Annotated in this window: 233 protein-coding genes, 1 pseudogene and 1 riboswitch (2 of these 235 cut by a window edge); of the genes and pseudogenes, 98 read left to right on the forward strand and 136 right to left on the reverse strand. The window is 59.4% G+C overall.

The window, feature by feature from the left end; genetic code table 11:
* Positions 1–650 carry the final stretch of a class II fumarate hydratase gene (gene fumC, locus NE851_RS22450; protein ID WP_254957846.1) on the forward strand. Its footprint begins 742 nt before the window's first position, so the window shows 650 of its 1,392 coding nt (coding positions 743–1,392); the start codon falls outside the window, past its left edge; its stop codon occupies positions 648–650.
* Between the two features lie 186 nt (positions 651–836).
* Here fumC and NE851_RS22455 read toward each other — a convergent pair whose 3' ends face one another.
* Positions 837–1,664: an Ig-like domain-containing protein gene (locus tag NE851_RS22455; protein WP_028758852.1), complete on the reverse strand. Its 828-nt coding sequence runs from the start codon at positions 1,662–1,664 to the stop codon at positions 837–839.
* Positions 1,665–1,910: 246 nt separating this feature from the next.
* Between NE851_RS22455 and NE851_RS22460 the strand changes: the two genes are divergently transcribed.
* A complete protein-coding gene (locus NE851_RS22460) occupies positions 1,911–3,518 on the forward strand; it encodes a fumarate hydratase (protein ID WP_097622377.1) in 1,608 nt (535 codons plus the stop codon).
* 26 nt (positions 3,519–3,544) lie between these two features.
* Here the strand turns inward: NE851_RS22460 and NE851_RS22465 are convergent, their stop codons facing one another.
* A complete protein-coding gene (locus NE851_RS22465; protein ID WP_254962442.1) occupies positions 3,545–3,751 on the reverse strand; it encodes a hypothetical protein in 207 nt (68 codons plus the stop codon).
* A 347-nt stretch (positions 3,752–4,098) separates the two neighbouring features.
* On the opposite strand from NE851_RS22465, the gene NE851_RS22470 reads away from it, so the two are divergent.
* Positions 4,099–5,166: a GGDEF domain-containing protein gene (locus NE851_RS22470; RefSeq protein ID WP_063475007.1), complete on the forward strand. Its 1,068-nt coding sequence runs from the start codon at positions 4,099–4,101 to the stop codon at positions 5,164–5,166.
* Between the two features lie 49 nt (positions 5,167–5,215).
* Here the strand turns inward: NE851_RS22470 and NE851_RS22475 are convergent, their stop codons facing one another.
* Both NE851_RS22475 and NE851_RS22480 read right to left on the reverse strand, forming a co-directional pair.
* Positions 5,216–5,827, reverse strand: a complete 612-nt coding sequence (locus NE851_RS22475) for a pyridoxamine 5'-phosphate oxidase family protein (RefSeq protein ID WP_097594337.1) — start codon at positions 5,825–5,827, stop codon at positions 5,216–5,218.
* Between the two features lie 36 nt (positions 5,828–5,863).
* A complete protein-coding gene (locus NE851_RS22480; RefSeq protein WP_254957857.1) occupies positions 5,864–6,844 on the reverse strand; it encodes an alpha/beta hydrolase in 981 nt (326 codons plus the stop codon).
* Between the two features lie 47 nt (positions 6,845–6,891).
* On the opposite strand from NE851_RS22480, the gene NE851_RS22485 reads away from it, so the two are divergent.
* Positions 6,892–7,359, forward strand: coding sequence for a MarR family winged helix-turn-helix transcriptional regulator (locus tag NE851_RS22485; protein WP_028759204.1), 468 nt, complete (start codon positions 6,892–6,894; stop codon positions 7,357–7,359).
* A gap of 109 nt (positions 7,360–7,468) precedes the next feature.
* Here NE851_RS22485 and NE851_RS22490 read toward each other — a convergent pair whose 3' ends face one another.
* Both NE851_RS22490 and NE851_RS22495 read right to left on the reverse strand, forming a co-directional pair.
* On the reverse strand, positions 7,469–8,659 hold the full coding sequence (locus tag NE851_RS22490) for a low temperature requirement protein A (RefSeq protein WP_254957860.1): 1,191 nt from the start codon (positions 8,657–8,659) through the stop codon (positions 7,469–7,471).
* Positions 8,660–8,713: 54 nt separating this feature from the next.
* Positions 8,714–9,088, reverse strand: coding sequence for a gamma-butyrobetaine hydroxylase family protein (locus NE851_RS22495; RefSeq protein ID WP_047611612.1), 375 nt, complete (start codon positions 9,086–9,088; stop codon positions 8,714–8,716).
* 136 nt (positions 9,089–9,224) lie between these two features.
* Here NE851_RS22495 and moaA point away from each other — a divergent pair, with 136 nt between their 5' ends.
* Positions 9,225–10,271 (forward strand): GTP 3',8-cyclase MoaA, encoded by a 1,047-nt coding sequence (gene moaA / locus NE851_RS22500; RefSeq protein WP_183845006.1) that lies wholly within the window; start codon positions 9,225–9,227, stop codon positions 10,269–10,271.
* Positions 10,272–10,537: 266 nt separating this feature from the next.
* Here the strand turns inward: moaA and NE851_RS22505 are convergent, their stop codons facing one another.
* The 4 genes from NE851_RS22505 to NE851_RS22520 all read right to left on the reverse strand — a co-directional run bounded on the left by NE851_RS22505 (position 10,538) and on the right by NE851_RS22520 (position 14,811).
* A complete protein-coding gene (locus NE851_RS22505; protein WP_047610113.1) occupies positions 10,538–11,488 on the reverse strand; it encodes a sugar-binding transcriptional regulator in 951 nt (316 codons plus the stop codon).
* Positions 11,489–11,509: 21 nt separating this feature from the next.
* A complete protein-coding gene (locus NE851_RS22510; RefSeq protein ID WP_254957865.1) occupies positions 11,510–12,976 on the reverse strand; it encodes an FGGY family carbohydrate kinase in 1,467 nt (488 codons plus the stop codon).
* A gap of 69 nt (positions 12,977–13,045) precedes the next feature.
* A complete protein-coding gene (locus NE851_RS22515; RefSeq protein ID WP_047610117.1) occupies positions 13,046–14,002 on the reverse strand; it encodes a transketolase family protein in 957 nt (318 codons plus the stop codon).
* On the reverse strand, positions 14,002–14,811 hold the full coding sequence (locus NE851_RS22520; protein ID WP_047611614.1) for a transketolase: 810 nt from the start codon (positions 14,809–14,811) through the stop codon (positions 14,002–14,004). Before NE851_RS22520 ends, NE851_RS22515 begins: the two co-directional genes overlap by 1 nt.
* Positions 14,812–15,016: 205 nt before the next feature.
* Here NE851_RS22520 and NE851_RS22525 point away from each other — a divergent pair, with 205 nt between their 5' ends.
* The 6 genes from NE851_RS22525 to NE851_RS22550 all read left to right on the forward strand — a co-directional run bounded on the left by NE851_RS22525 (position 15,017) and on the right by NE851_RS22550 (position 20,488).
* Positions 15,017–15,997 (forward strand): ABC transporter permease, encoded by a 981-nt coding sequence (locus tag NE851_RS22525; protein ID WP_063475013.1) that lies wholly within the window; start codon positions 15,017–15,019, stop codon positions 15,995–15,997.
* A gap of 116 nt (positions 15,998–16,113) precedes the next feature.
* On the forward strand, positions 16,114–17,043 hold the full coding sequence (locus tag NE851_RS22530; RefSeq protein ID WP_003579719.1) for a sugar ABC transporter substrate-binding protein: 930 nt from the start codon (positions 16,114–16,116) through the stop codon (positions 17,041–17,043).
* A gap of 28 nt (positions 17,044–17,071) precedes the next feature.
* Complete coding sequence (locus NE851_RS22535) at positions 17,072–18,550, forward strand: sugar ABC transporter ATP-binding protein (RefSeq protein ID WP_047610121.1); 1,479 nt, start codon at positions 17,072–17,074, stop codon at positions 18,548–18,550.
* A gap of 78 nt (positions 18,551–18,628) precedes the next feature.
* Entirely contained in the window at positions 18,629–19,417 is a 789-nt protein-coding gene (locus NE851_RS22540; RefSeq protein WP_047610123.1) for an SDR family oxidoreductase, read from the forward strand.
* A gap of 32 nt (positions 19,418–19,449) precedes the next feature.
* On the forward strand, positions 19,450–19,632 hold the full coding sequence (locus NE851_RS22545) for a hypothetical protein (RefSeq protein WP_047610125.1): 183 nt from the start codon (positions 19,450–19,452) through the stop codon (positions 19,630–19,632).
* A gap of 73 nt (positions 19,633–19,705) precedes the next feature.
* Positions 19,706–20,488 carry an SDR family NAD(P)-dependent oxidoreductase gene (locus NE851_RS22550; protein ID WP_097543670.1) on the forward strand — a complete coding sequence of 261 codons (783 nt, stop codon included), beginning with the start codon at positions 19,706–19,708 and terminating at the stop codon, positions 20,486–20,488.
* Between the two features lie 97 nt (positions 20,489–20,585).
* Here NE851_RS22550 and NE851_RS22555 read toward each other — a convergent pair whose 3' ends face one another.
* Positions 20,586–21,353, reverse strand: coding sequence for an SDR family oxidoreductase (locus tag NE851_RS22555; protein WP_097543709.1), 768 nt, complete (start codon positions 21,351–21,353; stop codon positions 20,586–20,588).
* A 329-nt stretch (positions 21,354–21,682) separates the two neighbouring features.
* Between NE851_RS22555 and NE851_RS22560 the strand changes: the two genes are divergently transcribed.
* From NE851_RS22560 to mobB, 3 genes are read left to right on the forward strand one after another with little or no spacing between them, the layout of a single operon-like run.
* Positions 21,683–22,591 carry a DMT family transporter gene (locus tag NE851_RS22560; RefSeq protein WP_063475016.1) on the forward strand — a complete coding sequence of 303 codons (909 nt, stop codon included), beginning with the start codon at positions 21,683–21,685 and terminating at the stop codon, positions 22,589–22,591.
* Between the two features lie 41 nt (positions 22,592–22,632).
* Positions 22,633–23,262, forward strand: a complete 630-nt coding sequence (gene mobA, locus NE851_RS22565; protein WP_063475017.1) for a molybdenum cofactor guanylyltransferase MobA — start codon at positions 22,633–22,635, stop codon at positions 23,260–23,262.
* Entirely contained in the window at positions 23,259–23,780 is a 522-nt protein-coding gene (gene mobB, locus NE851_RS22570) for a molybdopterin-guanine dinucleotide biosynthesis protein B (RefSeq protein ID WP_063475018.1), read from the forward strand. Before mobA ends, mobB begins: the two co-directional genes overlap by 4 nt.
* Here the strand turns inward: mobB and NE851_RS22575 are convergent.
* The 3 genes from NE851_RS22575 to NE851_RS22585 all read right to left on the reverse strand — a co-directional run bounded on the left by NE851_RS22575 (position 23,712) and on the right by NE851_RS22585 (position 28,410).
* Positions 23,712–25,877: a hybrid sensor histidine kinase/response regulator gene (locus tag NE851_RS22575; RefSeq protein WP_082849716.1), complete on the reverse strand. Its 2,166-nt coding sequence runs from the start codon at positions 25,875–25,877 to the stop codon at positions 23,712–23,714. The genes mobB and NE851_RS22575 overlap by 69 nt on opposite strands.
* On the reverse strand, positions 25,852–27,363 hold the full coding sequence (locus NE851_RS22580; RefSeq protein WP_047610133.1) for an ATPase domain-containing protein: 1,512 nt from the start codon (positions 27,361–27,363) through the stop codon (positions 25,852–25,854). The genes NE851_RS22575 and NE851_RS22580 overlap by 26 nt, the downstream gene beginning before the upstream one ends.
* A 153-nt stretch (positions 27,364–27,516) precedes the next feature.
* Positions 27,517–28,410 carry a LysR family transcriptional regulator gene (locus NE851_RS22585; RefSeq protein WP_097543673.1) on the reverse strand — a complete coding sequence of 298 codons (894 nt, stop codon included), beginning with the start codon at positions 28,408–28,410 and terminating at the stop codon, positions 27,517–27,519.
* A 133-nt stretch (positions 28,411–28,543) separates the two neighbouring features.
* Between NE851_RS22585 and NE851_RS22590 the strand changes: the two genes are divergently transcribed.
* A complete protein-coding gene (locus NE851_RS22590) occupies positions 28,544–28,939 on the forward strand; it encodes a (R)-mandelonitrile lyase (protein ID WP_028758692.1) in 396 nt (131 codons plus the stop codon).
* Positions 28,940–28,953: 14 nt separating this feature from the next.
* Entirely contained in the window at positions 28,954–29,943 is a 990-nt protein-coding gene (locus NE851_RS22595) for an aldo/keto reductase (RefSeq protein ID WP_097543674.1), read from the forward strand.
* Between the two features lie 63 nt (positions 29,944–30,006).
* On the opposite strand, the gene maiA is transcribed toward NE851_RS22595, so the two are convergent.
* The 6 genes from maiA to NE851_RS22625 all read right to left on the reverse strand — a co-directional run bounded on the left by maiA (position 30,007) and on the right by NE851_RS22625 (position 34,763).
* Positions 30,007–30,642, reverse strand: a complete 636-nt coding sequence (maiA, locus tag NE851_RS22600; protein WP_097543675.1) for a maleylacetoacetate isomerase — start codon at positions 30,640–30,642, stop codon at positions 30,007–30,009.
* 19 nt (positions 30,643–30,661) lie between these two features.
* Positions 30,662–30,823 carry a hypothetical protein gene (locus NE851_RS22605; protein WP_164735947.1) on the reverse strand — a complete coding sequence of 54 codons (162 nt, stop codon included), beginning with the start codon at positions 30,821–30,823 and terminating at the stop codon, positions 30,662–30,664.
* 102 nt (positions 30,824–30,925) lie between these two features.
* On the reverse strand, positions 30,926–31,342 hold the full coding sequence (locus NE851_RS22610) for an organic hydroperoxide resistance protein (protein ID WP_028758695.1): 417 nt from the start codon (positions 31,340–31,342) through the stop codon (positions 30,926–30,928).
* 191 nt (positions 31,343–31,533) lie between these two features.
* On the reverse strand, positions 31,534–32,856 hold the full coding sequence (locus NE851_RS22615) for an ATP-binding protein (protein ID WP_097543676.1): 1,323 nt from the start codon (positions 32,854–32,856) through the stop codon (positions 31,534–31,536).
* Positions 32,853–33,593, reverse strand: coding sequence for a response regulator (locus NE851_RS22620; RefSeq protein WP_028758697.1), 741 nt, complete (start codon positions 33,591–33,593; stop codon positions 32,853–32,855). Before NE851_RS22620 ends, NE851_RS22615 begins: the two co-directional genes overlap by 4 nt.
* A 123-nt stretch (positions 33,594–33,716) precedes the next feature.
* Positions 33,717–34,763, reverse strand: coding sequence for an alpha/beta fold hydrolase (locus tag NE851_RS22625; protein WP_254957881.1), 1,047 nt, complete (start codon positions 34,761–34,763; stop codon positions 33,717–33,719).
* A 357-nt stretch (positions 34,764–35,120) separates the two neighbouring features.
* Between NE851_RS22625 and NE851_RS22630 the strand changes: the two genes are divergently transcribed.
* From NE851_RS22630 to NE851_RS22680, 11 genes are all read left to right on the forward strand, one after another.
* Positions 35,121–36,896: a cytochrome c biogenesis protein DipZ gene (locus tag NE851_RS22630; protein WP_254957882.1), complete on the forward strand. Its 1,776-nt coding sequence runs from the start codon at positions 35,121–35,123 to the stop codon at positions 36,894–36,896.
* A 55-nt stretch (positions 36,897–36,951) separates the two neighbouring features.
* Positions 36,952–37,710, forward strand: coding sequence for an alpha/beta fold hydrolase (locus tag NE851_RS22635; RefSeq protein ID WP_254957883.1), 759 nt, complete (start codon positions 36,952–36,954; stop codon positions 37,708–37,710).
* Positions 37,711–38,079: 369 nt separating this feature from the next.
* Positions 38,080–38,802 carry a DeoR family transcriptional regulator gene (locus NE851_RS22640; protein ID WP_254957884.1) on the forward strand — a complete coding sequence of 241 codons (723 nt, stop codon included), beginning with the start codon at positions 38,080–38,082 and terminating at the stop codon, positions 38,800–38,802.
* Between the two features lie 179 nt (positions 38,803–38,981).
* Positions 38,982–39,995 carry a deoxyribose-phosphate aldolase gene (gene deoC, locus NE851_RS22645; RefSeq protein WP_254957885.1) on the forward strand — a complete coding sequence of 338 codons (1,014 nt, stop codon included), beginning with the start codon at positions 38,982–38,984 and terminating at the stop codon, positions 39,993–39,995.
* 5 nt (positions 39,996–40,000) lie between these two features.
* Positions 40,001–42,388 (forward strand): aldehyde dehydrogenase family protein, encoded by a 2,388-nt coding sequence (locus NE851_RS22650; RefSeq protein WP_254957887.1) that lies wholly within the window; start codon positions 40,001–40,003, stop codon positions 42,386–42,388.
* Positions 42,389–42,546: 158 nt separating this feature from the next.
* Positions 42,547–43,002 (forward strand): RbsD/FucU family protein, encoded by a 456-nt coding sequence (locus tag NE851_RS22655; RefSeq protein WP_254957889.1) that lies wholly within the window; start codon positions 42,547–42,549, stop codon positions 43,000–43,002.
* Between the two features lie 12 nt (positions 43,003–43,014).
* On the forward strand, positions 43,015–43,947 hold the full coding sequence (gene rbsK, locus NE851_RS22660) for a ribokinase (RefSeq protein WP_063475029.1): 933 nt from the start codon (positions 43,015–43,017) through the stop codon (positions 43,945–43,947).
* Complete coding sequence (locus tag NE851_RS22665; protein ID WP_028758823.1) at positions 43,944–44,819, forward strand: carbohydrate ABC transporter permease; 876 nt, start codon at positions 43,944–43,946, stop codon at positions 44,817–44,819. The genes rbsK and NE851_RS22665 overlap by 4 nt, the downstream gene beginning before the upstream one ends.
* Positions 44,816–45,844, forward strand: coding sequence for a carbohydrate ABC transporter permease (locus NE851_RS22670; RefSeq protein WP_018480741.1), 1,029 nt, complete (start codon positions 44,816–44,818; stop codon positions 45,842–45,844). Before NE851_RS22665 ends, NE851_RS22670 begins: the two co-directional genes overlap by 4 nt.
* A gap of 44 nt (positions 45,845–45,888) precedes the next feature.
* A complete protein-coding gene (locus NE851_RS22675; RefSeq protein WP_063475030.1) occupies positions 45,889–47,343 on the forward strand; it encodes an ABC transporter substrate-binding protein in 1,455 nt (484 codons plus the stop codon).
* Positions 47,344–47,460: 117 nt separating this feature from the next.
* The gene (locus tag NE851_RS22680) at positions 47,461–48,549 is read left to right on the forward strand and encodes an ABC transporter ATP-binding protein (RefSeq protein WP_063475031.1); all 1,089 of its coding nucleotides are present in this window, start codon (positions 47,461–47,463) and stop codon (positions 48,547–48,549) included.
* A 166-nt stretch (positions 48,550–48,715) separates the two neighbouring features.
* Here the strand turns inward: NE851_RS22680 and NE851_RS22685 are convergent, their stop codons facing one another.
* Entirely contained in the window at positions 48,716–50,908 is a 2,193-nt protein-coding gene (locus tag NE851_RS22685; protein ID WP_063475032.1) for an OmpA family protein, read from the reverse strand.
* Between the two features lie 330 nt (positions 50,909–51,238).
* On the opposite strand from NE851_RS22685, the gene NE851_RS22690 reads away from it, so the two are divergent.
* The 4 genes from NE851_RS22690 to NE851_RS22705 all read left to right on the forward strand — a co-directional run bounded on the left by NE851_RS22690 (position 51,239) and on the right by NE851_RS22705 (position 54,246).
* The gene (locus NE851_RS22690; protein WP_047610166.1) at positions 51,239–52,012 is read left to right on the forward strand and encodes a transporter substrate-binding domain-containing protein; all 774 of its coding nucleotides are present in this window, start codon (positions 51,239–51,241) and stop codon (positions 52,010–52,012) included.
* Positions 52,013–52,125: 113 nt separating this feature from the next.
* A complete protein-coding gene (locus NE851_RS22695; protein WP_254957898.1) occupies positions 52,126–52,932 on the forward strand; it encodes an ABC transporter permease in 807 nt (268 codons plus the stop codon).
* Positions 52,929–53,759 (forward strand): ABC transporter permease, encoded by an 831-nt coding sequence (locus NE851_RS22700; protein WP_063475034.1) that lies wholly within the window; start codon positions 52,929–52,931, stop codon positions 53,757–53,759. The genes NE851_RS22695 and NE851_RS22700 overlap by 4 nt, the downstream gene beginning before the upstream one ends.
* A 220-nt stretch (positions 53,760–53,979) precedes the next feature.
* On the forward strand, positions 53,980–54,246 hold the full coding sequence (locus NE851_RS22705; RefSeq protein ID WP_063475035.1) for an usg protein: 267 nt from the start codon (positions 53,980–53,982) through the stop codon (positions 54,244–54,246).
* 60 nt (positions 54,247–54,306) lie between these two features.
* Here NE851_RS22705 and NE851_RS22710 read toward each other — a convergent pair whose 3' ends face one another.
* The gene (locus NE851_RS22710) at positions 54,307–55,029 is read right to left on the reverse strand and encodes a DUF2270 domain-containing protein (protein WP_063475036.1); all 723 of its coding nucleotides are present in this window, start codon (positions 55,027–55,029) and stop codon (positions 54,307–54,309) included.
* Between the two features lie 115 nt (positions 55,030–55,144).
* Between NE851_RS22710 and NE851_RS22715 the strand changes: the two genes are divergently transcribed.
* The 4 genes from NE851_RS22715 (at position 55,145) to NE851_RS22730 (ending at position 57,563) form a co-directional block, all read left to right on the forward strand.
* Positions 55,145–55,963 (forward strand): class I SAM-dependent DNA methyltransferase, encoded by an 819-nt coding sequence (locus NE851_RS22715; protein ID WP_047610172.1) that lies wholly within the window; start codon positions 55,145–55,147, stop codon positions 55,961–55,963.
* A 102-nt stretch (positions 55,964–56,065) separates the two neighbouring features.
* Positions 56,066–56,752: a glutathione S-transferase family protein gene (locus tag NE851_RS22720; protein WP_254957903.1), complete on the forward strand. Its 687-nt coding sequence runs from the start codon at positions 56,066–56,068 to the stop codon at positions 56,750–56,752.
* A complete protein-coding gene (locus NE851_RS22725) occupies positions 56,749–57,090 on the forward strand; it encodes an ArsR/SmtB family transcription factor (RefSeq protein ID WP_047610177.1) in 342 nt (113 codons plus the stop codon). The genes NE851_RS22720 and NE851_RS22725 overlap by 4 nt, the downstream gene beginning before the upstream one ends.
* The gene (locus tag NE851_RS22730) at positions 57,087–57,563 is read left to right on the forward strand and encodes an SRPBCC family protein (RefSeq protein ID WP_097630994.1); all 477 of its coding nucleotides are present in this window, start codon (positions 57,087–57,089) and stop codon (positions 57,561–57,563) included. The genes NE851_RS22725 and NE851_RS22730 overlap by 4 nt, the downstream gene beginning before the upstream one ends.
* A gap of 28 nt (positions 57,564–57,591) precedes the next feature.
* Here NE851_RS22730 and NE851_RS22735 read toward each other — a convergent pair whose 3' ends face one another.
* The 10 genes and pseudogenes from NE851_RS22735 to NE851_RS22780 form a co-directional block, all read right to left on the reverse strand.
* A complete protein-coding gene (locus tag NE851_RS22735; protein ID WP_254957907.1) occupies positions 57,592–58,047 on the reverse strand; it encodes a DUF1801 domain-containing protein in 456 nt (151 codons plus the stop codon).
* Positions 58,048–58,081: 34 nt separating this feature from the next.
* Complete coding sequence (locus tag NE851_RS22740) at positions 58,082–58,552, reverse strand: DUF1801 domain-containing protein (RefSeq protein WP_047611631.1); 471 nt, start codon at positions 58,550–58,552, stop codon at positions 58,082–58,084.
* 11 nt (positions 58,553–58,563) lie between these two features.
* Positions 58,564–58,785, reverse strand: coding sequence for a hypothetical protein (locus NE851_RS22745; protein ID WP_047610181.1), 222 nt, complete (start codon positions 58,783–58,785; stop codon positions 58,564–58,566).
* Between the two features lie 59 nt (positions 58,786–58,844).
* Complete coding sequence (locus NE851_RS22750; RefSeq protein ID WP_047610183.1) at positions 58,845–59,255, reverse strand: SRPBCC family protein; 411 nt, start codon at positions 59,253–59,255, stop codon at positions 58,845–58,847.
* On the reverse strand, positions 59,252–59,575 hold the full coding sequence (locus NE851_RS22755) for an ArsR/SmtB family transcription factor (protein WP_047610184.1): 324 nt from the start codon (positions 59,573–59,575) through the stop codon (positions 59,252–59,254). The genes NE851_RS22750 and NE851_RS22755 overlap by 4 nt, the downstream gene beginning before the upstream one ends.
* Positions 59,576–59,822: 247 nt before the next feature.
* Complete coding sequence (locus NE851_RS22760) at positions 59,823–60,647, reverse strand: ATP-binding cassette domain-containing protein (RefSeq protein WP_063475038.1); 825 nt, start codon at positions 60,645–60,647, stop codon at positions 59,823–59,825.
* A gap of 10 nt (positions 60,648–60,657) precedes the next feature.
* Positions 60,658–61,494 carry an ABC transporter permease subunit gene (locus tag NE851_RS22765; protein WP_047610188.1) on the reverse strand — a complete coding sequence of 279 codons (837 nt, stop codon included), beginning with the start codon at positions 61,492–61,494 and terminating at the stop codon, positions 60,658–60,660.
* A gap of 85 nt (positions 61,495–61,579) precedes the next feature.
* Positions 61,580–62,755 carry an FMNH2-dependent alkanesulfonate monooxygenase gene (ssuD, locus tag NE851_RS22770; RefSeq protein WP_047610189.1) on the reverse strand — a complete coding sequence of 392 codons (1,176 nt, stop codon included), beginning with the start codon at positions 62,753–62,755 and terminating at the stop codon, positions 61,580–61,582.
* A 362-nt stretch (positions 62,756–63,117) separates the two neighbouring features.
* Positions 63,118–64,083 (reverse strand): aliphatic sulfonate ABC transporter substrate-binding protein, encoded by a 966-nt coding sequence (locus NE851_RS22775; protein ID WP_063475039.1) that lies wholly within the window; start codon positions 64,081–64,083, stop codon positions 63,118–63,120.
* Between the two features lie 150 nt (positions 64,084–64,233).
* Positions 64,234–64,648: pseudogene (locus NE851_RS22780) on the reverse strand (hypothetical protein).
* A 162-nt stretch (positions 64,649–64,810) separates the two neighbouring features.
* On the opposite strand from NE851_RS22780, the gene NE851_RS22785 reads away from it, so the two are divergent.
* Positions 64,811–65,680 carry an NAD(P)-dependent oxidoreductase gene (locus NE851_RS22785; RefSeq protein ID WP_047610195.1) on the forward strand — a complete coding sequence of 290 codons (870 nt, stop codon included), beginning with the start codon at positions 64,811–64,813 and terminating at the stop codon, positions 65,678–65,680.
* The gene (locus NE851_RS22790) at positions 65,677–66,360 is read left to right on the forward strand and encodes a DNA alkylation repair protein (protein ID WP_047610196.1); all 684 of its coding nucleotides are present in this window, start codon (positions 65,677–65,679) and stop codon (positions 66,358–66,360) included. The genes NE851_RS22785 and NE851_RS22790 overlap by 4 nt, the downstream gene beginning before the upstream one ends.
* Positions 66,361–66,395: 35 nt before the next feature.
* Here NE851_RS22790 and NE851_RS22795 read toward each other — a convergent pair whose 3' ends face one another.
* The 5 genes from NE851_RS22795 to NE851_RS22815 form a co-directional block, all read right to left on the reverse strand.
* Positions 66,396–67,292: a LysR substrate-binding domain-containing protein gene (locus tag NE851_RS22795; protein WP_047610198.1), complete on the reverse strand. Its 897-nt coding sequence runs from the start codon at positions 67,290–67,292 to the stop codon at positions 66,396–66,398.
* A gap of 449 nt (positions 67,293–67,741) precedes the next feature.
* Positions 67,742–68,764, reverse strand: coding sequence for a porin (locus NE851_RS22800; RefSeq protein ID WP_047610200.1), 1,023 nt, complete (start codon positions 68,762–68,764; stop codon positions 67,742–67,744).
* Between the two features lie 731 nt (positions 68,765–69,495).
* Positions 69,496–69,984: an Lrp/AsnC family transcriptional regulator gene (locus NE851_RS22805; protein WP_004678404.1), complete on the reverse strand. Its 489-nt coding sequence runs from the start codon at positions 69,982–69,984 to the stop codon at positions 69,496–69,498.
* Positions 69,985–70,053: 69 nt separating this feature from the next.
* Complete coding sequence (locus NE851_RS22810) at positions 70,054–70,686, reverse strand: uracil-DNA glycosylase family protein (protein WP_047610204.1); 633 nt, start codon at positions 70,684–70,686, stop codon at positions 70,054–70,056.
* Between the two features lie 4 nt (positions 70,687–70,690).
* Complete coding sequence (locus tag NE851_RS22815) at positions 70,691–71,248, reverse strand: thermonuclease family protein (RefSeq protein ID WP_097543688.1); 558 nt, start codon at positions 71,246–71,248, stop codon at positions 70,691–70,693.
* Between the two features lie 106 nt (positions 71,249–71,354).
* On the opposite strand from NE851_RS22815, the gene NE851_RS22820 reads away from it, so the two are divergent.
* A complete protein-coding gene (locus NE851_RS22820) occupies positions 71,355–72,890 on the forward strand; it encodes a sensor histidine kinase (RefSeq protein WP_063475041.1) in 1,536 nt (511 codons plus the stop codon).
* A gap of 1 nt (position 72,891) precedes the next feature.
* On the opposite strand, the gene NE851_RS22825 is transcribed toward NE851_RS22820, so the two are convergent.
* A complete protein-coding gene (locus tag NE851_RS22825; RefSeq protein WP_254957935.1) occupies positions 72,892–73,275 on the reverse strand; it encodes a diacylglycerol kinase in 384 nt (127 codons plus the stop codon).
* Between the two features lie 159 nt (positions 73,276–73,434).
* The gene (cobT, locus tag NE851_RS22830; protein ID WP_047610212.1) at positions 73,435–74,451 is read right to left on the reverse strand and encodes a nicotinate-nucleotide--dimethylbenzimidazole phosphoribosyltransferase; all 1,017 of its coding nucleotides are present in this window, start codon (positions 74,449–74,451) and stop codon (positions 73,435–73,437) included.
* 155 nt (positions 74,452–74,606) lie between these two features.
* Between cobT and NE851_RS22835 the strand changes: the two genes are divergently transcribed.
* Genes NE851_RS22835 through NE851_RS22845 form a run of 3 tightly spaced genes read left to right on the forward strand, consistent with a single transcriptional unit; the run spans position 74,607 to position 76,324 of the window.
* Positions 74,607–75,389, forward strand: a complete 783-nt coding sequence (locus NE851_RS22835) for an adenosylcobinamide-GDP ribazoletransferase (protein ID WP_097543690.1) — start codon at positions 74,607–74,609, stop codon at positions 75,387–75,389.
* Between the two features lie 18 nt (positions 75,390–75,407).
* Positions 75,408–75,626, forward strand: a complete 219-nt coding sequence (locus NE851_RS22840; RefSeq protein ID WP_097543691.1) for a DUF1289 domain-containing protein — start codon at positions 75,408–75,410, stop codon at positions 75,624–75,626.
* Positions 75,623–76,324 carry a TIGR02281 family clan AA aspartic protease gene (locus NE851_RS22845; protein ID WP_047610219.1) on the forward strand — a complete coding sequence of 234 codons (702 nt, stop codon included), beginning with the start codon at positions 75,623–75,625 and terminating at the stop codon, positions 76,322–76,324. Before NE851_RS22840 ends, NE851_RS22845 begins: the two co-directional genes overlap by 4 nt.
* A gap of 17 nt (positions 76,325–76,341) precedes the next feature.
* Here NE851_RS22845 and NE851_RS22850 read toward each other — a convergent pair whose 3' ends face one another.
* Positions 76,342–77,595 carry an MFS transporter gene (locus NE851_RS22850; protein ID WP_132572004.1) on the reverse strand — a complete coding sequence of 418 codons (1,254 nt, stop codon included), beginning with the start codon at positions 77,593–77,595 and terminating at the stop codon, positions 76,342–76,344.
* Positions 77,596–78,087: 492 nt separating this feature from the next.
* On the opposite strand from NE851_RS22850, the gene NE851_RS22855 reads away from it, so the two are divergent.
* Positions 78,088–78,525, forward strand: a complete 438-nt coding sequence (locus tag NE851_RS22855; protein ID WP_047610224.1) for an EamA family transporter — start codon at positions 78,088–78,090, stop codon at positions 78,523–78,525.
* 126 nt (positions 78,526–78,651) lie between these two features.
* Positions 78,652–79,575: a LysR family transcriptional regulator gene (locus NE851_RS22860; protein WP_132572010.1), complete on the forward strand. Its 924-nt coding sequence runs from the start codon at positions 78,652–78,654 to the stop codon at positions 79,573–79,575.
* Here the strand turns inward: NE851_RS22860 and NE851_RS22865 are convergent.
* The 12 genes from NE851_RS22865 to NE851_RS22920 form a co-directional block, all read right to left on the reverse strand.
* Positions 79,538–80,275 (reverse strand): SDR family oxidoreductase, encoded by a 738-nt coding sequence (locus tag NE851_RS22865; protein ID WP_047610228.1) that lies wholly within the window; start codon positions 80,273–80,275, stop codon positions 79,538–79,540. The two genes, NE851_RS22860 and NE851_RS22865, sit on opposite strands and share 38 nt — an antisense overlap.
* Before the next feature lie 111 nt (positions 80,276–80,386).
* Complete coding sequence (locus NE851_RS22870; RefSeq protein WP_047610230.1) at positions 80,387–81,148, reverse strand: ABC transporter permease; 762 nt, start codon at positions 81,146–81,148, stop codon at positions 80,387–80,389.
* Positions 81,145–82,071 carry an ABC transporter ATP-binding protein gene (locus tag NE851_RS22875; protein ID WP_047610232.1) on the reverse strand — a complete coding sequence of 309 codons (927 nt, stop codon included), beginning with the start codon at positions 82,069–82,071 and terminating at the stop codon, positions 81,145–81,147. Before NE851_RS22875 ends, NE851_RS22870 begins: the two co-directional genes overlap by 4 nt.
* A 559-nt stretch (positions 82,072–82,630) precedes the next feature.
* The gene (locus tag NE851_RS22880) at positions 82,631–84,244 is read right to left on the reverse strand and encodes a glycoside hydrolase family 43 protein (RefSeq protein ID WP_132572013.1); all 1,614 of its coding nucleotides are present in this window, start codon (positions 84,242–84,244) and stop codon (positions 82,631–82,633) included.
* Between the two features lie 98 nt (positions 84,245–84,342).
* Positions 84,343–85,374 (reverse strand): L-glyceraldehyde 3-phosphate reductase, encoded by a 1,032-nt coding sequence (gene mgrA, locus NE851_RS22885; protein ID WP_063475049.1) that lies wholly within the window; start codon positions 85,372–85,374, stop codon positions 84,343–84,345.
* 128 nt (positions 85,375–85,502) lie between these two features.
* A complete protein-coding gene (locus NE851_RS22890) occupies positions 85,503–86,636 on the reverse strand; it encodes a Gfo/Idh/MocA family protein (RefSeq protein ID WP_063475050.1) in 1,134 nt (377 codons plus the stop codon).
* An 8-nt stretch (positions 86,637–86,644) separates the two neighbouring features.
* Positions 86,645–87,406 carry a sugar phosphate isomerase/epimerase family protein gene (locus NE851_RS22895; protein WP_063475051.1) on the reverse strand — a complete coding sequence of 254 codons (762 nt, stop codon included), beginning with the start codon at positions 87,404–87,406 and terminating at the stop codon, positions 86,645–86,647.
* A 37-nt stretch (positions 87,407–87,443) separates the two neighbouring features.
* Positions 87,444–89,906, reverse strand: a complete 2,463-nt coding sequence (locus NE851_RS22900) for a beta-mannosidase (protein ID WP_063475052.1) — start codon at positions 89,904–89,906, stop codon at positions 87,444–87,446.
* A gap of 125 nt (positions 89,907–90,031) precedes the next feature.
* The gene (locus NE851_RS22905) at positions 90,032–91,123 is read right to left on the reverse strand and encodes an ABC transporter ATP-binding protein (RefSeq protein WP_174824474.1); all 1,092 of its coding nucleotides are present in this window, start codon (positions 91,121–91,123) and stop codon (positions 90,032–90,034) included.
* Positions 91,124–91,127: 4 nt separating this feature from the next.
* Entirely contained in the window at positions 91,128–92,072 is a 945-nt protein-coding gene (locus NE851_RS22910; protein ID WP_047611637.1) for a carbohydrate ABC transporter permease, read from the reverse strand.
* Complete coding sequence (locus NE851_RS22915) at positions 92,065–92,970, reverse strand: carbohydrate ABC transporter permease (RefSeq protein WP_097543698.1); 906 nt, start codon at positions 92,968–92,970, stop codon at positions 92,065–92,067. Before NE851_RS22915 ends, NE851_RS22910 begins: the two co-directional genes overlap by 8 nt.
* A 182-nt stretch (positions 92,971–93,152) precedes the next feature.
* The gene (locus tag NE851_RS22920) at positions 93,153–94,388 is read right to left on the reverse strand and encodes an ABC transporter substrate-binding protein (RefSeq protein ID WP_063475053.1); all 1,236 of its coding nucleotides are present in this window, start codon (positions 94,386–94,388) and stop codon (positions 93,153–93,155) included.
* A 453-nt stretch (positions 94,389–94,841) separates the two neighbouring features.
* Here NE851_RS22920 and NE851_RS22925 point away from each other — a divergent pair, with 453 nt between their 5' ends.
* Positions 94,842–95,885: a LacI family transcriptional regulator gene (locus tag NE851_RS22925; protein WP_127430945.1), complete on the forward strand. Its 1,044-nt coding sequence runs from the start codon at positions 94,842–94,844 to the stop codon at positions 95,883–95,885.
* A 96-nt stretch (positions 95,886–95,981) separates the two neighbouring features.
* Here the strand turns inward: NE851_RS22925 and NE851_RS22930 are convergent, their stop codons facing one another.
* Positions 95,982–96,872, reverse strand: coding sequence for a LysR family transcriptional regulator (locus NE851_RS22930; RefSeq protein WP_254957952.1), 891 nt, complete (start codon positions 96,870–96,872; stop codon positions 95,982–95,984).
* Between the two features lie 175 nt (positions 96,873–97,047).
* On the opposite strand from NE851_RS22930, the gene NE851_RS22935 reads away from it, so the two are divergent.
* Genes NE851_RS22935 through NE851_RS22945 form a run of 3 tightly spaced genes read left to right on the forward strand, consistent with a single transcriptional unit; the run spans position 97,048 to position 99,320 of the window.
* Positions 97,048–97,662, forward strand: coding sequence for a cysteine peptidase family C39 domain-containing protein (locus tag NE851_RS22935; RefSeq protein WP_063475056.1), 615 nt, complete (start codon positions 97,048–97,050; stop codon positions 97,660–97,662).
* A gap of 33 nt (positions 97,663–97,695) precedes the next feature.
* Entirely contained in the window at positions 97,696–98,784 is a 1,089-nt protein-coding gene (locus NE851_RS22940; RefSeq protein ID WP_063475057.1) for a D-alanine--D-alanine ligase family protein, read from the forward strand.
* Positions 98,781–99,320, forward strand: a complete 540-nt coding sequence (locus NE851_RS22945) for an AAA family ATPase (RefSeq protein ID WP_063475058.1) — start codon at positions 98,781–98,783, stop codon at positions 99,318–99,320. Before NE851_RS22940 ends, NE851_RS22945 begins: the two co-directional genes overlap by 4 nt.
* A gap of 18 nt (positions 99,321–99,338) precedes the next feature.
* Here NE851_RS22945 and NE851_RS22950 read toward each other — a convergent pair whose 3' ends face one another.
* The 6 genes from NE851_RS22950 to NE851_RS22975 all read right to left on the reverse strand — a co-directional run bounded on the left by NE851_RS22950 (position 99,339) and on the right by NE851_RS22975 (position 104,926).
* The gene (locus tag NE851_RS22950; protein WP_132572025.1) at positions 99,339–99,956 is read right to left on the reverse strand and encodes a class I SAM-dependent methyltransferase; all 618 of its coding nucleotides are present in this window, start codon (positions 99,954–99,956) and stop codon (positions 99,339–99,341) included.
* 100 nt (positions 99,957–100,056) lie between these two features.
* On the reverse strand, positions 100,057–100,566 hold the full coding sequence (locus NE851_RS22955; RefSeq protein ID WP_047610252.1) for a GNAT family N-acetyltransferase: 510 nt from the start codon (positions 100,564–100,566) through the stop codon (positions 100,057–100,059).
* Positions 100,567–100,622: 56 nt separating this feature from the next.
* A complete protein-coding gene (locus tag NE851_RS22960) occupies positions 100,623–101,117 on the reverse strand; it encodes a GNAT family N-acetyltransferase (protein ID WP_063475060.1) in 495 nt (164 codons plus the stop codon).
* A 689-nt stretch (positions 101,118–101,806) separates the two neighbouring features.
* On the reverse strand, positions 101,807–103,126 hold the full coding sequence (gene dctA, locus NE851_RS22965; protein WP_063475206.1) for a C4-dicarboxylate transporter DctA: 1,320 nt from the start codon (positions 103,124–103,126) through the stop codon (positions 101,807–101,809).
* An 80-nt stretch (positions 103,127–103,206) separates the two neighbouring features.
* Positions 103,207–104,262 (reverse strand): 4-oxalomesaconate tautomerase, encoded by a 1,056-nt coding sequence (locus tag NE851_RS22970; protein WP_063475061.1) that lies wholly within the window; start codon positions 104,260–104,262, stop codon positions 103,207–103,209.
* The gene (locus NE851_RS22975) at positions 104,255–104,926 is read right to left on the reverse strand and encodes a 4-carboxy-4-hydroxy-2-oxoadipate aldolase/oxaloacetate decarboxylase (RefSeq protein WP_183907888.1); all 672 of its coding nucleotides are present in this window, start codon (positions 104,924–104,926) and stop codon (positions 104,255–104,257) included. The genes NE851_RS22970 and NE851_RS22975 overlap by 8 nt, the downstream gene beginning before the upstream one ends.
* Positions 104,927–105,037: 111 nt before the next feature.
* Here NE851_RS22975 and NE851_RS22980 point away from each other — a divergent pair, with 111 nt between their 5' ends.
* The 7 genes from NE851_RS22980 to NE851_RS23010 all read left to right on the forward strand — a co-directional run bounded on the left by NE851_RS22980 (position 105,038) and on the right by NE851_RS23010 (position 112,533).
* Positions 105,038–106,282: a LysR family transcriptional regulator gene (locus tag NE851_RS22980; RefSeq protein ID WP_244604826.1), complete on the forward strand. Its 1,245-nt coding sequence runs from the start codon at positions 105,038–105,040 to the stop codon at positions 106,280–106,282.
* 28 nt (positions 106,283–106,310) lie between these two features.
* Positions 106,311–107,201: an NAD(P)-dependent oxidoreductase gene (locus NE851_RS22985; RefSeq protein ID WP_183907886.1), complete on the forward strand. Its 891-nt coding sequence runs from the start codon at positions 106,311–106,313 to the stop codon at positions 107,199–107,201.
* Positions 107,198–108,220 carry an amidohydrolase family protein gene (locus NE851_RS22990; RefSeq protein WP_183907884.1) on the forward strand — a complete coding sequence of 341 codons (1,023 nt, stop codon included), beginning with the start codon at positions 107,198–107,200 and terminating at the stop codon, positions 108,218–108,220. The genes NE851_RS22985 and NE851_RS22990 overlap by 4 nt, the downstream gene beginning before the upstream one ends.
* Positions 108,220–109,107 carry an amidohydrolase family protein gene (locus NE851_RS22995; protein ID WP_063475066.1) on the forward strand — a complete coding sequence of 296 codons (888 nt, stop codon included), beginning with the start codon at positions 108,220–108,222 and terminating at the stop codon, positions 109,105–109,107. The genes NE851_RS22990 and NE851_RS22995 overlap by 1 nt, the downstream gene beginning before the upstream one ends.
* Before the next feature lie 155 nt (positions 109,108–109,262).
* Positions 109,263–110,255, forward strand: a complete 993-nt coding sequence (locus NE851_RS23000; protein WP_373289111.1) for a Bug family tripartite tricarboxylate transporter substrate binding protein — start codon at positions 109,263–109,265, stop codon at positions 110,253–110,255.
* 301 nt (positions 110,256–110,556) lie between these two features.
* Complete coding sequence (locus tag NE851_RS23005) at positions 110,557–111,018, forward strand: tripartite tricarboxylate transporter TctB family protein (RefSeq protein ID WP_097543714.1); 462 nt, start codon at positions 110,557–110,559, stop codon at positions 111,016–111,018.
* Positions 111,019–111,027: 9 nt separating this feature from the next.
* Positions 111,028–112,533: a tripartite tricarboxylate transporter permease gene (locus NE851_RS23010; protein ID WP_254957964.1), complete on the forward strand. Its 1,506-nt coding sequence runs from the start codon at positions 111,028–111,030 to the stop codon at positions 112,531–112,533.
* 384 nt (positions 112,534–112,917) lie between these two features.
* Here the strand turns inward: NE851_RS23010 and gnd are convergent, their stop codons facing one another.
* Positions 112,918–114,369, reverse strand: coding sequence for an NADP-dependent phosphogluconate dehydrogenase (gene gnd, locus NE851_RS23020; RefSeq protein ID WP_174824475.1), 1,452 nt, complete (start codon positions 114,367–114,369; stop codon positions 112,918–112,920).
* 210 nt (positions 114,370–114,579) lie between these two features.
* Between gnd and NE851_RS23025 the strand changes: the two genes are divergently transcribed.
* The 3 genes from NE851_RS23025 (at position 114,580) to NE851_RS23035 (ending at position 116,200) form a co-directional block, all read left to right on the forward strand.
* Complete coding sequence (locus NE851_RS23025) at positions 114,580–115,371, forward strand: helix-turn-helix domain-containing protein (protein ID WP_254957967.1); 792 nt, start codon at positions 114,580–114,582, stop codon at positions 115,369–115,371.
* 70 nt (positions 115,372–115,441) lie between these two features.
* A complete protein-coding gene (locus NE851_RS23030; protein ID WP_097542363.1) occupies positions 115,442–115,840 on the forward strand; it encodes a polyketide cyclase in 399 nt (132 codons plus the stop codon).
* A complete protein-coding gene (locus tag NE851_RS23035) occupies positions 115,841–116,200 on the forward strand; it encodes a VOC family protein (protein WP_097542362.1) in 360 nt (119 codons plus the stop codon).
* 45 nt (positions 116,201–116,245) lie between these two features.
* Here the strand turns inward: NE851_RS23035 and NE851_RS23040 are convergent, their stop codons facing one another.
* The 7 genes from NE851_RS23040 to NE851_RS23070 form a co-directional block, all read right to left on the reverse strand.
* Positions 116,246–116,962, reverse strand: coding sequence for a PAS domain-containing protein (locus tag NE851_RS23040; protein ID WP_183905042.1), 717 nt, complete (start codon positions 116,960–116,962; stop codon positions 116,246–116,248).
* Positions 116,963–117,207: 245 nt separating this feature from the next.
* Positions 117,208–118,143 carry a lipid A biosynthesis lauroyl acyltransferase gene (locus tag NE851_RS23045; RefSeq protein ID WP_047610269.1) on the reverse strand — a complete coding sequence of 312 codons (936 nt, stop codon included), beginning with the start codon at positions 118,141–118,143 and terminating at the stop codon, positions 117,208–117,210.
* Between the two features lie 4 nt (positions 118,144–118,147).
* The gene (locus NE851_RS23050; protein WP_018480789.1) at positions 118,148–119,176 is read right to left on the reverse strand and encodes a zinc-binding dehydrogenase; all 1,029 of its coding nucleotides are present in this window, start codon (positions 119,174–119,176) and stop codon (positions 118,148–118,150) included.
* A 55-nt stretch (positions 119,177–119,231) separates the two neighbouring features.
* Positions 119,232–120,518: a beta-ketoacyl-ACP synthase gene (locus NE851_RS23055; protein ID WP_028756572.1), complete on the reverse strand. Its 1,287-nt coding sequence runs from the start codon at positions 120,516–120,518 to the stop codon at positions 119,232–119,234.
* Between the two features lie 11 nt (positions 120,519–120,529).
* Positions 120,530–121,735, reverse strand: coding sequence for a beta-ketoacyl-ACP synthase (locus NE851_RS23060; RefSeq protein ID WP_028756573.1), 1,206 nt, complete (start codon positions 121,733–121,735; stop codon positions 120,530–120,532).
* Positions 121,732–122,214 carry a 3-hydroxyacyl-ACP dehydratase FabZ family protein gene (locus NE851_RS23065; protein ID WP_003564235.1) on the reverse strand — a complete coding sequence of 161 codons (483 nt, stop codon included), beginning with the start codon at positions 122,212–122,214 and terminating at the stop codon, positions 121,732–121,734. The genes NE851_RS23060 and NE851_RS23065 overlap by 4 nt, the downstream gene beginning before the upstream one ends.
* A gap of 212 nt (positions 122,215–122,426) precedes the next feature.
* Positions 122,427–122,705 carry an acyl carrier protein gene (locus NE851_RS23070; protein ID WP_003540486.1) on the reverse strand — a complete coding sequence of 93 codons (279 nt, stop codon included), beginning with the start codon at positions 122,703–122,705 and terminating at the stop codon, positions 122,427–122,429.
* Positions 122,706–123,124: 419 nt separating this feature from the next.
* On the opposite strand from NE851_RS23070, the gene NE851_RS23075 reads away from it, so the two are divergent.
* Positions 123,125–123,847: a Crp/Fnr family transcriptional regulator gene (locus tag NE851_RS23075; RefSeq protein WP_028756574.1), complete on the forward strand. Its 723-nt coding sequence runs from the start codon at positions 123,125–123,127 to the stop codon at positions 123,845–123,847.
* Positions 123,848–123,887: 40 nt separating this feature from the next.
* Here the strand turns inward: NE851_RS23075 and NE851_RS23080 are convergent, their stop codons facing one another.
* From NE851_RS23080 to NE851_RS23115, 8 genes are all read right to left on the reverse strand, one after another.
* The gene (locus NE851_RS23080) at positions 123,888–124,316 is read right to left on the reverse strand and encodes a L,D-transpeptidase (RefSeq protein ID WP_028756575.1); all 429 of its coding nucleotides are present in this window, start codon (positions 124,314–124,316) and stop codon (positions 123,888–123,890) included.
* 149 nt (positions 124,317–124,465) lie between these two features.
* Positions 124,466–124,666 (reverse strand): ECs_2282 family putative zinc-binding protein, encoded by a 201-nt coding sequence (locus NE851_RS23085; RefSeq protein ID WP_028756576.1) that lies wholly within the window; start codon positions 124,664–124,666, stop codon positions 124,466–124,468.
* Positions 124,667–124,747: 81 nt separating this feature from the next.
* Positions 124,748–125,728: an adenosylcobinamide-phosphate synthase CbiB gene (gene cbiB / locus NE851_RS23090; protein ID WP_028756577.1), complete on the reverse strand. Its 981-nt coding sequence runs from the start codon at positions 125,726–125,728 to the stop codon at positions 124,748–124,750.
* Positions 125,725–126,747, reverse strand: coding sequence for a threonine-phosphate decarboxylase CobD (cobD, locus tag NE851_RS23095; protein WP_028756569.1), 1,023 nt, complete (start codon positions 126,745–126,747; stop codon positions 125,725–125,727). The genes cbiB and cobD overlap by 4 nt, the downstream gene beginning before the upstream one ends.
* Positions 126,744–128,051: a cobyrinic acid a,c-diamide synthase CobB gene (locus NE851_RS23100; protein ID WP_028756568.1), complete on the reverse strand. Its 1,308-nt coding sequence runs from the start codon at positions 128,049–128,051 to the stop codon at positions 126,744–126,746. Before NE851_RS23100 ends, cobD begins: the two co-directional genes overlap by 4 nt.
* Complete coding sequence (gene cobA, locus NE851_RS23105; protein WP_028756567.1) at positions 128,048–128,887, reverse strand: uroporphyrinogen-III C-methyltransferase; 840 nt, start codon at positions 128,885–128,887, stop codon at positions 128,048–128,050. Before cobA ends, NE851_RS23100 begins: the two co-directional genes overlap by 4 nt.
* A gap of 190 nt (positions 128,888–129,077) precedes the next feature.
* A complete protein-coding gene (locus NE851_RS23110) occupies positions 129,078–130,031 on the reverse strand; it encodes a nucleoside hydrolase (RefSeq protein WP_028756566.1) in 954 nt (317 codons plus the stop codon).
* 71 nt (positions 130,032–130,102) lie between these two features.
* Positions 130,103–130,522 carry a cobalamin biosynthesis protein gene (locus NE851_RS23115; RefSeq protein ID WP_028756565.1) on the reverse strand — a complete coding sequence of 140 codons (420 nt, stop codon included), beginning with the start codon at positions 130,520–130,522 and terminating at the stop codon, positions 130,103–130,105.
* 101 nt (positions 130,523–130,623) lie between these two features.
* Here NE851_RS23115 and NE851_RS23120 point away from each other — a divergent pair, with 101 nt between their 5' ends.
* The 3 genes from NE851_RS23120 to NE851_RS23130 all read left to right on the forward strand — a co-directional run bounded on the left by NE851_RS23120 (position 130,624) and on the right by NE851_RS23130 (position 132,677).
* Positions 130,624–131,409: a TSUP family transporter gene (locus NE851_RS23120; protein ID WP_028756564.1), complete on the forward strand. Its 786-nt coding sequence runs from the start codon at positions 130,624–130,626 to the stop codon at positions 131,407–131,409.
* A gap of 108 nt (positions 131,410–131,517) precedes the next feature.
* The gene (locus NE851_RS23125) at positions 131,518–131,883 is read left to right on the forward strand and encodes a nuclear transport factor 2 family protein (RefSeq protein ID WP_028756563.1); all 366 of its coding nucleotides are present in this window, start codon (positions 131,518–131,520) and stop codon (positions 131,881–131,883) included.
* Positions 131,883–132,677 (forward strand): helix-turn-helix domain-containing protein, encoded by a 795-nt coding sequence (locus NE851_RS23130; protein WP_028756562.1) that lies wholly within the window; start codon positions 131,883–131,885, stop codon positions 132,675–132,677. Before NE851_RS23125 ends, NE851_RS23130 begins: the two co-directional genes overlap by 1 nt.
* A gap of 5 nt (positions 132,678–132,682) precedes the next feature.
* Here the strand turns inward: NE851_RS23130 and cobO are convergent, their stop codons facing one another.
* The 4 genes from cobO to cobU are packed head-to-tail and all read right to left on the reverse strand — an operon-like array spanning position 132,683 to position 138,746.
* Positions 132,683–133,333: a cob(I)yrinic acid a,c-diamide adenosyltransferase gene (cobO, locus tag NE851_RS23135; protein WP_028756561.1), complete on the reverse strand. Its 651-nt coding sequence runs from the start codon at positions 133,331–133,333 to the stop codon at positions 132,683–132,685.
* On the reverse strand, positions 133,330–137,178 hold the full coding sequence (gene cobN / locus NE851_RS23140; protein ID WP_097630995.1) for a cobaltochelatase subunit CobN: 3,849 nt from the start codon (positions 137,176–137,178) through the stop codon (positions 133,330–133,332). Before cobN ends, cobO begins: the two co-directional genes overlap by 4 nt.
* Before the next feature lie 4 nt (positions 137,179–137,182).
* Positions 137,183–138,232, reverse strand: coding sequence for a cobalamin biosynthesis protein CobW (gene cobW / locus NE851_RS23145; RefSeq protein WP_028756559.1), 1,050 nt, complete (start codon positions 138,230–138,232; stop codon positions 137,183–137,185).
* Positions 138,233–138,236: 4 nt separating this feature from the next.
* Complete coding sequence (gene cobU / locus NE851_RS23150; protein WP_028756558.1) at positions 138,237–138,746, reverse strand: bifunctional adenosylcobinamide kinase/adenosylcobinamide-phosphate guanylyltransferase; 510 nt, start codon at positions 138,744–138,746, stop codon at positions 138,237–138,239.
* A 222-nt stretch (positions 138,747–138,968) separates the two neighbouring features.
* Positions 138,969–139,364, reverse strand: a riboswitch (cobalamin riboswitch).
* 258 nt (positions 139,365–139,622) lie between these two features.
* On the opposite strand from cobU, the gene NE851_RS23155 reads away from it, so the two are divergent.
* Positions 139,623–141,413: a chloride channel protein gene (locus tag NE851_RS23155; protein ID WP_028756557.1), complete on the forward strand. Its 1,791-nt coding sequence runs from the start codon at positions 139,623–139,625 to the stop codon at positions 141,411–141,413.
* A 28-nt stretch (positions 141,414–141,441) separates the two neighbouring features.
* Here NE851_RS23155 and NE851_RS23160 read toward each other — a convergent pair whose 3' ends face one another.
* The 3 genes from NE851_RS23160 to NE851_RS23170 all read right to left on the reverse strand — a co-directional run bounded on the left by NE851_RS23160 (position 141,442) and on the right by NE851_RS23170 (position 145,179).
* Entirely contained in the window at positions 141,442–142,698 is a 1,257-nt protein-coding gene (locus tag NE851_RS23160; protein WP_049813410.1) for an adenylate/guanylate cyclase domain-containing protein, read from the reverse strand.
* Between the two features lie 133 nt (positions 142,699–142,831).
* Positions 142,832–143,602, reverse strand: a complete 771-nt coding sequence (locus NE851_RS23165) for an SDR family oxidoreductase (protein ID WP_028756555.1) — start codon at positions 143,600–143,602, stop codon at positions 142,832–142,834.
* A 122-nt stretch (positions 143,603–143,724) separates the two neighbouring features.
* Entirely contained in the window at positions 143,725–145,179 is a 1,455-nt protein-coding gene (locus NE851_RS23170; RefSeq protein WP_028756554.1) for a cobyric acid synthase, read from the reverse strand.
* A 655-nt stretch (positions 145,180–145,834) separates the two neighbouring features.
* Here NE851_RS23170 and NE851_RS23175 point away from each other — a divergent pair.
* Together NE851_RS23175 and NE851_RS23180 are read left to right on the forward strand one after the other, a co-directional pair.
* Positions 145,835–146,836, forward strand: coding sequence for a glycine betaine ABC transporter substrate-binding protein (locus tag NE851_RS23175; protein WP_028756553.1), 1,002 nt, complete (start codon positions 145,835–145,837; stop codon positions 146,834–146,836).
* A gap of 31 nt (positions 146,837–146,867) precedes the next feature.
* Positions 146,868–147,209, forward strand: coding sequence for a hypothetical protein (locus NE851_RS23180; RefSeq protein ID WP_049813409.1), 342 nt, complete (start codon positions 146,868–146,870; stop codon positions 147,207–147,209).
* A 51-nt stretch (positions 147,210–147,260) separates the two neighbouring features.
* Here the strand turns inward: NE851_RS23180 and NE851_RS23185 are convergent, their stop codons facing one another.
* The 3 genes from NE851_RS23185 to NE851_RS23195 form a co-directional block, all read right to left on the reverse strand.
* Positions 147,261–147,416: an entericidin domain-containing protein gene (locus NE851_RS23185; RefSeq protein ID WP_003560194.1), complete on the reverse strand. Its 156-nt coding sequence runs from the start codon at positions 147,414–147,416 to the stop codon at positions 147,261–147,263.
* A 100-nt stretch (positions 147,417–147,516) separates the two neighbouring features.
* Positions 147,517–148,458, reverse strand: a complete 942-nt coding sequence (locus NE851_RS23190; RefSeq protein WP_028756551.1) for a LysR family transcriptional regulator — start codon at positions 148,456–148,458, stop codon at positions 147,517–147,519.
* Between the two features lie 273 nt (positions 148,459–148,731).
* Positions 148,732–149,340: a LysE/ArgO family amino acid transporter gene (locus NE851_RS23195; RefSeq protein ID WP_028756550.1), complete on the reverse strand. Its 609-nt coding sequence runs from the start codon at positions 149,338–149,340 to the stop codon at positions 148,732–148,734.
* A 100-nt stretch (positions 149,341–149,440) separates the two neighbouring features.
* Between NE851_RS23195 and NE851_RS23200 the strand changes: the two genes are divergently transcribed.
* Positions 149,441–150,334, forward strand: coding sequence for a LysR family transcriptional regulator ArgP (locus tag NE851_RS23200; protein ID WP_028756549.1), 894 nt, complete (start codon positions 149,441–149,443; stop codon positions 150,332–150,334).
* Between the two features lie 39 nt (positions 150,335–150,373).
* Here the strand turns inward: NE851_RS23200 and NE851_RS23205 are convergent, their stop codons facing one another.
* Positions 150,374–150,733, reverse strand: coding sequence for a hypothetical protein (locus NE851_RS23205; protein WP_368411036.1), 360 nt, complete (start codon positions 150,731–150,733; stop codon positions 150,374–150,376).
* A 93-nt stretch (positions 150,734–150,826) separates the two neighbouring features.
* A complete protein-coding gene (gene greA, locus NE851_RS23210; RefSeq protein WP_028756547.1) occupies positions 150,827–151,309 on the reverse strand; it encodes a transcription elongation factor GreA in 483 nt (160 codons plus the stop codon).
* Between the two features lie 245 nt (positions 151,310–151,554).
* Here greA and NE851_RS23215 point away from each other — a divergent pair, with 245 nt between their 5' ends.
* Positions 151,555–152,274, forward strand: a complete 720-nt coding sequence (locus NE851_RS23215; protein WP_028756546.1) for an MgtC/SapB family protein — start codon at positions 151,555–151,557, stop codon at positions 152,272–152,274.
* A 13-nt stretch (positions 152,275–152,287) separates the two neighbouring features.
* Here the strand turns inward: NE851_RS23215 and NE851_RS23220 are convergent, their stop codons facing one another.
* From NE851_RS23220 to NE851_RS23240, 5 genes are all read right to left on the reverse strand, one after another.
* A complete protein-coding gene (locus NE851_RS23220; protein WP_028756545.1) occupies positions 152,288–152,473 on the reverse strand; it encodes a DUF3008 family protein in 186 nt (61 codons plus the stop codon).
* Between the two features lie 36 nt (positions 152,474–152,509).
* Complete coding sequence (locus NE851_RS23225) at positions 152,510–152,719, reverse strand: hypervirulence associated TUDOR domain-containing protein (RefSeq protein ID WP_028756544.1); 210 nt, start codon at positions 152,717–152,719, stop codon at positions 152,510–152,512.
* A gap of 53 nt (positions 152,720–152,772) precedes the next feature.
* Positions 152,773–153,006, reverse strand: a complete 234-nt coding sequence (locus tag NE851_RS23230) for a DUF2171 domain-containing protein (RefSeq protein WP_028756543.1) — start codon at positions 153,004–153,006, stop codon at positions 152,773–152,775.
* Positions 153,007–153,230: 224 nt separating this feature from the next.
* Positions 153,231–155,090, reverse strand: coding sequence for a hypothetical protein (locus tag NE851_RS23235; protein WP_183844992.1), 1,860 nt, complete (start codon positions 155,088–155,090; stop codon positions 153,231–153,233).
* 505 nt (positions 155,091–155,595) lie between these two features.
* A complete protein-coding gene (locus NE851_RS23240) occupies positions 155,596–156,114 on the reverse strand; it encodes a helix-turn-helix transcriptional regulator (protein ID WP_183844991.1) in 519 nt (172 codons plus the stop codon).
* Positions 156,115–156,269: 155 nt separating this feature from the next.
* Between NE851_RS23240 and NE851_RS23245 the strand changes: the two genes are divergently transcribed.
* The 5 genes from NE851_RS23245 (at position 156,270) to NE851_RS23265 (ending at position 161,463) form a co-directional block, all read left to right on the forward strand.
* A complete protein-coding gene (locus NE851_RS23245) occupies positions 156,270–156,569 on the forward strand; it encodes a hypothetical protein (protein WP_183844990.1) in 300 nt (99 codons plus the stop codon).
* An 18-nt stretch (positions 156,570–156,587) separates the two neighbouring features.
* A complete protein-coding gene (locus NE851_RS23250; protein ID WP_183907873.1) occupies positions 156,588–158,576 on the forward strand; it encodes an AAA family ATPase in 1,989 nt (662 codons plus the stop codon).
* 251 nt (positions 158,577–158,827) lie between these two features.
* On the forward strand, positions 158,828–159,601 hold the full coding sequence (locus NE851_RS23255; RefSeq protein WP_210299113.1) for a metallophosphoesterase: 774 nt from the start codon (positions 158,828–158,830) through the stop codon (positions 159,599–159,601).
* A 424-nt stretch (positions 159,602–160,025) separates the two neighbouring features.
* On the forward strand, positions 160,026–160,826 hold the full coding sequence (locus tag NE851_RS23260; RefSeq protein ID WP_254958065.1) for an RNA-dependent RNA polymerase family protein: 801 nt from the start codon (positions 160,026–160,028) through the stop codon (positions 160,824–160,826).
* Positions 160,762–161,463 carry a reverse transcriptase domain-containing protein gene (locus tag NE851_RS23265; RefSeq protein ID WP_246712929.1) on the forward strand — a complete coding sequence of 234 codons (702 nt, stop codon included), beginning with the start codon at positions 160,762–160,764 and terminating at the stop codon, positions 161,461–161,463. The genes NE851_RS23260 and NE851_RS23265 overlap by 65 nt, the downstream gene beginning before the upstream one ends.
* Before the next feature lie 367 nt (positions 161,464–161,830).
* Here NE851_RS23265 and NE851_RS23270 read toward each other — a convergent pair whose 3' ends face one another.
* The 9 genes from NE851_RS23270 to NE851_RS23310 all read right to left on the reverse strand — a co-directional run bounded on the left by NE851_RS23270 (position 161,831) and on the right by NE851_RS23310 (position 169,266).
* Entirely contained in the window at positions 161,831–162,037 is a 207-nt protein-coding gene (locus NE851_RS23270) for a hypothetical protein (protein WP_183844986.1), read from the reverse strand.
* Entirely contained in the window at positions 162,037–162,996 is a 960-nt protein-coding gene (locus NE851_RS23275; RefSeq protein WP_183844985.1) for a hypothetical protein, read from the reverse strand. Before NE851_RS23275 ends, NE851_RS23270 begins: the two co-directional genes overlap by 1 nt.
* Positions 162,997–163,081: 85 nt before the next feature.
* Positions 163,082–163,867, reverse strand: a complete 786-nt coding sequence (locus NE851_RS23280; protein ID WP_183844984.1) for an aminoglycoside phosphotransferase family protein — start codon at positions 163,865–163,867, stop codon at positions 163,082–163,084.
* A gap of 251 nt (positions 163,868–164,118) precedes the next feature.
* Positions 164,119–164,895 (reverse strand): nitroreductase family protein, encoded by a 777-nt coding sequence (locus NE851_RS23285; protein WP_183844983.1) that lies wholly within the window; start codon positions 164,893–164,895, stop codon positions 164,119–164,121.
* Positions 164,892–165,650: a YcaO-like family protein gene (locus tag NE851_RS23290; RefSeq protein ID WP_183844982.1), complete on the reverse strand. Its 759-nt coding sequence runs from the start codon at positions 165,648–165,650 to the stop codon at positions 164,892–164,894. The genes NE851_RS23285 and NE851_RS23290 overlap by 4 nt, the downstream gene beginning before the upstream one ends.
* On the reverse strand, positions 165,631–166,881 hold the full coding sequence (locus tag NE851_RS23295; RefSeq protein ID WP_183844981.1) for a hypothetical protein: 1,251 nt from the start codon (positions 166,879–166,881) through the stop codon (positions 165,631–165,633). Before NE851_RS23295 ends, NE851_RS23290 begins: the two co-directional genes overlap by 20 nt.
* Positions 166,882–166,884: 3 nt before the next feature.
* On the reverse strand, positions 166,885–167,955 hold the full coding sequence (locus NE851_RS23300; protein ID WP_183844980.1) for a SagB/ThcOx family dehydrogenase: 1,071 nt from the start codon (positions 167,953–167,955) through the stop codon (positions 166,885–166,887).
* The gene (locus NE851_RS23305) at positions 167,948–169,069 is read right to left on the reverse strand and encodes a SagB/ThcOx family dehydrogenase (RefSeq protein ID WP_183844979.1); all 1,122 of its coding nucleotides are present in this window, start codon (positions 169,067–169,069) and stop codon (positions 167,948–167,950) included. The genes NE851_RS23300 and NE851_RS23305 overlap by 8 nt, the downstream gene beginning before the upstream one ends.
* Positions 169,070–169,137: 68 nt before the next feature.
* The gene (locus NE851_RS23310) at positions 169,138–169,266 is read right to left on the reverse strand and encodes a trifolitoxin family RiPP peptide (RefSeq protein ID WP_179869564.1); all 129 of its coding nucleotides are present in this window, start codon (positions 169,264–169,266) and stop codon (positions 169,138–169,140) included.
* 164 nt (positions 169,267–169,430) lie between these two features.
* On the opposite strand from NE851_RS23310, the gene NE851_RS23315 reads away from it, so the two are divergent.
* Positions 169,431–169,928, forward strand: coding sequence for a GNAT family N-acetyltransferase (locus NE851_RS23315; RefSeq protein ID WP_183844978.1), 498 nt, complete (start codon positions 169,431–169,433; stop codon positions 169,926–169,928).
* 149 nt (positions 169,929–170,077) lie between these two features.
* Here NE851_RS23315 and NE851_RS23320 read toward each other — a convergent pair whose 3' ends face one another.
* On the reverse strand, positions 170,078–170,803 hold the full coding sequence (locus NE851_RS23320; protein WP_183844977.1) for a helix-turn-helix transcriptional regulator: 726 nt from the start codon (positions 170,801–170,803) through the stop codon (positions 170,078–170,080).
* A gap of 78 nt (positions 170,804–170,881) precedes the next feature.
* Here NE851_RS23320 and NE851_RS23325 point away from each other — a divergent pair, with 78 nt between their 5' ends.
* Positions 170,882–171,445, forward strand: coding sequence for a recombinase family protein (locus NE851_RS23325; protein ID WP_097631546.1), 564 nt, complete (start codon positions 170,882–170,884; stop codon positions 171,443–171,445).
* On the opposite strand, the gene NE851_RS23330 is transcribed toward NE851_RS23325, so the two are convergent.
* A complete protein-coding gene (locus NE851_RS23330; protein WP_183844976.1) occupies positions 171,446–172,507 on the reverse strand; it encodes a flagellin N-terminal helical domain-containing protein in 1,062 nt (353 codons plus the stop codon). It abuts the gene before it with no gap.
* A gap of 1,428 nt (positions 172,508–173,935) precedes the next feature.
* Between NE851_RS23330 and NE851_RS23335 the strand changes: the two genes are divergently transcribed.
* Positions 173,936–174,808, forward strand: coding sequence for a Rossmann-fold NAD(P)-binding domain-containing protein (locus tag NE851_RS23335; protein WP_183844975.1), 873 nt, complete (start codon positions 173,936–173,938; stop codon positions 174,806–174,808).
* A gap of 741 nt (positions 174,809–175,549) precedes the next feature.
* Complete coding sequence (gene aspS, locus NE851_RS23340; RefSeq protein WP_097631587.1) at positions 175,550–176,866, forward strand: aspartate--tRNA(Asn) ligase; 1,317 nt, start codon at positions 175,550–175,552, stop codon at positions 176,864–176,866.
* A gap of 258 nt (positions 176,867–177,124) precedes the next feature.
* Here aspS and NE851_RS23345 read toward each other — a convergent pair whose 3' ends face one another.
* Positions 177,125–178,504 carry a transposase gene (locus NE851_RS23345; RefSeq protein ID WP_254955500.1) on the reverse strand — a complete coding sequence of 460 codons (1,380 nt, stop codon included), beginning with the start codon at positions 178,502–178,504 and terminating at the stop codon, positions 177,125–177,127.
* A gap of 223 nt (positions 178,505–178,727) precedes the next feature.
* On the opposite strand from NE851_RS23345, the gene NE851_RS23350 reads away from it, so the two are divergent.
* A complete protein-coding gene (locus tag NE851_RS23350; protein WP_254958099.1) occupies positions 178,728–179,108 on the forward strand; it encodes a GNAT family N-acetyltransferase in 381 nt (126 codons plus the stop codon).
* A gap of 37 nt (positions 179,109–179,145) precedes the next feature.
* Positions 179,146–179,523, forward strand: coding sequence for a VOC family protein (locus NE851_RS23355; protein WP_097631552.1), 378 nt, complete (start codon positions 179,146–179,148; stop codon positions 179,521–179,523).
* 111 nt (positions 179,524–179,634) lie between these two features.
* Here the strand turns inward: NE851_RS23355 and NE851_RS23360 are convergent, their stop codons facing one another.
* The 6 genes from NE851_RS23360 to NE851_RS23380 form a co-directional block, all read right to left on the reverse strand.
* A complete protein-coding gene (locus tag NE851_RS23360) occupies positions 179,635–180,129 on the reverse strand; it encodes a hypothetical protein (protein WP_246712925.1) in 495 nt (164 codons plus the stop codon).
* 102 nt (positions 180,130–180,231) lie between these two features.
* Positions 180,232–180,723: a DUF4304 domain-containing protein gene (locus tag NE851_RS35380; protein ID WP_183844972.1), complete on the reverse strand. Its 492-nt coding sequence runs from the start codon at positions 180,721–180,723 to the stop codon at positions 180,232–180,234.
* Positions 180,724–181,079: 356 nt separating this feature from the next.
* The gene (locus NE851_RS23365) at positions 181,080–181,541 is read right to left on the reverse strand and encodes a GNAT family N-acetyltransferase (RefSeq protein WP_183844971.1); all 462 of its coding nucleotides are present in this window, start codon (positions 181,539–181,541) and stop codon (positions 181,080–181,082) included.
* A gap of 39 nt (positions 181,542–181,580) precedes the next feature.
* Positions 181,581–182,288, reverse strand: a complete 708-nt coding sequence (locus NE851_RS23370; protein ID WP_183844970.1) for an alpha/beta fold hydrolase — start codon at positions 182,286–182,288, stop codon at positions 181,581–181,583.
* Positions 182,289–182,361: 73 nt separating this feature from the next.
* The gene (locus NE851_RS23375; RefSeq protein ID WP_183844969.1) at positions 182,362–182,550 is read right to left on the reverse strand and encodes a hypothetical protein; all 189 of its coding nucleotides are present in this window, start codon (positions 182,548–182,550) and stop codon (positions 182,362–182,364) included.
* A gap of 143 nt (positions 182,551–182,693) precedes the next feature.
* Positions 182,694–183,824, reverse strand: coding sequence for an RNA ligase (locus tag NE851_RS23380; RefSeq protein ID WP_183844968.1), 1,131 nt, complete (start codon positions 183,822–183,824; stop codon positions 182,694–182,696).
* 286 nt (positions 183,825–184,110) lie between these two features.
* Between NE851_RS23380 and NE851_RS23385 the strand changes: the two genes are divergently transcribed.
* Together NE851_RS23385 and NE851_RS23390 are read left to right on the forward strand one after the other, a co-directional pair.
* Positions 184,111–184,551 carry a hypothetical protein gene (locus NE851_RS23385; protein WP_183844967.1) on the forward strand — a complete coding sequence of 147 codons (441 nt, stop codon included), beginning with the start codon at positions 184,111–184,113 and terminating at the stop codon, positions 184,549–184,551.
* Between the two features lie 58 nt (positions 184,552–184,609).
* Positions 184,610–184,903: a hypothetical protein gene (locus tag NE851_RS23390; RefSeq protein ID WP_183844966.1), complete on the forward strand. Its 294-nt coding sequence runs from the start codon at positions 184,610–184,612 to the stop codon at positions 184,901–184,903.
* 111 nt (positions 184,904–185,014) lie between these two features.
* Here NE851_RS23390 and NE851_RS23395 read toward each other — a convergent pair whose 3' ends face one another.
* Positions 185,015–185,359, reverse strand: a complete 345-nt coding sequence (locus NE851_RS23395) for an antibiotic biosynthesis monooxygenase family protein (RefSeq protein WP_254958100.1) — start codon at positions 185,357–185,359, stop codon at positions 185,015–185,017.
* 170 nt (positions 185,360–185,529) lie between these two features.
* Positions 185,530–186,543, reverse strand: a complete 1,014-nt coding sequence (locus NE851_RS23400; RefSeq protein ID WP_183844964.1) for a serine hydrolase domain-containing protein — start codon at positions 186,541–186,543, stop codon at positions 185,530–185,532.
* A gap of 581 nt (positions 186,544–187,124) precedes the next feature.
* Between NE851_RS23400 and NE851_RS23405 the strand changes: the two genes are divergently transcribed.
* The 3 genes from NE851_RS23405 to NE851_RS23415 all read left to right on the forward strand — a co-directional run bounded on the left by NE851_RS23405 (position 187,125) and on the right by NE851_RS23415 (position 190,297).
* The gene (locus tag NE851_RS23405) at positions 187,125–187,847 is read left to right on the forward strand and encodes a phosphotransferase (protein WP_183844963.1); all 723 of its coding nucleotides are present in this window, start codon (positions 187,125–187,127) and stop codon (positions 187,845–187,847) included.
* Positions 187,848–188,025: 178 nt separating this feature from the next.
* A complete protein-coding gene (locus tag NE851_RS23410) occupies positions 188,026–188,622 on the forward strand; it encodes a hypothetical protein (RefSeq protein ID WP_183844962.1) in 597 nt (198 codons plus the stop codon).
* 295 nt (positions 188,623–188,917) lie between these two features.
* Positions 188,918–190,297, forward strand: a complete 1,380-nt coding sequence (locus tag NE851_RS23415) for a transposase (protein ID WP_254955500.1) — start codon at positions 188,918–188,920, stop codon at positions 190,295–190,297.
* 130 nt (positions 190,298–190,427) lie between these two features.
* Here the strand turns inward: NE851_RS23415 and NE851_RS23420 are convergent, their stop codons facing one another.
* From NE851_RS23420 to NE851_RS23435, 4 genes are all read right to left on the reverse strand, one after another.
* Entirely contained in the window at positions 190,428–190,958 is a 531-nt protein-coding gene (locus NE851_RS23420) for a hypothetical protein (RefSeq protein WP_183844961.1), read from the reverse strand.
* A 202-nt stretch (positions 190,959–191,160) separates the two neighbouring features.
* The gene (locus tag NE851_RS23425; RefSeq protein WP_312866632.1) at positions 191,161–191,712 is read right to left on the reverse strand and encodes a GNAT family N-acetyltransferase; all 552 of its coding nucleotides are present in this window, start codon (positions 191,710–191,712) and stop codon (positions 191,161–191,163) included.
* A complete protein-coding gene (locus NE851_RS23430; protein WP_183844960.1) occupies positions 191,639–192,652 on the reverse strand; it encodes a serine hydrolase domain-containing protein in 1,014 nt (337 codons plus the stop codon). The genes NE851_RS23425 and NE851_RS23430 overlap by 74 nt, the downstream gene beginning before the upstream one ends.
* A 663-nt stretch (positions 192,653–193,315) precedes the next feature.
* Positions 193,316–193,504 (reverse strand): hypothetical protein, encoded by a 189-nt coding sequence (locus NE851_RS23435; protein WP_183844959.1) that lies wholly within the window; start codon positions 193,502–193,504, stop codon positions 193,316–193,318.
* Positions 193,505–193,649: 145 nt separating this feature from the next.
* Here NE851_RS23435 and NE851_RS23440 point away from each other — a divergent pair, with 145 nt between their 5' ends.
* From NE851_RS23440 to NE851_RS23465, 6 genes are all read left to right on the forward strand, one after another.
* Positions 193,650–194,588, forward strand: coding sequence for a phosphotransferase family protein (locus NE851_RS23440; RefSeq protein WP_254958105.1), 939 nt, complete (start codon positions 193,650–193,652; stop codon positions 194,586–194,588).
* Positions 194,589–194,638: 50 nt separating this feature from the next.
* On the forward strand, positions 194,639–195,466 hold the full coding sequence (locus NE851_RS23445; RefSeq protein WP_183844957.1) for a nucleotidyltransferase domain-containing protein: 828 nt from the start codon (positions 194,639–194,641) through the stop codon (positions 195,464–195,466).
* Positions 195,467–195,700: 234 nt separating this feature from the next.
* A complete protein-coding gene (locus tag NE851_RS23450) occupies positions 195,701–196,804 on the forward strand; it encodes a hypothetical protein (protein WP_183844956.1) in 1,104 nt (367 codons plus the stop codon).
* A gap of 27 nt (positions 196,805–196,831) precedes the next feature.
* Positions 196,832–198,466 carry a right-handed parallel beta-helix repeat-containing protein gene (locus tag NE851_RS23455; protein ID WP_183844955.1) on the forward strand — a complete coding sequence of 545 codons (1,635 nt, stop codon included), beginning with the start codon at positions 196,832–196,834 and terminating at the stop codon, positions 198,464–198,466.
* A complete protein-coding gene (locus NE851_RS23460; RefSeq protein ID WP_183844954.1) occupies positions 198,463–199,668 on the forward strand; it encodes a serine hydrolase domain-containing protein in 1,206 nt (401 codons plus the stop codon). The genes NE851_RS23455 and NE851_RS23460 overlap by 4 nt, the downstream gene beginning before the upstream one ends.
* A gap of 593 nt (positions 199,669–200,261) precedes the next feature.
* On the forward strand, positions 200,262–200,612 hold the full coding sequence (locus tag NE851_RS23465) for a hypothetical protein (protein WP_183844953.1): 351 nt from the start codon (positions 200,262–200,264) through the stop codon (positions 200,610–200,612).
* 290 nt (positions 200,613–200,902) lie between these two features.
* Here the strand turns inward: NE851_RS23465 and NE851_RS23470 are convergent, their stop codons facing one another.
* The 3 genes from NE851_RS23470 to NE851_RS23480 form a co-directional block, all read right to left on the reverse strand.
* Complete coding sequence (locus NE851_RS23470; RefSeq protein ID WP_246712924.1) at positions 200,903–201,169, reverse strand: hypothetical protein; 267 nt, start codon at positions 201,167–201,169, stop codon at positions 200,903–200,905.
* 220 nt (positions 201,170–201,389) lie between these two features.
* Positions 201,390–202,010 carry a hypothetical protein gene (locus tag NE851_RS23475; protein WP_183844951.1) on the reverse strand — a complete coding sequence of 207 codons (621 nt, stop codon included), beginning with the start codon at positions 202,008–202,010 and terminating at the stop codon, positions 201,390–201,392.
* A 225-nt stretch (positions 202,011–202,235) separates the two neighbouring features.
* Positions 202,236–202,832, reverse strand: coding sequence for an NADPH-dependent FMN reductase (locus NE851_RS23480; RefSeq protein ID WP_183844950.1), 597 nt, complete (start codon positions 202,830–202,832; stop codon positions 202,236–202,238).
* 292 nt (positions 202,833–203,124) lie between these two features.
* On the opposite strand from NE851_RS23480, the gene NE851_RS23485 reads away from it, so the two are divergent.
* Positions 203,125–203,571: a hypothetical protein gene (locus tag NE851_RS23485; RefSeq protein WP_130828233.1), complete on the forward strand. Its 447-nt coding sequence runs from the start codon at positions 203,125–203,127 to the stop codon at positions 203,569–203,571.
* An 80-nt stretch (positions 203,572–203,651) separates the two neighbouring features.
* On the opposite strand, the gene NE851_RS23490 is transcribed toward NE851_RS23485, so the two are convergent.
* The 4 genes from NE851_RS23490 to NE851_RS23505 all read right to left on the reverse strand — a co-directional run bounded on the left by NE851_RS23490 (position 203,652) and on the right by NE851_RS23505 (position 206,078).
* Positions 203,652–204,104, reverse strand: coding sequence for a hypothetical protein (locus NE851_RS23490; RefSeq protein WP_183844949.1), 453 nt, complete (start codon positions 204,102–204,104; stop codon positions 203,652–203,654).
* A 92-nt stretch (positions 204,105–204,196) separates the two neighbouring features.
* Positions 204,197–204,541, reverse strand: a complete 345-nt coding sequence (locus tag NE851_RS23495) for a hypothetical protein (protein WP_183844948.1) — start codon at positions 204,539–204,541, stop codon at positions 204,197–204,199.
* 138 nt (positions 204,542–204,679) lie between these two features.
* Entirely contained in the window at positions 204,680–205,219 is a 540-nt protein-coding gene (locus NE851_RS23500; protein ID WP_183844947.1) for a hypothetical protein, read from the reverse strand.
* 61 nt (positions 205,220–205,280) lie between these two features.
* Positions 205,281–206,078: a hypothetical protein gene (locus tag NE851_RS23505; protein ID WP_183844946.1), complete on the reverse strand. Its 798-nt coding sequence runs from the start codon at positions 206,076–206,078 to the stop codon at positions 205,281–205,283.
* 664 nt (positions 206,079–206,742) lie between these two features.
* Here NE851_RS23505 and NE851_RS23510 point away from each other — a divergent pair.
* Both NE851_RS23510 and NE851_RS35385 read left to right on the forward strand, forming a co-directional pair.
* Positions 206,743–207,009 carry a DUF982 domain-containing protein gene (locus NE851_RS23510; protein WP_183844945.1) on the forward strand — a complete coding sequence of 89 codons (267 nt, stop codon included), beginning with the start codon at positions 206,743–206,745 and terminating at the stop codon, positions 207,007–207,009.
* Positions 207,010–207,382: 373 nt separating this feature from the next.
* On the forward strand, positions 207,383–207,673 hold the full coding sequence (locus NE851_RS35385) for an HNH endonuclease (RefSeq protein ID WP_368411039.1): 291 nt from the start codon (positions 207,383–207,385) through the stop codon (positions 207,671–207,673).
* A 19-nt stretch (positions 207,674–207,692) separates the two neighbouring features.
* Here NE851_RS35385 and NE851_RS23515 read toward each other — a convergent pair whose 3' ends face one another.
* Genes NE851_RS23515 through NE851_RS23525 form a run of 3 tightly spaced genes read right to left on the reverse strand, consistent with a single transcriptional unit; the run spans position 207,693 to position 209,320 of the window.
* Positions 207,693–207,929 carry a hypothetical protein gene (locus tag NE851_RS23515; RefSeq protein WP_254958116.1) on the reverse strand — a complete coding sequence of 79 codons (237 nt, stop codon included), beginning with the start codon at positions 207,927–207,929 and terminating at the stop codon, positions 207,693–207,695.
* On the reverse strand, positions 207,917–208,726 hold the full coding sequence (locus NE851_RS23520; protein WP_254958118.1) for a competence protein CoiA: 810 nt from the start codon (positions 208,724–208,726) through the stop codon (positions 207,917–207,919). The genes NE851_RS23515 and NE851_RS23520 overlap by 13 nt, the downstream gene beginning before the upstream one ends.
* A gap of 51 nt (positions 208,727–208,777) precedes the next feature.
* Positions 208,778–209,320, reverse strand: coding sequence for a hypothetical protein (locus tag NE851_RS23525; protein WP_183844942.1), 543 nt, complete (start codon positions 209,318–209,320; stop codon positions 208,778–208,780).
* A 388-nt stretch (positions 209,321–209,708) separates the two neighbouring features.
* On the opposite strand from NE851_RS23525, the gene NE851_RS23530 reads away from it, so the two are divergent.
* Complete coding sequence (locus NE851_RS23530; protein ID WP_183844941.1) at positions 209,709–210,449, forward strand: hypothetical protein; 741 nt, start codon at positions 209,709–209,711, stop codon at positions 210,447–210,449.
* 103 nt (positions 210,450–210,552) lie between these two features.
* Entirely contained in the window at positions 210,553–210,927 is a 375-nt protein-coding gene (locus tag NE851_RS23535) for a hypothetical protein (RefSeq protein WP_183844940.1), read from the forward strand.
* A gap of 96 nt (positions 210,928–211,023) precedes the next feature.
* Here NE851_RS23535 and NE851_RS23540 read toward each other — a convergent pair whose 3' ends face one another.
* The gene (locus NE851_RS23540; RefSeq protein ID WP_183844939.1) at positions 211,024–211,341 is read right to left on the reverse strand and encodes a hypothetical protein; all 318 of its coding nucleotides are present in this window, start codon (positions 211,339–211,341) and stop codon (positions 211,024–211,026) included.
* A gap of 135 nt (positions 211,342–211,476) precedes the next feature.
* Between NE851_RS23540 and NE851_RS23545 the strand changes: the two genes are divergently transcribed.
* On the forward strand, positions 211,477–212,256 hold the full coding sequence (locus tag NE851_RS23545) for a class I SAM-dependent methyltransferase (protein ID WP_183844938.1): 780 nt from the start codon (positions 211,477–211,479) through the stop codon (positions 212,254–212,256).
* Between the two features lie 167 nt (positions 212,257–212,423).
* Here the strand turns inward: NE851_RS23545 and NE851_RS23550 are convergent, their stop codons facing one another.
* The 4 genes from NE851_RS23550 to NE851_RS23565 all read right to left on the reverse strand — a co-directional run bounded on the left by NE851_RS23550 (position 212,424) and on the right by NE851_RS23565 (position 215,293).
* Positions 212,424–212,675 carry a hypothetical protein gene (locus NE851_RS23550; RefSeq protein WP_246712923.1) on the reverse strand — a complete coding sequence of 84 codons (252 nt, stop codon included), beginning with the start codon at positions 212,673–212,675 and terminating at the stop codon, positions 212,424–212,426.
* Positions 212,676–212,833: 158 nt separating this feature from the next.
* On the reverse strand, positions 212,834–213,607 hold the full coding sequence (locus NE851_RS23555; RefSeq protein ID WP_183844937.1) for an SOS response-associated peptidase family protein: 774 nt from the start codon (positions 213,605–213,607) through the stop codon (positions 212,834–212,836).
* 57 nt (positions 213,608–213,664) lie between these two features.
* Entirely contained in the window at positions 213,665–214,132 is a 468-nt protein-coding gene (locus NE851_RS23560) for a hypothetical protein (RefSeq protein ID WP_183844936.1), read from the reverse strand.
* A 378-nt stretch (positions 214,133–214,510) separates the two neighbouring features.
* Positions 214,511–215,293 carry a thermonuclease family protein gene (locus NE851_RS23565; RefSeq protein WP_183844935.1) on the reverse strand — a complete coding sequence of 261 codons (783 nt, stop codon included), beginning with the start codon at positions 215,291–215,293 and terminating at the stop codon, positions 214,511–214,513.
* A 261-nt stretch (positions 215,294–215,554) separates the two neighbouring features.
* Between NE851_RS23565 and NE851_RS23570 the strand changes: the two genes are divergently transcribed.
* Together NE851_RS23570 and NE851_RS23575 are read left to right on the forward strand one after the other, a co-directional pair.
* Positions 215,555–216,046 (forward strand): hypothetical protein, encoded by a 492-nt coding sequence (locus tag NE851_RS23570; RefSeq protein WP_183844934.1) that lies wholly within the window; start codon positions 215,555–215,557, stop codon positions 216,044–216,046.
* Positions 215,997–216,893 carry a TIR domain-containing protein gene (locus NE851_RS23575; RefSeq protein WP_183907311.1) on the forward strand — a complete coding sequence of 299 codons (897 nt, stop codon included), beginning with the start codon at positions 215,997–215,999 and terminating at the stop codon, positions 216,891–216,893. The genes NE851_RS23570 and NE851_RS23575 overlap by 50 nt, the downstream gene beginning before the upstream one ends.
* Before the next feature lie 14 nt (positions 216,894–216,907).
* Here the strand turns inward: NE851_RS23575 and NE851_RS23580 are convergent, their stop codons facing one another.
* The 4 genes from NE851_RS23580 to NE851_RS23595 form a co-directional block, all read right to left on the reverse strand.
* Entirely contained in the window at positions 216,908–217,078 is a 171-nt protein-coding gene (locus tag NE851_RS23580; RefSeq protein WP_183907313.1) for a hypothetical protein, read from the reverse strand.
* Positions 217,079–217,317: 239 nt separating this feature from the next.
* On the reverse strand, positions 217,318–220,581 hold the full coding sequence (locus NE851_RS23585; RefSeq protein WP_254958127.1) for an error-prone DNA polymerase: 3,264 nt from the start codon (positions 220,579–220,581) through the stop codon (positions 217,318–217,320).
* A complete protein-coding gene (locus NE851_RS23590) occupies positions 220,581–222,095 on the reverse strand; it encodes a Y-family DNA polymerase (RefSeq protein ID WP_183907315.1) in 1,515 nt (504 codons plus the stop codon). The genes NE851_RS23585 and NE851_RS23590 overlap by 1 nt, the downstream gene beginning before the upstream one ends.
* The gene (locus NE851_RS23595) at positions 222,016–222,771 is read right to left on the reverse strand and encodes an ImuA family protein (RefSeq protein WP_254958130.1); all 756 of its coding nucleotides are present in this window, start codon (positions 222,769–222,771) and stop codon (positions 222,016–222,018) included. Before NE851_RS23595 ends, NE851_RS23590 begins: the two co-directional genes overlap by 80 nt.
* 304 nt (positions 222,772–223,075) lie before the next feature.
* On the opposite strand from NE851_RS23595, the gene NE851_RS23600 reads away from it, so the two are divergent.
* Together NE851_RS23600 and NE851_RS23605 are read left to right on the forward strand one after the other, a co-directional pair.
* A complete protein-coding gene (locus tag NE851_RS23600) occupies positions 223,076–223,414 on the forward strand; it encodes a hypothetical protein (RefSeq protein WP_183907319.1) in 339 nt (112 codons plus the stop codon).
* Between the two features lie 166 nt (positions 223,415–223,580).
* Positions 223,581–224,240 (forward strand): thermonuclease family protein, encoded by a 660-nt coding sequence (locus NE851_RS23605; RefSeq protein ID WP_455431327.1) that lies wholly within the window; start codon positions 223,581–223,583, stop codon positions 224,238–224,240.
* On the opposite strand, the gene NE851_RS23610 is transcribed toward NE851_RS23605, so the two are convergent.
* Positions 224,241–224,263, reverse strand: the 3' portion of a protein-coding gene (locus NE851_RS23610; RefSeq protein WP_130785845.1) for an OmpA family protein. Its footprint extends 1,003 nt past the window's final position; 23 of the gene's 1,026 nt are visible here — the last part of the coding sequence; its start codon lies off the right edge, out of view — the gene reads right to left on this strand; it ends in the stop codon at positions 224,241–224,243.

The raw sequence follows: 224,263 nt of genomic DNA on the forward strand, positions 1-224,263 counted from the left end.
AAGAGATCGCCGCCATCACAGGCATGCCCTTCGTCACCGCGCCGAACAAATTCGAGGCGCTCGCCTCGCATGACAGCATGGTCTTTTCCCATGGCGCCATCAATGCGGCGGCTGCCGCTCTCTTCAAGATCGCCAACGACATCCGCCTGCTCGGTTCCGGCCCGCGCGCCGGCCTTGGCGAGCTGGCACTGCCGGAAAACGAGCCCGGTTCCTCGATCATGCCCGGCAAGGTCAATCCGACCCAGTGCGAGGCGCTGACCCAGGTCTGCATTCATATCTTCGGCAACAACGCGGCGCTGACCTTCGCCGACAGCCAGGGCCATTTCGAGCTCAACGTCTACAATCCGATGATGGCCTATAATTTCCTGCAGTCGGTGCAATTGCTCGCCGACGCCGCCGTCTCCTTCACCGACAATTGTGTCGTCGGCATCGAGGCGCGCGAGGACAATATCAAGGCCGGCCTCGAACGCTCGCTGATGCTGGTGACCGCACTCGCCCCGAAGATTGGCTACGACGCGGCGGCCAAGATCGCCAAGACCGCGCACAAGAACGGCACGACGCTGAAGGAAGAGGCACTTGCGAGCGGCTTGGTGACATCGGAGGAGTATGACGCGATCGTGCGGCCGGAAACGATGATTGGGCCGAAGTAGGACGGTTGAGTAGGCCTGTCCGCTCCCCTCACTCATTCCCTTCCTCGGGCTTTGCCCGAGCGATGTCACAAGAATGAGTGAGGATGCGTGGAGCGCCGTCCGAAAATCTCCTGCCAACGCGGACAAATCCCCGCATTCGCATGCCTGCCCTGCCGGGGGAGCAACTCACGGCAAACCTGGGAAACGTCAAACCAACAGCGAAAAATTGTCCATCACGACAGAATTGCCCATGAAGTCGAAACGGATTTCTTCGATGTCTTCGAGATTGACCTCGAGATTGGGGCCGGTGACCTCAAGCTCTTGCTGATAGACGATCAAGCCGTCGTTCAGCGCGGTGAGCGTCAGGTGAAAGGGCGATGCCGACAATTCGGCGATGGAAACGCTCTGAAAGGTGAACTCGCCGCCATCGAGCATTTTCAAGACGACGGGCGCCGAACCCGGGGCTAGAACGGTGTCGCTGAAACCATCCTCGGTGATGGCGTCGACGCCCGGGATGGTATCATAGACATAACCGTTCAGAAGCGTCAGTTCATGACTGCCGTTCACAGAGAGCGCAAAGCCCCGATAGTCAGGGAGGAAGAAATTATCTGCCCTTGATGTGACGCCCATATCGTCGAAATCCAGGACTTCGTGATATTTGTCCTCTTCATTGACGCCGTCTATCGCGAGCGTCAGAACCCCGACATCCGTGCCGCCTGCGCCATCGGAGATCTTGTAGCGGATTTCTTCGATCAGTTGTTCGTGCGCCCGCAGGTTCTTCACCACGTCGAGCGTAAAATCCAGCTCGTACTCGAAGTGGCCGTCCGGCCGCACGGTGAAGGTTCCATAGTCCCCTCTTATGATCGTTTCCTGGGCGAGCCCATGTTTCGCGTCGACGCGCACACCGTCGAAAAAGCGAAGATAAAGCGTCGATCCCTCGGGATCGCTGTCATTGGGGAGCAAGTCACCTCGGATCCAGTCGTGCTCGAAGAAAATGCGGAGGTCGTCGTTAGCAGTTGGCTTTGCATTCGTCATCGGAAGCTCCAGCAAGTTAACGCGGCCGGGAATATGGACTGGCTGCGAACCGAAGGCAACTTTGAGTCGTCTCTAACGGAAGCTCGTGCCTTTCTCGCTATTTCACCTCGTTACGCGCCGGCAGTGAAAACATATGCGACCATGGCCTCGACCGGCGGGGCTGCGACCGTATCCCGATTGCATTTGCCCTGCAGCGGATTTAGACCGGTTCCAATTTAGCGACGCCCTACCAGAAAGGTCACTTCGATGGCTGACGATCTCTTCCCGCTCGGCAAGGATGCCACCCCCTACCGCAAGATCAGCGGCGACCATGTCTCGGTCGATACGTTCAAGGGCCAGGAGATTCTGACCGTCGAGCCGGAAGGCATCCGCCTGCTGGCCGAAACCGCCTTTGCAGATATCAACCACCTGCTGCGCCCCGGCCACCTGAAGCAGCTCGCCGCGATTCTCGATGACCCGGAAGCGACGGACAATGATCGTTTTGTCGCCTACGATCTGCTGAAGAATGCCAATATCGCCGCCGGCGGCGTGCTGCCTATGTGCCAGGATACCGGCACGGCGATCATTATGGGCAAGAAGGGCCGCAGGGTCTGGACCGAGGGCGAGGATAGTGCAGCGTTGGCCCGCGGTGTCATGGATGCCTACGAGAAGAAGAACCTGCGATATTCGCAGCTCGCGCCCATCAAGATGTTCGAGGAGAAGAATACCAGGAATAACCTCCCGGCCCAGATCGACATTTATGAGGAAGGCACCGACGCCTATGAATTCCTCTTTGTCGCCAAGGGCGGCGGCTCGGCCAACAAGACCTTTCTCTACCAGGGCACGCCCTCGCTGCTGACGCATGACCGGATGATCGACTTCCTTAAGGAGAAGATCCTGACGTTAGGGACGGCAGCCTGTCCCCCCTACCATCTGGCGATCGTCATCGGCGGCACCTCGGCCGAGATGAACCTGAAAACCGTCAAGCTCGCCTCCACCCGCTATCTCGACGCGCTGCCGACCGAAGGTTCCGAGAGCGGCCATGCCTTCCGCGACATCGAGATGGAGAAGGAAATCCATAAGCTGACGCAGCAGATGGGCGTCGGCGCCCAGTTCGGCGGCAAGTATTTCTGTCACGACGTGCGTGTCATCCGCCTGCCCCGCCACGGCGCGTCGCTGCCGATCGGGCTCGGTGTCTCCTGTTCCGCCGACCGCCAGGCCAAGGGTCGCATCACCCGCGACGGCATCTTCATCGAGCAGTTGGAAAGCGATCCGTCGAAATACATGCCCGAGATCGACGAGGCGAAACTGTCGGAATCGACGGTGCGTATCGATCTCAACCGGCCGATGGCCGAGGTGCTTGCCGAACTCTCCCGGCATCCCGTCAAGACGCGCCTGTCCTTGACCGGCACCATCATCGTTGCCCGCGATCTTGCCCATGCCAAGATCCGCGAACGGCTGGAAAAGGGCGAAGGCATGCCCGATTACCTGAAGAACCACCCCGTCTATTATGCCGGCCCGGCCAAGACGCCTGCCGGCTACGCCTCCGGCTCCTTCGGCCCGACGACGGCCGGCCGGATGGATAGTTACGTCGACCAGTTCCAGTCCTTCGGCGGCTCGATGGTGATGCTCGCCAAGGGCAACCGGTCGCGCGCCGTGCGCGAGGCCTGCAAGAAACACGGCGGATTCTACCTGGGCTCGATCGGCGGCCCCGCCGCCCGTCTTGCCCAGGACTGTATCCGCAAGGTCGAAGTCTTCGAATATCCCGAACTCGGCATGGAAGCGGTCTGGAAGATTGAAGTCGAAGACTTCCCCGCCTTCATCGTCATCGACGACAAGGGCAACGACTTTTTCCAGGAACTCAATTTGGGGTGACCGGGCGGGCTGCGTTGCAGCCTGCTTTATCGTGCCGACGCCTTATTCGATGCCCTGATGTTCGGCGCCGTCACCGCCTCGCTGATACTGACCACATCCCCGGCATCGACCCTTGCCAGTATTTCCCTGCGGAAAGCACCGTCGAAGAAGCCGGTGTGCTCCAGCAGCAGGGCGCCAGCCGCGACGGCGGTGAAGGTCAGAATTGCGAAAGAAACATGAGGGCGCGATTCCATGATCTCACGTCCCGGTCTGCGCGTTGCAATCGCGTCCACTGCCAGAAAATGTCGCCCCGAAATGCCGGGACCAAAATACGAAACGGCCAAAACCAACTGTCGACAAGATGAATACGATTCCACGCAAAGAAGAACTGTAAGTTTTTTAGACACCGCTCCCGCAAAGCGGGTATGCATTGTCCCGCCGAAGATACGTTTTTCCGTGGAGAATCATAGGCCTGATCGAAGTATTGACCCATCGGGCATTTGTCGTATGTAATCTTTGGTATATATCGCTTTAATCTTTTCCCAAGAAATTTAAGCTAACAAACAGAATATTGCCTTTGAATATATGAGGAGTTCGCCGGATGAATACGGCTGTCGCGCCCAAGGTGCCGGTTCCCGATGTTGCGGGTCAAATCACCTATGCCATGCGCTCCATGGGCGTTGCGCCGATACCGCGCAATTACGAACTCTTCTATGAGGCCTATATCGGGTCCAACCCGGCGCTCACCCGCGAACTTGCTGCGCTCGGCAGCCAGGTGACCCAGGCCGAACTCGATGCGCTCGGCGCGCAGCATTTCACCCACAGTCCCGCCCGCATCTTCGACGACGCTCATACGCGTCTTGCTGGCGAACTCGACGGGCTGTTGCGCATCCTCAGGCAGGAGCAGAACTCGCTCGAAAGCTATACCAGGCTGCTCGGCGAGACCCACAAGCGCATCACGTCCAAGAGCAATGCCAGCGTCGAACTGATCGAAAACGCCATCGATCTCCTCAGCCAGGCGACCGGCGACACCATGGCGCATGGCGAACGCACCGTTGAGGATGTCGTCCAGCGCTCGCAGGAAATGGACCAGGTCCGCAAGGAACTCGACGAATACAAGCGCATCGCCAACACCGACTCGTTGACGCGCCTTTCCAACCGCCGCGCCTTCGACGACCGCCTCGCCGCCGTCTTCGACAATCCGGGCATGCGGCCGGTGACGGCGCTGTTGCTCTGCGACATCGACAATTTCAAGAAGATCAACGACACCTACGGCCATCCGGTCGGTGACAAGGTGCTCGCCACCGTCGCCTCCGTCATCCGCAGTAATGTCCGCCGCGACATCTTCGTCGCCCGCACCGGCGGCGAGGAATTCGCCCTCATCATCGACGGCAACACGCCCGAGGAAGTCATCGCAATCGCCGAGCGCATTCGCCGCACCCTGGAGACGACGCCCTTCAAGAATTCCCGCACGCGGGTGAATTACGGTCCGGTCACCGTCTCGATCGGCATCTGCATGGCCTCAAGCGCCGACGATGCCGGCGAACTCTACAGCAAGACCGACATCGCGCTTTACGGCGCCAAGAATGCCGGCCGCAACTGCACCATCCTCTATCAGGACGGCATGCAGAAGGATTTCACCAAGAGCTGGCTGATCTACAAGACCTGACGGGAATTCCGCACCGTGTGCACGCTGTCACCATAAGGTGAGGGCGGCTTTACCACATCGTCTTCGCCGCCCGCCCCGGCCATTCCCGGTCGTAGGTTTCCTGATCGAAATCGCCGACCGCCGCCTTCAGCATCTGCCCGGGCGTCGGCAGCTTCGCCGGATCGGCGAAGTGCTCTCCATTCCAGAGCTCGGCCCGCATCACGGCGCGCGCGCATTGGAAATAGACCTCGTCGATCGAAATCACCACGACGGTGCGCGGGTGTTTGCCGTCCATTTCGAAGCTCGAAAGCAGCGTCCCATCGTCGGAGACGACACCGCGGCCGTTGATGCGCATCGTCGTATTGGAGCCGGGAATCAGGAACATCAACGCCAGACGTGGATCGCGCACGATGTTGGAAAGTGAATCGACGCGGTTGTTGCCGCGCCAGTCCGGCAAATGCAGCGTCTCGTCGTCGACGACGCGCACGACGCCACCGAGATCGCCGCGCGGCGAACAGTCGAGACCCTCGGGGCCGACTGTCGCAAGCGCCGCGAAAGGTGAGATCTCGATCATCTCCCGATAAAGCGGGGTCAATTGCTTCGTCACCTTGCTGACCGAGGCCGGCGAAAGCCCGGCGCCATAGATCGTGTTGAGCTCTTCGATGCTGCTGATGATTTTCATGAGGCGTCCCGCCGCGGCTTGATATCAGGACGGACGCTACAATGCCGCGCGCCTTGCCGGAAGCTCAAAAAACGGAATGATCTCTGCATCTTTTTTGATGCTTTCGTCCGCCGCATCACCCACGTCCCGATCGCCATCGAGAAACGCCGCGATCGCCGCAAGAACCGGCGCGGCGCCGATGATGCGCCGGTGACCGAAGCCGTTCGCCCAGTAAAGCCGGACGCTCTTTCCGGCCGCGCCATAGCGCCTGGCATGGATCGACGACACCTCCTTGTCATCCTCGGCATGGATGACGAGCACCGGCCGGCCGATCGCGCCGGCCGCCTCCCCGGCGTCGAAATCCTCCAGTCTCCGTCCGGTGACACGGTAAACCTCATTCCCCAGCGCCGCCTGCGCTGCCGGGCGAAGGCCGATCATCCCGCCGAAATCGGTAAACAACCAGCCCATTTCGCTGGGCGCGCCGATCAGCGCCAGGCGCTCGCCGGCTAGAGGCGCCACGCCAGGCAGCAAGCCTGCCGCCGACACCATCAGCGCCGCACCGCCGAAGGAATGACCGATTGCCGCATCGAAGGCGCCGAAACGCGCCTCCGCCGCCGCGATCGTCTCGACCGCCAGCCCCATATGCAGGAACCGTCCGCCCGAACGGCCATGGCCGGGAAAATCGAGCGCCACGACCTCGGCGCCTGATGCCGCAAGCATCGAGACGAGCTCTGCCATATAGGCGGCGCTCGATCCCCAGCCATGCGTCACCAGATAGCGTTTGCGCTTGCCCCTCGCCCCGCCGTTCAGCCGATAGGCATGCGCCCCTCGCCCGCCTGCAAGCTTGAGGGTGAAGTGTTCGGCGCCGGCAAGCCGGGCCGCTCCCGCTGCATGCGCCATCTTCGCCTTGGCTCCCTTCGGGATTGGCGATGGCGTCCGGCAGAACAGCTGGAATGCCGCTCTGCCTGCCAGGTCAGCCGAAACTGCCTGAAGGGCCGAAAACGCGAGGCGGGTGACGTCAAGCGCAAAGTTTGCCATAGTGAGATTCCAAAAGACTGTTCAACACTGAACAATAAAGTACAACGATGAACAAAAATCAATCCCTTCCCTGGGATCATCCGCGTTTTCGCAGCTGGATCGCGGTGGCGCGTGCCTGTCAGCTGATGCAGCAAACGCTGTCCCGCTCGCTTGCCGATCTCGACATCAAGCCGCCGCACCTCGATATCCTGGTCAACATCTATCGTTTCGAAGGAATCTCGCAGCAGGAGCTGGCGCGCAAGCTGCTGGTCGGCCGCTCGAACATGAGCATGCTGCTGCCGCAGATGGAACACCGCCGGCTGATCGAACGACGCGGCGACGAGCGCGACAAGCGCGTGCTGCGCCTTCATTTGACGCCGGAGGGCCGGAAGCTGACTGAGGCAGCGATGGCGATCCAGACCGATCTCATCGAGCGCACGCTCTCGGAAGAGCCGATCGAGCAATGCATGGCGACCGCCACCTCGATGGAGCGTATCATCGCCATGCTGCTCAAGGAGTTGCGCGACGACGATTAGACGAATGCATGTCGCCCAAAAGTGTGCAGCGGTTTTGTGAAGACGACATGCATAAAACCAAGACCTAAAGCGCCTCGCATGAACCAAGTTCGATGCGAGCGCTTGATGATCAATGCAGCGTCGGTGCTGCCGTCGTGCCGGCCAGCGAGCGGTACTCCCAGGCAGCAACGATGATCAGCACCAGCGTCGCCAGAATGCCCAGCAAATAGACCTCGATGAAGGGGGCTGCGAAGGCAAGCAGGATCACAAGCACCAGCCCGGCCAGATGCGACAGCGGCAACTGCCCGCTGGTCGCGCCCTTGAACCAGAGATTGCCGATCAGGAACAGGCCGGAGCCGCCGAGCACCGCCGCGGCGATGCCGAGATCGCCGGTTTCATGCGGATGCGAGAACATGAACTCGACGGCCACCGCATGGACGATGATGCCGGCAAGGATCGGAATATGCCCATAGGTGAAGGCCTGCCGCGCCAAGCTGCCCGGCGTCTCTTCATGTTCGATGCGGTGGGCGGCGCGGCCGTGGCCGAAGCGGAAATACAGCCACCACATGGCGACCGTGCCGATGAAGGCGGTGACGAAGACAATCCTGGTCAGCCCCGAAAACGGCAGCTCCGAAAAGGTGCGTCCGGAAACGAGGATCGCTTCGCCGAGGCAGATGATGACGAAGAGCGCGCAGCGCTCGGCCATATGCGCACCGGAAACGTCCCAATCCCGCGCCGTTGAGCGGCCGAGCCCCGGCACGGCAAAGCCCGCGGCCGGTCCGATATATTCGATCGTAAGCGCGATCACCCAGGCGATCAGCCGGGCCTCGTGCTCAAGCAGCCCGCCGGCGATCCAGAAGACCCCGGCAACCACCAGCCAGGTGGTGATGCGGACGAAATTCAATGTGTTGGCGCGATCGACGCGCGTCATCGCATAGGTCGTGAACAGCGAGCGCCCGACCTGCATGGTCACATAGGCGCCGGCAAACAACAGCCCCTTGTCGCCGAAGGCCTCGGGAATCGAGGCAGACAGCAGCAGACCGAGCATCATCAGCGCCACCAGCATGCCGCGCACCGGCATCTTGTCCGGATCGAGCCAGTTCGTCACCCAGGCGGTGAAGATCCACACCCACCAGACGGCGAAGGTCATCAGCGCTGCCTCGGCGGCGCCGAGCGGCGTGTAGTGGGCGGCGAGCGCATGCGAAAGCTGCGAGATCGAAAAGACGAAGACCAGGTCGAAGAACAGTTCGAGGAAGGTCACCTTGCTGCCGGCAGCACTCCCTTTGGCGCGCAGCCAGTTCTTTCCGTTCGTCTTCGCCATATGGCCCCCCGATGGCTGGAATTATGCGTGGATTGAGAGTGATAACGGCGCCCGTCAGCGCGGCTTTTCGGCCGTGTCGCGGTTCATGCCCTTTTCCTTCAGCTCGTCCTCGTAGGCCGAAAACAGCTCAGCGCCCCGTTCGCCGAGTTCGCGCAGATAGGTCCAGGTGTAGATGCCGGTATCGTGCATGTCGTCGAAGCCGATGCGGACTGCGTAATTGCCGGTCGGCATCATCGAGATGATCGCGACATTGCGTTTGCCTGATACCGTCACCTTCTGCCCCGGCCCGTGGCCCTGAACCTCGGCCGAGGGCGACAGCACGCGCAGGAGCTCTGCCGACAGGTCGAAACTCTGACCGTCGTTGAAGGTCACCACCAGCCGCTGCCGGTCTTTCGAGACGCGGAGTTCCGTTGGCCAGATATCGCTCATCATTTTGTCCTCTTCTCATGCGAGGAGTAGGCGCTGATCTTTTTCAGCGCAAGCTGAAATTGGCATGCGCACGCGACCTGTTTCCCTTGACGCGACAATAGCATATGCCCACATTGACTGGAGTACGGAGATACAGGTGAACACTAGAGTTGGAACGATAGGCAATGCATCGCCGCTGGTGGCAGGTGCGCACCCTATGATCGACCCCTTCGGGCGGGCGGTCACCTATCTCCGCGTCTCCGTCACCGACCGCTGCGATTTCCGCTGCACCTATTGCATGGCTGAGAATATGACCTTCCTGCCGAAGAAGGATCTCCTGACGCTGGAAGAGCTCGACCGGCTCTGTTCCGCCTTCATCGCCAAGGGTGTCAGCAAGATCAGGCTGACCGGCGGCGAGCCCCTGGTGCGCAAGAACATCATGTATCTGGTGCGCCAGCTCGGCCAGAAGATCGGCTCCGGCCTCGACGAGTTGACGCTGACGACCAACGGCTCGCAGCTTTCCCGCCACGCCGAGGAGCTTTATGATTGCGGCGTGCGCCGCATCAACGTCTCGCTCGATACGCTCGATCCCGACAAGTTCCGCAAGATCACCCGCTGGGGCGATTTCGCCAAAGTCATGGAAGGCATCGACGCAGCTCAAAAGGCAGGGCTGAAGATCAAACTCAACGCCGTGGCGCTGAAGGATTTCAACGATGCCGAGATGCCGGAGCTTCTGCGCTTCGCCCACGGCCGCGGCATGGATTTGACCGTCATCGAAACCATGCCGATGGGCGAGATCGAAGAAGACCGCACCGACCAGTACCTGCCGCTCTCGAAACTGCGCGCCGATCTCGAGGAGCAGTTCACCCTTGCCGACATCGACTACCAGACCGGCGGCCCGGCGCGTTATGTCCGGGTCGAAGAAACCGGCGGCCGCCTCGGCTTCATCACGCCGATGACCCATAATTTCTGCGAGAGCTGCAACCGTGTGCGCCTCACCTGCACCGGTACGCTCTATATGTGCCTCGGCCAGAACGACGCCGCCGATCTGCGCGCAGCCCTGCGCGCCACCGAAGACGACGCCCTCCTCCACGCCGCCATCGACGAGGCCATCACCCGCAAACCCAAAGGCCACGACTTCATCATCGACCGCACGCATAACCGCCCGGCCGTGGCCCGGCATATGAGTGTCACCGGTGGGTGAAAAATAGGGGTAGTACGCACCCCACCCGCCCGCATTCCTGTGCTCGTCACAGGAATCCAGTACGCCCAAGTCCCTGGGCGCGGAAAACGCACTTGCTGTAGGGAGTCATTCACGGCGCCGACGCGCTGTGGCTGGATTCCTGTGACGAGCACAGGAATGAGGGAGGAAGGGTTGATATCCGGGCACCGTCTGGCCCGCACCAAAGGTATGATCATGCTGGTCGCCATCCACGACCTCGACTAGGCGCTGCGCTTCTCTCCGCCCTGTCAGTCGATCAATCGCTGCGCGGTAAACTTGTCCGTAACAAGCATGTCGATGACGCCCACGCGGAGCGCACCGGCGATAGCGTCCGTCTTTTTGGTCCCGCCGGCAAGTGCAATGACCCGGTCCACCCGTTCGAGATCCTCAAGTGGAAGCCCTATGACCCGATCATCAAGGGGTGTCTTGACCGGCTTGCCGTTTCTATCGAAGAAGCGAAGCGAGATGTCGCCGACGGCTCCCGCTTCCGCGAGATCGGACAGTTCGCGAGACGAAAAGATGTTGCCGGACCGTGCGAGAAGTTCGGAAGGTTCGACTGCCCCGATTCCGACGATCGCAAGCGTTATGCTGCCGAACAGATCCATCGTCTCGCGGACGAACGGGTCGGCCTGCATAAGAAGCTTTGCCTCTCTGGACGTCGTAACGCCCTGCACAGGGAGCAGTTTCGGTTCGGCGCCAGTCAGCCGCGCAAGCCGCGTGGTAAGCTGCGTCGCATGCGTCTGCACTGAAGGATCGCCCATGCCTCCAAGGGTCTGGACGACGTACTTCGCCTGAGCGCTCTTCAGGGGATGAATGTTCTCGACCATCTTGGAGATGGTCTGGCTCCAACTCGAAACGCCGATGATCTCCCCTGGCGCAAGCGTCACCTCCAGGAGATGAGCCGCTGCCTCTCCGATACGGGCCATGATGGCTCCGTCCCGATCTTCCGTGCACTCGACGACGATCGCCTCCGGCAAATCATATTTCTCGCGAAGAGCGCCCTCGAGCTCACTGTAAGTGCCAGCGGGGGGCGTCACGCTGGTTCGCACAATATCTTCAGCCTCGGCGCGCTTGAGCATGCGCGACACCGTCGCCTGCGACAGGCGAAGGTGCTGTGCGATCTCCGCCTGTCGCCGTCCCTCCAAGTGGTACATCTGGGCGACCCTTGAGATGAGGCGGAGTTCATTGAGGCGAGTCATCGCTAATCCTGGAGTGAATTTTTATTCATCATTAGCCGTTGTAATGCGTGACGTCGAGCGGGCAAGTGCATCATTCCAGCTATCCAGAAGCACCGCTCGATCCAAGGGTTCCGGGTCAATGATCTGTGAGCTGCGGGGCAGCTCTGCGATAACTGGGAGATCGCTCCACAAGCCAAGTGAGAGACCCGCGAGATATGCAGCTCCCAAAGCCGACGCCTCGGGTGCTTCGCATTGGATCAAGGGATGTTCGATGAGGTTCGAGACACACTGCATCAGGAAGCGGTTCTGGCTCGGTCCGCCATCGACATAGAGGGCCCCGAGCTCGCCGCCACTTTGCGCTCGCATGGCTGCGATGACGTCGTGCACCTGGAAGGCGATCGAATCGGTTACCGACCGCGCCATTTGCGCACGTGTCGTATTGAAATTGATCTGGGAGAACAGGGCACGGGCGTCGGAGTTCCAATAGGGCGCGCCCAATCCCACGAATGCTGGCACGAAACCCGGTCCGCCCGGTTCGGCGCTTGCCGCAAGTTCGACAAGGGCCGCCACGTCCGAAAGGCCGAGAATGCCTGCCATCCAGGGGAGACTGGCAGCGCAAACGAGAATATTGCCTTCGAAAGCGAACGTCGGCTTTCCCTTGATACGCCATGCCACGGTCGTTGTGACGCCGTTGCGTGGGGGAATAAATCGCGCAAGCGTCGTCATCACCGAAGAGCCGGTTCCAAAGGTTACCTTGCCATCACCCGGCTTGAATGCGCCATGACCGAACAGCGCAGCATGGCTGTCTCCGATCGCGGCCATTATGGGCGTTCCATCCGGCACGCCTGGCAATCCTTGCGTCCTGCCGAATTCGGCGGAGCTGTCGAGCACCTCGGGGAGGAGTGCGATATCGACGCCGAAAATCTCGCCCAGTTCCTCGCTCCATCTCTGCTCCTGGAGATCGAACAACTGGCTCCTGGCGGCATTGGAAGCATCGCAGACATGCCGGCGACCACCCGTCAGGCAGTGGACGAGCCAACTGTCGATCGTTCCCAGCCGCACCGATCGCCCGGCCGGCATACGGTCGAGCAGCCATCGGAATTTCGAACCCGGGAACATCGGATCCAGTGGCAGGCCTGTGAGCGCCTGCACGCAATCAAGGTGGCCTTCGGCAATGAGACGTTCGCAATCCTGTACCGTTCGACGGCACTGCCAGCTCACCACCGGTCCAAGTGGTTCTCCCGTTTCGGCGTCCCAGGCCGTGACCGACTCGCGCTGATTGGAAATCGCCACGGCCTCGATAACCACGTCGGGAGCGGCCTTCAGGCAGGCGTCGATCGCCTCGCAGACGGATGCGTAGAGCCGGCGTGGGTCTTGTTCGACCCAGCCCGGCTTCGGATAGGCGATGCCGACTGGAGCCGAACCTCTGCCGACAATTTCTCCCTTTTCGGAAACGACAACTGCCTTCGAATTGGTGGTGCCCTGGTCGATTGCCAGAATTGCCCGCATTCTATCCTCCTCGGATCGGACGGCAGCCGGGACGACAAATAAGCGTCCCGGCCGATCACGTGATCCCAGTTACTTGCGCCTGATCAGCGACTGCGCGGCGTCGGCGATCGCGGACGGCGCCATCCCGAATTCGTCGAGCAGAAACTCCGCCGAACCGGTTGGAGCGTAGACGCCGGGAACGCCGAGACGTTTCATCGGAACCGGAGCATTGTCGACCACCACTTCTGCTACCGCGGACCCGAGACCGCCAAAAATCGAATGCTCTTCGGCTGTGACGATCGCTCCGGTTTCCTTCGCCGCAGCGATGATGGCGTCCTCGTCGATCGGACGAACCGTTGCAAGGTTGAGCACCCTGGCGTTGATTCCGCGTTCTGCGAGGATTTCGGCAGCCTTCAGAATTCGATGGGTCAAAGTACCGTTTGCGATAAGGGTGACGTCGGAACCCTGGCGAAGGAGGTTTGCCTTGCCAAGTTCGAACTTGTGACCCTCCGGGAGCAGATCCGGCACACCGACGCGAGACAGGCGCAGGAAACAGGGGCCGTTATAGGCCGCGGCCCACTCCACCGCAGCAGCTGTTTCGATGCGGTCACAAGGCGCAATGACCGGAAGATTAGGCAGAACCCGCGTCCAGGCGAAGTCTTCGATCGAGTGATGGGTCGGGCCGAGTTCGCCATACGCCATCCCGGAAGAAATGCCGACCAGTTTGACGTTGGCGTTCGAATACGAAATATCGGCCTTGATTTGCTCCAGCGACCGTCCCGTTAGAAACGGAGCGGCGGCGCAGACGAACGGAAGGCGTCCGCCGTTGGCGAGGCCTGCTCCAACTCCGACCATGTTCTGCTCGGCGATACCGACATTGACGAGGCGCTCCCCAAACTTCGCCTTGAAGCCGCCGAGCTTGGAGGAACCGACGGAGTCGTTGCAGACGGCGACGATCGTTTCGTTTTCGGCTGCCAGCCGCTCAAGCGTAGAGGCGAATGCGTCGCGGCAATCGTAGAGCTTGGGTGCGTGTATTGGCGCGTTCATTACAATGCCTCCGACAATTCTGCCAATGCGATTTCGTATTGTTCCTTGTTTGGCACCTTGTGGTGCCAGTCGACCCGGTCCTGCATGAACGAGATTCCATGCCCCTTGTTGGTATGGGCCACGATGCAATGCGGTCTCGATCCCCGGTGTTCGAGGGCCGAAACGACTTCGCTCATATTGTTGCCGTCGATCTCGGTGACTTCCCAATCGAAAGCTTCAAGCTTCGGTCGAAGCGGCGCGAGATCATTGGTTTCCGCCAGTGCGGCGCCCTGCTGGAACCTGTTGTGGTCGATGACCAGCGTCAAGTTATCGAGCTTGAACTGCGCGGCCGCCATGATCGCCTCCCAGTTGGAGCCCTCCTGCATCTCACCATCGCCGGTGACGACGTAGGTGTGATATTTCGCGCCCGAGAGCTTGGCGGCTTTCGCCATTCCTATTGCGACAGGAAGACCGTGGCCGAGCGGCCCGGTATTCGTTTCGACGCCAGGAACCTTGTTGCAATTTGGATGTCCGTTCAGCCTCGAATGCGGCTGCAGAAAGGTGGATATCTCGTCCTCCGGAATGAAGCCGCGTTTTGCGAGCGTCACATACAGAGCGCATGCAGTATGCCCCTTCGAAAGAACGAACCTGTCGCGGTCGGGGTGCTTCGGCTGATCGGGCCAAACATTCAGCACACGAAAATAGAGGGCTGTCAAAATGTCGATGACCGACATTTCCCCGCCAATATGGCCGGCGCCCGCTTCAAAGACCGCCTGGAGATCGCGCAATCGAATCTCGCGAGCGACCCGCTCGAGTTCTATCGTATTCATGGATTCCTCATGTGCATAAATATTCATTTATCAATATTCTTGCACAAGAAGCCGATTAGTCAAGCCCTTTAAGCGGCACACCGGCCGCCCGAAGTCCATAAACCCTGTTGACAGCAGGAAAGCAACTTGTTAATGAATTTTCCAGCATGAGTGAATATTTATTCTTAGAATGAACTAGCTGGTAGCCTAGGCATAGGGAGGAACAATGGTGGCGCTCGATATCAATGAAAACGGGCTTTCGTCCGGCGCCTGGTTGAGCAAGCTCAAGGGAGCCACCGGGCCGCTCGTGGGGCTGCTGGCGCTTTGCGTCTTTCTGAGCTTCAGCACCGACACGTTTCTTTCGGTTCGGAATGGCCTCAACATCCTCGATCAGATCACTGTTCTCGGCATCATGGCCGTCGGAATGACATTCGTCATTCTGATCGGCGGCATCGACCTCTCCGTCGGCTCGGCACTCGCTCTGGCGATGATGGTCATGGGCTGGACCGCGAATGTCGCCGGCCTGCCGCTGCCGGTCGGGATCGTTTTTGCTCTGATCGCCTCGGGGATTTCGGGGCTGATCGTCGGACTTCTGGTGACGCAGTTCAGGGTTCCGGCGTTTATTGCCACTCTTGCGATGATGTCGGCGGCTCGCGGCGTCGCAAATATGATCACGGACGGCCAGCAGATCGTGGGCTTCCCCGACTGGTTCATGATGCTGGCGATAGATCGCCATTTCGGCGTGTTGACAGCCACCGTGTTTCTCATGCTTGCGGTTGTTCTTGCGGCCTGGCTTTTCCTGCACTTCCGGTCCGAAGGCCGCATGCTCTACGCGGTGGGCGGAAATCCGGAAGTCGCTCGGCTGGCGGGCATCAACGTCCCGCTCGTGACGATTGGCGTCTACATCGTAAGTTCAGTCCTTGCGGGGCTCGCAGGCATCGTACTTGCGGCCAGGCTGGATTCCGTCCAGCCGTCCAGCGGTCTGGGCTATGAGTTGGACACCATCGCCGCGGTCGTCATCGGCGGGACCTCGCTCTCGGGCGGCGCAGGCGGTATCGGGGGAACGCTTATCGGTGTTCTTATCATCGGCGTCCTTCGCAACGGGCTCAATCTTCTCAACGTTTCGCCGTTCCTGCAGCAGGTGATCATCGGCATCGTCATCGTGCTCGCGGTCGGCGCGGAGACCATTCGTCGGCGTCGCGCCTGACGAACGGGGTCCGCCGCGTCGGCGGCCCGGAATTCCGTTCCAAGAGTTTGGGGCGGATCAATACCCCGAGGGGGAGGACATACCCGAGGGTTCCATCAAACAACGGAGGAAATACAATGAAAATTGCGCGCACCATGCTCGCGTCTGCTGCACTGCTCGGCCTCACGCTCGGCCCCGTACACGCGGCGGAACTGAAGAAGCTCGGCCTGGCCGTTGCCAACCTTCAGGCAAACTTCTTCAACCAGATCAAGCAATCGGTCGAAGCCGAAGCCAAGAAGCGCGGCATCGAAGTCATCACCGTCGACGCAAAGGGCGACGGGCCGACGCAGGTCAATCAGATCCAGGATCTCCTGACCCAGAAAATCGACGCACTGATCTACATTCCGGCAGGTGCGGCCGCTGCGACCGTTCCGGTCAAACTCGCGAAAAGCGCTGGCATTCCGGTCGTGAACGTTGACCGCAACGCCGAGGGAGCACCCGGCGACACCTTCCTTGCAACGGATTCCGTCGCGTCTGCCAAGGCGGTGTGCGACTACATCCTGAAGGAAGCCGGCGGCAAGGGCAAGATGGTCATCATCCATGGCCAGAAGGGCACGACGCCGGAAGTCGATCGCTCGAAGGGCTGCGCTGAATCTCTCAAGGCATATCCTGATGTCAAGGTTGTCGCCGAGCAGTTCTCGAACATCTGGAGCCAGGACGAAGGCTTCCAGATCATGCAGAACATGCTGCAGGCAAATCCGGACGTTTCGATCGTGTTCGCCCAGGCCGACGGCCTCGCCCTTGGCGCCGCGCAGGCGATCAAGGTCGCCAATCCGTCCCAGAAGATCGTGGTTGGCGGCTTCGATGGCGACACCGCAGCTCTCGAAGCTCTCAGCAAGGGCGTCTTCAACGTCACTGCGACCCAGCAGACGCAGAAGATGGGCCGCGATGCGGTTGAAAACGCCGCCAAGCTTGTCGCCGGAGAGAAGGTGCCGCCGGTCCAGCTCCTGGATGCCACGCTGACGACCAAGGAAAACGTCGCCGGCTTCATTGCCAACCATCCGTAATGAAGTCGAGGTCTTGAGGAGGTGTGCCATGACTGATCCAGTTCTTTCCCTGAGGGGCATATCCAAGTGGTATGGGCCGCTGCAGGTTCTGAAGAATGTCAGCTTGGACGTCTATCCCGGTGAAGTGGTTGCACTTCTCGGTGAAAACGGAGCGGGCAAGTCGACACTATCCGGCATCATCGCCGGGTCCCGCACACCGTCCGAAGGATCAATGACATGGCTGGGGCAGCCTTATGCCCCAGCCTCCCCGAGGGAAGCGATCGACAAGGGCGTTGTCCTGATCCATCAGGAGCTGCAGCTGCTGCCGCAGCTGTCGATCGCGGAAAACGTTTTCATCGGACGCTGGCCGATGAAGAACGGCGTCGTCGACCGCGGCCAAATGGTTCGCCGCGCCCAGGAGCAGCTCGCTCGCCTGAACCTTCACATACCCGCAACGCGGAAGGTCGCCGGCCTTTCCACTGCAAATCAACAACTCATCGAAATCGCCAAGGCCTTGGCTCTCAATGCAAAGCTCCTGATCCTGGACGAACCGACCGCGGCCCTTGGTGGCGCAGAGACGGAGGCTCTCTTCGAACAGGTTAGAAAGCTTCGGTCAGAGGGCGTCGGCATTGTCTACATTTCCCACCGCATGGAAGAGATCAAAAAAATAACCGACCGGATCGTCGTCCTTCGCGATGGCGAGCGCGTGCAGGAATTCTCCGATAGCGCGACCCCGGTGCGAACGATTGTCGAGAGCATGGTCGGACGCCCGCTTGACCGCTTGTTCCCTACCCTGCCGGTTCCGACAGACCGTCCGGTACTCCAGGTGTCCGGGCTGAGCTCGCCTGATAATTCGTTCCGTGACGTTACCTTCGAAGTGCGGGCCGGGGAAATTCTCGGGATCGCCGGATTGGTCGGCGCCGGCCGCACGGAACTTGTCCGCGCCATTTCGGGCGCGGACCCAATCAGTGCGGGTTCGATCAAGCTGGAAGGCGAAGAACTCAGGCTGCGCGATCCGGCGGACGCGATCGCCAAGGGCATCGTGATGGTCCCGGAAGACCGCAAGGAGCAAGGTCTCGTTGTAGGGCACCGGATCAGCGAGAACATTATCTACGCCAATCTCGACAAGCTGGGCGGGCGTTGGATTACGCCGCACGTCAAGCGCTCGTTTGCGGAGAAGGCAGTCACCAAGTTCGGCGTAAAAGGCCGTGCTGAGCAATATGCCTCGGACCTGTCCGGCGGCAACCAGCAGAAGGTCGTCATCGCGAAATGGCTGATGCGCGATCCGAAGGTCGTCGTACTCGACGAACCGACGAGAGGCATCGACGTCGGCGCCCGAGCGGGCATCTACGACATCATCGTCAATCTTGCCAAACGGGGCGTGGCGGTCATCGTCGTAAGCTCGGACCTCGAGGAGGTTCTCGGAGTGTCCAATCGCATTCTCGTGCTTGCCCAAGGCAAACAGGCAGGCATTCTCAATCGTGACGAGGCGAATGACGTTTCGGTCATGGAGCTAGCCACCATCTAAAGCAATTCCAGCAAAAGTGTGCAGCGGTTTTGCGTCAGGAATTGCGTGAAAACAAAACAGACAGAGAAAGGAAGAGCGGTGTCCGACATCACTCTGAACGCCCCGAAGCTTTTCGATCTCAGCGGCCAGGTTGCCATCGTTACCGGAGCCGGGAGCGGCATTGGGCAGCGCATTGCCATCGGCCTTGCGCAATGCGGCGCCGACGTGGCGCTGCTCGATCGTCGAACCGACGATGGACTGGCCAGGACGGCCGAATATATTCGCGCCGCCGGCCGCCGTTCGATCCAGATCGCAGCTGACGTCACGAGCAAATCGTCCCTTGGAGAGGCAGTCGCACATACCGAAGCAGATCTCGGCGCATTGACGCTTGCAGTCAACGCTGCGGGCATTGCTAACGCCAACGCGGCGGAAGAGATGGAGGAGGACCAGTATCAGACGTTGATGGATATCAACCTGAAAGGCGTATTCCTTTCCTGCCAGGCGGAGGCCCGCGCCATGCTGAAGAATGGACGCGGCTCCATCGTCAACATCGCTTCCATGTCCGGTGTGATCGTAAACCGGGGGCTGAGCCAAGCGCATTATAACGCCTCCAAGGCGGGCGTGATCCATATGTCGAAGTCTATGGCGATGGAATGGGTCGACCGCGGCATCCGCGTCAACACCATCTCCCCCGGATACACGGCAACGCCCATGAATACCCGTCCCGAGATGGTTCATCAGACCAAGCTCTTTGAAGAGCAGACGCCGATGCAGCGTATGGCCACGGTCGACGAGATGGTGGGTCCGGCGGTGTTCCTGCTGTCGAATGCAGCCAGCTACGTGACCGGCGTCGATCTTCTCGTCGACGGCGGTTTCTGCTGCTGGTGATGCGATGAGAAGCGCAATGCCGCCGCTGAAAAATGAACGGTCTCGCTCCCTCCCTGGCTGAGATCGAGGCGCTGAAGGGACCAACGGGCATGACGGCGTGCAATATCGTCGTCTGCCCGCCCTTCACGCCGATTGCACGGGCGGAGGGCTTGGGCGTCGCTATCGCCGCTCAAGACCACCTGAATTCGCCGAAATTCTCTCGGGCGGCCGCTTGAGTTTCAATAATGATCGCAGGGTAGAACGCGCCCAGATTTGCTGTTTATGTCAGGATACCGGGAAGGAAAGAGCATGAAACGCTTTGAGCAAAAGACTGTCGTCATTACCGGGGGTAGCCGCGGCATCGGAGCGGCGATCGCCAGGCGGTTTGCGAAAGAAGGCGCCAACCTCGTCATCTCCGCAAACGAAGATTCGGTGCATGGGGTCGCCGAGCAGATCAGAGCCGAAGGCGGCAAGGCGATCTCTTTCGTGGGCGATGTCACGGACAAGGCGAGCGTGAAGGCTCTCTATGACGCTGCCGAACACGCCTTCGATACGGTCGACATTGCAATTCAAAATGCCGGCGTCATCACCATTGCCCGCGTCGAGGATCTGACCGAAAACGAGTGGGACAAGGTGATGGCGGTCAACACCAAGGGCGTCTTCCTCTGCGCCCAGGAGGCGATATCAAGAATGCGCAAGCACAAGCGCGGCGGCCGCATCATCAACACCGCCTCCGGCCAGGCCCGCGACGGCTTCATCTATACCCCGCATTATGCAGCCTCGAAAATGGGCGTCGTCGGCATCACCCAGAGCCTGGCCAAGGAAGTCGCGACCGAGAAGATCACCGTCAACGCCTTCTGCCCCGGCATCATCGAAACCGATATGTGGGCCTATAACGACCAGGCCTGGGGTAAGCTGCTCGGCAACTACGCCCCCGGCGAGCTGATGAAGGAATGGGTCGAGGGCATCCCGATGAAGCGGGCCGGCTCCGGAGAAGACGTCGCCGGCCTGGTCACCTTCCTCGCCAGCGACGACGCCGCCTACATCACCGGCCAGACGATCAATGTCGACGGTGGTTTGATCATGTCCTGAGCCCTCTCGGAGGCGACGGTGCCATGGCGGCCAGCCCCGTCCTTCGAGGGCGGGTGGCTCGACCTCATACACTGCCGATCCCCGCCCCTCGCCCCACCTATGTCCGGCTGATCGACACCCCGCCATCCGCTAGCATCGCCGTGCCGGTCACGAAGCTCGACATGTCGGAGGCGAGGAACAGCGCGGCTTTGGCGATCTCTTCGGGCTGCGCCATGCGTTTCAGCGCATGCAGCCCCTCCACGAAGGCGAGCACCTCGGGTGTCGCGTCCGGTGCGTTGGTGATGCTGGCGGGTGTGTCGGTGCCGCCGGGCAGCAGGGCGTTGACGCGGATCTTCTGCCCGCCGAGTTCGGCGGCGAGCACCTGCACGAAGCCGATCAGTCCCGCCTTGCTCGCCGCATAAGCGGCCATGCCGGGCATGCCGACGGTGTGGCCGACGAAAGTCGAGGTGAAGATCAGCGATCCGCCGCTTTTTCCCATCGCCGCCGACTGGTGCTTGGCGCCGAGGAAGGCTGCCGTCAGATTGGTCTCGATCGTCTCGCGCCAGCCCTCCAGCGATAGCCCGGCGACCGGTCCCATCTCGCCGAGGATGCCGGCATTGTTGAAGGCGATGTCGAGCCGGCCGAAACGCGAGACTGCCGTCTCGACGAGCCGTGCCTGCAACGCCTCGTCCCTGACATCGCCCGATATGGCGACCGCCTGTCCGCCCTTCGCCTCGATTTCGGTGATGACGGCATCAAGCGCGTCCTGTCGCCGGCCGGTGACCACGAGCTTGGCGCCTTCCCGCGCAAAGAGTTTCGCCGCCGCGCGGCCGATGCCGGAGCTTGCGCCGGTGATGATGGCGATCTTGTCGTTGAGAAGTGTCATATCGGTTTCTCCTGGATTGTTGCGATAACCGAGATGCTCAGACATCAGGCGATACAGCCACCCGTTTCCCGCGCAGGAAGAGAAAAACGCCGATGAGGCGAACCGGCAGGCGCGATGGCATTCCCCATCGACGCCTTGATTGCGGCGTCGGAAATATCGGAATTCAACTTAAAAAACGCGGATTTGCCGGGACTTCCGCCCACACGCCTGCGTTGACGTCAGCGCCATTGTGCACCGCATCATCGATTTATGCCTGGTGTGACATTCATCCGATTCCCTTGATGCATCTTCGCGACTAAAAGGGGCGCACAGGTAACGGGAATCTCTTCATGCCGCGGTCACGCAATACTGAGGGCGCCATCTATATGACCATGGCGATGGCCGGCTTTTCTGCAAGCGACGCTCTGTCCAAATCGGTGATCGCCTATATGAACGCCGGCGAGATCATGTTTCTGCGCGGCCTCTTCACCAGCCTGCTCGTCTATCTGATTGCCTGGAAAATGGGCGCGCTGCGCTCCTGGCGCATCATGCTGCAGCCGATGATCATCTTCAGGATCATCTGCGAGACGCTCTCCGCCGTGACCTATATCACCGCGCTCGGCATGATGCCGATCGCCAATGCCTCGGCGATCCTGCAGTCGCTGCCTTTGGTCGTCACCTTCGGTGCGGCGCTCTTCTTCGGCGAGCCGGTCGGCTGGCGGCGCTGGTCGGCGATCCTCGTCGGCCTCATTGGCGTGATGATCATCATCCGTCCCGGCCCCGATGGATTCACCCCCGCCGCCGTCCTCTGCGTCGCTGCGGTGCTGACGACGGCCGGCCGCGATCTCGCCACCCGGAGCATCAGCCCGGAAATTCCCTCGCTGATGATAACCGTCATCACCGCCATGTCTGCCTCCTTCTTCGGCGCGTTGCTGATCCCGGTGCTCGGCGGCTGGCAACCGGTCAGCGCCACCGCGCTCGGGCATCTGGCGCTCGCCTCGGTGCTGGTGCTCGTCGGCTACCAGTCGGTCATCCTTGCCATGCGCACCGGCGAAATCTCCTTCGTGGCGCCGTTCCGCTATACCAGCCTGATCTTCTCCTCCCTGCTCGGCATCTTCTTCTTCGCCGAAGTGCCTGATAGCTGGACGCTTATCGGCGCTGCGATCGTCATCGCCTCCGGCCTCTATACGTTCTATCGTGAGGCCAAGCGCCGCGTATCGCCGATCGCGCAGGAATCCGCCCCGCGCGCGCCAGTCTGAGACAAATGATGGCTGAGACAAATGATGGCTGAGGAAGGATGATGGCTGAATTCTCGCTGGACAGATCCGACATAGCAGGCGTCGTGCTGGCCGGCGGCCGCTCGCAGCGCATGGGCCGCGACAAGGCGGGCGTGATGCTCGGGACCGAGAGCCTGCTCCGCCATGCGCTGACCCGCCTCTCGCAACAGACCTTGCTCGTTGCCGTCAACTCCGATGCCGCCGCCGAGGATGTGCCTGTCGTTTCCGACCGTTTTCCCGGCAAGGCCGGGCCGATGGCCGGCATCCATGCGGCCATGGTCTATGCCGCCGGCCTTCCCTCGATCAGCCATGTCGTCACCGTCTCGGTAGATTGCCCGTTCTTCCCGGCCGATCTCGTCGCCCGGCTGGCCGCAGCGATCGAACGCCCGTCGCAGATCGCCATTGCCGCCTCCGAGGGCCGCAGCCATCCCGTCTTCGGCCTCTGGCCGGTGACGCTGGCCGCTGATCTCGAAGCCTGGATCGCCACCGACGAGAAGCGCCGCGTGCGCGACTTCCTGTTGCGGCATGACGTTACGGAAGTGGCGTTCCCGCTGCATCCGACCCGCGCCAGCCTGCTCGATCCCTTCTTCAACATCAATACGCCTGACGATCTCGTGGAGGCGGAACGCTGGCTGGAGGCCCTTCACGCATGACCGCACCGAAAATCTTCGGCATCGCCGGCTGGAAGAATTCAGGCAAGACGGGGCTCGCGGTCCGGCTGGTGATGGAGTTCACCCGCCGCGGCTACAGGATCTCGACGATCAAGCACGCCCATCACGATTTCGACATCGACAAGGTCGGAGCCGACAGTTATCGCCATCGCCAGGCCGGCGCCCATGAAGTCACCATCGTCTCCGGCACCCGCTACGCCATCATGCACGAGCTGCGCGGCGCCCCCGAACCCGAGTTCGAGGAAATCCTCGCCCGCCTCGCACCCTGCGATCTGGTGCTGATCGAAGGCTACAAGCGCGAGCCGATCCCGAAGATCGAGGCCCGCCGCCTGGAGGCCGCCAATCGTGAACCGCTGGCGCCGAGCGATCCCCATATCTGCGCCATCGCCGCCGATCACGCCGTCACGGATGCGAACCTGCCGGTCTTCGATCTAGACGACACAGGCGCCATCGCCGATTTCATCGCTGACATCGTCGGCCTTGGACAGGCGAGGCTCTAAGACAGCTGCGTCACTGCCGGATCTGAGCGTCGCAGCCGTTTCGCCTGCCATCGCCTTGGCGATTTCCTTGGCAAGTTGAGCCTGATTGTAGGGCTTTCCCAATCTCGGAAGATCGATATCGGTGCCGGCGGGAAGATCGGCGTAACCTGTCGCCAGGACGATCGGCACCGCCGGATGAATGTCCCGCGCGGCCTGAGCGAGCTGTGCGCCGGTCATACCAGGCATCGAATAGTCGGTGATGATCAAGTCGAAATGCTGACCGCTCCTGATCAACTCCAGCGCCTGCAAGCCTGAATTTGCTTCGATGACCTCATGGCCGAGATCTTCAAGCATGTCGACCGAACTCATCGCAATCAAGGCATCGTCATCGACCAGAAGGATCTTCAGTCTGGATGCGGCTTGCGCGACGGGCAGCTCCGCCTCGGCCGGCCGCTCTGGGCGTCGTTCGGTGGCCGGGAGCCACAATTCGGCTGTTGTCCCCACCCCAAGCTCGCTTGTCAGAAGAAGTGCGCCGTTGAGTTGGACCGCAAGCCCGTGGATCATCGACAAGCCGAGACCCGTGCCCTTTCCGATCTCCTTGGTCGAGAAAAACGGATCGACCGCCTTCTTCAGCGTCTCCGCGTCCATGCCGGTGCCGCTGTCGGCCACCGCCAACACCAGATAGGTCCCCTCGCCGAGATCGCCGTTATTGCCGCCAACCTGTTCCTGGCGCAGCGAAATAGACAGCGTCCCCCCATCCGGCATCGCATCACGGGCGTTGACCGCAAGGTTGAGCAGCGCCAATTCGAGCTGGTTCGCATCGACCAGCGCCGGCGGCAGGGTCGTCGGCAGCATGGTTTCGATGCTGATCGAGGATCCGACCGAGCGCCGCAACAGGTCGTTCATGCCGGAGACCAGCTCGGCCAGATCGACGGGCTTGACCTGCAGATCCTGCTGCCTGGCAAAAGCCAGCAGCCGCTGCGTCAGCGCCGCCCCGCGCCGCGCCCCCTGAAGCGCCCCGTCGATCAGACGCGTTGCTTTGGCATCTCCGGCCACGTGCTTGCCGAGCAGCTCCAGATTTCCGAGAACGACCATCAGCAGGTTGTTGAAGTCGTGGGCGACGCCGCCGGTCAGCTGACCGATCGCTTCCATCTTCTGCGATTGGCGAAGCTGCTCCTCGGCTCTTTCACGCTGGGCGACTTCCTCGAGCAGGGTCTGGTGGGCGGCGTTGACCTCCCTGGTCCGTTCCCTCACGCGCTCCTCGAGGTTTTCATTGAGCCGTCGCAGATTTTCCTCGATGGTCTTGCGGGCGGTGGTATCGGAGCAGACCCCGACGAGCTTTCTGGCGGAACCATATCTGTCGGTGTAGAGCTGCGCATGGACCTCGGTCCAATGCAGTGATCCATCCGGCCAGATCGTTCTGTGCTCGATCGAATAGTCGAGCCCGGTATCGATCGTCCGGCGCAGGCGTGCCAGCACAATGTCCCGGTCGTCGGGGTGGATGCTCGCAATCAGATCGTCACGCGTAACCTCATCATCCGGCGCTCGACCGAAGACCGCTTTGCAGGTCGCCGAGGCGAACAAGGCCATCGAGGACAGCTCCAGCTCCCAGGCCCCGAGACGACCGGCGGCGAGCGCCGTCTGCAACCGTCGTTCTCCTTCGCTGAGAGCCTCGAGCCGGGCGCGCGCTTCATATTGGCGCAGGCGCCCCTTCAACGCGGTCCGGGCAACGCTGATGAAGGAGGTCGCATGGAACGGCCTTTCCAGGAAGGTGACATTGCCCAGAACCTCGGAAAGCCTGGCAGCGGCCGGATTTCGTTCAGGCCCGCCGCCACGTATGGTGAGTACGATGAACGGCAGGTCTGACCAGCTCGGCTGGGCCGAGACCCAGGCGGCGATCGGCTTGAGATCGCTCGAGCGAACGGCCTCTTCCGTCAGCACACCAAGCGCGATGTCATCGCTGAGCGATGACGCGAACATAGACAGGTCGGCGGCGGCAATCGATGTCAATCCGGCCTCATCGACCAGCGATCTCGCCACCCAGGCATCGCGACCGGCGGGGGCGTAGATCAATGCTTTCGGTTTGCTGGAATTAGGAATTGCCGCTATCCCCGCCATTGGTCGACAGGAGCGGCGCCAAGGGCGCGATAAATTCGGGAACGCCGCGAAGCACGCCCTGGAATCCGATGAGAGGATCGCCGAATCTCAAGCCGGAAGCGTCGATGCGGTACTCGCGGATGGTATCCTCGTGAAAGCCGGTCCTCTTCTTGATCACGGAGACTGCCCGACGCACCTTACCCGCAGCCTCGAAATAGCGCAGCAGAATGACGGTATCGGCGAGATAGGTGACGTCGACGGGAGCCTTCATGTCGCCAACCAGCCCGTGCTGCGCAACGGTCAGGAAGGTATTGGCGCCTTGCCTGTTCAGATATTGCAGCAGCTCATGCATATGAAGGATCAGCGAATTCTCATCCGGCATCGAAGCCTGATAACCGTTGATACTGTCGATGATGACGGTTTTCGCATCCGACTTGTCGACGCACTTGCGCACGCGATCAGCAAATTCGCCCGGCGACAGTTCGGCGGCATCGAGCTGTTCGATGTGGATAAGACCCGCATCCCTCATGGCTTCGAGATCCATTCCGAGCGCTTTCAGCCGCGTGAAGAGCAGGCCTAGCTCTTCGTCGAAAATGAAGGCCGCCACTTTCTCGCCGCGCGCCACCGCCGCCATCAGGAATTGAAACGAGAAGGTGCTCTTGCCTGTGCCGGCAGGACCGAGGATCAGGGTACTGGAACCCCGCTCGAGGCCGCCGCCGAGAAGAAGATCCAGCTCCGCAATATCACAGGAAATCTGATCGCGGACATAGCTCGACCTGTGTTCGGCAGCGACGAGACGCGGGAACACGATCACGCCACCGGTCTGGATGATGAAATCATGATAGCCGCCGCGGAAGGCCTGCCCGCGGTATTTCATGACCCTCAGACGTCGGCGTTCGGAGCCGTAGTTCGGCGCCAGTTCCTCAAGATGGATGACACCGTGCACGACGCTGTGCACCGTCTTGTCGAGCACGTCGGACGTCAGATCGTCGAGCAGAAGGACTGTCGCCCCCTGTCGGGCAAAATAGTGTTTGAGCGCGAGGATCTGCCGGCGGTAGCGCAGCGAGCTTTGCGCGAGCAGCCTTATCTCCGACAGGCTGTCGAGAACCACGCGACGTGGCTTGATCCTCTCGAAAGCGGCAAAGATTTCCTTTGTCGTCTCTCCAAGTTCTAGGTCCGATGAATAAAGCAGGCTCTGCTGCTGGTCAGCATCCAACAGGCTTTCCGGAGGAACGACCTCGAAGACCTCGATATTGCCGTCGATCACCATGCCATGCGATGCGGCGCCGGCCCGGAGTTCGCTCTCGGTTTCTGAAAGGGTGATGTAGAGCCCCTGCTCGCCGAGCCGCGCACCTTCGATCAGAAACTGCAGCGCGATGGTCGTTTTGCCCGCTCCTGGATTTCCCTCCAGGAGAAACACGTGGCCCGTGGAAAGGCCTCCCGCCAGAACTGTGTCCAAACCGGACACACCGGTCCGGGCTTTCGTGGCAGGTGCCGCAGTATTCATTCACTGTTTCCTTCGATATCAAGTGTGAATTAGTGGCGAGTGATGGAATGTCAAATCGCTGCAGGCATGACTTCGCTTCCGGCAAGAGCCGATCGATTGAACGTCTCCATGGCTCGGATATCTGCCGGTTCGCGCAGCTCGAATGATGGGCCTCTATCCTCGATAACGAAGCGCATCGACGACGAGGGCGAATGCCGGTGACGTGTGCCGACGGCTTGGGTAGTAGAGATGGTAGCCGGAAAACGGCAGGCACCAGTCCTCGAGGACCCGCACCAGCCGTCCATCGGCAAGATGCCCCTCGACCAGGTTCTCCGGCATGTAGGCCAGCCCGAGACCGGCCAGCACGGCGCTCAGCCGCAGGGCTATATTGTTGAAAACCAGCTGGCCCTCGACGCGAACCCTGAGCTCGCGCCCGTCCTTCTCGAACTCCCATGCATAGACGCCGCCATAGGTCGGCAGACGCAGATTGATGCAATTGTGATCCGTAAGATCCTGCGGCGTCAGCGGCTTCGGCCTGGTGGTGAAATAAGCGGGAGTGCCGACCACGGCCATGCGCATGTCGGGGCCGATGCGCACCGCGATCATGTCCTTCGCCACCTGCTCTCCGAGCCGCACCCCGGCATCGTAACGCCCCGCGACGATGTCGGTGAGGCCGTAGTCGACGATGATTTCCACATTGATATCGGGATAATCGGGCAGCAGCTTTTCCAGGGCGGGCCAAAGGACGGCATCGGCCGCGTGTTCTCCGGCATTGATGCGGATGGTGCCCGCCGGCTTCTCCCGGAACGCGCTCAAAGCAGCCAGTTCGCTCTCGATCTCATCGAGCCGCGGTCCGATGGAGACGAGCAGCCGTTCACCCGCCTCCGTCGGTGAGACGCTGCGGGTCGTGCGTGTCAGCAATCGCAATCCAAGCCGCTCCTCGAGCCCGCGAATGGTGTGGCTGAGCGCCGACTGCGACACACCCAGCTTGCCCGCCGCCTTGGTGAAGCTCTGTGCACGCGCAACGGCGAGGAAAGCGATGAGATCGTTGACGGCAGGGCGTGACATTTATGAAAAATCCTCATGGGTTCTTGCCGTTTATACCATCTAATCGCAACCAGGCGCACGCCCTAAATACCTTGTTACGCGAGTGGACACGTCCATTCGACATCGAAAGCCCGACATCGAAAGGAAGACGAGGATGGATATAAAGCGAAGCGGTTCGCAGCCTTCGGCCAAGGGACCGGCCGACTGGTTCACCGGCAATGTGCGTGTCGACCCGCTGTTTGCCGTGACCAGCCCCGCTCGCGCGGCTGGCGCCAGCGTCACCTTCGAGCCCGGCGCCCGCACCGCTTGGCACACCCATCCGCTCGGCCAGACGCTGATCGTCACATCGGGCTGCGGTCGTGTGCAGCGCGAAGGTGGCCCCATCGAGGAGATCCGCGCCGGCGACGTCGTCAGCTTCGCCCCGGGTGAACGTCATTGGCACGGCGCATCGCCGACCACGGCGATGACCCATATCGCCATCCAGGAACAGCTCGACGGCAAGGTTGTCGACTGGATGGAGCATGTCACCGACACGCAGTACCAGGGTTAGAAAAGGAAACGGCAATGCAGAAACGTGAACTCGGAAAGAGCGGGCTTCAAGTCTCGGCCATCGGTCTCGGCTGCATGGGGCTGAGTTATGGTTATGGCCCGGCGACAGCAATTCCGGAGGCGATCGCGCTGGTCCGCCGCGCGTTCGAACGCGGCGTGACCTTCTTCGACACGGCCGAGGCCTATGGCCCCTATCAGAACGAAGCGCTTCTGGGAGAGGCCCTGGCGCCTTTCCGCAGCAAGGTGGTGATCGCCACGAAATTCGGTTTCAACTTCGATGCCAATGGCGGCCAGAGCGGCATGAACAGCCGGCCGGAACAGATCCGCGCGGTTGCTGACCAGGCGCTGAAGCGTTTGAAGACCGATGTCATCGACCTCTTCTATCAGCATCGTGTCGACCCCGATGTCCCGATCGAAGATGTGGCCGGCACGGTCAAGGCGCTGATCGCCGAGGGCAAGGTCAGGCATTTCGGCCTCTCGGAAGCAGGCGCCCAGACGATCCGTCGCGCCCATGCGATCCAGCCGGTGGCGGCACTGCAGAGTGAATATTCGCTGTGGTGGCGCGAACCCGAGCAGGAAATCCTGCCGGTGCTCGAAGAGCTCGGCATCGGTTTCGTGCCCTTCAGCCCGCTCGGCAAGGGCTTCCTCACCGGCGCGATCAGCGAAACGACGACCTTCGACAGCAAGGACTTCCGCAACATCGTGCCGCGCTTTTCCCAGGAAGCGCGCAAGGCCAACCAGGCACTCGTCGATCTGCTCGCGGACATCGCCGCCCACAAGAAGGCAACCGCCGCCCAGGTCGCCCTGGCATGGTTGCTGGCACAAAAACCCTGGATCGTGCCGATCCCCGGCACCACCAAGCTGCATCGCCTCGAGGAGAACATTCAGGCCGCCGAGATCGAACTGACAGCCGAGGATCTTGGCAGCATCGAAAACGCGCTCGCCACCATCAAGGTGGAAGGCGATCGTTATCCCGCGCATCTGCAGGCAAGGGTCAATCGCTGAGGGCCGCCAACAATGGAAAAGGAGCGCCCGCAGTCATTTGCGGCCGCTTCTTCGTCGATCGCATCATCGTCTCGGTGCCGGCGCGTTCTCCTGGAAGGCCGGTATCGCTTCCAGCCGAGCGACAATCTCCGCGATATTTGGCCATTGGGCGAGATCGAAGCCCATACGCCGGGCGCTGATCGCCTGAGGAAAAAGGAAGATATCGGCAACACACGGCTGATCCCCAACGGCGAAAGCCCCCTGCCTGCGGCCGGCGATCATCGTCTCGATCGCGGCCATTCCCTCGCCGACCCAATGACGATTCCAGGCGGCAACGGCATCGGCATCCGCCTGGAAGGTCTTGCCGAGATGCAGGCCGATCCGCGGCGGCAGCAGCGCATGGATCTCGGCGGCGATCGCAAGCGCGATCGACCGCGCCAGCGCCCTGTCCTCCGCCGTTCCAGGCAGCAGCGCCGGTTCGGGCTGAATCTCGTCGAGATATTCGACGATCGCCAGCGACTGGGTGATGAGGACGCCGCCATCCGTCAGCAAGGCCGGGACCAGCCCTTGCGGATTGACGCTGCGATATCCGGCCTGCCGGCTCTCGGCATTTTCGCCGAGGATGGTCACCGGCAGTGTTTCCGCCGTCAATCCCTTGAGGGCGAGCGCGATACGGACTCTCGACGTCGCCGAGGAAATTTCATTCTGATAGAGCTTCACGGGTCTTCTCCCTGGTGACCTAAAAGAGGGGTTGGAACGGCCGCGGCGCCCCGGAAGACGACGCTGCGGATGCTGCCGTCACGAGGCCCGCAAGCGGCGAAGGCTCCTGCGAGCTTACGTCGTAGATGCAGGGCGCGGCGAAGACCGCCGCTCCCAGAATGCAGATGATCATCAATCTCATCAGATCCTCCAACGACGAGGCCCGGTCGGCCTCGTCCTGTTAGCTTTCGGCTGCTGTCCTTTGCCCGCCGCGGCCAATGGCCTTCGGCGGGCAATGCATTCGTCAGGCAACGCTCAATTCGACATGGATATTGCCGCGCGTGGCCTTCGAGTAAGGGCAGGTCTGGTGCGCCTCTTCAATGAGCGCTCTTGCCACATCCGCTTCGATCCCCGGCAGGCTGACCTTGAGACGGGCCTGCAGGAAATAGCCGCCATCGGCCGTTCCCAAATCGACCTCGGTGTCGACGGCGAGATCGGCGGGGAGCCTGACCTTTTGATTGGCCGCGGCAAAGCCGATCGCGCCGATGAAGCAGGCAGACCAGCCGGCGGCGAAAAGCTGTTCGGGATTGGTGCCGGCCCGGTTGCTGCCCGGAGGCGAAAGCTTGATATCCAGCTGGCCGTCGTCGCTGTGCGAAGCGCCGTCGCGCCCGCCCGTCGTATGGGTCTTGCCGGTATAGAGAACCTTGTCGATCTTTGTCATGGAACACTCCTTGTGTTGCGTCGCTTCGGGCGACTGGCCGCGCTGCGCGGCCGGGTTGACGGAGTGTGTTTTGACCGACGGATATATCCGCCATGTTTCCGAAATCGCCCGAAATGTCACAAAACGTAGCATCCGATATCGAGGACATCTTTACATACAAACATCGCGAAATTTTGGGGCGGCTGCCGATGTCAATGGATGGTGACTTCCGCCGCCAGTCCGCCGTCGGCGCGATTGTAGAGCCGGAGCGACCCGCCGATCTTGGCCGTCAGCTGCTGGGCGATCGCAAGACCGAGACCGGTGCCGCCGGTTTCCCGGTTGCGGGATTGTTCCAACCGGAAGAAAGGCTGCATGGCGGCTTCCAGCAGATCGTCCGGAATTCCCGGCCCGCGATCCATGACTGTGATGACGATATCGTTCTCGGCGCTGCGCTCGACGCTGATCTCGGCAGCGCCGGCGAACTTCAGCGCATTGTCGATGAAGTTCGACAGGATTCGGCGAAGCGCATGCGGCTTGGTGAAGGCGGCGCCGTGAACCAGCCCGACGACGGTGACGGCCTTTCCGGTATCCTGATAGTCATAGGCTATGCTGTCGATGAACGAGGCGAGATCGATGCGGGCGTTCTTCTCGCCGTCGCCATGCGCGCTGCGCGCATAGGCAATCCCGTCCTGGACGAGACGCTGGATCTCGCCGAGATCATGCACCAGCTTGTCTTTCTCCGGCGAATCCTCCGCCATGTCGGCGCGCAGCCGCATGCGGGTGATCGGCGTCTGCAGGTCATGCGAGATTGCCGCCAGGATCTGGACGCGCTCTTCGAGGTAATGGGCAATCCTCTCCCGCATCGCGTTGAACGCCCTTGCCGCATGCGCGACCTCGCTCGGCCCCGCCTCGCTCAAGGCCGGACCATCCTTGTTCGGGTCGAGGGCATCGGCGGCGGCGGCAAGCGCGCCGAGCGGCCGGATCGCCTGACGAACCGCAAACCAGGTACAAAGAATGAGCAGCGCCATCTGGATGACGAAGACATAGGGCAGCCACGCGGCGATCGGCATGACCCCCTTCGGCGTGACGTCGATCGTCAACGGGCTTCCGTCGCTGAGCGTCAGATGCGCCTGCAACCGGTTCACATCGCCAGGAATCCGTTCGATACGGATCGGAAAGCGGTGCCCGATCGCCTCCTCGATCTTGCCTGATATCTCGGCGCCCTTGCTTGACGTGTCAGGCACGCCGGCAAGGCCGGGTCCGAGCACGAAACGGTAGTTGCCGCGGCTCAGCCGGTCCAGCAGATCGCCACGTTCGCCTGGCGGAAGTCGGTCGAGAACGGCAATCGACGTTGCAACGTCGTTTTCCAGCGTGCCGAGCATCACCGCCTTGGCCGACATATAGCGCTCCATATAGAGAACGCTGAAGGACAGCCCGTAGGCCACAGCCAAGCCAATCAGCAGGATCAGAAATATCCGCGAGCGCAACGTGCTCGGCCAAGCCAAACCCGAGCGCAAAGGGACCACCGACTTCATTGGCGCAGCTCCGAGATTTCGACCGGAACTGAAAACACATAACCTTCGCTGCGCACCGTCTTGATGTAGGTCGGCTCGCGTGCGTCGTCGCCCAGCCGCTGACGCAGCCGGCTGACCAGGAGATCGATCGAGCGATCGAAGAGATCGGCGTCGCGGCCCTGTGTCAGACTCAGAAGCTGGTCGCGATTGAGCACCCGCTGCGGATGGTCGATGAAGACGCGAAGCAGACGGTATTCGGCGCCGCTAAGCGCAATCGCGGTCCCCTCCTTGTCGAGAAGATGCCGGGCGACCGTATCGAGCCGCCAGTCGCCGAAGGTCAGCAACTGTCCGGCCTCGCTGATCTGCAGATTGGGCGGCAGCATGCGCGTCCGCCGCAGCACCGCCTTGATGCGGGCGAGCAGCTCGCGCGCTGCAAACGGTTTGGCAAGATAGTCGTCGGCGCCCATCTCCAGGCCGAGGATCCGGTCCATCTCGTCGGTGCGGGCCGTCAGCATCAGGATCGGGATCGCCTTGTGCCGGCCGGCACGCAGTTCGCGGCACAGCACCAGCCCATCGTCGCCCGGCATCATAACATCGAGCACGATCAGGTCGACGGCATTGGCCTCGATAAAACTGCGCATCTGGCGCCCGTCGGCGGCAACGCTCGTCCTGAGACCGTTCTTCTGCAGATAGCCCGAGACCAGCTCGCGGATTTCGCGATCGTCATCGACAATCAGGATGTGATCGACATGATCCATATTTCCCGGTTCCTCACCCGTAAAGGCGGCCGCGCCCGCCGCCTCGATATCGAAGCGGTTGACGCGACCTACGCATATTCCGCCGGCCGGAGCAACGAGGCCCTGCGGCACGATACCGTCGGCTTAGAAGCGATCGACGTCTATGACCGCCTGCGCGAAGGCCTGCGGCGCCTCCTGAGGCAGGTTATGGCCGATGCCGCCGCCGATCGTGCGATGCTCGTATCTGCCGGAGAACTTTCCGGCATAGGCGGAAGGCTCCGGATGCGGTGCACCGTTTGCATCGCCCTCCATGGTGATCGTCGGTACGGAAATGACAGGCGCTCCCGCAAGCGTCTGTTCATAGGCATCGTACTTGGCCTCGCCTTCGACAAGCCCCAGGCGCCAGCGATAATTGTGAATGACGATGGCGACGTGGTCGGGGTTGTCGAAGGCGGCGGCCGATCTGCCGAATGTCGCATCGTCGAAGTTCCACTTCGGCGAAGCCGTCTGCCAGATAAGCTTTGCGAAATCATGGGTGTTGCTCTCGTAACCCAGACGGCCGCGTTCGGTGGCGAAATAGAACTGATACCACCAGGCAAGTTCGGCCTTCGGCGGCAGCGGCTTCTTGTTGGCCTCCTGGCTGCCGATCAGGTAGCCGCTCACCGAGACCATCGCCTTGCAACGCTCCGGCCAGAGCGCCGCCATGATGTTGGCGGTCCGCCCGCCCCAGTCATAGCCGGCAATGACCGCCTTCTCGATATCGAGCGCATCGAGCAGCGCGATCATATCGGCGGCGAGTGCTGACGGCTGGCCGTTGCGCGGCGTCTGGTCGTCCAGGAAGCGGGTCGTGCCGTAACCGCGCAGATAGGGCACGATCACCCTGTAGCCTGCCGAGGCAAGCAGCGGTGCGACATCGACGAAACTATAGATGTCATAGGGCCAGCCATGCAGCAGCAGCACGACAGGACCGTCCGCCTTCCCCGCCTCGGCATAACCGATATCGAGCACGCCGGCTTTCACCTGCTTCAGCGCTTCGAAGGACGTGTGGGTTCCCACCTTGACGTTAGGCACGGATGCGGCGGGCGCTGATTGAGCGGCGGCCTTGCCGGCCACGCCGAACTCGACCGCCGCAAGGGCGACGGCCGTCATGCCGAAGAAGCGGCGGCGGTGATGATTGATTTGCTCTGACATCGGTCTCTCCTGTCGAATGGATCACGGTGCTGAAATGAGGTTGCGCTTGTATCCCTCATATGTCGCAAGCCGTCGGTTTTGCATGCGGATGTAGCTTTCGGCCGCCGGGATACATTCTGATACAATCGCGCCGACCGAGCAAAGCCTCGCGCCGGCCCCGGCGCTTTCGTCACAGCCCACCGCTGGGCGGCAGTTTGTATCGCTTTGTATCGCCCGCCGCGACTGCAATAGTTCGGTACATTTCCCCGCGAAACCGGACACATCGAGGATACGTCCGCCCGGCCATATCCCCGCCGTTGCTGGTTCGGGCCCCATCGCCGTCCAGAGCCCGATCAATCGGTTTCAAAGGAAACGATGATGACACTTCTGATCATAGCCTATCTCGGAGGCGCGCTGACGATCCTCAGCCCCTGCATCCTCCCCATCCTCCCCTTCGTCTTTGCCCGTGCCGGACAGCCCTTCGTCAGGAGCACGCTGCCCATGTTGGCGGGCATGGCCGCCACATTCGCGCTGGTTGCCACGCTTGCCGCAGTCGGCGGCAGCTGGGCCATTCGCGCCAATGAATATGGCCGCCTTGCCGCCATCGTCCTGCTTGGGCTCTTTGGCCTGAGCCTGCTTTCACCACGCTTCGCAAGCACGCTTGCCCGGCCGGTCGTCGACCTTGGAAACAACCTGCTAAATGCCAGCGGCGGCGGACGCGCCGCCCCGACGGCAAAGAGCGCGCTCATTCTCGGCATCGCCACCGGTCTGCTCTGGGCCCCCTGCGCCGGACCGATCCTCGGCCTCGTTCTGACGGGGGCGGCCTTGCAGGGCGCCAATCTGCAGACGACCTTCCTGCTGATCGCCTATGCCGCCGGTGCTGCAACGTCCCTTGCAGCCGCCTTGCTGGTCGGCGGCAGGATATTCACCGCCATGAAGCGCTCTCTCGGCCTCGGCGACCGGATTCGTCAAGGGCTCGGCGCTGCCGTGCTGGCGGGTGTCGCCGTCATCGCGCTCGGCCTCGATACCAGCCTGCTCGCCCGGCTCTCCTACGCCAGCACCGCATCGCTGGAACAGGCCGTGCTCAACAGGTTGCATGCAAGGTCGCTGAGTGGCGCATCCTCCGAGCTGGCGAGCAAAGACATGGTGATCGCCGCCGCCGATACGAAGAAGCCCTTCCGCAGCGATCTGCCCGTCGAAGGTGACGCGCCTTCGCTCGACGGCGCGGTCGAATGGCTGAACTCGAAGCCGCTGACATCAGAGCAGTTGCGGGGCAAAGTGGTTCTCGTCGACTTCTGGACCTATTCCTGCATCAACTGCATTCGCACCATCCCCTATGTCAGGGCCTGGGCGGAAAAATATGCCAACCAGGGCCTCGTGGTGATCGGCGTCCACGCCCCGGAATTTGCCTTCGAGAAGAAGATCGACAACGTCAAAAGCGCAATCGACGATTTCAAGATCGGCTATCCCGTTGCGATCGACAATGATTACAAAATCTGGCGCGCCTTCCAGAACAGCTACTGGCCTGCCGCCTATCTGATCGATGCCAAGGGCCAGATTCGTTACCACCATTTCGGCGAAGGCAATTACGACAGGACCGAAAAGGCCATTCAGGACCTGTTGCGTGAGGCCGGCAGCCAGACGACGGCAAGCGCGCCGGTCACGCCGGATGCCAAGGGCGTGGAAGCCGGCCCTGATCTCCGCAACATCCGCTCCGGCGAGACCTATCTCGGCTACGAACAGGCGGCGAACTTCGCCTCTGCGGAAGGGCTGCAGGCCGACGTGGCGCAAAATTATACGATCGGCGAACCGGGCCTCAACGAATGGGGCCTCTCCGGAGCCTGGATCGTCGGCCCGGATCAGGCGACCCTTGATCAGCCGGGCGGCGGCATCACTTATCGCTTCAGCGCCCGCGATCTGCATCTCGTTCTCGGGCCTGGCGCCGACGGCAAGCCGATCCGCTTCCAGGTGAAGATCGACGGCAAGGCGCCGGGGCCTGACCACGGCGCAGACATCGATGCCGACGGCAACGGCACGGTGACCGCGACCAGGCTTTACCAGCTTGTCCGCCAGTCCGGCCCGGTCGTCGCCCGCAATTTCGAAATCAGCTTCCTCGATCCCGGGGTGCAAGCCTACGCCTTCACATTCGGCTGAACCCGGGACGCATCAATATCCCGACCCTTAACATTGACCCACAGGAGTAATAGTCATGAATAGACGTCTTATGTTCACCGCAGCGCTTGCATTTGCCACCACCGTCATCGCATTCGCGGCAGAGGCTGCCGAGGTGAAAAACATCGTGATCGTCCACGGCGCGCTGGCCGACGGCTCGGGATGGCGTAGGGCGACCGACATTCTCGAAAAACGCGGCTTCAACGTCACCATCGTCCAGCAGCCCATCACCTCGCTCGAGGACGATGTGGCGGCGACCAAACGTGTTCTCGAGCTGCAACAAGGACCGATCCTGCTCGTCGGCCACAGCTATGGCGGCATGGTTATCACCGAAGCGGGCAATGATCCCAATGTCGCCGGGCTCGTCTATGTCGCCGCCTTCCAGCCCGACAAGGGCGAAAGCCTGCTCAGCCTCGCCAGCTCGAAGCCCGCCGGCAGCATGGATATCAAGGAAACGAAGGACGGCAAATATCTCTATCTCGATCCCGGCGCCTTCGCTGCGGCTTTCGCAGCAGACCTTCCGCAAGCCGAAGCCGATTTCATGGCAAGGTCGCAGGTCTTCGCCTCGAAGCAGGCTTTCTCGGCCAAGATCACCCAGCCGGCATGGCGAACAAAAAAAAGCTGGTCGATCGTCGCCACCGAGGATCGCTCCATCAACCCCGATCTGGAGCGTGACATGGCAAAACGCGCCGGCAGCGAAGTGACCGAAATCAAGGCCAGCCACGCCGTCTTCGCCTCCCAGGCGGAAAAGGTCGCCGATGCGATCGAAAAGGCGGCAAGACAAGCCGGCGAGTAGCGCGCAGCCAGGAAATGTTCCTAAGCAGTCGCGAGGATGATGCCTCCGGTCGGACGTCCGCCCGACCGGAGGCGCGCCCTGCCGGCCGGGACCCGCTCCCGCGGCCCAGTCGGCGCCATTTATACAGTTTTGTGACTATTCCATCAAAAAATGGAAGATCAATCACAAATTCTCATTTCAAATTGAGGAGGTTCCCTATAAAATTGAAGCGATATGCCATGTCGGGCGCAACCGGCTGGTGCAGAAACTGTGTCTCGGCGCAAATGCCGAATCGCAGATCCACGGCCGAACGAGACTCGGGAATGGCAGTCCTTGTTAAATTTTCGTCAGAACACTATTCCAGTGTGAACGATAAGGGAGACACGCGATATGGATAGTCGCAGGGGCCGGCGCATCGCAGTCTTATCCGAGGCCCTTTCACAACATCGCATTCTGCACATCAAGAACGCTGCCGAGATCCTGGGCGTATCGGAGATGACGGTTCGGCGTGATGTCAGCGCCAATGCAGGCCAGTTCGCATTCCTGGGCGGCCATATCGTTCCGGCCGTCGAAGCGGAAAACGATGCCTATGAAATTTCCAGGGCAGCCGACAGCCATGCCGCCGCAAAACGGCAGATTTGCACACAAGCCATTGATTATATTCATTATGATGATACGGTTTTTTTCGACTGCGGCACTACTTTGCCCTATCTAGTCGATCTTCTCCCAGACCAGATTCACATAACGGCGATCTGTTACGCGCTGAATGTCGCCGATCGCCTGACGCGAAAACCCAACGTTCGCCTTGTTATGCTCGGAGGCCTCTATCACCCCGCATCGGCGAGCTTTTCCGGGGCCTCGGGGCTGGAAATGCTCGATTCGCTGGTGATCAACGTGGCATTCCTTTCTGCAGCCGGTATCGATGCCCGGCGCGGCGCCACATGCGCACATTTCCACGAAGCGGAGATCAAGAAAAAGGCGATGTCCCGCGCACGGAAGAATATTCTTCTCGCCGACAGCAGCAAGATCGGCAAGCTGAAGCCAGCCTTTTTCAGCGACATGAAGGCGTTCGATGCGGTCATTACCGAAAACGGCATGAGCGATTTCGACTGACAAATCCGCATTTTTTCTGCACCTGTCGAAATCTAACTTGACGCGACAGCCAGGTGATGCAACTCTCACAAACAATGAAAAAAAACTAACATTTTCGTTGATTGTGAAGACCGTCTTCCGCTGCGTGCATCTGCACAGACAGCAACAGGATCTTCACACTCTGCCCGGGAGGATTCTGTTTGGAAACCGTTGCTGTTCACAATGCGGCAAACGCCCCCTCGCAATCGCCGGAGCGCACCCATAACCGGCCGCGCAATGCCGGCATGGAACTCGATCTCTCTTGGGTTCTCGATGCTAGGGTCAACCTGTCTGCCACCGAGCGCCGCATAGCCTCGCTTCCCGGACGCCGGACCGTCAAAAAAGACGCACAGGCGGCTTGGCTCCTGAAAGCGGTTACCTGCATCGATCTGACGACGTTGAACGGCGACGATACCCCCGAGCGCGTCAAGCGGTTGTGCGCGAAGGCGATGAATCCGGTGCGCGCCGACCTTCTCGATTCGCTTGGCATGAGCGGCCGTTCGATCACGACCGGCGCCATCTGCGTCTACCATCGTTTTGTTGCAACAGCCGTCGAGGCGCTCGGCGATTCCGGCATTCCGGTCGCAGCGGTTTCGACCGGTTTCCCCGCCGGCCTCAGCCCGCACCACCTCAAGGTCAAGGAAATCGAGGCATCGGTTGCCGATGGCGCCAAGGAAATCGACATCGTCATCACCCGCGAGCATGTGCTGACCGGCAATTGGGCGGCACTCTACGACGAAATGAAAGAATATCGCGCCGCCTGCGGTGATGCGCATGTCAAGGCCATTCTGGCGACCGGCGACCTGAAGACGCTGCGCAATGTCGCCAGGGCCTCGCTGGTCTGCATGATGGCGGGCGCCGATTTCATCAAGACCTCGACCGGCAAGGAAGGCGTCAATGCGACGCTGGCCGTGACATTGACCATGCTGCGGGCGATCCGCGCCTATTACGAGCGCACCGGCATCAGGATCGGCTACAAGCCGGCCGGTGGCATTTCCGCGGCGAAGGACGTGTTAAACTACCAGTTCCTGATGAAGGACGAACTGGGGCGAGAATGGCTGGAGCCCGATCTCTTCCGCATCGGCGCATCGAGCTTGCTTGCTGATATCGAACGGCAGCTGGAGCATCATGTCACCGGTGCCTATTCGGCCCTCAACAGACACCCGATTGGATGATCCAGATGACTGTTGCCAAGTATTTCGACGAAATGTCCTACGGCCCTGCCCCTGAATCCGATATCGAAGCGCGCGACTGGCTGGCGCGCCACGCTTCCGGTTTCGGTCACTTCATCAATGGCGCGTTCGTGCCCTCGGTATCGGGCAAGAGTTTCGACACGTTCGAGCCAGCCACCGGCAAGGTCCTGGCGAAGCTCGCCAACGGCGGTGCGGCGGATGTGGACAACGCGGTTGCTGCGGCCCGCAAGGCGCAGGCGTCATGGGCGCGATTGCCGGGCCACGCGCGGGCGCGCCATCTCTATGCACTTGCCCGGATGATCCAGCGCCATGCACGTCTGATTGCTGTGGTCGAGGCCATCGACAACGGCAAGCCGATCCGCGAAACCCGCGATCTCGACGTGCCGCTGGCAGCCCGTCATTTCTATCATCACGCCGGATGGGCGCAAATCCAGGACACGGAATTCGCCGACCATGTGCCGGTGGGCGTCGTCGGCCAGATCATCCCATGGAATTTCCCCTTCCTTATGCTGGCCTGGAAAGTGGCGCCGGCTTTGGCGCTCGGCAATACCGTTATCCTGAAACCTGCCGAATTCACGTCGCTGACGGCGCTTCTCTTTGCCGAACTGGCATCTGCGGCGGGCCTTCCGCCGGGCGTGCTCAATATCGTGACGGGAGAAGGCGAAACCGGCGCGCTGCTCGTCGGGCATGAGGATATCGACAAAATTGCCTTTACCGGATCGACCGAAGTCGGGCGCGTTATTCGCGAGCGTACCGCAGGCAGCGGCAAATCATTGACGCTGGAACTCGGCGGCAAGTCACCTTTCGTCGTTTTTGACGACGCCGATATCGACGGCGCCGTGGAAGGCGTGGTCGACGCGATCTGGTTCAACCAGGGGCAGGTCTGCTGCGCGGGTTCGCGGCTTCTGGTCCAGGAAGGCATTGCCGATCTTTTCCATGAGCGGCTGAAGCGCCGCATGCAGACATTGCGGGTCGGTCAGCCTTTGGACAAGTGCATCGATATGGGTGCGATCATCGCACCCGTGCAATTGACGCGTATCGAAACCCTGGTGAAAAAGGGAGTTTCAGAAGGCGCGACGCTGCATCAGGCGAAGATCGACCTGCCGAAAGGCGGCAGCTTCTACCCGCCGACGCTTCTCAGCGGCGTGCAGCCGACATCGATCGTCGCGACCGAGGAAATCTTCGGGCCGGTTGCGGTCTCCATGACTTTCCGCACACCGGAAGAAGCCGTCCAGCTTGCCAATCATACCCGCTACGGCCTCGCCGCCAGTGTCTGGAGCGAGACGATCGGCTTGGCGCTGAACGTTGCGGCAAAGCTCGCAGCCGGCGTGGTCTGGGTGAATGCCACCAATCTTTTTGACGCCGCCGTCGGTTTTGGTGGCAAGCGCGAGTCCGGGTTCGGCCGTGAAGGCGGACGGGAAGGTTGCTACGAATATCTGAAGCCGAAGGCTTGGGTCGGTCGCAAGGCGCGCGCAGCAATGCCCGCACTTTCGCAAGTGAAGCCGGTTGCCGGCGATTTTGCCCTGCCAACCATCGACCGGACGGCAAAGCTCTTCATCGGCGGCAAGCAGGCGCGCCCGGACGGCAATTATTCCCGTGTCATCGCCTCCCCCAAAGGCAAGGCGGTCGGAGAGGTCGGCGAGGGCAACCGCAAGGACATCCGCAATGCCGTGGTTGCCGCACAGGCCGCCTCCGCCTGGTCGAATGCCACCACGCATAACCGCGCTCAGATCCTCTATTACATCGCCGAAAACCTCAATGGTCGCGCCGATGAGTTCGCCTCGCGGATAACAGCGATGACCGGAGCGTCCGCAGCCAATGCAAATGCCGAGGTCGACGCCGCGATTTCGCGCCTCTTCACCTACGCAGCCTGGGCGGACAAATATGAAGGCGGCATTCACCAGCCGCCGCTTCGCGGCGTTGCCCTGGCCATGCCGGAAGCCATCGGCGTCGTAGGCGTCATTTGCCCGCCGGAAGCGCCGCTGCTCGGCTTTATCAGTCTGGTTGCGCCGTTGATTGCCACCGGCAATCGTGTCGTCGCGGTGCCGAGCGAGCCCTTCCCGCTTTCGGCGACGGATTTCTATTCCGTTCTGGAAACATCGGATGTGCCTGCCGGTGTCGTCAACATCGTCACCGGGTCGGCGATGGAGCTGGCAAAGACCCTTGCCGCGCACAATGACGTTGATGCGTTGTGGGCCTTCGGCTCCGCGGAATTGTCGACGACGGTGGAGAAGCTGTCTTCGGGCAATCTCAAGCGGACCTTCGTGGACAATGGCAAGGCGACGGACTGGATGGACAGAGCCGCTGCCGAGGGCGCGCTATACCTTCGCCGCGCTGTGGATGTGAAGAATATCTGGATCCCCTACGGAGAATAAGGGCTCCAGCTCTGGTCATCCGGGCGGGAGGAGAACCGCACCGGCAGGCGAGAACAACGGAATTTGAGGGAATCGCAGAGCTGTAACGGTGCTGCGATTGTGGGGTCTGTTTCGCGGCACGACGTGCCGCGAAATAGTGCAATTAAGGGAGGACTTCCATGCTGAAGAATATCGATCCGGCTCTGAACGCGGATGTGCTGCACGCGCTCCGGTCCATGGGGCATGGCGACACGGTCGTTGTTTCCGACACCAATTTTCCTTCGGATTCGATTGCCCGGCAAACGGTGGTCGGCAAGCTGTTGCGGATAGACAATGTGTCCGCTGCCCGCGCCATCAAGGCTATTCTTTCGGTGATGCCGCTGGATACGCCGCTGCAGCCGTCTGCCGGGCGAATGGAAATCATGGGCGCGCCGGACGAGATCCCTCCAGTGCAGCAGGAAGTCCAGGCCGTCATCGACAGCGCCGAGGGCAAGCCGGCGCCGATGTATGGCATCGAGCGTTTCGCCTTCTATGAGGAATCCAAAAAGGCTTATTGCGTCATCACCACGGGCGAAAACCGCTTCTACGGCTGCTTCCTGTTCACCAAAGGCGTGATTCCGCCGGAAGCCGTTTGAAGGGAAACGATAATGAAGGTGGGTGTTTCGATCCTCGGGATTTTCGTCGCCGATACGGCCTATCTGGCCAAGCGCATGCCAAACATTGGCGAGACCATCACCGGGACCGGTTTTGCAGTGGGCCCGGGCGGCAAGGGATCCAACCAGGCTGTCGCCGCAGCCCGCGCCGGGGGAACAGTCTCCTTCATCTCGAAGATCGGCCGCGACACGTTCGGCGATATGGCGCTGAAGACCTATGCGGAAGCGGGCGTGACGCCGAAGCTTGTCCAGATGGACGATATGCCGACCGGCGCTGCCTTCATCTACGTCAATGACGGTAACGGCGACAATGCGATTATCGTCTATCCAGGTGCCGCGGGCACCATCGGCGTTGGTGATGTCGAGGCGGCACGCGAAACCATCGAGCAATCGGCGGTTTTCGTCACCCAGCTCGAACAACCGGCCGAAGCGGCGCAGCGCGCCCTCGAAATCGCCCATGCGGCCGGCGTGACCACAGTTTTCAATCCAGCGCCGGCCGAGCCGTTTCCGGACACGATCTATCCGCTCTGCGACTATATCGTGCCAAACGAAACCGAGGCAGCCGCTATCGTCGGCTTTCCGCTCGACACGCTCGACGAGGCCAGACGGGCTGGCGACGCCTTTCTTGCCAAGGGCGTGAAAGCCGCGCTGATCACGCTGGGTGGTCGCGGCGTGTTGTACCATACGGCGGGGCAATCGGTTCATGTTCCGGCCGTCTCGTCGGGAGCAGTCATTGATACCACAGGCGCCGGCGACGCATTTGTCGGTGGCTTCTCGGCGGCACTCTCGCGGGGCGCTACTCCGGTCGAGGCCGTGCGTTTCGGCTGCGCGACCGCCGGTATCGCGGTGACGCGGCGGGGTACCGCGCCTGCAATGCCGAAGATCGAGGAAATCGAGGCGCTTCTCCGGCAAGGAGGCGCGGCATGACCCGCAACGATCCGATCAAGCACGTCTTCATCTGGCCGGCACTGCTGATCGTGCTGGTGATCTCGATCTTTCCGCTGATCTATTCGCTGACCACCAGCTTCATGAGCCTGCGGCTCGTGCCGCCGATCCCCGCGCATTTCGTCGGCTTCGGCAACTATATGGAACTGCTTCAGAATCCGCGCTTCTGGAATGTCGCCTGGACGACGACGATCATCGCTTTTGTCGCGGTGACGCTGCAATATGTCATCGGATTTTCCGTGGCGCTGGCGCTCAACCGCCGGGTGCCTGGCGAAGGTTTGTTCCGGGTGAGCTTCCTGGTGCCGATGCTGGTGGCGCCCGTTGCCGTTGCACTCATCGCCCGCCAGATCCTCAATCCCACGATGGGCCCGCTCAATGAGTTGATGACCGCCTTCGGCTTTCCCAATCTGCCGTTTCTGACGCAGACCAGATGGGCTATCGGCGCCATCATTTCCGTCGAAGTGTGGCAGTGGACACCCTTCGTCATCCTGATGCTGCTTGCCGGGCTGCAAACCCTGCCGGAGGACGTCTACGAGGCTGCCGCGCTTGAAAATGCCAGCCCCTGGCAGCAGTTCTGGGGGATCACCTTCCCGATGATGCTGCCGATTTCGGTGGCTGTGGTCTTCATCCGCCTCATCGAAAGCTACAAGATCATCGATACGGTGTTCGTCATGACAGGCGGAGGGCCTGGCATTTCCACGGAAACGCTCACCTTGTTCGCGTATCAGGAGGGCTTCAAGAAGTTCAACCTCGGCTACACTTCCGCCCTGTCCTTCCTGTTCCTGATCGTCATCACCGTGATCGGGCTGGTCTATCTCGCCATCCTGAAGCCCTATCTGGAGAAGCACAAATGAGCGTGCGTGACCTCAAGGGATCCGGCCGCTGGTGGGCGCTTGCAGGCTGCCTGCTCTGGCTGGCCTTCACCTTCTTTCCGCTTTACTGGGTCGCGATCACCTCGTTCAAGTCGCCGCTCGGCGTCGTCGGCGGGCCGACCTATATTCCCTTTGTCGACTTCGACCCGACGCTGACAGCCTGGAGCGAGCTTCTGTCGGGCGCACGCGGCCAGTTCTACAACACCTTCATCGCCTCGACGATCGTCGGGCTGTCCGCATCGGTGCTGGCCACCTTCATCGGATCGATGGCCGCCTATGCGCTGGTGCGCTTCACCTTCGAGGTCAAGCTGCTGTCCGGCGTGATTTTCGTCGTCGTTGCCTTCGGCGGATATCTGCTCGGCCGCCATGTGCTGGGCTACGGGCAGGCTATATCGCTGATCTTTGCTTTTGTTGCAGCGCTTGCGCTCGCCATCGGCTCCAGCCGTATCAAGCTTCCGGGGCCACTCCTCGGCAATGATGATATCGTCTTCTGGTTTGTGAGCCAGCGCATGTTTCCGCCGATCGTCGCCGCCTTTGCCTTGTTCCTGATGTATACGGAAATGGGCAAGTTGGGGTTCAAGCTGGTCGACACCTATACAGGCCTCACCTTCGCCTATGTCGCCTTCTCACTGCCGATCGTGATCTGGCTGATGCGCGATTTCTTTGCGGCACTGCCGGTTGAAGTCGAAGAGGCGGCGATGGTCGACAATGTGCCGTCGTGGAGAATTTTCTTCGGTATCGTCCTGCCCATGTCCAAGCCGGGCCTGATCGCGACATTCATGATCACCCTCGCCTTCGTCTGGAACGAGTTCCTGTTCGCGCTCTTCCTGACCAGTTCCAAATGGCAGACCCTTCCCATTCTCGTCGCAGGGCAAAACAGCCAGCGCGGCGACGAGTGGTGGTCGATATCGGCAGCCGCCCTGGTCGCGATCATACCCATGGTCGTCATGGCGGGCATTTTGAGCAGGCTGATGCGGTCCGGCCTGCTTTTGGGAGCAATAAAGTGACCGTCCGACAACCCTAGTCATTGTTTAATTCCGGGGAGGAAAACATGAGAAGATTACTACTGAGTTCAACGGCAGCGGTACTGCTTGCTGGAACGGGCACGACATCCGCGCTCGCATGCGAACCGGACTACACCGGTGTCACGCTGACTGCCACGACGCAGACGGGACCTTATATCGCCTCTGCGCTGCAACTCGCGGCCAAGGGCTGGGAGGAAAAGACCTGCGGCAAGGTTAATGTGGTGGAATTTCCGTGGTCGGAACTCTATCCCAAGATCGTCACCTCGCTGACCTCGGGCGAAGACACGTTCGACGTGGTCGCCTTCGCGCCAGCCTGGGCGCCAGACTTCACCGATTTTCTCTCGGAAATGCCCAAGGCGATGCAATCGGGTGCCGATTGGGACGACATCGCTCCGGTTTACCGCGAGCAACTGATGGTCTGGAACGGCAAAGTGCTGTCACAGACCATGGATGGTGACGCGCATACCTATACCTACCGCATCGACCTTTTCGAGAACGCCGACAACCAGAAGGCCTTCAAGGCAAAGTATGGTCATGATCTCGCGCCGCCGAAAACCTGGAAGGAATATCTCGACATCGCCGAGTTCTTCCAGCAGCCGGACAAGGGCCTCTGGGGCACCGCGGAAGCCTTTCGCCGTGGTGGCCAGCAATTCTGGTTCCTGTTCAGTCACGTCGCCGGATACACCAGCCATCCCGACAATCCCGGCGGCATGTTCTTCGATCCCGACACGATGGATGCGCAGGTCAACAATCCGGGCTGGGTGCGCGGTCTGGAGGAATATATTCGCGCGTCGAAACTGGCCCCGCCAAATGCGCTGAACTTCTCGTTCGGCGAAGTGAACGCGGCCTTTGCCGGAGGCCAGGTCGCCGAGTCGATCGGCTGGGGCGATACCGGCGTCATTGCCGCCGATCCGAAGCAGTCGAAGGTTGCCGGTAGCGTCGGCTCGGCATCACTGCCGGGATCGGACGAAATCTGGAACTACAAGACCAAGAAGTGGGATAAGTTCGACCACGTCGTCCAGACCTCTTTCATGGCCTTCGGCGGTTGGCAGGCAGCCGTACCGTCGTCTTCCAAGAACCAGGAGGCGGCTTGGAACTATATCCAGTTCCTGACGAGCCCGGCAGTTTCCGGTCAGGCGGCGATCACCGGCGGCACAGGCGTCAATCCTTATCGTCTATCGCACACGACAAATACGGCGTTGTGGTCGAAGATATTCACCGAGCGTGAGGCAAAGGAATATCTTGGAAGCCAGAAGGACGCGGTAACCGCCAAGAACACCGCGCTCGACATGCGCCTGCCGGGCTATTTCTCCTATACGGAAATTCTTGAGATCGAGCTTTCCAAGGCATTGGCAGGAGAAGTGACGCCGCAGCAGGCGCTGGATACCGTGGCTGCCGGATGGAACAAGCTGACGGACGAGTTTGGCCGCGACAAGCAACTGGCAGCCTATCGTTCGTCGATGGGCCTGCCTGCAAAATAAACCCATCCGCAACATCCCATCCCGGCAGTGCCGGGATGGGATCAGGCATCGTTGAAAGAAGACGGAGACGATCGCCGCTTAGAACTGGCGATGGAATTCTCGTGAAAAGGTTACAGCATGTCCCAGGTGCGTTTGGATCAGGTCACCAAATCCTTTGGCAGCGTTGAGGTCATCCCTCCGCTCGATCTGGCAATTGCCGACAAGGAATTCGTGGTTCTCGTGGGGCCGTCCGGCTGCGGGAAGACAACCACCCTGCGGATGATCGCGGGGCTGGAACAGACGACATCAGGGGAAATCCGGATCGGCGAGCGCGACGTTACGGCGCTGCGCCCGGGTCTGCGCAATTGCTCGATGGTGTTTCAGAATTATGCGCTCTATCCGCATATGACAGTCGCCGAAAACATCGGCTACGGCATGAAGGTGCGCGGAACGCCGAAGCAGGACATCGATGCCGCCGTTGCAAATGCGGCGCGCATTCTCAATCTCGGTGCCTATTTGAAACGCAAGCCGAACGCGCTTTCGGGTGGTCAACGCCAACGTGTGGCGATTGGCCGGGCGATTGTCCGCCAGCCGGATGTGTTCCTGTTCGACGAACCATTGTCCAACCTCGACGCTAAATTGCGCATTGAAATGCGAACAGAAATCAAGCTCTTACACCGCCGACTTAAAACCACGATCGTCTACGTTACGCACGATCAGGTAGAGGCGATGACGATGGCAGATCGGGTCGTGGTTATGAATCAAGGGCGGATCGAGCAGGCCGCTGATCCGATCACCCTATATGAATCCCCGAAGAACCTCTTTGTCGCTGCCTTCATCGGCTCGCCCAGCATGAATTTCATCGAGGGCCGACTTGTGCAAACCTCCGGTGGAATTGCCTTCCAAGCCGAGGGTGACGTCGACATTGCGATTCCTGCGCAAAGAGCCGAGCGCCTTTCGGCGGCAGTGGGACAGTCCGTGGTTCTCGGAATCCGACCGGAACATACGATGGTCAGGGATCCAAACGCTTCGACTGTGAGCCTCCATGTCGCCGATATCGAGCCCCTCGGTCCATACACACTGGCGATCGGCAAGGTCGGGTCAGCAGCCTTTACTGCCCAAATCGACGCATCCTCGCGCGTTGGCCCGGATGACAGGATCAGCGTTCCAATTGATCCCCCAAAAATGCACTTCTTCCTTAAAAGTACCGGAGACACGGTCGGCTAAGAACCACCGCGACCCTATGCAGCGATCCATCAAAGGACATGCGGAGATCGCGATCTGCTCGGTATGAATTCAAAGATGCGTGGCATTGGCAGCGCTGCATAAGCGCGAAAGCGCGTCGCACAAAAGGAAGAATGCCCCTCTCCGAGACTGGAGAGGGGCGACATCATTACCTGTTGGCCGCGACTGGGCGGACCAGCGGGGTGACGCGGCGGATGGTGACGCGGCGGTTTTCCTGCTCGGGGCCCGACGTGTTGACCTTCAGATACTGCTCACCATAACCCTGCGTCGCGAGGTTCTCCGGCGCGATGCCGTAGACGTCGGTGAGCACGTTGGCGACCGATTCCGCCCGCTGGTCGGACAGGAGGAGGTTGCTCTGGTCTGAGCCAACAGCATCGGTATGCCCCTCGATCAGGAAGGTCTCGCTCGGATCCTTCTGGAGCACCTGGCTGATCGCGTCGGCGACCTTGCGCAACGTGCGCGCCTGGGTCATCGGAATCTCGGCGCTACCGGTCGCGAAGGTGATCGTGTCGAGGTCGATGCGGCGCACCTTGTCGCGGATACGGGCCGAATACTTCACCTCATCAAGCGAGTAGACGCGTTCCACAGGCTCGACTGGCGGCTCGCTCAGGAACTCGTAATAGTCCCGGTTCGGGTCGCTGCGCGTGTCGATGATGTAGTCGCTGAGCGGTACGCGCAGCCGCATCGGCGGCAGGTCGGCGCCCGGATCCTCGAAATAGTCGCGGTCCGGATCGTCATAGAGGTCCTGCGAATAATAGAGCACGTCCTCGCGCCCACGGGCGTCGACGCGCGACCGCTGGATGATGTCGCCGTAGCGGTTGCGGATCGTCACGATGCGGTAGCCTTCCGGCCGCGTGATCGTCTCACGGTAGCGGTCACCTGAAAGCTCCTCGTAGCTCGGCCGCTCGCCGTCGCGCAGGAAGCGCCGGTCGTCGTCGCCGCGCACGATCGTCCTGTTGTCGTACTGGATGATCACCCGGCTGTCGCCGTCGCCGCGGTCGTCGAAGCGCGCGCCGTCGGGACGGACGAATTGCGGCCGCTCATCGAGCTTCCTGCCCTTCTCGCGGGTCACCGCCTCGAGCTTGACCGGCGCCGTCGCCTGGCCGCCGGTGGCAGCCTGCGCATCGGCATCCGAGGTCGGCACCTTCACTTCCTGGCTGTCGGCGCGCTGCCGGTCGCGGTCGCGGCGGCCTTCGCGGCCCTTGCTGCGGTCGGCATCCTTGTCGCTGTCGAGCACGGCTGCGCCGTTCTCGACCGGCAGAACGACGGTCTCATTGCTCTTGGCCGGATCTGCAGCGATCTTCTTGCGGCGCTCCAGTTCCTCGGGCGAAACCTTTTCCGGTGCCGGAATAGCCTGCTCCACCTGCTGGCCACCGCTGGCGTCCGGCTGCGGCTGGGCAGTGTCAGTCGCGGGCGCGGTCGGCGGGGCGCCGGCGGGCTGTTCACCGGTGGGCTTTGCCGCCGTGCCGTCCTTCGGCTTCTCGGCGGGCGCGGCTTCCGGTGCTGCCGCCTTGTCTTCGGTCGTCTTAGCCGCAGGGGCATTTTCTGCAGGTGTTGCAGTCTCGCCCTTTGTCGGCTTCTGCTTGGCAGGCGCCTCGGCTGCGGGTTTCATCTCTGGCTTCGCTTCGGGCTTGGCCTGTTCTTCGGTCGGTGTCACCGCCTCGGGAGCGGCAGTCTCAGCCTTGCCCTTGCCTTTATCTTTGCCCTGGGCCTTATCCTGCCCCTTCTCCCGCTTGCCGCCTTCCGGCTTGGCTTCAGGTTGTGCCTGTTCCGTTTCCGGCTGAGCTTCCTTTGCTGCCGGCTGCTGTTCGGGCTGAGGCTGAGCCTCCGGCTCGGCCTGCTGCGTCTCCTGCTTCTTCGGCTTCTTCGGCTTTTCCTGCGTTACCGGCTGCTCTTCCTGCTGCGGCGCGGCCTCCGGCTTTGCCTCGGGCTGGGCCTGCTGTTTGGCTTTCCGCTCGGGCTTGCTTTCAGGCTGCTCCGCGGGTGCCTCCTTCGGTGCCTCCGCCTTCGGCGCTTCCGGCTCTGCCTTGGGTTCAGGTGCTTCCTTCCGCTCGGCCTTCGGCTTTTCGGCGGGCGCTTCCGGCTGCGCCGGCTTCTCGGCGGCCGGCGCCTGTTCGGCCGGGGCTTCCCCCTGTTCCTTGTGCTTTTTCTTCTTCAGCAACTCCTCCTCGGACGGCGCATCCTGCGCCACCTCGAAGCTACCCGGCTCGACCTGCCGCACGGCCGCGGCCTGCGTCGCAACGTCGCGTACGGCCGCCATCGCCGATGCCGGCTGCAGCGCCAGCGAAAGAGAAAGCAGCGGAAAAGCCGCGCTCGCGAACAATCTTGATTTCATGCCCATCGGGTTTCCTCGATCCTGTTTGAGCTTCTTGAAGGCCGCAAGGCCCTGGTTCCGCCCTAGCTTCGCATTGAGGCGAAACGGCGGAATGGCAATCGCCCAGCCGCCGATTTGTTCCGGTTCTAGGGAGGTCGGGATTAACCTCGCGTGAATGTTGCAGTCTGCCGACGTTCATCTCGCCCGCTATTTGCACCGCCCAATTGCGGTGGGATTTGTGTTGCAATTCCATGAAAAAAAGTCTGATTATCGCCGCAAGGCGGTCTCAGCACCGTTGAACTGCGGCCGTCAGCCCAAGAGAAAAAGGAGCGACGGCTACCAACAGAGAGGATCCTCATGCATATCTCCACCCGTATTTTCGCGGCAGCCTCGATCGCGGCGATGTCCCTTTTTGCCGGCTCGGCCATGGCCGATGGCGAGAAGTATGTGATCGGCACCGATTCGACCTATCCGCCCTTCGAATTCGTCGATGCCAGCGGCACGATCCAGGGTTTTGACATCGACATTGCCAAGGCGCTCTGCGCCGAGATGAAGGCGGAATGTACCTTCGTCAGCACCGACTGGGATGGCATCATCCCGGCGCTCAACGCCAAGAAGTTCGACATGATCGTTTCCTCCATGTCGATCACACCGGAGCGTCTGAAGCTCGTCGACTTCTCCAACAAGTACTACAACACCCCGCCGGCAATCGCCGTGCCGAAGGATTCGACGATAGCGGATGTCGCCGGCCTGAAGGGCAAGGTGATCGGCGCGCAGACCTCGACGACTCACGCCAACTATGCCGAGAAGCATCTCGCCGACACCGAGCTGAAGCTCTACCCGACGGCTGATGAATACAAGCTGGACGTTGCGAGCGGCCGTGTCGATGCCGTCATCGACGACGTCGTCGTTCTCTCCGAATGGGTCAAGTCCGACGCCGGCGCCTGCTGCAAGATCCTGACGACCCTGCCGGTCGACAAGGAAATCAACGGCAACGGCGCAGGCATCGCCATCCGTCAGGGCGATCCGCTCAAGGAAAAGCTGAACACGGCGATCGCCGCGATCCGCGCCAGCGGTGAATACAAGAAGATCCAGGACAAGTACTTCGACTTCGACGTTTACGGCGAATAAGAAATTCGGTATCTGGCCGAGGAAGGTAATGGCGGAAGGCTTGCTCTTCCGCCATTTTTGTTTGACAAAGATGGCAAGATCAAAACGGCAAAAGCCGTGAGGGGAATTTACGCATGGGCGGATTATTTTCCGCGCTCGGCTCCTTCTGGAGCTGGATTGTGCACATTTTCGATCCGCTATGCGGACCCGTTGGCATCTTTACCTGGTTGGGTCAGTCGACGATTCTTGCCTGTGGAGATACCGGCTGGGGCGATGAGATCGCGCTTGGCCTGCAGGTCACGATTTCGGTGGCGATCGTCACCCTGCCGATCGGCCTCGTCATCGGCTTCCTGGTGGCGCTCGGCCAGCAGTCGGAGGAAAAGTCGCTGCGGCTGGCGGCCGGCATCTACACGACGATCTTCCGTGGCCTGCCGGAGCTTCTGACGCTCTTCATCATCTATTACGGCATGCAGATGCTCATCCAGTCTCTGCTGACCGTCGTCGGCTATGACGGGCCGCCCGTCGAGATCAATGCCTTCCTCGCCGGTGTCATCGCGCTTTCGGTCGTCTTCTCCGCCTACTGTTCGGAGGTGCTGCTCTCGGCCTTCCGCGCCATTCCCAAGGGACAATATGAGGCGGGAGATTCGCTCGGCCTGCATCGCGGCCGCACGCTGCGCCTGGTCATCCTGCCGCAACTCGTGCGCATCGCGCTGCCGGGCCTGACGAACCTCTGGATGGTGCTGCTGAAAGACACCTCCTACGTCTCGATCATCAGCCTTGCCGATGTCCTCCGCCAGACGAGTGTCGCCGTGCGCGTGACCAAGGAACCCTTCTTCTTCTATGGCCTGGCCTGTTGCCTCTATCTGGTGCTCGCCATCCTCTCCTCCTTCCTGCTCGTCTATGTCGAGCGTTGGGCCAAGCGTTCGGAGATCAGTCGATGAGCTATGCCGAAACGCTGATTCCACCGCAGCCCGCGCCCCGCGAGGTGATGAAACCGATGACGCCGGCGCGCATGGCCGGCTATATCTTCGTCGCCGTCTGGGCTCTGCTGGCGGCGCTTCTTGTCTTTTCCGTCGTCAATGGCTGGGATCCGGAAAAATTCACCCGTTACGGTCCGCGCTACCTCCATGGTCTCTGGATAACGCTGAGCCTCGTTTTCATTTCCGTCATCTGCGGCGCCATCCTGTCGCTGCCGCTTGCCGTGGCGCGCATGTCGAAGAACCGGGTACTGAATGCGCTGGCCTACAGCTACATCTATTTCTTCCGCGGCACGCCGCTGCTTGCCCAACTGTTCCTGGTCTATTACGGCCTCGGCATATTCCGGCCGCAGCTTGAGGCCGTCGGCATCTGGTGGTTCTTCCGCGATGCCTGGTACTGCGGCCTCTTTGCCATGACCATCAATACCGCGGCCTATCAGGCCGAAATTCTGCGCGGCGCGATCGAAAGCGTATCGCATGGCCAGCACGAGGCGGCCGCCGCACTCGGAATCCACAAGTTCATCGCTTTCCGGAAAATCATCCTGCCACAGGCTCTCATCGTCGCGCTTCGCCCTTATGGCAACGAGATCATCCTTCTGATCAAGGGCTCGGCGGTCGTCGCCATCATTACCGTCCTCGACCTGATGGGCGAAACCCGCTACGCCTTCTCCCGCACCTTCGACTACCAGACCTATCTCTGGGCGGCGATCTTCTATCTCGTCATCGTCGAGGCCTTACGCCATCTCTGGGCCTGGATCGAACGCCGCCTGACCCGGCATCTCAAGCGCTGATGCGTGACGCCGAAACGCATGTCGCAGTTTTGGGATAAGCGCGTGCATGAGACAAAGCCGATTTGGCAGCACTCTCGGTATGATGCTGCCAAGTCATTGATATAAAAAATAAATTGTCCTTTTATGAAGTATCTGTAAAGATTTCATTAACCACTCGCATGTTTCCATATCACGTAGCGCTAATAAGCGCGCGAGTGGGAACAAGAAGAAGTGGAATGCGATGCACAAGGACATGGAAAGACAATTGCAGGGCTACGGTCTGACGACCGCCCAGATCCTCTACCACCTGCCGGACCACCCGGCGATCCTGCAGACCTATGTCTGGCAGGACTACGACCTCGCCCCCGATTTTCCCGAAATGCGCGGCTTCCTGAAATTCTGGGAAGAGAAGCTCGACGGGCCGCTGCATTCGGTGCGCTACATCCACCGCAAGCTGATCTCGGCAACCGAGTGGCGGGCGCTGAAGGGCGAGTTCATCCTGCACTGATCGGCTCTGCAGCAGGATGCCGAAAAGTGTGAGCGGTTCGGGCGGCATGTTATGACCGCGTCAGACATGCGCCTCGCCATGGCCGAATTCGCCTTCGTCGCGATCCGGGCGAAGCGCGAAAGCGAGCATGCCGAGATAGAAGGCGACGACAATGGCAATGACCGCAAGGCCGGGAACCGGCCCGAGCACGGCATTGTCGATGACATAGGCCCATGACTGCGCCTGCAGCGCCGGCATGCCCTCCGTCTGCAGTTTCGGCGTCGAGATCTTCAGGCACCAGGCGAGCAACAGGATGAAATACATCCAGCCGTAATTGCGTTTGAGCCGGCGGTGCATCGCCTCCTGATAGCTGAGCAGGAAGCGCGGTTTGCGCAGGCTACGGGCGACCACCATCGCCCATTCGCCGCCGGCCCCGGCCTCCGGCGCCAGAATCTCGGCGAAATAGCAGCGCTCGATCTGGCGAATGCGGGCACGGTAGATATCGAAGAAGCGGTAACGCCGCGCCTCGATCATCAGCAGCAGCGTCACCAGCATCATCCCGAACAGCAGCACTCCATGATGCGAAGTCGGCGTCGACAGCGACACCGAAAGCAGTGCTGCGACCACGGTGATCGCCCAGTTGGAGGTTCGGTCGATGCGGTCGCGCCAACTTGTCATCCGTCCGAGTTCACCGCGGTAATAATGAATGAGCGTGTTCGTAACCTCGCCTGGTGTACTTGGCAGCAAAGGCCGTGCGCCCTCTCCTTCCCGTACCAATGACGTCCTGTCTTCCTTCATTTTCATGGCTCGTTCCTCCCTTCGTCTTCTTTTCAGCCATTCTGCGCCCGCAAGCGCGCCATTGCAAAACATCGAAAGCAGCCTTAGACGCATGCTTGAAACAAAAGGACGATGGACTGCTATGGCAAAGAAGATCGACGAAGAAGCCCTTGGCGAGGCCTATAACCGGGCGCTGGCGCTGGAAAAGGCCGGCGATGTCGACGCGGCCGTTGCAGCCTATGAGGAAGTCTTGGCAATCGATCCCGACGATCACGGCGGTGCGGCCGTGCGCATCGCCGCGATGGGCCGCGGCGAGACGCCGGTCAGGGCGCCCGACGCCTATGTCGAGACCTTGTTCGACCAGCATGCCGAGGTTTTCGAGGACGTGCTCGTCGAGCAGCTCGGTTATCATGTGCCGATGCTGGTGCGCCAGCGACTGCAGACGCTGAAACTCGGACCGTTCAAGCGACTGCTCGATCTCGGCTGCGGCACAGGTCTCACCGGCGGCGCACTGCGCGATCTCTGCGCTGACATGACCGGCATCGATCTATCGGAGAAGATGGTCGAGATCGCCCATGAGAAGGATCTTTACGAGACGCTCTTCGTCGCCGAGGTCGAGGATTTCCTCGACGACAACGATGAGGAAGCCTTCGACATCATCACCGCCACCGACGTGCTGCCCTATCTCGGCGCACTCGAACCGCTGTTCTTCGGCGCCGCCGAGAACCTGACGCCGGGCGGCCTGTTCATCTTCTCCTCGGAGACCCTGCCCGAGGAAATCCTCGCCGGCCGCGCCTACATGGTCGGGCCGCACCAGCGCTTCGCCCATGCCGACGCCTATGTAAGAGAACGCCTGACTGCCACCGGTTTCGAACTCGTCGAGATATCGGATATCAACGTGCGTATGGAAGACGGCCAACCGACACCCGGCCATCTGGTCATCGCTCGCTATATCGGCTGACGGATACTTGCACGATTGGCGAAGTATCTATTGCCTGAGACGTCGCAATCTGATAGTTAGTCGATCGGTAAAGTTTACCGCAACGATAGGAAAGGTTGCCGCATGTCGCTCGTGCTCTATGGGCATCCGCTCGCCTCCTTCTGCCACAAAGTGCTGATCGCGCTTTATGAAAACGCCACCCCCTTCGAAAATCGCATCGTCGATCTTTCCGATGAGCCCTCACGCGCCGATCTTTTCCGTTTCTGGCCGATCGGCAAGATGCCGCTGCTCCGGGACGAGGCGCGCGACAGCACCATTCCCGAGACATCGATCATCATCGAATATCTCGAGCAATATTATCCCGGCCCCGTTCGCCTGCTGCCGCCGGAGATCGACCGGGCGCTCCAGGTCCGCCTCTGGGACCGCTTCTTCGACCATTATGTTCAGGCGCCGATGCAGACGCTCGTCAGCAATCGCCGGCGGCCCGAGGGAGCGGCTGACGAAATCGAGGTGGCCGCCGCCAAGGCGACGCTCGCCACCGCCTATGCGATGATCGAAAAGCAGCTCGCCGACAAGCAATGGATATCAGGCGACGCCCTCACCATGGCTGATTGCGCCGCAGCGCCTGCTCTCTTCTATGCCGAGACGCTGATCCCCTTCACTCAGCAACAGCCGAACCTTCGCGCCTATTATGATCGACTGCTAGCGCGCCCGTCCTTTGCAAGGGTTCTGGAAGAGGCCCGCCCCTACTTCAAGTTCTACCCCTACAAAGACAGGCTGCCGGTCCGCTTCCAGGATACGGCGGGATGATCGAAAGCCAGGCGGATCTCGACCGTATGTTCCATGCGCTTTCCGATCGCAGCCGCCGCGGCATGATCGATCGCCTCGGCCGCGGCCCGGCCTCCGTTACCGAACTGGCCGCACCGCTCGCGGTTGCCTTGCCGACGGTGATGAAACATCTGCAGGTGCTGGAGGAGAGCGGCCTCGTGCTCTCCGAAAAATCCGGCCGGGTGCGAACCTATCGCCTGCAGCAGGATGCGCTTGCCACCGTCGAACGCTGGGTGGAACAGCGAAAGGTCCGCTGGACCACCGCCTTCGACAGGCTGGATCAATTTCTCGCCGATGAAACAAAGGGCCTTCCCGAATGACGACACGATCCGCCGAACATGCCACCCTCGTCATCGAGCGCCATTTGAAAGCGCCGGTTGCCCGCGTCTTCCGCGCCTGGTCGGCGCCGGAGGCCAAGCGCCAATGGTTTGCCTGCCATGGTGACTGGGTGCCGCTCGACTACCGGCTCGATTTCCACCCCGGCGGCACGGAAAGAAACCACGTCGCCGATACCGACGGCCTTCTGCACGCCTATGACGCCCATTACATCGATATCGTACCCGATACCCGCATCATCTATGCCTATGAAATGAAGCTCGGGGAAACCCGCATCTCCGCGTCGTTGACCACCGTCGTCTTCGACGCCGAACCCGGCGGAACCAGAATGGTCTTCACTGAGCAGGTGGTCTTCCTTGACGGCTACGCCGACAACGGTGCCCGCCTCCAGGGCACCGAAATCGGCCTCGACAATCTGGAACTCTTCCTCGAGCGCGAGGAAAGCCCGATTCATTGAAATCGCATGTCAGCGATCTTGCCAGGGGTCAAGCGTTGCTTGATTTCTTCCGCGAGCCGGCGGGGCGAGTTGAAGTGTTGAGTGTGACGGCACTCCGAATGAGCGCCTTCAACGCCTCCTCGTCGATCTCGTCGCCCTCATTAAAATCGATGGCGCGCCTGACGTTGCCGTCAAGGCTGGAATTGAAGAGGCCTGAGGGATCCGCCAGCGAGGCGCCTTTGGCGAAGGTCAGCTTCACCACGCTCTTATAGGTCTCGCCGGTGCAGATGATGCCGGCGCGCTCCCACACCGGAACGCCTCTCCACTTCCATTCCTCGACCACCGCGGGCTCGGCCTGCCGGATGAGCATGCGGACGCGGGCAAGCATCTCGCCCCGCCAATCGTGCAGTTCCTCGATCCTCGCATCGATCAGCTGAGAGGGAGAGGCTCCCTCGTTTCCTTCCCCGGAATCGCTCTTCTTCATGACTGCTGTCGCTTTCTTCATGGTTGTCGTTGCTGGATGCCGGCCTGGCATCCGCTCACATCCGTTCGCCGGGCAATTGGCTGGCCTGCTCCACCCAGGCGGCGAGCCGGGCTTCGTCAATTTGGTCGCTCTCGCGGATGTCGAGGTAGCGCACTTCCTTCTGCTTGGATTGGCCGGGCGGCAGAGGATGCAGCGACGTGCCGCGGAAGAAAGCCACCTTGACGTATTTCGTGAAGCAATGAACGCCGAGGAACCAGCCCTGCCCTTCAATGCCGTAAAGGGGCGAATTCCATTTGACGGCCTTGTATACGCCGGGCACCGTGCGCGTGATCAACACATCCAGGCGGTGCCCGACGTCGCTTTTCCAGCCCGGCATGGCGGCGATATAGGCTTGCACCGGAGCGTCGCCGTAACCCTTGGCGATTTGAGGGTTGCCGCCGGAGAGAAGCGTCGGCTCCCCGGTGGCCGGCTTGGCCGCTGCCTTCTTGGTGACCTTCGCTTCGGTCTTGGACGTCTTGCCGGCCATCGCCTTCACTCCTATCCGCCGTTGCGTCCCGCGCCGCGCCATCGGGTGGCATATGGCAGGACGAACAAGTAGAGACCGGTAAGCAGGAGTAAGGTGAGCGGCAACAGCGCCAAGAGGCCCACCCAGACGGACGATTTCTCCCGCACCATGGCGATGATATTGGCGATGACCGCCACCGTAAAGGCAATGGACAGCCATCGGTGGATCTGCCGAAACCAGTTGTTCCAGTTCAATTGGGACCTCCTCCTCGAAATGAGCCTTGACGATGGGCTGCTTGCCGGGCGGGCGCCTCTCACTCTGTCCGCGCGAGAACCTGCTCCAGCTTTTCGAAGAACTGCGGCCAGCCGCTCCTGGCGCCTCCATAGGCCTGCCGCTGATCCGGCCGGAAACCAGACTGTTCCATGCGCAGATGCGTGCCCGTGCCTGTCGGCGTGAGCGTCCAGGTGACGACGGTTTCGAGGCCATAGGCGCCCCAGCTATAAGCGAGCGTCTTGTTCGGCTCGACCTCCAGAACCCGGCAGTCGACCGAGCCCCAATCGGCATTGAAGTTGAAACGGTGGTCGACGACCGGTTTGAAGTCACTCTTCATCAGCCACTCCTGGATCAGGTGCGGCTGGGTGAGCGCGCGCCAGATCTTGTCCGTGGGAAAAGGCATCTCCCGTTCGATCACGACGGAACGTGTTTCGGTCGATATATAGGTCATTGATCCATCCTCTTCAGCAAATCTTCGAGCGCGTCGAAACGGCTTTGCCAGAAGCCCGCCATCTCACTTGTCCAGTCGACCAGTGGCGCCAGCGCACCGAGCTGGGCACTATAATGCGTCTGGCGACCTTCGTGGCGGTCGCGCACCAATCCGGCCTGCTTCAGGATTCCGAGATGTTTTGAAACGACTGGTTGCGAGACCCCTGCCCGCGCCGTCAGAGCTCCGACCGTCTTTTCTCCTTCACGGCACAGCCGCTCGAAAAGCGCCCTCCGGGTCGGGTCGGCGAGCGTTCTGAAGAGCATGTCCTGAGCGTTCGACATCTACGATCCATACCTCAATAGCTATGAGTCATACGTATAGCCATAGAGGTATGAGTGAGTCAAGTTGGCGCAAGACGACTTGAGGGAGCCATTATTGGTGAGTTACGCGCATGCAGCAGCATGCCTCGGCAGAGAACAGTGATTTCTCATACCCATGCGCCTATCAATTTCGCCATCGCTCATGCCTGCTCGCGTCGACACGCCTCGCTTATGCCGAGATCATGCAACTTCGCGAACAGCGCTGGGATCAATGACCGCCGCCGGTGCCGAGGATCGCGGCGAGCAGCCGGCCTTCGAGCTCGGCAAGGTCGGGGTTACCATGCCGGCGCGGATGCGGATAGGGAATGGGAAGATCGAGCGCGATCCGCCCCTCGTCGAGCACGATGACCCGATCGGCGAGATGCACCGCTTCGCTGACATCGTGGGTGACGAGCACAGTGGTGAAACCGAGTTCGCGCCACACGCGATTGATGAGTTCCTGCATGCTGATCCGCGTCAGCGCATCGAGCGCGCCGAGCGGCTCATCCAGCGCCAGCACACCCGGCCGGCTCACCAGCGCCCGTGCCAGCGCCACACGCTGCCGCTGACCGCCGGAGAGCCGCGCCGGCCATTCGCCGGTCTTCTCGCCAAGCTGGACTTCGGCAAGCACGGCCTCAGTCGCCTTCAGCGCCGCCCGTCGGTCGATGCCGTCACCGAGCCCGACCACGACATTGTCGGCGACGCTGAGCCAGGGCAGCAACCGCGGCTCCTGGAAAACGATGCGCGCATTCGGGCTCGCCTGTGCGCCCTCGGCATCCTCGAAATGCAATTCGCCGGCGCTCGGCTCGTCAAGGCCCATCAGGATGCGCAGCAGCGTGCTCTTGCCGCAGCCGCTCTTGCCGATCACGGCAACGAACTGGCCGGCCGGAATATGCAGGTTGATGCCGCGCAACACGCGGTTGGTCCCAAAACTCTTTTCAAGCCCCGTCAGGCTGATCGCCGCCGCCCCCGCGGGGGCGATGCGTTTCGCCGCAGATTCATAGGCCGGCTCGTCGCCGGCAGCGTGAAAACGCTCATGCGCAATCGATGTCATGGCGTCTCTCCTATTTCTGATAGACCGGGTTCCAGGCGAGCGTCCGCTTCTCCAGCGCCCGGGCGATGACATCGGCAAGCTTGCCGAGCACGGCATAGATGACAAGGGCGAGCACGACGACGTCAGTCATCATGAATTCGCGAGCATTGTTGGCCATGTGACCGATGCCGGACGATGCAGCGATCGATTCCGATACGATCAGCGTCAGCCACATGATGCCCAGCGCATATCTCAAGCCGACGAAGATCGACGGCAGCGCGCCTGGAAAGATCACCTTGCGGAACAGCGTCCAATTGCCCATGCCATAGACCTTGCCCATCTCGATCAGGTCGCGATCGACATTGCGCACTCCATGATAGGTGTTGAGATAAACCGGGAAAAGCACGCCGAGCGAGGTCAAAAAGAGCTTCGATTCCTCGCCGATCCCGAACCACAGGATGACGAGCGGGATCATCGCCAGGTGCGGAATGGTGCGCAGCATCTGCAGTGTTGTATCGGTCAGCTGTTCGGAAATGCGCGACACGCCATTGGCAATGCCGAGCAGGAAACCGATCGAGCCGCCGACGAGAAGGCCGGCAAAGGCGCGGCCGGCGCTCACCAGCACGTCGTTCGGCAACTGGCCGGAAACCGTCGTCGACCAGAAGGCGAGGCCGACATCGGCCGGCGACGGCATGATGCGCGACGAGATCCAGCCGACAGAGGAGGCAAGCTGCCAGAAGGCCACGATCACCACCGGCACTAGGTAAGGCGTCAGCTTCTCCAGGCCGGGCAACGGCAGGCGTAAACCCGCCTTCGCGGCCTTTTCGGAAGCGACAGACCGTACAAACGGAGTATCGAAAGTCGACATGCAATGTCCTCACGCTTTTCGGGAACAGGACGTCGCAAGCCGTAGACGGCTTGCGACGGTGTCGCGCTCTGCGTCTTCGTCGAACTCAGGAACCGGAGACGACTTTCAGATTGCCGCCATGGCTACCGCCGGCGAAAACCTGCTTGCGCCCGAACTCATTGTTGAAGCCCAGGCGCTGCTGCTCGCGGGTGATGCCGAGTTCGGGGAAAAGCAGCTCGGCGACGCGATAGGCCTCTTCGAGATGCGGATAGCCGGAACCGATCACCGTATCGATTCCGATCTCCTGATATTCGCGAAGGCGCGCGGCCACCGTCTTCGGTGACCCCACAAGCGCGGTGCCTGCACCAGCGCGCACCAGGCCGACGCCGGCCCAGAGGTTCGGCGAGACTTCGAGTTTATCGCGGCGCCCGCCATGAAGGGCGGCCATGCGTTTCTGGCCGACCGAGTCGGACTCGTGGACGAAGCGCTCCTGCGCCTCGCGAATCGTATCGTCGTCGAGATGGCGGATCAGCCGTTCGGCCGCCTCCCATGCCTCCTCATCGGTTTCGCGCACGATGAAGTGCAGGCGGATGCCGAAGCTCACCTCGCGACCGCGCTCGCCGGCGGCCTTGCGCACCTTGGCGACCTTTTCGGCTACCTGTGCCGGCGGCTCGCCCCAGGTCAGGTATTTGTCGACACGGCCGACGGAGAAATCGATGCCGGCGTCCGACGAGCCGCCGAAATAAAGCGGCGGGCGCGGGTTCTGCACCGAAGGAAAGCCGAGGCGCGCATTGGTCGCCTTGATGTATTTGCCGTCGAAGCTTGCCGTTCCCTTTTCCAGCAATTCCTCGAAGACGGTGAAGAACTCCTCGGCATGGGCATAGCGCTCGTCATGCTCGAGATGGATGCCGTCGCCGGCAAGCTCCGCCGGGCTGCCGCCGACGACGATGTTGAGCAGCAGCCGGCCGTTGGAGATGCGGTCGAGCGTCGTCGCAAGACGCGCATAGTAGGCAGGAGACGCCGTGCCGGGGCGGATCGCCACCAGGAACTGCAGCTTCTCGGTCTTGGCGGCAAGAGCTGCCGCCGTCACGAAGGATTCTTCGCAGGCAACCCCAGTCGGCAGCAGCACGCCGGAATAGCCGAGCCGGTCGACGGCCTGGGCGATCTGCGTGAGATAACCGATCTCGGGCGCGCGGTTGAGCTCGGAGGAGCCGAGATAGGTGCCGTCGCCTGAGGTCGGGATGAACCAGAGGAAATTGATGGGATTTGAGGTGGTGGTCATGGAAGACGGTCCTTTGCTGCGAATTCGAAAATCAACACGCGGTCGAGATGGCCCCCGGGCAAGCGCAAACCGTCTGCCTACGCAGCGCCGCCGCACGGATGCTTGGGAGGATCGCGGTGGCGGCGCAGGTCGTGAGAAGGCCGGGTGACTGGCTGTGCGTGAGCATCTGAATATTCCTGTCGATCGGCTGGCTACCTTCCCGGCACCCACCCACCGATCGCCAGAATAGTGGCATAGACCACCAATTAGATCGACAATATCAATTTGCTATTGTAATCCGTTTTGGAGAATATTTTTCCGGATCGGCGACATGGAGGCCCACTCCATGTCGCCGCGCGAAAAACTTGGCCCCCGGCGAAAAATCAGCTCGCCTTGGGACGCCAGACGATATCACCGGTCGTAAGCTTCTTCGGCAGGATGCCGAGCCCGTAGAACTCATCGGCGAGCGACTGCTGATAGGCGGCAGCGGCATCGGTGATGGTCGAGACGCTGCCGAGGTCGGCGCCCTTGCGCGTCAATGTCACGCGCGTCACCTCAACCGGCACGCCGGTGATCTCGGAAAGCTCCTTCACCGTCGCGTCGAGATTGCTTTGTGCCGACTTGCCGACCTTGGCAAGCTCGTCGATCACGTCGACGATCACCTGCCCGTTGGCGTCGGTGAAATCACGGTTGGCGAGGAAGAAACTGTAGGAGTCGACGATGCCTTCGGCGGTCGTCAGGATACGCGTCTCCGGATCGGCTTCGGCAATCGCCAGATAAGGATCCCAGATCGACCAGGCATCGATGCTACCATTCTTGAAGGCGGCGGCGGCATCCGGCGGCGAAAGGTCGAGCTGCTCGACATCTTCGGGCTTCAGGCCCGCCTTACGCAAAACCTTGACGGTTACGTTATGGGCGCTAGAGCCGCGCTTGAAGGCGACCTTCTTACCCTTGAGGTCCTCAAGCGTCTTGATCGGCGAATCCTTGCGCACGACGATGGCCGAGGCTGCCGGGCTACCCTTGTAGAGACCGACATAATAGAGCTGCCCGCCGGCCGCTTGGGCAAAGAGCGGCGGCACATCGCCGGTCGCGCCGAAATCGAGGGCGCCGGCGCCCAGTGCTTCGAGCAGCGGCGGGCCGGAGGTGAATTCCGACCAGCCGACGGTAATGCCGCGATCGGCAAGCCGCTTCTCAAGTGCGCTGCGACGCTTGGCGAGCGCCAACACGCCGTTCTTCTGCCAGCCGATACGGAACTCGCTGGCGGCAGCGCGTGCCGGCCTGACAGCTGGCAGAATTGCCGTGGCCGCGGCTGCTGCGAAAAGCCCGAGAGTTTGTCGACGTGAAATCATGACTTTCCCCTTTTTGATGGCGCCGAGCCTGTTTTCGGCTGGTCGACCTTTCAGCGATGAGTGTCATGATGATGAAATCTATAATTTATATCGACAATTTTATTTGCAAGATTCGGCCATTGCTGAAATTTTGCGGCCCGGATATCGCGGTTAAGCGGATTTTTTTCGCGCGTCCGCTTTGCCGGCTGCTATTCCACCCCGTCCCAGCCTTCGGCGGCCAGACGCTCACGGATGAAGGTTGGGCCGCCGGCAAGGCGCTTGGCAAGCAGGCTTGCGGGATCGACCATGCGCCAATAGGCGTGAGCGTCGAAACCGGTTCGTCCTTTTCCAGCGCACCGAAGGACAGTTCGGCGATCGCACGCAAATGCCGCTGCACGGTCACCGGGCAACAGGCATCCGCCCCGTATTGGACAGCGAGACGGCGGCGGAGGACGCCGATGTCGGTAAGCACACCTTCCGGCGCTGATCGAATCTGCTCTACGACCATCTGCTGCGATGGAATGAGCATCGCCTGCGTTCCGCTGCGGCCTTTGCGCCGCGGCTTGATCGTCGGAATTTCGCTCATGTCACCCTCGGAACATAATGCCTTCTTCCCAATCTAGGGCTCGGCCGAACGGTGGCCAGCCTCCTATGCACCAATCGGAAACAAGTCCTTCTTCACGGGCTTTTCTGCTCCCACCGTTTCGGTTAATCCTCAAGCCTGCACTTGAGGAAAAGGATAGGACATATGGCTAAAGTCGCGTTCATCGGTCTCGGCGTCATGGGGTTTCCCATGGCAGGCCATCTGAAGACGAAGGGCGGCCACGATGTTACCGTCTACAATCGCACTGCCGAAAAAGCCGCCGCCTGGGCCGAGAAATTCTCCGGAAAATCCGCCCCTACCCCGGCAGAAGCTGCCACTGGGGCCGATTTCGTCTTCGTTTGCGTCGGCAATGACGAAGATCTCCGATCGGTGACATCGGGCGAGAACGGCGCCTTGCACGGTATGAAGCCAGGCTCGGTGCTGATCGACAACACCACCGCCAGCGCCGAGGTCGCCCGCGAACTTTATGCGGCGGCAAAGGAACGAGGCGTCGATTTCATCGATGCTCCCGTCTCCGGCGGCCAGGCCGGCGCTGAAAACGGCGTCCTGACCGTCATGTGCGGCGGCGACGAAGCCGTCTTCGAACGCGCCAGGCCTGTGATCGACGCCTATGCCCGCATGGTCGGTCTGATGGGGCCGGCAGGCTCGGGCCAGCTGACCAAGATGGTCAACCAGATCTGCATCGCCGGCCTCGTCCAGGGGCTTGCCGAAGCGCTGCATTTCGGCAAGCGCGCCGGCCTCGATATCGAAAAGGTCGTCGAGGTGATCTCCAAGGGCGCAGCCGGCTCCTGGCAGATGGAAAACCGCCACAAGACCATGAACGCCGGCAAATATGATTTCGGCTTTGCGGTCGACTGGATGCGCAAGGATCTCGGCATCGTGCTCACCGAAGCTCGCCGCAACGGCGCCAAGCTGCCTGTCACCGCCGTCGTCGACCAGTTTTATGGCGACGTTCAGGCGATGGGCGGCAATCGCTGGGACACATCCTCGCTGCTCGCCCGCCTCGAGAAATGATCGGCCCCTCCTCCGATGCGGCCGGATTGATCGCGCATCTCGAAACGCTGCGCTCGGAGGAGAATGTCGCCGCCATGGCGCGCTTTGGTATCGTCACCGGCCGCGCCCTTGGTATCTCCAATCCCGATATCAGGGCGGTCGCCAGACTGGCGAAGAAGGATCACGTCAGGGCGATGCAGCTCTGGCGAAGCGATATCCGCGAAGCCCGCCTGCTCGCCCTCTACACCGCCGAGCCGAAACGCTTGACGATGGAAGAGGCTCGAAATTGGGCCAATGATTTCGACTCATGGGAAATCGTCGATTGCGCCGCCGATCTCTTCGTCGAGGCTCGGCTGGATGACCTCGTCCGGGACTTCGCAGACGACGAGCGCGAATTCGTCCGACGCACCGCCTTCGCCATGATATCAGGTGCCGCCGTCCATCGAAAGAAGGAGCCCGATGCGGCCATCCTTGCCTGGTTGCCGCTGATCGAGGTCCATTCCGGCGATCCACGAAACTTCGTGCGCAAGGCGGTGAATTGGGCGCTGCGCAGCATCGGCAAGCGTAATCTCGCCTGCCATGCGCCGGCGTTGGCGCTCGCAACGACCCTGGCGGAGAGCTCTGATAAGACCGCCCGCTGGATCGGCAAGGATGCCGTCAGGGAATTGGCCGGCGAAAAGCTGCTGGCGCGGCTGAAATAAGGCAGAGGCCGGCTCCAAGGTGCCGCGCCTCTTCGTCAATGCTGCCTGGATTTCTCGACCAGGAAATCGATCAGCACGCGGACTGCCGGCGGCATGCCCTTGGCGGTCGTGAAGACGATGTAGAACTGGCTCTCCTCCGACTGCCATTCCGGCAGCACCCGCACCAGTTTGCCCGCCCGGAGATCGGCCTCGCAGGCACTCTCGAGCAAAAGCCCGAAGCCGAGGCCGGCACGGGCCGCGTCGAGGATGGCTGTCATGCTGCGGCAGGTGAGCCGCGGCTGATGCCGAATCACTCGTTTGACGTCATTTGGACCGATCAATTCCCAGGTATGGAACGACACCCATGACGTCATCGCCAACGTCGGCAGATCGGCGAGATCATCCACACCATTCAAGCTACCGGTACGCTCGACGAGCGCGGGACTTGCCACCAGGATACGCCTGATACGGTCGAGCTTGCGCATCGTCAGGCTCGTCTGCGTCTCCGGCTCGTTGGTCGCCCTCACCTCAAGGTCGATCCGTTCGTTGATGAGGTCGGCGCGCCGGTCGGAGCCGATGATCTGCAGCTTGATCTTCGGATAACGTTCCAGGAATTCGGGCAGGATCCCCCCGACCGAAATGTCGACGAGACCGAGCGGACAGGCCATCCGCACCACACCTTGCGGGTCGGACTGAGCCTCGCTGACGAGCGATTTGGCGCGATCGGCCTCCTGCAGGATGGTCTGGCATCTTTCGTAGAAAGCTTGGCCGATCTCTGTCACCCGGAAGTGACGGGTCGAGCGTTCTATAAGCCTTGCGCCAAGACCGTCCTCAAGCCGGCTGACCCGCCTGCTCAGTTTCGAACGCGGTATCTTGAGATCGCGACTTGCAGAAGCAAAACCGCCGCTGGAGACGACAGCGGCGAAATAATAATAATCGTTGAGATCATCCATAAGCACAAGCTATCCGAGAGTAGGAATGAAGGCCAGCCCCTGCAAAGGTTGTACCCTCTCTCCAAAAAAGCTGTGATCACATTGTCGGCATTGGACTTTCTTTTCACGACATGTTGCGGCAAAGCCAACCAACGCCGAGCAGGACAGCAATCGACAGCCGTCTGTGCGGTATTTCTATCGGCTGAACCAGCTCATTTCAAAAATTGGAAAAACGGGGGCCTCGGGAAACAAGGCTGGCAGGATGCCGACCTGCGATACGCAACGCGCCGGTTCGGCTCACCTGAAAGGCCATCGTGATCGACGGCGTTGAAGACTGCACGCCAAAAACAATGCAAGGACGGTCCGGCAGGGAAGACCGGACACGTCCCCGTAGCTGATCGGAGGTCACTCGGATCAGAAACTGATTTAAGTGCTCCCGGTCCGAAGACCGGGAGCATCCACCAAGTGGATTAGAACGAACGCTGCAGACGGAAGTAGCCCGTCGTGGAGTCGTCGCCATCATCCGGATCGAGGTACTGAACCGAAGCCTTGGCGTAGAAGTTGTCGACGATCTGGTAATCAACCGTCAGACCGACCTTCCATGCATCGCCGAGACCGTCGAAGTCATCCGGAACAACCTTGGAACCGCCAAAGTAGTTGCCGTAGTACTGAACGGCCGGGGTGATCTTGAGCTTGTCGGTTGCCTTGATTGCGTATTCGGCAGCAACAGCCCATTCAGCCGTCGAGTAGTAGGAGTTCGGGCCGGTGGAGTATACGCCGGCGAGGCCGAGCGTGCCGGGACCGATGTCAACCGTACCCATTGCACGGACAGCACCGTCTTCATTGTCGACGTCGTAGCCGGCAGTGATCTGGTAGCTAAACGCACCGGCAGTGCCGCCGAGACCAACAGCAACGCCAACGTTGTTGGCTTCTTCACCAACCTTGTAAACGCCATCTTCCAGTTCGTCGACGCTGATGCCGGCGTAGAAGGTGCCGCTTTCATACTGATAGCGGATGGAGTTGTGGAGCGTTACAACCGAACCGATGTCGTCGGTTTCGCCGGAGAGACCATCGTCCCACCAGCTGTAGAAGAGACCGGCGCGGAAGCCCGCGACGTCGAGGTAAGCGGAGTCGAGAATAGCTTCCTGATCGGTGGCGTTGTCAGCATTGAACTGCATGACGATGACGCCGGTCAGCGGACCATACTCGGTGTCGCTCTTGGCCGTGAACTGAACCTGACCGCGGGTGACGGCATCCCAGTCCGAATCGCCGCCGACATCTTCGCCAACGTTGACCTGGAAACGGATGTAGCCTTCGATCTTGAGGCAGGTTTCGGTGCCCGGGATGTAGAAGTAGCCGGTGCCGTAAGCGTCGCAGACGCGAACATATTCAACCGGTTCCGGCTCAGCAGCAACAATAGCGTCAGCTGCAAGAACCGGCGTCGATGCAGCAAATGCTGCTGCTGATGCAAGCAAAACCATTCTGATGTTCATTTACCAATCCATTCCTTTGTCGATCGGGGCTGGCTTCCAATCGGGTAGTCGATTTGAAGCCGGCCCAGTTTGAACAGCCATCTCGGCGTGCGGATCGATCGAACCGCCAAACCGTCATCACATACAAGGCTTGATCAAGCAATTCTCGATACACGCCAGATGGGTTCCGTTGAGCAACTTTCCCTGAGGACGTGATTTTTATACAACAATTTCAATTATCTAGGAAGAAAACACACCAAACGGCTCCGCGACGGAAATCCTCCATCGCAAGCCGCAAACGCTACGCCCCATTTGTCAAATTCTCCACCGTTCGACCCCCGTCGAACACACTGGTGAAGCGCATAAACTCTACCGCCGGCTAATGAACACATACAAGGCAGCGGCTTAGAACATGGTGTTCTGAATTCGATACCAATGCGACGAAATAATGACATAACGCCCACTGATGAGATGGATAATAACTCCGCAATCCTTACCAGGCTATATATATTTTGCGGATTCCAGCACGATTTGGGCGTTTTTTGCTATTTTTGGGGGTTTTGTGCAGTCCGAAGCCACATTGTCTTACTCTTAGCTCTTACCGAGCGAGTATACTTAAATGTGGCGGGGCCTGCCTCAAGCAGGCCGCAATCGGCGTGCGATCGAGCATGTCGCGTGCGGTCTCGGACCGCACGACTCGCTTTGTTGCAACTTATCGCTTTCCCACGCGATCGGCGATCGCGCCGGGAGACTCAATCCTCGTTGGACTTGGCATTCTCGAGAATCATGTAGTCGAGCGGCAGTTGCGTCGAATACTTGATCTGCTCCATCGCGAAGGCCGATGAGACGTCGCGAATCTCGATCTTGGCGATCATCCGCTTATAAAAGGCGTCATAGGCGGCGATATCGGGCACGACGACTCGCAGGAGATAGTCGACATCGCCGCTCATCCGGTAGAATTCGACCACTTCGGGGAATTCGGCGACCACCTCGGAAAAGCGCCGCAACCATTCGATCGAATGGGTGGCAGTGCGAATCGACACGAAGACGGTGACCTTGGTGTTGACCTTCTCCGGATCGAGGATGGCGACTCGGCGCTTGATGACGCCGTCTTCTTCCATCTTCTGGATGCGCCGCCAGCATGGCGTCGTCGAGAGCCCCACTTTCTTGGCGAGATCGGCAACGGCAAGAGTCGAATCTTCTTGCAGAAGACGCAGTATTTTTCGGTCGAGGCGGTCCATGCGCACAACAGTCCTTTCGAATTATTTTCTTTGTATAACTCGATTCCGCGCGACGAAAAGAATTTTGTTTCAGGAAAGCAGCTTTTTCGTCCGATCCTGCAAGACCGGGAGCAATTCTTTCTCGAACCAGGGATTGCGCTTCAGCCACCCGCTGTTACGCCAGCTCGGATGCGGCAGCGGCAGCACCGTCGGCGATCGGCCGGACAGAAGACCGTCACGCCACGCCCGCACCGTCTCGGTCATATTGCCCCGCTTTTCACCGGTCATATGCCAGGCCTGCGCATATTGGCCGATGACCAGCACCAGTTCGATCTGCGGCATGGCCGAGATCACTCTTTGCCGCCAGAACGGCGCGCATTCGCGCCGCGGCGGCAGATCGGCACCCTTATCGTCGTAGCCAGGAAAACAGAAGCCCATACCAACGATGGCGAATCGGTCGCAGTCGTAGAAGCTTGCCCTGTCAACGCCGAGCCATGACCGCAGCCGGTCGCCGGAAGCATCGTCGAACGGCAGGCCGCTCTCATGCACCCGAAGTCCCGGCGCCTGTCCGGCGATCAGGATGCGCGCGCTCGACGAAATCACCGCCACCGGCCGCGGCTCGTGCGGCAGCCGGTATTCGGGCCCCTTCGCCGGCGTGTCACGACAGATTCGGCAGGACGCGATCTCCCGCCGCAACGTCTCCAGCGTGGCTTCATCGTTCATGGCTTCACTCCCATCCGGAAATCTGCCCGATGAAGCGCAGGACGCCGTCGAAACCGGAACTGTGGCGCGCATGGTCGCGCACATCGCGCGGCCGCTCGAAGGTCCCGGCCCAGAGGCCCGCCTTCCGAGCCTTCGCCTCGGCCTCTTCTTTAGCATAACCGCCATAGGAGATGGCCATGCCCCGCCGCACCATGGCGGCATTGATGTCACCGTCCGCTTCGCTCCGGCAGACGACGAGCAGCCTGTCGTAGCGGTCGCGCCGGCTGCCCTGGCACAGCGTTCCGGATGCCAGCATCATGTCCTGCAGCGCCTCGCGCGCCGACCGGCCGCAGGCCCAAGCCTTCCCTGCCCGCTGGCAGCTCTGATTGAGTTCCGGCGCATCGATGCCTTCGAGGCGCAAACGTTCGGCTCCCAATGTCAGACTGTCACCGTCGGCCGCGTGGAAAGCACCCATATGCTCGATCTTTGCTGCGTCGTTGAGCTTGGCGGCGATCAGCGCCACGAGCACCAGCAGGGCAAAAGCGGTCACGCCGTCGCGAATCAGGCGCAGACCCCGTGTCACGCTTTTGCCTCCTTAAAAAACAAATCCTTGGCAAAGATGGCAAACATCTTCTTAAGAATTGCCGGTTAAGCTCTTATCCACCCTGGGATGAAGTTTCAACGTGCACATGAGTACCGGCGTAAGCACATCGACCGACAAGATCATCGTCGACAGGTCGCGCAGCCACCGCAACAAGGCCGTTTCCAAGGCCGTGCGGCAAACGCGCGAACGTCTTCAGTCCGGTCATGCGTCCAATTCCTCCTTCGACCGTGACGTGCTCAAGATGTATGTGACGTCGATGCTGCAGGGCGCGACGATCATGCCGCTGTTTGTTGTCATCATCACCGCGCTTGGCGTCTATTTCACCCAGAACACCCAATTGCTCTTCTGGGCGCTGCTGACGCTCACCTGTCACACCGGCAATATCCTGCTCGCACGGCGCGCGCGCCGGCAGGAAATCACCCCCGAGAGCGCCCGCAAATGGCGCCGCATGCTGCTGCTCGGCCAGTTCCTTCTCGGCTGCTGCTGGGCCGTCTTCGCCCTGCAGGGCTGCGACACTTGCGAGCCGTCGAGCTTCATTCTTTATAAGGGCGCCACGCTGCTGATCGCGCTCTCCGTCACGGCGATGTCGAACTTCATGCTGACGCCTGCCGTGCTCGCCGCCTTCTCGCCGGCGGTCCTGGCGCTCGCCGCCAAGAGCGGCCTGTCGCGCGACTTCCTCGAAATCAGCCTGACGGGGCTCTTCACCACCACTCTCGTCTTCTTCAACTATATCAGCGACCGGCTCTTCAAGTCGAACCTCAGGATCCTCTCCTACCAGTCTGAAAAGGACGACCTGATCGCCGAGCTCGAGGTGGCGAAATCGATGTCGGACGAGGCTCGCCGCCGCGCCGAAGAGGCGAACCTCGCCAAGTCCCGCTTCCTTGCCTCCATGTCGCACGAGTTGAGGACCCCACTCAACGCCATCCTCGGATTCTCAGAGGTGATGTCGGCCGAAGTCATGGGACCGCTCGCCAATCCGACCTACAAGGAATATGCCGGCGATATCCACCGCTCCGGCCAGCATCTGCTCGATCTGATCAACGAGATTCTCGACTTGTCGCGCATCGAAGCCGGCAAATACGAGCTGAGCGAGGAGGCGATCTCGCTTCTCGATATCACCGAAGATTGCATCGGCATGGTCCAGCTGCGCGCCCGCGGCAAGAATATTGCCATTTCGGACCAGTTCGAGCGGCAGCTGCCGGCCATCTGGGCGGATGAAAAATCGATGCGCCAGGTGGTGCTCAACCTTCTCTCCAATGCCGTCAAATTCACGCCGCAGGGTGGCGAGATCCATGTCAAGGTCGGCTGGACGGCCGGCGGCGGTCAGTACATCTCGATCAAGGACAACGGCCCCGGCATTCCGGAAGAAGAGATCCCCGTCGTCCTGTCGGCCTTCGGCCAGGGCTCGATTGCCATCAAGAGCGCCGAACAGGGTACCGGTCTCGGCCTGCCGATCGTCCAGGCGATCCTTGCCAAGCATGACGGACAGTTCCTGCTGAAATCGAAGCTGCGCGAGGGCACCGAGGTCATCGCCATCCTGCCCGCCAAACGCGTGCTTCAGAGCCTGCCAGCCGTCGAGGAGGCCCAGGCCGTCGCGCGCAAGCGCAAGAGTTTTGCCTGAATCAGCTAAAGAATAGGTGCTTGCCGAGAACGAAGCCGAGATAGAGGCAGCAGGCGGCGATCATGCAGCTTACCGCGAAAGAGCCGAGATCCTTGGCATGTTTGCCGACGATGGAAATCTCCGGCGAAATCCGGTCGATCACCTCTTCGACGGCGGTATTCATCGCCTCCATCGAAAAGAGTGCGAGAAACAGAAGCACCGCGACGACGATCTCGCCGACACTTGCACCAACGAGCGCCAGCGCTGCGATCGAAACGACGAAGAAACCAAGCTCCTGGCGGAAGGCCGCCTCTTTCAGCACCCGCAGGAAGCCCGCCCAGGAGTAGTTGGCCGCGGCGAAAAAATGCCGAAATCCGGTCTCTTTCGTCACCGCAGGCTTCGTCAAGACACCCTCTCCTCTTGCCGTTGCGTCACAGACCCGGGAAAGCTTGCCGTCTCCCCTTCGATGAGCGAATACGCAAATACCGAATCCCCTTGGGCGGCGCAAGCAAAGGCGGGCGGATCGGCCGCGCCGACCGCGGGATCGGCGGCACCGGCCGCGGCCTCAATGCTTGTTGGTCACACCCGCCTGGGCGAAGGTCGCCATGCCGGAATGGCAGGCGGCGGCCGCCTTGACGATACCGGCGGCGAGCGCCGCACCGGTGCCTTCGCCGAGCCGCATGCCAAGCGCCAGAAGCGGCGTTTTGCCGAGCATCTCAATTGCGCGCAGATGTCCTGGCTCGCCGGAGACATGGCCGATCAGGCAATGATCGAGTGCGGACGGATTGGCGGCCTTCAGGATCGCTGCCGCCGCGGTTGCGACATAACCGTCGATCAGCACGGGAATGCGCTCCATGCGGGCGGCAAGAATGGCGCCGGCCATCGCCGCGATCTCGCGGCCGCCGAGCCGGCGCATGATCTCCAGCGGATCATCGAGATGGTCGCTATGCAACGCCACCGCCTTTTCCACCGCCGCGATCTTGCGCTCCAGCATCTCGCCTTCCGAACCGGTGCCGGGTCCCACCCAGTCGCGTGCCGAACCGCCGTAAAGCGCATAATTGATCGCCGCCGCAATCGTCGTATTGCCGATCCCCATCTCGCCGATGCAGAGCAGGTCGGTGCCGCCGGCGATCGCCTCCATGCCGAAGGCCATGGTCGCGGCGCAATCGCGCTCGGAAAGTGCAGCCTCTTCGGTGATGTCGCCGGTGGGATAGTCGAGCGCCAGATCGAAGACTTTCAGCCCGAGATCATAGGCGACGCAGATCTGGTTGATCGCAGCCCCCCCGGCGGCAAAATTCTCGACCATCTGCTGCGTCACCGCGGGCGGAAAGGGCGTGATGCCCTGTCTGGTGACGCCGTGATTGCCGGCAAAGATCGCCACCAGCGGCCGGTTGACGGCAGGTGTGCGGCCCGTCCAGGCGGCAAGCCAGAAGGCGATCTCCTCAAGCCGTCCAAGCGCGCCCGGCGGCTTGGTCAGTTGCGCGTCGCGTTCGCGCGCCGCCACCAGCGCGCGGGCATCCGGGCCCGGCAGGTCACGAAGCAGGGTACGGAAATCGTCGAACGGCAGGCCTGAAACGCTCATCTGTGCGGTTTTCCTATGAATCCGGTATTCTTGTCTTTTCCACGCAAATCAGCTTCCTTGCGGGTGGCAACTCTCTTAAAGCGGGCGGACGAGGCGAACAACTCCAAAAGCGCCGCCGCGACCATAAGCCGAAACCTCTGGCAGAACGAAGCAGAATGAAGATCAAGGACCATGCGGTCGACACCGCCCGCGCCGTCGCCTTCCTCAGCCGCATTCCGATGCCGCAATCGCTGTTCAAAGGCTATGACGGCAGGCTCGGCCGGCTGGTGCGCGCCTTTCCCTTCGCCGGCCTGGTCATCGGCTTCGCCCCCGGGCTCGCGCTCCTCCTGCTTTTGGGGCTCAGGGCCGACCCGCTGATGGCAGCTCTGATCGCGCTTTCCGTCCAGGCTCTCGTCACCGGTGCGCTGCACGAGGACGGCCTGGCCGATACGGCCGATGGCATCGGCGGCGGCAAGAGCCGCGAGCAGAGCCTCCTCATCATGAAGGACAGCCGGATCGGCACCTATGGCGCGATCGCATTGATCCTGTCTTTCGCGATCCGCGCAGCCGCGCTTGCCGCCATCGCCCGACATTCCTCGCCGCTCGCTGCCGCCCTTGCCATTCTCGCCGTCGCGGCACTGAGCCGCGGCGCCATCACCTGGCACTGGCAGCGGCTGGCACCGGCAAAGGCCGATGGCGTGGCTGCCTCGACCGGCCAGCCGGACGAGGCGGCGATGCAGTTTGCGCTCGCCGCGGCCGGCCTCGTCGCAGCGCTTCTGATCTGGCCTGCCTTCGGCCTGAGGCCGCTGGTCGCAAGCCTGCTCGCCACCGGGATCGCAGGGCTTTCCTTCACCGTTTTCATCCGCCGCAAGCTTGCCGGCCACACCGGCGATACGCTCGGCGCAACCCAGCAAATTTGCGAGATCGCCACCCTTTGCGCTCTTGCCACCGCTCTTTGAAACTCCGATATATCGCTCATGCAAACACCCTGCATTCACGTCTGCTCCATGGAGCCCTCCGCCGGATTTTGCGCCGGCTGCGGCCGGACTCTTCAGGAGATTGGCAGCTGGATGACCTACTCCGACGCCGAGCGAAGACGGATCATGGCGCTGCTGCCGGCAAGGCTTGCAGGCATCGCCGCGGTGCCGAACCATATGGAAACAAGCCTCGCCAGTCGGTCGGAGCGGCCTTTATGATCCGTTTGACCGTCTTCCTCGTCGTGATCGGCATCGGCCTTGCCGTGTTGATCGTCAACAATGACAGCGGCCATATCCTTGGCCTGCAGAGCGATGACTTCGGCCGCGTCGTCTATCTGTTGCCGATCGCGCTGATGCTGTCGGCCGGCATCTGGGCCAGCCGGCGCAGTGTCGGCGAAACGATGCGCCAGATGATGATCTGGCTGGTCATCATCCTGGCGCTCGCGACCGTCTATCTCTATCGCCAGGAGGCGCTCGGCGTCGGCAACAGGCTGCTCGCCGGCCTCGTTCCCGGCCACGCCGTCGTCGTCACGACAAGCGAGGGCGGCCAGGAGATCATCCTGCACAAGCTGCTGAACGGCCATTTCGAAGCCGATGTCGCTGTCAACGGCCAGACGATCCAGATGCTCGTCGACACCGGCGCCAGCATGGTGGCGCTGTCGCGCGAAGATGCCGAGCGGATCGGCATCGACCTCTCCGGCCTCACCTATTCCATGACCGTCATGACCGCCAACGGCCGCGGCCGCGCAGCACCCGTCACGCTCGACCAGGTGGCGATCGGCCCGATCGTCCGCAACAATGTCGCAGCCAGCGTCGCCGAGGACGGCCGGCTCGACCAGAGCCTGCTCGGCATGAGCTTCCTGGAAACGCTGGGCTCCCTGCAGATGCAGACCGATGAACTGCGCATGCGCGATTGAACCCGGCGCCGAGGCGCTCACGATCCGTTGTCAGCCGTTCGCCGATCGACGAGTGCCGCGAAAAGCGCTGCCGACAATGCGAGCGAAGCCGATATCAGCAACAGGCCGAATAGCGTGTGAACCGCGCCCGGCCCACCGAGAAACAGCCCGGCGACCGAGGCGATGAGTGCTCCGCCGCCAATCGACATCGCGGCAGCAAGGCCCGCGGCGGTGCCTGCGAGATTGCCGCGCACGGACATCACACCCAGATTGGCGGCGGGAAAGGTCAATCCGTTGCCGATGCCGATGAATATGCAGGGTCCGAAGAACGCAAGGACGTGGGTGGCGCCCGACATCGAGAAGATAAGCCCAAACAATAGACCCATACACGTCACCAGGCGCGCAATGACAAGGGTCGTGCCCGGCGAGTTCCCGGTGAAGCGGCCAGCGAGATAGCTGCCCAGAATGAACCCCGCAGGGATCATTCCCATGTAGAAGCCGAGCTTTGCGCTTGATCCGCCGACCGACTCGCCAACGGCCGACGATGCTCCTCCCAGGAAAATATAGAGAGTGCCCGTCGAACAGGCCATGCACAGCGCATAGGCCCAGAACCGTGCCGAACCCAGAAGCTGCCCATAGGAGGCGAGATGGTTGCCTCTCGATCTCGATTTGTGTTCGGCGGTCTCCTTGAGCTCGCGCATGGAGATCGCGAGGATGGCGGCCCCGAGCAGCGCAAGGGCGACGAAAATCGACCGCCATCCGAACAACTCGTCCAAAGCTCCGCCGAAGGTGGGACCCAGCATGGGAGCAATTGCCCATCCCATGGCGGCGTAACCAATTCTGTTGGCGGCCTGACCTTCGCCCGCCGTCTCCTTGATGACGACGAGGGCGACACAAAAACATGCGGCGATGGACGCTTGCATGGCGCGAAACAGAAGGAAGATGCCGATATTTGGAGCAAGGGCGCAACCGACGGAGGCGACGATGAAAATGGCGACGGCGACCAGTGCGACCGGTCTGCGCCCATATCGATCCGACATTGCGCCTGCGACGATCTCCGTCAGGGCGTTGACGATCGCATAGCCCGCAACCGACAGATTGACGAGCGCGAAATCGGCTTGGAACGTGGCTGCGATGTTCGGCAGCGCCGGCAGATATATGTTCACCGGCAATACCGAGAGCGCCGTGAGCAGGAGGAGGATCGTGCGCCGGGGCGCCGCCGCGGTCGATGTCGCAACCGTCGTGTCGGTCATGCGGCTGCTGGAGTTCTGAACAGCATTGTCGCGAGTCATGGTCTTGCCCGTCTTGTCAGCGAGATGTCGGGGGAAATCTGACGAGGCGCAGCCCAAATTCAGGGCATAAAAAAAGCCCCGTCAGGAGCTCGATTTCCGCGCATGGGGCTGTTTGCCGGATGGTTACACCATCCTGCCCATGCGCTCTATCACCACGACAAGAACCATTGCGATCTTCATGGCCGCTACAGCTAGAGAGTAATTCGCACTCCGTCAATGCGCCGCTTTTTGACGGGCGGAGCGGCTTTACGGCAGCGTTCGGATCTGTCAGCTTCAAGCGCAACAACAAGACCACAAAGAGCAAAAAGAAACTTCCCGTGCATAATTCCTGAAATCGGAATCGATTTCAGGAATTATGCAGCAATTCAAAGTGCTACAGCGTCCTTTGCGCGTCTGAAAGACGCGCGGCGCTGTAGTCTGGTGGCACCGCATGTTCGACCGGCCTTCGCCTTGGGCGAGGCCTTAATCCATGGGTGCGACAGGAGTTTCGCGATGAATTCACTTTGGCCGATCGTCATCGGCGGCGTTCTGCCGGCTTTCTTCTGGGGCATCACTGCCATCTTCCAGAAACAGAGCGCCACATCAGCTACCGGCTCCGCCATCTATCTGATCGCCTTCGGCGCTGTCTGCGCGCTCGCCGGTCTGCTCGCCGCGCTGATCTGGCGCCCTGCCCCCTGGACCGCCGAGGGTCTCGGTTTTGCCGCCATCGCGGGCGCCTGCTTCGCCGTCGGCACCGGCCTCATCAGCTTTGCGCTTTTTGCTTATGGCGTCCCGGTTTCGAAACTCGCTCCGATCTGGAGCTGCAACGTGCTGGTGACGCTGGCAATCGGCGCCGTCATTCTCGGTGAAGCCTCCGAGGTCAACATAATGAGGCTCGCCGCCGGTACCGTCCTGATCATCTCAGGCGCTCTGCTCGTCAGCAGCGCCTGAGATGAAGCGGGCGCAACACGCAGCAGGAAAGACAAGCCTTCGTCGCCAAATGCACCTGCATTGCAGCACGTTCTGCTTTGTTGATATCCTGCGTCAAGGCGCCTCCACGCGTCGTACGGAGCCAACATGAACCTGCGACAATTGAAGACATTCCTTGCGGTGATCCGGCACGAAAATCTGACGCGCGCCGCCGCCGAGGTCAATCTCGCTCAGTCGAGCCTCAGCGACCAGATACAGGCTCTGGAAGAGGAATTGGGCGCAGAGCTCTTCCTCCGCTCGCGGCAGGGCGTGGTCCCGACACCGGCGGGCGCGGTCCTCAAGGCCTATGCCGAAGAGATATTGGCGCTGAACGACGAGGCGAAGGCCGCCGTCAGTGCTGCAGCCGGCAGCGCTGGACAGTCCATCACCTTGGGTACGCTCGAAACCATCGCCGCCGAAAGGCTGGCGCCGTGGCTATCACTCTTTCGCAAGAAGAACCCAGACGTCGGCCTCAAGCTCAAGGTCGGCGGCAGCGGCGAATTGGTTGCGCAGTTGCAGCAGGGCTCGATCGATGTCGCCTTCACCTTCGATCGCGGGCATCAGGACGAACGCTTCTTGACGCGCCGCATCTGCAGCGAACAGTTGGCGCTGATTGCCGGCCGCGATTTGCAAGCCCGACCACCCGCAAGCCTCGCCGCACTGAAGAACGCGCCCTTCGTCGCCACCGAAACCGGCTGCGTCTACCGTCACCTGTTCGAGACCGCCTTTGCCGACGCCGGCATCGCCACGCCACCGATCGTCACTGAGGCCGACAGCATCGCCACGATCATCCGACTCGTTGCATCCGGCACTGGTTACGGCCTTGTGCCACGCCTTGCGCTCGGCCATGCGGCAACACGCGACGACGTCGTCGAACTGCCATGGCCGGGCAATCCACCTGCCGCTTCGCTGATCATGGTGTGGCGCCGCCGGCGCGTTCAGCCGCCGGCGCTTTCTCTCTTGCTGTCATCAGCGTCCGACAACCTTCAGCCCCTCAAACCAGCCGATGTCCGCCTTCAACGTGCAGGATAGTGCCTGTGGTGAAGCCGTTGCCGATCAGGAAGCGGATCGCATCGGCAATATCCGCGGGCCTGCCGACACGCCCGGCTGGCAGGCGTTGTGCCATGGCCTCAAGCGTCGCCTGCTTGGCGTCGCCGGCAACCAAGCTCCAAATCGGCGTGTCCACCCATCCCGGCGACACGGCGTTGACGCGGATCGGCGCCAGCTCGATCGCCAACGCCCTGACCAGGCCTTCGAGCGCAGCGTTAACCGCTGCGACGACCGATCCCCGCGCCGCCGGCCGATAGGCCGCAACGCCCGATGTATAAGTAATCGATCCTGATAGCGGCAGGAGGGGCGCACCGTATTTCGCCAGCAGCAACGGCCCATAGAACTTGCTCTCGACCACACGTTGTGCCGCCGCAAGTTCGATCGACGGCAGCAACTGGTAGGCGCCTTCGATGTCAGCGGCGGTGCTGACGATATGGTCAACGGGATCGCTATTGCGGAAAAGCGCCGCTACCTCTTCCTCTCGCGATATATCGACGGCAAGCGTCGCCAATCCAGGGTGATCGCCGAGATCGCGCCGCGCCGCCGCAAGCCTGTCGGCGCTACGTCCCGCGATCGTCACCGACGCTCCCTCCTCAAGTAAGCGTGCAGCAAGCGCCAGTCCCATGCCGGAACTGCCGCCAACAATAATGATCTTCGCGCCTTCGATCCTGATATCCGTCATCTGCCGTCTCCTTCTTGGCTGACCAGCAGATGCCCCAGGCCAAAACGGAAGAAAAACGGAAGAAATCGATAACATCATCGGAAAATCCGATGATGTCATTCAGGAAAACGGTCAGTTGCGCAGCCGATACCCCGTCTTGAATATCCAGGCGAGCGTTCCCAAGCAGATGCCCAGGAAGACCGTGATCATCGCCAGGCTGATCGCCGGATTGACATCGGCGATCCCGTAAAAGCTCCAGCGGAAACCGCTGACGAGATAGAGCACCGGGTTGAGGTGGCTGACCGCCTGCCAGAAAGGCGGCAGCATGCTGACCGAATAGAAGCTGCCGCCGAGGAAGGTGAGCGGCGGCACGACCAGCATGGGAATAAGGTTCAGCTGTTCGAAATTGCCGGCCCAGATGCCGATCATGAAGCCGAACAGGCTGAAGGTGATCGCCGTCAGTAGGAAGAACAGAATCATCATGAAGGGATGCTCGATCCTGACGTCGACGAAAAGATTGGCGGTCAGGAGGATAATGAAGCCGATAATCATTCCCTTGGTTGCCGCCGCCCCGACATATCCGAGCAAAATCTCGGTCATCGCCACCGGCGCCGAAAGCACCTCGTAGATCGTGCCGGTGAATTTCGGGAAATAGATGCCGAAGGAGCCGTTGCTGATGCACTGGCCGAGCAACGTCAGCATGATCAAGCCGGGGGTGATGAAGGCGCCGTAGGACACGCCCTCCACCTCCTGGATGCGCGAGCCGACCGCGGCGCCGAAGACGATGAAATAAAGAGATGTCGAGATCACGGGCGAGATGACGCTCTGCAACAGGGTGCGGCGCGTGCGCGCCATCTCGAAGAAATAGATCGATTTGACGGCTTCGACGTTCATTTGTCCGCTCCCACCAGCGCCACGAAGATGTCCTCAAGCGAGCTTTGCCGCGTCGAGAGATCCTTGAAATGGATATTGTTCTCGCCGAGCCGGGTCAGCAGTGCCGCAATACTTTCCTGCTCGTTGTCAGTGTCGAAATCATAAGTCAGCCGGTTGCCGTCAGCCTCCAGCGTCAATCCATTGCCGGCAAAACAATCCGGCAGCCGGTCGAGCGGTTCAGTGAGATCGAGGATGAGCTGCTTACGACCGAGCTTGGCCATCAGCGCCGCCTTGTCCTCGACGAGCAGCAATTCGCCGCCGTTGATGACGCCGACGCGGTCGGCAATTTCCTCGGCCTCTTCGATATAATGCGTGGTCAGGATGATGGTGACGCCGGAGGCCCGAAGCTCTTCGACGACATGCCACATGTCCTTGCGCAGCGTCACGTCGACGCCGGCGGTCGGCTCGTCGAGGAAAAGAATATCCGGCTCATGCGAGAGAGCCTTGGCGATCAGCACTCGCCGCTTCATGCCGCCGGAGAGCTGGCGCAGCATATTGTCCTTCTTGTCCCAGAGCGAGAGTGCGCGCAGCACTCTCTCGATATGAGCAGGATTGGCTTTCTTGCCGTGCAGACCGCGCGAAAAGCTGACGGTATTGAACACCGTCTCGAACTGATCGGTGGTCAGTTCCTGCGGCACCAGCCCGATCATTCCGCGGGTGGCGCGAAAATCCTTCACGACGTCGTGGCCGGCGACCAACACCCGGCCGCCGCTCGGATTGGCGATGCCGCAGATAATCGAGATCAGCGTCGTCTTGCCCGCGCCGTTTGGCCCGAGCAGCGCCAGGATCTCACCCTTTTCGACGTCGAGATTGATGCCCTTCAGGGCCTCGAACCCATTGGCGTAGGTCTTGGTGAGGTTCTGAACGGAAATGATGGGGGCCATGCGGAACTCTTGAGGATTCTCGGAAGTTACTCGGCCGCTATATAGTCCCTTTGTAACGCTTTAACATCCTTAAGCGCTGAACACTGCATTCGCGCACTGCTAACATAGTTGGCCCGTTAGCGTAGGCGCCCACTAACACAGGGCGCTCGCTGACATTGTCAATCCGCTGGCGCGGACAGCCCGCTGGCGCGGGCGGGGTTAGTTGGCATCGGGCTTCGCGATGAACCGCCCCTCGCGAAAAGAAAGGCAGCGGCCGGGCTCAGATGTCATCATCCGGTGATATTCATGCCCGATAAGAGAGCCGAGGCCAGCACCGGCATCCGCCCCCGCCGCCCATCCCTTTGCGGAGCCGTCTCCGGGCGTTCTCGTTGCGCCCCTTTTTGGCTGCCTCGGCATGTAGTGAAAGTTATTGTTCAGTTACGAAGTGCTTGGAACCGGCCAGTATCCCTGTCCAGCCGTGTTCGTCTTAAGCCGGCCCTGCGCCGGCTTTCTTTTTGTGGGTTGCCCGTTGTTGCCCCTCGCTGGAGATCGGCGCATTCGGTCCTATCGTCGCTCGCCCTTACAACTCGTCATAAACAAACCAGTCGAAATCAGCACTCTTCGCCCGGCCTGACGTATCGAAGGCAAATACGCCGGCGAAAGCACCGGTGAAGGAGCCATGTTCGCCGCGTCCGCCCTCGTCTGAAATCACACCGGCGTCGAGGACCGGGCCGATCGGCTGCCATGCGCCCTTGCCTTCGGTCTGCCAGAAGAACTGCAGGTCGTTCTCGCGGATTTCCATGGCGAGCTGGACGCGGCCCTCGGCAGCAATCGAAACGCCGCTGTCGGCGGGAAAACTCAGCCGTCCGTTCGGGTAGTCGCCGTTGCAGGAGAGGATCGTCACGCAGCGGCCGAGTGTTTCGTGCAGCGTCACGGCAACGGCGTGGAACTTGTGCCGGTTGTAGTAATGCGTCAGCCCCGCCACCTGCTGATAGGTGTCGGGCGAGAACTCGATCACGGTCTCGGCGCGGAAACTGTGGTGTTCCTGCCGGCGGGCGATCAGCGACTGTTCGAACCAGGAACCGATGCTTTCGCGCGCAATCAGGCGCAAATGGCCGGGACGATCCGTCAGGTTGAAGATGCGCTCGGGCTCGGGCGTGCGCAGCCACTGAAAATCGCCAGGCAGCGTGCCGCCGTCGAAGCTGTATTCGCTGCGCATCGGCTTTTCCACAGGCGTCGCGCCGAAGAGACCGGGTACATCGACATCAGGTACGCTGGTGCCATTTTCGAGATAAAGCCAGTCATCGTCGCGCCAGACGCATTTCTGCAGGCTTGTCTCTCGCCCCAGTGTGCAGCGCCGCTTCGGCGGCAACGGCCGGCCGCAGAGATGGGTGTGGTAGGCCTCGCCGTCGGGCGTCTCGACATACTGCCCGTGCCCTGCCCGCTGCAGCACCGCGCCCGGGTGGTCCTTGGAGGTGATCAGATGCATGTTCGGATGCATCTCATAGGGTCCGTCAATATCGCGGGACCGCGCCATGGTGACGGCGTGGTCGTAGCCGGTGCCGCCCTCGGCGGTCGTCAGATAATACCAGCCGTTGCGTTTGAAGAGATGCGGGCCTTCGACGAGGCCGAGTGGGCTGCCGGCGAAGATGTTCTTGATCGGCCCCTTCAACGCCTTTGTCGCCGGATCCCATTCCTGCAGCAGGATACCGTCGAAGGCCGGCGATTTCGGCGAGCCGCCGTAGCTTTCGGTGCGATGGTTCCACTGCATGTTGATGAACCACTTGCGGCCGTCATCGTCGTGAAACAGCGAGGGATCGAAGCCTGAGGAATTGACATAGACGGGGTCGGACCATTCGGCCTCGATCGAAGGTGCGGTGACGATGTAGTTCGGCGCGTCCTTGAAGCTGCCGTCGAAGCGCTTGACGTCGGTATAAACAAGCCAGAACTGCCCGTCGGCATAGGAAAGACACGGCGCCCAGATGCCGCAGCTATCGGGATTGCCGCGCATGTCGAGCTGCGACCTGCGTTCCAACGGCCGGCGCACCAGCGTCCAGTTTACCAGGTCGCGCGAATGGTGGATCTGCACGCCGGGATACCATTCGAAGGTCGAGGTGGCGATGTAATAATCCGCGCCGACGCGGCAGATCGACGGATCGGGGTTGAACCCCGGCAGGATGGGATTGCGGATCATGGACGGTCTCCTCCGAGCATCGGTGCTATTTGCTGCACGTACATCAGATCATAGTAGAAAAGAGCCCGGAAGAGTTTCCTCCCCGGGCCCGGCTTGATTTATGCGCGTTCGGCCGACTTGGCCCAGAGGTTGATGTCGGCCTCGCGGGCGTAGACGTCGATCTCGGCAAGTTCCTCTACGGTGAATTCGAGATTGTCGAGCGCCTTGACGCAATCGACGATCTGCGAGGAGCGGCTGGCGCCGATCAGCGCCGAGGTCACGCGGCCGCCGCGCAGCACCCAGGCGATCGCCATCTGCGCCAGCGTCTGGCCGCGCTTTTCGGCGATCCCGTTGAGCTTGCGGATATTGTCGATGATCGAAGGGCGGATGAAATCGCGCTTGAGGAAGTGGTTCTGCGCCGCGCGGCTGTCTTCCGGAATGCCGCCGAGATATTTCGTCGACAGCATGCCCTGGGCAAGCGGCGAGAAGACGATCGAACCCATGCCGACCTCATCCAGCGTATCGAGCAGCTTGTCGTCCTCGACCCAGCGGTTGAGCATCGAATAGCTCGGCTGGTGGATCAGGCACGGCGTGCCAAGCTCCTGCAGGATCTTTGCGGCTTCGCGCGAGCGCTGCGAATTATAGGAGGAAATGCCGACATAGAGCGCCCGGCCGGAGCGCACGATATGGTCGAGCGCGCCGCAGGTCTCTTCCAGCGGCGTCTCCGGATCGAAGCGATGCGAATAGAAGATGTCTACATAGTCGAGGCCCATGCGCTTCAGGCTCTGGTCGCAGGAGGCGATCAGGTACTTTCGGCTGCCCCATTCGCCATAGGGTCCGGGCCACATGTCATAACCGGCCTTCGACGAAATGATCAGCTCGTCACGAAGCCCGGCAAATTCGGTGCGCAGGATCTCGCCGAAGGCGGTCTCGGCGCTGCCGGGCGGCGGGCCGTAATTGTTGGCGAGGTCGAAATGGGTGATGCCGAGGTCGAAGGCCGTGCGGCACATATCGATCTTGCGGTCGTGCGACGTGTCGCCGCCGAAATTGTGCCAGAGGCCGAGCGAGACGGCCGGCAGCTTCAGGCCGGAACGGCCCGTGCGGTTATATTTCATTTTCGAATAGCGGTCTGCGGCTGGTTGCCAGCTCATGATCCCAATCCTTTAAAAGCAATTCCTGGAAAAGTATGCAGCCTTTTTCCCAGGAATCGCGCGTAACAAACGATCGAAGTAAAAAGGCGCGGGCCTATCGCCCGCGCCGACAATAGAGCTTCGCAGACCTACTTCAAGAGCGCCTGTGCTTCTTCGATACCGAGGGCGGCCGGCTGCGTGCAGGTTGTCGTCAGGTCGATGAAACGGCCCTCCTCGCCCGATTTCAGGATCGAGGTCATGACGTCGACGCCGTGCAGCGTGCGGTCGAGCGAGCAGCGCGCATCGCGCCCTTCGATCAGCGCCGACACCATGTCGGCAAGGCCGGCGGTGCGGTAGTTGGCGCGCGCGCCGTTCGGGTTTTCCTGGTTGATCTTGCCGAACGGATGCTCCCAAGCCTCCAGCGGCTTGATGTCCTTGTCGCGGCCGCTGGCCTCGACGACGCCGCCGAAGAAGTTCGGGTCCGGTACGTAGAGCGAGCCATCGGTGCCGTAGAGCTCCATATTGGCATGGCGGTGAGACCACACGTCCCAGCTCGCCGTCAGCGTCACCGTGGCGCCGTTGACGAATTCGAGCAGCGCCTGGATCGTCGTCGGGGTCTTGACCGGGATGATCTCGCCATTGCGCGGCTCGCTGGTGATCGTGCGGGTCGGCGACGCCATCGAGGTCATGCCGCCGACGCGTTTCACCGGGCCGATCAGATTGATCAGATTGGCGATGTAATAGGGGCCGAGATCAAGGATCGGGCCGCCGCCCGGCAGAAAGAAGAAATCCGGGTTCGGATGCCACATCTCCATGCCGGGGCTCATGACGTAGCAGGCGCCCGAAGTCACCCGGCCGATGCCGCCGTCGTCGATGAACTTGCGGGCGAGTTGGTGGGCGCCGCCGAGGAAGGTGTCGGGCGCGCAGCCGACGGCAAGCTTCTTCTCCTTGGCGATGCGCCGAAGCTCCTCGCCCTCTTCGAGCGAAAGCACTAGGGGCTTTTCCGAATAGACGTGTTTCCCAGCCTCGAGGATCGCCTTCGACACCCGGAAATGAGCATCCGGGATCGTCAGGTTGACGACGACGTCGATCTCGTCATTGGCGAGAAGCGCGTCGATCGTCTGCGCCTTGACGCCGTATTCCTTGGCGCGCGCCTCGGCGGCCTGCACGTTGATATCGGCGCAGGCCAGCACCTTCAGCCCCTTGAAGAGCGGTGCCAGTGAAAAGTAGGTGGTGGAGATGTTGCCGCATCCAATGATGCCGACGCCAAGTTCCCTGGTCATGATGTGCCTCAATAAGTCTGAAAGGATGCAATCGAGCGGCTGATGTTGCGGTCGATATCCTTGGGGTTGTCATGTTCTACGACGAAGTGTTTCGCCCTTGTGGCACGCAGCGCCGTGATCAGCTTCGCCCACTCGACCTTGCCATGCCCGACATCGGCCCAGCCGTCCTCATCCGTCGCTTCGCCCGCCGGCGCGATGTCCTTGACGTGCACGGCGGTGATGCGCGGTCCGAGCTTTTCGACCCAGGCGAAGGGATCGGCACCGCCGCGGATGACCCAGGCGATATCGGCCTCCCAGGAAATATCGGGTGCGCCTTCGAAGATGCGCTCGATGGGCCGCGAACCGTCCTGCAGCTTGAAGAACTCGAAGTCATGATTGTGCCAGCCGAATTCGTAACCGGCATCCTTGTAGGGTTTGCTCATTTCCTGCAGGCGCTTGCCGAAGGCGACCCAGCCGGCGGCGTCTGACGGCCGCTGGTCAGCTGCCAGATGCGGCGCATAGATCGAATCCATGCCGAGGATCTTGGCAATGTTCAGCGACTTCTGAACGTCCTTCTCCAGGAAGTCTGGGCTGAAATGGCCGGTCGCCATGACCAGGCCATTCTTGTCGAGGTCGGCGCGAAGGCTGTTCAGCCCGGCATCGTCGAGATCGGCGTAAATGCCGCCGAAGCCTTCGACTTCGGCATAGCCCGCCTTGCCGAGCTTTTCGAAAATCACAGAATAGGGCTGGAAGTTGCGGGCGCTATAAAGCTGATAGCTGAGTTTCGTCATCATGTTCTCCTTGGGCCTCGTGCCCATTCTTGCAAGATCAATCCGCCGACTGGCAGGAATGCAGGTCGTAGAACCGGAACGCCGGAAGCGCGCCGCGATCAAGCGGCCGTGCCGGGGTAAAGGTGATGCGGCGGCTCTCGCCGGCCGCAAGGTCGAAGGCGTTGTCGGAATATTTGCCGTCCGTCTCGGTCTCGATCATCACGAAGAGCGCAAGTCCTCCAGCGGTGACGTTGATGTCGACCGAACCATTCCCCTCGACATATTCGTGGGTGACGGTAAGCCCCGCGGGCTCCAGCTCCAGCGCCTTGTAGGTGCCGTTGACATAGTGCCCCTCGCCGCCCGTGCCGTTAGACGCGGTGAAATGCCAGGCCAGCAGCGTTCCGTCGGGAATGTCGGAGACGTCGATGCTCGTGGCCGTCACCGCCGCATCCGGCGAGCACATGGCCTGCACGTCCTTGAGGTGCCGCCGTTCGCCCTTCATCGTCAGCAGCGAGATCGAAAGGTCGATGCTGACATCGGCAAGCGTGTCGTTGACCAGCGAGAAGCGGATCGTCTTTCCGTCGTCGGAAGGAATGGCGGCGACCGCGACAGGCTGGAAGAAGCGCTTGACGAGATAGTGCATCGCCTTCCAGCGGCCGCCATAATCGAGGCTCGACCAGGAGGCGACCGGCCAGGTGTCATTGAGCTGCCAGTAGATCGTGCCCATGCAATGGGGTTTGAGCGACCGCCAGTATTCCACTGCCGTCTTGATGGCGAGTCCCTGCTGGATCTGTGAGAGATAGACGAAGTTCGGAAAATCCTTGGGGAAGCGGAAATAGCGGAACATCGTGCCGGCGATGCGCTCATTGCCGCCGGCATTCTTCTGGTGCAGCTCCATCACCGGGGAAGCGACGTTCATGTCCTTCTCCTCGGCATAGGTCTTGATTACCGGCAGCGACGTATAGGACTGGAAGCCGAATTCCGAGCAGAAGCGCGGACGCACCGAACGGTAATTGTCGAACGACTTGTTCTCGTGCCAGACCGACCAGTAATGCATGTCGCCGGATCCGTCGGCATGCCAGGCATCGCCGAAATCGAGATAGCCGGAGGCCGGGCTCGACGGCCACCAGAGCGCGCCGGGCAGCGCCTTCTTCACCGCTTGCTCGATGGTGCGGTTGAGGCGATCGTAGGAGACGAGATAGCGGTCGCGATCCTTGCGGGATTCCTCGAACCAGGTGAGTGCGCCCACCAGCTCGTTATCACCGCACCAGAGCACGATCGACGGATGCGAGGAGAGCCGGCGCACCTGGTAATCGACCTCGATCGTCACATTGTCGAGGAAGTCCTCGGTCGAGGGATAGAGGTTGCAGGCGAACATGAAGTCCTGCCAGACCATGAGACCCAGCCGGTCGCAGAGATCATAGAAATGATCCTGCTCGTAGAAGCCGCCGCCCCAGACGCGGATCATGTTCATGTTGGCGGCTTTGGCCGATTGCAGCAGATCCTCGGTCTTCTCAGGCGAAGACAGCGAAAACAGCGCGTCGGCCGGGATCCAGTTGGCGCCGCGGCAGAAGATCTCATGGCCGTTGACCTTGAAAGCGAAGCGACTGCCTGATGCATCCGGCGTGGTGATCAGTTCGACGGTGCGAAGGCCGATCTGCTTGATCACCTCATCCGTCGACGTTTCGACCGACAGCCTGTAGAGCGCCTGCTCGCCGCTGCCGGAAGGCCACCAGAGGCGCGGATTGTCGATATGGAAGAGGTGGTTGACATGGCTCTCGCCGTTGACGCCGACATCCAGGCGCACGCGCTCGCCGTCGAGTTCGAAATAGACCTGGGCAATGCTCGGCCCCTTGGAAAACAGCGTCGCCGTCACTTTGAGATCGACCGAGCCGTCATTGTTGTGGGTCTGACGGGTGACCACATGCTCGATGCGCGCGGTCTCGAGCTTTTTCAGCGCGATCGTGCCGTAAAGGCCGAGCGGCGCAATGGCGATGTTCCAGTCCCAGCCGAAATGGCATTGCGGCTTGCGCAGCATGTTGCCGTCGGGGATCGGCGAATTGCCGGTGCTGTAGGGAATGTAGAAGGGCTGCTGCTTCTGCCGCGCAGCAGCGACGGCGACGCTGGAGGCAAAGACGATGCGGATGCTGTTGTCGCCTGCTTTCAGCATGCTGGAGACATCAGGCCGGTAGCGGCGGAAACTGTTGTCGGCCTCAAGCGCCAGGAAGCCGTTGACGTGAACGCTGGCGACCGTGTCGAGATAATCGATATCGAGATACCAGTCGCCCTCGACCTCCTGAAGCGTGAAGCTGCGCTCGACCGCCCATTCGCGCTCGGCGACCCATTGCACCTTTTCCTCGTTGCGGCCGAAATAGGGATCGGGGATCAGGCTTGCGCGATGGAGCGCGGTGTGCACGTCGCCCGGCAGAATGATCGCAGTGCGGATCTCGCCATCGACGGAGGCAAGCTGCCACGAACCGGAAAGGTCGATGTTGAAACCGTTCTTCGGCAAGGATGTCATTAGTAGTATCCCGATCGGACCGCTCCTGGGGATCGCCGGACAAGCCGGACCGCGGCCGAATTTGGCTGGCCTGACGGCCGATTGGAGATAGGGCGGCGCCATTTCGGCCCCGCCCGCATTGTTCTCTAGAGACGCAGCTCGGTTTCCGCATCGAAGACCGAGGCGACCGTCATGTCGAAACTGAGCTTCACCTTGGCGCCGACATTGAAGCGGCGCGCGCCGTTGACGCGTACCGACATCGTGTGACCGGCATGTTTCAGCCACAGCAGATTGTCCGCGCCCATCGGCTCCTCGATATCGACGGTGGCGTCATGTTCTTCGCCGCCGGCATTCTCGTTGACCTTGATGTGTTCGGGACGGACGCCGAGCACCACCTTGCGGCCGGGCTGCAGCGTCTCGTTGGCGTCGTAAGCCGCGAGCGAGAAAATGACGCCGTTGGCAGAAAAGGCAATGCCGTCGCCTGACTTGACCAGCTCGCCGTGCAGGAAATTCATCGAAGGCGAGCCGATGAAGCCGGCGACGAAGAGATTGCGCGGCCTGTTGTAGATCGTCGTCGGATCGTCGAGCTGCTGGATGATGCCGCTCTTCATGATGGCGATGCGATCGGCAAGCGTCAGCGCCTCGATCTGGTCGTGGGTGACGTAGATCATCGTGTTCTTCAGCGACTGGTGCAGGCGCTTGATCTCGACACGCAGCTCCGAGCGGAGCTTGGCGTCGAGGTTGGACAGCGGCTCGTCGAACAGGAAGACGTCGACATCGCGCACCAGCGCCCGGCCGATCGCCACGCGCTGGCGCTGGCCGCCGGAAAGCTCGGCCGGCTTGCGTTTCAAAAGCGGCTGGATCTGCAGGATTTCGGAGGCGCGCGCCACGCGCTTGTCGATCTCGGCCTGTGGCACCTTGGCGACGCGAAGACCGAAGGACAGGTTCTTCTCGACGGTCATCTGCGGATAGAGCGCATAGGACTGGAACACCATGCCGATGCCGCGATCCTTCGGCTCTTCCCAGGTAACGTTCTTGCCCTTGATGAAGATCTGCCCTTCCGAGGCGTCGAGCAGGCCGGCGATGCAATTCAGCAAGGTCGACTTGCCGCAGCCGGACGAGCCGAGCAGCACGAGGAATTCGCCGTCGTTGATATCGAGGTTGAGATCCTTCAGCACGCTCACCGCACCGAAGTTCAGGGACAGATCCTTGATGGAGACGCTTGCATTCATATTCATGAGATCAACCCTTCACTGCGCCAGCGGCGATGCCGCGGACGAAAAGCCGTCCCGACACGAAGTAGACGATGAGCGGCACGAGACCCGTGAGAATCGTTGCCGCCATGTTGACGTTGTATTCCTTCACGCCCTGGACGGAATTGACGATGTTGTTGAGCTGCACGGTCATCGGATAAGTATCCGGACGGGTGAAGACCACGCCGAACAGGAAGTCGTTCCAGATGCCGGTCACCTGCAGGATCATCGCGACGACGAAGATCGGCAGCGACATCGGCAGCATGATCTTCAGGAAGATTTGCCAGAAACCGGCCCCGTCGACGCGCGCCGCCTTGAACAGCTCCTCCGGCAGCGACACGAAGTAGTTTCGGAAGAGCAGCGTCAAAATCGGCATGCCGAAAATCGAATGCACGATGACGAGGCCGCTCAGCGTGCCGTAAATGCCGATTTCGCGTAGGATAATGACGATCGGATAGATCATCACCTGATAGGGAATAAATGCCCCGATGATGAGGATCGAAAAGAAGAGCTCGGATCCCCGGAAGCGCCAGTTGGCCAGCGCATAGCCATTCACCGAGGCAATCGCGATCGAGATGATGACCGACGGCACAGTGATGCGCACCGAATTCCAGAAGCCGCGCGACAGGCCATCGCAGTTGAGCCCGGTGCAGGCCTGCGCCCAGGCCTTCACCCAGGGCTCGAAGGTGATCTCCATCGGCGGCGAGAAGATGTTGCCGAGACGGATTTCCGGCATGCCCTTCAGCGACGTCACGACCATCACATAGAGCGGCAGCAGATAATAAAGTGCTGCGACGATCAGCGTACCGTAGAGCATGATGTTGCGCGCCGACAGCGCCGGGCGCGGCCTCGGGCCGCTGGGGCCGTCGCCAAGCTTCGGGGCAACGGCGTCGATGCCGGCAGCAACGGTGTTGAGAGCTTCTATATTAGCCACGCTTGCGCCCTCCACCAAATTCCAGATAGGCCCACGGAACGATGATGATCGCGACAGTGACGAGCATCATGGTCGAGGCGGCAAAGCCCTGCCCCAGGTTCTGCGCCTGGAACATGTAGTCGTAGACATATTTCGCCGGCACTTCCGAAGAAATACCCGGTCCGCCCGACGTCTGAGCGACCACAAGGTCGTAGACCTTGACGATGCCGGAGGCGATGATGACGATCGTCGTGATGAACACCGGCCGCATCATCGGGATGACGATGAAGAGATAGGTCTTCCACATCGGAATACCGTCCACGCGCGCCGCTTTCCAGATGTCCTCGTCGATCCCACGCAGGCCGGCAAGCATCAGGCACATGACGAGACCCGTTCCCTGCCACAGCGCCGCGATCAGAATGCCGTAGATGACGATTTCAGGCGTATAGAGCGGATTGAAGGTGAAACTCGTCCAGCCGACCGAGCGCACCACCGCCTGAATGCCGAAATCGGGATTCAGAACCCATTGCCACACGAGGCCCGTCACGATGAAGGACAGCGCAAAGGGATAGAGGAAGATGGTGCGGAAGGTGTTTTCGAAACGGATCTTCTGGTCCATCAGTGCGGCGAGCATGAAACCGATGACCAGGCTGAAGATCAGCGAGAGGATGCCATAGACAGCCAGATTCTGGATCGCCGTCACCCAGCGGGGTGCCGCCCAGAGGCGCTCGTACTGATCGATGCCGACAAAGCTCAACCGCGGAAGGAGTTTGGAATTGGTGAAGGAATAAAACACCGTCCAGAACGTGCCGCCGACAAAGATCACCAGCGCTGTCAGGATCATCGGGATGGACGCAATCTTTGCATTCAGATTGCGCAGTAACTTGTTTGGCCGGCCTGCTTTCGCTTGACCCGTCATGAACACTTCTCCTCAAATCGCGACTGCGACCCGTGACAGAACAGCAAAGCGCCACCTGTCGTCCCCACCTCCGAAACCTGCTGAAGATACCGGAGAAACCTCGCTGCGGACCGGACCATCACCGATCGCCCGGAACGATCCGGCTCACCAAGAGCCGGATCGCAAGGCAGCGAATCTGCTGATCAGTCAGCAGAAGCGATGATCCCGGCGAAACGCTTCTGAGCGTCTTCCGGCGTCATCGATGGGTTGGCGAAGAATTCGGAGAAGAGATCTTCCTTCTGCTTCTGGCTGTCTGCCGAAAGCAGCTGGTCGGTGCCTTGGATCACGTTGCCCTTGGCCAGAATGTCGAGACCCTTCTTCATGCAGTCGTTGGCGGCGGCGAGATCGACGTCGCCGCGAACCGGCAGCGAGCCCTTCTTCAGGTTGAAGGCAACCTGGGTCTTGGGATCGAGCAGGGTCTTGGCAAGCACAGCCTGAGCCTTGGACTTTTCCTCATCCTTCAGCAGCGGGAAGTAGAAGGCGTCGCCACCGGTCGAGATGATCTCGTTCACGCCGAGGCCCGGCAGGCAGGTATAGTCGGTACCGGCCTTCTGACCGGCGAGCGCGAATTCACCCTGCGCCCAGTCACCCATGATCTGGCCCCCGGCCTTGCCGGTGATGACGAGGTTGGTCGCCTGGTTCCAGTCCTGGACGTTGCTGCCTTTGGCCATGCGCCGTGCATCGTCGGCTGCCTTGAACACCTTGGCGATTTCAGGACCGGCGGCAACTTCCGCATCCTTGTCCTTGAAGACCTTGTTGAAGGTATCCTTGCCCGCGACCGCAACCATCAGCACGTCGAAGGCGCCAGTCGCCTGCCACGGCTGACCGCCGACGGCGAGCGGAATGATGCCGGCCTTTTCGAGCGCCGGAGCGGCGGCAACGAACTCGTCCCAGTTCTTCGGAACTTCGACGCCGGCCTTCTTGAAGGCGGCGTTCGAAAGCCACAACCACTGCCAGGAATGGATGTTGACCGGAGCGCAGTAGATCTTGCCGTCGATGGTGCAGGAATCGAGCAGGCTCGACGGACGAACGATGTCCTTCCAGTGCTCGGCGGTCGCCACGTCGGTCAGATCGCGCATCAGACCGGCCTGAACGAGTTCCTCGGCCTGGCGGCCATGGTTGAACTGGGTGGCGCCCATCGGGTCGCCGCCGGTGATGCGGCTGATCATGATCGGACGGGCCGTGCCGCCGGAACCGGCGATAGCGCCGTCGACCCAGTGGTTGCCGGTCGCGTCGAATGCCTTGGCCAGTTCGGCGACGGCAGCGGATTCACCGCCCGAAGTCCACCAATGGGTGACTTCGAGATCGGTGGCGTTGGCGGCGCCGAACGGAAGCGCGACCGAAGCGGCAAGCAGGCTTGCCATAATACGGATTTTCATGAGTTCTCCTCCCTCACTGAAACGTTGCCGGAAAAACTTAGATCAATCGATTTCTCCACGCAACTGTCCGCCTGCAAATTTTTCCGCGAACATCCAAATTGCTACTTCTGCCTGTTTTCCACCGAACCGATGCATTCCATGGATCGATATGTAGCAAAGCTTTCTCGCATGTGCGTCATTGATTTATATCATTGATAGAAAACATTAAATTTTATAGCACATTCTCGCCTCTCGCATTACCTCCTTCGCAACTGCAGAAAAACAAGCCACAAACCATCGATTCAACCTATGGCTATAATGCTGCTGCGCACACAAGAAAAAGCACTCGACATTTCTACTGTATCGTTACAGATTGCATTCCTTAGGGAGGCGCGATTTTGGCAGGCGGCGGGCTTACGGCGCTGGAAAAAGCCTCTATAAGCGACACCAATTCGCGCGAGGCAGGCCTAAGGGATGGAAAACAAGGGAAATTTCGGGCAAACGGCATCGACGCCGGCAGCGCGTGAGCGCCCGACATTGAAGACGATCGCCTTCATGACCGGCCTTGGCGTGACCACGGTGTCGCGCGCGCTGAAAGATGCGCCTGACATTGGGGCGGAAACCAAGGAGCGGGTGCGCATGGTCGCCCGCCAGCTGGGCTACCAGCCGAACAGGGCGGGTGTGCGCCTGCGCACCGGCAAGACCAACGTCATCGCCCTTGTCCTCAGCATCGACGAGGAGATCATGGGCTTCTCGAGCCAGATGGTCTTCGGTATCTCCGAGGTACTGTCCGGAACGCCCTATCATATCGTCATCACGCCGCATTCCCATAGCAAGGACCCGATGCTGCCGGTGCGCTATATCCTCGATACCGGCTCGGCCGACGGGGTCATCATCTCGCGCATCGAGCCGGACGATCCGCGCGTCAGGCTGCTAAGCGAACGCGGCATGCCCTTTGCCACGCATGGGCGCACCGATGCGGGTCTCACGCACCCTTTCCACGATTTCGACAACGAGGCCTTCGCCCATCAGGCGGTGCAAAAGCTCGTCAAGCGCGGCCGGCGCCGCATCGCCCTGCTGCAGCCGCCAAGCAAGCTCACCTACTACGCCCATATCCGCATCGGCTTCCAGACCGGCCTGCACGATTACGGCGCCGAGGAAGTGCCGCTGCGCATCAACACCGACGCCCCGCTCGCCGACATCCGCGACGTCGTCGAAGTGATGATGCGCTCGGCCAATGCGCCGGACGGCATCGTCTGTTCGGCCGGCAGTGCAGCCATCGCCGTCAATGCCGGCATTGAAGCCGCTGGCAAGGCGCTCGGCCGCGACCTCGATATGGTCTCCAAGCAATCGGTGCCGATCCTCAACTGGATCCGCCCCGAGATCATCACCGCCCAGGAAGACGTGCGCCAAGCCGGCCGCGAAATGGCCAAAGCCGTCATCGCCCGCATCGACGGCGTCGAACCGGAGCTGCTGCAGAGCATCAGTCAGCCGACCTGGCCGGAGAGCGGGAGATAGGGGGCAGCGGATGGAGCGCGGCATCGTCCGACACTCGGCATCCTTGTACGCGTAAGCCAAAGGCCGGCGCCTCGAAAGACACCCCGCGACGCGGCGTCACGCGACGGCCGTCACCAACGCATCAAGCACCGCTGCAATCTTCGGATTGCGCCCCTCGCCGTGCCGCGTGATCGCATAGATGTTGCGGTAGACGGCTGGCGACAGTGGCTTCACGACCAGCGATCCACCGAAATCCCGAAGCGCCAGTCCAGGCATCACCGAAATCGAACAGCCGGCCTCGACAAGCGCGAAGACCACTTCGAAGCTGTCGCTGAAGCCGTTGATAACAGGCTCGAAACCGATATCGCGGCAGGCCTGGCGGATGGCCATGGAATAGGCGCTGGAGGCGACGTCGAGCGCCCAATGTTCATCCCTCAACTGTCCGAGTTCGATGACGGGCTCGCTCTCCAGCCTGTGGCCGGCGGGCAGCAGCACGAAGAGCTGATCGCGGCACAGGAACAGCGTATCGAACGGGCCTTGCAAGGTATGGGGATCGAAGGAGATGTCGTCGGCAACGACGATATCGGCCTGCCAGGATCTGAGTGCTGCAACCCCGTCGGCAGGTCCCATCGTCGTCATGACCATGCCAAGATGCGGGTGATCGTTTGCCAGTTGGCGCATCGCAGCCGGGATGAAGGAGGACGCCGCCGAGGGTTGAGCGGCGATCCCGAGGTCCCCCGCGACGATATTCTGCAGCTCGGCAATATCGGTCTTGGCCTCCTCGACAACGGCGAATATCCGGTCGGCATGCACAACCAGCCGCCGGCCGGCCGGTGTCAGCGTCACCCCTCGCCCACGCCGCTCGACCAGCGCAATTCCGACTTCATCCTCCAACTGGGCGATCTGCTGGGAAACGGCCGAGGACGAAATGCCGAGCGCATCGCCAACCGCGGCCATCGTCTCACGGCGTGAGAGCTCGCGAAGCGTGCGCAATCGGAAAAAATCCAAATCCGGCTCCCTTCAATCGTATCAATCAGCCATATTTTCTAATCTATATACTTATTTTAATTAAGTAGACCTGCAGAAAAACGCATCCTACCCTCGGATTCGGAGGCGGGCATCGGCTCGAAAAAGCCAAGATTGCCAGCCATCTCATGAGGTGAATCACGGGGATATCGACAGGATGCAGCAGAGTGGCGTGCCCTATTTCAGCCAATGGGAAACACCCGGCATGACGCTGCCGGTGCTTGCCGAGGGACCACAGGCCCTGCTCGGCGACCCGCTCTGGCATCAATCGGGGGCCGCGACGATCGAGGAATATGCGCGCTGGGCAGTCAATGTCTGCGGCATGGCCTGCCTGAAGATGATTCTTGCCGCGCGCGGCGAGATCCACCCGACCCTCGAGCTTGCTCGCGCCTGCACTCGCCACGGCGGTTATGTCGTCGACGAGATCGACGCCTCGATCAAGGGGCTGATCTACGCGCCCTTCGTTCGATTCGTCGCCGAACACTTCGGGCTTGGCGCGGAGACGGTGACCGGCGTCGAGACATCGGCCCTTCCGGAGCTTCTGTCGAAGCGGCGCTTTTTCATCGCATCGGTGAACTCGGGCATCCGCTGGCCGGAACGCGAGCCACCGTCGAAGGGCGGGCATCTGGTGCTGGTAACGGCGGCCTCGCAAGAGGTAATCCGCTTCCACAACCCGTCCGGCCACGACGCGGCGAGCCAGGCTGATGTCACGCTGCCGCCTGCCGTCTTCGATCGCTTCTTCGCCAAGCGCGGCATTTCGGTCAGCGCCTGACCTTTTCAACACCAGATCGTTTCGGAGGCTTTCATGACCCCTTCCCCAAACCGGCTGCGCATTGCCGTGCTCTTCGGCGGCCGCTCGGCCGAGCACGAGGTCTCCGTGCTCTCGGCAACCAATGTCATGGGAGCGCTCAAGCCCGAGAAATACGACGCCGTGCCCATCTTCATCACCCGCGATGGACAATGGCTGCTGAGCAGTTTTGAGGGCGACACGCTGGCCACACCTTCGTCAGGAACGGAAATCTGCCTCGTGCCGGGCGGACGGGGCCGGATGCTGGCAATGCCGGCCCATGGCGCGCCGCATGAGTTGGCAAGGATCGATATCCTGTTTCCGGTGCTGCACGGCCCGCATGGCGAAGACGGCTCAGTCCAGGGCGTAGCGGAGGTGGCCCGCGTTCCGCTTGTCGGCTGCGGCATCCTCGGCTCCGCCGCGGCGCTCGACAAGGACATCGCCAAACGTCTGCTGAGAGCCGCGGGCCTGCCGGTGGCGCGCGCGGTGACGATCCATGAGGGCGCAGCACCATCGCTGGCAGCCCTCGAAGGCGAGCTCGGCCTGCCGCTCTTCATCAAGCCGGCGCGGCAAGGATCGTCGGTCGGCGTCGCCAAGGTTCATGCCAGCCAGGAATTCGCGCCCGCCCTTGCCGAAGGCTTCCGTCATGATCGTACGCTGCTTGCCGAAGAATTCGTGCGCGGCCGCGAGATCGAATTCAGCGTGCTGGAGGATACGGCAGGAGAACTCTTCGTCTCACGGCCGGGAGAGATCGTGCCGGCGGAAAGCCACGGCTTCTACAGTTATGATGCCAAATATATCGACGAGAAGGGCGCGGCGCTGAAAGTCCCGGCCGAGCTGCCGCAAGAGGTCGAGGCGGCCATGCGCGACGTGGCCGCCCGAGCCTTCCGGGCCGTCGGCTGCGACGGCATGGCCCGCGTCGACTTCTTCCTGACTGATGACATGCGGTTCCTCGTCAATGAAATCAACACCATCCCCGGTTTCACTGATATCAGCATGTATTCCAAGGCGATGGCGGCAAGCGGCGTCGGCTATGCCGAGATCATCGACCGGCTGGTGGATCATGGACTGGCGCGCGCCGGCCGGACGACGACAGCCCGAACATGAACAGGTTGGTGTTGATTTCCGGATGTTCCGGCGGCGGAAAATCGACGCTGCTGGCGGAGCTTGGCCGTCGCGGTCATGCAATCGTCGAAGAGCCCGGGCGGCGGATCGTCAGGCAGGAGCTCGAGGAAAACGGTACAGCCCTGCCCTGGATCGACATGGCGGCCTTCGCCCGCCGCGCGATCGACACGGCAACGGCCGACCACGCGGCGGCGAGCGCACAGACCGGCTGGGTGTTTTTCGATCGTGGGCTGATCGATGCGGCGGCAGCGCTTCAGCACCTGACCGGCGAACCGGTCCTCAAAAAAATGAGCGCTGTTCACCGCTATAACAGCAGCGTTTTTCTGACCCCGCCATGGCCGGAAATCTATGTCAACGACCCCGAGCGGCGCCATGGCTTCGATGAGGCGGTCGCCGAATACGACAGGCTCGCCGCGATCTATCCGATGCTTGGCTACGAGGTCGTCATGTTGCCGAAAGTCGCCGTCGCCGACCGCGCTGATTTCGTCCTCGACCGCTTGTCCCGGGAAACGAAGTAGCGGCCTCCCGCCGGCATCTCAACGCCTGCGCAGGACACACCACTGGAAAGACTGCCGGCCGCCGCCGGGCGTCGTATGCTCTTCGCGCCAGTCGCGCTCCAGCGTGAAGGTGTGCGAGAATTCTGCCGCCAGCGCGGCCGCATCGTAACGCCGGACCGGCAAGCCGCTGCATCGTTCGGGCCCGTCCGGCGCGAAGGTCGCGATGATCACGATACTGTCCGGCGCCGTGCCGGTTTCGAGCGCGCGTCGATAGGCCAGCCGCTGCTCGGGCTCGCTCAGGAAGTGAAAGACGGCGCGGTCATGCCACACATCGTAATGGCGGTCGGGTTGCCATGCCGTCACGTCGGCAACCACCCAGGCGATCCGGGCGGCTTTATCCTGCAGCCGCACCTTGGCGACCTCGAGCGCCGGGGCGGCGATGTCGAGAACGGTGAGATCAGACCAGCCGCGCTCAATAAGACGGTCGACAAGATTTGATGCGCCGCCGCCCACATCGATCAGCGAGGCCGTGACCGGCAGTTGCAGCTCGTCAAGCGCCTGCAAGGAAGGCCCGGGCGTCGACTGATACCAGCTGACACTGTCGGCAGATTTCGTGCGGTAGACCTCGTCCCAGTGTTCCCGTTTCGCGCTTGTCATCCGATATCCCCATCTCTTGCGGAGCTCGACATCCTAACTGATCGACATGTAGGGACTGAGACGTCGGCAACCAGTCGCAGTGCGCCTCAATGTTCTCCGTTCAGGGCGCCAAGTGACGATAGACCAGATCCTTAGGGTCATCCCGGGGTGCTGTGAGATCGAGGCGCGCGCCCAGCCGCTCCGCAACGGCAGCGGAAGCAGCATTGCCGGGAGCGATATAACTGACGAGCGACAGTAGCTTGAGTGCCGCAAAGGCCCAGTCGCGCAGCGCCGAGGCTGCTTCGGTGGCATAGCCCTTGCCCTCATATTCCTCATAGACGAACCAGCCGAGTTCCTTCTCGGGAAAGAGCGGTCCGTGATTGATCCCCACCTGACCGATGCATTCGCCGGTTTCGCCAAGCTCGATCATCAGCGCTCCATGCCCGAAAAGCTGCCACAGGGCGACGTCGTGACAGAACATCCCCCAGGCCGCCCGCAGACCGAACGGCCCGCCCATTCCAACCGATCGCGGCGACGCCATCAGCTGCGCATAGGCGGCGAAATCGTCGATCTCGGGCATGCGGAGCCTAAGACGCTCGGTTCGAATAGTCAGCGCGCCCGTTTCGGACATGTCGTCGCCTTCTCTGTAAGATTGGCTTTGGAGCTTTGGCCGTTGAACGGACTATTCTAGCCTTCAAATGCCGGGGCGAATTGCAACGTACCGCCTGGCGGGGATCCGCGAAAAACAATTCGCTGCACGAGCCGCGTATCGAGGTCGAGATATTTCAGTTGCCCATCGCTGCTGAAACCGACACGGCTATAGATGTCGGGATTGCCGATCAACGCGCATCCGCTGGCACCCATCGCGTTCAGCAGTTCGAGCCCCTTGGTAATCAGCGCCATGCCGATGCCCTGCCGTTGCCGCTCCGGCTTCACCGATATCGGCCCGAGACCGAACCAACCGCCATGCGCGCCGTCAATCGTCACCGGTGAAAAGGCGACATGCCCTAGAATCTCGCCACCCTCTTCGACGACCAACGATATCGTCAGATCGCCCGCCGCGCGAAGTCTCCGGATGATCTCTGCTTCCGTACCGTTGCTGTATGGCATCGGCTTGAATGCGGTCGAGGTCAGATCGTGGATCGCGTCGAAATCATCAGGCGCTTCGTATCGGATCAGCATCTCTGTCATTTTCCCCCAGCGCTATTCAAGGTTGGCATCGATTAAACACCACTCCGCGAGATCGATGGCATTATTCTTCGTAGAGGCGCAACTCCTGCCCTGGGTCGACATGGCGGCCTTCGTTAGTGGCGAAAGTATCCATTCCTTCATGACAAAAACCGCGCTGAGTTGCGCCGAGGTCGGCGGCAGGTGTGGTACCGGACGCCAGCATTGAAGTCTCGGAGAAGCCAAGACTGCGATGCCCCTGAGAAAAGTGGCTGCCGCCGAGACCTGTGCGACGGCAGCCGAGGTGCCCCGGGAGGAGGCTGGGAGTTCGAAATCTCGTCTTCAACATTCGCATGTTATGGTTTCAAGTCGGATCGCCGTCGGTATGGCACTGAGGCCGAGGGGTTCCTCCTCGAATTCCGTTGTCACGTCGGCGGGTTGTGGAATTGCAGCACGCCTACTCTTTCCGGTGCTGCTAGCTGTACACGAGAGCCGAAAGCCTCAATAGCGGATGACTCTCATTTGCTGCACCGCGCTTGCTGCGACGTCGAATGGACGAACACTTTAACATGGAGCTTTGAAACGCCGGTCGCGAGATTCGCGTAAACCGTGAAAATTCATGAGGGCGTTCCCTACGGATGAATTCTCACGATCTCTCGAAACGCAGTCGGCCGTGCGTCTTCTTATATCACCCTGTTGATGGCTCAAGCCACCACGATACCCTGCTCGGCGCGGACGCGTGCATTGCCAATCGTCTCAGCCAGCATCTTCTCGTCGAGCTGGCCTTCCCACTTTGCGACCACGACGGTGGCAAGCGCATTACCGATCAGATTAACAAAAGTCAGTCCCTCGGCGAGGATGCGGTGAATTCCGAGGATCAGCGCGATGCTGGCGACCGGGATGGTTCCGGTGGTATTCAGGGTTGCCGCCAGCACAACGAACGCCGCTCCGGCGATGCCCGCCGCTCCCTTCGAGGTGAGCAGCAGCACCGCGATCAGGCCGAGTTCATGCCAGAAGGTCAGATGTGTGTTCGTCGCCTGTGCCAGGAAGACCGCAACGGTGGTCAGATAGAGGCATGTGCCGTCGAGATTGAACGAATAGCCGGCCGGGATGACGAAGCCCACCACGCTTTCCTCACAGCCGGCCTTGCGCATCTTCTGGATGAGGCGCGGCAGCACCGTTTCAGTCGACGTGGTCGCAGCGACGATCACGATTTCATCCCAGAGATAGCCTAGCAGCCGCCACAGACTGACACCGCACCAATGGGCGACGCTGCCGAGGACGATTGTTGTGAACAATGCGCAGACGACGAAGAACTCGATGATCAACTCGCCCAGCGACCAGAGCGAGGCGGTGCCGAACTGACCGACGGTAAAGGCAATTGCGCCGAAGGCGCCGAGCGGCGCGAAGTACATGATATAGCCAATGATCTTGAAGAACCCTTGCGAGGCGCTTTCGATCACCTGGAACACTGGGCGTCCGCGCTCTCCGATGGCGGCGACGGCGATACCGAACAGGACAGAGATAAAGAGCACCTGCAAAACGTGTCCTTCCGTCAGTGCACTGGCGAAGGTGTCCGGGATGATGTCGAGGAAATAGCCGGAAATGGACTGGTCGTGCGCAGTCGCAAGATAGGTCTTGATCGATGCGGTATCGATTGCGGCAGCGTCGATGTTCATGCCCTCGCCCGGACGCCACAGATCGACTGCGATCAGTCCGAAGATCAGCGCCAAGATCGTGATCGCCTCGAAATAGATGAGGGATTTCAGCGCGACACGCCCGACGCTCTTCATGTCGTTCATGCCGGCGATACCATGCACAACGGTGACGAAGATGATCGGCCCGATCATCATGCGGATCATTTTGATGAAGGCATCGCCGAACGGTTTCATTGCCACCGCTGCGGCGGGTGCGAAGTGTCCAAGCAGAATGCCGATCAAGGTTCCTGCCAGCACCTGAAACCATAGCTGGCCCAAGATGCCGAACCGACTTGCTGGTCTTTTCGTCTCTCCTGAATACGTCATCGTCTTGCTCACTCCCATATACGTCATGTCCATTCCCTCCCAAAAAACGTCACGCTTCCAATGACCTGTTGCCCGGCTGCTCAGCCAAACAAAGTGCCGTCGAACAGTTTCCGGGCAGTACGCAGCATGCCCGCTCCTTTGATCACGCCCTGACCGTTCATCTCGATGACGCAGCCGGTCATGCCGCTCGGATGCTCGACTTCGAGCATCTTGGATTCTCCGTCGGGGATCGCGGCCAACACCTGTGCCGGCGAGCCGTTTATAAGGCAGGCAGTGGCGACGCTGACCGCGCCAAGCACGCCGATGGACGCATGGCAGCGATGCGGAATGAAGGAGCGGACACTGATCGCTCCACCGGTCCTCGGGGCGGAGAGCAGCATCATCTTGGGGACTGATTGTTCGGCGACATCGCCCAGGTTCATCAACGGCCCGGCCTTGAGACGGATCGCCTCGATCCGCGCTTTCAGTTCGGCATTGGCATCAAGCGTCGCCCGATCCTCATAGCCGGTGATCCCGACATCGCTGGCCCGCAAGATCACACAGGGCATGCCGTTGTCGATCAGTGTCGTCTCGACACCTTCGATCACGTCCACCGGGTTGCCCGTGGGAAGCAGAGCGCCGCAGCTCGACCCGGCGATGTCTGCAAAGGCGAGCGGGATTGGAGCCGCCGTTCCCGGAACACCGTCGATCCGCGTGTCGCCCTCGTAGGTAACCTCACCGCCCGGCGTCGACACCGTCGCGATGGCCATCTTGCCGGTATTGACCATGAAGATCGCGACCGGGGTCTCGCCGTTCTTCGCCGCGACCAGCCCGCGCTCGATCGCAAACGGACCGACGCCGGCCAGCATGTTGCCGCAGTTCTGCGCATCGCTGACGATTGCCTGATCGACGAAGACCTGCAGAAACAGATAATCGACGTCCACGCCCTCCCGTGAGGAGCGGGAGACCACAGCGACCTTGGAAGCCAGCGGATCGGCGCCGCCCATGCCGTCGATCTGGCGTGGATCGGGAGAGCCGAAGGCACGCAGCAAGAAGGTATCCCGCTTGGCGATGTCGGCGGGAAGGTCATCGGCAAGGAAGAAACCGCCCTTTGACGTTCCGCCCCGCATCCACATGGCGCGCACGGCTTTAGACATAACGCAGCCCCTTGTCCGTCAGGCGCTCGCGCATGGCGTAAATATCAAGACCGAGTTCACCCTTTGCCAGCCGTTCGCGCTTCTCGGCTTCCTTGGCTTCGCGCGCCTGCGACTGTTCGAGGACGTCTGCGGCATCCGCGCGGCGGACGACGCAGACGCCGTCATCGTCGGCAATAATGACATCGCCAGCCTGGACCAATTCTCCAGCACAGACAATCGGCACGTTGACAGATCCGAGTGTCTCCTTGACGGTTCCCTGTGCAGAGATTGCCTTTGACCAGACCGGGAATCCCATGGCGGTGAGATCGCGCACGTCGCGCACGCCGGCATCAATGATTAGGCCGCGGCACCCTCGGGCCATCGCCGATGTGGCGAGCAGATCACCGAAATAACCGTCCTCGCAGGGTGAGGTAGGGGCGACCACCAGGATATCGCCATCTTTCAATTGTTCAATGGCAACGTGCATCATCCAATTGTCTCCGGGCGGCACGGAGACGGTGACCGCGGAACCGGCGATACGGGCACCGGCGTAGATCGGCCGCAAGCGGCTGCCTAGCAATCCAATGCGTCCTTGCGCCTCGTGGACCGTGGCAACACCGGCCTTTGCCAAGCCGTCAATGACGGCGGTATCGGCGCGATCGATTTGCGTGACAACTGCGGGCATGTTTGATCCTCAATCCATATTCTATTGCATCTATGGAAGGGGAATTTTGGCCGGCAAAGCAAACTGGATTTGCGCACGCCCCATAAGCTATGCTGAAGTGTGGCCATGATTATGCACAGAGAACTCAACCTGCGGCACCTCGAAGCCGTTGCCGTTGCCGGACGACTGGGAAGCATCAGCAGCGCGTCCCAGGTTATGAACCTGTCGCAACCGGCGCTAACCCAGGCCGTCGCCAAAGTGGAGGCCCAACTTGGCCATCTGCTGTTCGACCGCCAACCAAGCGGTGTGATTGCCACCGAGGCGGGGCGATTGATAACAGCCCGCATTGAACGCGCGCTTGCCTACGTGGCGCGCGGCGGGCAAAGCGTGCGACGCGGCGCCCGCTTGCCGCCGCTACCCCATATCGAACGGCGCATCACCTTTGGACAGTTGCGGGCGCTGATCGCGGTCGACAAGGCGGGCAGTTTTGCACTTGCCTCCAAACGAACAGGCCTCTCGGAACCCGCTTTGCACCGGGCGAGCCGCGATCTGGAGCAGTTGCTGGGCGTGCCGCTTCTCACCCGCCAGGGACGTACCGTTCAGCCGACCCCGGCGGCCGTTCTGTTGCTGCGTTTCGCGCACTTGGCACAATCGGAGCTGAATTCCGGCTTCGACGAACTGGATGCACTTCGGTCAGAAGGCGCCGGACGTGTCACCGTCGGCACCATGCCACTGGCGCGTGCAATCCTGCTGCCACAGACATTGGCCCGATTTGCCCGCACCTATCCGGTGGCATCGGTCAACGTCATCGAAGGCCCCTATACGGAATTGCTGGCGAGACTGCGTGAAGGCGAGATGGATCTCCTAATCGGGGCAATGCGCGACCCACCGCCGGTAAAGGATATCGCTCAGGAGCCCTTGTTCATCGATGACCCGGTGATCGTCGGTCGTGCGGGCCATCCCCTGCTGACGGAGCCGGGATTTCCCTTCTCACGGCTATTGGATTTTCCGTGGGTCATTGCCACGACGGGCGCCCCGGTGCGCCATAGGTGGGAAGAAATGTTCACGGATCAGGGGCTGGAGCCGCCCCGGCTGCGGATCGAATGCGGTTCTGTTCTGGTGGTCCGCGGACTGATGCTGGAGGACGACTGGCTGACGCTGATGTCGCGCGACCAGTTCCTGTTCGAGCGACGGGCTGGGCTGCTCCACGAGATCGCTGGCACAGGGCCGTCATTGCGTCGCCAAATCGGCCTTACGACACGCGATGACTGGCGCCCGACGCAGCTTCAGACGGCTTTCATGGACACTTTCCGCGCCGTGTGTGCGGACTGGACTTCAGGAAAAGCAATGGAGCGTCAACCGTTCCGATATGCCTGATCGGCCTATTGTCCATTAGAACGGGGGCATGAACAAACACCAGACAGTCGCATTCATCGGTTTCGGCGAGGCCGCACAGGCCTTCTGCGAAGGTTGGGGCGACACACCATCTTTTGGCTTGCGCGCTTACGACATCAAGACGGATGACGTGTCTTCCGCTGACCCCAAGCGCGAGGATTACCGCCGCTTCGGTGTGGTGGGTTGCGAAGCAACCAGCGACGCCGTTGACGGAGCGGATGCGGTCATCAGCGTTGTGACCGCCGATCAGGCGCTTGCTGCCGCAAGGGACGTGGCAAGGTGGATTTCGCCCGGCACGTTCTTCTTTGATTGCAACAGCGTCGCACCGGCCACCAAGCAGGCTGCAGCAGATGTAATTTCGACGGCCGGTGGACGCTATGTGGATGTCGCGGTCATGGCACCTGTCCGCCCGGCATTGCTCGCCGTCCCCTTGCTGCTATCCGGTCCGTTTGCCGAAGAGGGCGAGAGGTTGCTCGCAGCGCTCGGCTTTAAGGGGCGGGTTATCGATGGTGGGGTCGGCGTAGCGAGCGCAATCAAGATGATCCGCTCCATCATGATCAAGGGGATCGAGGCTTTGACCGCCGAGTGCCTGCTGTCGGCACGCGCAGCAGGCGTCGAAGAGGAGGTTCTCGCGTCACTCGATGCCAGCTTCCCCGGCTGGCCCTGGCGTACCCGCGCCGACTACAATCTCGACCGCATGCTTGTACACGGACTTCGCCGCGCTGCCGAAATGCGCGAGTCCGCCGTCACAGCTGCCGATTTAGGCCTGGCGGGAACGATGGCGAGCGCCACCGCGGACTGGCAGCAACGGCTCGGCGCCCTTCATCTTTCCCCTCTGCCCGATGGCTTCACCGCCAAGGCCGACGCCATCCTTGCTGCCACAGGAACCTCGAAGCCATGATTATCGACTGCCACGGCCATTATACCACCGCTCCCGCGCCCCATGGCGAATGGCGAGCGCGCCAGGAGGCTGCCATCCAATCGGGAGGCGATATCGATCCTGCCTATCCGGACATTTCCGACGACGAGATCCGTGAGACGATCGAGGCGAACCAGTTGCGCCTGCTGCGTGAGCGCGGCGCCGATATGACCATCTTCTCGCCTCGCGCCTCGGCCATGGCGCCGCATATCGGCGGCGAGGCGGTGGCGAAGGTCTGGGCGCGCCGCTCGAATGACTTGATAAAACGCGTGGTCGATCTTTATCCAGAGAGCTTTGCCGGTGTCTGCCAGCTACCACAAACGCCGGGCATCTCGATTGCCACCGCCATCGACGAACTGGAGCGCTGCGTGAGCGAGCTCGGCTTCATCGGCTGCAATCTCAACCCCGATCCCTCCGGCGGCAAGTTCGATTCGCCGCCGCTGACGGACCGGGCCTGGTACCCCTTCTTCGAGAAGATGGTGGAACTCGATGTTCCGGCGATGATCCACGTTTCGGGCAGCTGCAATTGCGCGATGCACGCGACCGGTGCCTACTACATTGCCGCCGACACCATCGCCTTCATGCAGCTCATCGAGGGCGACCTGTTCCGCGACTTTCCGACACTGCGTTTCATCATCCCGCATGGCGGCGGTGCAGTCCCCTATCACTGGGGCCGTTATCGCGGCCTCTCCGACATGCTGAAACGCCCTCCCCTCAGCGAGCATGTGATGAAGAACGTCTATTTCGATACCTGCGTCTACCACCAGCCCGGCATCGACCTGTTGTTTGAGGTGATCGACGTGGAGAATATCCTGTTCGGTTCGGAAATGGTCGGTGCCGTGCGCGGGATCGATCCGCAGACCGGCCACTATTTCGACGACACCAAGCGCTATGTCGATGCGCTGCAGATTCCGGACGAAGACAAGCGAAAAGTCTTCGAGCTCAACGCCCGCCGCGTCTATCCGCGTCTCGATGCACAGCTCAACGCAAGGGGGCTGTAATGGCCGATTTCCGGATGGATGCCGACTGGCTCTGCTACGATCCCGCGCCCAGCAAGCCGACCTATGCACCGCCTCCGGGCGCTGTGGACGCCCATTGCCACGTCTTCGGCCCCGGTGATGTCTTTCCCTATGCATCCGAGCGGAAATACACGCCGTGCGATGCCGGCAAGGAGCAATTGTCCGCGCTGCGCGACTTTCTCGGCTTCGAACGCAATGTCATCGTCCAGGCGACCTGTCACGGCGCTGACAACCGCGCACTGGTTGACGCGCTGCGGGCGGCCGGCGATCGTGCCCGCGGCATCGCGACAGTGCGCGATACGGTGACGGACGAGGAACTCACGGACCTGCATGACGCCGGCGTGCGCGGCGTCCGCTTCAACTTCGTGCGCCGCCTCGTCGATCCCAAGCCCGACGCCTATTACCGCACGATCATCGAGCGCATCGCGCCGCTCGGCTGGCAGGTGGTGATCTACTTCGAAGCGGCCGATCTGGAGGAGCGTTGGGATTTCTTCACCTCGCTGCCGACAACCGTGGTGGTCGATCATATGGGCCGGCCCGACGTTGCGAAACCGGTCGACGGTCCGGAGTTCGGTAGGTTTATCCGGCTCATGACCGAGCACGAGAATGTGGTCAGCAAGGTGAGTTGCCCGGAACGGCTATCGCGATCGGGTCCGCCGAACTACGACGATGTCATCCCCTTCGCGCGCACACTGGTCGAGCGCTTCCCCGACCGCGTTCTGTGGGGCACCGACTGGCCGCACCCCAACATGACGAACCATATGCCTGACGACGGAGCACTGGTGGACATCATTCCACGCATCGCGCCGACCGAAGAGCTTCGGCAAAAGCTGCTCGTGGACAATCCGATGCGGCTCTACTGGCGATAGCCGGACATCGTGGATCGCTGGGCGACGCATCTCGAACACGAGGAAAACATCAATCCAGACGCACTGGGCATTCATGCCTTGGCTGTGCGTGCTCGCCTTGCATGACTGACATCAATCAAGAGGAGGAGACTATGAACATACAACACCAACGGAATATGCTATCGCGGCGGATGCCAACATTGATGAAATCACTGATCCCCGCGTGCCTTCTGACACTTGCGATGACAGGGGCCGCCGCGGCGCAGGAGGACGACTATCCGACCCGCGAGATCAGTCTCGTCATTCCCTTCGGTCCCGGCGGAATTGCCGACATTACCGCGCGCATCGTCGGCGATTCGCTTGGCAAAAAGCTCGGGAAACAGATCGTTATCATGAACCAGCCAGGTGCCGGCGGATCAGTCGCCGCTCGGGTTGCGCTGAATGGTGAACCCGACGGATATACGCTGGCATTGCTTTCAAACGGCACCGCAATCAGTGTCCCGCTGTTCAAGAACCTGCAGTTCGACCCCGTCGCCGATTTCGTGCCGGTATCCAGCCTGGCTTACTTCGACTTTGTATTCGTCACCAAGGCAGATAGTAAATTCAAATCCCTCAAGGATATTCTCGAAGCTGCCCGCGCCAATCCAGCCGCGCTCAACGTCGGGACGATCAATGTGGGGAGCAGCCAGAACCTTGCGGCCGAACTCTTCAAGTCGACCGCCGGAGTCGATTTTACCATCGTCCCCTATAAGGGTACGCCGGATCTTCAGGTTGCCCTGCTCGGTGGGGAACTCGACATGATCATCGACAGCCAGACCGCGCTGAAGGCTGCCCTCCAGCAAAACCAGGCGGTTGCGATTGCATCCTCTGGCCCTACCCGCTCGATCCTCCTGCCGGATGTGGCGACGGCCGAGGAAGAAGGTGTGAAGGGGTTCGACGTCACGTCCTGGAACGGCATTTTCGCGCCCGCTGGCACGCCGCAGGCCGTAGTGGACAAGCTCAACGCAACGCTCGTCGAGGTGCTTGCCGATCCCGACGTGAAGAAGCGGTTTGCCGAGCTCGGCGTCGAAGCCCGTTCCAGCACGCCACAGGAGATCGGAGATCGTCTAAAAGCGGATATCGAGAAGTGGTCAAAAGTCATCGAGGATTCGGGCATCGTGCGGCAATAGGCGGTAACACAGCGGCACCGATGTTCGGCCTATTTTCCAATGCCTTAGAACAGGGATGAACCGGTCATCCGGCCAAACTGGATTGACGTCCGCCGAGGCCTCACCTTTCCGAGTTGAGATTCGACCAGGACGCCGGATGCTCCATTCGCCTTCCATTTTGCATCCTTCTCCCTTCTCTGAGGGGGGAAGCTTTCGGAACGGCCCGCGATAACAAGTATCGGCGGCGATCGAATGTATCCCGTTCCTATTATCAGGGAAGCGGAGAATATTGATCGCACCGCCTTCAATTTTCGGAGCTATCATGAAATCCGTTTCCTTCGATTCCACGAACGCCACCTGCGGAGCGATCTTCGTCGCGCTCGGGGTATTCTTCGCCTATCAGTCCTTCAATCTTGACCTCGGCAGGGCGTTCCGCATGGGTCCGGGCTATTTTCCGTTGGTCCTGGCGATCATCCTGACGCTCCTGGGGACTATTATCGTGATCCAGTCGGCACGGGTCGAGGGTGAGCCGATCGGGCCGATTGCCTGGCGAGGCCTGCTGTTCATCCTGCCGGCGCCGATCTTCTTCGGTCTCACCGTTCGTGGGCTCGGTTTCGTTGTGGCGTTATTCTTCTCCGCGCTGATCGCCTCCTTTGCCTCGCAGAAGATGCGCCCGCCCATGGCGGTGGCTCTGTCGTTCGGCATCACCGTCTTCTCCGTCGCCGTGTTCAGCTATGGGCTCGGCCTGCCGTTCGAGCGTTTCGGCCCCTGGGTCCGGTTCTAGGAGGCGATGATGGATCTTTTCAACAATCTCGCGCTCGGCTTTGCGACAGCCGGCACTCCGGAAAACCTGTTCTTCTGCCTGATCGGCGTGCTGCTCGGCACGCTGATCGGCGTGCTGCCCGGCATCGGCGCCACGGCGACGATCGCCATGCTCTTGCCGATCACCTTCCAGCTCGAGCCGGTTTCGTCGCTCATCATGCTCGCCGGCATCTATTACGGCGCGCAGTATGGTGGCTCGACGACGGCGATCCTCATCAACATGCCGGGCGAATCTTCCTCGGCCGTCACCGCGATCGACGGTTACCAGATGGCGCGCAAAGGCCGGGCCGGCGCAGCGCTTGCGATCGCCGCGCTCGGCTCGTTCTTCGCTGGCACCGTGTCGACCTTTCTCGTCGCGATCTTCGCGCCGCCGCTCACCGCAATCGCGCTGCAATTCGGCTCGGCGGAATATTTCTCGCTGATGATCGTCGGCCTCGTCTCCTCGATCGCACTGGCGCATGGTTCCGTTGTCAAGGCCTTAGCGATGGTGGCGCTCGGGCTGCTGCTCGGCCTTGTCGGCACCGACATCTATACCGGCACGCCGCGCTTCACGCTCGGCATCCGTGAATATGCAGACGGGCTGAATTTCGTGGCGCTCGCCGTCGGCGTTTTCGGGGTGGCGGAAATCCTGCGCAACCTCGAGGGCGAATCGACACGCACGGTGCTGATGGCCAAGGTGTCCGGCCTGCTGCCGTCGCGCCAGGAATTCAAGGAGATGATCGCACCGGTCATTCGCGGCACGGCGATCGGTTCGGCGCTCGGCATCCTGCCGGGCGGTGGCGCCATCCTTGCCTCCTTCGCCTCCTATACGGTGGAAAAGCGGATGTCGAAGACGCCGGAGGAATTCGGCAAGGGTGCGGTTGCCGGCGTCGCAGGGCCGGAATCGGCAAACAATGCCGGTGCGCAGACCTCGTTCATTCCGCTGCTCACGCTCGGCATTCCTGCCAATCCCGTCATGGCGCTGATGATCGGCGCGATGATCATTCAGGGCATCGTGCCGGGTCCGAATGTCGCCACCGAGCAGCCGGCGCTGTTCTGGGGAATTATCGCCTCGATGTGGATTGGCAACCTGATGCTGGTCATCCTCAACCTGCCGCTGATCGGGCTCTGGGTGAAATTGTTGACCGTGCCTTACTACGTGCTCTTCCCCGTCATCATGGCTTTCTGCTCGATCGGGGTCTACAGCGTTAATGCCAACGTCTACGACCTCTATGCCGTCGCCTTCTTCGGGCTCATCGGCTATGTGCTGGCTAAGCTTCGCTGCGAGCCGGCGCCGCTTCTGCTCGGCTTCGTGCTCGGGCCGCTGCTCGAGGAAAACCTGCGACGGGCGATGATCTTGTCGCGCGGCGATCCGACGACCTTCGTCACCAGGCCGATCAGCGCCATCCTGCTGTTGCTCGCATTAGCCGTTCTCGTCGTCGTCTTCCTGCCGAGCATCAAGGCGAAGCGCGAGGCAGTGTTCCAGGAAGAGGATTGAGAACACTGTCAACTCCCCCAGCGCTATTCAAGGTTGGCATCGATTAAGCACCACTCGGCGACATCGATGGCATCATTCTTCATAAAGGCGCAGCTCCTGCCCACCGGACATGATCCTGAGGATATAGACGGTTTCACCCTCAACGGTGAAAGCAATGCTCAGGCTTCGTTCGAAGCCGACGATCCTCAGGCCATCCCGAATCTCGCTCCGAACCGTTCCTCGCTTTGGAAAGCTTTTGCACCCTTATCCCACAGAGCACGATTAAATCCTACACTTTCCGAAAGTCCGCCATTTGGCATCCTGCAAAATGGAGCAGCGCGACACACCTCACGAAAAAGCCCGGCGCGACGGCCGGGCTTCTTCTCGATCTCTACTCGGCAGACCTTAGAAGGTTGCCGCACCACTGCCCCATGGGCCGTGGTGGAAATCCTTGCCATCGAGGCGGTCGAAGCCGTGGGCGCCGAAGAAGTCGCGCTGGGCCTGGATGAGGTTCGCCGTTCCCCTGCCCTGACGGTAAGCATCGAAATAGGTGAGCGCCGAGGTTAGCGCCGGCACCGGCAGGCCGGCGGAAATCGCAGCCGCAACGACGCGGCGAAGCGCCGGGATCGATTCCTTGACCATGTCCGAGAAGGCGGGCGTTACGATGAGGTTGGCGGCATCAGGCGCCTTGGTGAAGGCCGAGGTGATCTCGTCGAGGAACTGCGAGCGGATGATGCAGCCGGCGCGCCAAATACGGGCGATCGTCGGCATCGGCAGCGACCAGTTGAACTCGCGCGAGGCTTCCGCCATCACCGCGAAGCCCTGCGCATAGGCGCCGATCTTGGCGGCAAACAGCGCCAGTTCCAGATCCTTGTTGAGCTCGGGGCCGTAGGCGATCGGGAAGGATACGGCCTGCGTGCCGAAGATCTTTTCGGCGGCTTCGCGCTGCGATTTCATCGAGGAGAGACTGCGGGCGGCGACCGCGGCTTCGATCGCCGTTGCCGGAATGCCCATGTTCTGCGCCTCGATCGCCGACCACTTGCCGGTGCCCTTCTGGCCGGCCTTGTCGAGGATCATGTCGACCATCGGCCCGCCGGAGACGGGGTCGTTGGCGGCAAGCACCTTTTCGGAGATCTCGATCAGGTAGGAGTTCAGCCGGCCCTTGTTCCATTCGCCGAAGATGCCGGAAATATCGGAGGCGCTCTTGCCGAGGCCGTCGCGCAGGATGCCGTAGATTTCGGCGATCATCTGCATGTCGGCATATTCGATGCCGTTATGGATGGTCTTGACGAAATGGCCGGCGCCGTCATTGCCGAGCCAGGCGACGCAGGGCTCGTCATTGTAGCGGGCGGCGATCGAGGTCAGCACCTTCTCGACACGCTTCCAGGATTCCTCAGTGCCGCCGACCATGATCGACGGGCCGTGACGCGCACCTTCTTCACCGCCTGATACACCCATGCCGATGAAGGTGAGATCGGTATCCTTGAGGCGGTCGAAGCGGGCGACGGTGTCGCGGAAATTGGCGTTGCCGGCATCGATCATGATGTCGCCCTTGGAAAGATGCGGGCGCAGCGCTTCCATCTGCTGGTCGACGGCATCACCCGCCTTGATCATGATGATGATCGGGCGCGGCGGCCGGATCGCCTCGACGAATTCTTCGATGGTCTTGCAGGGAATGATCTGCTTCTTCAGATCGCCGGCGCTCTCGTAGAATTCGTCGGTTTTCTCCGGCGTGCGGTTGAAGACCGCGATTTTATTGCCTTTCTCCGCGATGTTGAGCGCCAGGTTGGAGCCCATGACCGCAAGGCCGATCAGTCCGATTTCTGCCTTTTCCACGACAAACCTCCGATGTGTCATTTGGACCGGTGTTGTGGCACTGTCTCGGCCAAACGGCAAGTCTCGCAAGGGTCTAATCGGTTCGCAAAAGCCAATGAAATGAAGCTTGCACCGTTGACTTGTCCGACAACCCGCCGGCCGCCGCCTGATCCGGAAGCCCGCAGGTTTTTCGCGGGTCCTGCCCGCAATGCCCTATCTCATGTTATCATCATTGCCTCGGGAGATATCGCATTGGCATCGGGAAGACGAAAAGATCCGGCTCTCCTGGCGGCCCGCGCCGGCCGCTACCGCGAACATGCACCGCCGCCGGCGCTGCGGCGTCATTTCAGCCGTCTCTGGTCGCATACGCTCCATGACGGACCGCCGGCAAGGGTGGCGATCGTGCCGGACGGCTATTGCGACCTTCTCTGGATCGACGGCCGGCTGGTCGTCGCCGGCCCCGACAGGGCGGCCGCCTTTCCCGTCATCCGGCCGGGCGCAACCGTCATCGGCGCACGTTTTGCACCGGGCGCCGCAGTACCCTGGCTGAAGACGCCGCTCTCGGCGCTGGTCGGCTGCTCGGTGCCGCTGAGTGACATCGGTCGGAAGGACACGGCCGAATTCGAGGCGCGGCTTGGGGATTGTCCCAATCCCTCGGCCGCGATGGCACTCTTCAGCCGCCTGCTCGAAGAAGCCACGCGCCATGAGGAAGAGCCCGCCCGAGACGCCATCGTGATCTTCGCCACCGCCGACAGTGCTCGCCCGGCATCCGGCCTGCTCGACCGGCTCGGCATGAGCGAAAGGCAGCTGCGCCGTCGCTGCCACCATCATTTCGGCTATGGCGCAAAGACGCTGGAACGGATCCGCCGGTTCCAGCGTTTCCTCGATCTCTGCCGCAGGTCGGGCACGATGCCGCTTGCCCGCCTGGCGCTCGAAGCGGGCTTTGCCGACCAGCCCCACATGACGCGCGAGGTCGGCGAGCTCTCGACTCTGACGCCCGCCGTCATTGTCGTCCAGCTCAGCATGCGCAAAAGAGCTGACTGACCGTTTTGTTCAAGACGCTGCCGGCCGGTTTGTTATTCTGCCGAAACCAAATGCCAAGGACCTGCAAGCCATGTCGACAATGCCAGCGAAAATCATTCACCAGTCGATCGAGCGCGACTGGCGCGACGTCTACGACTTTGCCGGTAAGCCGGGGAACATGCCGCTCTGGGCCTCCGGCCTTGCGACCGGCTTCGAGCCCGACGGCGCCGACTGGATCGCCCACGGTCCTCTCGGCACCGTCAAGGTGAGCTTCGTACCTGCCAATGAATTCGGCGTGATCGACCATACGGTGACGATTGAATCCGGCCTCAGGGTTTATAATGCCCTGCGCATCGTGCCGAACGGCGATGGCTGCGAGGTCATGTTCACTGTGCTGCGCCTGCCCGGCATGACCGACGCGCAGTTTTCCGCCGATGCCGCCCATGTCGAGAAGGATCTCGCCATGCTGAAAGCCCTGATGGAGAGATAGATGGCCGATAAGTCAGAGAACCACGACCGCCGCATCGATTATGTCGAATTCAACGTCGCCGACATCGCCGCCGCCAAAACCTTTTACGGCTCGGCCTTCGGCTGGCGTTTCACCGATTACGGCCCGAACTATTGCGAGTTCGACGATGGCCGGCTGAAGGGCGGCTTCACCGATTTCGGCCCCGTGCGGCCGGGCGGCCCGCTTGTTGTCGTCTATGCCAATGACCTGGAAGAAGTGCTGACCTCAGTCGAAAGAGCCGGCGGCACGATCTGCCGCCCGATCACCGATTTTCCCGGCGGCCGCCGCTTCCACTTCCTCGACCGCGACGGTTACGAACTCGCCGTCTGGGCGACTGCCTGACGGTAACTTGTTTGGTCAGGGCGCGCCTGAATCAGCCGGCCGGGGTCAGGCAGCCTGCCGCCGCCGATCGTGATCTTCCATGACGATCAGCGCACCGATGACCGTGCCGCCCGCATCGCGCAGCGGTGACATGCGACAGCGCACCTGCCGCGATCCGACACTGCCGGCCGGGCGCTCATAGGTATAGTCGATCTGGTCCCCGGCAAAACAGGCGTCGAGCTTGTGCTTGGCGCATTCGGCAAACCGCTCCTCACCGATGAATTCGGAAAGGTGGCGGCCAATGAGTTCCATCGGCTTTCTATCGAGATGGGCGCTGTTGGCCGGATTGGAATAGAGGTAGCGATAATCCCTCGTCAGGACAGCCACGCGGTCCGGCAGGCTATCCAAGATCGCGGCATTGAGGAACTGGCCGTTGTCGGTATCCGGCACATAGGCCGCCGGCGGTTCGATGCGCACATCCCGCGGCGAAGGCGTGCGCCAGTCCGGCCCATGCGCCCCGAAATAACGGTCGAGCAGGTAGGAAAGCACCGTCGTGTGCTCGGTGACGCTGGCGCTGTCGTCGGCATCCTGGCCGATCAGATGGGTCACAAACTGCAGTTGCATGTAGACTTCGAGCAGGTTCACCGCCTTGTGGGCGAGGATCGCTTCGACCAGCGGCTCGACATGGCGGTCGAGCGCCGTGACGCGCTGATCGTCGCCCAAGCGGATGGCTTCCTCGATTTGAACGCAACGCAAGGAAAAGGCCCGAAAAAGCTCCAGCAAGACGCTCCAACTCCCATTGTCCCAAGAACGAGTCCGAAACCGGCTAAGGCTGCATCTCCCCAAAATGCGCCCTGCAGTAGACTTTATTCGCGTCTTGGTGGTGACGGGTAACATGAAGTGCCCTCAGTTTCAATCCGAGGGCACCTGCCGCTTTTCACCGCTGATAATTGAGGGTGGACCTTTTTGCAGCACGATGCCGAAAGTGTAAGCGTTTTTTAGACCGGCCCACCTAAAATCAATCTGTCTTAAGGCGCGAGCGTCTGCTTGATCTGCCAGCGGTCGTGATACCAGAGCCACTGTTCCGGGTATTCCCGTACCCAGCTTTCCACCTTGTCGTTGAGCAGCTGGGCGGCTGCCGGCAGGTCGAGATTGCCCTTGGCGTCGCGCGGCATGTCCAGCCGCGGCTCGATCTCCAGCCGGTAGCGATTTCCCGGCAGCCGGATGCAGCGCGCCGGATAGACCTCGCAGTCGAACTGGCGCACCAGCTTCGGCAGCAGCGGATTGGTCTTGACCTCGCGCCCGAAGAAGGTGCCTTTCAGCCCCTTACGGAATTTCTGGTCGACGAGCACGCCGACCCCCTGGCCTGCTTCCAGCTGGCGGGCGAGCGCAAAGGAGGAACCGGCATGCGAAGGCACCAGCTTGCCCATGCGCGCACTCCTGAAGTCGAACACCTTCTTGGCGACATAGGGATTGTTCGGCGGCCGAAAAAGCACGGTCACGGTGAGCCCGAAGGCGGCCCCTGCCACCGGCAGCAGTTCGAAATTGGCGGTGTGGCCGGTAAAGACGATGAAGGGGCGTGGATTGTCACGCAGGTCGAGGAAGATCGGGACGCCAGACACCTCTACCCTGCCCGGCTCCGACTTTTCGGGATCGTAGTCGAACAGTTGGTCGAGGAAGACGTATTCGGCCGCCAGCCGGCCCATATTGCCCCAGCTGTCGAGCGCGATCACCTCGATCTCGGCCTCGCTCTTCTCGGGGAAGGCGTTGCGAAGATTGGTCAGCATCAGCCTGTGGCGGCGGGTGCGCCGGCCGAGGCGACGCATCATCCTGTCGGCGAAGCGGATCGCGCCATCGGCCGGAAACAGCTTCAGGAAATTCAGGAAGCCGAACATCACCTGCGCCACCAGCCATTGCTGGAAATTTCTGAGCGCCAGCACGATCCGGGTGATGAAGAGCTTCACGCGGTCAATCCATCTTCAGGATGATCTTGCCGAAGATCTGGCGCGATTCCATCCGCTCCAGCGCCCGGTCGATATCGCTAAAGCTGACTTCGGTGTCGATGACCGGATGCACGAGCCCGCGGCCCATCTTCTGCATCGCATCCGCCATGTTCTCCATGCGGCAGCCGAAGGAGCCGAAAAGCTTCAGCTGCTGCTGGAACAGCATCATCAGGTTCATCTCTGTGGAAACACCCGAGGTCGAGCCGCAGGTGACGAGCCGCCCGCCGCGCTTCATGCAGAGCATCGAGCCCGCCCAGGTGTCCTTGCCGACATGTTCGAAGACGACGTCGACGCCCTTCTTCTTGGTGAGCTTGCGCACCACGCCCTCGAAGCGGTCGGTGCGATAGTTGATGACGTGATCGGCGCCGAGCGCCTTGGCCTTCTCGATCTTGTCGTCGGAACCGACCGTGGTGATGACGGTGCAGCCGATCTTCTTGGCAAGCTGGATCGCCGCCGTGCCGATGCCGGAACCGCCGGCGTGGACGAGAATCGTCTCGCCCGGCTCGAGCTTGGCATTGTCGAACAGCATGTGCTCGACCGTGCCGAAGGTGACGGGCGCGAGTGCTGCACCGATCGCATCGACACCGGGAGGAGCCGGCACCAGCAGGCGCGCCGGCAGGTTGACCTTCTCCTGCGCAAAGCCGTCGAGATGAAAGCCGTGCACGCCCGAGACATGTTCGCAGAGATTGTCGCGGCCCTCGCGGCAGGGGCGGCAGAGACCGCAGGTGCGCGCGCCGTAGATCGAGACGAGCTGGCCCGGCAGCACGTTGGCGACGCCCGGCCCGATCGATTCCACGACGCCCGAAGCTTCCGCGCCGATGACCAGCGGCATCTTGCGCTTGGCGAAGGCCATGCCGCGCCAGCCCCAGACGTCGATGTGATTGAGCGCCACCGCCTTGACCCGCAACGTCACCTCTCCGGCGCCAGGTGCGTCCGGTTCCGGCAGATCGGTGATCTCAAGCTTGCGGTCGTCGATCAGTTGCAAAGCGCGCATGGCAAAATCCCTCGCCTGAAGGCGTCATCTCTCTCAAAAATTTGTCGGGAACCGCTTAAGCCGGTTCGAGCGCCATGACAAGGCTGGCATTCTGCCCGCCGAAGCCGAAGGAGTTGGAAAGCACGGCTGAAACCTGGGCTTCGCGCTTCTTGTTCGGCACGACATCGAGAACGATCGACGGATCGGGGTTGGTGTAGTTGATCGTCGGCGGCAGCGTTCCGGTCAGCATCGTCTGCAGCGAGAACACCGCCTCGACGGCACCCGCTGCCGTCAGCGTATGGCCGATCATCGACTTGTTCGACGAGACCGGGATGCCGACGAGCCGCTCGCCGAAGACGGCCGACATCGCCCCATATTCCATCTTGTCGTTCTCCGGCGTCGAGGTGCCGTGGGCATTGATGTAGCCGATGCCGCTCTCGTCGATGCCGGCATCGGCAAGCGCCGCGCGAATCGTCGCGATTGCCGGGCCGCCATCCGGCGACGACCGGGTGCGATGAAAGCTGTCGGCCTTGTCGCCGGCGCCCTTCATGATGCCGAGCACCTTGGCGCCGCGGGCGACCGCCGCTTCCAGCGATTCCAGCACCAGCGTCGCGGCACCTTCGGCGATGACGAAGCCGTCGCGATCCTTGCTGAATGGCTTGGAGGCCTTGGTCGGCGGATCGTTCTGCGTCGAAAGGGCAGACAGCAGCGAGAAGCGGATCAGCGCTTCGGCGCTCAGCGATCCGTCGGTCGCAACCGTCAGCGCCCGGGTCGTGCGGCCCTGGCGGATCGCCTCGATGCCGAGTTGGATGGCCGTGACGCCGGAAGCGCATGCGGTCGACAGCGTCACGGGAAGGCCGCGCGTGCCGAACCGGTCTGCCAGGCGTTCGGAAATCGCGCCGAACAGTGCCGCCTCGTGGAAGGCCGGGTCCGGGCGCTGGCGCAGCGCCGTCAGGAAGCGCTCATAGGCATCGCCCGGATGGTCGGAGGCCGGTGAACGGTCGGCAAGCTCGAAACGCGCGCTCCATTCCGGCTCGATCGGCGGGGCGGCGAGGAACAGCGGGCCGTTGAAATCGCCGGAAAGGCCGGCATTAGCAAGCGCCTCGATCGTCGTTTCGCGGGCAAAAGCATAGGAGCGCTCGACAGCATTCGGCACTGGGATGCCGATGAAATCGACAGTGCCGGCGATCCGAGTCGACAGGCCCTCGGTCGGGAAACGGTTGATCTCGTGGATACCCGACGTGCCAGACGAGAGCGCTGCCCAGTTGTCGCTGAGGCCCTGACCAAGCGAGGTGATGATGCCCATGCCGGTCACCGCCACGATCGGACGGCCGAGATGATCCCTGTAAGCGGAAGCTGTCATGTCCTTACTCCTCACGCATCTGCGGAAAGAACGGCAACACCTTCGCCGCGCTGATGTCCGACCGTGGTTACGACGGCGGCGGTGGCGCCTGCCCGCATCGGCGCCTCATGAGCGGCATCGAAGGGCGGAACCTTGGCCTTGCCATCGACGGCAAGGGCTGCAAGCGCCAGCCCCAGCGTGAACTGCGTCTCGATCGTATGGCCGGTGACGCCGCCGAAGCCGCGGATCGCAACGTCGGGCAAATGATGTTCGAGCACCGCCCGTTCACGGGCGGCAAGATCGTGCATACCGGTCGAGCCGGAAAAGACCGCCGTGCTCTCGGCGGCAAGTCCGACGGCCGGTGCCAGGAGCCGCTCCAGCCGGACCTCGAGATTGCCGGCATTGCGGTTGCCGCGGTCACCCTCGACCGCGTCGATGACGGCGTAGATATGGGCACCGCGGGCTTCGGCATGCTTGCGCGATTCGAGCACCAGGAAGGCGCCGGCCGAACCGGTGATCATGCCGCCGCCGTCGCTGGGTCTCCGCGACCAGAGCGGCACCCAGTCGCCGCGCGCATGCGCGCCGATCGCTTCGGTGAGCAGGATCATATCGGGCCGTTCGGCCGCGAAGGCGCCGCCAACCAGCGCATGCGAGGATTCGCCTGACTTGATGCGGTAGAAGGCGGTCTCGACGGCTGATATGCCGGCCGCTTCCTCGCCCATGAAGGTGCGCGAGGAGCCGGTGACCTTGTGCACGATCGAGATATTGCCGGCGAGCAGGTTGGAAAGCTGGGCAAGGAACAGCGTCGGCCGGAGCTCCGTCGTCAGCTTTTCGTTGAGCAGCAGCTCACGGTCGTTGCGCTTCAGCGCTTCGTCGACGATCAGCGTATCGACATTGATGTCACGCTCGCCGCCGCCGGCCGCCACGATCATGTCCATGGCGCCGCAGGCCTCGATATCATCCTTGAAGCCGGCATCGTCGAGCGCAAGGCCGGCAGCGAAAACGCCGATGCGCTGCCAGTTCTCCATCTGGCGCTGGTCGCCGCGCTTGGCGATCTGCTGCGACCAGTCGATCTCGGGCAGCGGATGCACCGGATAGGGCTTGAACTTCTCGGTCTCGACGATCGCCTTCGGGGTAGTGCCGGCCGAAAGCAGCGCGATATGCGCATCCTTGCCGACGCCCTGACAGGTGACGATGCCGATGCCTGTGATGACGACGTCGTTTGCAGCCTTGCTCATCCAATCACTCCCTGCGCCGCGATCGCTTCGAGAAGCCCGATCTCGCCGGCACGTTTCTTCACGATATCGCCGAGCGGCACCTCGGAAAACGGCATGGTGCGAAGCTTCAGCTGCGCATCGCAGACCTTCTTGCCGGCGCTGGTGATTTTAGCCTTGGTGACCGCAAAACCCGAACCGTCATGCTCCAGAACCGCCTCGATGTCGAGCACCGCTTCCGGCTCGACGAAGGTGCGCATCTTGGCGCCGTCGACAGTCATCAGGAAAGGCATGGCGGCAAAATCGGTGACGGCAAGCACCAGCATGCCGGAGGCCTGCGCCATGGTCTCGATCAGAAGCACGCCGGGGACCAGCGGCATTCCGGGAAAATGACCTTCGAAAACGGGGCTCTTGGCCGGCACGACGGATCGCGCCTTAAGCGTGCCCTTCTTCAGGTCCACCGCTTCGACGCGGTCAATCATCTGGAAATATTCCAGCAGCATTCGGATCCTCCGGCCCGACAGGCCAGATCCGCCCGCCGGTGACGCCTGAAGCGCGTCGCATAGAAGCTGGTCGCACTTTAGGTCTTTGTTTTGTGCACGTCGTCGCCCCAAAACCGCTGCACGCTTTTGGGCGACATGCACTAGTTAGGAACGAAACCGCCCGGCCGCCATATTCACGGCGGCAGGGCGTTCAAAAAAGACTTTTATGTCGCTCAGGCCTTGGCTGCTTTGAGCTCGTCGATCTTGGCGCAGAGGTTCTTCAGCACGAAATATTCTTCGGTGGAAACCTTGCCTTCGTTGACTTCCTGCGTCCACTTTTCGAGCGGAATCTTGATGCCGAATTCCTTGTCGATCGCAAAGACGATGTCGAGGAAATCGAGGCTGTCGATACCGAGGTCGTCGATCGTATGGCTCTCCGGCGTGATCGTCGCGCGGTCGATCTCGCTGGTTTCTGCAATAATGTCGGCAACTTTATCGAATGTAGCGGTCACGCGCTGTACCTCATGAAATGACGATTTAAACCTCCTCATAGGCAAATCCATTTCAAAAGCCAATGCTTTCGTCCCGGCGTTGCGGCAATTTGCCGGTTGGGTGTTGCCTAAACAGCAATGGAATGCCGGTCTTTGCCGTCCCCGGGACGGGCGCCGAGGCGCGCGGCGATGCCGCACCCGAAAGCCCGCCCAGCCGGAAGGCGAAAAAGCCGTCCGAATCAAACCCGCGAACGGCCCTCGCATCGCGGCAAACGCAACTTCCGGCAAAACCGGCGGGCGGGGATGCTTTGATCTAAATCAAACAGCGATCCCGGCGAAATTGATAATCCTCAAGGCGCGCTGGGGGCATGCGCGGGCATGGGCCATGCCGGACGCGCCAATCCTGCCGGCCATACGAAGATTTCAAAAGGGATCAGGACATGGATGTTGCACGCAGTGAGCTTTTCGAGACCAGCACTCCTGTCGCTTGCGCTTCCTGCCAGGCGCGGCACGGCGTCGTCTGCGGCGCCCTGTCGAGTGGTCAATTGAGAGAGCTCAACCGCCACTCTCTGCGCCGCAAGATCGAGGCCGGCTGCGAAATCATCGCCCAAGGGGCGGAAAGCTCTTTCTATTCGAACATCATGCGCGGGGTGGTGAAGCTCTGCAAGGTGATGCAGGACGGGCGCCAGCAGATCGTCGGGCTGCAATTCGCCCCCGATTTTGTCGGCAGACCTTTCGTGCGTGAAAGCACGCTATCGGCTGAGGCTGCGACCGACGCCGAAATCTGCGTCTTTCCCCGTAACCTGCTCGACCGCATGATATCCGAGACACCAGAGCTGCAGCGCAGCTTGCACGATCAGGCGCTGAAGGAGCTCGATGCCGCGCGCGAGTGGATGCTGACGCTCGGCCGGCGCACCGCAGGCGAGAAAGTCGCAAGCCTGCTTTACCTTATCGCCACACATGCCGAACCGCAGACCGCCACGAGCACCGCCTTCGATCTGCCGCTATCGCGCGCCGAGATCGCCGATTTCCTCGGGATGACGATCGAAACCGTCAGCCGCCAGATGACCAAGCTGCGCAAGCGGGGCGTCATTCACATCGAGAACTTTCGACATATCGTCGTCCCCGATATGGATGAGCTGCAGAGCATGACCAGCGCGTAAAAAAGGGATCAAATGCCGCATTCGGCTTTCCGGTCCGGGATCAGCGCGTGATTATGACACGGGTATTGGCAAGGCCGGCCTGTCGTGCCAGCGAGAAGAACTGGGCAGCATTGTCCGGATGTAAGCGAACGCAACCATGCGAGGCCGGCCGGCCCAGCCGCTTCAGGTCGAAGGTGGCGTGAACGGCGTAACCGCCGTTGAAAAACACGGCGAAGGGCATCGGCGCATTGTCGTATTTCCTGGAGCGGTGATCGCGCGACAGCCATTTGGCGCTCCACGAACCGGTCGGCGTGACATAGCCGTTGCGCGCGGTCGAAACCTTCCAGCGATATTTGACGAAGCCGTTCTCGGTAACGGTCATCGTCTGCTTGCCGATGCTGATATTGGCGACCAGCGTTGCGGCCTGAGCGGCAACCGGAGAAAACTGCAGCAATAAACTTGCGGCCGCAGCCGCCAAAATCGTCTTCATGATAACCCCTCTTCGGCCCGCGCAGCTTCATTGCGCCCTCACGGAAGAGAGACTACGGCAATACTTATTATATTGCTTTAATCCGAATGGTAATCACAACTCTAACGAGCCAAGGCGGGAGTTACCGGAGTAAGACACCGGCCTCTGCTTCACTGGAGCTTGCGCGCCGCCGAAGGCTGCTTGAGCTGTTGGTAGGCCTTGTTCATCTTCTCGCGGATCGAGGCCATTGTGCCGAGATTATGCCCGCAGGCCGCACAGGTGATGATGTCGGTCTCCCGGATCTCGGGACGTTCGAACTTCATCTTCGTGCTCTTGCACTTCGGGCACGGTAACTCAACCTGAACTGTCATCGCTCTGCTTCCGGTCTGATAAGATATGAGGCGGTTCGAATAAACCTTTGCGGCGGCCATGTCCACCGGGCGTGATGTACCCTAGAGAAAACACAAGAACAGCCCGAAGATGATGCCCGTAAGCACCATGCAGCTGGCATAGAACACCGAAACGCCGTCCTCGATATCGGCCGCAGTGGCCATATCGCGCCCGGGATTGTTGATCATCGGCTCGGCCACGATGACGCCGCCATAGACCCGAGGGCCGGCGAGTTGGACATTGAGCGCACCTGCCATTGCCGCTTCCGGCCGGCCGGAATTCGGCGAACGATGGAGGCCGCCGTCGCGCATCGCCACCCGAACCGCTTCTCGGCTGGCACTGGTGCCGCGCCTGATCCAGGCGCCGGCGGCGATCAGCAGGATCGAGAGGCGGGCGGCCGGCCAGTTGGCGACATCGTCGAGCCGGGCGGCCGCCCAGCCGAAATCGATGTATTTTTCCGACCTGTGGCCGATCATCGAATCCGCCGTGTTCAGCATCTTGTAGGCAAGCAGTCCCGGCAGGCCGAAGACGGCATACCAGAGCGCCGGCGCCACCACGCCATCGGAGAAATTCTCGGCAAGGCTTTCGATCGCCGCGCGGCAGACGGCAGGCTCGTCCAAAGTCTCGGGATCGCGCCCGACGATGCGGGAAACGGCGGCCCGCCCACCGGCAAGCCCTTCGTCGCGCAGCGCAATAGCGACGGCCGCGACGTGATCGGCAAGGCTCTTCTGCGCCAGGAAGATCGCCACCAGCCCGGTCTCCAGCAGGATGCCGGCAAGGCCGAAGAGCGCGAAGAACCGGTCGAACACCAAGCCTGCGGCCACTGCCAGAAGAAGCAGCGCCAGGATGGCGGCGACGCCGTTCATCCGGCGTTGCGAGCCTGTCAGGCTTGATGGGTTGAGCTGCTGGTCTGCATAGGAGATCACCGCACCGAAGATGGCGACGGGATGCGGCACCCGCGACCACAGCCATTGCGGATCGCCGAGGATCCGGTCGAGCAGCAGCGCCAGAAGCAGCACGAGAAGGTTTTCGTCGATCGTCATCGCTCAAATCTCTGAAGGGCTTCGATAAGCCGCCTATCGGCCGCCCCATCGGGCGTCAGCCCGAAACGCAGCCACTCCGGCGCATAATCGAACTTGCGGACGAGAATATGATGGCGGCAGAGATGCGTGTAAATGTCGCCGGCTCTCGCATCGGCGACAAGGGTAAACAGCGCCGTTCCCCCCGCCGTCCGCAATCCCGCTCCCATCAACGCCGCATGCAGGCCGGCGCAACGTTCATCGATACGGCTGCGGATCGGAGTAACATCCGCGCGCAGCAACGAACCTGCAATCGAAAGCGCCGGGCCGGAAACCGCCCAGGGGCCGAGCCAATCCTCGAAGCGCGCGAGAATATCGCTACGCGCAATCGCAAAGCCGAGCCGCAGGCCGGCAAGTCCGAAGAACTTGCCGAAGGAGCGGAAGATGATGAGGTTGGAAAGTTCTTGCACGCGAGCCGCCAGGCTCAGCGCCGGATCGGTATCCCCGAAAGCCTCATCGACGACGAGTAGCCCATTTGCCGCTTTCATCCTGTCGTGCAGTGCGACCAGCGTTTCCGTCGACCATATGCGCCCATCCGGATTGTTCGGATTGACCACAACCGCGAGCCGATGCTCGATCCCGATTGCGGCAACATTATCGACCGCGTCGACGGCAAAACCGGCCGAGGCGAAGGCGCGCGCATATTCCCCATAGGTCGGCGATACCACGGCAACCTTGTCGTCCATGGCGCCAACCGGCTTACCCGCCGCGATGAGGCGCGGCAGCAACTGGATCACCGATTGCGTGCCGGGCACCGGCAGCGGCAGGATCTCGCCGCTGCCATAATGATCGCGCGCCGCGCGCCTTGCCTCATCGACGAGATGCCGGTCCGGCAGCCGATGCCAGGCCCTTGCCGGAATGTCGGGCAAGGCGACAGGGCATGGATTGATGCCGGTGGAAAGATCGAGCCAGTCTTCCGGCCTGCCGCCGAAGGTGGCGGCAACGGCGGTGATGCCGCCGCCATGGGCGATCGGTGCGCTCATGCGGCAGCTCCGGCCAGATCGATCAGATGCATGTAGGAGCCCGCCACCTGGTCGCGCCGGAGGCCGGCAGCACCCAGATCGGTTCCGAGGGCATCCTGCGTTGCAAACAGCCGATTCCCCTCGCCCTCGGAGACGACGGTGGAATAGTGGAATTCATGCGCCGTCATCGTCCGCGCGAAAAAGGCGCCGTCGAGCGGCATGACGCGGCGATAGCCGAGATGGCGTTGCCGCTTGGCATAGCTGGTGACGACGGGCAGCAGGCCGAGCATTTCGTGGCGGCGCCCTTCCGCGTCAATCAGCCCGTCGCCGAGCACCATGTAGCCGCCGCACTCGCCGTAGATCCTGATGTCTCGTGCCGCCGCATCGAGCATGCCGGCGCGAAAATTCTGCGCCGCGGCCAGCCGCCCGGCATGCAGCTCGGGATAACCGCCCGGCAGATAAATCGCATCGGCATCGCCAGCCGGCGCCTCGTCGGCAAGCGGCGAGAAGAAGGAGATCGCAGCACCCCGGCGCCGCCAGCCGAGCAGCATGTGCTCATAAGAAAAGGCAAAGGCGACATCGCGTGCCACCGCGATACGGGCGCCCAGCGGCATCAGCCGCTCGATATTGGCGGCCGACGGCCGGTTGAGCCCCTGCCTGGCGATGCGCAGCAGGAATTCAAAATTGCATTCCTCGGAGACCGCATCCGCCGCGTGATCGATGAAATCTTCGAGGCTCGCATGTTCGCCGGCCTGGACGAGGCCGAGATGGCGCTCCGGCAGCGAAAGCGCCTTGTCGCTGCCGATCACGGCGATGACGGGCATGCGGATAGCCTCAAGCGCCTGGCGCAGCATCGCCTCGTGCCGTTCGCTGCCGACCTTGTTGAGGATGACGCCGGCAACGCGGACATCGGCGCGGAAACCGGCAAAACCGGCGACCAGCGGCGCCACCGACTGCGACATGCGCGAGGCATCGACGACGAGCACCACCGAAAGACCGAGCTGGGCGGCAAGATCGGCCGCCGTGCCCTTTCCGTCGGCCGCTCCGTCGAAAAGCCCCATCATTGCCTCGATGACGAGGATACGGTCGCCGGAGCGATGCAGGGCCGCATTGGCCGAGATCAGTTCAGGGCGCATTGCCCAAGGATCGAAATTCAGGCAGAGCGTGCCGCTTGCCGCCGCATGGAAGGCGGGGTCGATATAGTCAGGACCTGCCTTGCCGGGCGCGACCGCGATGCCGCGGCGGCGAAGCGCTCTGAGCAGCCCGAGCGTCACCGTCGTCTTGCCGGCGCCGGAGGAAGGGGCTGCGATCAGGAGGCCGCTCATGCCTGCACCTTGCCGGACCGGCGGAACGGATCGGGTTGCAGGCGCCGTCCGCCGAGCGCGCCGAGCCAATCGAGCGAGGCTCTGAGCCGCACCACCTCGCCGACGACGACCACCGCCGGCGGCTCCAGCCCGGAGGCGGCAACAGCCTCGGTCGCCTCTCCGAGCGTCGTTTCCAGCACCTGCTGCCGGCCGGTGGCGGCATTGCAGACGAAGGCGACGGGTTCCGACGGCAGCCGGCCGGCGGCGATGAGATTGGCGCTGATCTCGGCGATATGCTTCATCGCCATATACATGACGATGACGGGCGAGCCCCGGCCGATCGCCTCCCAGTCGATCCTGTCAGGCACGATACCGGAGGAATCATGGCCGGTGAGGAAGGTCACGGCATGGTTGATATCGCGATGTGTCACCGGAATGCCGGCATAGGCAAGCCCGCCGATGCCGGCGGTGACGCCGGGCACGATGCGGAAGGGAATATTGTGCTCGACCAGCGTCAACGCCTCCTCGCCGCCGCGGCCGAAGACGAAAGGATCGCCGCCCTTCAGCCGCAGCACGCGCTTGCCGGCGCGCGCCAGATCCACCAGCCGCAGCGAAATGTCGCGCTGTTTCGCGGAAGGCTTGCCGCCGCGTTTGCCGGCATATTCCACCAGCGTTTCCGGCCGCGCCAGTGCCAGGCATTCCTCGTTCACCAGCGCGTCGTGCACGATGACGTCGGCCTCGAAAAGCCCCTTGGCGGCAAGCAGCGTCAAAAGCCCGGGATCGCCGGGACCGGCGCCGACGAGCCAGACGCTGCCCGGCTCCAGCGCCGGAAGATGGGAGAATGCGGCATCGATCATCCTGTTGATCTAGGCCCCGCAAAGGGCAAGGTCAACGCCGCGCCCGTCACCTCACTGGAAGTTGCTGAGATTGCTATGACTCACTTCGCAAAGAGGCCGATTCGATTTCACAACAAACCCGCCCAACAATATGAATAGATTATAATATCATCACGAAGGCCAGCCGCGGCGCAGCCGGCCTTCCCGGCCGTCAGGCGGCAAGCAGCGTGTTGCGGATGAGGTCGATGACCTTCTCCGATTCGATGCCTGTGCAGACGATCTGGCTCGGCAGTCCGTCCCAGTCTCCATTAGGCGGAAAATGCCGGCCGTCCCGCTTGACGATCGTCTGGCCATCGGCGATGCCGCCACAGACGACGCGCACAGCACCCGATATCGACGAGAACAGCTCGGGCGCCACGACATAGACGCCGGCGCAGCTGTCATGCACCATCATGCCGTCTTCGACCGCGTGCTTATAAAAATCGATATAGGACTGCGAGAGCGCGTCGAGCTGCTTGAGAGCCTTATCACCCCTCGCCGCCATCTCGCCGAGATAGCTGCGGCTCATCGTGGTGATCGCGGTGACGTCGAGGCCGATGACGGCCACTTTCCACGGCGCGGTCATGACGATGTCGGCAGCCTCGGGATCACCGTGGATATTGGCCTCGGCGACCGGCGAGACATTGCCCGGCACATAGAAATTGCCGCCCATGATAACGACGTCCTTGACCAGCGTCGCAATCTCGGGGTCTTCCTTCAGCGCCAGCGCCAGGTTGGTCATCCGGCCGACGGCGACGAGGCGGACCTCACCCGGGTTGGCGCGCACCGTGTCGATAATGAAGCGGTGCGCCGGGCGCGCATCGAGCGGCAGGTCGATCGTTTCCGGCACGTCGATATCGCCGAGACCGTTGTCGCCATGCACCATGGCCGGCCACGGCCGCTCCGCACGCGAGGAATCGATGGTGACGCTGGCGCCCTTGGCAACCGGTGCCGCAATATTCCATTCGCGCTTGAGGAAGAGCGCATTGCGCGTCGTCGTCTCGACTGAAGCGTTGCCGAAGACCGTGGTAATGCCGAGAAGGTCGATCTCGGCATGACGGTGCAGAAAAAGAAGCGCCATGGCGTCGTCGACGCCAGGGTCGGTGTCATAGATGACCTTGTGCATGAGATATCCTCTAGATGTGAACCCGTGAAGCTGCCGGACGGCGCCGCGAATTGGCGCCACCATAACGTCGGCTAGGCTTTCTGCAACCCGCTGCGGGCAACTGCCGCCGTCGCATGCGCAGATTTGATCTTGGCGACGGCAAGCTCGGCATCCGGCCCAGCAGCCGCCAGCGCAGCTGCCTCGGCAACCCCATGGCAGCCGACGCGGGCAAAGACCTTCGCGGAGGGATTCTTGAGCCGCGGCGTCTCCTCTTCCAGCCGCGGCGCGTCGAAAAACACGGCGGGCACGGAAAAATGCGCGGCAACGGCAAGGATTGCCGGCTCATGTCTCCGGCTGTCGATCGAGGCAATGGCTGCGAGTTCCGCAGCAGCAATACCGGCTGCGTCGAGCGCTGCGATCGCAAGCGCCAGCATCTCGGCAGGTAGCGTCCCCCGCTCGCAACCGAGGCCGAGCACGTGGCGCCTCGCCCTATCGAAAGAGATATCGCTCATGGAAAACCGCCGAATGCGCCCTGCCCGTGTCCTCGCAGCCATTGCAGCTTGGTGCGGCAAATGCAACAAGGCCGTCCGAAATCCCTGCCTGGAATACCACCTTGCCCGATATCGCCTTCCATCTGCTTCTACTGCTCTGCATCGCTGCCTTTTTTGCCGGTTTCGTCGATTCCATTGCCGGCGGCGGCGGCCTCGTCACCGTTCCCGTCATGCTGATCGCCGGCATTCCGCCGCTCCAGACCCTCGGTACCAACAAGGTGCAGTCCCTCTTCGGCGCCGCCTCGGCCACGATCGCTTATGCTCGCAAGGGCCATGTGGAGCTGCGTGAGCAATTGCCGATGGCGCTGATGGCCATCATGGGCGGCGCATTCGGCGCCGCACTCGCCACGATCGTGCCCGGTGAGGTGCTGGAGGCGATCATGCCGGTGCTGCTGGTGGCGATCGCGATCTTCTTTGCCGTCAAGCCGAACCTCAACGACCTCGACAAACACCGTCTCATCACACCCTTCGCCTTTGGCTTGACGCTTGTCCCGGTCATCGGCCTCTATGACGGCGTCTTCGGCCCCGGCACCGGTTCCTTCTTCATGCTGGCCTTCGTCACACTCGCCGGCTTCGGCGTGCTGAAGGCGACGGCCCACACCAAGCTTCTCAATCTCGGATCGAATTTCGGCGCGCTCATCGTCTTCGCAAGCTTCGGCGCGATCCTCTGGAAGATCGGCCTGTTGATGGGCATCTGCCAGTTCCTCGGCGCGCAGCTGGGTTCCCGGCTGGCCATGCGCATCGGCGCAAAGCTCATCAAGCCGCTGCTCGTCTTCGTCTGCATCGCCCTTGCGGTGAAGCTGCTCGCCAACCCGGCAAATCCGCTGCGCATCTGGCTCGGCGCCTGACACGCACCCTCGACCATCTTCATTACCTCTGGCGTAATTGATACGGTACATCGCCTTCCGCATGATCGGGCTGCCTGGAATGACGGGCGATCAAGAGGAGATGACCTGATGAATGACGCCAACAACAACGCAGAGCGCTATCTCGCCGTCTGGAATGAGACGGATGCCGCTCGCCGCCGCGCCCTCATCGCCGAGAGCTGGAGCGAAGCCGCGACCTATATTGACCCACTGATGCGCGGTGAAGGCCATGAGCAGATCAATTCGCTGGTCGAGGCGGTGCAAAGCCGCTTCCCCGGTTTCCGCTTCGCCCTGATCGGCGCGGCCGACGGCTACGGCGATAACCTGCGCTTCTCCTGGGGGCTCGGCCCGGAAAATGGCGAAGCGCTGATCAAGGGCACAGATTTCGCCGAGCTCGAAGGCGGCAAGCTGAAATCCGTGCGCGGTTTCATAGATTTGCTGCCGGAAGCCGCCTGATGTCGCCGACCGCCCGCTCGCTTGGAGACCATCTGCGCGAATGGCGCCAGCGCCGCCGCATGAGTCAGCTCGACCTCGCGCTGGAGGCGGAGATCTCGCAGCGGCATCTGAGCTTCATCGAGAGCGGGCGCTCGACACCAAGCCGCGACATGCTGCTGCATCTTGCCGAACGGCTCGACGTGCCCCTTCGCGATCGAAACCCGCTGCTGCTCGCGGCGGGTTTCGCTCCTGTTTTTGCCGAACGCAAGCTGGATGATCCCGCACTGGAACCGGCCCGTCGCGCCATCGACATGGTGCTGAAAGGGCACGAGCCCTTCCCAGCAATCGCCATCGACCGCCACTGGACACTCATCGCAGCCAATGCGGCCATTGCGCCGTTGCTCTCAGGCGTTGCCGACCAGTCCTTGCTCTCGCCACCCGTCAACGTACTGCGCCTCAGCCTGCATCCACAAGGATTGGCGCCCCATGTCAAAAACCTCTCCGAATGGCGCGCCCACCTTATCAGCAGGCTGCGCCAACAGTTCTCGGCTTCGGGCGATCTAATGTTGGACAAGCTTTTGAAGGAGTTGCTATCCTATCCAGCGCCTAAAACTGCCGGCGAGGTCCATACCGACTATGCCGGCATCGCCGTTCCCCTTCAACTTTCGACCAAGGCCGGCCTGCTTTCCCTGATTTCGACAACGACGGTCTTCGGCACACCCGTCGACATCACGTTGTCGGAACTCGCGGTCGAATCTTTCTTTCCGGCGGATGAGGAATCGGCGGCCATCCTGCGCAGCCTCGCGCTCAGCTGACCGTCTCAGAACTCCACGCCGGGCTGGCCCTTGATGCCGGAGCGGAAGGGATGTTTGACGAGTTCCATCTCGGTCACCAGATCGGCGATCTCGATCAGTTCCTCCTTGGCGTTGCGCCCCGTCAGCACGACATGCGTCATCGCGGGCTTCTCGGTCTTCAGAAAGGCGACGACGTCGTTGATGTCGAGATAGTCGTAGCGCAGCGCGATGTTGATCTCGTCGAGCAGCACCATGGAATTGTTTTCGTCGCGGATCAGTTCCTTGGCCTTTTCCCAGGCGGCCGAGGCGGCCGCGACATCGCGGGCGCGGTCCTGCGTTTCCCAAGTGAAACCCTCGCCCATCGTGTGGAACTGGCAGAGATCGGAGAAATGCTTCTCGATCAGGTCGCGCTCGCCGGTCCACATCGCACCCTTGATGAACTGCACAACGGCCGAGGGCTTACCGTGGGCGATGTGGCGGAAGATCATGCCAAAGGCGGCCGACGATTTTCCCTTGCCCTTGCCGGTATGGACGATGATCAGGCCCTTGCCGTCGGTCTTAGTCGCCATGATCTTGTCGCGCGCCGCCTTCTTCTTCGCCATCTTCTCGGCGTGGCGCGCATCGTCCTTGCCGGTCCCGGCTTCTGCGATCTCGCTGTCAGGAGTCTCGTCACTCATTGGTTCACCTCATTCTGTTGTCTGGCGGCCAGGTCGAACTGGGCCGAATTGCTGCGCGGCGTCCAAAGACTGCGGTCGACGGCTTCGCGCAGCCGCTCCCTCATCTCGTCGAATGCAGCCGGGTTCTTCTCGATCATGAAATCGCGCACGGCGGGATCGGCGACGAAGGCCTGGTAGACCGCCTCGAAATGATGAGCGCCGACCGCCCCCGTCGTCGCCGAAAAGGCGAAGAGATAATCGACGGTGGCGGCAATCTCGGCCGCCCCCTTATAGCCGTGGCGCATGACGCCTGCGATCCATTTCGGATTGACGACACGTCCGCGCACGACGCGGCCGATCTCCTCCTCGAGCGAACGGATCACCGGCTTTTCCGGCCTGGAATGGTCGTTATGATAGATCGAAGGACGCGCGCCGGCGAGCTGTTCGGCCGCCGCCGCCATGCCGCCCTCGAACTGGTAGTAATCGTCGCTGTCGAGCAGGTCGTGCTCGCGATTGTCCTGGTTCTGAATGACGGCCTGCACCGAGCGCAGCCGCTCCTCGAACAGGCCGCGTTCGGCCTTGCCTTCCTCGCCGGCGCCATAGGCATAGCTGCCCCAGACGAGATAGGCTTCGGCGAGATCGGCGCGCAGCTCCCAGCCCTTTTCGTCGATCAGCGCCTGCAGGCCGGCGCCATAGGCACCAGGCTTCGAACCGAAGACCCTGTAGCCCGCCCGGCGCCTTGCCGAGACCTCGTCCAGACCGGCGGCGGCAAGCCTTGCGGCCTCGCCGCGCATGCGCGCTGCGATCGGATTGTCGGCCTCGTCCTCGTCAAGCGCGCCGACGGCGCGGATCGCCTTGTCGAATAGCGCGATCTGCTCGGGGAAGGCATCGCGGAAAAAGCCGGAGATGCGGAGCGTCACATCCACACGCGGCCGTCCGAGCATCGCCGGCGGGATGATCTCATAGCCGGTGACACGGCGCGAGCTCATGTCCCAGAGCGGCCTGACGCCGATCAGCGCCAAAGCCTGGGCGATGTCGTCACCGCCGGTGCGCATGTTCGACGTGCCCCAGGCCGTCAGCCCGAAGGAGACAGGCCATTCGCCGTGATCCTGCACATAGCGGCGCACCAGCAGTTCTGCGGACTTCTTGCCGAGCTCGTAGGCCGCCGGCGTCGGCACGGCGCGACTGTCGACCGAATAGAAATTGCGGCCGGTCGGCAGCACGTCGGGCCGCCCGCGCGTCGGCGCGCCGGAAGGCCCGGGCGCGACGAACCGGCCGTCGAGCCCTTTAAGCAGCCCGTCGATCTCGGCGGGGCCGCAGGCAAGGATGGAGGGCTTGAGGCGGGTGTCGATTTCGGAGAGTACCGATCTGGTTTGAGACCAGAGGGACGGGCAGTCCATCTCGCCGGAGACGAATTTTGCGGCCAGCAGTTCGATGCGCTCGACGGTGTCTCCATTGGTCCGCCAGGCGGCGTCGAGAATATCGGCGACGATTGCGGGCGTCGGGCGGGTCCAGGCAGTGGCCATGTCGCAATCGAGAGGGTCGAAGATAGAGGCACCCCGCACGACGCCGCTCAATCCAGCATCCGCCGCGATCGCCCGCTGCAGGCTCGCATCCCCGCCCTCACCCAGCCCGCGCGGGACCCGCGCCAGCGCCACGGTCAGATCGGTCAAGAGCCGCCCCTCGGGCGACACGCCGAACACATGCAGCCCGTCGCGGATCTGCATTTCCTTGAGGTCGCAGAGATAGGCGTCGAGCTTCTTCAGCGCCTCACCCTCGCTTTCGCCCTTCGTTATGCCGGCGTCGCGGTCGAGGCCGATATCGGCGACGAGATCGAGAATCTGCCGGCTGAGCAGGCGGATGCGGCGGGGATCGCCGCCGGAGGCCTCATAATATTCGTCGACCAGCGCTTCCAGGTCTTTCAGCGGCCCGTAACTCTCGGCCCGCGTCAAAGGCGGCGTCAGATGATCGATGATGACGGCAGCGCTGCGGCGCTTGGCCTGCGTGCCCTCGCCGGGATCGTTGACGATGAAGGGATAGAGATGCGGCAGCGGCCCGAGGATCGCCTCGGGATAGCAGCTTTCCGACAGCGCCAGCGCCTTGCCCGGCAACCATTCGAGATTGCCATGTTTGCCCATGTGGATGACGGCATGGGCAGCGAATTCGCGGCGCAGGAAAGCGTAGAAGGCGAGGTAGCCGTGCGGCGGCACGAGATCCGGCGAATGATAGCTCTCCTTCGGATCGATATTATAGCCGCGCGCCGGCTGGATACCGACGAGCACACCGCCGAACCGGGCAAACGGCAGAGCGAAAGCGCCCCCGCGAAAATACGGATCGTCTTCGGGATCGCCCCAACGGGCTCTCACCTCATCCTGAATCTGATTGGGAAGAGATTCCAGGAAGCCGTTGTAGAGACTCAGGGAAAGCGTCTCTCGGATGATCTTACCGTCATGACCGGAATTGGTCGGTCCCTCCATCAGATGGCGGATCAGCGCATCGCCGTCGGCCGGAATGTCGGCGACCGGATAACCCGCCGCCCGCATAGCCTTCAGCACTTCGATGGTGCCGGCCGGCGTATCGAGGCCGACGCCGTTGCCGAGCCGACCGTCGCGATTCGGATAATTCGCCATGACGAGCGCGATGCGCCGGTCGCCGGCGCAAGCCCTCCGCAGCCGCGCCCAGTTGGCGGCAAGCTCCGCCGTATAGCGCACCCGGCCGGCATCCGGTTCGCTGGCGACGATATTCGTCTCGACAGCCGCATCGTAACGCGCCGCCGTCTTGAAGGAGACAGCCCGCGCCAGCACCCGGCCGTCCACCTCTGGGAGCGCCACATTCATGCCGAGATCGCGCGCCGACAGGCCTTGCGAGGAAGCCGCCCACGCCTCCCTCGAAGAAGCCGACAGGATAGCCTGCAGTACGATCGCCTCATTCGCCTCCAGCACCGTTGGCTGCCGATCCGCACCCGGTGCCGAGACGGCAAAGCCAGTCGTGTTGATGACGACATCGGGCTTCAGTGCCGAAAACACGCTTTCGAGAATGCCTGTCGAAACGGGATCCTTGAGGCTATAGGCAAAGACCGGCAACGGCCGGAGGCCAAGTGCGACCAGCGCCTCGACCAGCGCCTCGATCGGCCCGGTTTCGCCGCTTTGGACGAGGGCGCGGTAGAAGCTGATAGCGACGACGGGGGAAGGTGTGGGTTCGATTCCCATCTTCTCCGTCGAGTTTGAGGTACCCCCCTCTGTCCTGCCGGGCAAAGAGGCAGCCACGCGCCAAGACTCCTCCGCAACAACCCGCCGCCACTCCTCAACCCCGATCAACCCTCGCCCCGGCCACCAGATGCCGGCCTTCATCAGTGGCACCGCCGGCGCCGGCTTCTCCATGCCTGCCAGCATCGCCCCGGCATAGTCGAGGAAGGCCCGCGCATTGGCATCGCCACCCTCGATCAGATAGGCCCACAGCGCATTGAGATCGTCGAGATCAACATTGGAGAAAGGGACGAGCCCGGCATCCGGCTTCGCATCACCCGGCAGCACTGCGATCAGCGCACCGGCGCGGGACGCTGCCGCATGCAGCGCTTCCAGCGCATAATGGAAATAGCTGGCGCCGCCGAGCGCCCGCACGACAATCAGCTTGGCATGCCGCGTCGTGCGCTCGACATAGGTATCGACCGACATCGGATGCTTGAGGCTCATCAGGCTGGCGAGCCGCAGCGAATGCTGCCCACCGCGGTCGCGGTGGGCGGCTGCGATCGCGGCAAGCTCGCTGTCGGCAGCCGACAGGAACAGGATCTCGCCCGGCGTCTGCCCGAGGTCGATCGCCTCCTCGCCGTCGCTGATCGTTCCCTGCTGGGCCAGAAGCAGATGCATTGGTTTATGCCAGCTCTTCGATTGCCGCCCTCACCGCGTCCTGATCCATCTCGTGCAGGCCGATGACGACGAGGCGCGTCGTGCGCTTTTCGCCTGGAGCCCAGGCGCGGTCGAAATAATGATCGATGCGGCTGCCGACGGCCTGGAGCTGCAGGCGCATCGGCTTGCCGGCGATATCGACGAAGCCCTTGAGGCGCAGCACGTCATGGGTTGATATGATCGTCTTCAGCTTCTCGACGAAGCCGGCGGGATCGGCAACGGGTCCGAGATCGACGACGAAGCTGTCGAACTCGTCGTGGTCGTGCGGCGCGCCGTCTTCATGCTCCAGCTCATGATGCGACTTGCGATTGGCGACATCGTCCTCGGTGCCGATACCAAGGCCGAGTAGGATGCCGGCCGAGACTTCGCCGTTCTTCGCCTCGATGATCGCGGGCTTGCGCACCGTGCGGGAGGCAACCTCGTCGCGCACCCTGATAAGACCTGCCGCGTCGATCAGGTCGGTCTTGTTGAGCACGATGAGATCGGCGCAGGTGAGCTGATCCTCGAACAGCTCCTCGATCGGGCTTTCGTGATCGAGCGATTCATCCTCGGCGCGGCGCGCATCGACGGCATCATGGTCGTCGGCGAACCGGCCGGCGGCAACGGCGGCGCTATCGACCACCGTGATGACGCCGTCGACGGTCACTTGCGTGCGGATATCGGGCCAGTTGAAAGCGGCGACCAGCGGCTGCGGCAGGGCGAGGCCCGAGGTTTCGATGACGATGTGGTCGGGCCGCTGTTCGCGCTCGAGCAGCTTCGTCATCGTCGGAATGAAATCGTCGGCGACAGTGCAGCAGATGCAACCATTGGTGAGTTCGATGATGTCGTCCTCGGTGCAATTCTCCGCGCCGCAGCCCTTCAGCACGTCACCGTCGACACCGAGATCGCCGAATTCGTTGATGATGAGCGCGATCTTCTTGCCGCCGGCATTGGTGAGCAGGTTGCGGATCATCGTGGTCTTGCCGGCGCCGAGGAAGCCGGTGATGACGGTTGCGGGAATTTTCTGCTGGTTCATGAACTTAACCCTTCATTTTCAGCGGCAGGCCTGCCGCGATGAAATAAACTTCGGCGGCCTTCGCCGCGATCGATTGGTGCAGCCGGCCGGCATGATCGCGGAAATCCCGCGCCATGCGATTGTCAGGCACGATGCCGAGGCCGACCTCGTTGGAAACGAAAACGAGCCGCGCCTTCGCGGCGGCCAGGAAATCGGCGAGCGCTGCAAATTCCGCCGCCATGTCGCGCTCCTCCATCATCAGATTGGTGACCCAGAGCGTCAGGCAGTCGATCAGCACGATGCGTCCCTCGCCGTCGATGGCGCCAAGCTTACCGACGAGATCGAGCGGCTCCTCATGCGTCGTCCAGGACGGACCGCGGTCGGCCTTGTGCTGAGTGATACGCGCCTGCATCTCCTCGTCCCAGGCCCGGCCGGTGGCAAGGTAGTGGCGGTCGAGGCCGGTCGCGGTGACGAGAGCTTCGGCGAAGCGGGATTTGCCGGAGCGCGCGCCGCCGAGGATGAAGATGGTGGTCATGCTCAGACGCTCCTCAGGGAGGGTGCGTAGCCGTGGCTTGTTCCGAGTGCACCTTTTTCGACTGCTGGGGGGACCGAGTATTCGACATAACCGGCCGAAAGCACTCCTCTTGCGGGGCTGCTTGGAGGCGTCGCGAGCGCCGCACCAGGCCGCGCTGAATTCAATCGTTCAGCCAAGACAACCTCCGTGCTGGCAACGGGCGTAGTGCCCAGGTGTGGGCTTCTGGCCCGGCACGTAATGGCAGGTCTCCTGGCTCGCGGTTATCGGCCGCGATCGGGGCAGACCGGAAACCGGTCGCCCTGATCGTGCCGGCGGATCATCCTCGCCTTCCCGGCTGCATTGGTGAAAAGGTGGACGATTCGTAGATTTAGAGGCGTCCGACCCCGGTTGATCACCATGCATCTCCAGTGGCTTTTCCGGCATATCGCCCATCCCGCCCGCTTGCATGATTGCAAGCCGCCGGCCGGAGGGGCTCGGTGCCGGATGGAAGACCCTGACCGCTCTACAGTCGCGGGGTCGGCTGTGATGAAGGCGCCCGGTTTGGGTCCGCCCCTTCACATTCCCTTTTCATCCGGAAGGGCGCAACACCGATCCGGAACCATCCGTTATGTCAGGATGGTCGGGCGACCATCCGTTGAGGGATGGTTAGGCAAGCCGGGGTGTGAAGTCAACCGGCCTTGACGGCCGGTCAGCTTCCGAGCAGATGGCCCAACCCTGTCAACACGACTTACTCTACCTAAAATATCGTCATTTATCAGAGGCTTACGTCATAAATATTTGTCCCGGGCGCCGGCTTTTCGCCGCAATTGCGTCGCAAGCGGACTGCGCGACCATCTCCGCCCTTGACCGGGCCTCTCCCCGCCTAGTTGTCTAGCCATGCTTATGAAATTGGATCGGCGCCGTTTCCGGGCGCTGCGTGTTTTCTTCGATCCGGGCCGCCTGCGGGCGCTGACCCGCCGCAGCGAGGTCGGCCTGTCACTGGCGGGCGCCGTCGTCGGCATCATCTCGGGTCTCGCCGTCACCGGTATGAGCTACGTCTCGAGCGAGCTGCATCAGCTGGTCTTCGGCATCGCCGATAGCGAGCGGCTGAGCTCATCCGAGATCGAGAACAAGATGCTGCTGCTCACCGCGCCCGTAATCGGCGGCGCTCTGCTCGGCCTGTTGCTCCTGGTGCTGGCGAAACGGCGCAAGAAGCCGATGGTCGACCCGATCGAAGCCAATGCGCTGCATGGCGGCCGTCTATCCTTGACCGACAGCATCATCGTTGCCGTCCAGAACCTGATCTCCAACGGGTTCGGCGCCTCGGTCGGACTGGAGGCCGGCTATACCCAGCTTGCCGCCGGCCTTGCCTCGAAATTCGGCCTGAAGCTGCAGCTTCGCCGCTCCGACCTGCGCATCCTCGTCGGCTGCGGCGCGGCGGGCGCCATCGCCGCCGCCTTCAACGCGCCGCTGACCGGCGCCTTCTATGCCTTCGAGCTGATCATCGGCACCTATACGATCGTGTCGCTGACACCCGTCGTCGTCTCAGCTCTCATTTCCACCCTTGTCGCAAGGCTGCTTGCCGATGGTGATTTCACCATCGATATCGGCAGCTTCGGCTCGGTCGTGCCGGCCGATTATATCCCGGCGCTGCTGCTCGGCGCCTTCTGCGCCGGCATCGGTATCCTGATCATGCAGGGCGTCTCCTTCGTCGAGGAACTGGCGCGCAAGAGTTCGATCGCCCCACCCTTCCGCCCGGCGCTCGGTGGCGTCATCGTCGGGCTCTTGGCGATGATCTCGCCGCAGGTGCTCTCGGCCGGCCACGGCGCGCTGCATCTCAACCTCTCCCGCGAGGTGGCGATCCCGACACTGATCGGTCTCTTCCTGTTGAAATCCCTGGCCTCGGCGATCTCGATCGGCTCCGGCTTCAGGGGCGGCCTGTTCTTCGCCTCGTTGTTCATGGGCGCCCTGCTCGGCAAGCTCTTTGCCTATTGCGGACCCTATTTCGCCGATGCGACGCTGACCCCCGTCATCTATGCCGTGGTCGGCATGAGCTCGCTTGCCGTCGCCGTTATCGGCGGACCGCTGACCATGACGTTCCTGGCGCTCGAAATCACCGGCGATTTCCCGATCACCGCGCTGGTGCTCGCCGCCGTCATCACCTCGTCCCTCGTCGTACGCTCGACCTTCGGCTATTCCTTCGCCACATGGCGTTTCCACCTGCGCGGCGAAAGCATCCGCAGCGCCCACGATGTCGGCTGGATTCGCAACCTGACGGTGGACAAGCTGATGCGCGCCGACGTCAAGACGGCAAAAGCGAGCATCTCCCTGGAAGAATTCAAGCAAGCCTTCCCGATCGGCTCGGTCCAACGCGTCGTCCTCGTCGAGGAGAGCGACAAATATGCGGGCCTCGTGCTGGTGCCGGAGATTTACGCCAATCCGACCGACGCACAGGACGAGGGCAAGACGCTTGCCGATTTCATCCACTACCGCAACGATTTCCTGCAGCCGCAGATGAATGCCAGGCAGGCGGCGGCGATCTTCGACAAGAGCGAAAGCGAAGCTCTCGCCGTCGTCAACAACCTGATCGAACGCAAGGTGATCGGCCAGCTCAGCGAAAGCTATACGCTACGCCGCTACAGCGAGGAACTCGACCGCCGCCGCCGCGAGGTCTCAGGCGAGATTTAAGCGTCGTCGCGCCGACCGGATCGTCGTTTCAGGATACCATGTCGGCGAGCTTGAACACGTTTACCGCTTTCGAAACCCCGCGCAATTCGAAAGATCCCAGACAGTCGTTGGCGACGGCACAGGTGACGGCGAAGCTTTCCGACATCAGAAGGTGATGTCCGAGCGTGCCGCAGAGTTTTTCAAGCCGCGAAGCCTCGTTGACGGCGCTGCCGATAACCGTGAAATCAAGCCTGCCGCGTGCGCCGATATTTCCGTAGAAGACCTCGCCGAGATGCAGCACGACATCGACGCCGATGTCAGGACCTCCATCATTCCTCCGCTGACCATTCAGCACCTTGTTGGCTTCTAGAATATTCCTTGCGGAAGCCAGTGCGGCCATGCAGGCCTTTTGCGGGTCTTCAGCATCTGTCGGAAAGATCGCCAGCACGCTATCGCCCATGAACTTGAGGATCTCGCCCAAATTTTCCTCGACATGCCAGCCGATCAGCTCGAAATGTTCATTCAGAAACCCGGCGATTTCGCCCGGCTGATAGATCTCGGTCAGCGCCGTGAAGTTTCTCAGGTCCGCAAGCAGGATTGCAGCATTGATCGCCCCTCCCTTTCCCCTCTGAATATCGCCTGCAAGGATGCGTGCACTTGTCTTGGCGCCTGTATAGACGGCAAGGATATCCGATGCGGTTTTCGATGCCGCAATGCGATAACAAGCCAGCCCCAGCGCTGGGAAGAGCTTCGCGACGATCGCCAGTTGATCATCAGAAAATCCGCCCGGCCTATCGCTTGTGAGAGACAGACTGACGCCACGCAGCGCAGCCTCCTTCGGGAATTCCAGCAGGCTGACCAGGTGATCCGTGCCGCCGGCATGCGCGAATTCTGCAAGCTGCGGGTAGTCATCGACACCCTCACCCTTGGCGATGTTCCATCGACCTGATGTTTCGCCGCGGCCCAAAAGAAAATAGATCGGCGTCTTCTCGAAATTCAGCACTGCCGCACTGCCATATTCGGCATTCTCGATCGTGGTCGCACCGCCACGGACGAAATTGGCCGAGACGCCGCCATACATGGGATGAATAGACGGCATCGAGATGCTTCCCCGCCAGATCGGAAAGCCATCCGCGATCAGCCGATCGCACAATCCGGCTATCAGCTCGCCAATATGCTCAGCTGTGATTCCATGTTCTATAAGCCACTGAATATGATTGTTAATTTCCGAACCTCCAAATGACCGACGCAGATTATGGTCGGAAATCGGGCAAATGGACGGCGATGACCACCGGGGTTGCCACATCAACCAATAGTCGAGTCAGGCAGATATTTCTAGCCGTGGTCTCCGGCAACGACAATCAGTCATTCGCCTGCCGACGAGGAGCTGTGAGAGTGCCGCAGAAGTGAAAGATGGTGCCGCAGCGCCTACCGATATCTCACATCCTGACTGTCATGCCGCCGTCCACCGTCAGTACGTGGCCGTTGACGAAGGAAGCGGCGGCGCTTGCCAGAAAAAGCGCCGCGCCGGCGATCTCGTCCGGCCGTCCCCAGCGCTGAACCGGTATACGCTGGCGCACAAAGGGCATCAATTCCTCGTTCGCAGCCATCGCCGCGTTCGTCTCGGTGGCAAACCAACCGGGCGCAATTGCGTTGCTGGTGATGCCGTGCGGGCCGAATTCGACCGCCATGCCGCGCATCAGGCCGGTCAATCCCTGCTTGGCTGCCGGATAGACGCAGTCACCGGGCATGACGACATGGCCGCTGATCGAGGTCACCGCGATCAGGCGGCCGTGATTGCGTCGCTTCATCAGCACGGCAGCATCCCGCGAAAGCGTCATCGCCGCCGCCAGATCGGTGCGCAGCAACTCCAAGATCGCATCATCGTCGAATTCGGCCAGCGGCCGTCGGTCGCGGGCGCCGACATTGTTGATCAAAATGTCGAGACGGCCATGGATCTTGTCAATATCGGCGATCACAGCACGCTGTGCCTCGCGGTCGGCGATATCGAATGCGACGGCCTCCGCCGTGCCGCCCGCAGCCCGGATGGTCCTGACGGCCTCTTCCAACGTCGCCGCCGTGCGTCCGTTGACGATGACATGCGCCCCGGCCTCAGCAAGGGCGCGCGCCATCTCGAAGCCCAGACCGCGGCCGCCGCCGGTCACCAGCGCCACCTGACCTGCCAATGAAAATCTATCCAATATGCTCATGGTTTTCGTCGCTCTCAAAGGGTCCGCCGCGACAATTAATGGACTCAGTCAACTAATTTGGCAAGAGCAGAACGGTGACACCGGATGGCAGTGTGACCGCCCCACCCGGGACACATCCTGGCCTAACCGAGCAGCCCGGCCAGCCAACGCGGATCGAGGTGACGTTCCAAATCTCCGGCGACCTCGTCGAGCGCCTGGTCGATACTCTCGCGGTAGTTCCGCCGCTCGCCCGAGAGCCCAAAGCTTTGAAGCAGCCGGGCGCGGTAGGCGTCGCTGCCGAACAGCCCGTGCAGATAGGTGCCCATGATCCGGCCGTCAGCCGAAAGCGCCCCGTCAGGCGTGCCGTCGATAATCGCCGAAGGCCGGTCGCAATCCGGGCCGCGGGTGATGCCGAGATGGATCTGGTAGCCGGCCAGCGGTGCGTCGTATTCGGTCGAGCGGGCATGGCTGTTGCGCACGGTTTTCTCCGGCGCCATCTCGGTCTCGACGTCGAGAAGCCCAAGCCCCGGCGTCTCGACCGTCCCGCCCTCGAGCCCAAGCGGATCGTGCACCGTCCGGCCGAGCATCTGGTAGCCGCCGCAAATGCCGATCACCCGGCCACCGCGCCTGACATGCGCCTGGAGATCGCGGTCCCAGCCTTGAGCCCTGAAGTCGGCGAGATCCGATATCGTCGATTTCGAGCCGGGAAGGACGACCAGGCCTGCATCGGCAGGCAGCCGTTCGCCTGATCGCACGAAGACCAGTTCGACATCCGGCTCGGTTCTCAGCGGGTCGAGATCGTCGAAATTGGCGATGCGCGGCAACACCGGCACGGCGATCTTCAGCGCACCAGCCTCCCCCCGCGCCAGACGTTCGAGCACGACAGAATCCTCGGCAGGCAGGCGCGAAGCACCCGGCAGCCACGGCACCACGCCGAAACACAGCCAGCCGGTAAAGCCTTCGATGGCGCGGATGCCGTCGTCAAACAGTGAGACGTCGCCGCGGAACTTGTTGATGATATAGCCCGCAATCATCGCCCGGTCGCCATCGTCGAGGATCGCATGCGTACCGACCAGCGAGGCGATAACGCCGCCGCGGTCGATATCGCCGACGAGCACGACGGGCACGCCGGCCCGCGTCGCAAAGCCCATATTGGCGATATCGCCGGCCCTGAGATTGATCTCGGCCGGCGACCCCGCACCCTCGACGATAACGAGGTCGGCGCCCGCAGCCACTTTTTCGAAACTCTCGAGCACGGCGCCGAGCAGCTGCGGCTTCAGTCGCTGGTAATCGCGCCCCTTCGCCTGTCCGAACACCCTGCCCTGCACGATGATCTGGCTGCCGTTTTCCGATTGCGGCTTGAGCAGCACCGGGTTCATGTGCACCGAGGATGGCGTGCGCGCCGCCAGCGACTGCAGCCACTGCGCCCGGCCGATCTCGCCGCCGTCATCGGCGACCGCTGCATTGTTCGACATGTTCTGCGGCTTGAACGGCCGGACGGCCAGACCGCGATTGGCCGCCAGCCGGCAAAGGCCGGCGACCAGCACCGTCTTGCCGACATCCGAGCCGGTTCCCTGCAGCATGATCGCTCTTGCCATGGTGGCTCGCATCCGTCTTCTGTTCAGCGAGGCCTACAATGGACGGCAATCCCGGGTCAAGATTTGGCCCGGGTCAAGCTCCGCCCGCAAACGCGAAAACCGCGCATGGCCTTGGCTCTGCGCGGTTTGCCGAAAACTCAGGCGTCTTCACCCTTACACGGCGAAGCTCGCTTTCTCCGGTACGCACTACCTGAACCAGAGAAGTGGCGGTCATTGCCGCCACGACCCAACTGATAACGGCACATTCTTACCGGAGAGTTATTGAAGGCTTACGCAAATGTTAATTTTGATCTTTTTTGACATCCTCGTCGAAATTTCTGCCGGAGATCCGCCGCCGATCGCGAACAGCGTGCATTTCGCCCGAGGGCGCCATTTTCGGGATGATGTCATAAATTCTTCGAATTCAATCATTTAGTCACGCAACCATGAGCAGAAGACGGTTGATTTCTCCGAGCGAACGCGTAGGCTTCATCCAAATACGCCATTGTTGAACATGGCCTGCGACGAGCTGCCGGAGCCGCAAGGACGGACGGTGCCGATGAACCGGAAAAGCCTGCACGGCATCGCCCGGCAGACATTTTCGCTTCGGGTGCCGGAGAGATTTGTCGGTGGATTTCAGAGCCTGCTGCGCGTCCGCCTGAGAAGAATTCGGGGAATGACGATGAAGACGTTTCTGATTCCGGCCGTCTTTGCCGCGGCTCTTTCCACCGTTGCGCCGGCCGAAGCCGCCGAATGCGGCAGCGTTTCGATCGCCGAAATGAAATGGGCTTCGGCAGGCATTGCCGCAAGCTTCGACAAGATCATCCTGGAAAACGGATATGGCTGCTCCGTCACCATCATCGACGGCGACACCCTGCCGACCTTCGCCTCGATGAATGAAAAAAGCACCCCCGACATTGCCTCGGAATACTGGATCAATTCGGTGAGGTCCCTGCTCGATCAGGCGGTCAACAGCGGCCGGCTGGTGCAGGGAGCCGAGATCCTGGCCGACGGTGCCGTCGAGGGCTGGTGGATCCCGAAATTCATCGCCGACGCCCACCCCGACATCCGCTCGGTCGAGGACGCGCTGAAACATCCTGAACTGTTTCCCGCCGAGGACGATCCGTCGAAGGGCGCAGTCTACAACTGCCCCGCCGACTGGAGTTGCCAGATATCCACCGCCAACCTGTTTAAGGCGCTTGCCGCCGATAAGAAGGGTTTCGAGCTCGTCGAAACCGGCAGCCCCGAGCGGCTCGACGCCTCGATTGCGCATGCCTTCGAAAACAAGGTCGGCTGGCTAGGCTATTACTGGGCGCCGACTGCCATCCTCGGCAAATACGACATGACGCGCCTGAGCTTCGGTGTCGGCCACAACAAAAACGAATGGGACCGCTGCACCGCCGTTGCCGGCTGCGCCAGACCTGAAGTCAATTCCTACCCGGTCTCACGCGCCTTCACGCTGATGACCAGGTCCTTCGCCAGCCGGGCGGGGCCTGTCGCGACCTATCTCAAGACCCGCAAATGGGACAATGAGACGATCAATCAGGTGCTTGCCTGGCAGGACGAAAACCGCGAAAGCAACGAGGATGCCGCGATCTATTTCCTTCGCAATTACGAGGGTCTGTGGACGAAATGGGTGCCGGCCGATGTAGCCGAGAAGGTCAAGGCAAGTTTATAACGGTAAGAACACCATTACCACGGGCGATTCGATGATTCCCTTTCCCGACCGCGATACCGTTGCGGAAAAGCTCGCCGCCCTGTCGGAGGCCGACAAGTCATACCTGGCGCTGCTCATGGAAAACGCTGCCCAGGACGACAATCTGCTCGACGGGCTGCGCCGCCATCTCGATCTTGCCGCCGGATCGCGTTTCCTGAACTCTTTGAGACTCGAAAGTCTTGGGATGTGGCTCGGGACTCAGGCGCCCGGCCGGTTGCAGATCCGGCTGACGGAAACCGCCCGCTCCAGCCAGCATCCCGCCTACCAGGCGTTCCGGACCGGCCTTAGCCGATCCGGCGGGCTGGAAAAGGTTTATCCCCCGGTCAACACTTGATTCCCCGGTCAGCACCTGATCTGGCGATCCCAGCAGCAATCTGAATAGTCGTTACTTCTTCGCGGCGCGGTCGACCGAGCGGCCGGCATCCTGGGTGGCGTTCACGGTGTTTGCCGTATCTTTCCCTATGCCGCGGATCGTGTTGCCGCAGGAGGAAAGGGCAAGAAGAACCATAAAAGCTGCGGCAATTTTGGCCGTTGTCGTCATCTCGGATATCCTTGTTTGAAATCAACCCCGAACGGCGACAAAATGCCGTCCGCGCCAATAACGCGCGACAAACCAAAAGGTTCACTGGCTGAAAGGCCCCTCAGGCGGCAACTGCCTTTGCCCGTTCGGCAAAGGCGCTGCGAATGCTGTCGGCCACCGTCTCGATCGGCCCCGACATCTGTGAGGCGGTCAGCAGACGGATATCGAAGGCGCCAAGTTCCGGCAGACCTTCATTCGGGCCGAGGAGCGCCATGTCCTCGTTGACATAGGAAAGCGGCAGCGGCGCGATGGCAAGATCGGAGAGCACGGCGGCGCGCTGCGCCATGGTATGGCCGCTGAGATAGGCGACGCGATAGGGCCGCTTGTTGCGTTCGAGCTGGGTCAGTGCCTCCTGGCGCCAGATGCAACCGTCCTCCCAGATCGAGATCGGCAGGGGATCGCGGCGATGGGCCGAACCACACCTGGCGCCGGCCCAGACCAGCCTCTCGCGGTAGACCACCTCGCCACCGGTCGGGAACGGCCGCGTCGCACAGTTGATCAACGCCAGGTCGAGCCGTTGCTCCTCCATGCGCTTCTTCAGCCCGATGCTCATGTCGATCGTCACGTCGACCATGATGCCGGGATAGCTCTCGGCGAAACTCTTCAGGATGCTCGGCAGCAGCCGTTCGCCGATATCTTCCGGCGCCCCGAGCCGCACGACGCCGCTGAGCTCCGGCATGATGAAGCGCGACACCGCCTCGTTCGACAGCGCCAGGATGTTGCGGGCGTAGGACAGCAACATCTCGCCGTGGCGCGTCAGGGATACCGAGCGGGCGTCGCGCAAAAATAGCGTCGCACCAAGCTGTTCCTCGAGCTTCTTGATTTGCATCGACACTGCCGATGGCGTGCGGAAGACCGCTTCCGCGGCGGTCGAAAAATTGCCTGTCTCGGCGATGGCCACGAAGGTCCGCAGCACATCGTTGTCAAGCAGCGGAATGGGACGGCGAAAGGGAATGCTCATCGTCACATCTTTCAATTTTTCTGATTTATAACCGCATATCATTTTGTTTGATTGAATGTCAATCGACCGGATATCTTCATTGTGGCAGCAATGATGCCAGCAAAGGAGGCCGGACATGACGCAATCAAGCACCTGGAATATCGTACAGGCCCTTTCCGCATTCAAGTCGCAGAGGCGCAGGGATGCGAACCATGAATATGCGATCCGGCAGTTAAAGCGTTTTCCGTCGCATCTGCTGGCGGATTGTCAGCGCGAAATGGAATTGAGCACCCTTGCCTCGGCCGCCGAAGTGGATGATCGACGATCGAACGGCGGTCACATGCCGCCCAGCAGCTTGAAGGCGATCACCCACATCGTGAAAGCGACGAGCGTTTCCAGCATCCGCCAGGACGAGGGCTTCGAGAAGATCGGCCGCAACCATGTTGCGCCATATCCGAGCGAAAAGAAGAACAGGAAGGAACCCGTCACCGCGCCGGCAGCAAACGAAGTCTGCTGCCCCGGGTAACGTGTCGATATCGTGCCGAGCAGCACGACCGTATCGAGATAGACATGCGGATTGAGCCAGGTGAGCGCGAGGCAGGTCGCAAGCGTCTGCCCAAAACTCGATGTCTTGGCCTCCCCGGCCGTCAAAGCCGCGGACGACCGCAAGGCCGAATAGAGGCTTCTCGCCCCGTACCAAAACAGAAATGCGGCTCCGCCGTAGCGCATGGCGGGATCGAGCCAGGGCATGAACCTGGCGATTTGCTGCAGGCTGGTCACCCCAAGCACGATCAGAGCCGCATCGGAGACAGCGCATGCGAGGCAGACGGCAAAGACATGTTCGTTGCGCAAGCCCTGGCGGAGGATGAAGGCGTTCTGCGCGCCGATGGCGACAATCAGGCTGAGGCCCATCATCAGGCCGGTTATATAGATCGAAAAATTCATCGCTTCGGCCAACGCCCCTTAATTCGGTAGGGTTGCGCTACCGCGATTACGAGAATTAGGCTAATTAATCCAACTAACTCCGATTAAGCGAAACTAATCCATGCTCGACTATCCCGCGCTGCGCGCCGTCGCAACCATTGTCCAGACAGGCAGCTTCGAAAGAGCGGCGGCCGTCCTGAACGTGACGCCTTCGGCCGTTTCTCAGCGCGTGAAACAGCTGGAAGAGCGTCTCGGCGCCGTTCTCATCGTCAGAGGCACGCCGTGCACGGCGACGGAAAAGGGGGAATGGCTCTGTCGCCATGTGGAGAATGTCGGCATGCTCGAAGCCGAACTCTTCGGGCAGCTGCCGGCTCTCGTCGATCCCGACGAGCCCAGCCAAAGGGTCACGCTTCAAATCGCCACGAATGCTGACAGCCTCGGGACATGGTTCGTCGAGGCCATGTCGAATTTCGCCAAAAGCTCTTCCTATCTGCTGAACATCGCCGTCGACGATCAGGATCATACCGCCGAATGGCTGCAGCGCGGGCGGGTGATCGCCGCCGTCACCAGCCTGGAAAAGCCGGTTCGCGGATGCCGGCGTTTTGCCCTTGGGTTTCTGCGCTACCACGCCACGGCAACCCCCGAATTCGTCGCGCGCCACTTTCCGCAGGGCGTGACATCGGAGGCGATACGCAACGCTCCGGCGCTGACCTTCAATCAGAAGGACAGGCTCCAAAGCAGCTGGATCAGGCGAACGTTCGGACGCGATCTCGATTATCCCACCCACTGGCTGCCGTCGCCGCAGAGCTTCGTCGAGGCGAGTCTTTCGGGCATGTGCTGGGGAATGAACCCGACCCAGCTGACCCACGAGCATCTCGCATCCGGACGGCTGGTCGAACTGGTGCCCGACACGCCCCTCGATGTCCCGCTCTACTGGCAGATAAACCGCCTCGCCGCCGACCGCTTGGCGGATCTGACGCGTGAAGTCGTCACGGTGGCCAAGCGCCGTCTTTGATGCATCACTTAAAGATACAGCAGGACCGAGTGCGCTTTGTCAGACGTAAGCCGTGCGGCTGCCGAACTCGCTGGTCTCGTCAAAATTCTTCGTGCCGATGCGCTCGCTTTCGCCGGAGAATTCTCCAGAAGCTTCATCGGTGGGCTTCGATGCGGCAGACGACTGAGATTGGCTGCTTTCGCTCGCTTCGAGCTTGGCGATCTTGGCTTCCAGCGTATCGATGGATTTTTGGATCGTGGCCTTCTCTTGCTCGTCCTGCGTCTGCTCCAGGTCTGCCTTCTTTTCGGCAAGCTGGGCCTCGAGAGTGGCAAGCTGATCCGACGAACTCGAAGTCGAGGTTGAAGCGACGGAACTCAAAATTGTGGATGCGGAACTGGAAATTGCCCTGACCATGAGCATGACCTTCGATGATGGAATGTCACCGTTCTAGCCAGGGAGAGTAAAGGTTCGATAAATAAAGTACCGAATAGTACCAAAATAAATATCGCGCTCTTATGCGATGGCGATGATCTCCAATTCCTGGCCGCCCGCCTCCGCCGCATCGCCGACAGCCTTGCCCATCAAAAGCCGCGCCACCGGCGAGACGTAGGAAATCGATCCGGCCTTGGGATCGGCTTCATCCTCCCCGACGATCCGATAGGTCTGCACGCGCCCGTCATCACGGCGGAAAGTCACCGTGGTGCCGAAGGCGACGGCGTCGATTGACGTAGGGTTAGGCATGATCTGGGCGGTGCGAAGTCTTGCCGCTAAGTAGCGAAGATCACGCAAGGGATTGGCCGTCTGCCGCCGCCGCTCGTTCACGTCTTCGATCGTGCTCGCAGCATCATAAGCTTCGCGGGCCTGCTGGAATTGCAGCTCCAAAGCCTTCAGCCCCGCCTCCGTGACAAGGTTGGGGTGCGGCGAAATCGGACGGTCGGGCAGCAGGGTTTCCGAAGCGGTTTCGAAACTCTCTTCCTTGGTGAAGGCGACGGCCAATCTCGAACTCCGTTTTAGGCGCAGTGCGCGCGCTTTATCGCTGGCGGGGCGAATGCCCCATCTGTTTGTCGGCACCCTACATACACCGACTGCAGACGAACCGCCAATCTTGGCTCATCAGCCGCCACTAGCTTGGGAGCCTTGGGACCGTCCTGCCCCGCATGGCGTTTAGACCGGTGCACGGCTGAGGAAGGGCAAAAGCCCCGCGAGCAGCCAGAGCGCCACGACAAAGTCTGGACCAACACATGCCTGCGTTCCTGACGGATGCCATGCCACTGACGCCGAGCTGGTGGGATATCGCCACGCGTATCGCGCTGACGGTGGTTGCCGGCGGCCTGATCGGTCTCGACCGAGAGCGCGGCGGTCACGCGGCGGGCTTCAGGACCACTATCCTGGTGGCGCTTGCCGCCTGCCTGGCGATGGTCCAGGCAAACCTTCTTCTCTCGGTATACGGAAAAACGCCTGGCTCCTTCACCCAGATGGACGTGCTGCGCTTTCCCCTCGGCGTGCTGACGGGCGTGGGCTTTATCGGCGGCGGAGCGATCCTCAGGCGCGGCGATATGATGACCGGCGTCACCACGGCGGCGACCTTGTGGTTCATGACGGTGGTCGGCCTCTGTTTCGGCGGCGGCCAGATCCTGACCGGGATGGTGGCGACCGCGCTTGCCTTCATCGTCCTGTCGCCATTGAAGCGTCTGGATACGTGGCTGCGCTGCGAACGCAAGGCAACGCTTCTCATCCGCAGCGCCGATGCCGATATTCCCGAACTGTCGGAAGCGCTGAAACCTCTCGCATGCCGTGCTCTGTTCGTTTCCTTTGCACGGACCACCGATGGACACGCCGGCGTGACATTCGAACTAAGATGGATGGCAAAAGACCATGACACATCCGCCCGCGAGATCGTGAATGCCCTGTCAAAGGCGCATGACGTCGCGGATTTCTCGATGCAGTCGACGACGAACTAAACCTCCATTCCCTTCATTTCGACACGTGCTCGGGTTTGCCCTTCCTCTTGGTTGAGGCGAACTCCTCCAGCTGTTTTTCGCTCATGGATTCGACCATCTGTTTCGAGGCGCCTTTGAGTTCGCTCTTCGGCGTCTCGCCACGCTTGGCCGAGAGTGCGGCGCCTGCCGCCTTCTGCTGGGCCTTCGATTTGGCTGGCATATCGATCTCCTCTTGCTCAAACGAGCGACCGCCGGTTCAAAGCTTCCGGAGTTCGTCAGGCTTGTGTGCGGCGCGTTTTCCCGACTTGTCGCTCTCGACGATATATTGCGGTTCGGCCTTCGATGCCTTCACCCTGTGGCCTTTGATCGTCGTCGGACCGCTCTGCTTTCTGACCACCCTGCCCTCGGTCTTTCCCTGGCTGGTATTCCAGCTTACCTCGTCGCCCTTCTTCAATTGCTTCGGCATGGCGGCTCCTGTTTCAAAGAGGCTGCGGCCCGCAAGCCGCAGCCGATGGGCTCTCAGTTGATGGTGGCCCATTGCATCCGGACATCCCAGGCGTTCTTCGACAGATGGACGTGTGCATCGACGTGATCGACCCAATCGATCGGGATCAGGTGGTGCTTGCCGTCTTCCGAATCGAGCTTCGTCAGCTTGATGCGTGTCGGGCCGTCGAGGTGATCGACTGTGCCGACATGGGTGCCGTCGGCAGCCCGCACTTCCATATGCTCACGGATCTGATCTGCGGAAATCATCGTTTCCTCCTTTGCATCATTGTCAGCTACGAACTGGCAACGAGGTGGAGCAAACTTGGTTCCGAGGCATCCGGCCGCGCACCGAATTATGCTCGTCAGCCCCGATGTTATGAAATCCATTCAAAATGATTCAAAATAATCCTTAAAAATCAGAGAGCGCAAGAAAAAACGATTCAGAACGCGGTCAGAAACGATTCACCCAACGTGGTTCTGATGGACCTATTCTACGATATCGAAATTGACTGTCCATAGAAACTCTCGACTTCAGTTCGTAGCCCGAAGCCATCTCTTCCAGGTGGCGAGTGGATCGCAGCTCGCTTCAGCTCCCATAATATACGCTGCTCAGGCATTTTAACCCCACCAATACGAAACCGACCCGCGATCTCCCTGATCGAAATGTATTTAGCCCTGAAAGAAGCAAGTTCTTCCATGGTAGGACGTTCATGGTTTAAGAAATGGTGTCGGGTGTTGGCGAACGCAGATGTGCGGCTCTTATCCAAGTAGAACGCAACGTCATTCCAAGTAAGTACATTGACGACTTTCGTAGATGGCAATATTTGGCTTAGTATAGCCTTCCAATTCTCGAAATCGATGACGTGCAATGCGTCAATCCAGGTGCCACCCGACGAGTGTTTTACCACAGGCAACTCGCCTTCTAACAGCTTTCGTATGACCGGCGGCCATGGGCAGCCGAGCAGCCTGAACATCACAGACACAAAACTCTTCACTGGCAACGATGCCTTGCTCTTCGTCTTTGGGACCGACTTCAGAAATGAGGCCATTTCAGTCTGACCAATTGACGAATGTACGAAAGCCGAAGCCAGACCGACTTCCGGGCATCTTAGTGCACCGTACCGAAAGCAGTTTAAGAGGATGCCAACTGGCAGCCCAGTGACACACTTCAGGGCAAAAACCTCTTTCGAGCGAACAGCAAGGTTGAGAAGTTCATACTCAGCGCTTGAATTGAATATGGCAGGAGCTTTTCCGTCCTTAGGCGATCCACCCTCGACGCCCCCGAATGCCAAGCCCGCTATCCGTTTTACATCGGTCGATTTTGCCGCATTTGCACACACTTTAAGGAGCGATTTGCTGACCAGGCGAGACTGGCCGAAAAGTATGACGAATGGATGCCCATTTAAGCTTGGTCGCGAAAACGGCAGTCTCCTCTCCAACTCAGGAAGAAGTTTCTCAAATCCGTATGGCCAGTCCAACAAGGCTCTCGCGGCCAGAGCCAGATTGGTCGGGGAAGCGGCCTGCGCCGCGAGGTAATATCGCCGTGCCAGGGCATTTGGCTGTACGTTACCATCCAACACATTTGCAATGAGTGAGCCCAAAAAGAAGATGGAACCAGGCTCTTCCTTCGAGATGTCTGGATGTAGGTTGGAGAGCGTGACTTTGCTTTCAGGGTGACACGGGTCAAGCAAGCCTGCGAGAAATCGCAACGCATCCTCGTGGGGTACGCTCACGATGGGTTGTGGGTGATTTCGCAAATCGCCTCTGCTACCGCACTTATGACAGAAGCAAACTCCGCGACTATTCAGAAAATCTAGGGCAGCAAGGCAAACCGGACAATGATCCAGCAGCATTTCCAAAGTTGTTGGATCGAAGTTCAAAGGGGCAAGATGCCATATTGCCCGGGAATGTGGCGACTCGCGGAGCGACCGTGGCGAGACGCGTCGGTTAGAGATTAGCTGCTTTGCTGTAACCCTGCTGCCGAAGAATGAGTAATGGCTGCTCTCATTGCGGTGCAGAGCAGCGCCTTCGTCTGACTCGTTCGGCCCTTTGACCCGGGGGTATGAGATTGGAACGAGATCAGCGGCTCCATTTGGTGTCCCGATGAGATCGGCTATCGCCGAGATTTCGAACGTTGCCAGCGCCGCAAGTTGGTGCGAAAAGGCTTTGGCCTCCCTGCCCAGCATTCGATTGGTCGTTGACAAGCCGTTTATACTCGCCGATCTGAACGCTACATCAGCGAGCCCTTCGCCTGGCAGGGGAGCTACCGGAACCGCAAGGCGTTTCCCTTCAAGGGAAATCAGTCGCTGAGCAATTTCTGTGGTGATTGTAATCGGTGGATCGTAAAGCATCGCATTTACCCTTACTGCTACTTGGTGACAGATCGGCGTAGCTGCTCCCATATGCCCTTGCGAGTGGGTCTCTGGCTCCCCAGTCTCCCCTTCCGGTTTTGTTTCCGGCGAAGACAGCGAGGCTTTAAGCGGACTCCTATGCCTCACCTGCAATGTCTGGAAAGAAGATCACGCCTTCGTCCTCCAAGCTCGCACGACCTGCTCATCAAAGCCTGTCAGGCGTCTTCACCGCGCCCTCTCGTATTTCGTCACGACCTTTCTGGCGACACAAGCTTCAGCGCTAGCTGGGTCTGGGACAAATTGATCAGAACTCGGGCCGTTTGCACCTGTTTGCCTCGGAAGAATTCTTCGTGCCCGCCAGTCTTCCAACGTAATCTCGGCTCCTGCTTTACCGTCTCCGCCAAGGAATTCGATTCCCTCGACATCGAATATCTGCGAACCCTGTGAGCCGCTTTCGTGGGCCTCGGAGAGGACACCTTTCCGAGTTACCTGACGACGCAAAAGCCTACTGATGCTCCTTCGCGGCAGACTGAGAGAACGGTTCTGGGACCATCCATCGGACTCCCGCCCCCCAATTCTCGGTCTCAGCGGTAAGTTCGATATTCAACCGAGCAAAGGCCTGCTCCAGCTTCTTTAAAGTCTCCAGATTCAGTCCGGCGATTTGCCCCGTTTCTAACCGGGTGACGAAGTTCCGGTTCACGCCGGACGTTGTTTGGAGGTCGCGCATCGACAGGTTAGCCATCGCGCGAGCCGCGCGGAACTGCGCTCCCCGGTATCGGTCCTTTTGGCCCGGTTTGAGCCAGCGTACCCCTGCTCCCTGTACTCCTGTGGATGTCAGAAATTCAATTCCGTTTTTTTCAAACGCCTTTTGCAAGTTTTCGGCATCCGAAGAGAACAGCTTGTACTTGGCGGCTTCCCATCGACTGACTTCGCGGCGATCCAGTCCCACCCACGCCGCGACATCCTCTTGATCTTTACCAAGAAGCGCTCGTGCTGCCCGGAACTGGCTCGCCAAAATCCTCATTTGGCGGAAGAGCAGCTTTCATTTGCAAAATGTCAACATATTGGGCATTTGTCTTACCAAAGGAGCTTTCAACTCTTTTTCTTTGCGTATGTCTCACGAATCGGTCTATTTCCTTGCTCGCCCGCAAACGGAACTCGAATCAAAAGGTCCTCTCGATGAACGACAAATGGCTTGGAACCCCACCCCTCGTGATCCTCCCGCGACTGAGGTCGCTCCTCGCTGATCTCGAACAACTTGCCCTGCCCGGCAGCCACCCAGCACCGAACGAGCTTGTCAACATCCGGAATTGTTTTGTCGCGAGCCGCGCGGTGCCCTGCCTGATGGGCGAGATGAGCGGGCACCCGTCTATCAAGGACGGTCCCGGCATCACCTCCGAGCTGTTTTATCTCGACGGGAAGCGGAAGCTCGCGCGGACGTTGAGCCGTTGGTATCGGTTCGACGACGGCCTCATCTGATCCGGGCGGAGAATATCGATGGATACGGCCTTTAAGGACAACCTCGACGCATACATCACCAAACTCCAGCGGATCGCGATCCAGCTGAACGGATTGCGATCCGCCCGCCCCTTCAAGGCTCGTCGTGAAGGAGCAGCACTCGCGATGAAGTCTACGCGCCTTTTCTTAGCTTATTGTGCATTGGTGAGCCTGGTCCGCCGAAACATCGAGCCGATCTGTAATCCGTTTTGCGTTGGGCTCGTCGTGGTACCAGCCGCATGGCAGTTGAACGATATCCAGGAGGCGGCGAAAATCATCTTCAAAGATGAGAAAGTTCGCTTTTGCCTACATCCGGCGTCTAAGAGTCGGCGCGGTTGGGAGATTGACCCTGCTGAGCATCTCACGTCAGGCAGATTGATCGTCTTCGTGACCGAGGGATCGACAATCCATGAGGATTTCGAACTCGCGGCAACGGTCCGTGACCGCCTCCACCTGTGTGATCCCCGCCACCTTCGAGCGCTTGGGAGGCTCCGGGGCTGCGGCAATCTCTCCGACGACCATATTGCGCTGATCGCCGAACAGCCTTCAGAGAGGATGGAGGCTATCTACCGGATTGGGCAACCGGCCGAGCGGGCGGCGACGCGGCTCCGGAATGAAAGCAAGCAGCGCCTCCTATCGACCGAAGTCAAACGACTGGATGTCTCCAAAGGCTTCGGTGAGGCGTCCACCTGGGCACTGGAGCTGAAGAAAGACCTCCAGGATTGGCGCGACGGCAAGCTAGCCTGGTCCGATGTCGACAAGGGGTGCTTGTTTTACGGTCCGCCGGGCACAGGGAAGACGAGGTTTGCGTCAGCGCTCGCGGCGGAGTGCGAGATGCATCTGGAAGCCACGTCCATTTCAAAGTGGCAGAGCAGCAAAGATGGTCATCTAGGCGATATGCTCAAGGCAATGTACCGATCCTTCGCGAGCGCCAAGGAAAATGCGCCCTGCCTGTTATTTCTGGACGAATTTGACTCCATTGGCGACCGTACCAAATTCGATTCCAGACACGCTGATTACAGCGTCCAGGTGGTGAACGCACTCCTGGAGTGCCTCGATGGTGTCGAGGGACGAGAAGGCGTCGTCGTCGTGGGGGCTTGCAATCACCCCAACAGAATCGATGCCGCGCTCATCAGAAGCGGTCGGTTAGAGAAGCATGTGTACTTCCCCTTGCCGAATGCGGAAGCCCGGGCCGAAATCCTCGCTTTCCATCTCCCATCCCTTGCCGAACATCCTTCCTTGAAGGAAATCGCCGCCAGACTGCCCGGCAAGAGCGGTGCCGATCTGGAACGCCTGTCGCGGGATGCCCGTCGGACGGCGCGACAGGAGCGCCGGGGCGTCACAATTGATGACCTCCGAGAAAAGATCGAGCCCCTGCCTGTTCTGAATGAAGGATACCAGCTGCACATCGCAATTCACGAAGCGGGTCATGCGCTTATAGCTCACGCTTTGCGAGTTGGAAGAGTCGAGCGGGTTGAGGTGTTCGATAACGCCCGGAACTTCGCAACAGACATCGATGCGCACGGGATCACTGTTATCGAGCACCCAAGGCTACCCTTCAAAACTAAGGGGGAAATGATGAACCTAGTCGCCATGCACCTGGCCGGGGCGGCTGCGGAAGAAGTCTCTTACGGAGACCGGTCGACTATGGCTTCAGGTTCGAGCCAAAGCGACTTCGCGATGGCAACGGAACTCGCCGTCGAAATGATCACGAAATACGGCTTTGGTACGTCGCCCTACTATCTACCAGGCTCCATAAACACGAGCAGCTCTTCGGAGCTGTGGCAGGACCGCAGGCTGAGAGCGGAGGTCGATGGCATTCTTCGAACCGAGTACGCGCGGGCAAAAGACATGCTCAGCGGCCTGCAGCAAACGCTTGTGAAATTCGCTGCCGAGCTGGCCAAGCACAAGCGACTGCAAGGGAATCAGCTGGAAAAACTTTGGCCAGGAGCAACAACCTCAGACCAGACGGTGGCAAGGAAATGTTGAGGGACCGTTCTGTCAACATTTCCTTGGTCCGTGAAAAGGTTGCTCTCGCAGTGGTGCGGGCCGTGGCATTCGACCTGAACGAACAGTGCCTGACGACGCGCCCATGAAATCTGGCTGACGCAGACAATTCCCAAAGTTCTGAACAGAAAGACTGCGGCGGAAATTCCGGCGCGTCATCCCCACACCTTTGCCTCTGCTAAAGGAACGGCCGAGTGAGAGCTTGGATCATCAGTGACCTCCACTACTCCCCGATGGATGCTCTCGTGGGCGCTCCCCTTCGGATTCCGGATGCGGATATCTGCATCTGCGCAGGCGATATTTCGGAAAACGTTTCGATGAGCATCGCTTACCTGCGACGCGATATCGAGCGGCATATGCCCGTCATCTTGGTCCTGGGAAATCACGACTATTACAACAGCAGCATCGATCTTGCGCTGGAAAGAGCACGTCGCGAAATCGAAGGCACCCGCATCCATCTCCTAGAAAATCAAAGCATCGAGACATCCGGTTGCCGCTTTGTCGGCGCTACCTTGTGGACCGACTTTGCGGTGTCTATCGGTGGGGACGAGCATGTTCCGCCGGAGGAACGTCGGGCTGTTGCATTCGGCCTAGTGCCGTCGCTGATGGCGGATTTCTCCTGCATTTTCCGATCCGACCCTCGACGCCCCGGTGAAAACGGGCTGATCACAGTTCAGGAAATCCTTGAGCGCCATATCGCGAGCCGATCATTTATTGACCGCGAACTGGAAAAGCCGTTCGACGGCCGCACATTCGTCGTGACCCACCACGCACCGCTCATTCGGAGCTTCGATGCCCGATTTTTTGGGAGTGTAACCAATGCAGCGTTTGGAAGTGATCTTTCGGACTTGATCGCGCGAAGACGGCCCGACGTCTGGATTCACGGCCACATCCATAAATTCCGTGACTATATGGCTGCCAAGACCAGAGTAATTTGCAATCCTCGCGGTTATGGTGGTGAGCGCGGCACATCAGGATTTCGGCCTGATTTCGTGATCGATTTATAACGCGAATATGACTTCGACCTTGTCATCAACGAACTGTCAACTGGGCCAAGGTGTCCGTCGATCCCTAGAAAGACCTTCATACTGTGGATAGAGCAGATTCCGGATTCGCACCTCTTGACGTTGCATGTATTGATCCCGATATTCGCGCTATCCGTTTTAAAGGTATTCCCGAGGGGACGGAGAATAGCTTGAAGCTGTCAAGCCCGAAAGCTGCCAGCAGTATTGCTACGATGTCCATCAGGACCTCCATGCGTATCTGGACGCCCACGGTGCATGAAGAGCAATTCTTCATACAGCCAATATAGTCCATTATCTCGACTAAATGTGCCGTAGGGTTTCCAGGCCCGTTCTAAACAGTCGGGGGCGAGAGGTTAACCGGAAGCACAACGGTTCTCTTGCCCCCTCTCGCCTTTGGGGGAAATGCGTGAAGCCATGGACACCAACGGTTCGGCGTTATCCGCATTTTGATCCTGTTATTTCGGTTGATGAAGCTGCAGCAATTGCGACCAATCCCACGCAAGTTGCCAAGCACACGTTTTACCCATTCCTTAAATATAACGAGGGTTGGACGGCCTTCGCCAAAAAGGGAACATTTGGGCGACGAAAAGATCGCCCAATCCGCTACGCGGCTCGCCTCGACAGTTGCATTTTTTCTTACTACCGCTACCTCCTTTCTGAACCATATGAGGAAAAGCTTCTGGCGGAGGGCCTGGCCAATTCTGTCATCGCTTATCGAAGGATTCTCAAGTCCAACGGTCGAGGCGGACAGAGCAACGTCGAGTTCGCGCTATCGGCTGTTGATGCAATCCGCAGCCTTGGGAACTGCTGCACGCTCGCGTTGGACATCAGCAGCTTTTTTGAATCGCTTGACCATGTCCGGTTGAGGGAAGTTTGGGGCGACCTATTAGGCGTCTCGCGCCTTCCAGAAGATCATTTCAGAGTCTACCAAGCGATTACGAGATATGCCTACGTCGAACTTGAAGAAGCCTACGAAAGGCTCGGTTTCTATGGTGAAAAGAAAGACCGGCATGGCAAAACTAGGCTTGGATACCTCCGGTCTCTCAAGGAAATGCCGGTGCAGCTTTGCGATGGCAGATCATTTCGAGCGAAGATCGCAAGTGATGGCGGTCCCCTCGATAATCAAAACAAACAAGGAGGGCATGGGCGTTCCGCAAGGCGCACCACTTTCCGATCTTCTCGCAAACGCTTATCTGCTGGAATTTGACAAATCCGTTCGCGACCTGTGCGCAAAAGTCGGTGGCACCTACTTCCGATACTCGGACGATATCCTGATCGTTGCGCCCATCAGTTTGGAAAAAGCATTGGAAATGGAGCAGGATGTCCGCGCCGCAATCAGCGCCTTGGGCAAGGGTCTCGTTATCAAGGAAGCGAAGTCAGCGATCCATCGGTTTGAAGACGGCAACGGTCGACAAAATATATCGGTCATTAAAGCTTTCGACAAAGATGACAAACCAATGCCCGGCAAGCCGTTCGAATACCTTGGCTTCCGCTACGACGGGTGCAGCGTCTTTATTCGCGATAAGACAATGAGTAACCTTCATCGCAAGATTGCGTCGGTCTGCCGAGCGTCAGCAATAAAGATGGTGAAGCGATATCAGGGAAAAGGAGCGGACGAAATTCTCGAAATGGCTGACCTTGAGCGCCTGATCCAGGCATTTGGCACGGTTGAGGACTTCCGTTCAAAGGCGAGCGACTATCGTGCATGGACGTTCACGACATATGCAAAGAGAGCGTCGCGAGCGATGGGAACGCTTGGAAAGCCTATCGCCCGGCAACTGGGCGGTCTGCGCCGATCAATCAAAACTCGCCTGGCAGCAGAGCTAAAACGAGCGCTTTCCTAGCATCAACCATCGAGAGGTGTATCGCCGTGCCCGATCTGCGTGTCAGCTATGAGGTTGCCGACCACGAGACGCGGACGCCGTTCAGGAAGCAATTTCTGGGGATGCACCCGCTATCCGACCAGTAGAGGCACAAGGCCTTACTGAAATCTTAATTAACTGCGGGATGGTTCCCATCCTTGTCTCCGTTCCAAGAATCGCCGAATGCCTTTGAAGCGGGAATGTCATCTTCCCGCTTCAAAGCTTTCTTGACGGCATGGAGCTCCTGCTAGTGAGCCAGCTTCTTGCTTGCCTTATCGCTGTCGGGACAGGCCCCGACGTAGGGCAGTTTTTTGCGCGATCTCGCCATCACCGTCCTCACTGTTATTTGTCAGTATGCGTGTTTCTCGAACGTGTTCCGCCCGTGTTCGTCGTAGGTGTAGATATTGTTGCCGCGCCTGATGCTTACGGTGGAGCCGGTAAAGCCTACGAGACCGTCCTTCGGACCGTTGCCAGCCGGGAGCTGACAGGTGTTTCGTCCACGCTCATCATAGAGGTGAACGTAGCTTCCTTTTTGCGATGCGTTGGAAGTTGCCATCAGCGAACTCCCTTCTTCTTGCCACCAGGCTCGAAGCCGTCAGATGCGTCTCCTATTGCCCTCAGACGCTCTTTCCCGAGCACCCCCTCGAAATGCTCCTTCCGACCTTTCCAGCGGCCTCCCTTCTGGTCGTTATCGAAGCCGAATACGAACAGGGATGGCTCCTTGACGACGTTCAAAGCAAGCTTGCCGCTGGCGAGGTCCTGCAGCGTCTTCAGATGGGACTCAGACCCGCCGTCAAACCCCAGGCTCTTTCTCAGTTGGTCGAGATCGTGATGGAACCGGCAAACATTCCGGAATGCGGTGAGCAACTGTTCTTCCCTGGCCTGCAACTGCCTTTCGTAGGCGGCCAGCTGCCTCAATATCTTGTCGTTGAACAGCTCCGAATTGCTGAAATGCTTGGCCTCCCAAAAGACGAGGTCGAAGCCGTCAGCGGCTCTGCGAAGCCTAACCACATCGACCCGATCCTGCTTCCTCCCCACCTCCAGCTCGTCGTGTTCCGTCACCTCCGTGCTGCGGTTGAAAGCAACTTCAACGTCGATCACAAAGGGGTCGTCTTTGATCGCAGCATAGACTCCCATGCTCTCGATGCCCGAGAAGGTTTTGGCGGCAGCCTTCATCTGTCGGAGCGACACCCTCTCCTGGTAATCGCCCTGCAGGTATGGGTGTTTATAATCAAAGGACGCGTTCTGCATCTTGATGTAAGGGTCACGGTCGTCGAGAACCAGGTACTTCACATGGGTCCGTGGTGTCACCTTGCCACCGCTGAACTCGATGGAATAGATGGCCCGTCCGCGATAGTAGACGTCGATACGCTCGTCTCTCAAGGCGAAGAATAGTTCCGGATCACCGAGCGCGTCACACAGCCAGGAGCCTTTCGGACTTTTTGCAGTCTCTTCGAGAAGTTGCATCTGTTTTTCGTGGATAAAGCGGACGAACGGCCTGAACGAAGCTTCCATAGTGTCTCCCCCTTGCTTGCTGAACTTAACCTCGCAACCCCAGTCCGCAGCTTCGTCCCACGACTTATGGCGCGGTCGCTGCCTACTATGCCAGCGCTGCTTCCAGTGTTTGCCGATGATGGAGCATCCAGGAGGCACTTCTAGTGCGCCAGGCAATTGCCCATAGCGGTTCCGCATCGTTCGACTCTGGCGTGACAGCCGCCTCTTTCGCCTGCTCGGCCGCATCGTGAACTGCGAACGTGATTAGCTTGTCGACGAAGCCGCCGCGTTGCTTCCGAGACAGACCATAGCCGTCAAGCAGCAGGCGAACTTGATGCGCTCTCATGGTCACAGAGCCTAATCCGACCCTCTCCGCAATGTCGTCATCGTAGAGCTGGGCATTCAGCCAACAAGCCTGGGCCAATTCGATATCCGCCCTGACAGGCCCAGCCACCTCCCAATCTATCAACCCGACAGGCAATCCTGACCGGCAAACAATGTTCCATGGGCCTGTGTCGCAGTGTCCTATTACGTGTTGACCCTCACCGAGGTTACGCCCGAACCAATCGCGCCACATCGAGTTTTCGGGAGGTTTGAACGAGGCGGTGGCATCGTGCAGTCGCCGCAACATCATTCCAAATTGCGGAAAAGCCTCCTCCGACCAAGGGCCTGGGTGAACAAACTCACCCTCGATAAACGATAATGTCTCCCGGCCGCGCTCATCGAAACCGGTGCCGACAACGGAAGGAGCTTCAGCGAAGCCAGAGGCTTCCAGATGCCGCAGGAGCGAAATGACGGTTGATGACCACGGGCCGCCTTCGCGATACACGACTCCGCCGCGCCGCGTGACAGTCGTTCGTCCGCCACCTGTCAGGCAAATCTCATCATTCATGGCACCCACCTGGATTCCATTAGTAGCACCACAAGCGGCGCGTTTACCTTTCAGCCTTCGCCCCCCGGCAACGATTTCTGCACCTCAAGGGCCTCGCTCCTGTCGTTGGCAAGCCGCCATAAAGACACGGTCGCTGTTGCCGCCGCTGGGTCAGCGCTTACGGCCCAAAACGGACGACTGGCCGACGGCGTTCATCAAGAGAAAAACGGATCGTCGGCCTTCTTCAGTTCGCAGGCATTCCCGTCCTGCGCCTATGGATTAAATCCATCAACGGCTATTCGCTGGAGATGCACCGCATTGATCAAGTCTACAGGAGCGGCTTCTGCAGAGCGGCTCGTGATAGACGTGTCATAGAGGGACGCCACCATCGATAGAGTACCTAATATGTGGCCAAGGTCGAGGTAGACATCGGCAAGACAGGCAGCGGTTTGATAACGCCACATGTATACCTCAGGCCGAAATACGATATCGATCTGACCGCTCCGTAGATCACCCCGATAGCCTGCGGAAAACAACCGATGCTGCTCACAGTCGTAATAATAGCGCCCGTCATCCAGGGAAACATAAGCCTCAATGCCGTGACGCGCTCCAACCGAAGGTACGTTTTTTAGGAAGATCGTGTCACCGTGGAATTTCCGCGTCTCAACCACTCCAAAACCGGCGTACAGGAGCGACGACAAGATACAAAATTGATCGGCCGTTTTTAGGAACGGAACTGGAAGCTGGATCGAGCCTTCGCTCGATAGGCGCTGGGTCAGCGTGAGATCGGGTTGAACGGAAACTTGGTGCTGCCGTACATTTTCCTCGGCATCTCGCTCAATTTCGGCCTCAGCATCGGTGTAATCTCGATAGCCGATCCGAGAAAACCACTCGAACCAAGTTGTTAGCGGGTCATACGCCTGAAAATATGCTTCGGGCACCTCTAGATGTTCGGCAATTTCCCAATCGAATTCTCGGCTTGACCGCCGACGGAAATCTAACAACCACGGAGAGCCGTTTATCAAGATCGGTGTTTTGCTTGCTCTCATGAATAACTCACCGCCTGTATCACGTAATGAGTGACGTCATCGATGCGCACCGGCTGCCTCTCGACAAACGCGATTTGGTCGTGTTGCGAGGGAAGCTCCGACACGCCGGTTCCGCCGCGACCGTAATCCTGCCCCGACGCACTCATCGCATGGGCTTCACTAGTTGCAGCTTCCACTGCCGCTTCGGTCGTTCTGCGAACTGCGGAACCCCAACCGACATGTCCCGCAACACGGGCGTTGGCCAAGCAGTAGGAAACCTGGCGGAGCCTCGATTCGTGTACCCAAGCTGTTGAACCGTCTCGTCGGATCGTGGCCAACTTAAGAAGAGACTGCTGATCTCGTCGAAACCGAGCGTTCCAGCCGCGCTCTAAAACCTCATTGACCGCGTGTTCAATTGCTGCCTTGCGCCGGGGATGTGCGGCAAATCCTGTGGAGTTGTTGCCGCGCATCCAGCACAGATGTGGCCGCGTTACGAACAAGCTCAACGGCAGGGTGACGGATTCTCTGTTGAAGGCATTGGTAGCTTCGAGCATGAGACGCCTTGCAACCCGCGTCACTCGCGCATTGAAGGCGTCTGGTGATGCAAACGCGATCCTCTCCGCAAGCTCAGACTTTGCTTTTGCAACCGCAATCTCGTACTGAAGATCGGTTCCCGTACATATGATCTTGCGACCAAGCAGAATTATCTGGCAGTCAGCAACAAACCTGCCGGAGTCGGTTACGAATACTTTCGGTTTATCTGTTCGGTAGTGCATTTAGGGCAGTTCGACTTTGAACGGCGGGAATGGAGATTGCAAGGAACAGCGGTCCCAAGACCAAAGCGATGGCCAACGCTTGAACCGAGCCCAAGACGGCCGCCAGCGCGAGGATCACTCCAGAGGCTAGGTATGCAATGGCGCTGAGATGCGTGAGCTTGCCTCCGTCAGCTTTGGCGAGCGTATATCCCCGAACCACAAGCTGCAGCCCGTCGCAGATCAGGAAAAGTAGCGCCAATCCGGCAAGCGACAGCGGGAGAGCAAATATGTCCCGATTGCTCACACCTATTAATCCAACGTAGATCAAGAAGCAGAGCAACGAATACGTGCTGTAAACGGCGATCAAGACGTGCAGCCGGGGAAACGGGCGCGGCGTAATCAAACGTTCGGTGACTGAGCGTCCAAGCCCAATCGCAAGTCCGCTCGTCAATTCCACCAAAGTGAAAAACGGGAAATAAAAAACCGCGATTTGCGGAAACTTTGCTGCCACCACCCACCCAACTAATGCAAGAAACCCCATTTCGAGCATGTTGATAAAAGACGCAGAAAGCCCTGCCCCGATTCCGACCAGATCAAGCTTCCGAAGTGAGAAGACATCCTTCAAATCCTGGCGACTGAACCTCCATTCGGTCGGCAGGATTCTGGCGTAGGCCAGGGCGTTGTGGAAGAGAGCAAGATATACGCCGATGAGAAGCGATATGATCGAATTTTGAGTGCCAGCGAAATGCGACAGCCCGACAAAGAGCAGATTAACTCCTGCATAGATCAGCGACGATCTCGTGATGACGCTTCGCACAATTTGTCGTTTTCCCTGGGCGAAAAAAACCTCCGCACAGTAAGCATTCCATCCAGCCACAAACGGCCGGAGCGCAGACAGTGCTATGAAAGCAATGGTTTGGGTACGCGGTGCACCTTCGAGGGTGGCGACGGAGACCGCGATAAGCGCCAGGTAGACCCCGATCATCATGCAAGCAGCGCGGACGATTGCAGCAAATACGTCGGCCTTTGCCCCTCTTTTCAGATTGTGCATGCAGATAAGCGAGCAAAAGTTCAGAAAAGCGATATTGAGGGTCAGTATCGTGATCAGAACATTTGACGCCACCTGAAGTGCAGTAGCGCCGATGAGCGTGACGACGATAGTGTCAGCCACATTGGGAATCATTCTCCGCCAACTGATCGATGCGTATTCGAACGAAGTCCGATAGAACCCATGCTGGTTTTCGTCGCTCATGCTCTAGCCTGCCGTGACGAGATAAAGCGGGAGGTCGTCCTCCGCTTCAAGAAACAGATGCATTTTCTCATCGTGGATGGCGGGCGTGAGAAAGGTGTTGAAGTCGTTGATCGTTGCGAGGGTCAAATAGAATTGGGCGAGCTGTGAGGTGTTGATCAGCAGATTGCGGTAGCTCCGCTCGTGCCTGTACCGCGATGTGTATGACTTCAAATCGCCGCAGATCACAAACGTGAATAGCCCGCTCGAAGCCCGACTCTGACCGATAGCGAGTTTTGCCATGTCCAGCTTGAAATCACCGGCTCTGATTGCTTCAAGTTCGTGATTGACGACATTGTAACGATAGACTCCGGGTGGCAACGAGCCATCCTGCCAATCGATCTGTCCATATGTGACAACAAAGGTGGACAACGCTGAGAAGGCGCTGTCGAAAGCTATATCGCGAGGAGACTCGAAGTCACGATTTTCAGCGATGACCGCGCGTTCTCGCGCATAGAGGTTCCCAAACCAAAGTATCTCGCTGACCTCGGTGATCGACAGTTGTTTGCGTGTGAAGGGTTTGAACGAGCGCCTGTTCATGAGCCCGTCCAGTATGACTGCAGCTGCCAGCTCCCGGGACGGCTTGACCAATCGCGTGGCGGTGCCGCGTTTCCTACGCTTCGATTCCATCGGTTCGGGATAGCTTTTGATATCCTCCAACCCGCCAAATTCAATTGGATCGTCATTATAATTGAGATTTCTGCTCGCGAAATGCAGGATCAGTGCGTCCACCCATCCCTTATCCACCCACAACTGGATCCCTGCCTTCTGCGAGGAGATCGACGCGGATGGCACCAAAAGACCAAGCTCAACCAATGCTTCGATGGCTGCGAGCGCGGTGGTTTGGTCAACATCCAGCGCATCAGCAACAGAGGCAGCCAAATCCCGAGTCTGGGCGGGGGTGTTCTTGGCAATGGCTGGAATGTACCGCAAGAGTTCAACATCGGTGAAGGAAAAGCTGTCGGCGGTCAGGAGGTCTTTGAGGACCGGGATTCCATCTTCAAGATTCAGTTGGAGAAGCGGGCGCAGTTCAATCATGGTGGTTCTCGTGTCTGTGGACGACAAAGGCTGACATCGCGGACTCGATGAACGGATCGAGCGTCAAGACGCTCTCAACTATGCTTTCCGGCACAGAAAAGGTTTCACTGAAATCGAGGCCGAGGATTTTGGCAGCCAAAACCTCGTTGGCATGGATATGCCCAAGATCAAACTGCATCACACGGTAGCTTCGCGGTTCGCGGTACCGAAACATACTTCGCTCGAACCGACATGTATGAATGAAAGCAAAGCCGAACGGTTTTGACCGTGATCGGGGCAGCACTGAGCTTGCCTCTTGCAGTGCTTTCAATGAGGTGGACGCTATTTCGATAGCATCGAGCCGATGATGGCGAACATTGTAGTGATATACGCCAGCTTCGATACCTGCAATCTCATCGCCGACAACCACGTAGAATTCGATGGGGTGTCGCGCTCCTCCGGATGGGACGGCCTTTCGCAGATGCTCGCCAGTGGCATACATGTTGACGGTATCCGTCTTTGCGGCCGCATAGTTGAGGAGCAATGTGATTATATCGAGCGACAGTTCGTTCGGAAGCGGTGCCTTCTCATGACCGAATGCGACGGACGCCGAGTTATTGAATTCGAACGCTGTCAGCGGCACTAAACTTGGCAAATCATATTTCGGTCGAGAGTTGGCGGCCTTGTGAAAATTCGACGGAACAGCCTCCTCCGACAAATGCTTGTCCATTTGTTCAAGGTCCTGGCGTTTAACGTCCTTCCCATCCAGATAATTGATCCAGTCGATGCGACTTGAGACCAGGTGATAATCCCATGCCTGTGGCACATGTGACAGCTCTACCGTCAAAGGATCAAATTGGCGGTCTTTCAAGCCCACCGGTTCGATGATGCCCGACTCGCACATGCCTTCGATTGCTGCGGCCACTTCGTCGGGATCGTAATCGGATAGCGTCTCAACAGCGTCTACCAGACTTCTCGGCTGCATGAATGCTGACCAAATGTCCCAAAATAGGCGATTGTGAGTGATGTCTGCGTCCCAGGCGACCTGGTCAACTGCGCGATATAGATAGGCGTCGAGGCTGTAGTAGCGGAGGTGGAAAGAGCGGTCGATTACGAATCGTTGGACGAAGTCCATGCGAAACATCCCGTTGAAAGCGAGGGCATAAGTGGCGGGTACGTTTGCCGCACCCGCCGGATGTTCACTTAAGCGACGCAGCCCTGACGGCTACCTCCGATGTCGACCTTCGTCTTCGACTTCAGAACAGCAGCCTTGAAGGTCGCCTTGATGGAGCCCTTCTTCACTTCGACATTCTTCGCAACCTTGTTATCCATGCAACAACACCTCATTTAGCGATTGGGGTTTGCCAGCAGTCATTTGCTGACAAATGTGAGCCTATCTTGTCTTTTAAAAAATGCAATCATATGGAGTATTTTGACAAATACGCAATCGAATCAAACGGTTGCAAATACGTCGAGAGCAACAAAAAACACAACTAATGATCGATTCAGGAAAGAAAAAAATTATGCAGCGAGAAAACCTCGCTGCGGAAATTGGTGACGCTTCGGCGATAGATGCCGCCGACTGCGCCCGTGTATTGCGGCGATCAATCGCAGAACTTTGCTTGGCTGACCATCACGGAAATTCTGCCGAAATAGATGAGTGGTTGGAGAACAAGACCGCAGCAAACGTATCGATGTGGATTGACAACCCGCACTCAATATTTCTTACAGCTAAGGTTGCCGGACTAGTAAGAGGAGTCGGATCGGCTCTTGTTAGTGGCGAGATTACACTTTTGTATATCGATCCAATCGTACGCTACCAAGGAATAAGCACCAAGCTGCTAGCAGCTTTAGAAAAGCGGCTGCTATGCGTTGGCTGCTCTAAAAGCTTCTTATGGTCTACGGAGACTGCTCGTGTCTTTTACGCGTCGCGCGGATACGTTGAAGTAGAAGATAGCCACCCGGCCAAAATGGAAAAAAAGCTGATGGGGTAATCGGGGGAGCAAGCGCGATCTCGTCCGCCAAGCCAATAATTGCCACACTGTTCCATCTTCCTTCCGCGCATCGTAACCAGGGGATGGCTGACTTTCAGGAGCACAATGCGGGAATGATATTGATCCGCCCCGCATCGGTTTCCATCGTCTCAGCCGGTGTGAGAAGTCCCGCTCCCTAGTCCGCCCGCAATCGAGAGTGCCACGAGCTGTGCAAGCGAGCGTGCGCCAAAGCCATGTTTCAATCGCTCAAGCCGATGCTCGATAGTGCGGTGGGAAAGCGCAAGGTACTGCCCGATCTCTTTTCCAGAAAAGCCCTCGTATAACAACTGAAGGATCGTCCGGTCTATGTCGTCGATGTCCGCTCTTGTGCGGGGGATCGGAAGCATTAGCTGAATATCGATGACCGCGAGGCACCATCTCCCACCCTTTTGTGGAAGCAGCAAAGACTCTAACGCCGCGAACTTCTCTTCTTTTTGGATCATTTCCTTGGTTGTGACCGGCCGGTCCCGCCTTTGTGCTTCGTGACATCGGACGACGAGCCATTCGCGAGCGATATCGTTGGCGATGGGCGCTTGTCCGGCAAGCGCTTCGTACCCTTGCAGGATAAGGCACTCTTCTTTTTCCTGGACCGCAAGAACCATACTCGCTGTGAAGAGCCTTAGCGCCGGGCGATAAACCAGCTCCGGAGAGGTGTTTGCGACGCTGGAAATCCAGGCATCCCACATTACTCTCGACGCGTGCGCAAAGCTCCTCTTGGGCTTCATAGGCGGGAAATCCTGGCGGCAGCCTGGCAGTTCTCGCCGATGCCCGGCGAAAACGACCGTTTTTGTCACGAGCGTGGCGACCATTTTGTTGGATGCGAATTTCCTTGCCACGCTCAATTCCTGATCAGCCCACAGCCAAGCGGCGGAAACGGTCGTTTTTGTCAACGGCGGGATGGACAAGGAATTTGCATGAGAATTGGATACGCGCGGGTCTCAACGCTCGATCAACACCTTGATCTACAGATGAGCGCGTTAAGAGCCTCCGGTTGCGAACTCATTTTCCACGACCATGTTTCCGGTGCTCAAAGAGACCGCCCTGGCCTATCTGCCGCACTACGAAGGCTCAAACGTGGTGACACGTTGGTCGTCTGGAAAATGGATCGCATTGGCCGGTCCATGATGCATTTCGTGAATCTGATCAGTCGACTTCAGAAGCGAGGGGTCCAATTTTTGTCAATAACGGAATCCTTTGACACTTCCTCAGCAATTGGCCGTTTGACGATGCACATGCTGGGCGCATTCGCCGAATTCGAAAAAGAGGTAATCCAGGAACGAACTCGTGCTGGTCTCGCTGCCGCCCGTCAGAAGGGGCACCTACTCGGCAGGCGTCCTTTGTTAAACGCTGAACAACGGGCCGAAATCATGCAGCGGGTTGCCTCAGGAGCGGAGCTTCCAACGGACCTGGCAAAGCGGTTCAACGTCCATCCGAGAACGATACGCCGCTGTCTCGTCAAAGGTGCCGTTGGAACGTAATCACTGGAACAGCGTGATGATAGTTTGCGGGCTCTGGTTGGCAATGTTGAGCGCCTGGATCGCCAATTGCTGCTGCGTCTGTGAGGCTGACAATTTCGCCGATTCCTCTTCCATATCGGCATCGACCAACCGGCCAACGCCCTTGTCGACGTTGTCGATCATGTTGGTGTTGAACTCGTCTTGCATGCCGACACGCTTCTGAGCGGAGCCAACGACCGACATGCCGCCGACAACTGCCTGGATTCGCTCATCCATCTGACCGATCAAGGCGTTATAGTAGAAATTCCGGTCCAGATTGTTGGCGGCGATCCTGACTTCCGCATTACGCAGAGTATAGGTGTTTTCGTTCTTCTGGACCACACCACCACCGTCGACATAGGTGATGGGGTAGATGATGTTGGCACTCCACAGCACACCGTCGACGTAGCCCATATTCTCCGATCCGGGCTGGTTCCACATGTTGTCGACCGTTCGGTTGTAGTTGATCATCGTCGTATCCTTCGTGTCGATGGATACCGTCAGCACCTGGCCGTTGACGTAGCCGGTGGTGAACTCGGTCTTCGCACCCGGCAGCGTCGGCTCGAACGTATCATTCTTCAGCAGATTCACACCGCCGAAGGATGCAGACTCCACAACGGAGTTGATCTGCTGCCAATGCTGATAGATTTCAGCATCGACCTTGGCGACTTGGGATTGATCGTAGATCGCGTCAGGCTGATAATCGGTCCAGTTCGAGAAGCCATCGGTTGCTGGCGGCGGAAGGCTCGATGCCGTGATCATCAGATTGCGGATAGTGACCAATTCGTCTTTGATCTTGTCCATGCCGTCATAGGTCGTGTCGAGGACCGCCCTCGCAAAGCCGATACTGTCGGAAACGGCTCCCATCGCCTTCTTATCGGATCGCATCGTCGTGGCAATCGACCAGTAGGCTGCATTGTCCGAGGCTTTCACGACGCGCAGGCCTGAAGAAACCTGCTGTTGCGTTTTTTCCAGGCCGCTGTTGACCGTCCGTAACGTCTGCAAGGCGGCCATTGCGCCATTATTCGTGTTTATCGATGTCATGATTTCCGCCATTTGCTTAGATGGCTTCATCATGAAGCGACAACTTCTGGCGTTATTTTTCGAGCAGGTTGCGTTAACGAAGCGGCACAAATGGAAGGGGAAAACTACCCTCCCCCGGTGCTTTTGAGAAAAACATCCAAACTATTCGCCATGTCCCCAGGATGCCTGTTAACGACGTTGCGCGATGCCAGTGACAGGTTAAGTTGACTGCGAACGGACGCTGGCTTTATCCAGACTGGATGACAAACGTTCTCAGCTTTAAGCTCGAAAACATTGCGGAAGACACGACGGCCATTCTTCCTTGCGTAGACGGATTGGGCTTGGATCAACTCGTGGCTAATTTCGAGCGCGCCAACGGCTATACCGATCCCGCTGGGGACATGGCGGGCTCGTACCCTCACGCTTTTTCGGGGCGCTATCGAGCTATTTTCTTGGCAGAGAGGAGCCGGTCAGAGGCGATGAACAGGGCGAAATCTATGTCTTGTCATGCGAGTGTGGCGAGGTCGGGTGCTGGCCGCTAGTCGCGCATGTTCGCCTGCACCATGACAAAGTAATATGGGAGGGGTTCATGCAACCGCATCGGCCACGACGGGACTACGCGTGCTTTGGGCCATTTGAGTTCGAACGCAGCCAGTACGAACTGGCAGTCGACGCAATGATCCGGTGCGTCGAGGTTGATCATTGAGTTTGATCGCATGTCCCTTTTAGGCAGGGCATTGCAGCAACGATGCTAGGAAAGCGTCATGCAATGAAGGGTTCCAAACCCATCATACTCGATGAGGCTATCGTGCTCGTCGTAAAGCAAGACGGTATAGGCTGATCAAGACGACAAACGTAAGTAGGAAGACAGAACCAAACACTGTGGCAAACCCCGTGTAGCTGTCGAGGGTCCACCATACGAAGGGATTGGAAACAGGCAGCCGGATGAGGATTGAAAACACCGCGTAACAAGCCATGGTGGCGCAGATTAGACATATCACCATTGCACAAAACATGCCGATCATTGCTTCCACCCGCGACATCCGCCTTCCCTTCCGCACATCCCCGCCGCTGCACTGCGCCAACAAACCAGTTTCTGCGAGTAGCAACGATAGCCATTGCACCAATCCTAGTTGTACTATATTTTCTGTCGTTATGAAGACGATCATCCTCAACATCGCCACGGCCTTCTTGGAGCCTAGCGGCATTTCCCTTGTTGAAGGGGTTCGAAGCAGGTGCATCGCACCTGGGTACGTTTAGCCAGCACCGCCTTGCGGATGCCTTTTTGCTGGCTGCGATTGAGGAAAAATCATGCCACTCGTAATTCTAACCGGCGCATCGGGAGCCGGGAAACCAACCATTGCCGAATCGATTGAACGGTTCGAAGGTTCCGTATGGGTATTCGCCGATTAGCCGCTCTGATCGCACCGAACTTGGAATTGGAAGCACATGGATTTTAAGCAGAATAGAGATTTCCTTGAGTTTCACTCATTGCCGCTGGAAGTCATCACCGCGATCATCGACCGAGCTGGTCAGCTTGGGAAGCATTGGGCGGACCGCGCCATGCCGCAATCGCTGAAAGGCAAACGGGTCGGTGTTATCGTCGATGACACTGGATGGCGGAATACTGCTGCCTTCGACCTCGGCGTGAAGGCTATGGGAGGCGTCTGCGTGCAACCGGCGATCAGCTTCAATGTCCGCGAGACCACCGCCGACCTTGCGGGCTACCTCGACAATTGGTTTGATCTTCTCGTCATCAGGACTAAGGAACTCTCTACCTTGTGGGAACTTGCATCCTTCACGGATGCGCCCGTTATTAATGCCCGGACAACGGCCAATCACCCGTGCGAAACGCTTGGCGATCTTGCTTACATCAAGAGCGTCAGGGGATCACTAGAAGGTCTTAAAGTTGTCGGGATAGCTCCAGATGCCAACATGTTCCGTTCATGGGTCGAGGCGTCGAAGTCCATGCCCATCCGTGTCGTCCAAGTGTATCCCGAGCGCTGGCACGTTGCCGACCCCAACCTGCTAAACCCGAATTTCGAAACCAGCCGGGATATCCGGCATGTCCTTGAAGCGGATGTCATCATCACGGACTCGTGGCCGAAAGATACCGAGGAACGCGAGTTAGCAGAATATCAGGTGACGGCAGCGCTCCTCGATAAGGGGAAGCGCGACGTGATCTTTCTGCCGTGTCCGCCGGTCGCGAGGGGGCAAGAAATGACGGCCGACGCAATGTCGCACACTGCATGTCAAAGCCGTCCCGCAAAAGCATTCCTGCTTCACGCCCAGAATGCACTGATGGAGTGGGCTACGTCCTGACCATGGGGCCTGGCATGACCAAAAACCTCAACCAATCCCCAATCGAAATTCCTCCTCAGTTTTGGGGGGTACGATATAACGGAGGGCATTTTCCTGGCGCTCATGGAGTTCGCGGCGTAGAAGGTGGAGCGAACTGTCAGCAATACGCATACTCGATTTTGAGGCACTTCGGTTTCGAGCTGCCGAACTTTCGCTCCAACGACCTTTGGGATGACACGGCACATACGGCGGTCTCTAGGACCCGAAGCCGTTCGATCTGGTCTTAGTGAATGATGAGCCCAAAAGCTTCGGCGCACATGTGGGGCTTTCTTTGGGGCAAGGCTTGGTTCTACATCTATCCAAGAGGATAGGTTTTCCAGCCATCGAAACGCTGGAGCAGATGCAAGCTCGCGAGGAGCACCGATATCTAATCGGATTCAAAACTGTTCTGGTGCGCCATGAGCAATGATGACCGAGCTGCACCGCCAGCACTCATGTGACGCAGTTCACCAAGTGCCAAAACCGGTCATCTGGTACCAAACACCCTCATGATTTTTGTGGGTTTACTTTCGTAGTGTCCTGTGTCCAGATGACCGTATGAGCACGTTGTCGAAGAACACGATCAATAATGACGGCCCCTTCGGGGTCGTGGACATTGTGTGCGCGTTCTAGCGTAGCTCATTGATCACCACAGCCCTGCCGGTTTCGGAAGGGCTTGTGGTTTGGCTTCTCCTGATCCGGTTTCCGTTTCAGGAGATAGTCATGCTTGAAAAATCACCCTTAAAACGATCTGTAATTGCACAGCTGCCTATGCTCGTAGGCCAACGTGTCAGGCTCTGCGGCTTTGCAGAGGCAATCCGCGATCAAAAGCGAATGCGCTTCATTGTCCTCCGAGATCACACAGGAAAAGTTCAGCTTACACACAGCAAAGACAATCTCCCGCTCACCGCTGTTCTCGATGCTCTCACTTCGGAAAGCGCGGTTGCCATCACTGGTCTGGTAACCTCGGCTCCCGGCGTGAAACTTGGCGGCCTGGAGGTTAGCCTTGAAACCGCCGACGTCTGCGGGCTCGCTGACGCTCGCTCGCCAATCGACGAAGAGTCGAGCCTCGACAAGTGGATTGACCATAGGCAGGTCAGTCTGAGATATCCAAGACAGCAACTCGTTTTCTCTGTCCAGACGGCCCTTGAAGAAGCGATGCGTTCGTTCTGGGGCGAGAACGGTTTCCGAGAGCTTCATTCACCGAAGCTCATGGGCACGTTCAGTGAATCCGGATCGGAGGTTTTCGCCGTAAAGTATTTCGGCACCACAGCTTTTCTCGCCCAATCACCTCAATTCTATAAGCAGATGGCGATTGCTGGAGGCATGGAACGGGTATTCGAAATTGGTCCCGCATTCCGTGCGGAACCGTCCTTCACCTCTCGTCATGAGACTGAATTCACCTCAATCGACATGGAGGTTGCGTGGATCGATGACCACTATGACTTAATGGACTTGGAGGAGCGGTGGTTGGCGCATTCCGTAAGTGCTGTAGCCAAAGGTCACGGCACGGCCATCAAGGAGCTGTTCGACATCGAAATATCACCGCCGAAACTTCCGTTCCCGAAAATCACCTTTGAAGAGGCGCGTCAGACCCTCGCCATGCTAGGCCATAACCTACAAAAGTCCCACGATCTCGACGCTGAGGGAGAACGCATACTCTCCGAATGGATGACGGCAAAAACGGGCCATGAGTTTCTTTTCATCACCGACTATCCTGCCCAAGGGCGTGCATTTTACCATATGTGTCGAGATGACGAGCCTCATCTTACGAAAGGTTTCGATTTATTGTGGCGAGGAATGGAGATCACAACTGGTGCTCAACGAGAACATCGGTACGACCGCCTGGTAGCTCAAGCATCTGAGCGTGGCTACAAACTTGATGCACTCTCAGACTACTTAGAGTTTTTTCGTTATGGATGCCCGCCACATGGCGGAATGGGTGTAGGGCTGGCCCGCGTACTGATGCGGCTATTTAAGACTGACAGCATCAGAGAAGTAACTCTACTCAGCCGTACCCCAAAACGGCTACGTCCCTGATCCTTGATCACGGGGCATTCATAAGCGTGAAATATCTGCTTATCGCCTCTCGTTTCTGCATAGCCCTCGCTTGCAGCAAATATTCCCGTCGAGCATTTCCTCGGCGGGAACGCGCCAATACGCGATGACCGGTTTGGGCAGATATCGTTGAAAAACTCGAAGGGGTAGCGGCTCATCTGCCGGTTTCGGCCTTTTGGCGCAGGGCGTTGTCGGTAGATGCCCTGCGCTCGTGCGCGGGGGTATTGGTTTGTGCCGCTCTTATGCGGCGATGACGCCGCACAGCGGCCTTGGTGGTCTGAGTTTCGCCAATCTTCTGAGGTTCTGGGCGGTTGCTGCAAGCAAGAATTCGTCCCGCGCACCACATGGACCTCGCAGCCTCAAACGCGCCATGCGGAGAATTCGTTTGAGGTGAGCGAAGAGCATCTCGACCTTCTTGCGACGATGCCGGGTCTGCTCGTATTCCGGTGTGGCGGCAATCGCTCGGGCGACATCGCGGGCATCTTCGTTGAGATCACGCGGTATTTTGCGCATCGGCATGTTCGGACAGCATCTCTGCTTGAGTTCACAAGCGTCGCAATCTCTCTTTTTTGCCCTATAGAGCCGCGTACCTTCGGCCGTGATCCCCGATCTGGGCGTTGCATAGGTTCGATGGAATTGCTTCAGTTCCTTGCCCGCAGGGCAGATGTAGCGATCATTCTCCGCCTCCCAGGTGAAGTCGGAACGCGAGAAGGTGCCGTCTGTCCGGTTCGATTTGTCGAAGACAGGAATGTGCGGCGCGATCTTCTTTTCCTTGACCAGCCAGGCCAGATTGTCGGCAGAACCATAGGCACTGTCGGCAGCGAGATAGTCCGGCTTCAAGCCGAAGCGGTTCTCGGTCCTGTCGAGCATCGTACGGGATGCTCCCACCTCCGCCTGGCGGATCGCACGCGTCGCCTCCACATCAAGGATGACGCCATGGTCGGTATCGATCAAATAATTGGTGGCATAGGCGAAGAAGGCATGGCCTTTGTGGGCACCGGTCCATTGCGCTGCCGGATCGGATGGGGAGATGAACTTCGGCGTTACGGGAGAGGCAGCACCGAAAGCGGCGTCATCGAGAACCGCCAGATATTCCTGGACCGAGCGGCTGGCGTCGTCTTTGACCTCCCATTCTGAGCCGGGCACCGAGCGCTGCTTGTTGGCGTCCGCCGCGATCAAGCTGGCATCGACCGCAAAGCCTTCAGCACCGACAAGACCCTGTGCCAGACAACGCTCCACCACCGTCTCGAACATATGCCGCAGGATGTCGCTCTGCCGGAACCGGCCATGACGGTTCTTCGAGAAGCTGGAATGATCCGGCACCTTGCCGTCCAGTCCGAGGCGACAAAACCAGCGATAGGCAAGATTGAGGTGAACCTCTTCGCAAAGCCGCCGTTCCGAGCGGATACCCATGCAATAGCCGATGATCAGCATCCGCATCATCAGCTCAGGGTCAATCGAAGGACGACCTGTGCTGCTGTAGAACGGCTTCAACTGTACCCGGACGCTGTCGAGGTCGAGATGGCGGTTAATCCCGCGCAGCAGATGGTCCGCAGGGACGTGATCATCGAGGCAGAAGTCGTAGAAGAGCTGTGCCGGAGCCGCCTGACATCCCATCATTCGCCTAATCCCCTGCAAATCACTCAGAGGATTGAATCACGCGTCTCAAGCACCGGCAATGCCAAGTTTTTCAACGGTATCGGCAGAAAGCAGTCATGGGATCGCGTCCGTTCCGGGCCAGAAAGCGGTCATTGAACCGATGGCCACAAAGAGGCATTGTGCAAGCCTTCGCAAGATATCGAGAGATCATTGCATGCTCCGAAAAGCGGTTCCGAGTGACCTCTTGGCGCTGAAAGCTGTCCGTTCGTCGGTCCTCGAAAACATGTTGGGCGACCTCACAAAGGTTACCGATGATGATTACGATTGGTATGTAGCCAATCCGGGAGTGGCCGTTTGGGAAGAGAACGGCGATGTCGTCGGCTTTTCTGCGTCCGACCCACGCAACGGAAACATTTGGGCGCTTTTTGTGGCTCCAGGATTTGAAAGAAAAGGGATCGGCTCCATTCTGCTGGCCGAAGCCTGTGCCTGCCTCAGGTCTGCAGGCATCGGACGCGCTTGGCTCACCACCGATCCAAACACCCGAGCCGAGAGATTTTATCGCGCGGCTGGTTGGGAGCACGTCGGCGAAAAGGACAGTGAGCTTCTTTTCGAACGATCACTGTGAGTCTTACGCCATTCCGGAAGAAAAAGGGAGGCACCAGTTGCAACTGAGTTTGGAGCTATTTGTCGAAACGCCTGGGAAATCGCTCGATTTCTATCAGCGCGTCCTGGGCTTTGAAGTTCAGGGCTCGGCAAGCGCCGAATACACGATGTTGAAAAACGGTGACGCGGTGATCGCGATCAACTCGCGAAGCGTTCTTTCGAGCGATCATCCATTACGGATCGAAATCGGCGATAGGGTTGGCCTTGGCGTCGAGATCGTCTTGAAGGTCGCTGACGTCGAGGGTGCCTATCGCGCGGCAAAAGAGAGCGGCTGGCCGGTCTCCGATCTTGCTCTACAGCCTTGGGGGCTGCGTGACTTTCGCCTTATCGATCCCGACGGCTATTATGTCAGAGTGACCAGCCGTCATCCGAACTGACGCATACCCAGGTGCGGCCGCACAGACAGGCTCGTATCGATTCAAGAATCGATGTGCGGAATTCACCGACGCCAATCGCCCTCAGTCTGTAGCCAGGGCTTCTCGCGCGACCTATTCGTACCGGAGATCGATTGCGTCAGAGGGCGCTTTGATCCGATCTCCTTTCGTCTCAATTAATCCCATCATTACGGGGAAGCCAGAAGGTGATCTTCCGACAAAATGACTTGTGATTTTGACGAACTTCGCAGTTGCTGTGGCAATCACGACTTCCGATTTGGCGTTATATCCGTTTCTTGCCCAGTCAACCTGAAAAACCTTCACCGGCAATGCGCCATAGAGGCTGTCGGAAGCGTTCGAGCAATGCCGGAAAACAGCCCCTATTCCATCGACAGTCTTCCGGAGTCCACGGTGCCGCAAATGCCACCTACCCAGCCCCTGTCGATCATAAGCTAAATCGCCAATAAAGATTCCGGTTTCGATTAATTCGTAATCGCCCATCGGTTGAACGCCATAGGTGCGTGCCGAGAAATTCCCTCCAAATGTGCGCTCATAGGAACGGTTTACGAAATCACACGAAGGGTCTTCGCCTGGAAGACGGTCGAGCAAGGCGAAAGACCTCCGATCTTCTTGTGCAGCGCAAGGTAATGCGACAATCGAAATCAATGGGAGAATTAGAGCAAAAAAGCTGAGGCGCACTGGGTCCGTAACCTATTTCCGATATGGCGTTTCCGATCCGTCGGGAGAAACGTCGTTCCAAATGCTATCATCCGACAAACGGGTGAGGATAGCGTCGGCAACGGAAGCCGCGTCCCGGTCAGCATAGCTAAACCAGTTATCGCTGCCCCCGGGTGAACGCGAGTGATCCCCGAGCCGCTTTCTGTAGATTGGGTGTCTATGGTGAGCCGTGGCATTTTTTGCCGGTGTATGTCCGAGCGGACCGTCGAAACCTGAAAGCGAACATTTTGCTATCTCAATCGTCAATGCTCCTCCGTGTCGATCAAACTGAAATGTGACCAGATCGACCACCTCATCACCAATTCTGCGGAGATGAGGAAACGACCCGCTGAATCCCTGATTTCTCAATTTTGAAAGGACATTCGACTTGATAGCCGCGTTGATTTCCTGGCGAGAGGCCATTTCGACACCTTTCAAGCCGATAGGTAACGCAGCCCCTACCGAAAAAGCACTATAAGAGCGCATCAATAATTTCAGGCGACAGTTGCGATTCACTGACCCAGGCAATCGCCGTTCTTAGCAGTGCTTACCGTAGGTGGGCAATCCTGGCTATAATTGGCACTGCTGAGCCCTTAAGAGCGTTCATCGCAATGTCGCTCGGGATCGAATGCTGCCTCGATGCTTCCATCGTCGGTAACTCGTCTTTTTCGTGAAACGCCCTATGGTCGCTGAACGAATTTTACGGCGGCCAGCATGCCAAAGGAACTATTGGCATTTCTCTTTCGGAGTTTAAAGGTCGTGGCGTTTGCCGCCAGCTGCATATTGTCGGAGGACGCCGCTACGACGGGGCGGTAGCTTCGCGCCATTGGCGGTCATAGGTACTACGGCCGCTTTAGCGGTGGTCGAATATACCGTTGGCGAACCACCTCACCCTCTCTCCAGACTTCCAATGGAATGAAGCCGCATCCCTCATAGAGTCGCTTTGTTGCTTCCGCTCCTGGACTACCTGCGACAAAGGTATCGACATGAACGGTGGAGTCAGATGGGATGCTGGAAAGGGCAGCCTCGACAAGCATCTTACCGACGCCAAACCTTCGAAACTCCGAAGAGACCGCAAGCCAGCGGATCGCGTGTTTCAAGTCGCTGCCACCTATCAGAACTCCTCCTATGAATCCTGCGCTCCCTATGTCTGTTCTTGCGCTGAAAGCCCGCTGCTGGGCGATCTTCCGGACGAGAACAGCATCAAAATCCGGCATAGGGCCAAACAACGGGACAACGTCTTCAGCCAGCCGCAGCCAGGGTGCTACATCATCATCCTGTGCTAGGCTGATCTGAACCATCATTCTCCACCTCCCACTTGTGTTTGAGCGGATTCCGCCTGCTCAAGGGCGTGACTGGGCCGCTATCACGTCGCGCAGAATTGAATTCAGATGTTCGGGTTGCTCTAGCGGCACGTAATGCCCGCACGCCGGGATGACATACAGCCTCCCTCGCCGCGCAGAGTTCGCTTGAGCTGCGCTCACTTTAGGACCAGGGGCGGTATCTTCCGCGCCGGTAATCACCGCAACTTGTCCGGAAAACGTTGAAAGGATTTCATCGCGGGACGGACGGCTATGAAATGCGATAACCCCTCTCGCCACATCGCCAGGAGACTGGCGGAGGAAGGTCAGCCTCGCCGCATCTACCACCGAGCCAGCTGCAGCCTTTGAAAACAGCGGTGCCCAAAATGCGTCCCAAGCCTTTTCTTGTCCTTCCGTCTGCATCGTTTCCAGAACGGACATATGAAGGATCGGATCAGGTCGGTGCCTCGCCTTCGTCCCGATGAGAACCAGCGCCGCAACCCTATCGGAGGCAATCGCGGCGACCTCCAACGCGCAAGAACCACCGACCGAGCAGCCAACGACGACAATGCGTTCCTCGTTGACTTGGTTCAAAGCCGAGGCGGCCCACTCCTCAACACTGTCGCCTAAGGAATAGAGCGTCGGTGCATAAGTGGACCCAGGCAACAAATTGATCTGGCGATCCCACATCGAGCCATCAAGCGGAAGCGCATGCAAGAGAAGCAATCCGAGCTTTCCACCAGAATCCACGTGCAACCTCGTACTCACTAAAATCTCAGGTTAAAGCTAGGTTTTCGCTCAATCCGGTTCACCCCATTGCGGTTCAGTTAGCCAACACATCATTAGCAACGTCGTGGAGATTGACCGCTGAATCTTGGCTTGCCCACTTAACTAAATTCCTCAAGTTCTTCATCCTCAGATCAGCCTGCGCGTCCTCGCAATCTTCTTCGCCCAATATAGCAAGCGCGGCTTCAAAACGCTGAAACACTTCCGCTCTGGTCAATTTGCTCATTGTTTCCGCTCCGTGTTGTTCGAGGCAGAACGGTTGATGCCGCTATTTAACGCATATTGCCTCAATGTCACAGCCGAAGGAGCCTCTCAGCCGAGGCCTTTTCCAATCCCGCATTCACGCCAGAGCTACTGTAAGCTGCAAATCTACGATGTTGCCTCATCAATCACACGCCCCATGGCATATGACGGCTGGTAACCTGGCAACACATTGCCAGTGGGTCTGATGGAACGCATCAACGCGTCTCGGGACTTGCCTACGATTGCACCTGCTTTTCGCAAGCCAAAAACGTAAGGACCCACGTCAGCAGGCAGTGAATTGAGCGACAATCCCAACTCTTTATCGGAAAGATGGGCGACAGATGCTGCCAGTTCAGCAACCCTCCTTTCCATCGCCGCGTATTCCTTCGTCAGGAGGAGTACGATGTTGTCAAAATCGCTCCAAAACTCTTCCGGCAAATCACGACGAATCGCGGCCATGTCGTCCCCAGCGGCCATTGCTTCCCACATTGCCAATGGCGTGCAGCGTGAGATCAACGCATGGATACGACGGTATTCGGAGCCTTTGAGTTTGAAGCGCAAACCATTTGTGAATCTAACCACAAATCCCTCGTTGTCGCGTGGGAGCGTTGCAGTATGGAGCATCATGTCCGCCATATTCCCGAACTCATGGCGTTCGGCCGCACGCCATCCCAACGCTTGGCTGGTCGTTCGAACCTCGTCGTAGGTTACTTCAAGACCTGAAGCGTGGTAGGCCGCCAACATCACCATGGCAGGCTCCGCATATCGCACGACAATTCTGTTTTCCGGATATACCGCCTCGAACAGATATGTCGTATCCGGCGACAGACCGGAGAGATCGTGGGCATCCAAGCGTGCTTGAGCCCATAGGGCCTGTTCGGAGTCGAACGCGCCTTTGGTGGCTGCGTGCCAACGGCCAGCATCATTGAACACGATTATCAGACTACCATCGAGCTTTTCGAACGCCTCAAACGGCAGATCGGGTACTTCGCCATGCCGCTCGCCGACATTGAAAAACTTCGGAAACGGCGTGGCAACGACCCGACCAGCGCCCTCGTCCACAATGAGACCGCGAGCGATCAGCGAAAACTGATCCCAACCATCCTCATATACGCACCGGGGCGTATAGATGTAGAGCTGCAAAGTATTGGTTGCGTTCGGACGGCGATGGACATGGCCAAGCCCTTGGGCTCGCTTCAAGCCAGCGATAAGGTCGGGAAACGGGATTTGGCGTGCAGGGTGTATCGGGTCGTTCATCTTTTCACAGCATCCTCTTTTATCGCCTTCAGAATTAATTTTGGCTAAATTTATCAATTGTTCAGCCGTTCCACGCCGTCAAACGCGATTTACTAATAGATTTGATTGCCCGCTCTGATGGATGCAACGCCTATTGGGTTCGGACCCAGCACAGCCCTTTGCCAATGATTTCGCTGCTGGCGTTCGCGATCCCCGCGTCGAAGCGTGAAACCGATTCGAGATAACGGCTCGATCAATCATGCTCAAAGAATTTATTCTCGCGGCATTATCTAGGCTGCCATAAGGTGTGATTGGGGCCCCGCTTACGACAGAGTTCAAGTCGCCAGAGTTCATCGAAGCGGTTGAGAAAATCGAAAGCGTCGCACACGACCTAATTTTGAAACTCCCGTCCGAAATTCCGGTCGTATTGACGAGGGTGCTTGTCGGAACCAGCGATTGGGGAGAGGCCGAATGGAAACGGATTGTGCGCCTTGGTGATGAGCGTGGGCCGTTGTTGGTCGTGCACATCCACTGCGATCTTGAAGAGAACATCCGCCGCATCGAGACAGCCGGGCGAGCTGCGAAAAGGAAGCCACGCGATGCTGAAATGGCAAGGAGAAACCACGCCCAGGGTAAAGTCCTTGCAGGCATCGACGAGACCAACCTGCTGCGGCTTGATGTTACGGATTTGTCCCCGGCGGAAGCAGCGACCAAAATTGCAGAATGGACCCAAAAATCTCGGCGATAGTCGCTCCCCAAGGTATGCGTTCTGATGGAAGAAGAGACTAGAACATATCGGAGTCGCCGTGTTCACATTGATCGTTGACTACGCCGTCGCACCTGACGGTGGCTCGCTTGCCCTGTCTGTTGAACGACTTGACGGAAAAACGGAGTGCTTCGTCATCAACCGCTCCTTCGCTTCTCGCGGAACCCCCGAGTACAACGTAGTCAGATCGACTCTCCGTTCCCTCTCTCAAAACGAATGCGAGGAAATTGCGAACCATTTGGACAGGCTAGCTGTCGAGGCGACTTCAATCGATCTAGTCGCTGATTTCATCAAGACCTTAAAAGCTCAGTCGTCGAAAGGGCAGAACATCTAGCTGGAGGACGAATAGCGGAGACCGCTGAGCCACTCGTCTCGCATTGCAGTCGGAGAATGGCGACGCTTGAACTTGAGGCTTGACGCCAGGCCTGGATATAGTGGGCAAAGATCATTGCCGATTGACCACGTCCACGTCGAATCCATAGGCTCTTTGAACCAGCGCAACGCGGATTTCATAACGCGTATACCAGTCTGTCTTGCCCCGACGTTGCGCCTCGACGTGATCGAGAACCGCTTTCCATGCCCGGATGCTTTCCTCGTCCTTCCAATAAGAATTGATGATGCCGAAACCGTCAGCACGGCGGACGCTTTCGAAACCCAGAAAGCCGGGCTGTTGCTTTGCCAATTCCACCATCGCAGCGCCGACGTCCCCATAGCCGTCATCGACCTCAGTTCGTTGCGATGAGAAGCAGACGACGTAATAGGGTGGTGCAGGTAATGTAGCGATAGACATTCCAACCTCTCGTTGCTGATGCACCCGGACCATTGCACCACGCGTCTTGACGTCAATCCCCTACGTCGTGCATCGGGGAGCGGATAGTCTCAAGGTCCTGTCGATGAAAGGTATTCCAGGCATAGCTTCGGAGCTACTTCCAATAAGGTCGTGGCTTTCACGAGTGGGAACTAAACGCTGTCGCGGTTTGGGCAAGCCGCGAGGGCGAGCCTTAGAATTTCCCCCATTCGAACATGGCTTACGCCATTGCCAACCTTTGATGACGGCGCTGATCTGTGCACTACGACGAGATCAAGCTTAGGTAACACGATGACATACTGCCCTCCCCATCCGCTGGCGTAAAACATGGATGCGTGAGTGGCCATGCTGTCACCGGAAGCGTTCGCCGCCGTAGCCCACCACAGGTAACCGTAACCATGCCCGGCTCCGACCTGGGAATGCGGCAGCGTGCTGTCGCGAACCCAGCTTTCAGGTACGAGCTGTTTGGTTCCCCAACGTCCCTGACGCAGATAAAGCAGACCAACCCGAGCAAGATCACGGGCCGACATGCGAATTTTATATACTGGGTGCGACGACTCCGGACCATGCTGAAACCATCCATCGCCTGGCTCGCAATCCTGCATGCCAAGTGGAATGACGAGCCGCGACACAAGTCCGTCGAATACGTTTTGACCTGTCGTGCGCTCGACTATCGTGCCGAGGACATTGAAGTCCCAGTTATTGTAGAACCAATGGGACCCGGGCGGATAGCTGCCTCGCGGCGGCCGACCGGCCTCGGTATTGTAGACCGACGGTAGATAGATGCCTGACCGCGCCATCAGGAGGTCCATGACCGTTGCTTTTCGCTCGGCTGGTGTCAAAGGCTCATTATCATCAATGTCCAGCTCAGCGAGCGTCGCACTGGGGTCGATCCTGCCCTCGGCAACGTAAACTCCGTAGAGGACGTTGATCAGGCTCTTTCGCACAGATGCGATGCTCGATTTGATAGCGATATCGCCCCATTGGAAAACCAGGTGCCCTGACTGGACGATCATGAATGCCGTCGAGCGCCCGTTCGCTAGCTCAAGGGCGAGAGCGGCAAGACCTTCCGATGACCAGCCTTGACTTGCCGCTGGCAACTGGTGCCATTCGTTGTCGGGAATAACGTGATTTTTCGCAGCCAATAGGACGTCGTTCGAAGTCATGGTTCCTCCGAAGCACTTTAGGCGGGCCTTGGTGGCGTTGAGGACCAACCGATGCTATCTCTACGCCAGCAAGGAATTTCTCATCGACAACGATGGTCCCGATGCTTTCATATCTGATTCTCTTTCTCGTTATGATACTCGGCGGCATAGTCGGTTATGTTGGTCCCAAAAGGTATTTGGAGCCAGGAAACTTGAGTCGTCGTGCTGAAAATGCGCATAAAACGGCTTTCCAAGTTGTATCGAAGAAAACAGCAAGACGACGAGCGCTAATCGTTTGGGGTCTCCTGATCGCCTTGATCGCGGACATATCGCTTTTAGGGTGGCTGCTCTGGGCAGCGCCATAATTGTGTTCCGGTAAACCCCAACGCGCAGAGGGCTGACATTGTCAGTCTCAACTTTGATCGATTGGATGAGCAGTGCTTTTAGGCGTTATCGTCTCCGCCCGCTGGGGCCTGGATTTTAAGTAATCGCCATATGTTGGGGGCCGCTCCGGTTTGACGACGCGCTCCGCCGAGAGGCACACCGAACATCTGTCTTGGGTAGCCGCGATCATTCCCGAGATAAACAAATCCGGGTTTCCCATGAATGACAAAGAGATACCAATGACCGGTGGGCGGATCACAGCGGGTGTGGTCCAACTTGGCGATACCATCAGAAGACCGATCACGACGGATCGGTCGCACGTACATACCCTGCTCCTCCATCTCGAACAGCAGCAATTTTCCGGGGTGCCCCGCTTCCTGGGGATTGACGAGCGTAACCGGGAAGTTCTTAGCTTCCTCCCCGGAAGTGTTCCCTTGGATTTGGACCACTTCGATGATGAACAACTCTCGGCCGCCGCAGCACTGTTGCGACGTTTTCACGATGCGGCAGCGAGTATGGTCCGAGACGAAGGCGGTGGGGCCGAAGTGATTTGCCACAATGACTGGGGACCACCCAACGCCGTGTTCGTTGACGGCTTGCCCACGGGCATCATTGATTTCGATACTATCGCACCCGGTCTTCGTCTTTGGGATTTGGGTTACTCGGCCTTCACCTGGCTCGATCTCGGCAATCCGGACTATACGGGCGACGAACAAATTCGACGGCTGTTCGTGTTTGCGAAGGGATACGGAATGAAGCAGTGCTCCGCTGCCGCAATCGCCACCTACGCTGTCGCTCGACAGACGGCGCTGGCGGTATCGGGAAAAACACAAGGGAATGCCGAAACGGCCGCCTGGGCGGAATCGGCCGCAATGTGGACCGTCCTTAACGTGACCGAGCGATTGGCACCCACCGGCTACGGACTGACAGCGCGGGTCTAGCCAGTTTCCGGCACTTTTAAACCACTAGCAGCACTCTATCTGAGGATTTCCTTCTGGAAATGGCTCCGCGAATGCATGGCAAACGCCACCGGCCGTGCAGCACTATGGCAACCAGCCGAGAGTGGTCATTCACTGCGAATATTAGTTGCCAATTGATCGCGATTTTGGAGGTCAGAGAATGCAGCAACAGCACTTGGGGATTTTGATTGGTGGTAGTTCGCATGTTGGAAAATCCACACTGGCAAAGAGCTTGGCTGTCTCGCTTGGTAGGGAACTCATTTCCACCGACAAATTGGGCCGCCACCCCGGTAGACCGTGGCCGACGCTCCGTCCCCAGGTAGCTGAATATTATTCACGTCTCTCCGACGATACAGTGCATTGGTTTTTGAAGGTTCATCACGAGAATATGTGGCCGTACATATGTCAGATTATCGAAAATCAGAGGCAGCTTTTGAAGCCCTTCATACTTGAAGGGTCAGCACTACGGCCAGAATATATGACGAAACTCGATCCAAACCTCGTCAGAGCTGTCTTTCTGTACGCAGAAGACGACTTCTTACGTGCCCGCATGATGGAAGAAGCTGGCTACAAGGACGCCACTCAATCAGCCGCTTTGGTCATCGAGAAATTTGTGGAGCGTTCGATCCGCGACAAGAGGGAAATGTTAGAGGCAGCGCGAGACGCCAAACTTCAGTGTGTTGATGTAGCTTACCCCGAAGCCCTTGAAGCCTTGATGAAGGAACTCGCTGCTGCCTACTCGGTGGCCAATGAGTGATGACTGCTTAAGGCTGATAGCGGTAGATCAACCTTGGTTGGAAAGCGCCCACAGCAGCCCCAGCCCCTAAATTAAATGTGGAATACTTTCTTTCGCAGACATCTGTCGCGAAACTCCGACTTTTGCGAGCGAGCCTTGCTCTTGGAAAATCGGTGATCCCGGTTCTGCCGCGAAAATTAGGATTTACCCGACAGCGCTATGTCGTACTTTGACGGATACCGTTGAAAAACTTGGCATTGCCGGTGCTTGAGACGCGTGATTCAATCCTCTGAGTGATTTGCAGGGGATTAGGCGAATGATGGGATGTCAGGCGGCTCCGGCACAGCTCTTCTACGACTTCTGCCTCGATGATCACGTCCCTGCGGACCATCTGCTGCGCGGGATTAACCGCCATCTCGACCTCGACAGCGTCCGGGTACAGTTGAAGCCGTTCTACAGCAGCACAGGTCGTCCTTCGATTGACCCTGAGCTGATGATGCGGATGCTGATCATCGGCTATTGCATGGGTATCCGCTCGGAACGGCGGCTTTGCGAAGAGGTTCACCTCAATCTTGCCTATCGCTGGTTTTGTCGCCTCGGACTGGACGGCAAGGTGCCGGATCATTCCAGCTTCTCGAAGAACCGTCATGGCCGGTTCCGGCAGAGCGACATCCTGCGGCATATGTTCGAGACGGTGGTGGAGCGTTGTCTGGCACAGGGTCTTGTCGGTGCTGAAGGCTTTGCGGTCGATGCCAGCTTGATCGCGGCGGACGCCAACAAGCAGCGCTCGGTGCCCGGCTCAGAATGGGAGGTCAAAGACGACGCCAGCCGCTCGGTCCAGGAATATCTGGCGGTTCTCGATGACGCCGCTTTCGGTGCTGCCTCTCCCGTAACGCCGAAGTTCATCTCCCCATCCGATCCGGCAGCGCAATGGACCGGTGCCCACAAAGGCCATGCCTTCTTCGCCTATGCCACCAATTATTTGATCGATACCGACCATGGCGTCATCCTTGATGTGGAGGCGACGCGTGCGATCCGCCAGGCGGAGGTGGGAGCATCCCGTACGATGCTCGACAGGACCGAGAACCGCTTCGGCTTGAAGCCGGACTATCTCGCTGCCGACAGTGCCTATGGTTCTGCCGACAATCTGGCCTGGCTGGTCAAGGAAAAGAAGATCGCGCCGCACATTCCTGTCTTCGACAAATCGAACCGGACAGACGGCACCTTCTCGCGTTCCGACTTCACCTGGGAGGCGGAGAATGATCGCTACATCTGCCCTGCGGGCAAGGAACTGAAGCAATTCCATCGAACCTATGCAACGCCCAGATCGGGGATCACGGCCGAAGGTACGCGGCTCTATAGGGCAAAAAAGAGAGATTGCGACGCTTGTGAACTCAAGCAGAGATGCTGTCCGAACATGCCGATGCGCAAAATACCGCGTGATCTCAACGAAGATGCCCGCGATGTCGCCCGAGCGATTGCCGCCACACCGGAATACGAGCAGACCCGGCATCGTCGCAAGAAGGTCGAGATGCTCTTCGCTCACCTCAAACGAATTCTCCGCATGGCGCGTTTGAGGCTGCGAGGTCCATGTGGTGCGCGGGACGAATTCTTGCTTGCAGCAACCGCCCAGAACCTCAGAAGATTGGCGAAACTCAGACCACCAAGGCCGCTGTGCGGCGTCATCGCCGCATAAGAGCGGCACAAACCAATACCCCCGCGCACGAGCGCAGGGCATCTACCGACAACGCCCTGCGCCAAAAGGCCGAAACCGGCAGATGAGCCGCTACCCCTTCGAGTTTTTCAACGATATCGACGGATAACGGTCATTCAGCCTCAGAACGTGCAGCGTAGTCTGCGATCCACATTTGCTCGCACCACGCCTTCTCACCAAACTGCATGAGTTCTAACCTGGCGGTCGCGGACGTCAAAGTCTTAGCCCACGGAAGAAAGCGATTCTCGATATGATCCGCTATTCGATCAAGCTTTTGACAGACTGATCGTTCATCAGCGCTCTCCCAATGCAAGCGCTCGTAATCATAATTCAGATTTTGAGGTCGATAGACTAATTCCTTACCGGCATCTTCGAGCGGCTTGAACTTATAGGGATAATCGAAAACTTCGGTGGGAAACTTACGTGGAATCTGTTCGGTCCTATCCCGCAGAAACGAGTGCCGAAAACAGAGAATATGCGAGATTGCCCCTGAAGCGCTCATCCGGCCACCCAGCCTGACGAGCGCAATTGTAAAGTGCTTCGTCTCGAAGTACAGCGTCTTGCCCTTCGAGACGAAGCCAAGCCGAGCTAAGCGGCCAGCCACGCGCTCATTAAAGAGCATATCGAAACTCTCTTTATCCATGATAGCTCGGTAGCATAAGCGTTCTGATGGAAGAAGAGAATAAAACAGATCGGAGTCGCTGTGTTCACATTGATCGTTGACTACGCCGTCGCACCTGACGGCGGCTCGCTTGCCCTGTCTGTTGAACGACTTGACGGGAAAACGGAGTGCTTCGTCATCAACCGCTCCTTCGCTTCTCGCGGGACGCCCGAACATAACGCAGTCAAATCAAACCTCCGTTCCCTCTTTGCAGAACAAAGCCGCATTTCTCGTAGACCCGGATCGCGCGAGTGTTGTACGCAAGCACTCTTGTCCCTATGCGGTGCAGTCGCAGATGCGTGAAGGCATGGTCCAGGACAAGACGAATGGATTCGCCTCCAAGCCCTTTGCCCAGCAATTGAGGATCGAAAATGCCAACGGCCATGGTCGCGCGGCGGTCATGGGGATCAAGGTTGTCCAGCCGTATTTCCCCTACCAGCCGACCGTGAACGTCAATGACCCAAGCAGTCGGATTTCCGATCAGTTTTTGGAGCCACTGACTAGCTCCCTCTCTGGTCAGAGGCCTCACGTCGCTTCGACTGACCCCGAACATTTCAATGATTTCGGCGTGGTTCCCCAGAGATAGACGGGCGTCAACGTCTGCGGAAGACGCGGGGCGTAGCTCGACATTCCTACTAGTCAAGTTCACCATGCCCGCACCATCATCCATTTCCGAAATGCTCTGATCGCCCCACGGCCGCGAGCGCTTTGCGTATGATCTCCCCCATTCTCGCATGGTTCACGCCGTGATCGACCCGCGCCGATTTATGCACGACGACGATATCGAGCGCGGGCAAGACGATGATGTACTGCCCGCCGAATCCGCTGGCGTAAAACATGGGCACATCGGTGCTGATGCTGTCGCCAGGAGCGTTTGCGGCGGCAGTTACCCAGAGATAGCCGTATCCCTTTCCTTCCCCGATTTCCGAATGGGGTTGAGTGCTTTCTTGAACCCACTTCTCGGGCACGAGTTGCGTTTCGCCCCAGCGCCCGCCTCGAAGATAGAGTAGTCCGACACGGGCAAGGTCGCGGGTCGACATGCGGATTTTGTAGACAGGGTGCCGAGATTCCGGGCCGTAGTGAAAATGGCCGTCGTCCTTCATGAAGTCCTGCATCGAAAGAGGTCCCGCGACGCGTGATGCGAACGCCTCGAATACCGTTTGTCCCGTTTGACGCTCCAGGATGGTTCCAAGGACATTGAAGTCCCAGTTGTTGTAAAACCAATGGGTCCCCGGCTTGTGACTTCCTCTCGGCGGGCGTCCTTTGTCGGTATCGTATACTGAGGGCAGATAGACACCTGATTTGGCCTTCAAGAGGTCCAGCACCGTCGCGGTCTTCTCGATTGCAGTCAGAGGCGTAACGTCATCGATCTCCAAATCTGCCAACGTATCGTTCGGATTTATCCTGCCTTGTGCAATGTAAATTCCGTACAGGATGTTGATCAGGCTCTTCCGCACGGATGCCACGCTGGATTTGCAGGCAACGTCACCCCATTGGAAGACGATGCGGCCCGCGTCGATGATCATGAGGGATGTCGAGCGGCCGTCCGCCAAATCTTGGGCAAGGTTAGCAAGGTGCGCTGTTGACCAGCCAGCGTCCTCCGGCATCACCTCGTCCCATTCGGCACCCGGAACGATCCTGTCGTTCTCAGCGAAAGAAAGTTTGTTGCCGGTCATGGGTTCTCCGTAAGCGACATCGCGCCCACACGTTGTTGATTTATTTAACGGATATTTATGACGCAGCCCAGAGCACACGCTCTGGGTAATCTGCCGAAGCACGTATGAGTGGGGCTTTGCTAGTAACCGCGCGGCAGAGGGTCACTTGTATTTGCGCCGAACTCTCCGCAATAAGCTTTTCGCGCATTCAGCTCTGGGATGTATTCGCCTGCTGAATTGTCATGGCACTTTGAGATCATATCGTTCGCCGCTAATCCCGACCAAATGAACAATACTGCAATTGCGACTAATGCCGATAATGTTATGCCGCCAACGATTCTGAAGGTCCGCATTGCCGCATCTCCGAGATGCAAAAAGCCATATGATTTTGCACCGTGTGCCGCAAGTCCATCCTATCCGAGTCTACCTGGGAATGCTGCTCGCCGTTCTTTCAGTTTGAAAACAGGATGCTCTCTTTGCGCCCTCACGTCTGAAGACGGAGCCCGGGCAGCAATTCTCGTCGTGGCTTGGATCGTGCTGCTAATGATTTGGACAATTAGATCACGCTTTTCAAACCTTCGGTCTCGCCTCCCTGATCCCCATGAGGACTCCAACGAGCCGCACGACAACAACGTCACTCCATGAGCAATAATGGACCGGTCCACGTCGACGTATCGGACTTGGCTACGGAAGGACGCCAAGGAGATAGATTATCCGCCAGCCCATAAGACCTGCGCAAAGCCCGACGATAGCGCCGACAGGCATGAACATGAGCACGCCGAGCATCCCCGCTAGTTGATAACCCAACCAGCCGCCAATGATCAGCCCCATGGTGCTCAGTAAGGTGGTTATCGCCTTGTGCAGTCTGGTCATGCGGTAAACCTAGACATGGGAATGGCCATGTTCAAGGCAAGCCGCCGGAAGTAGCGATCCGCTGCAGCGCCGATACCGGTCATTGCGGTCGTCGCGAACCGGGGTATTCTGGGATGTCATAGAAGTCAGATACGGACGGACCTGCATGACCGCACCGACCGAGCAACTTGCGGCCGACATCGCCGCCGAAGTAACCGGCCAAACGCCATCAGGCATTCGCCGGTTTACAACGGGTACCAGCCACTATGTCTTCGAGGCACTGTTCGCCAACCGACTGCCCGTAGTCGTACGAATTGGCGACCAGTCGGCTCGAACGGAAATGGAGGGGGCAGTTCACCTTTCGGGCCTGCTGAGGCCGCAAGGTGTGCCACTTCCCGAGATTTTAGCAGAGAACGCCCATGGTGAAGTTCCCTGGCTGGTCCTGCAGCGGCTGCCTGGAACGGACCTTGGCATCGTCATCGCAAATCTTACGACAGCGCAGCTGGAGCGAATTGCAATTAGCGCCTCTCGCGCACAAACTATCACAGCGAGAACGGCTTCAGCAGGTCGCTATGGCTATGCGATTCAACCGGAGCAAGCACCATACTCCAGTTGGTCCCAAGTGTTGGAATCTAGTCTCAATCGCTCTCGACAGAGAATCATGTCCGCCTGCTTATTTGATCCGTCGATGGTTGACGTCGTTCGGCCAGTGTTAAGCGATCACCGGGACCAGATAGACCGGATCGAGCCGATTCCCTTTCTACATGATACGACAACCAAGAATGTCATCGTGACACAGGATGGAAGTTTCTCCGGCATCGTCGATGTAGACAATTTGTGCTTCGGCGATCCAAGATATCCCGCCGCGCTGACTCTCGCCGTTTTGTTGGCCTATGGTGGCCCAACCGAATACGTGTCGGCTTGGCTGCGACATGCTGAGCAGCCGGACGACCCAGTCTTCAGGCTTTATGTGTCCCTTTTCCTTTTGGACCTGATGGCCGAGCACGGTCAGGTATTCAACGGGAACGAGCGCACATCCGCCCCGGAAGAGCGGGCTTCGCTTCGGCAGGCGTTTAAAGATACCGTTCAATTTGCCTGGCGATAAGTCGGGAAAACGAGGTTGCTTAATCTGGAGTTTTACGAAGAGACGGCGGGATGGACCAAACAAAGTTCATAGAATTCGTAGCTGCGAAACTTAGTGATGAGACGACAGTTCGGGGTCTTTTCCTTGGTGGTAGTTTTGGTCGAGGCACGCCCGATAGCCACAGCGACGTTGATCTGATCGCGCTTGTCGAGCCCGACCACCAAGATCAAGCGATTGCCACGTGGCGCAGTCTCTTGGAGGGTATCTCGCCCGTTGTTTTCTGGAATCAGCGTGGACAAGGGCAGGTCCTGCTAAATGCGATCACTGAGGACTGGCTGCGGTGCGATCTGTCTATTATGCCGCCTTCGGCCTTCATTGATCGCACCCAGGAAACAGTAAAGCCTCTGATTGACAGAGACGGCTTTTACAACGTTTTGCCAGAAGCCATGCCCGCAAAAGGCCCCGATCCCGCCAAGGTAAAATACCTGATCAATGAATTTATCCGCGTCCTTGGCCTGCTTCGGGTCGTCGTCGGCAGGGGTGAGTATCTTACAGCTGTCACCGGAATTGGCCTGCTACGAGACCATTTTATGAACTTGATGCTGGAAGAGGTGAATGTCCCTGATCGTGGCGGAGCGCTACACTTAAGCAAGGTGCTCCCTGAAGCCGATATGGACCTGCTGTTGTCTCTGCCGTTCCCCAAGCCAAAAAGAGAAGAAGTCATAGACGCCAATTTCGATATTGCTCGGCATTTCCTGCCACGGGCTTATGAATTGGCGGCGAAGCTCAATCTGCCTTGGCCGGACAATTTCGAGAAGGCTACGCTGCGGGTTCTGGCGACCAGCTTAGGCCCCTCACCCGACTGGTATGCGCTATCGCGAAACTCTGCGACGGACTGATGGTAAGCGAAAACGCTTCAGGATGCTTGTCGCAAAGCTCCCTCGACCGGAAACAATGCGCATGGATCAATTCGAACTTGCCTCTTCAGATGAGGTTGCTGCCGAGCCGCAAAGAACCAGAAAGGATGCACTTCAGTAGTATTGATCTTGTAAATTCTAGCTAACCGTGTAGTCTTCGGGAGCTTAAATGATACTTCGCATCCGCATTTCCTAAACTTGAGGGGGTTTATTGAAATGGACCGCTTGCGTACGCTTTTGCTGTCTTCCGCTATGCTACTCGCGACCAATTCCTGGGCCGCAGACGTCAAGATCGTTTCCTGGAACATCGCTGCGTCGCCTTACGAACAGGTTCTGGCCCGGGCGAGCGACTACAAGAAGATGGCCGACACCCTGTCGCCTGACGTGATCGTTATGATCGAGCTGACGGGACGTGCCGATCTGAAGGCCATTGCCGACGCCATCGGGTGGCCGACCTTCTATGCAACGGTTTCCGATGGCCAAGTCCAGGGCGACGAAATCCATGCAAGCCTGGAGGTCGGCGTCCTTTCGAAGATACCGATCACTTCCGTGATCGAGTTCGATCCCAAACCGGAGGGGCACACCCATCAGGTATTCACGAACGCCAAGCCAGATGGCGACAGCTCAATTCCGGTAAAGGAGATGCCGTTGAAGGGCATCGACATGATGGGGTTGGCGGCGACTGATCGCGGGACCCTTCGCGTCGATCTTGCAAATGGCCTGACCGTCTTCCCGGTTCACCTGAAATCGAACTCGAATGACGCTTGCTTCGCTGCGGACGATGCAATCAAGGGCTTGAAAAAGCTCGGCCTGCCTACCGTCCCTACCCTCCAAAGCATTCTGGACAACGGTTCAGACGTGAAGGCTAAGGCGGACAAAGACAACGCCTTCAAACGCGAACGAGTGATAGCGGCAACCAAAACCGTCGCGGACCAAGCTGTTACTGATGGCCGCACGGTGCTGATCGCTGGGGACTGGAACACGTCCTTCGAACCCGGCAAGTTCGGCCGTTCTTTTGACGACTGTCAGTTGGCGGCCTTCTCCTGCGCGAAAGCTCCCTTCCCTGCCAGCAGCTGCACAGGCGATGGTTTTGACGACACCTTTGCGGTCATGACGGTGCCGTTGTCGGGTAGTGAGAAGTGGACGATGCTGACGAAAGACCTTGGTCGGACATTCAAAGATACCGACTTTGCGGACAAGGCGATTGACCACATGACCGCGCCGGTTGGTCAAGCGGCATCTTTCGCCGTCCCCAAGGTGGCACCCGACACTTTCGGCTCCGATCACTTCCCAATCTTCACCGTCTGGGCGGCTCCTTAATCAGCCAGGCGAATGGAGATATTGGGCATGGGAAGAATACGCGACGCACGTCCCGAAACCGTGCATAGGAAAGTTCGACAGCTCTCCCCTGGAGATCGTCTACGGCTGACGACAGGTGAATACAATCAGCCTATCGTTCTGTCAGCGCTCGCCGGGAGCGAAGTCGATCCGATCACCATCTGCGGCTCTGGCGCGGTGCTCGGGTCTGGCCTCACCTTCAGGGAATACAGGAAGACCGGTAACGAGCTGGCGGCTGCTCAGGAGGCCGGAGGGCGCTTTCCGGGTCTCTACTACCTTGCTGACAACGCAGCTCTGGTCCTGAAGAATTGCCAATGGATCAACATCGAGAAATTGGTCTTTGAAGGCTGCTGGCCAACGGCGGTCTACCTTGAAAACTGCCAGCACATCACGCTGCGAGGCCTCAAGATCAGTGGAGGCACATTCGCCATCGGTGCCACCGGCATTACAACGCGTCACATTCTTATTGAGGACTGCGATTGGGTGCAGGACCCAAGCGGTAATGGATGGGAGATATGCGAGGCCCTTCGCGACGGACGAACTATCGAGAAGGAGCTTGACGGCAAGCAATCCGAGCTTTGGCGGGACGTAGATTGGATTCAAGTGCATGGTGAACGGCCGGAGACTGGAAAGTCCGTTAGCATCGAGGAAGACGCGCGAGCATACGATGGCGACTTCTTCCGTGCCTGGAATATTGAGGGCTATGTCGTCATCAAAAACAACATCATCGCTGACGCCTTCAACGGCATTCATTTCTTCAACCAGGTGGCCGAGTCGATTGTCGAAAGCTGCTCGCGCAACGTCCTAATCGAGAATAACTGGTTCATCCGCATTCGCGACAATGCCATCGAGCCGGAGCACTTTGCCTGGAATTGGACGATCCGCCACAACATGATCGTCGACTGTTATATTCCGTTCTCGATGCAAATGGCGCGATCCGGCTATTTCTACGTTTACGGAAATGTCGGATGGAATCTCCGAAAACCCGGTCCCGACGAGGACACGCACACGAGGGGGCAGTTCTTCAAATTCCCGACTGAGCACGTCGCCGACGGCCCCCACTACGTCTTCAACAACAGCTGGGTTCTTCGTGCACCGCTAGCGAAGAAGATGCGCTTCGCGAATTTTGTGCACGTCAACAATGCAATCGATTATTACGAAACCGATCCGTCCGTGACGGCACCATTTGGCAAGAATTTCGACGATCCCGCTCCAGCCGGATCACAGAAGGAAGAAACCCTAAAATTTGAGGGTGAACACTTCACGAGGGAATGGCAACACCTTGGGATCAAATTCGATGGCGACGTGATCAATCATCCATCGTTTCCCGGCATATTGCGGGACGCCGGTTTCCCAATCGGTGCTGATGCCAAAGGCCGATCCCCCAACTTCGCAAATAGGGTGCCGGGGCTTTCACGGGGTTTGATGACTGATAGCTGGGTCGACGCCGTTGCCCTCACCGTGCTGCGGCCGGATGGCACGACGGCAACGGCAGTCGATGGCACGAGGCATCAGGTGGGTGCTTGGCAGAGAAACAATCTCATCAGGATGGAAGACCCGCTGTTCTGGTTGTACTGGCCTGGCCGCAAGACCGATCCCTCGCCAAACTCACAAGAACCCGATCATGCACAGGAGATTTCGTGAACTTTTGGTTCCGCACCATTCTCGCAATTGCGCTCTCAACACTTGTTTCGTTTTCGAGCCCAACTGCGAAGGAGCTTATCAAAAATCTTCCCATTCATCCGCCCTCCTCTCACTCATCCATCGAACCACTCCAGAACGTTCCGAGTGGAATTCGGGTGTTTTGTACAATCGAGACGCGATGTGACCTCGACGAGTTCGTGCGGAAGACCGGCGTGTGCGCTTTGTTCGTTATCAAAGGCCACACCACCCGCATCGAGGAATACAATGGCACGGATACGTGTGAACTAGGCAAGAACGGCCCTTATAAGGACTACGGCATCGCATCGATGGCGAAATCACTGACATCGACGCTCGTCGGCCAGGTTCTGGCTGAGCGATATCATCTTCAAACGCGCGAGCAATTCGAGCGCATAATGACCCGAAAGCTGGGAAGCTTTCTCACCCTTCCGCACAGAATGAAGCTCGCGGATGGATACGCAAAAGTCTCGATGGATGATCTGCTGTCGATGCGCTCGAATATCCAGTGGCGTGAGTCCGGCTCCCCTTGGCTGCTTTCGGATGAAGTCTATTACCAGGACCAGGTTCGAGTCCCGCCCCGTAAACAGAACCTTATCGGCTTCGCGTCACGCTATAGGTTGGCCCGTCAGCCGCGCAGCCAGTTCAACTACTCAGCTTTTGATGTAGCGATGGCTATTGCCGTGGTCAAAGATTTATCCCCCGCGCGACCTCCGCTGAAGCAGTTTGAAAGGGGCATATGGGCAATGATAGGTGCGGCTCACGAGGCCAGCTGGAATGTCGACATCGATGGTGATCCGTCCGGTCCCTGCTGTTTCAGAGCCAGGATAGATGATCTCGCGCGTTTCGGGAGGTTTGCGTTGGAAAAGGGTCAGGGCAGAGGCGTCCCCGCCGCCTGGTTCGATCTCGCGACCGCGCCACTAAAGGGCCGCTTTGATGGGCTGGACAAAGAAAGCGATCATGCTGATCCGAGCTGTGAGCTTGGATACGGCTACTACTGGTGGCTACGACGCAACCGGCCCGATTATTTCGCTTTCGGACGCTTTGGCCAATTCATTCACGTATACCCGGAAGATGACGTCGTAATCGTGCAGCTCTCAGACTGGCGAACTGTTCCTGCGGACAAGCACATTAGATGTATCACGCTCAAAAGCCACGATGCGATAGTCCGGAGGCTGCGAAACTGAGTGACAGCATACGTGCTATACGATCCACGAGCCTGTCAGAAATGGCTCGACAACTCAGGGCAAAACACTGAGCCGTCACTCGGCTCGATGCACTCTGTGTCGCGAAGGCCCGCAGGGGCATCTTGTCAGTTGGTTTTCGCTCCTGTCACCTTCATCAACGCCGTTATCTCTTGAACATCATCTTCCGACAATCCACCGGTTGCGTTGCCCACGCGCGTTTGATTTACCCCCACCCGACTATCTCAACCGCCTCGACTTCATCCTATGGGAGCATCAGCATGCCAAGCCTCGCCCAAATGACCGGATCATTGCGTATTCATCAGTTCTATATCGGCAAGTTGAAAGCTAAACAGGAACAGCTTTTTGACAGCGATCCCGAATAGGCGATGCCTCTCGACCATGTGGCTGCCGTTCTGTCCGAGCACGCTGAAGTGTTGGCTGGCGACATCGCTGACATGGAATGCGATGATTGATAGCGCGTGGCAGCCATTGAGCTATTCGGTCTCTTAGATAGAATTCTATGGACAGAGGTCTGAGCGCGAAAGGCCAGAGCCTCGTCCTGCGCCGCAACACGCCGGAAGAATCAATTTTCGATGATCAAGCCTGAACTCGCATTCGCCATCATATTTACGAGCAACTTCGCAGCTCCGCTCGTGGCATTTATCGCTGGGCGCACATGGCCACGTTGCGGGAAGACATTGCATTTTTTGGCGGTGATCTGGATCGTCCTGTCGGTATACGTATGCGACAGAGTGACGTTCACGCCAGATATCACCACTGTGGACGACTCTTATGAGCCAGGCGAAGTAAGTCAGTTTGTATTCGTCGCCGCCGTTTTATTGCAGCAGCTAATCATTCTAGCGGCCTATCCAGCTTGGTATGCGTGCCGCGCATTTGTTAAGCGGCAGCGGGCGTCTCCAAGAGAAGCAGGACCGTTCGTGTGATAACATGTACGATGTCGACGGTGGTGTGGTGGCTTCGGTCGCAACGGATGCGGTCGTTCCGAGCATCGCTCATAAGTAAGCGACATCGCGCCTCACAGCGCCCACACGTTGGTTGATTTATTTGATGGTTATTTATGACGCAGCCCAGTGCGCACGCTCTGGGCTATCTGCCGAAGCACATCAACAGGCTCAAACAGTTCCGGCGCGTGGCCACCCGATACGACATAACCATTCGGCATTTTTCGCCTTGGCCACCGCTAAAATATGGTTGCCATACTTGTCAACAGGACCTAGAGCGCAATGATACCACGTCCCCGAAGCCCGTTGAGAGTGTTTAGCAGCGCTCCATCTTGCGGCCCCTCTTCCAGATGGCGGTCAATGATCTCAACCGTCCGGAAGACGACTTCGACCGTGACGTCATTGAAAGTGATGATCCAGTGCCGTGCTTTGAAGCGGTGCCATCTGGCGGTCTCCGCGCCACCGATCACCTCACTAAAGGTTCCCGGATTGACCGGATATCTAGAATCTCGTCGGCCATCAATACTGACGGGGGTCATTCGGAAATCGAGAACCCGTGCGAATCTGAGAACGACATTGCCGCCCTTCGGACCTGCCGATGGCTCGTAGCACACCAAAGCGTCTTGCCCGTCATAAAACACCGCAGGGTTTTGGACCCTTCCTATCTCGGGAAAGGGCTCTTGTGGAGTTGATATGTGCATGCTTCTTCTCAACTTCAGGAAACGTCGAACTGCGTATTCGAAACTTTGTCAACAGGACCTAGTACGGCGGGTTTTGCATCGTCGCAAAGTTAAAAGTATCAACCATGGTAGCAATGGGGTCTGGGAAATACCGATAAGTTGCAAGGCGCTTTCCATGCACAATATAGTCTTTTTGCTCGACGTCTCCCATCACAATCAGCGAAACCGTCACCCTGGAAGTTCCAAGCATCTTGAGGGCAACGACTCTTTCCTGTGGGTTCGCGCATTGCTCCCCGACGTCACACAGCCTGCCAATCAATCTCATTTGAGCGAAAGGCTCGAAACCTGAGAAAGACGAACCGCCTATGAACTGGACCTTGTCCTTGAAGACCGACCATTCTGTTCCGGCAGTAATCTTGGCAAACATCGCGGCGGCATTTTTGTAGGTGAAGTCCTTTGCAACGAAAGGCGCGACCGAAGAGATCAAAAGCGTGACATGCTTTTCGCCAATCCAGCAGTCAATCCACAGATGGCTGTCGTCAGGCGCGTTGCGCTCGATGTCGCGACCTTTACAGGCGGGGTCGGCTGCCATGCTGGTATTGGCTGGCCCCCTAACCAGCCACATGGCTGCGGATGATCTCTCAGCGGAGACAGCCCAAAGCGTCGCAAGGAAAATGATTGCAGTAAAAAATCTTGGCATCAAATTTCCTATTCGGGTCCGTTGTGAAACTTGTCTAGCGGAGATTGCGAAGCAAGCTTTCCTAAGCAGATAGAACCTGTCTGTTTTCGCCAGCGGAAGACGTTCCAGGGCTGGTGGTATGCGGCACCGACCCGTGAAACTAATCTGGCCAGGTCTCAGCGGCACCTCAAGCACCTTCCGAAGTCTCATTCATGGCCGGAAAGGTGCTCTGACTACTCAATCGGGTTAAATTTCCCAATCTGACGTGTATCGCCTCGCTTTCAATAACGACGCAAGTTCCAGCTTAACTTCGAGAGTTTTCCGAAACCTCGCGGAAAGGACATCTGACATGATCCCGTCGCCCCAGTCTCGTTCCGTGGCATAGACGGCATATGGGTTGATTACGCATTTGAAGTCCAGCATCAGCGACATCGCTGTAGCTCCATACGCCATATAGCTGTGAGGTAGCCCTCCGGCACAAACGAAGGTCACAATCTGGTCAAACCATGCCGATTTCCGGCTACCTGCTCCAGTTGCGCCCGTCAATTCGATGAGGTTTTTGGCAGTGCTTCCGATGGACCAATTATAGATCGGCACGGCAAGCACAATTCCATCGGCATCTCGAACGGCCTGATGCAGTTGACTGTATGTGGGGTCGAGATAGCACGCCGAGTTGTCAAACTCAGGCAGCCGGAAATCGCGCAAATCAATGAACTGCGGAATGCACCCTTGCGCTTGCAAGAAACATTCTGCCTCGCGCCCGAGGTCTCGACTGCGGCTCTCTGGATCGAGACTGCATGATAAAATGGTGATTTTCAAAGGTGGCGGGATGCTGTTATTCATCGCGGTTCTCGCGGTTTGCGTTTCGAAAAAGCATGCAGTTGTCAGGTTTGCGACCTCAAGGGTACTTGAGGTCAAGTGCCTGAAGTTTCGTTTCCTAGATCGTCGTCGGTTCCGTCACCATTCGTATGGAAGAAGGTGCGTCTGCCGCTCGAATTGCCACTGTCGCGCGTGCCTGCGCGGTTCGGACTGGTCAAGAACGAGCTGCACAGGGACCCTTTCACAGGGACGGTCTTCGTATTCCGGTCGCGGAAGACGGATCGGTTGAATCTGATCTATTGAGGAGCACCGCAACATGTCATCTTCTGACTGGGACAACGACGAAAATCTCTTTGCCTCTCTCGCTGGCGGACAAGCCGTCATAGACTGGTTCGGCTTCTGTCCGCGTTTCCACGATGCATCTCTGGAGCGCTTGGAAATTGTAAATGGCAATGTGCTCGTGGCCATCCGGGCATTCAGGATGACCGACGAACTCGATCAGCAACGCCGCTTCATTTGCGACCGCCACGCCCTTGTTACGCTAAAAATCAGCGAAGTATCCGGCATAAGGCTGCATGGAAGCGCTGTCTCGATCATCTCTGATCTTAAAATCCGTCGACTTACCGCTGACGAGGCAGCATCAAATTGGGAGACCTGTGCCGCACCTGTCAAAGGCGACATAGAGGTTACGTTTGACACGTCGATTGGGCTTTATGGTGCGATATACTCGAAGGACTTGGCGTTTGAGCTTCAGCCAACATGAGCCAAACATGCATCGGAGCCATCATCGGGTATGGCAAACACCATCTAGCCCGGCGACCAACAAACAGCGACCCCGCCCGCTCAAAACAGCTTCAGAGATTTGACGAAGTGCTTCACCGGCGTGCACGGCAGCTGCGGCTTAAGATACGCAGTTTCCTCCTGAAAGAAATACTTCCGATTGATGACCTCTGGGACAAAGCCAAATACTCTGTACGGCCAATTCAAGAAGCTTGGCGGCCCCGCAAGCTTCATCGCGGCATGATGCACTCCAACATGGCCTGGCTCGTCTGTGAGCCCACGGCTATTGAACATATGCCGAAACGACAAATCCTCGATCTTAGTGACTGGTAGATAGACCCCGGCATTCTTTGGCTCGGCTGTTCCGATGCAGTATGGCCGCTCACCAGCCAAGGCCTCTGCTTGCGCTGCAACGAAAAAGCCATCAAAGCCAATTAGAAAAAACAGTAAAATTGCGGCAATCACACCGACAAGCACACGACCAAAAGCTCTCATGAAAATCCGCATCGAAAGCATGAACTAACAAACGTCCAAGTGCAATTAGCACAGGAACTTGAGCACCCACAACGCAGAGAACACGTCGCGCTTGTGGCAGGCACGCCGACGGATCACTGGTAGTCGGGAAACCTGACCTTCTCATCGTCGGGTGTGTCGAGCCATTTCCGGTAGACCTCGTACGTCACCGCGCCCGAGGCGATCCCCTTGATCATTCTGCGGCAAACGTCTCGGGCCGCCTCGGCAGCCGACATCGATGTGTTGCGCTCGGTCTGTGCTTTGGTCTCGGTGTCCATTTTCGCAATCCCGTCCTTGGCGCAGCCGTCAATCAGACGACTGTGCGTCTCCGGCAGTTGACGGATGATCGAGGAATAATATCCGAACGTTTCCTCGTTCCAGCCGCTCTCGTCAGCCAATGCCACGCCAGCATGTCCAAGGAGAAAGCCAAGGATCGCCACTCGGCCAGCACGCCCACACAACAGCTCATGGAGGGCTGAATTGAACAGCTGAGAAAACCTATCAGATCGCTCAGACATACGCTTCGAACTCCGATTTCCATGCAAATGAGCACCCAGACCCAAGGTAACTCCCCCACTTCAACCCCGTTGTGAGCTTTCGAAATAGCGATTTACGATATCCTTGACCTCGCTTGAACTGAATCCTGGAATCCATCTGTGCGGTATCGCAACGGTCCTTTCAAGAGGCTGCCGCTTGCGCAACTGTTCGAGTATCTCCGGATCAGCGTCCTTGCGCACGGTCAGATAGATCATCGCCCAGCGGGTCTGAGGAATATCAACGCGTTCGATCATTGACCAGGGGATGAGTTTTGGCAGTTTTTGACCAGTAATGCCGTCGGGACCGATCACCATTATAGGTTTCGTGAAGTCCACCTGCCGGGCCTTCGCTACAACAAAGACGATGATGACGAGGATCAGGATCGCGAACAACCCCTCTCCGACACCACTAGTGGGTCTGCTCATTTCGATCTGTCCAACGGCGATGAGTGACAGGTAGACGAAGAAGATTGCCATGACGCAGATGAAGCCGAAGAGTGCCCTGGTGCTTGGTCGCAATACCAGGACGGGCTGCGTAGCGCTCTGGTCGCGCTTGGCGATGGAAGAATGGCCATCTGTCATTTGGTTGAGACCAAGCATCCATGGAGGGCCGACATTACGTTCTTATCGGTGGGCGTCTCTGTCATCGGCTTCCATCTCCAAAGAACCTGGCTGGTGTAATCATGTAGCTAAAGGGCAATTCATCACGGGGGCGTGAAACCCCTGGAGGGTCGCGTGGAAAAATCTTTCTGGGCGCAACGGTGGTGTCTAGCCAGGGAAGCCGTTCTTGCAATTTGTAGGTGACACGGTCAGTCGTTATTTCTATATCGAGGCCCGTGAACTGGACCCCTGGGAAGTATCGGCCGAATTCTCCCGGCTGAATCTCAAATATCGTTTTTGGATCGGTTTCGCTCTTGAAGGAAACGATCACAGGCAATCTGCCCGATTTTGGTTTGAACGGACGACGGCCGCTTGCATCGCGTAGTGTTGCGAAGTCCGCTTCTGAGAGCGAACCAATGCTATTCTTGATACCAAAACTTGTTAGTACGCCGTCCTCGTAGACTTGAGTCAGGGTATTGTTCGGATCATGCTGGACTGGCAATATATAGGCTGTGCCTTTGCCACCAAGATCGAGAACTAACGCTTCACCATAGAGGCGTGTGGCACCACCGTTTCCAATAAGGCTGTGAGTTACCTTGGAATAGGAAATCTCCATCACCGAGGAACTTTCAACCGGCCGCCCGTCCACCGTAGCCGATGCAATAACCTTGAAACGAACAGTCGCACTCTCGCCCTGGCAAGACGCAAAAGGCAGGGCGCAAAGTGATACCAAGAGCGACCGACGCTTCATCAGCTGCCTGTTACCGGTAGGTTTTTCAGCACACTGAGGCGCACGAGGACTGGTGGTATTGGCTTTGAGATGTTCCGCTTCAAAGGGCACGGGCGTCGCACCGGCTGGCCCGGAATTTGAATGGGCTTGCATCTAGCGAGACGACCCCATGGACCGGGTCGTTTTTATATAATGAACCCAAATGGCTGCGATGAACGCGAGCATGGCAAAACAATACCAGCCTAACATCAGACCAAGCACCCATAGATGCTCGCCATCGCGAAGGAATAAAACCCCTGCAACCAGCGCAATATGAGCAAGGAGAAAGCCAATCGTAATGAAGAGCACTCAACGCAACCCTTGTTAGTAATTTGACTGTATGCAAAACAACCATTTCTTCCAAGATGGGGCTGCCTCGGGTTGCGAAACTGGTAAATGCCGAATTACGAAACGGGTCCGGTCTGCTGGACAAGGGTCGAGGATCGTTGCTCAAGAATGTCCGCGCCCCAGAAAAGACTACGCGATTGTGGTGCCGATGGTTGCATTTTGTTTGGAATCTCGTCATCTCAATGTGCTGCCGTCGTCCGACATCGCAACACAGGCCGACGGCAGCCCAGGGCGCTCCGACATGAGGTCGTAGAGCGCCCTTTCTTTGCTTGCGGCACCGTGCATCGAAGCAGCGCCATCGGTCATACGATCTTAAATTCCAATTTCAGAATACGCGCGTATATTGCCGTGGGGATTGCAATATCCGTGCCCCGAGGGGTTGAGGACCATGTGCTGGAATACATCGTCGGCATTCACGCCGGTCGGGCTAGCTCTGCGCGGTCCGGCAACACACAAGATCGTATGTACGCTCGGCGATGCGGCGCATATCCTCATCAAGGACTGGCCATCCGATGACGGCGAGGAATATGTCGCCGCCGTAAAAGCCTGCGTCGATGCAATCAGCGGGCAGATTGCTCCGGAACAATTCCGAGAAGCGCTATTGCGTGCGGCCGATGAGGCGGGCATCGCTGCTCTAACTGTCGTTCGCCGATGACAATCGGTAAGAAAACGGCTGGCTGAGATCATACCGTCGACATCTCCCCTGTTGTGGTTGACAATCTGGCTAACCCATTTACCTTGGGGTCGGGCGGAGGCAAGTGGATTTGCTTGCCTGGGGTTAAGACCCGACAGCGTTGCGCACTATATGGGCGCACGTACCGTTCAAAGACTGCGGAGTGACGCCAATAGGCGTCGTCTTGTGCGAGGAGTATCCTCCCAACTGAGGGGCGGCTCTTATAGTCGCTGCACGTCCGCTTCAGCAATGAAGCAAAGGACGTGGACTCGTGACATCAAACAGCCGAATACCAAATCTCAGATGCAAGGCCGCCGAGCGCCAGGGATGGCAATGCTACTATTGCCAGCACCCCATGTGGGAAAGCGACCCAGAGGTTTTCAAAACACGCTATTCCTTATCTTCTCGGGCAGTCCGGCACTTCCGCTGCACGGCAGAGCATCTAAAGGCTCGAAGTGATGGAGGCCGCGACATCGAGGAGAATATCGTTGCCGCCTGTCATTATTGCAACAGAACTCGTCATCGGACGAAGCGGCCGAAAGATGCAGTTTCCTATGCCAGCTTTGTTCGATCCAGGATCGGAGAAGGTCGATGGCGTCCTGTCTGGTTAAGGCATCAGAAGTCTGACGCTGAAGTGTTGCGGTAACTAAGCCAGGGTGGTCGTGCTACATGCCAAGCTCGCTGGCTGAATAAACAGCCCATTCAGGTTGATATCCCATCTCCGCTTCGATTGCCTGTTTCCAGTCGGGGGTTATCTGAATTGGAAACGAATTTACGGTTTCCTCGGAATGTCGGGCCTCGATTTCAAAAAATTCTCCGACAATGCTGTCGCATCGGTAGCACCCATTACTCATGTACTGTCGTTCCTGGGTCTTGCTGTGGCGCTTTTTCAGGCGGCCCATTTTTGAGTTCCGAGGTAGACGGCTGAATAGAGCGTTGGGTACTCACCCAATTCAGGGACCGAGAAGCTGTTCGTATGGGGACCGAACACCACGTCAACTCCCGTGACTATTTTCGTGTTCGCGCGGCATTGCCTCTTCCAGCACTCGATCTCTCCAACCCGGATATGAGCAACCGCCCTGCCCTGGGAAGGTATCCCAAATCGGAACCGGCGGCCGAATACTGCGTCCAGCAACGCCTCAACGGGCATCTCCTGAGAATAAGCCACACGGGCGGAATAGGTCCCATCGTGTTCGACAATCTGCGCGGCGGGCAGAGCTTCAGTCGTTGGAAAGCCCGGGTGCTTGAGCAGCCAAAGGCAACGAATTCCGGATTGCCGGTATCGTTCCTGCCTTCTCATCGTTTCATCGTTGGTTTGGGATGACCATTGGATTTCGATTGCGACTTTGGCACTGTTCTTTTGCGCCAACACGTCAGCTATCCATGTTTCACCGGACGGACTAGTCCCTGCAACCTCGGTCTTCGCGTCCCATCCGTGCTGGCGTGCAACTTCGACGGCGATACGCTTCAGTCGAAGGTGAGCTTCCGTCTCCGGCGCAGTGGTGCAATCACCAACCGCTTTGTGCACGAAATGCGGCGTCCCCCGCTTTGACCTCCTTAAATTGACTTCTGCCGAACAACAGGGCATTCGAAGCGAACGGCATTTGCGGTTTTGCTCAATCAGCGCCTGCCATGCCTGCGGAGACAATTCGAAGGCATGAAGATCAACCCCGGTCTCATCAATGCATCGCAGGGACATGGCAATTTCTCGCGATTTATGGCGAATGTGCTCGTAGGCCGGTTCCCAGGGCTAATCCCTGTTCCGAAGATCAGCAGTTATCCGAGCATCATATGTCCCCAACGGAGCAAGTTCGGTGTAACGTACCCGATCTGATGGCAGAACCGGAATCGATCTGCGGTGCCGTATTAGTGAAACTTCTCCAAAATAAGCCGAATAACTGCTCTCCTGGGGACGCATCGGAACCGCGATCCACGCCGGGCAGGCATTCTGTTGTTGCGCCAACCCGTCAACGGCCTCCCAGATAATCGCGGTTATTTCACTCTCGGACTTGCCTTCGGCTTGTAAAGCTCGGACCGCGGTGTTGTTGAATTTCACGGCGTTGTAGCACGGGTTCAATTTTCCATTCGCCTGGAACTCATTTCGAGATTTAACGGAAATAAGGTACCGTCGCCCTGATAGTTCGGCGATCAAGTCGGCGAAGGGAAAATTGATTGCCCGATTTAAATTCTGCACGTCTTTAAACCCGGCCGCCTTCAAACGTTCTTCCGCCAACGTTTCCCCCAACCGCCCCATTTTTGATATTCTTTCTACATGCAATATCGATGGCCCCACGCACATCTCCCGCACAGCATGAAAACAAATTGCGAAATAAATTATTAATGCAAATTTACATTGTATTTAAAAATTACTCAATAAAAAATAGATATTACATGCGCCGCAATGTTGCTTTGCCAGACGATACATGGATCACCAAGAGCTTCCCGGCAATGACACCTGAAAGAACACCCAGCCTACCATGACCAACCAATGAGCGGTTGCTGCCGCTGGGGACGGCTGCGGTTCGCGCGGTTCGGAAGGTTTCAAGATCGTGCGTATGCTCGACCTCTGAACGATTAGCATGGTGAACACTATCCCAACCGTTCTCCTAAATGTGAAGATTTCGCTTTTTTAATAGCTTAATTCACTCGCGTTATGTTTGCGTGGAATAGGAGAGCGCCCCATGCCGCGCAGACAGTTTGCCAGCTACGCCAGCGTACTCACAGTGGCGATGATCGCATTTATCCTTGGCTTCCCATTTCTGCTGTTTGCTCTCGCACGCGCGATCCACTGTGCTCCGGATACCTGTGGAGCGGTTGGGCTCGTTTTCGGGTTATATGGTCGGATGCTCGGTGTCCTCATATACGGCATCGCAATGCTGACCGTCATATCTGCTCGCTGCAGACGCGCTGGATTGAGTTCTTGGTGGGTTGTGGCATCGCTTTTCTGGCTGCTTGCCGCTCGCGACGTTCTGATGGCAGGTCTGAATTTTTGGGCCGTGGGCTTTTCGTTGGGAATCCTATCGTTCCAATGGCCGATAACGCTGATCTTCTTCTTTGCCTTCGTTGCCTTCCTCTCGTTCTGCAAAGGCTCCGACGAGAATGGAAGTGAACCACCGCGAAGGAGCTGGAAGATGGCCCAGGTGAGCGCGGCATTATCTGCGATCATCTGTGTCGTCATGTGCATCCCGCTTTTTGTGACACTTGCGTGGATTGGCGGACTTAGGCTGATCAGCCCGCTGAGCGTTATTATGTTTCCCCAACATTATCTCTACGTCCGCATCGGGACGCACTTCATCACCCTCACGACCGCGCTCTGGTTGCTCCTGTTGGTCTTTGCGGGCGCATTGATCCACATCCTTGTTTCGCAACGTCGTGAAAATCTCGAAGTGCCTCCTACGAGATTTTCGCGCCCGGTTTCGTAGCCGGGGCGACGAGGCTTCGGTGACGCACTCCACTGACGGCTCCTCGTTTCAGCTTGCTGCTCTCCCGCTGCAGTTGGAAATGACAAATATTTGAGGTTCCTGAATGCAACGTCTCTCTTTGCTAATCCTTTTCCGCGATGGCCTTCACGATTTGAACGATCTGGAGACGGCGCTAACCCGGTACAGCGAACCTCTTCGGCAGGTTGCTCCCGACCACTTGAAATTCGGGACTCCGACACTCGATGTTGAATTGAGCAGCGAGAGCCATGTTCTCATTGAATCCCAAGAGATTGCGGAATTTTTCCCTCACAAAGACAGCAGCGAAATTGAACGCTGCAATCAGCGTATCGAACTGTCATGGGATATGAAGAATGACCCCGGCCTGATGACAAACCTTGTCCTTTTTGTGCAGCCCGAGGTAAGTCGTCTTGTCGGGAAATGTTGGATGTTTGACCCTCAAGCGGGCGTTTGGTTTTAATTGCTCCGCAGCGCAATGAGGAAGCAACTTTCTACGCCCTGATGTGACCGGCCCGCCTCGGACCAACGTAGCTGCCGCAAATCGCAGGGCGGGCGGCTACAATGCGGTTGGTCCGGCCGTGTTTGTGTTGTCGTCAAACCAGATTTCATCGAGATCGATTGGCGAAACCTGCTTGTCGACAACCTTGCCTTGAATGTCGCGCTTTTCGCGGAACAAGCGGATCACATAGACCGAAGGACCAAAGTCCGGGCCGATATCACGGAATTTCTCGTTCGCGCGGTCAACGCCTAGCCAAAATACAGCGCGGCGATCATCACTCAGGCAACGGAGATCAAACTCCATCGAAAAGCCCGTTCGGTTCGACTTATCAATTAGCCAGCGGGCCAGACGAGAGTCGACGATTGAAATTGCCAACCCTATTTGCTCCAGGGCTCCTGCGTGAAACCTCTTTCGCACTCACGATCTCGCGGGGGAAGGTTTTGAGACATTGTAAAATGCGGTCCTTCATTGGAATTTATGGTATCTCACCATGGCCAGATGGGGCTATTCATGGAACAGCGCTTTACATTCGATCAGGTCGCGAGCGTATACAAGGCCTCACGCCCCGACTATCCCGAAGCTCTCATCGACGATATTGTCTCGTACGCTAAGCTGAAACCAAACGACACCGTTCTCGAAGTCGGCTTCGGAACGGGTCAGGCAACGAAGAGTTTCGCGACCCGGGATTTGCAGATTCTTGCCCTTGATCCTGGACCAGAAATGGTCCGCACTGCACGTCAGACCTTGGCGAATTTTACCAACGTTGAACTCGTCGAGGCGACATTCGAGGCGTGGCCTGTCAGCAAGGCCGTCTTCCAGCTGATTATTGCGGCACAGTCGTGGCACTGGGTTTCCCCGGAAGTGCGGTTCGCAAAAGCCGCCGAAGTGCTTTCGCCAAATGGATCATTAGCAGTCTTTGGACATGTCCCCGTAGGACTACCCACATCCTTACTTGAACAGTTCAAAGGAATATTCCTGCGTCACACAGGTGCCTGGGGAACACCACCTGAAGCGGCGTACCTGCCGAGTGGTCCATTCGAAGGCTGGTTTGACGAGTCGAAATTGTTCGGTCCAGTTGAGCATCGGAGCTATTCGTGGATGAGGCAGCACACAACATCGAGCTATATAAATTTTCTACGCACGCGATCAGATGTTCGGATGCTCACTCCAGCAGTATGCGAAGAATTGCTCGCCGAAACTGCGAAAGCGATAGACGGTCAAGGGGGAGAGTTCGAGGTAGACTACGAAACCCATCTTTACATTGCCCGTCGCGTTGATCACGTCTCCTAGACGCTGTTCCGTTCAGTCGAGACTAACGATTCCTGCCATTGATCGAGTAATCCCGTTTTGCTCGGCGGATCGTAACATCGCGCCAACTCAACGTTTGCGGTCGCGCTCAACATCTACGCCGCCTCTCCGCCCTCTTCTCGAATGCCGGGAAACGCCTGCTTCTTGAATCACCGTCGTGACATCAGGCGAAAGCGCCTGAACGCAGCCGCCAGGCAGAGATGTGCCCAAATGAGGCCATTGCAGAAAAAGAAAAGGACGAACAGATAAAATAGCGCCGGTTGTTCAGCAGCCTTGAGTACGCCGGATTGTTTGCCGTGCACCTCTCCCTGAGCCAGCCACACGAACGGTACGATTACAGGCAGAGGACTAAATAGCATCAGGCCGATAATCACCAACCACGCACTAAAGCGCTCAACCATGCCCCTGAATCTGTTTGCGCCCGGCAGGGCCGTCCACTTTGACACTGTTTTCTGTCGCTGGGTCATAGTTTGGATAATAGAACGCGCAGCCATATGCACCAAATGACTGCAAAAGGCAGCAGCCACCTAGACCGTGCATATCTCGAAGCGAGCATCGCTTAGAGAAGCGTTGGCTGGGACACCGGCTCCCCGGACGTCGTCACGATGGTCGAACCATAGGGCTCTCGTGATGTCACCACGATCTGGTCGTTTGGAAGCGGCCGGGCGAGCGCCTTCGCCTCCTCCCAGGGTGCACGCATCCATACATCCACCTCTTCCCGCGTCAGCAAGAGGACCGGCATCGCCTTCTGATGGATCGGCTTGACGATGTCGTTGGGATCGGTCGTCAAGAAGGCGTAGAGATCGTCTGTGGTCAGGCCATCTTTGACTTTCCGGACGCTTTGCCACTGCGGGACGTGCACGCCCGCGAAGAACATCAGCGGCTTGCTTTCGTCACGGGCGAACCAGGCGTTCGGTGTGCTGCCGCCCTCCTGCTTGCTGGCGGGGTCGGGCTCGGCGAAACTGGTCACCGGCACGACGCAACGGCTCTGGACACCGAACCATTTCTTCCAATGCGGTAGATTGAGATTCCGGATGTTTGTGGTGCCCTTATCGGGCTCCATGCGGATGAGCAACTCCATATCGACCGGCTTGCCCTTCTGCCGCAATTTCTCACCCCGGGCTTCAGCCGCCTGCTTGATCGCGAAAAACGGCGATGGCAATCCCCACCGCGCATGCACAAGCTGCTTGCGGCCATCAGCAGTGTTGCGAACGATTGGCCCCCATTGGTCGGGGTTCATTTGATAGGCGGGCATCAGGTTGATGAGGCTCTCGGCATCCTGAGCCCATTTGCTGACCCAGTCCTTGTCTTCCATGCGGTAGAGATTGCACATTGATCGCAACGACCTCCCTTTCCCGTTGCGGACAGCCTATGCATTTCGGACAGGACGTCAAACACTCCGCCGAGAGCCCGTGTCGTCACCGCTGATATCGTCCTTCGGAAGGAACTGACCTTCGTGCGCCCATTCAGCCTCAGCCTCTTCCAATTCCTCCGAGGAAAAGTGGTAGATGACGAGCTTGTCCAGCACATCGTCCACGTCGCGAGCCATTCCGAGCAGGTCCATCGTCTTGCCCATATGGCCGCGCTCGCCGAACCTATCGAAGCACATACCAGAGACCATATCGTGAAGGTCGAGGACCTTCTTCGTCGTCTCCGGCGAGAGATATGGTTCGTCTCCAAAATCGAGCGCATCGGATACGTCTCGCGCTCGACGGGACAGAGCTTCCGATTGAGACCTCGAACCATCTTCCGCGAAAACGTCGTAGCACTGTCGGCCAACGTGCTCCGCGTAAACCGCGATCTTCATGACATCGCCGGGGGAGATATTCTGATCATTTCTGTACAAAATCGTAGGCATGCCAAATCCTCCACGCCGGAATGGGAATATCAGGTTGCCGCAAGAATGTTCCTATTTTGTTCTTTTCGACAAAGGAGTCAAGGGCGCTTTCTCAGGATAGATAGCGCTGCTTCGAGGTCGGAGTTGGCAGCAAGCATGAGCGCGTGATTGTCAGCCAACTCGATGATCGTTGTGAGGACCTCATCCGTCCGCCACCCCGCAGCAACGGCGCGGTCGACGAGAGCAGCGAAATCCAAATGGAGCGCGTCCTGGCATCGGAGGAAGCGATCAGGATCGTCGTTTGGCGAATCCGGCGGGTATATTTCGTCCATCTGATAAACTTGAGCCGGTCGAAGAAGTGCGTCAAGAGACCAGCCCGCCATGGCGACTGCGCCACGGCTATGGCTTGCACCATGGCCGAGGCGTCGGCGGGCAGCTCGTTCTGCCGCAGACGAAAGGTACTGCAAGGCCCTCGTTGATAAGAATGCTGCCGACGTCCTTCCCGTCAACCAACAGGGTGCCGCAATAGCGCCCATGGTTGCACTTCTTCGTACCCTCGGTGCCTTGCACACAGGCACACGCGACCTTTGTCAACCGGGAACCGCCATGGGCAACCAGTTCCCGAAGCCGCGACGATGCACGCTCTCCCAGTTGGCGTTCAAGTTGGCACTCGGGAGAGAACACTTCTGGCGTATTGAAACCGACCAGCCGCGTACCGGCGGCCTCGCCAATTACGTGGACGGTGTCTCCGTCGGTTACCGAGAACTCCTGCGTCTGCGATGCCCTCAATGTCATTGGAGACGATTGAAATTGCACTCGCCCGAGATCGAGCGCTTGCAGACCGACGGCCACCGCCGCCACGACCAGAAATCCGATGGCCAGATTTCGGAGACGCCATCTCAACCGTCTGCCTGCCCTGCTGAAACGAGGCCAGAGCAATTTGCTTGGCTGTCGGCGAGGCGGATAGGCGGTGGCGGGTCGTGGCGGCAATGCAATCACATTGTTCGGTCGCCTGAGAATCTCAAAAATCTTCTGCCACTCATTGTCGGAAAGGCGAGCCTGCCCGCCGGATCGTTCGAGACGAGCGTGGATGTCGGTCAGGAACGTTCGCTGCCAGCCCGTCAGGTTCTGGCGAGGCAGTGCTGCTTCGATGTCGTTTCGAAGGTTCCCAGCCGGGTCCATTATCGCCGCCTCTTTTGAGCGAAGGCAGCGTAAGCAGCAGGTCGGAAAAAATGGTAAACCGGGAAGCATATGGAGCCCGGCAATGGGAGTTATACGACTGGACTGAGACGGGCCAACGCGAAACGCAGTCTCCCCATCATTGTCAAAGGATTCAGTCGCCCATGTGACCTGAGCGGCGTACACCTTCAAATTGCAGTGTATTTATTTGTCAGGTGGCTATCGTTTCGGGCCAAAATGGAACTAAAAGCCGGAGGGGCGGGATTGGAGAAATCACTAGAAACTAAAATTGCGCACCTTGAAATGATTCAAGGCGTGATCGGAAGGATGGCAACCGATTCTCAGACCCTGAAGACACTGACCATCACCGTTACTGCCGCGATCATTGCCATCGCGCAAACCAGCAGCGGCACGACTCCCAAACTTGCGCTACTCGGAATAGTCCCGACATTCCTGTTTTGGTACCTGAACGCCTATTACCTCCAAGTAGAGCGGGCTTACCGAGCACTCTATGACGCAGTGCGCCGAGACGAGGAAGTCGACGTATTTTCAATGGAATGGCGGCCCTTTAAAAAAAGCGCGGGAAATCTTATGTATTTGGCGTTTCGTCCGACTGTTTGGCTTATCTACGGCTCGGCGATTGTGTTACTTATAGTTGTTGCGTTGGTATCAGAGGGCGAATCACATCGAGGCACGGAACTAAACGATGCACGAGTTCACAAACAACAGCACCAGGAACTACCTTGCATTACTTGACGCTCTGACAAAGCCAAGGCCTCCAGAGCCGCCAAGTCCATTCTCCTATCTCGCTCAACTACTTGGCGATCCGCCGTCCGCTCCGGTTCGATCCAACCCCATACAAGACGCGCTCATCAATGCGCTGTTAAATCCTGCCCCAACTCCCTCTCCTCCTGCCGATCCGTACCGATTGAATGCACTGCTTGCAGGGCTCGATTCACCGTCGATCCGGCAGACAACAAAGCCGGTTGCTCCCGATACGCGACGAAAAGTCTTCTTCTCGTTTCATTACGACGACGTGATCCGGGTCAACAATGTTCGGCACTCTGAGCAGTTCAAGGCTAAGGCTCGCGAGGTTCCTCAATCGTTTTATGACCGCAGTCTTTGGGAAAGGCGGCAACTGACAAATCCCGATAGCCTAAAGGAAATGATCAGAACCGGAGTTAAGGGCGCTTCCGTTATATGCGCTCTGATCGGAACCGAGACATATGCAAGAAGATGGGTTCGCTATGAGATTGCGCGAGCAATCATCGATGGCAAAGGGCTCGTTGGCGTCCACATAAACGGCCTTCGTCATCATCAGCATCGAATTCCTCATCCACGCGGACCTGATCCGTTTGAATATATGGGGATTGGGCTAATGCAGGATGGGACGTATCGTATCTTCGAATTCGACCGTAGCGGTTGGCGGCGTTATCAGGATCATTTGGGATCAGTCCCGTTTCCAAAATACCTCCGTGCTCCAGCGGTCGGCTACATCATGCCACTTGCTCGCGGAGTGGTTTGTTACGACTACGCCGCTCAGAGTGGCAGCACGAATATTCCGTTGTGGCTAGATCAAGCAGCGGGACGTATGGGCCGCTGATGGCCCACATTCTTTTAAAGATAATCCTCGCGATCACCAAGCGCGTTGATGATCATCACGCCGTCTTTATCCGCGATCTCCTCCTCGTACATAGCGAATTTTTCATCCACACAAGGCGAGCCGTTATCGTTCGCCTTTAGTTTTTCTAGGGCAGCCAATGTAGCTCGCATCTGCTCATCGGTCATGCCAGGCTCCGCAATGCATTCAATTCTCATTTGATCGACAACCCCAGTCCACACATCACATTTTGCGCTGAGCAGTCATGCGGGACACTAATGCGGCAATTGGTTGCGTCGCGTGCTTAAAGGTCCCAACCAGCCTCAAGAGGAGCTTGCCGGTTACAGCTTAAGGCGCAAGTTGCCATCCAATCACAGCTTGGGTCGGTGCAGCTTGCTGCGGTCCAAGCTGTGTAAGCGAATTCCTTTTAATGAAAGTTCCGGCTCTTCAGCTTCAGCTGATCGATATGAAGGTCAGGAATGAAGATATCCCGCGATTTCATTCCCGGACCTGACGGCTCCCGCGAATCCGGCCTGCCCGGTGTGCCGTGTCCGAATTCGTCGCCCCGCCCCGTCGGCAGCCGAAAATCCACATCACGATCTGCAAGGCCAGTTAGGCTTTCCGAGAGATCGAACAGCTGCTGAGCGACGAGGTGAACAACATCGCCCTCCCTCTGAATGCGGCCATTGATCGCCAGCATCGAGGCTCCCAATGCAACCCGTCTCGACCGCTCGAACAGCTTGGGCCAGATGACGACGTTGGCGACGCCTGTCTCGTCTTCAATCGTCATGAAGATCACGCCCTTTGCCGACCCCGGCCGCTGGCGCACGAGAACCAGCCCAGCTGCCATCAGCCAACGACCGTCACGGGCCGCCATTGCCTCCATGCAGGTGACGATCCGGCGTTCCGTCAGTTCTCGACGCAGGAAGCTGACAGGGTGTTCTCTCAAGGTGAGTCCGGTATGCCCATAGTCCAGGACCACGTTATGACCCTGCGTCATCTGCCGCAGTTCGACCGCTGGTTCCTGTTGCTCGGCAACGGTTCTTGCCTCCCGCTCGGCAGCCGCCGCAAAAAGCGGTAGTGGCTCATCTCGCAATGCCTTGATTGCCCAGAGCGCGTCGCGACGTTCCAGCCCGAGAGATGGCAGAAAGGCGTCGGCTTCGGCCAGCTCCACCAGGGATGCAGCCGGAACGCCGGACCGCCGCCACATGTCGTCGACGCTGTCGAAGGGCTGATCGGCACGGGCAGCAACGATACGGGCAGCATCCGCCGTGGCAAGCCCGCGCACCATCCGCATTCCAAGCCGCACAGCATGTTGGTCGGTGTCCTCGACTGGTTCCAGCGTACAATCCCATCTTGACCGGTTGATGCATACCGGCCGGACGTCCACGCCATGTTCGCGGGCGTCACGCACGATCTGGGCGGGGGCATAAAAACCCATCGGTTGCGAATTCAAAAGGGCGGCGCAAAAGACATCCGGGTGATGGCATTTGATGTAGCTGCTTGCGTAGGCGATCAGAGCGAACGATGCTGCATGGCTCTCGGGGAAGCCATAAGAACCGAAGCCTTCGAGCTGGCTGAAGGTCTTCTCCGCGAACTCTCTTGTGTAGCCGTTTCGGATCATCCCGTTCACAAGCTTGTCCTTGAAACGGCTCACGCCTCCGGTGAACTTGAAGGTCGCCATGCTCTTTCTGAGCTGATCCGCCTCACCGCCAGTGAAACCGGCACAAACCATAGCCACCTTCATGGCCGATTCCTGAAACAGCGGCACCCCAAGCGTTTTGTGAAGCACCGCTTCCAGTTCGGGTGTTGGGTATTCGACCTTCTCCTTCCCCTCCCGGCGACGGAGATAGGGATGCACCATGTCGCCCTGGATCGGACCGGGGCGAACAATGGCGACCTGGATCACCAAATCATAGAAGGTTCGAGGCTTCAGGCGCGGCAACATCGACATCTGCGCCCGGCTCTCGATCTGGAAGGTGCCGAGCGTGTCGGCCCTGCGGATCATCGCATAGGTCTTGGGCTCCTCTTGCGGGATAGTCGCGAGATCGAGATCGATGTCCTTCTCCTGGGTAAGGAACGCAAAGCTCTTGGCCATGCAGGTTAGCATGCCGAGCGCCAGCACATCGACCTTCATGAACTTCAGGGCTTCGACATCATCCTTGTCCCATTCGATGACCTGGCGATCCACCATAGAGGCCGGTTCGATTGGAACCAGGTCGTCGAGTCGGTCATGGGTAAGCACGAAGCCACCCGGGTGCTGGCCGAGATGGCGTGGGGCTCCCATCAGTTGTTGCGCCAGTTGAAGCGTCAATGCGAGACGGCGGTCGTCAGGATTGAGATTGAGGTCCCTGACCTGCTTTTCTCCAACGGCTTCTGACCACGCCCAGACACCAGAGGACAGAGCCTTGATCAGGTCCTCGGGCAGGCCCAGCGCCTTGCCGACATCCCGTATCGCACCCTTCGTCCGATATCGCGTGACCGTCGCACAGAGCGCCGCCCTCTGGTGTCCATAGGTTCGATAAATCCATTGGATGACCTCTTCCCGGCGCTCATGTTCGAAATCGACGTCGATGTCCGGTGGTTCATCGCGCTCCTGGGACACGAAGCGTTCGAAGAGCAGATCGTTGGTTTCAGGATCGATAGAAGTGACGCCAAGGACAAAGCAGACGGCCGAGTTCGCCGCCGATCCCCGCCCCTGGCACAGGATGCCCTGTGATCGGGCAAAACGGACGATTGAAAAAACCGTCAAAAAATAGGGGGCGTACCGCATCGTCTCGATTAGAGCCAGCTCGTGCCGAATGGTCTTTTCGACATGATCGGACAGACCCTCGGGATAGCGCACCTTTACGCCTTCCCAGGTGTAATGCTCCAACGACTGTTGCGCTGACATGCCGGGGATCAGGGCTTCTTCGGGATATTGGTAGGTCAGCTCTTCCATGGAGAACGTGCAGCGATTGATGATCTCAATGGTCCGGGCTAACGCCTCCGGATAGCGGGCAAACAGCCGCTCCATCTCTTCCGGCGGTTTAAGGTACCGGTCGGCATGCCGTTCACGCTCGAAGCCGACATCGTCGATTGTCGTTTTCGTCCTTACGCAGGTGACAACATCCTGCAGTTGGCGGCGGCCGGGTTCGTGGAACAGGACATCATTCGTGACGACAGTCTTCACCCTGTGCCGAACCGCCATGTTCGAAATCTCGTGCAGGCGAACCTGGTCGTTCGGTCGACGGCGCAGGCATAGTGAAACATAAGCCCGGTCTCCGAAAACTTCGGACATCTTTCGGAGTTGGATAGCGCAGGTCTCATCCGGCAGATCGGGAACAAGCATGCCGAGCAAGCCCTCGGCGTAGAGTGCAACGTCTTCAAGGTTCAGAATGCACTTCGCCTTGCCGCCGCGCGACTTGCCGAGGGTCAGCAGCCGCGTCAAACGCGAATAGGCCGCACGATCCGTCGGGTAGACCAGGATCGCCATGCCGTCCTGCAGATCAAGGCGACAGCCGACAACCAGGCGGACGCCGGTCGCACGCGATGCTTCCAACGCTCTTACAATGCCTGCCAGCGAATTACGGTCGACGACGCCCAGCGCCTCGATCCCGAGTTCCTTGGCCGTGGCGAACAGCTCATCTGCAGATGAGGCTCCGCGCAGGAAGCTGAAATGCGTTGTGACCTGGAGTTCGGCATAGCGCATCACGCAAAAACCCCGTGCAGGAACCATTTGTGCGATCCGGTCTCCGCATCCACCCCGTCACCGGAACGATAAATCCAGTAGCGCTCGGCGGTCTCGTCCTCGACGGTGAAATAGTCGCGGACGGCAACCCATTCGGAGGTTCGCCGCCACCACTCGCCGTAAATACGCTCCGGACCATCCGCGCGTTTGACGCGCCTGCGCTTGCCACGCCAGGTAAACCAGACAGGTGGATGGTCGGGTAGCAGAGCCATGACCTCAATCTGTTCGGGTCGTTCCATCAGGCGCACGGGACGGGGCCAGATCAATGGCCATGTGTGCCCCTCTTCGTCGGCAACTGGCGAGATGCGCTGCACCGAGCGTTCCGGCACATCGCTTGCAACAGGTGCCAGCCGATAGATGCGTTGTGTTCCACGGTTACCCAACACGTCGATCAGCGAGGTAACGTCGATGTCCGCAGCCTCGACAAGACTGGAAACCATCTGTCTGTCGTTCAGCGGCTCGACCATCGTTGCTGCAAGGCTGAGCTTCTCGATGCCAAAGCCTGGATCGATCTTCTCAATCCGGTCGTGCAGCAGCTTCGTCAACCAGACGACATCTCGCACGGGCTTCGCCGTCCCTGCTCGCAAAGCCTGAATCGTGTTGTCGACCCGGTGGACAATCAGGTCCGTACGGCGGATGCCGAGACCTTTTGCCTGCAGTTCGAGACAAAGCTGCGTCACGAGCCGGGAAACGTACTTTGCAATGGTCTCGGCCGCACCGATTGGCTCTGCGAAAGCACGATGGACTTCGATGATCTCGGGACAGCGGATGGGATCGATGGGCTCGGCGATCCTGCCGAACATCTGGTCGAGACGACGGCCGATCTCCGGGCCGAAGCGCAGGGCAATCGGCGCACGAGGTGTCGCAGCCAGCTCGCCGACGGTTTTGAAGCCGAGCGTGCGTAGGCTCACTATCGTCTCGGCGCTCAACCGCAGCGACGACAGGGGAAGTCGGGCAACGGCATCGGCCGTTTTCCCTGTTGGAATGACCGTTGTTTCCGCCGTCATGGATCGTGCCCACGCGAATGCAGCTCCCCACGTATCTGCAACGACAGCACGGGCTGGCAGACCCCTTGCACGAAAACGATTCACCAGACCGGACAGCATAAGCGCTTCGCCACCTTGCAGGTGATCGGCTCCTTCCGTGTCCATGACGATGCCATCAGGAGGATCGATTGCAACAATCGGGGAATATTGGGACAGCGCCCAGAGCGTCAGGCGTTCGAGTGCGGCAAGATCGGTGGCGGGATCGGCGTCAACCATATGCAGACCCTGGACAAGTGCCTGTGCTTTTGCGGCTGCCATGCCAACGTGCAGGCCGACCATTGCTGCATTCTGATCGACAGCCGACAGCCAGCGTTTCGAGCCGCTCCGTGCGACAATGACAAGCGGCGCTTCAGCCGGAATGGAGGGATCGGCGCGTCTGACCCGATCCGTCGGCAGCGTCGGAAGAAATACTGATACGACCCTGGTCATCACATGCACCTACGACGAAATCTGCGCTCTCTCCTGCTTTCACCCTGATCAGTTCAGCCAGCCATCGCGCTCGGCCGACACCTGGCACCGGAAGCGGCTCGGACGGCAGGACGGATATTCGCCATCGTGTTGCCGCAGCAGTCGGATGGCCAAAATCCCCAGCCTCGGTCTGCCGCCGCCATCGTCGGATCACCAGTCCGATGGTGCCGGAGCCCTCGGCAGCAAGCTGGAGCCGCCGCGACACCACCATGGGAAGCCGAACCACCTCTCCGACCACAGCCCCAAGGCCGCCAAAACGGAGCGCCTCCTCGAAGCTTTCCAAGACGAACTCCTCTTTGATCGCTTCGACATAGATCACACGATCAGGATGGAGGCCGACCTGGGCCAAGGCCGGTGCGAAGAGGTCGGGTCTAGCGAGGCACCAAACGACCTTGCCTTTGGTTCGGGCAGCAATCCCTGCGGCGAACAACGCTGCGGCCGCACCATCAATCGCGCCTGCTCCTCCCCCGGCGAATTCGTGCAAAGCCCCATAGGCTAGCCCGCCACCCGGAAGGTGCGCGTCGATGTCGACCACTCCGAATGGGAGGACCGTTTTAGGGCGAGCCACGGCCCCTTCAAGGTGCTGTATGCGATCTCGAAGGTCGGAAATGATGGGGTTTGCGCCGGTCTGCGCCATTCGGAGCCTTCTTCAAAATCAGGTTTTCATCTCACCCGAAAGCGAGTATGTTCCCTTTTTGTTCCTTATCGGCATATGAGTCAATGCGCATGAATGGGCGAGTGTTCCACGAACTGCAACCTGTCGACATTCTGCTGAAGCCGAAGGACGAATGGATTCAATCGCGTAACGAGGAACCGTCCACAGGCTCGAAAATATCATCGATGAGAAAATATACCTATGATGAACATACCGCGCTCCATGTCTACGGAGCCTCACAATTACCATTGAATGCAAGGCAGCTGACAACCAAGGAGGATATCCCATGACGGAAAATGTGGTCTCATTCGAGGAAAAACGCTTGGAACGTTTGGACGGCACAGTGTTTGGATCGACGGCTGAGGAATCCAAGATTGCTGCTATCGGCTCGCAAATCGAGTTTGCCAAACGCGAGCTTGAGACCGTGCAAGGCTATATCGACCTCGCCTACGCGGGAACAATCACAATCGCGATGAATGATTGCGGTGAACCGCCTCCTCAGCAGCCGTTCGCACACCTTGGCAATGTCTTGTCAAACTACGAACAGGTCCTGTTCGACCGGATTGGCGAGCTTGAATATGAGCAGCAAGTGCTCAACTTACCGGCCGATGACCAAGGATATTGAGTGCGATGTCGCAACCTCAGCCGGTTATATACGACCTTTCCCCCAGACGACGCGCGATCACCTTTGAGGACACCCTTGATTTCCGCTCCAGGTTGCCGCAAGCAAGTTCAATCAGCAGTTTAGCTATTTTCGGAAAGGTTGCTGACGGTTTCTATTGGGAGGCAAAGTGAGAGCGATTATATTCGGCATGGTTATTTCGGCGCTCGCTGCTACAAATCTTCTGGCATCAACTCAAGTGCGTGTTGTCGATGGCGATACGCTCGAAGTCGCCGGAATCGTTTATCGACTCCACGGGATGGACGCCCCCGAGGCTGGCCAGACTTGCAACGGCGTTGGTGGTGGGCAATGGCAATGCGGAAAGGAAGCGATTGCCACTCTCGAAGAGTTGGCGCTTGGTAATGACGTAACCTGCGACAATCGAGGGGGGATGGACCTTTACGGTCGCACGATTGGCGTCTGCAAGGTCGCTGGTAAAGACATCAACGCCATCATGATCGAGACCGGCCACGCTTGGGCTTTCCGGCGATACTCGCAAGACTATGTCGGGCTCGAAGATGTCGCTCACAAAGCGCATCTCGGCGTCTGGCAGGCGGACACGGAAACGCCTTGGGATTATCGCGCCCACAAATGGGAGGTTGCCAAGCAGGAGGTACCTGACGGCTGTCCGATCAAAGGCAACATTTCCAAGAGCGGTCACATTTACCACGCTCCGTGGTCGCCCTGGTACGCGAAGACCAAAGTGAACGTCAAAAACGGCGAGCGCTGGTTCTGCAGTGAAAAGGATGCCATGGACGCCGGTTGGCGTGCCCCCTATTGGGGGCGGTGATCACTGCGCAACTTGTTGCTCCT

The organism is Rhizobium anhuiense bv. trifolii, assembly GCF_024346605.1.
GTDB classification, from domain to species: Bacteria; Pseudomonadota; Alphaproteobacteria; order Rhizobiales; family Rhizobiaceae; genus Rhizobium; species Rhizobium anhuiense.

Bases quoted from the DNA above. Each gene is read 5' to 3' on its own strand.
- NE851_RS22455 (WP_028758852.1), bottom strand. From the start codon at position 1,664: ATGACGAATGCAAAGCCAACTGCTAACGACGACCTCCGCATTTTCTTC.
- NE851_RS22460 (WP_097622377.1), top strand. From the start codon at position 1,911: ATGGCTGACGATCTCTTCCCGCTCGGCAAGGATGCCACCCCCTACCGC.
- NE851_RS22465 (WP_254962442.1), bottom strand. From the start codon at position 3,751: ATGGAATCGCGCCCTCATGTTTCTTTCGCAATTCTGACCTTCACCGCC.
- NE851_RS22470 (WP_063475007.1), top strand. From the start codon at position 4,099: ATGAATACGGCTGTCGCGCCCAAGGTGCCGGTTCCCGATGTTGCGGGT.
- NE851_RS22475 (WP_097594337.1), bottom strand. From the start codon at position 5,827: ATGAAAATCATCAGCAGCATCGAAGAGCTCAACACGATCTATGGCGCC.
- NE851_RS22480 (WP_254957857.1), bottom strand. From the start codon at position 6,844: ATGGCAAACTTTGCGCTTGACGTCACCCGCCTCGCGTTTTCGGCCCTT.
- NE851_RS22485 (WP_028759204.1), top strand. From the start codon at position 6,892: ATGAACAAAAATCAATCCCTTCCCTGGGATCATCCGCGTTTTCGCAGC.
- NE851_RS22490 (WP_254957860.1), bottom strand. From the start codon at position 8,659: ATGGCGAAGACGAACGGAAAGAACTGGCTGCGCGCCAAAGGGAGTGCT.
- NE851_RS22495 (WP_047611612.1), bottom strand. From the start codon at position 9,088: ATGAGCGATATCTGGCCAACGGAACTCCGCGTCTCGAAAGACCGGCAG.
- NE851_RS22505 (WP_047610113.1), bottom strand. From the start codon at position 11,488: ATGACTCGCCTCAATGAACTCCGCCTCATCTCAAGGGTCGCCCAGATG.
- NE851_RS22510 (WP_254957865.1), bottom strand. From the start codon at position 12,976: ATGCGGGCAATTCTGGCAATCGACCAGGGCACCACCAATTCGAAGGCA.
- NE851_RS22515 (WP_047610117.1), bottom strand. From the start codon at position 14,002: ATGAACGCGCCAATACACGCACCCAAGCTCTACGATTGCCGCGACGCA.
- NE851_RS22520 (WP_047611614.1), bottom strand. From the start codon at position 14,811: ATGAATACGATAGAACTCGAGCGGGTCGCTCGCGAGATTCGATTGCGC.
- NE851_RS22525 (WP_063475013.1), top strand. From the start codon at position 15,017: ATGGTGGCGCTCGATATCAATGAAAACGGGCTTTCGTCCGGCGCCTGG.
- NE851_RS22530 (WP_003579719.1), top strand. From the start codon at position 16,114: ATGAAAATTGCGCGCACCATGCTCGCGTCTGCTGCACTGCTCGGCCTC.
- NE851_RS22535 (WP_047610121.1), top strand. From the start codon at position 17,072: ATGACTGATCCAGTTCTTTCCCTGAGGGGCATATCCAAGTGGTATGGG.
- NE851_RS22545 (WP_047610125.1), top strand. From the start codon at position 19,450: ATGAACGGTCTCGCTCCCTCCCTGGCTGAGATCGAGGCGCTGAAGGGA.
- NE851_RS22550 (WP_097543670.1), top strand. From the start codon at position 19,706: ATGAAACGCTTTGAGCAAAAGACTGTCGTCATTACCGGGGGTAGCCGC.
- NE851_RS22555 (WP_097543709.1), bottom strand. From the start codon at position 21,353: ATGACACTTCTCAACGACAAGATCGCCATCATCACCGGCGCAAGCTCC.
- NE851_RS22560 (WP_063475016.1), top strand. From the start codon at position 21,683: ATGCCGCGGTCACGCAATACTGAGGGCGCCATCTATATGACCATGGCG.
- mobA (WP_063475017.1), top strand. From the start codon at position 22,633: ATGGCTGAATTCTCGCTGGACAGATCCGACATAGCAGGCGTCGTGCTG.
- mobB (WP_063475018.1), top strand. From the start codon at position 23,259: ATGACCGCACCGAAAATCTTCGGCATCGCCGGCTGGAAGAATTCAGGC.
- NE851_RS22575 (WP_082849716.1), bottom strand. From the start codon at position 25,877: ATGGCGGGGATAGCGGCAATTCCTAATTCCAGCAAACCGAAAGCATTG.
- NE851_RS22580 (WP_047610133.1), bottom strand. From the start codon at position 27,363: ATGAATACTGCGGCACCTGCCACGAAAGCCCGGACCGGTGTGTCCGGT.
- NE851_RS22585 (WP_097543673.1), bottom strand. From the start codon at position 28,410: ATGTCACGCCCTGCCGTCAACGATCTCATCGCTTTCCTCGCCGTTGCG.
- NE851_RS22590 (WP_028758692.1), top strand. From the start codon at position 28,544: ATGGATATAAAGCGAAGCGGTTCGCAGCCTTCGGCCAAGGGACCGGCC.
- NE851_RS22595 (WP_097543674.1), top strand. From the start codon at position 28,954: ATGCAGAAACGTGAACTCGGAAAGAGCGGGCTTCAAGTCTCGGCCATC.
- NE851_RS22605 (WP_164735947.1), bottom strand. From the start codon at position 30,823: ATGAGATTGATGATCATCTGCATTCTGGGAGCGGCGGTCTTCGCCGCG.
- NE851_RS22610 (WP_028758695.1), bottom strand. From the start codon at position 31,342: ATGACAAAGATCGACAAGGTTCTCTATACCGGCAAGACCCATACGACG.
- NE851_RS22615 (WP_097543676.1), bottom strand. From the start codon at position 32,856: ATGAAGTCGGTGGTCCCTTTGCGCTCGGGTTTGGCTTGGCCGAGCACG.
- NE851_RS22620 (WP_028758697.1), bottom strand. From the start codon at position 33,593: ATGGATCATGTCGATCACATCCTGATTGTCGATGACGATCGCGAAATC.
- NE851_RS22625 (WP_254957881.1), bottom strand. From the start codon at position 34,763: ATGTCAGAGCAAATCAATCATCACCGCCGCCGCTTCTTCGGCATGACG.
- NE851_RS22630 (WP_254957882.1), top strand. From the start codon at position 35,121: ATGACACTTCTGATCATAGCCTATCTCGGAGGCGCGCTGACGATCCTC.
- NE851_RS22635 (WP_254957883.1), top strand. From the start codon at position 36,952: ATGAATAGACGTCTTATGTTCACCGCAGCGCTTGCATTTGCCACCACC.
- NE851_RS22640 (WP_254957884.1), top strand. From the start codon at position 38,080: ATGGATAGTCGCAGGGGCCGGCGCATCGCAGTCTTATCCGAGGCCCTT.
- NE851_RS22650 (WP_254957887.1), top strand. From the start codon at position 40,001: ATGACTGTTGCCAAGTATTTCGACGAAATGTCCTACGGCCCTGCCCCT.
- NE851_RS22655 (WP_254957889.1), top strand. From the start codon at position 42,547: ATGCTGAAGAATATCGATCCGGCTCTGAACGCGGATGTGCTGCACGCG.
- rbsK (WP_063475029.1), top strand. From the start codon at position 43,015: ATGAAGGTGGGTGTTTCGATCCTCGGGATTTTCGTCGCCGATACGGCC.
- NE851_RS22665 (WP_028758823.1), top strand. From the start codon at position 43,944: ATGACCCGCAACGATCCGATCAAGCACGTCTTCATCTGGCCGGCACTG.
- NE851_RS22670 (WP_018480741.1), top strand. From the start codon at position 44,816: ATGAGCGTGCGTGACCTCAAGGGATCCGGCCGCTGGTGGGCGCTTGCA.
- NE851_RS22675 (WP_063475030.1), top strand. From the start codon at position 45,889: ATGAGAAGATTACTACTGAGTTCAACGGCAGCGGTACTGCTTGCTGGA.
- NE851_RS22680 (WP_063475031.1), top strand. From the start codon at position 47,461: ATGTCCCAGGTGCGTTTGGATCAGGTCACCAAATCCTTTGGCAGCGTT.
- NE851_RS22685 (WP_063475032.1), bottom strand. From the start codon at position 50,908: ATGGGCATGAAATCAAGATTGTTCGCGAGCGCGGCTTTTCCGCTGCTT.
- NE851_RS22690 (WP_047610166.1), top strand. From the start codon at position 51,239: ATGCATATCTCCACCCGTATTTTCGCGGCAGCCTCGATCGCGGCGATG.
- NE851_RS22695 (WP_254957898.1), top strand. From the start codon at position 52,126: ATGGGCGGATTATTTTCCGCGCTCGGCTCCTTCTGGAGCTGGATTGTG.
- NE851_RS22700 (WP_063475034.1), top strand. From the start codon at position 52,929: ATGAGCTATGCCGAAACGCTGATTCCACCGCAGCCCGCGCCCCGCGAG.
- NE851_RS22705 (WP_063475035.1), top strand. From the start codon at position 53,980: ATGCACAAGGACATGGAAAGACAATTGCAGGGCTACGGTCTGACGACC.
- NE851_RS22710 (WP_063475036.1), bottom strand. From the start codon at position 55,029: ATGAAAATGAAGGAAGACAGGACGTCATTGGTACGGGAAGGAGAGGGC.
- NE851_RS22715 (WP_047610172.1), top strand. From the start codon at position 55,145: ATGGCAAAGAAGATCGACGAAGAAGCCCTTGGCGAGGCCTATAACCGG.
- NE851_RS22720 (WP_254957903.1), top strand. From the start codon at position 56,066: ATGTCGCTCGTGCTCTATGGGCATCCGCTCGCCTCCTTCTGCCACAAA.
- NE851_RS22725 (WP_047610177.1), top strand. From the start codon at position 56,749: ATGATCGAAAGCCAGGCGGATCTCGACCGTATGTTCCATGCGCTTTCC.
- NE851_RS22730 (WP_097630994.1), top strand. From the start codon at position 57,087: ATGACGACACGATCCGCCGAACATGCCACCCTCGTCATCGAGCGCCAT.
- NE851_RS22735 (WP_254957907.1), bottom strand. From the start codon at position 58,047: ATGAAGAAAGCGACAGCAGTCATGAAGAAGAGCGATTCCGGGGAAGGA.
- NE851_RS22740 (WP_047611631.1), bottom strand. From the start codon at position 58,552: ATGGCCGGCAAGACGTCCAAGACCGAAGCGAAGGTCACCAAGAAGGCA.
- NE851_RS22750 (WP_047610183.1), bottom strand. From the start codon at position 59,255: ATGACCTATATATCGACCGAAACACGTTCCGTCGTGATCGAACGGGAG.
- NE851_RS22755 (WP_047610184.1), bottom strand. From the start codon at position 59,575: ATGTCGAACGCTCAGGACATGCTCTTCAGAACGCTCGCCGACCCGACC.
- NE851_RS22760 (WP_063475038.1), bottom strand. From the start codon at position 60,647: ATGACATCGATTGCGCATGAGCGTTTTCACGCTGCCGGCGACGAGCCG.
- NE851_RS22765 (WP_047610188.1), bottom strand. From the start codon at position 61,494: ATGTCGACTTTCGATACTCCGTTTGTACGGTCTGTCGCTTCCGAAAAG.
- ssuD (WP_047610189.1), bottom strand. From the start codon at position 62,755: ATGACCACCACCTCAAATCCCATCAATTTCCTCTGGTTCATCCCGACC.
- NE851_RS22775 (WP_063475039.1), bottom strand. From the start codon at position 64,083: ATGATTTCACGTCGACAAACTCTCGGGCTTTTCGCAGCAGCCGCGGCC.
- NE851_RS22785 (WP_047610195.1), top strand. From the start codon at position 64,811: ATGGCTAAAGTCGCGTTCATCGGTCTCGGCGTCATGGGGTTTCCCATG.
- NE851_RS22790 (WP_047610196.1), top strand. From the start codon at position 65,677: ATGATCGGCCCCTCCTCCGATGCGGCCGGATTGATCGCGCATCTCGAA.
- NE851_RS22795 (WP_047610198.1), bottom strand. From the start codon at position 67,292: ATGGATGATCTCAACGATTATTATTATTTCGCCGCTGTCGTCTCCAGC.
- NE851_RS22800 (WP_047610200.1), bottom strand. From the start codon at position 68,764: ATGAACATCAGAATGGTTTTGCTTGCATCAGCAGCAGCATTTGCTGCA.
- NE851_RS22805 (WP_004678404.1), bottom strand. From the start codon at position 69,984: ATGGACCGCCTCGACCGAAAAATACTGCGTCTTCTGCAAGAAGATTCG.
- NE851_RS22810 (WP_047610204.1), bottom strand. From the start codon at position 70,686: ATGAACGATGAAGCCACGCTGGAGACGTTGCGGCGGGAGATCGCGTCC.
- NE851_RS22820 (WP_063475041.1), top strand. From the start codon at position 71,355: ATGAGTACCGGCGTAAGCACATCGACCGACAAGATCATCGTCGACAGG.
- cobT (WP_047610212.1), bottom strand. From the start codon at position 74,451: ATGAGCGTTTCAGGCCTGCCGTTCGACGATTTCCGTACCCTGCTTCGT.
- NE851_RS22835 (WP_097543690.1), top strand. From the start codon at position 74,607: ATGAAGATCAAGGACCATGCGGTCGACACCGCCCGCGCCGTCGCCTTC.
- NE851_RS22840 (WP_097543691.1), top strand. From the start codon at position 75,408: ATGCAAACACCCTGCATTCACGTCTGCTCCATGGAGCCCTCCGCCGGA.
- NE851_RS22845 (WP_047610219.1), top strand. From the start codon at position 75,623: ATGATCCGTTTGACCGTCTTCCTCGTCGTGATCGGCATCGGCCTTGCC.
- NE851_RS22850 (WP_132572004.1), bottom strand. From the start codon at position 77,595: ATGACTCGCGACAATGCTGTTCAGAACTCCAGCAGCCGCATGACCGAC.
- NE851_RS22855 (WP_047610224.1), top strand. From the start codon at position 78,088: ATGAATTCACTTTGGCCGATCGTCATCGGCGGCGTTCTGCCGGCTTTC.
- NE851_RS22860 (WP_132572010.1), top strand. From the start codon at position 78,652: ATGAACCTGCGACAATTGAAGACATTCCTTGCGGTGATCCGGCACGAA.
- NE851_RS22865 (WP_047610228.1), bottom strand. From the start codon at position 80,275: ATGACGGATATCAGGATCGAAGGCGCGAAGATCATTATTGTTGGCGGC.
- NE851_RS22870 (WP_047610230.1), bottom strand. From the start codon at position 81,148: ATGAACGTCGAAGCCGTCAAATCGATCTATTTCTTCGAGATGGCGCGC.
- NE851_RS22875 (WP_047610232.1), bottom strand. From the start codon at position 82,071: ATGGCCCCCATCATTTCCGTTCAGAACCTCACCAAGACCTACGCCAAT.
- NE851_RS22880 (WP_132572013.1), bottom strand. From the start codon at position 84,244: ATGATCCGCAATCCCATCCTGCCGGGGTTCAACCCCGATCCGTCGATC.
- mgrA (WP_063475049.1), bottom strand. From the start codon at position 85,374: ATGAGCTGGCAACCAGCCGCAGACCGCTATTCGAAAATGAAATATAAC.
- NE851_RS22890 (WP_063475050.1), bottom strand. From the start codon at position 86,636: ATGACCAGGGAACTTGGCGTCGGCATCATTGGATGCGGCAACATCTCC.
- NE851_RS22895 (WP_063475051.1), bottom strand. From the start codon at position 87,406: ATGACGAAACTCAGCTATCAGCTTTATAGCGCCCGCAACTTCCAGCCC.
- NE851_RS22900 (WP_063475052.1), bottom strand. From the start codon at position 89,906: ATGACATCCTTGCCGAAGAACGGTTTCAACATCGACCTTTCCGGTTCG.
- NE851_RS22905 (WP_174824474.1), bottom strand. From the start codon at position 91,123: ATGAATATGAATGCAAGCGTCTCCATCAAGGATCTGTCCCTGAACTTC.
- NE851_RS22915 (WP_097543698.1), bottom strand. From the start codon at position 92,970: ATGACGGGTCAAGCGAAAGCAGGCCGGCCAAACAAGTTACTGCGCAAT.
- NE851_RS22920 (WP_063475053.1), bottom strand. From the start codon at position 94,388: ATGAAAATCCGTATTATGGCAAGCCTGCTTGCCGCTTCGGTCGCGCTT.
- NE851_RS22925 (WP_127430945.1), top strand. From the start codon at position 94,842: ATGGAAAACAAGGGAAATTTCGGGCAAACGGCATCGACGCCGGCAGCG.
- NE851_RS22935 (WP_063475056.1), top strand. From the start codon at position 97,048: ATGCAGCAGAGTGGCGTGCCCTATTTCAGCCAATGGGAAACACCCGGC.
- NE851_RS22940 (WP_063475057.1), top strand. From the start codon at position 97,696: ATGACCCCTTCCCCAAACCGGCTGCGCATTGCCGTGCTCTTCGGCGGC.
- NE851_RS22945 (WP_063475058.1), top strand. From the start codon at position 98,781: ATGAACAGGTTGGTGTTGATTTCCGGATGTTCCGGCGGCGGAAAATCG.
- NE851_RS22950 (WP_132572025.1), bottom strand. From the start codon at position 99,956: ATGACAAGCGCGAAACGGGAACACTGGGACGAGGTCTACCGCACGAAA.
- NE851_RS22955 (WP_047610252.1), bottom strand. From the start codon at position 100,566: ATGTCCGAAACGGGCGCGCTGACTATTCGAACCGAGCGTCTTAGGCTC.
- NE851_RS22960 (WP_063475060.1), bottom strand. From the start codon at position 101,117: ATGCTGATCCGATACGAAGCGCCTGATGATTTCGACGCGATCCACGAT.
- dctA (WP_063475206.1), bottom strand. From the start codon at position 103,126: ATGACGTATTCAGGAGAGACGAAAAGACCAGCAAGTCGGTTCGGCATC.
- NE851_RS22970 (WP_063475061.1), bottom strand. From the start codon at position 104,262: ATGTCTAAAGCCGTGCGCGCCATGTGGATGCGGGGCGGAACGTCAAAG.
- NE851_RS22975 (WP_183907888.1), bottom strand. From the start codon at position 104,926: ATGCCCGCAGTTGTCACGCAAATCGATCGCGCCGATACCGCCGTCATT.
- NE851_RS22980 (WP_244604826.1), top strand. From the start codon at position 105,038: ATGCACAGAGAACTCAACCTGCGGCACCTCGAAGCCGTTGCCGTTGCC.
- NE851_RS22985 (WP_183907886.1), top strand. From the start codon at position 106,311: ATGAACAAACACCAGACAGTCGCATTCATCGGTTTCGGCGAGGCCGCA.
- NE851_RS22990 (WP_183907884.1), top strand. From the start codon at position 107,198: ATGATTATCGACTGCCACGGCCATTATACCACCGCTCCCGCGCCCCAT.
- NE851_RS22995 (WP_063475066.1), top strand. From the start codon at position 108,220: ATGGCCGATTTCCGGATGGATGCCGACTGGCTCTGCTACGATCCCGCG.
- NE851_RS23000 (WP_373289111.1), top strand. From the start codon at position 109,263: ATGCTATCGCGGCGGATGCCAACATTGATGAAATCACTGATCCCCGCG.
- NE851_RS23005 (WP_097543714.1), top strand. From the start codon at position 110,557: ATGAAATCCGTTTCCTTCGATTCCACGAACGCCACCTGCGGAGCGATC.
- NE851_RS23010 (WP_254957964.1), top strand. From the start codon at position 111,028: ATGGATCTTTTCAACAATCTCGCGCTCGGCTTTGCGACAGCCGGCACT.
- gnd (WP_174824475.1), bottom strand. From the start codon at position 114,369: ATGACACATCGGAGGTTTGTCGTGGAAAAGGCAGAAATCGGACTGATC.
- NE851_RS23030 (WP_097542363.1), top strand. From the start codon at position 115,442: ATGTCGACAATGCCAGCGAAAATCATTCACCAGTCGATCGAGCGCGAC.
- NE851_RS23035 (WP_097542362.1), top strand. From the start codon at position 115,841: ATGGCCGATAAGTCAGAGAACCACGACCGCCGCATCGATTATGTCGAA.
- NE851_RS23050 (WP_018480789.1), bottom strand. From the start codon at position 119,176: ATGCGCGCTTTGCAACTGATCGACGACCGCAAGCTTGAGATCACCGAT.
- NE851_RS23055 (WP_028756572.1), bottom strand. From the start codon at position 120,518: ATGACAGCTTCCGCTTACAGGGATCATCTCGGCCGTCCGATCGTGGCG.
- NE851_RS23060 (WP_028756573.1), bottom strand. From the start codon at position 121,735: ATGAGCAAGGCTGCAAACGACGTCGTCATCACAGGCATCGGCATCGTC.
- NE851_RS23065 (WP_003564235.1), bottom strand. From the start codon at position 122,214: ATGCTGCTGGAATATTTCCAGATGATTGACCGCGTCGAAGCGGTGGAC.
- NE851_RS23075 (WP_028756574.1), top strand. From the start codon at position 123,125: ATGGATGTTGCACGCAGTGAGCTTTTCGAGACCAGCACTCCTGTCGCT.
- NE851_RS23080 (WP_028756575.1), bottom strand. From the start codon at position 124,316: ATGAAGACGATTTTGGCGGCTGCGGCCGCAAGTTTATTGCTGCAGTTT.
- NE851_RS23085 (WP_028756576.1), bottom strand. From the start codon at position 124,666: ATGACAGTTCAGGTTGAGTTACCGTGCCCGAAGTGCAAGAGCACGAAG.
- cbiB (WP_028756577.1), bottom strand. From the start codon at position 125,728: ATGACGATCGACGAAAACCTTCTCGTGCTGCTTCTGGCGCTGCTGCTC.
- cobD (WP_028756569.1), bottom strand. From the start codon at position 126,747: ATGAGCGCACCGATCGCCCATGGCGGCGGCATCACCGCCGTTGCCGCC.
- NE851_RS23100 (WP_028756568.1), bottom strand. From the start codon at position 128,051: ATGAGCGGCCTCCTGATCGCAGCCCCTTCCTCCGGCGCCGGCAAGACG.
- cobA (WP_028756567.1), bottom strand. From the start codon at position 128,887: ATGATCGATGCCGCATTCTCCCATCTTCCGGCGCTGGAGCCGGGCAGC.
- NE851_RS23110 (WP_028756566.1), bottom strand. From the start codon at position 130,031: ATGCACAAGGTCATCTATGACACCGACCCTGGCGTCGACGACGCCATG.
- NE851_RS23115 (WP_028756565.1), bottom strand. From the start codon at position 130,522: ATGAGCGATATCTCTTTCGATAGGGCGAGGCGCCACGTGCTCGGCCTC.
- NE851_RS23125 (WP_028756563.1), top strand. From the start codon at position 131,518: ATGAATGACGCCAACAACAACGCAGAGCGCTATCTCGCCGTCTGGAAT.
- NE851_RS23130 (WP_028756562.1), top strand. From the start codon at position 131,883: ATGTCGCCGACCGCCCGCTCGCTTGGAGACCATCTGCGCGAATGGCGC.
- cobO (WP_028756561.1), bottom strand. From the start codon at position 133,333: ATGAGTGACGAGACTCCTGACAGCGAGATCGCAGAAGCCGGGACCGGC.
- cobN (WP_097630995.1), bottom strand. From the start codon at position 137,178: ATGCATCTGCTTCTGGCCCAGCAGGGAACGATCAGCGACGGCGAGGAG.
- cobW (WP_028756559.1), bottom strand. From the start codon at position 138,232: ATGAACCAGCAGAAAATTCCCGCAACCGTCATCACCGGCTTCCTCGGC.
- cobU (WP_028756558.1), bottom strand. From the start codon at position 138,746: ATGACCACCATCTTCATCCTCGGCGGCGCGCGCTCCGGCAAATCCCGC.
- NE851_RS23155 (WP_028756557.1), top strand. From the start codon at position 139,623: ATGCTTATGAAATTGGATCGGCGCCGTTTCCGGGCGCTGCGTGTTTTC.
- NE851_RS23160 (WP_049813410.1), bottom strand. From the start codon at position 142,698: ATGTGGCAACCCCGGTGGTCATCGCCGTCCATTTGCCCGATTTCCGAC.
- NE851_RS23165 (WP_028756555.1), bottom strand. From the start codon at position 143,602: ATGAGCATATTGGATAGATTTTCATTGGCAGGTCAGGTGGCGCTGGTG.
- NE851_RS23170 (WP_028756554.1), bottom strand. From the start codon at position 145,179: ATGGCAAGAGCGATCATGCTGCAGGGAACCGGCTCGGATGTCGGCAAG.
- NE851_RS23175 (WP_028756553.1), top strand. From the start codon at position 145,835: ATGACGATGAAGACGTTTCTGATTCCGGCCGTCTTTGCCGCGGCTCTT.
- NE851_RS23180 (WP_049813409.1), top strand. From the start codon at position 146,868: ATGATTCCCTTTCCCGACCGCGATACCGTTGCGGAAAAGCTCGCCGCC.
- NE851_RS23185 (WP_003560194.1), bottom strand. From the start codon at position 147,416: ATGACGACAACGGCCAAAATTGCCGCAGCTTTTATGGTTCTTCTTGCC.
- NE851_RS23190 (WP_028756551.1), bottom strand. From the start codon at position 148,458: ATGATATGCGGTTATAAATCAGAAAAATTGAAAGATGTGACGATGAGC.
- NE851_RS23195 (WP_028756550.1), bottom strand. From the start codon at position 149,340: ATGAATTTTTCGATCTATATAACCGGCCTGATGATGGGCCTCAGCCTG.
- NE851_RS23200 (WP_028756549.1), top strand. From the start codon at position 149,441: ATGCTCGACTATCCCGCGCTGCGCGCCGTCGCAACCATTGTCCAGACA.
- NE851_RS23205 (WP_368411036.1), bottom strand. From the start codon at position 150,733: ATGCTCATGGTCAGGGCAATTTCCAGTTCCGCATCCACAATTTTGAGT.
- NE851_RS23215 (WP_028756546.1), top strand. From the start codon at position 151,555: ATGCCTGCGTTCCTGACGGATGCCATGCCACTGACGCCGAGCTGGTGG.
- NE851_RS23220 (WP_028756545.1), bottom strand. From the start codon at position 152,473: ATGCCAGCCAAATCGAAGGCCCAGCAGAAGGCGGCAGGCGCCGCACTC.
- NE851_RS23225 (WP_028756544.1), bottom strand. From the start codon at position 152,719: ATGCCGAAGCAATTGAAGAAGGGCGACGAGGTAAGCTGGAATACCAGC.
- NE851_RS23230 (WP_028756543.1), bottom strand. From the start codon at position 153,006: ATGATTTCCGCAGATCAGATCCGTGAGCATATGGAAGTGCGGGCTGCC.
- NE851_RS23235 (WP_183844992.1), bottom strand. From the start codon at position 155,090: ATGCTTTACGATCCACCGATTACAATCACCACAGAAATTGCTCAGCGA.
- NE851_RS23240 (WP_183844991.1), bottom strand. From the start codon at position 156,114: ATGAGGATTTTGGCGAGCCAGTTCCGGGCAGCACGAGCGCTTCTTGGT.
- NE851_RS23245 (WP_183844990.1), top strand. From the start codon at position 156,270: ATGAACGACAAATGGCTTGGAACCCCACCCCTCGTGATCCTCCCGCGA.
- NE851_RS23250 (WP_183907873.1), top strand. From the start codon at position 156,588: ATGGATACGGCCTTTAAGGACAACCTCGACGCATACATCACCAAACTC.
- NE851_RS23255 (WP_210299113.1), top strand. From the start codon at position 158,828: ATGGATGCTCTCGTGGGCGCTCCCCTTCGGATTCCGGATGCGGATATC.
- NE851_RS23265 (WP_246712929.1), top strand. From the start codon at position 160,762: ATGGGCGTTCCGCAAGGCGCACCACTTTCCGATCTTCTCGCAAACGCT.
- NE851_RS23270 (WP_183844986.1), bottom strand. From the start codon at position 162,037: ATGGCAACTTCCAACGCATCGCAAAAAGGAAGCTACGTTCACCTCTAT.
- NE851_RS23275 (WP_183844985.1), bottom strand. From the start codon at position 162,996: ATGGAAGCTTCGTTCAGGCCGTTCGTCCGCTTTATCCACGAAAAACAG.
- NE851_RS23280 (WP_183844984.1), bottom strand. From the start codon at position 163,867: ATGAATGATGAGATTTGCCTGACAGGTGGCGGACGAACGACTGTCACG.
- NE851_RS23285 (WP_183844983.1), bottom strand. From the start codon at position 164,895: ATGAGAGCAAGCAAAACACCGATCTTGATAAACGGCTCTCCGTGGTTG.
- NE851_RS23290 (WP_183844982.1), bottom strand. From the start codon at position 165,650: ATGCACTACCGAACAGATAAACCGAAAGTATTCGTAACCGACTCCGGC.
- NE851_RS23295 (WP_183844981.1), bottom strand. From the start codon at position 166,881: ATGAGCGACGAAAACCAGCATGGGTTCTATCGGACTTCGTTCGAATAC.
- NE851_RS23300 (WP_183844980.1), bottom strand. From the start codon at position 167,955: ATGATTGAACTGCGCCCGCTTCTCCAACTGAATCTTGAAGATGGAATC.
- NE851_RS23305 (WP_183844979.1), bottom strand. From the start codon at position 169,069: ATGGACTTCGTCCAACGATTCGTAATCGACCGCTCTTTCCACCTCCGC.
- NE851_RS23310 (WP_179869564.1), bottom strand. From the start codon at position 169,266: ATGGATAACAAGGTTGCGAAGAATGTCGAAGTGAAGAAGGGCTCCATC.
- NE851_RS23315 (WP_183844978.1), top strand. From the start codon at position 169,431: ATGATCGATTCAGGAAAGAAAAAAATTATGCAGCGAGAAAACCTCGCT.
- NE851_RS23325 (WP_097631546.1), top strand. From the start codon at position 170,882: ATGAGAATTGGATACGCGCGGGTCTCAACGCTCGATCAACACCTTGAT.
- NE851_RS23330 (WP_183844976.1), bottom strand. From the start codon at position 172,507: ATGACATCGATAAACACGAATAATGGCGCAATGGCCGCCTTGCAGACG.
- NE851_RS23335 (WP_183844975.1), top strand. From the start codon at position 173,936: ATGGATTTTAAGCAGAATAGAGATTTCCTTGAGTTTCACTCATTGCCG.
- aspS (WP_097631587.1), top strand. From the start codon at position 175,550: ATGCTTGAAAAATCACCCTTAAAACGATCTGTAATTGCACAGCTGCCT.
- NE851_RS23345 (WP_254955500.1), bottom strand. From the start codon at position 178,504: ATGATGGGATGTCAGGCGGCTCCGGCACAGCTCTTCTACGACTTCTGC.
- NE851_RS35380 (WP_183844972.1), bottom strand. From the start codon at position 180,723: ATGCGCTCTTATAGTGCTTTTTCGGTAGGGGCTGCGTTACCTATCGGC.
- NE851_RS23365 (WP_183844971.1), bottom strand. From the start codon at position 181,541: ATGATGGTTCAGATCAGCCTAGCACAGGATGATGATGTAGCACCCTGG.
- NE851_RS23375 (WP_183844969.1), bottom strand. From the start codon at position 182,550: ATGAGCAAATTGACCAGAGCGGAAGTGTTTCAGCGTTTTGAAGCCGCG.
- NE851_RS23380 (WP_183844968.1), bottom strand. From the start codon at position 183,824: ATGAACGACCCGATACACCCTGCACGCCAAATCCCGTTTCCCGACCTT.
- NE851_RS23395 (WP_254958100.1), bottom strand. From the start codon at position 185,359: ATGTCTATCGCTACATTACCTGCACCACCCTATTACGTCGTCTGCTTC.
- NE851_RS23400 (WP_183844964.1), bottom strand. From the start codon at position 186,543: ATGACTTCGAACGACGTCCTATTGGCTGCGAAAAATCACGTTATTCCC.
- NE851_RS23405 (WP_183844963.1), top strand. From the start codon at position 187,125: ATGAATGACAAAGAGATACCAATGACCGGTGGGCGGATCACAGCGGGT.
- NE851_RS23410 (WP_183844962.1), top strand. From the start codon at position 188,026: ATGCAGCAACAGCACTTGGGGATTTTGATTGGTGGTAGTTCGCATGTT.
- NE851_RS23415 (WP_254955500.1), top strand. From the start codon at position 188,918: ATGATGGGATGTCAGGCGGCTCCGGCACAGCTCTTCTACGACTTCTGC.
- NE851_RS23420 (WP_183844961.1), bottom strand. From the start codon at position 190,958: ATGGATAAAGAGAGTTTCGATATGCTCTTTAATGAGCGCGTGGCTGGC.
- NE851_RS23425 (WP_312866632.1), bottom strand. From the start codon at position 191,712: ATGCGAGAATGGGGGAGATCATACGCAAAGCGCTCGCGGCCGTGGGGC.
- NE851_RS23430 (WP_183844960.1), bottom strand. From the start codon at position 192,652: ATGACCGGCAACAAACTTTCTTTCGCTGAGAACGACAGGATCGTTCCG.
- NE851_RS23435 (WP_183844959.1), bottom strand. From the start codon at position 193,504: ATGACCAGACTGCACAAGGCGATAACCACCTTACTGAGCACCATGGGG.
- NE851_RS23440 (WP_254958105.1), top strand. From the start codon at position 193,650: ATGACCGCACCGACCGAGCAACTTGCGGCCGACATCGCCGCCGAAGTA.
- NE851_RS23445 (WP_183844957.1), top strand. From the start codon at position 194,639: ATGGACCAAACAAAGTTCATAGAATTCGTAGCTGCGAAACTTAGTGAT.
- NE851_RS23450 (WP_183844956.1), top strand. From the start codon at position 195,701: ATGGACCGCTTGCGTACGCTTTTGCTGTCTTCCGCTATGCTACTCGCG.
- NE851_RS23455 (WP_183844955.1), top strand. From the start codon at position 196,832: ATGGGAAGAATACGCGACGCACGTCCCGAAACCGTGCATAGGAAAGTT.
- NE851_RS23465 (WP_183844953.1), top strand. From the start codon at position 200,262: ATGATCAAGCCTGAACTCGCATTCGCCATCATATTTACGAGCAACTTC.
- NE851_RS23470 (WP_246712924.1), bottom strand. From the start codon at position 201,169: ATGACCCCCGTCAGTATTGATGGCCGACGAGATTCTAGATATCCGGTC.
- NE851_RS23475 (WP_183844951.1), bottom strand. From the start codon at position 202,010: ATGCCAAGATTTTTTACTGCAATCATTTTCCTTGCGACGCTTTGGGCT.
- NE851_RS23480 (WP_183844950.1), bottom strand. From the start codon at position 202,832: ATGAATAACAGCATCCCGCCACCTTTGAAAATCACCATTTTATCATGC.
- NE851_RS23485 (WP_130828233.1), top strand. From the start codon at position 203,125: ATGTCATCTTCTGACTGGGACAACGACGAAAATCTCTTTGCCTCTCTC.
- NE851_RS23490 (WP_183844949.1), bottom strand. From the start codon at position 204,104: ATGCTTTCGATGCGGATTTTCATGAGAGCTTTTGGTCGTGTGCTTGTC.
- NE851_RS23500 (WP_183844947.1), bottom strand. From the start codon at position 205,219: ATGACAGATGGCCATTCTTCCATCGCCAAGCGCGACCAGAGCGCTACG.
- NE851_RS23510 (WP_183844945.1), top strand. From the start codon at position 206,743: ATGTGCTGGAATACATCGTCGGCATTCACGCCGGTCGGGCTAGCTCTG.
- NE851_RS35385 (WP_368411039.1), top strand. From the start codon at position 207,383: ATGTGGGAAAGCGACCCAGAGGTTTTCAAAACACGCTATTCCTTATCT.
- NE851_RS23515 (WP_254958116.1), bottom strand. From the start codon at position 207,929: ATGGGCCGCCTGAAAAAGCGCCACAGCAAGACCCAGGAACGACAGTAC.
- NE851_RS23520 (WP_254958118.1), bottom strand. From the start codon at position 208,726: ATGTCCCTGCGATGCATTGATGAGACCGGGGTTGATCTTCATGCCTTC.
- NE851_RS23530 (WP_183844941.1), top strand. From the start codon at position 209,709: ATGCCGCGCAGACAGTTTGCCAGCTACGCCAGCGTACTCACAGTGGCG.
- NE851_RS23535 (WP_183844940.1), top strand. From the start codon at position 210,553: ATGCAACGTCTCTCTTTGCTAATCCTTTTCCGCGATGGCCTTCACGAT.
- NE851_RS23545 (WP_183844938.1), top strand. From the start codon at position 211,477: ATGGAACAGCGCTTTACATTCGATCAGGTCGCGAGCGTATACAAGGCC.
- NE851_RS23550 (WP_246712923.1), bottom strand. From the start codon at position 212,675: ATGGTTGAGCGCTTTAGTGCGTGGTTGGTGATTATCGGCCTGATGCTA.
- NE851_RS23555 (WP_183844937.1), bottom strand. From the start codon at position 213,607: ATGTGCAATCTCTACCGCATGGAAGACAAGGACTGGGTCAGCAAATGG.
- NE851_RS23560 (WP_183844936.1), bottom strand. From the start codon at position 214,132: ATGCCTACGATTTTGTACAGAAATGATCAGAATATCTCCCCCGGCGAT.
- NE851_RS23565 (WP_183844935.1), bottom strand. From the start codon at position 215,293: ATGGACCCGGCTGGGAACCTTCGAAACGACATCGAAGCAGCACTGCCT.
- NE851_RS23575 (WP_183907311.1), top strand. From the start codon at position 215,997: ATGCACGAGTTCACAAACAACAGCACCAGGAACTACCTTGCATTACTT.
- NE851_RS23580 (WP_183907313.1), bottom strand. From the start codon at position 217,078: ATGACCGATGAGCAGATGCGAGCTACATTGGCTGCCCTAGAAAAACTA.
- NE851_RS23585 (WP_254958127.1), bottom strand. From the start codon at position 220,581: ATGCGCTATGCCGAACTCCAGGTCACAACGCATTTCAGCTTCCTGCGC.
- NE851_RS23590 (WP_183907315.1), bottom strand. From the start codon at position 222,095: ATGACCAGGGTCGTATCAGTATTTCTTCCGACGCTGCCGACGGATCGG.
- NE851_RS23595 (WP_254958130.1), bottom strand. From the start codon at position 222,771: ATGGCGCAGACCGGCGCAAACCCCATCATTTCCGACCTTCGAGATCGC.
- NE851_RS23600 (WP_183907319.1), top strand. From the start codon at position 223,076: ATGACGGAAAATGTGGTCTCATTCGAGGAAAAACGCTTGGAACGTTTG.